The following is a 171,724-nucleotide window of genomic DNA, read 5'->3' as shown; positions in this document are numbered from 1 at the left end:
GCCATGTGAGAGTAAGTCATCGCCAGCTTTTAAATACTAAACACCCCCTCCGCTTACGCTGAGGGGGTGTTTTTTATTGCATAAAATATTTAGATAAAAATTAAACACATTAATGTTAAGCAGTTCACTTTCCTAAGGAATAAAGCTGGTATTACGAATTGATAAAATATATTATTTCGAGTAAATTTTTGTACAAAAGTCTTAATCGTATTGTAAGGCTAAATATTAAATAAGATGGAAATTATTGTTATGACATATTTCAAGGGTTTAAAAAAAATCGGGGTAAATACGACAGTATTAGCAACTTCTGTTGCATTAGTCGCTTGTGGTGGGGGGGGCGGTGGATATTATGGGACAACAGAATCTGGTACAGATACGAGTAATCCAAGCACACCGACGACAAAAAAAGAAGTAGCAGGCGTTACGCTTCAATTAAGCAAAAGTACTTTAAAAGTTGAAGGGGATGAATTAGTTATTACCGCGAAAGCTATTGATAAAGATAGTGGTGGAGTTGCTGGGGCCAAAATTAATCTTAATATTAAAGATGGTGAAAAAAATGGTGCGACAAGTGATACTTCTACCAAAACAACTGGTGAAGATGGAACTGTAACTTTCACCGTCAAATTAAATGGCACGAACAAGAATTTAACGGAACTATTATTTACGACCACCGTTGTTGATACCAAAATTCAAAATCAGACGAAAGTAACTGTGACAGGTGCTGGAACAGTTGTCCAAAGCCAGTATGAGTTGAAATTTGATAGTGCTGCCCCTTTACCCGTTTCTGGTGGTGAAACCGCTGTTCGTATTCGAGCAATAGATACAAATGGTGGTGGTGTTCCAAATGAGAAAGTTACTCTGAAGGTTAAAGATTTCCAGTTAAATGGGGTAATGATTAAAGGTAGTTCGAGTGCTGTAACGAATAATGAAGGTTATGTTACATTTACTTTACAACTACCAAATGGTAAAGAGGCGGATCGTTTAGCGCTGATTGCATCTGGAGTGGCACTTGAAGCGACATTAACAGAACAATCTGGTGCAATTAAAACTCAGGTTTCTACAGCTCAAGTTGTGTCCGTTAAAAATACAATGAGCAGTCTCTCATTATCAACATCGTCAAATAATAAAGTTGATGCTATTGGTGGAACAATTGAGGTTGAAGCACTTGCTCTAAATCCAGAAGGATTGGCAGTTGCGGGTAAGGAAATCAGTTTAAAGTTGGATGATTTAGCCCTTGAATATGGAGCGAAATTAGTAAATTCAACTGCAAAAACTGATGCCAATGGTAAGGCAAAGTTCATAATTAAGACGGAAGCGAATAGTTTAAATCCGACAGGCCAATTATTAGTAAAAAATGGTATTCAGATTTCAGCATCATCGGCTGATGGTTCAGCAGTTACACAAACAAGTAGTATTACTGTTGTGTCTGTTGCAACAGAAAATGTATCTTATTTAACGGCTATTACTTCAAATTCTATTGATGTTAGCGGTGGCCAAGCAACAGTTACTGTAACAGCGAAAGATGCAAAGGGTGGTGCTGTTGCAAATAAGCAAATTAATTTAACTGTGCCAAATAGCCAAAATAATGGCTTAACTATTGTTGAAGGTTCTAAGCTCAATACAGATAATAATGGTCAAGCAACATTTACCGTCAAATTTGATAAAAATAGTGTTTCAGCAAATGATATAAATAATTTGCTGTCGAATGGTGTTACTGTCGTTGCGAGTTATACTACTGTTAATAATAATGTTCTAACTCAAACAACCAGACTTAACTTCACCAATAAAAGTGCCATTTTAGAAAAAGATGTGCAACGTCTCGAATTAACAGCGAGTAAGGGCGTTGTTTCTGCAAAGAATGACACTGTTCAGATCAAAGTACGTGCTATTAGTATTGATGGCCATTTTGTCGCAAATAAAATAGTGACACTTGGTTTAGCCGCAGCAGTAACTGAGAATGGTGTTACTATTGGCGGAGATAAAGCAATTACTCAAAAGACTGATGCAAGCGGGTATGCAACATTTACTTTAAATGTTGATGCCTATAATCAGCAATCAATTGATAATTTAGTAAAGTCAGGTATTACAGTCGCTGTTGCAACGACATTGGCAGATGGTTCATCTGTTAAACAAAATATGCAAATTATGGTGGAGGCAGCGCCTTTACAAGCAGTAGATGTAAGTTATTTAAGTATTAGTCCAGATTCAATGATTAATACCAATAAAGGCCAAACCACTGTAACCGTACGTGCGGTAGATCGTAATGGTGGGGTATTGGCGAATCAAGATATTACTTTAAATATTGATAAAGCATCAGAATATGGTTTAACAATTATAACGGGGTCTAAAGCCAAAACCAATTTACAAGGCGAGGCTACTTTTGTAATTCAGTATGATGGTCGAGTGAAAGATGCGGCGATCTTAAATCTTTTAAAAACACAAGGTGTCTTATTAACGGCAACTTATCAACCAACCACGGGTAATGCGGTGACGCAAACATCCTATGTTCGTTATTATGATCAAACGAGTGATGTTGATGTAAAACAGCTCTCGATTTCATTGGCTAAAGGGGTGGTTGTTGCATCGAATGATATATTTGAGGTTGCAGTTAAAGCTGTTGATGAAAATGGTCAGCCGATTAATGGTCGAAAAATCAGCCTTGCTCTTTCTGAAATTGCGAAAAATAATGGGGTAAAAATTGTTACTGCTCCAGTCAATACGACGCAAAATGGTGAAGCGAAATTTACGATCCAGCTCAATGCTCCGAATGTTGATGCGGTTAAGGCTTTGGTTGCTGAGGGGTTATTGGTTACAGCCTCTACAGAACAGAATAGTGGAGTAAGTATTGCTCAAACTGCGAAGGTCATGGTTGTGGCTTCAGCTCAGGGCACTGTTGATGTTGCTTATCTCGCGATTGACCAACTTGATGCAATTAATGTCGCTAATAATGCTGAAAGAGTGATTACCGTTAAAGCTTATAACAGTAGTGGTATGGCACTTGCGAATAAAGACATTACTTTGAATTTGCCACAAGTGACTGGAATTCATATTAAAGAAAACACGATACTGACCACTAATGCTGCTGGTGAAGCCAAGTTTACTGTTGTATATGATCCTTCTAATCTTTCAGATGCAGATAAAGCGAAACTTATACAAGATGGTTTGGTTATTAATGCTAATTATAATAATGTCTTGCAAACAGTTAAGCTTGCATATTTCGAGACTGCCAAAAATATTCAGCGTATGGATTTAGTGGTTGATGAGCCAGCATTAGTCCTAATACCAAATAATCAAAATCCACCTAAAGTTAAAGCGACAGTGACTTTAAAAGATGATGCAGGTCAACCAATTATAGGGCGCCAAGTCACTTTAGCAATTAATGCCGAAGCTTTGCAGAATGGTATTCGTATTGAAGGTGCAACAGGTGGTCTCTTTACTGTTGTGACAGATCAAAATGGTCAATCTTCGATTAATTTAATTGCTCAACCAAAGGACAAAACTGCACTGGATGCTTTAGTTGCATCTGGTATTGGTCTTGGTGCATCTGCAGTTCAAGCAGATGGTCAGGCTGTGATTACACAAAGTACTAAGATCACAATTTTATCCCAAGCATCTTTAAGTGAAGTTGGGTATCTCACGACGGAGAGCAATAAAGCAATTGGTACAACAGGCGGTAGCTCAACAATTAAGGTGAAGGCTTTTAATACGAATGGCGATGCTTTAAGTGGTAAGACCGTTAAATTAAATTTAAAAAATATACCTGTAGGTTTGGATATTAGTGTTGATTCAACCACGAAGACAACATTAATAGATGGTACAGTAGATTTTAATATTACCTATAAAGCCCCAAAAGTTTTAACGCCTGAGCAGATTAAGGGATTATTGGCTGGTATTCAGGCGACTGCGTCTTATACCAATAGTGCAGGTAAAGATATTACTCAAAGCACGGTATTACAATTTTACATCGATCAAGTGAATATCCAGCGGATGGACTTGGTTGTTGATCAACCTAATCTCATTTTAGATACGACATCGTCTAAAACAGTACTGACAACAGTTACACTTAAAGATAAAGATGGCAATCTGATTAAAGAACGCCAAGTGACTTTGGCAATTGATAACTGGGCTGTTGATAATAATATCCTTAAAAATGCTGTGAATTTCCAAGGCGTGATTGGTGGTTCAACCGTTGTTGAAACCAATGATCAAGGGCAGGCCAAAGTACTTTTGGAAGTAAATACAACGACGAAAGAAGCTGTAGATGTTTTGGTGGCTTCTGGCATTAGTTTGAGTGCTACAGCAGTACAAGGTGATGGCACAGGAAGTATTTCCCAAAAAACTCAAATTACTGTCAGTTCAGCGGCGACTTTAAATGAGATTAGTTATTTAACAACAGAGAATACCAAAGGTGCCTTAAAAACAACGGGTGATTCGACCAATATTATCGTAAAAGCCTTTAATAATAAGGGGAAAGCCATTGCTGGGAAGCCGATTAAATTGGCTTTAAGTAATGTACCTGCAGGTTTAAATATTAAAGTCACGCAACCAAAATTGGTTACAGGTACAGATGGTTCTGCAAGCTTTGAAATCATTTATGCAACACCGACTAATCTCACAGCTGAACAAATCAAAGGTTTGTTAGCTGGGATTCAAGCGACTGCGACTTACACTTCCGATGCAGGCACAAATATCACGCAAAGTACTGTCTTACAATTTGTGGCTGATGATGCTGAGCTTGCAAAAGATGCACAGCGCATTGAATTGCAGACATCAAAAGGAATTGTTTCGGCGGATAATGATACATTCACTTTCACAACTAAAGTTTTTGACAAAGACGGAAACCCAATTAAGGATAAACTTGTAGGGTTTGGTTTGAATGATGCTGCTGTTGCGAATGGCGTGACTTTTGTTGGTAGTGCAAGCAAAAAAACCAATGCAAATGGTGAGGTGACATTTACGCTGAATGTAAAAGCCGCCAATGATCAAATGATTGAAAATTTAGTTGCCAACGGCATTACACTTGCAGCATCTGTGGTACAGGCGGATGGTTCTAAACTCAGTCAAACGACACAAGTGATGGTGAAAGCACCTGCAGCAAAAGATGTCGCTGCATTGACCGTTACACCTTTGCAACCTGTTATTTCAGTACTAGGCGGTACCAGTGTTGTGGCGGTTAAAGCGACTGATGCGAATGGTGGTGTTTTAGCCAATAAAGACATTACTTTTGGTCTAGCGGCAGGCTTGAGTTCACGTGTCAAAGTAGATAAGACCAGCGCCACAACCAATGCAAATGGTATCGCTTACTTTACGGTGACAGTAGAGAATGGTGAAAATATTGATCAATTGTTGGTAGAAAAGGGCATTACTTATGCTGTTTCGACCTACAACAATAACAGTACAACGCAACCTGTTGTAACTCAAGTTGGGCGAATCAATGTTTCTATTCCAACAGAAGCAATGAACCTCAGCATGAATACATCAAAAGATGATTTATTGGCATCAGGCGATACGGCAGATGTTTTTGCCAAATTGATTGATAATAATGCATCAGGAATTAAAAACTACCCTGTAACGTTTACAGTCATTGATTCAGCTCTGAATGGCGTGACGATCAATGGACAAGAAACATCCGTTATTACAACGGACACAAGTGGTAATGCAAAAGCAAGTTTGAAACTTACCAAGATTACAGGTAAACAATATACGGATCTCCTTACAAATGGTGTAACTGTTCGGGCTTCTATTACCTTGCCAAATGGTGTTGTCCGTACCCAAACAGTTCATTTTAATGTCAATGAAAAGGTGAGCCCATATCGTTTGGCAATCAACACGTCAAATGACTGGTTAAATGTTGATGGCGATAAAGCTGTTATTACAGTATCTGCATTACAAGTGGCTAATGGTCAAGCAGCACCAAACCAGAAAATTACCTTAAAAGTTAAAAAGACGAACAGTACAATTGGTGCTAGCGTTGGTATCGTGAATGAAGCAGAAGGTGATAACGGTATTATTGATACTTATACCGTTACTTCTGATCAAAATGGTAATGGATTCTTTACCTTGCTTATTCCAAGAGATGTCATGCAAGATGGTAAAGATGCTCTCATTGCCAGTGGTATTGAGCTTGAAGCGACATTGAATGATGAAACAACAAAAGAGGTTACGACTTCACAGGTGCTTCGTCTAAATGTAAATAAACCGACAACTGCTCCGCGTTATAGCTTACGGGTTACTTCTGGAAAACCAACATTAAATGTTCGCAATGATGTAACGGATGTAACAGTTAGTTTATTGGATCAAAATGGCGGTGGTGTAAAAGGTCAATATGTAACGCTAAACATTAATAATTTTATTAATAATGGTGCTTCAATTATTGGACCATCTGGCTTAACAACCGATGATAAAGGTCAAGCGACATTTAAAGTGAGAGTCGATGAGACGGTACGCCATCAAACCTATAGCGCTGCCAACTTTATTGCTGATGATTTAAATCTCACAGCAAGCTACTCTACAGCACAAGTGATTGGCACACCAAATGTAACGAATCAGGTTTATCGTATTGATGTCATTCAGGCTTCTGCTGAGGAAGAGCCAGAAGGGCATTTAACATTTGGTCGTTCTTCGTTATTGGAAGGATCAAGTGATGGAAATTACTATACTGAATCAATGTCTGCACAGTTGGTGGATAAAGATGGTAATGCGATTCCGAACCGTGCTGTGACCTTATCGATTAATTTGTTAGGTATTACCAAAGGTACTTACACGGTATCTAAGGATCCGATTACAGATGAAGTGACACGAGATAAAAATATTACAGCAATATGTTATGGTATGAACTTACCTGCAACAACACAAATCGCGACAGCATTTGTTGCACCGCAGGGTGGTAATGTTTCCGATGTTGTTACCTATATGACGGATAGCTCTGGTAAGTTCGACTTCCGTATTCGCTACTTAAGACAATATGCTGGTTGGCAAGAGTTGAATATCAACGCTAAGGTTAAAATTAATAGTGTACCTGTACAGGATCTTGAATCCCGTCTGAATTACCCATTAGTTATGCTGAAGAGTGATTTTGATTCGGAAGCAGGTCAACCATTTGATACAAGTCCATATGGTACAAGCTCAACATGTAACTAAAGTCATAGTTATCTAAGTCTAAAGAAAAAGGCCGTATTCAATGTAATACGGCCTTTTTCTTGGTGTAATTAGGTCATTCGTAAGGCTGTATATTTATGAATTGTTCAATTTTTTATAAACCTGTACCTACACTCACGGTTGCAGTTGGACGAACTTGGAAAGAACTACAAGCAGACACTGAGAGGATGCATAAAAGGACAATGGCGAGTTTTGACATGGTTCTTGATCGATTGAAAAAGAACCATCATCTTATAAATACAACGCTTTAACTATTTGGATCAGGTAATGAAATGTAATGAATTTAGTCGTCTAATAAATCCATTTGTTTTGCGATTTGATATAGATTGTTTGAGCGATTACCGGTACGGCAGAACATCAAAATTGGTTTAGGCAGTTCATTATAATGATTGGCAAAATTACGGACATCGAGTTCAGTGATTTGCCCTGCAACAACGGGTTGATAGACATAGTCTAAACCTGCAGTTCGCGCAGATTCTTCGATCTGTGCACTGGTTGGCTGCTCAGGGCCACCTTCCATATCTGGTCGGTTATTAATAATCGATTTAAATCCTTTTTCGACCACTTGCTCAATATGTTCAGGGCCGATTTGACCTGCAAAACCAACATTCTCTGTCATCTTGTCACTCCAAAAACAAACAAAACATTTTATGCTCTATCATAGCATTAAGCTCGATCTTGAGTTTAAATGTCTGTAGTAAATAAATGATGATAAGTAAAAAATAAGGCAATGGAGCGCGCATGCACACCTACACTGTTGAGCCGTTGTATGTTCCAAGTGGTGATGAAACCATCGCTGCGGATTTTTATCTGCCTAAGGCCAATACCAAAGCTGCGGTGATTATCATGGCGCACGGCTTTGCAGGCTTGCGTCAATTCAAGCTGGTTCAATATGCTCAGCGCTTTGCTCAGGCGGGTTATGCGGTCATTTTATTCGATTATCGTAATTGGGGGGGCAGTACAGGCAAGCCGCGTGAGCTGGTTTCACTGAGCGCCCAGCTTGATGATTGGAAGACTGTGATTCAATATGCCTCGAATTGTAAATTAATCGATAATCGACGTATTGTTTTATGGGGAACTTCGCTCAGTGGTGGATATGCCCTAAGCTTGGCGACGGATCTGAAAAACATTCAAGCCGTTATGGTACAAGTGCCTTATGTGGATGGTGCTGAAACAGCCAAGCTCTATCCCTTACAGCGCTATCCAGAGGCATTGAAGCGTTCTAGTCAGGACTATATGGGTTCCAAGATGGGTCTAGTACCTAAAACGCTGCCTGTAGTTGATCAATACCGCTTGTGTTTCTTACCCACTTCAGACAGTTATTATGGCTATCATTCGATTGTGAATCCTGACTATTATTGGAGTGGAGAAGTTCCGGCACGCGTGTTTTTTAATTTAATGCGTTATCGTCCGATTCAGTTTGTACGTAAAATTAATATTCCTGTTTTATTCATCGCCGCCAAGCATGACTCTTTGATTCCAATTGAGTCGAGTCGTGAAGCAGCGACCAATATTGCACCATTTGTGAGCTATCATGAATGGGAAATGAAACATTTTGACATTTATCATGGTTCTTGGTTTGAAAAAGCAGTCACAACCCAATTAGAATTTTTACATCAACATATTGGAGTGATGTAGATGATTATTGTCTGTGCATCATGTGGTGCAAAAAATCGCGTACCCGAAGAAAAATTGGCGGTTCATCCCAACTGTGGGCAATGTCATAAAGCTTTGCTGTCTTTAGAGCCGATTGAACTCAATGAACAAAATTTCAGTAATTTCATCAGCAATTCAGATCTGCCAGTATTGATTGACTTGTGGGCAGAGTGGTGTGGACCTTGTAAGATGATGGCACCACATTTTGCTCAAGTGGCGCAGCAAAATCCCTATGTGGTTTTTGCCAAAATTGATACCGAAGCCAATCCACGTTTAAGTGCTGCATTTAATGTGCGTAGTATTCCAACGCTGGTACTTATGAATAAGACCACTGAATTGGCGAGAATCAGCGGGGCATTACGCGCACCTGAATTACAACAATGGCTAGATCAGCAATTACAGCAGCACCAAGGACATTAACATGAGCGAACGCCCAACTCATCCAGAAGGGACTTTATCACTACAAAACATTGCTATGCCTGCAGATACCAATTGGAGTGGTGATGTATTTGGTGGCTGGATTGTCTCTCAGATGGATCTCGCAGGAGCGATACATGTTGAACGTTTTAGCAAAGGTCGTTGCGCTACCATTGCGATTAATCAGATGACCTTTCTGGTACCTGTAAAGGTCGGGAATGTGATTAGCTGTTATACCAAAATTTTGAAAGTAGGTAGCAGTTCGGTTCAAGTCCAAATTGAGGTATGGAACAGTCATGATGATTCTCGTGAACCTATACGGATTACCGAAGGCGTATTTACCTTTGTTGCGGTAGATGTGAATGGCAAGAAACGATTGATCTCAGAAGAGATTAAACAGGCATTTGCAGCAAGCTAATCTACTACAAGCTAAGTTCTCTTGTATTGGGTAGATGAAGCCAAACCTTTTTTTAATTTGGAATGAAGCATGGCAGAAGAATTAGTGTTGCAGCAAGGCCATAAGGCTGAGCAATATCAAAGTATCCTTCCTCAGATTCAGGCAATCGTTGAAGATGAAAGCGATGTGATAGCCAATCTCGCCAATATCTGTGCGGCATTAAAACAGCAATTTGGCTGGTTTTGGATTGGATTTTATCTGGTCAAAGACAATGAATTGGTGTTAGGCCCATTTCAAGGCCCAATTGCCTGTACCCGTATTGGCAAAGGTCGTGGCGTGTGTGGAACAGCTTGGCAACAGCAGCAAGTGATCGTGGTGCCAGATGTCGATCAGTTCCCAGGACATATTGCCTGTAGTTCTGCCTCGAGATCGGAAATTGTTTTGCCGATGATGAAAGATGGGGAATGTGTGGGCGTGTTGGATGTCGATAGTGATGAACTGAATCAATTTGATCAGATTGATGCGGAATATTTGCAGCAGCTGATGCTGATCATTGAAAAATTTATTTAAGTATTTAAAACAATAAAGCCCAAATTCGTTTGGGCTTTATTGTTGTAAGCTAATCACTAAAACATGGTGTTGGCATTCTGACTCTGTTCAGGAATATTTTGTATGACATCCCAATGCTCTACAATTTTTCCATTTTCTACACGAAATATATCAATAATCGCTCGACCTCGATCGCTGTCATTCTCTGTAGAATGCACATGCAGGACGACCAGATCTCCTTCCGCAATTGCTTTCTTGATGACATTTTTTGCCTGAGGGTTATTGCTGAATTTTTGGCTAAAGAAGTTTACAAATGGCGCCTTGCCATCAGGTACATTCGGATTGTGCTGAATATATTGATCCCCAATATAACGATCGGCATATTGTTTCACTTGGTGTTTCAAGAAAACACCTTCATAAAAATCAGTGACAATTTTCTTGTTGTGTTCAGCTAAAGAATGGATCTGTTTTGTGGGAACTGAAGCTGAAGCATCAGCAGCGATTACTTGAGCAGAATAAGTTGCTAGATTGAGCGCTATCAGAAAATGAGAAAGGAGGAGTATTTTTTTCATTTTATCATCAGAACACAAAGAGTGATCTTTGCATCCTGATGATAATACTGTCACTAGAATAGTCTAGATCGGTTATTATTTTTTACGTTTTGGTAACCAAGCCCAAAGCATTTGGCATTGGATCGGTTGATTGCCAGAATCATCAATCACGCTAATAGGGACCAATAACTCGCCTTTTTCATTATCTGCGATAAACTTTTGTTGATCAGCTGATAATGTTGCCGTTGCGGTTAAACCACCTTGTGCAACTTTTAAGTAATCGACATGTAAGGATTTGATCAACAAGATACGATCATCTGGTACATGTAAACCCGTTAAAAATCCAGTTGCAGTTTCACCCAGTAGCGCCATGGCTGCGGCATGCACACCTTTAATATGATTTTGCATATTACGCTGGTTTTCAATGCGAACAGTCACGTGGTCTTTATCGACTTCTAAATAACGAATATTCGCTGTTCCAACCATCGGAACCACACGACCAAAGGCCTTGCTCCAGAGCGTGCTACGAATGCCTTTCGGAAATTTAGACGTGGTTTTAACCAGCTTATAAAGACGGTTATCTTTTGCCATAGTGAACCTATTGCTTAATCTTTGAAATTATTAAATTGCAGTGGCAGACCAAATTGTTGTTCACGTAAAAAGTTCATCACTTGTTGCAAAGTATCGCGCTTTTTATCCGTGACACGGATTTTGTCTCCTTGAATAGAAGATTGCGCTTTGATACCACTTTCTTTAATGGCTTTATTAATTTTTTTTGCGGTATCTGAGTCAAGTCCGTCTTTTAACTTGATTACTTGCACCACATTTTTACCCGAAGCGGTGGCTTTTTGTGGATCTAAAGCCTGTACATCAATTTTGCGTTTATAGAAGTGGTTTTCAAGCATGGTATAGACTTGTTCACATTGGAAATCGCTTTCAGTTGAAATTTTGATTTCTTTATTTTTTTCATTTAACTCAATTGAAACGTCTTGTCCACGGAAGTCAAAACGAGTCGCAATCTCTTTTTCTGTGTTTTGCACAGCGTGATTGACTTCAAATAACTCTAATTCAGAAACAATATCAAAAGAAGGCATGGTTAGACCTTTACAAAGGGAAAGAATATTTGAGATGCTAAGGGGGTTTTCTTCATTTGCCAAGTGTTGTTTACATCAAAGGAGTGCACAATGATCCGTAAACAAGAAATTACAACATTTGAGTTCCCAGAAGGCGCAGTCATCTGGGATGTCCGTGATACCAAAGCGTATGCAGAGGCTCATGTTAAGGGGGCGGTGAATCGTCCAATTGCTGAGATCACTGCGGACAGTCTGACTCAAGTTACAGCGGATCAACCGATTTATATTCTATGTGGTGGCGGCAGCAAAGCACCACGTGCAGCAGAGCTTTTAGACGGTATTGATGATTCTCGTGAATATGTTGTATTGATGGGTGGCACACGCGCAGCGCGTGATGCGGGCTTACCTTTAGAACAAGGCGCTTAAATCACTCAGAAGATTGGCCAAAATACAGCGGTATTTTGGCCAATTCAAAATTCTAGATTTCAGTCATTTAAAAATTAAAAATATTTAACCAGAATAATAAGGCTTCTTGGCTTTTACTTTCTTCTGAAAGCGTTGAGGATTCAACTTATCCAACAGGTTTTGAGGCACTGGACAAAGCTCACCCAAGACAAGGGCTGCCAACACTTCACTACACAATGGCGCAAACAAGAACCCTTTAGAACCTAGACCTGCAAAGGTAAATATCTGTCCATCATTTTTCATTTTCCCGACCAGAGGGAAATAATCCTGACTTTGCGCACGTACTGAAGCACGGCCTTGCCAATGCTCTATAGCAGGGAGCTGTTGTGCATATTCTGGGAACACATTGTGGATAAGTTCATAGTTATGCACATGATCTGCTGCTAAAACTTCGATATCGTCTCGATTGGGATAAAAGGATGCGCCTAGAATCAATTGAGTGGCATTCAGTTGCATGCAATAACCGCCATAACTATAGGCTTGATCTAGAGCTTGCTCACGATTTTCAACCCAACTGACTTGTCCACGAATTGGTTTTAACACAGGATAGTTTTCAAAGAGCTCAGCACTTTGCTTGGCACAGCAGACAATGACGTCATCGGCTGTTGCGATGAGTTGTTGTTCTTGCCAAAGCTCAGTTTGCTTGTCTGTGCTTTTTAAGCGAGAAATCTTTGCTTTTCTGCAGTGGATATTCGGATGCTGCAACATTTCATCACGCAGTTGCTGTGGAGAAACGGCACCTGCTTGATGAAGCGCCAAGCTTGGATAAGCTGTTTCAGGTATAGCATTCTGCTGATCTGGTACAGATAACACCGCTTCAGGATATTGTTCCGCTAAACCAAGCAATTCATCTGCATTTTTTAAAGCCATTTGCTGGACTTGAATCGGTCTAAATGCTTTGAAACGTGAATAGAAATTCAAGGCATGTTGCCAGCTCAAGGTCATCAAGTGCTCATGGGCCTGTTCAATTGGACACAGCTTGGGGTTGAGTAGAGCAAGGGGGTTGCCTGATGCACCTGAAAGTGGCTCATTTTGCTCGTAGATCGTGACTTGATGGCCGCGTTGAGCAAAGGCCCATGCACAGCTTAAACCTGCGATTCCCGCGCCAATGATGGCAATCTGACGAGGTCTTGAGTTGGATGCCGTTGCTGCTAATTCAGATTGAACCTTAATTTCTGCTGCTGCATCCGCAGGGTCAGTTAGCGCTTGTGTCGGATCAGACCAAATGGCTTTTAGCATTTCACGTTTATGACCAAAACCGCGTGGACGGCTAATGTGGACACCATGTTGCTTGAGTCCACGTTTCAGTACACCAGCAACACTAAAGGACGCAAAAGTCGTTCCGTAGTCTGATAAACGAACAATGTGATTCAGTACATTTTCCTGCCACATGTCTGGATTACATGAAGGCGCAAAACCATCAAGAAACCACGCATTCACGGCTTGGGTTTTCGGCATACTAGGGAAAATATCCTGTGCATCTCCCAACCATAAATCAATACTAAAGCGTTCTTCTGGAAAACTTAAGCGATGGCAGCCTGCAATAGGCAGGGGATACTGCTGAATCAGCAGTTCTGCAAGTGGCTTAAGTTCAGGCCAGACATTGAGTGCGCGGATTAGATCGGCTTTGCTCAGCGGAAATTTTTCGACGCTAATAGCATGCAAATGGCTGTGATTATCAGGGCGAATCTGCTGCCAAAGCTGCCACAAGGTTAGAATATTTAAACCTGTGCCAAAGCCAGTTTCACCGACACAAAAGTATTGGTAATCATTCAGTTGCGACAGACGTTCAGTGAGGTCATTGCCATTTAAAAACACATGCCGTGTTTCGAGTAGACCATTATCTTTAGAAAAGTAGACATCGCCGAATTGTTTAGAAATGGGAACTTCGATACCATCGACCAGTTCCCAGTCTAATTCGGCTGTTTGTAATTTTGCGGAATGAGACATAAATAGAAAGTTAGTTTTTTACCACTGACGACGACGTTTAGTGTGAATATAACTGGCAATCAAGAAACCAAGTATTACCCCTACAGCAATGGTCATCGCACCATATAAAAACATTTGTGCGCTGCGTTCACTTTGTAACACCTGAACCTGCACGGTCAAGCTGTCATTTTTTAACTGTAATTCTTGATTTTGAGAGAGTGCTTCCAGATTGGCATGCTCAAGTTGCTTCAAGCGACTGGCCTGATCTTGAATCATGGCTTTGACTTTTGCATCTTGTTGTTGCTTGGCTTTGGCAATTTGCTCAGCGGTCAGTGGTTTGGCCGCTGTTGCAGTCGTATTGGTGGGTGCGGCCGTTGTTGCATTCGTTGCAGGGGTTGTGTTGGCTGCTGGAGCTGCCGGTGTTGCGGGCTCAACCGCCCAAGCAGTCGAACTAAATAAACATAAAGCCAATACGCTTTTGACGACAACTTGCATGATTTACCCTTTTGGAAAAGCTTTGTTGAACGGTTTTACCTCAATATTTGAGTAAATCCCTTCTTTTAAAAACGGCTCTTCCTGAATCCAAGCATCTAAGGATTCACGGCTATCAAATTCGACAATCATGGTACTGCCCCAAAAACCAGCCTGCGGATCATTTGGATCTTTTGGATGGGCACCTGCCGTAATTAAACGTCCTTCATCATCTAACTTTTGTAGACGTTCAATATGTTGTGGGCGGGTGGCTAAACGTTTTTCCAAAGTACCTTCGCGATCAGTACAAGTCAGCACAAAATATGGCATGGCAGTAGCTCGATGATTTAAAATCTATTCAGTGGTTTTAAAATGCTTTCTTAAGAAAAACAGTATAGCAGCTAGGTAACTGATAGAAACGATAATATCGCCGAAAGCGGTGAATTCGCCCCAATATTTTCCTTGCATGTAGACAAAACCAAAGAAGAAATGCAAAGCCGCAAGCAAAAAGAATTGTCCACACCACGCCCAGTTCAATTTGATCCAACCTCTTGGGCTAAGTTCTAATAACGAGCCTAAAAGTTTTTGGATAATTGGCATACGTTCTTTATTAAAGAGTGGCGTCACCAGGAAGCCTAATCCAATACCGATATTGATAATGATGGCTTTCATTTTGATGTAGGTCACATCGCTAAAAATTAGGGTGATGCCACCAAAAATGACTGACATAAGGACGATAAACCACTGCATTTTTTCTAATTTAAATTTTTGGAAAAAGAACAGGCAGCCATACACCACAAGCGTCGAGATGAGTAATGCACAAGTTGCAACAAGAATATGATTTTGATCAAGATTTCCAGAGCTACCTACCAACTGTAGCAGGGGATGATGACTATCTTTAGGATCGGTGGTTTTATAAAAATAAAAGAAGATAATAATCGGTAGATAGTCGAGCAACGCTTTCATGTTACAGTACGATGATGAAATAGGTCAGATAGCATAATACAAACCATGTTCGGTGTCGATTTACACACACATACGCTCATTTCCGATGGTACCTTCTCTCCAGAGCAGTTGGTACAGGCTGCAGTCGATTTAAAAATCCACACCCTTGCTGTCACAGACCATGACACCATGGATGGCTTGCAGCGTGCCCAAGATTATGCACAAGCACATGATATTCAAATTATTTCTGGGGTAGAGGTTTCCAGTCAGTGGTCTCGACCAAATACTAAAAAGAGTTATGGGGTGCATATTGTTGCCTTGAATATGCAAAATGACGCGCCGATCAAAGCCATGCTGGAACAGCAGAAAAAGGTTCGTGCTGAACGGGCAAAAGTGATTTGTCAGCTCTTAGAAAAATGTATTGATTTTGATATTTATCCTGATGTGATTGCCCAAGTGGACGGGGAAGCAGATCGGGTGACCCGAACCCATATTGCTAAAGCTCTAGTCGAAAGGAATATTGTCAGTCGTCCACAGCAGGCATTTGACCGTTTTCTGAAAGAAGGCAAAAAAGCCTTTGTGAAATTTGAAGGGATGGGTCTTAAAGAAACTATTGATGTGATTCATGCCAGTCAGGGTTTCGCCGTGCTTGCTCATCCGACCCGTTATGACCTGTCAGCAACCAATATTCGTTATTTGATTGAACTCTTTGCCGAATCGGGTGGTGATGCGGTGGAACTACCACCGAGTATCGAACCTGCTTCGACACGTCAAATGGTGGATCGAATGATTCAGCAATTTGATCTAGCGGTTTCGATTGGCAGTGATTTTCATGGCGAGAATATGCCATGGATTAAATTGGGACAGACACCACGGCTTAAAGAGGGGCAGCAAGGGATTTGGGAACGCTTTCAATCCCCCGCGATATGAAAAAATTAGAACTTTGCCTCATCCTTATTTTTTTCATGCTGCTTGTATGGGGTGTGCAATGGATGTTTCATGGTTTTGCAGGAGTATAGTAATCACTGTTGCAAGGCTAAGATTAGTCTGAAGGACTAAAGTTTTATCATTCACGCTGCTGAAAGTAATCAATTAAATAATCTAAAAAATGCTGCACTTTTGGCGCGATCAGCTGCCGATGTGGGAACACTGCATAAATTGCCGTTGCTTCAACAGGAAATTCGGGCAAAATCTGCACCAGTTTGCCTGTCGCAAGTTCATCCGCCACATGCCAGATCGAATGATTGGAAATACCAAGACCGGCTAGGGCTGCTTGCCGAACACCTTCGCCTGAATTTGTTGCAAAATAACCCTCGACATGAACCTGTTCAACTTTCCCTTCGGCATTGACCAAGTGCCAGTGATTGGTGAGACCTTGACCATGCTGCTGCAAGATACAACGATGCAATTTGAGTTCTGCCAAGCTATGGGGCTGACCATATTTTTCCAGATAGTTGGGGGAAGCGCAGAGTACACGTGGATTGGTACTCAAGCGTTTGGCGATCAAGCTGGAACTTTTTAACTGACCAATGCGAATGGCCAAGTCCATGCCTTGCTGAATCAGGTCGATGTTTTGATCATTTAAATCTAAGTAAATCTTCAGTTCAGGATGTAAGTGGGAAAATCTGGCAATCACGGGCATTAACACCTGAGTACCAAACGTAGCTGAGGTGCTAATCCGTAAAGTCCCTGTTAAGGCTTGATTTGGGGAGGTGAGAGCTTGCTGTAAATGAACAAAATCGTTGATCCAGCCACGTCCATGCTCCAGTACGATTTTGCCTTCCTCTGTTAAAGTCAATTTTCGTGTGGTGCGATGAAATAAACGCAGTTGTAGGCTCTGTTCTAGACGTTGTAATTTCTGACTGGCCACCGACACCGAGATATTGGCGTCCTGTGCGGCTTTGCTGATCGAACCCAAGTCTGCAACACGAATAAAAAACTGAAAATCTTCTGTATTCATTATCAATAAAATCAGAAAAGTATTTCTTGATTATCGTGGTTTTTCGAATAAATCCCTAGCGCTATTTTTGTACTGAAGCAATCACAGCTTGAAGAGACAGGTCATGAAATATCATTTTTTAGGAAACTCGGGTTTAAAAGTTTCAGAACTGGGATTTGGCGCAGGCACCCTAGGTGGGCAGGGGCAAATTTTCTCTGCTTGGGGGCAAGCCAGTCAAACAGAAGCCAATCAAATGATTCGTGCTGGTTTAGATGCGGGTATTAATTACTTTGATACGGCTGATGTCTATTCTGATGGAGAATCTGAACGAATGCTGGGCAAGGCTTTGGCATCTGAACGTCAACACAATATTATTTCCACTAAAGTTGGGATTCGTAGTTCAGATCATCTAAATGATACTGGATTTAGTCGGCGTTATTTATTGTCGGCAGTTGAACAGTCATTAACTCGCTTGGGAACGGATTATATTGATGTATTACAGTTGCATCAGTTTGATAGCTTCACCGCATTACCACAATTAATGAAAACCTTAGATGAGTTAGTGCGTAGTGGCAAAGTTCGTTATATCGGCGCGTCTAATTTTGCAGGTTGGCAACTGATGAAAGCGCAGGCGATTGCGGAGCAATATGGCTATGAAAAGTTTGTGGTCAATCAGGTCTACTATTCATTGATTGGTCGTGATTATGAATGGGAGTTGATGCCTTTAAATGATTACCAGCACATTGGCGCAGTAGTGTGGAGTCCTTTGGGCTGGGGCCGATTGACAGGTAAATTTGATCGCGAGAATCCGATTCCAGTCCAGAGCCGTTTACATGATACCGCGCAATTCGCGCCGCCAGTCAATGAGGCACACCTCTATGCTGTGATTGATGTGCTCAAACAGATTGCAGCAGAAACTGGCTATACGGTTCCGCAAATTGCCTTAAACTGGTTATTACAGCGTCCAACGGTATCGAGTGTATTGATTGGCGCGCGTAATCAAACTCAACTGCAAGATAACCTTGTTGCCAAAGATATTCAGCTATCGATTGAACAGAGCGAACGTTTAAATCAGGTCAGTGCGATCTATCCGCCCTATCCTTATTATCCCTATTGGAATGGACAGTTCACTGAACGCTTTAAGTCCATCGTCCCATCACAATTTATTTAACTGATGTTAAGCTGAAAAAAATGCCCTCATTGCAGGGCATTGAAATTAGAGTAAGTTATGGTCATGCGCTTGAATTGGCGGCGGGGTTGGGCGACCTAAAGTTCCAAGTAATTCAATTTCAATTGAACGTACCATCGCATCAAGCGGTAAGTCATTGCTTTGTGTGCCGAAAGGTTCTTCTATTTCAGTACTCAAAGCATCCAGACCTAAAAAGGTATAGGCCAAAATACCCACCAGTAACGGTGTCACCAAGCCCAATAACGAGCCAAGACTGAATGGCAGCATAAAGCAGAAGAAGTACACGGTACGATTCAGTAAAACCGAATAGGCGAATGGAATTGGAGTATTCGCGATCCGATCGCAGCCAGTTTGCATTTCACTTAACGCGGCCACATGGCGGTTCATCTGGGTATAAATAATATCCGAGATTTCGCCTTCTTTCATGGCCTGTAACAGTTCCCATTGAATTAGGCTCAAGGTGTACTGCGGCGCATTATGCTGTTGATAAAGTTGCGTCAATGCTTGTTGACTCAGACCGCTGGTTTCGGTCAGCTCGGTTGGATTGGCGGTTTGATGACGCAGACGATCACGCAGTACATTGGCAAACACAATCACGTTTTGAATAATACGTTCACGACGTGCTTGGGTCAGGACGCGGCAATCTCGGTCAAAATGACGCGCAGTGGCAATCAACACCCCCCAGAGTTTACGTGCTTCCCACCAACGGTCATAACAGGCGGTATTCTTAAATCCCAAGAAAATGGACAGTACCACACCAATCAAAGTGAAGCCGACCAAGGGAATTTCAGGGAAACGATACAGATTGACATACTCGACCCCACCAATAATGGCAGAGATCAGCATGACGAAACCAAGAGAGGGCAAAATTTTGGGTAAAATCGTTCCTCGCCATGAGAATAAAACTTTAAAAATACTCGGCTGGTCACGGACAATCATGTTATTTGAATCATTAATTTTATGTCTTGATATTCCTGTTTGGTTTAAGCTTTGTCAAGGCGAGATTGCTTGGTTTTAATAGGGTTGAGTAGTTGTTGTTCAGAAAATGAAAAATAGCCTTCAGCTGAAATAATAAAATGATCAATCAAGTGAATTTCCAGCAGTTTGCAGGCTTGTTTGAGTTGTTGGGTCAGATAAATATCTTCTGTTGACGGTTGAGCAGTGCCATAGGGATGATTGTGCGCTACTACGATTTGACAGGCCTGTTGTTGCAGGGCATAGCGGAGGGTTTGATTCAATGAAACCGTGCAGGAATGGTGAGAACCAAAGAATAGCTTTTTAAAATGTAATTTTCTCAGTTCGGCATCTAAACACAGAACGGCAAAAACTTCCTGTTTTTCACCTTGCAGTTCATAACGTAAATAGTCGAGCACTAAGGTTGAAGTATCCAGACAAAGCCGTTGTTGCTGGAAATGATTATTCAGATAACGCCGTCCAAGTTCCTTCACGGCCATCAGCTGTGCATATTTCGTGGAGGCTATGCCATTAAATTGTGATAAATCTTCAAAATTGGCATCAAATATCAAATTAAGTCCACCAAAATGTTGAATCAAAATACGCGCCAATTCCACTGCAGAGTGCTGTTTTGAGCCTGAACGCAGAAAAATCGCCAGCAGTTCAGCATCGGATAAGCTTTGCGGTCCTTGGGATAAAAGTCGTTCTCTTGGGCGTTCTTGTTCAGGCCAGGTTTTAATAGATTGATTCAATCGTTAATTTCCTTTTGATTTTATTGTGATTATTTTTTTAACGCGCAAAAATAATTGCGCGCTTTTTCCTTTTATAGGGTGTCATGTCAACACGATTTTCGATCATCGTCAGTGCTGAAATGTTGAGGGTGCTACTTGGGTATCTACTTATTTAATGCTATTGTGAGCGCCACTGCAACAGTAAGGTATCCTGTTTGTGAGCTTCGATCTAAGTGTTATTCCCCATAAAAACATTATATTAGCGGTTACAGGTGGTATTGCTGCCTATAAAAGTGCCATTCTGGTCCGCCGTTTAAAAGATTTCGGTTTTGATGTCCGTGTGGTCATGACCCATGGCGCACAAGCATTTATTACCCCACTCACTTTTCAAGCACTTTCAGGCAATCCTGTGCATACCGAATTGCTTGATCCTGAAGCTGAAGCAGGTATGGGACATATCGAATTGGCACGTTGGGCTGATTTGGTTTTGGTGGCACCTGCCAGCTGTGACAGCATTGCAAAATTTGCTAATGGCTTGGCAGATGATCTGCTCAGTACGCTATATCTGGCAACCAAAGCACCAGTTTGGGTTGCGCCCGCGATGAATCAGCAAATGTGGGCAGCAAAAGCCACACAACGCAATTTGCAAACGTTGGTTGAAGATGGCGTGCATGTGATCATGCCAGATGCGGGTGAACAAGCCTGTGGAGATGTGGGTCTAGGGCGTATGCCTGAGCCTGAAGATTTGGCTCGCCAAGTTGCAGCTTATTTCCATAAGGCGCAACGTGCCTTGGCTGAAAAATTCGGTTTGTTAGCTGGTAAGCGCGTCACCATTACCGCTGGGCCGACCCGTGAAGCGATTGACCCTGTGCGTTATATTTCCAACCACAGCACGGGTAAAATGGGCTTTGCCTTGGCAGCAGCTTGCTATGCCGCAGGGGCAAAAGTCACCTTGGTGGCAGGGCCTGTCAGTTTGGATACGCCGAATGGTGTGCAGCGTATGAATGTCAGTTCTGCCATGCAGATGCTCGATGTCAGCATGAATCAGCTGAAAGAAGGCTGTGACATCTTTATCGCAACGGCAGCGGTGGCGGATTATCGCGTGGCACAAGTGGCTGAGCATAAGATTAAGAAAGCAGGTGATGAACTTGCGGTGGCGTTGGTCAAAAATCCAGATATCGTGGCGACCATTGCACAGCAGGAACAACGTCCATTCATGGTTGGCTTTGCTGCTGAAACGCAAAATGTCGAAGAATACGCTGCGGGTAAACTGGTGGCGAAAAAACTGGACATGATTGCCTGTAATGATGTGTCACGTCCAGATATCGGTTTTGCCTCAGATGAAAATGCCATGACCGTGTTCTTTGCCCAGTCTTATCACATGAAAAAGCGTGAGTTGGAAAAGGCATCAAAACAAGAGATTTCGCAGCAGTTGGTTGAGTCGATTGCCGATGCTTTACGCCGTCGCTTATAAAACCTGAACGCGATCTTTTTTTATCAAAATGCAACGATTCCGTTGCATTTTTTATGTATGCTAAATCAGCAATAGCCATTGGTGCTTTGAAGTCAAAGCACGATGTTTTGCGCCAAGAAATTAAGCATAGCCACAGTTTTTGATAGGATATCCGAATGATTAAAAAAACTTTAGCCACTGTTATGATGTTATCCGCGTTTGCATTGAGCCATACGGCAATGGCTGCGGGTTTAGAAGATGACATGAAAACGCTGGGGAAAAATTATAAAGCGTTTAACCAAGCTGCAACGCCACAGGCGGCAACAGCTGCTTTGGATAATATGCGTGCTGCTGCGACCCATTCAAAACAATATAAATTAGCGCCGAATACCACTGAAAAAGTGCCAGCCTCTACTGCTTTATTCGACCAGATTGTCGGGGAAATTGATAAAGCCAAATTGTTGGTGCAAGCAGGTAAGCTGGATGAAGCGAAAAAACAAGGCAAAAAAATTGCTGAATTACGTGACCAAGGACATAAGTATTACACCCATTAATCTATAAAGATTGGTCATCGAAATGATAGCGCCGTACTTCAAGAAGTACGGCTTTTTTTTATCGGGATTTGAGACACTACAAAGACAAAACGAAGACTGAGCATGATTCAGATTTTCACATAATGGCAAAGTTGCTACAGTGAAAACATGAATGATGAGAGGTGATGATATGTCCTCACAACAACGTAATTATGAACGCATTGCTCAAGCGATTCAGTATATTCAACAGAACTTTCAGCAACAGCCGCAACTGGATGAAGTGGCGGCACATATTCATTTAAGCCCAGCGCATTTTCAGCGTTTATTTACCGAGTGGGTCGGCACCAGTCCCAAAAAATTTTTGCAGTATATAAGTGTTGAACATGCCAAGAAGATTTTAAAACAAGAGCAGGGCAGTATTTTTGATGCAACCTTTGCCACAGGACTGTCCAGCACCAGTCGATTGCATGATCTGTTTATTCAGATCGAAGGGATGACCCCTGCTGAATATAAACATGGTGGACAGAGCCTGACGATTCACTATCAATTCGCAGAGACCTTGTTTGGTGAAGTGTTGATTGCATCCACACATAAAGGCATTTGTGCACTGAGTTTTGTGGAGAATCGGGCTGATGCCTTGCAACAGTTAACAGCACAATTTCCTCAGGCTGAGTTTATTGAACAGCTCGATGCATTTCAACACAGTGCTTTGGCCTTGTTTCAAAAGGATCAACCGCAATTGGCAGAGATTAAACTGCATTTAAAAGGCACCGAGTTTCAGCTTAAAGTATGGCAAAGCCTGCTCAAGATTCCAATGGGGCAGCTCTCAACCTATGGTGAGTTGGCCAAGGCGATTGAGCATCCCAAAGCGGCTCGAGCTGTTGGCACCGCGATTGGCAGTAATCCTGTGGCATTTCTGATTCCCTGTCATCGGGTGATTCAGTCCACTGGTGCTTTGGGTGGCTATGAGTGGGGGACATTGCGTAAAACAGCATTGATTGGTTGGGAGGGGGTACAAACCCATGCAGCCACCTGAATTGACACAAATCCAAGCGGTGATCGATCAGATTCAAGCTGCGGATTGGGAGGCCATCACTGAGCAAATGCACCAACAAGGCTTTGCCCTGATCGAGCAGGTTCTATCGACCGAGTTATGTGAAATGCTGAAACAGGCATATCCGCAAACCGAACTGTACCGTAAAACTGTAGAGATGCAGCGTTATCGTTTTGGTCGAGGTGAATACAAGTATTTTACTTACCCATTACCGAATCTGATTGAGCGGATACGGCATGAGATTTATCCATATTTGGTACCGATTGCCAATGCATGGTTTCGGGTGCTGAGGTTAGAACATACATTTCCATCCTCCCATGCTGAGTTTTTACAGCAGTGCCATCAACAGGGACAAAGGCTGGCAACGCCATTGATTTTGAAATATGGGCAAGGCGGCTTTAATACGCTTCATCAGGACTTATATGGTGAGGTGTATTTCCCGATACAGCTAGTGATTGTATTGAGTCAGCCGAATGTGGATTTTAGTGGCGGAGAATTGGTTTTTACCCAACAAACACCCAGAGCACAATCTAAGGCCATGGTGGTGCAGCCACAGCAAGGTGATCTGTTGATTTTCACCACGCAGTTTAAACCTGAAAAAGGCAGTAAGGGCTATTATCGGGTCAATATGAAGCATGGTGTCAGCCCCATTCATCGAGGTGAACGTTATAGCCTCGGGATTATTTTCCATGATGCGGTGAGTTAATCTGATGTGGCGGCATCTAGACTTAACACAGACCGAGTTACATCAAAAACTGAAACAGCAACAGATTGTATTTGCAGGCAATGCACAGCTTAAGATTTATGGCAGATTGACCTGTGCCTCAGGGAAGCGCATGCTAAAAAAGAATCGGGTATTTTTTGTCGATGAGCAAGAAGCAATTGCACAAGGTTTCCGACCGTGTGGACATTGTATGCAGCAAGCCTATAAGAAGTGGAAAGATGCAACTATTTGATATTGAAGCTGATCCAAAGCAGAATCATTTGCCCTATGACGGCACGGTACAGTACTACGGCAAAGTGGTGCAGACTGCGGCTGCAGATTATTATTTTGATCAACTGATGCAGACCATTGCATGGGAAAATGATCAGGCGCTGATTTTTGGAAAGTTATTGACGACTAAACGTAAAGTGGCTTGGTATGGGGATCGACGCTTTGAATATACCTATTCCAATATGAATAAATATGCCTTGCCGTGGACACAGGAATTACTGGAGTTAAAACAACTGGCCGAAGAGTTAAGCGGTGAGACATTCAACTCTTGTTTGCTAAATCTTTATCATAGTGGTGAAGAGGGAATGGCGTGGCATAGCGATGCTGAAACAGACTTAAAAAAAGATGGGGCAATTGCCTCATTTAGCTTTGGCGCTGAGCGAAAATTTGCATTTAAACATAAGCAGAGCAAAGAAAAAGTTGAACTTTATTTAGAACATGGCAGTTTATTGGTGATGAAAGATACCACGCAGACCTACTGGTTGCATCGCTTACCACCGACGAAGAAAGTCAGTACGGCGCGGGTGAATCTGACCTTTAGAACCATTGTGGATTGAGCATAAAAAAAGGACTGAAAAATCAGTCCTTTTTTGGATAAGGCAGGATAAAGCTTATGCTTGACCTTGCGCATCTGCATCCGCTTGTAGGCGTTGCATATTTGCTTCAAATTCAGCATCAAAGTTGATTGGAGTAAGCAGCAATTGCGGGAAGCTACCTTTAGTCACTAAATCATTCACAGCTTCACGTAAGAACGGGAACAAGATATTTGGGCAATAAGCACCCAAGATGTATGGAAGGCGATCTTCTTCTACACCATCAACCAAGAAAATGCCTGATTGCGTTACATCTACGATGAACGCAGTTTCATTTTCGTTGTTGGCTTGAACCACAACTTTTAAAGACACTTCATAATGAGTTGGATCAATTTTTTCTGCAGCAGAAGATAAATTGATGTTCAGTTCAGGTTGCCATTGCTTAGTAAAAACTTGTGCACCTGGAACTTCAAAAGAAATGTCTTTGGTATAGATACGTTCTAACGCGAGTTGTGGTTGAACTTGTTCTTCGCTCATTGTTTTTCCTTAAATCTTGGATTTAGATGTTGTTAAGCTAATAATTGGTCGAGTTTACCTTCACGCTCTAAAGCATAAAGTTGATCAAAACCGCCAATGAATTGGTCTTTGATAAAAATTTGCGGCACCGTACGGTGATTAGTACGTTGCATTAACTCAATACGAACTTCTGGCGCTTCATTGGAAAGATTAATTTCTTTATAAGCAACGCCTTTGCGCTCAAGTAATTGTTTTGCGCGTACGCAATATGGGCAAGAAAGCGTTGAATAAATGGTGACGTTTTGCGTAGTCATTTTATCTCTCCTTAAGCTTTGGTTTTGCTTTTCACTAAAGGTAAGCCTTGAGCTTTCCAATTGCTAATACCACCGTCTAAGCGGTAGCTGTCGGCATGACCAACTTTTTGCAATGCTGAGCCTGCAACCTGACCTAAGTTACAAATGAAGACCAAGGGACGATCACTTGCTTTTAATTCATCGACATGACTTGTAATCTGGCTATATGGAATGTTACGGCTGCCGCTGATGTGACCATCACGGAAATCTTTTCCATCACGTAAGTCGATCAAAATCGCATTTTTTGCTTTGACCAAAATACCTAGAGATTGTGGTGAAATTTTACGACCGTTGCGCTGTCCTTCTAAAACAAAGAACAACACGATTAACACGCCGAGCGCACCAAATAAGAAGGGGTGATTCCCCATAAACTCTAACCAGCGTTCCACAAGTCACCTAAAGTTAAAATCAAAATTGACCCTGAGTATAACTTATCTCAATGGTGATCAAAATCTTTAGTTCAAGGGCAAGCAGCGAAGAAAATTAACTTTTTTGCTGTGCTTCCTGAATTTCATCCAGTAAACGTAAATAACTGTCCAAACGGCGCGGCAAAATTTCACCTGCATCAACCGCTTGTTTCAGCGCACAATTTTTCTCATGGGTATGGGTACAGTTACGAAATTGGCAAAGCCCTAAATGGGCTTCAATCTCTGGAAAACCGGTACGAACCTTTTCTAAACTGAGATGCCACAGCCCAAATTCACGGATTCCTGGGGAATCAATCAATGCACCGTTTGTTCCAAATTTAATCAAACGAGTAGAAGTAGTGGTATGTTGACCCAGTGCCGAGTTCTCTGAAATGACATTGGTCTTCTGTGCTGCATCGGGAACAATGGTATTGATCAATGAACTTTTACCAACCCCTGACTGCCCAACAAAGGCAACGGTTTCATTATCAATACGATTTGAAAGCGCAGATAAGTCACCTTGTGAATGACAAATCAAGGTTTCATAACCTAAAGATTCATATTCACTCAGTAAGGTCAGAATCGGATCATTGTCCGTAAGCAAGTCAGATTTATTCAGTACTAACAGCGCAGGGATATTGGCATCGGCACACGCGACCAGATAGCGGTCAATCAAGGTTGGAGCAGGTTCTGGCAGCGGGGCAAATACAATCACAATCAGACTAATATTGGCGGCGACAGGTTTGACCTTATGATAACGGTCTGGTCGGGTGAGCAAGGATTGTCTTGGGTAAATTGCGGTGATAATACCTAAGCCAGTAATTGGATCGGCCTGCCATTTAACCCGATCACCTGTGACCAACAGTTCTAGGTTGGTACGGGTATGACAGCGCCAAACGCTGTCGAGTTCAATCGGTTTCCAGAACGGTTCTGGTTCACCTTCAACCACATGTGGTTTTTCAGGGTGCTGTTCAGGCACAGATAAAGCTTGTACTTCGAGTTGACGACCATAATGCTGAACAACCAGTCCATCCAGATCTTGCGATGTATCAATGTCGTCTTGACGTGATTTATGCTGTTTCTCAATACGACGCTGCTGTTGTTCGGTTAAACGACGCTTACGAATTAAAGCCATTCATATCCCAAAAAATCCACACTTTGAAGACCGCAAAAATAGCACGAAGCCGCTATAGAATTACAGCCAAGATGTAATTAATTTGCTACTATTGATGTTTTTAAGCACATTAGAATCGCCATCCATGAGCAGCACCCCTGATACACGATTAATTTGGATCGATCTGGAAATGACAGGTCTCGATACCGATAACGACAAGATTATTGAAATTGCAACAATTATTACAGATGACCATTTGAATATCTTGGCTGAAGGACCTGTTTTAGCGGTACATCAATCTGATTTGATTCTAAATGCGATGGATGAGTGGAATACCAAACAACATGGCCAGTCGGGTCTGATTGAGCGAGTACGCCGCAGCAAACTTAAGGCTGAAGATGCAGAACAGCAAACCCTTGAGTTTTTAAAGAAATGGGTGAGTCCAAAATCATCACCAATGTGTGGGAACTCGATTTGCCAAGATCGCCGTTTCTTACATCGTTTGATGCCTGAATTAGAACAATTCTTCCATTATCGTAATTTAGATGTGTCTTCGGTGAAAGAGTTAGCGAAACGCTGGAGACCTGAAATTATGAGCGGCTTAAAGAAAAATGCTTCGCACTTGGCGATGGATGACATCCGTGATTCGATTGCAGAATTGAAATACTATCGTGAATACTTTTTTATCATGAATAACGATAACTAATCAGTTTATGAACAATGTATAAAAAGGAGCGTAAGCTCCTTTTTTAATATGTGAAAAAATTTGGGCTTGCTCAAAAAATCGCTTAAACTCGATGTTTAATTGCAAACTATAAAAAAGAGAGCGTACATGCAAAGTACTAACCCTATTTTAACACGGGTAGAAACCTATCAAGATTTGGCTGAGCCAATGACCATTCAGGGTGCGATTCAAAAATCAGTCCTGTTAACGGTGATTGCAGCTGTTTTAGGCATGGCCTTATTTTTCTACTGTGCGATGACTGCTAATCTGTCGATTGCCTATGCTGCAACGATTATTGGTGCAGTAGGTGGTTTAATCCTTGCCTTAATTACCACTTTTAAATCTAATACTGCACCAGCTTTAGCCATTCCTTATGCCTTATTTGAAGGGGCGTTTTTAGGTGGTGTATCGTTTATTTTCCAATTGAAATATCCTGGTGTCCCTTTACAAGCTCTGCTTGCTACTTTTGTGACCACATTGGTTTTATTTGCCTTATATAAATTCCAAGTGATTCGCGCCACTGAAAAGTTTAAAGCAGTTGTGATTTCTGCCTCGATTGCGATTGCCTTGGTATTTGTCGTACAGATCATTTTGCGTTTAGCATTTGGTTCAAGCATTCCTTATATCTTTGAAAGTAACTGGTTGGGTATTGGCTTTGCTGCCTTTGTTGCAGTGATTGCTTCATTAAACCTGATCTTAGATTTTGACTTGATTGAAAATGCGGCTGCACAACGCGCACCAAAAGCATTTGAATGGATCTGTGCCATTGCCTTATTGGCAACTTTGGTGTGGATGTATTATTCATTCTTGCGTTTACTCAGTTTGCTTCGTGGCGATGACTAAGCCCAAAGCAAGATAAAATACCAATCGTCTTCTCTTGAAGGCGATTTTTTTATGCAAGATTGTAAAAAAGGTGGATTATGCAATTCCGCAAGCGGCGGAATATTGGCATGATGTGGTGAAAATTTTTCGAGTGAGAATAAGATGTCACAAGGACTTTTAGCTGGTAAACGTTTTTTAATTGCCGGTATTGCAAGTAAATTGTCGATTGCTTTCGGTATTGCTTCTGCCTTACACCGTGAAGGTGCTGAGCTTGCGTTTACTTATCCAAATGAAAAGCTGAAAAAACGTGTCGATGATTTTGCAGCACAGTTTGGTTCAACACTGGTTTTTCCTTGTGATGTTGCTGTTGACGCAGAAATTGACAATGCTTTTGTTGAATTGGCAAAACACTGGGATGGTTTAGACGGTGTAGTGCATTCAATTGGTTTTGCCCCTGCACATACGCTTGACGGTGACTTTACTGACGTGACTGATCGCGATGGTTTTAAAATTGCGCATGACATTAGTGCCTACAGCTTTATCGCAATGGCACGTGCGGCTAAACCATTATTACAAGCGCGCCAAGGTTGTTTATTGACTTTGACTTATCAAGGTTCTGAGCGTGTGATGCCGAACTATAACGTGATGGGCATGGCGAAAGCATCGTTAGAAGCGGGCGTTCGTTATTTGGCGTCAAGCTTGGGTGTAGATGGTATTCGCGTGAATGCAATTTCTGCGGGTCCAATCCGTACTTTGGCAGCTTCAGGGATTAAATCTTTCCGTAAAATGTTAGATGCCAATGAAAAGATTGCACCATTAAAACGTAATGTGACCATTGAAGAAGTGGGTAATGCCGCATTATTCCTTTGCTCGCCGTGGGCTTCAGGTATTACAGGCGAAATCATGTATGTTGATGGTGGCTTCAATACGGTTGGTATGAGCCAAAGCATGATGGATGATGAATAATTAGATTGATCTAAATTATTTAATAAAGCCGCTTTTAGAGCGGCTTTGTTTTTTGAGAGTATTAAATTTTAGCGTTCGGAATTAGTGGAGTCGCTGATTGCTTTTTTATATTTCGTATAAGCTCCAATAAACTTCTGTATTTTGAGTACAAAAAAAGCCTTCAAATGGTTCAATTTCTAAAATTTTATCAATAATCTCTTTAGAAGAACAAAGAAATGAACAGTGGCTATCCCAATGTGTTGTTATGAGTAGACTATGATCGTGTGCAAATACACAACCATGGGCAGGTATTTCGTCTTTTTCAATTAGGTCTTCAACCCAGTAAAGCTTCCTTTCTGTGCCGAATTCATCTCCGACCCAAAGCCAATTATGCCCAATTATTTTGATGGCATTTAAGAGTTTATTTTCAATAAAGGGGGATAAATAACCCTCTTGTGGAAGGATAATATGCTGACTTTGAAGCGCCGTAAGCTTTTCGGAAAAATATTTGTTTGATCGTTCTGGCTTTATGCCATTAATTATGGTTCTTAGACCAATATCTATATCTGAAAACGTTGTAAGTCCTGAAAGTAATAGAGTTTCACTCCAGCTTATTGTAGAGCAGCCCTCAATAAATTGATGCTTACTAGGCCATCTTGATGGGCAAAAACACTCGAGTTCAATTTTAGTAGACATAAAAAAAGGATGAAATATGACAAAGACACTCTCAAATTGCCCCTCATAAAATGAAAGAATCTTCTTGTCATAAGGACAGGATGCGAACTTTTCTGGTGTTGGTAAAATTCTATTAGTCATTAATTATCTATTTATGAAATATAACGTTGGAGTTAATGATGTACCAAAGTACTCTAGAGCGACTTATTATCTCTTGCTAGCTAGGTGTAAAGGTTAGTATTAGAATCGAATAGAAAAATCTGAACTATTTATTTCTACTCCATTATCATTATTCATCTAATTTGCAAGATATCTCGCTGTATACTTATAGGTTAATGTGAGACTTTGAAAGAAATTCATAATTAAGATGGTCTATATACTCTCCTTTGAGCGCCTTGAATTCTATTTTATTTTTCCATTTTTATGAAAGGATATTACTATAGTTATACTCCAGACTTGCTGTATAACCAATTATATTTTTTATATTATGTATCTATGTTTTGTTCAAAGATAAAATCACAATATTTGCATAAATAGAAAAATCGAGGAATAAAACAAAAGTCCTCGGTTTATTCAAAAATGAGCCGAGGACTTTAAGCGATTAAACAATAGCGCGAGGACTATTGTTTTGGTAGTTCTTTTACAGGACTTCCACCCATGGCTTGCATTAATGTCACATAGGCATTGTATTGATTCTGCTTGGTTTCAACCAAGCTGAGTCGGGCATTACGTGTGGTTTCCTGCGCATCCAGTAAATTCTTTAAAGCAATCGCTCCATTGCGATAACGCACTTCGGTTAAACGTTCAGTTTTATCTGCCAGCTCAACATTACGTTGCTGTAACTGTACTTGCTGATTTAGCTGAGTGCGATTGGATAGCGCATTTTCAACATCAGCAAAAGCTTGATACAGCGTCTGACGGTATTGAGTAATGGCTTTTTCGTACTCAAGATCGCTGATTGCAATGTCTTTCTTCATATCATTATATTGAAGAAAGGGTAGGCTCAGGCTCGCACCCAAAGTTAAAGCTGGATTCTTTAATAGTTGGGTTAAAGATGTGCTGGAAGAACCAACATTCCCGGTCAAATTAATTGAAGGGTAATAGCTGGCTTTGGTTGCATCCTTATTCGCTAAAGTCTTGCGTAGGCGTAACTCAGAGGCTTGTAGGTCTGGGCGGCGCGATAAAATATCAGCAGGGAGTCCGACCGCGATATTCGGCAGGGCATTGCGAGGTAACTGCGCAGGCTCTTGAATATTCAGTTGTTGTACAGGTTCATGCAGCAGCACTGCAAGCGCAGTACGTGCTTCAACACGCAGCTGCTCAATTTGGCTTAAACTGGCTTTTTGGCTTTGCACCGATTGTTCCGCTTGGGTTAAATCCAAACCAGATACTGCACCTGCTTTATATTGTGATTGAACCAAAGAGTAGGTTTTTTGAGTTGAGGCGAGATTCTGCTGAATAGTTTGATAGCGTTCATTCAGATAGCCCAACTGCCAATACAGCTTTGCTGTTGTGCCAACCAAACTTTGTGCAGTCGCTTGTAAATCTTGTTCAGTGGCTAAAGCTTCCCATCGACTTGCTTCCGTTTGATTGGCGAGTTTGCCAAATAAATCGAGTTCATAGCTGACGCCAACGCTGGTGGATAAACCACGATCAGAACCATCGCCAGAACGCAGATCAATATTATGACCTGCGGAAACACTAGAACTGGTTCGAATCCCTTGTTTATTTTCAGCGAGACCTGCTTGTAGGCGGGCTTGTTGCAAGGTGATGCCTGCGACACTTAAGTCACTATTTTTAGCCAACACTTGATCGACCAATTGATTTAATTGGGCATCATTAAATAATGTCCACCACTGATCAGTTAGATGGATGCTTTTACTTTTTTGTGCATCGTATTGGAACTGTTGTGGCACTTGGACGGTTGGTGCGTTATAGGGTGTTTTGACGACAGCAGAACAGCCAGCTAATGATGTGCTGAGACAAAGTGCAAGTGCGATTTTATGTTGTTTGAATAACATTGATCGTCATTCCCTTAATAATTTGAAAGAGCATGATTATCGAGACAGTGTCTTATCGAGTTCTCATCCATTTTCAGTTTAAGCCTTCGGCTCGACCTACCTTACGAAACGATGTTTCTCATTTCGGGAAAAGTAGGCAAAACCATCGTCATCCGCAAAACCTGTTTTATTTTTTCATTTATCTAACTTTTCACAGAAACAATATCTTGTTGATACCAGGCAGGTTGCGGATGACATTCCCGAGTATCTTATTTCTGAGATCAATTTTTGATGGTTATTCTCTCGCTAAAGCAGCAACTGGATCGAGTTGTGCTGCATTTCGTGCTGGCAAGAAGCCAAATACAATACCAATCATGCTTGAGCAGACAAAGGCTGCAACAATTGAAGTGGTCGAATAACTCATTTCAATGATGCCTTTGGCAAAGTGTCCAATAATCTGTCCAATGCCTAAAGATAGCAGCACACCCAAGATACCGCCCAATAAACAGACCAGAATTGCTTCAATCAGGAATTGCTGCAAAATATCACTTTGACGAGCACCAACCGCCATGCGTACCCCGATTTCTTGGGTCCGCTCAGTCACGGAAACCAGCATAATGTTCATCACGCCAATACCACCCACCACCAATGAAATGACCGCAATCGCTGAAATCAGCAAGGTCATGGTTGCAGTGGTTTGCTGAATGGTTTCACGAATACTGTCAGAGTTTTGGGTAAACACATCTTGTGCGCCGTGACGTTGTTCCAGCAAGGTCAGAATCGCGTTTTCAGCAGCGCTACTTGGGTATTCATCTTTGATACGCACGATGATGCTACGTACATTGGATTGACCTAGCATACGGCTCATGACAGTCGAGTAGGGCAGATAGACGTTGAGGCTGTCTGAATTTCCCATAAAGCCTTGCTGGGCATCAATCACGCCAATAATTCGACTTGGAACACTGCCCAATAACAGCACTTGACCGACAGGATTGGTACCATCTGCAAAGAAGGTTTTTTCCGTATTGGTATCAATCACCACATCTTGGGCGCGTTCAGTCACACTTGCCTTATCAAAAGGTTGCCCTGATTTAAAGGTCATACCACGAACATAGAAGAAATCAGCACTGACACCATTCACCGTTGCTGCGGCTTCGGTATCTTTATAGCGCAAGGTTAAACTGGTATTGGCAGAAGGGCTGACCCCATCCACATAGGGCTGTTCGGCCAATGCTTCGGCATCAGCAGGCACCAATGTTTTGGCTTGTGAGGTCCGTGAGTTATCACCAAAGCCACGACCTTGATAGACGGTAATGGTATTGGTTCCCAGACTACTGATATTTTCTAGAATTTGCTTCTGTGAGCCATTCCCCAGCGCCACCACGGAGACCACGGATGCAATCCCGATAATAATCCCGAGCATGGTCAAAAAAGTCCGCATACGGTGCGCATTCATGGCGAGTAATGCCATACGGAAGGCTTCACCAAGACGGTCAAAGAAAGAACGCCAAGCGGAGGTTTTCTTCTGCGGGTTACGCTCTAGGGTTTGATGCTCAAGTTCTGGATCACTATGTTCAGGCTCATTGGCACGGTCGGAAATAATATTACCGTCACTGATCTCGATAATACGCGTTGCATTCTTAGCGACATTAAGATCGTGTGTGACCAGAATAATGGTATGGCCTTTGGCATTCAGCTCACGCAAAATGCGCATTACTTCAATACCACTATTCTTATCCAAGGCACCTGTGGGTTCATCGGCAAGAATCACATCCCCACCATTCATCAGCGCACGTGCAATCGAGACACGTTGTTGCTGACCACCAGATAGCTGGCTAGGGCGATGATGTAAGCGTTCTTCAAGTCCTAGTTCGGACAACAATTCAGCAGAGCGTTCCTGACGAAGATGGCTATCAACTCCTGCATAAATTGCAGGCACTTCAACGTTACCTGAAGCACTCAAATCGCCGAGTAAGTGATAACGTTGGAAAATAAAACCAAAATATTCACGGCGCAGTTGTGCCAGTTCATCAGGTTCAAGCTGACGGGTTTCTCGACCATTGACCCGATAGCTGCCTGCGGTCGGTTTATCCAGACAACCCAAGATATTCATCAGGGTCGATTTACCTGAGCCTGATTGCCCGACAATGGCAACCAACTCACCTGCATAAATTTTTAAATCAATGCCTTTGAGGATCTGTACGGTTGCTTCACCCGCGGGAAATTCACGGGTGAGCTGACTGACCTCAAGCAGTGGCTGTGATGAATGTGTTTGATTTTGAGTCATATTACATTCTCATTGCACGTTGGTTGCTACGTTTGGCTGCTTCATTTGAGCTGTCAGAGCCATCTGCAATCACCACTTGATCGCCTTGTTTTAAGCCTTTCAGCACTTGTGCCGTGACGCGGTTATTCAGACCAATCAACACAGGTTGCGGTTGAGCCGTACCATCCGCTTGTAGCACACGCACCATACCTGTTGATGCTTTACCCTGCGCAACCAAGGCTTTTTCTTCTTCACTCAGTTCTAGGCGTTTTGGACGTTGTGCTTGGTCTGTATCTGATTTTTTTGCTGATTCTGCAGACTTATTGGCATTGGCTTGACCACCTTTAGCACGGTTGCCGCGTTGGGTCTGAATGGCTGCCGCAGGGACGGTCAGTGCATTTTTTGCATCTGCCAGCACAATATAAACCTGCGCGGTCATATCAATACGAAGTTTGCCATCTTCATTCGGTACATCAAATAAAGCGTTGTAGTACACCGCAGCATTTGACGTTGATGAACTGCTGCTACTGGTGGTTTCCGTATTAATTGAATTGGGTGCAGGTTCTACTTGGCGCAATTTAGCGTAATGTTTTTTATCACTATTACCTAAAGTGGTGAAATACACGGTTTGGCCTTTTTCAACTTTCATGACATCAGCTTCAGAAATCTGCGCTTTAATGGTCATGGTGTCGAGTTTGGCCAATTTTACAATGGTTGGTGCGGTTTGGTTGGCGTTTACGGTTTGACCTTCTTCAGTCACAATCGCCACAATGGTGCCATCCATCGGCGCCACGATACGGGTATAGCCTAAATCTTCTTTCGCAGTTGCCAAGGTCAAGCGAGATTGCTCGATTTGTGCATTAATCGATGCAATTTGTGCTTGTGCTGTTTTAAAGTTTGCGAGAGCAGTTTCGAGTTCAGCACGTGAAGTCGCATCTTGGCTGTACATGGCTTGCTGACGTTTATATTCTGCTTCGACCTTAGCTAAATTGGCTTGCTGTACTGCGAGTTGCGCTTGTTGATTTTTAATACTGGCATCGGCGGTTTTAAGTTCGTTTTCTTGGCGAATCGAATCAATTTGTGCAATCAACTGACCTTGTTTAACTTGGTCGCCCAATTGCACATACATTTTTTTCACCTGACCCGATACCTGTGCACCAACACTCACCATTTTAGTGGCTTCAAGTACCCCAGTAGCTAACACCGAATCTTCGATATCGCCGCGAGAGACTTCCGCACTAATATATTGTGGTGCTTGGGCTTTAGGTTTGAAGAACATCCATCCGAGCGCTGCAATGATGAGCACTCCGATTGCGATCATGATGATTTTACGAGGCTGGATTTTTTTAGCATTTGTTTTTGGCATGGCAGCAGGTCAAAAGTGAAAAACTGGACTTAGTATAAAAGTGAAATAAGGATAAAGCGTGAATATTTTTAATCTAGAATGAGAATTATTTGCTTTTTTGCCAATAAGTTATTCTATAAAAATCTGATAAATACTGTGAACTCCTTGTTCGGCAGTTGCTGCAAGGGCAAGACCGCCTTGTGCAGGAAGCGTATATTCACGTGGGTTAATTCGAATCAGACCTGGCGCAAATTGCTCACTAAAATAACGCACGGTTGGAATGGCTGTACCCGCACCCATTTCAATGACAATAGGGCGATGCTGGGATTTTAGAAAAGCTTTTAAGCCTTTTGCCTGCTGATCCTGTTGATGGCTGATCCAACCCATATCATTGAACATTAAAATATTCGGTCGTGCCAGTGCACCACAGTGCGGACATTGTGGCAATTGCCCGAGCCATTGACAGTCTTGATCATCAATTTCAGGCTCTAATTCATCCGCTGACCAAATGGTCTGTGTACAAGCGTCCAGACATTGCAGATGATGAATTGAGCCATGACATTCATAGATCTGATCCAGAGCAAAGCCAGCTTTTTGAAATTGGCCATCGACATTCGAGGTAAATACAAAAGTCGGTAAATCTAATATTTCAGCCAGTTGCTTGAGTTGTAGAAAGCCTGAATGCGGTGTGGTTTGACGATACAGGGCTAGACGGTGTCCGTAAAATCCCCAAGCCAAACGTGGATGCCGTTTAAATGCGGCTGGATTGGCAATTTCGGTAAAATCGATACGTTGTTTACCTAGCTCTGGATAGGCTTGCCACATGCCTTGATTGCCGCGGAAATCGGGCAACCCCGAGTCAACGCCCATGCCTGCACCTGCGCTGATGATCAGACTGTCGGCTTGTTGGAATAGACTTTTGATCAGCTTGATTTGGTCGGGGCTTAAATGGAATGACATGTGTTGATCCATTATTCTTATTATGTGATGAAGATGAATGCTCTAAGCAGGTTGAGCAAACAGGGTGGTACCACACAATTCAGCTAAGGCTTGTAGCATCAGTTGTTCAGGGTTTTCTTTGGACATGCCTTTAATCGAAGCATCAATGCGCAGTAATAAATCAGACCAAGTTAGGAATTGTCTCGGGTTTAAACGGCGTAGAGCTTGCTGATATTGCGAGACTTTGGTTTTCCAGATCCCGAGTTGAATGGCATTGTGCGGTTGTTCAAACAATTGCATCAATAAGCGCATTTCTTTGCTTAAGGTCCATAAGATCAGGCTATCTGGCTCGCCCGCAGCAATCAAGTATTGATAAATCTTGACCGACTGCGCCAAGTTTCCAGCAAGCAAGGCATCACTTAAGTCATAAGTCGTATAACGCGATTGATCCTGTAAGCAGGAATATAGTTGTTCAATTTGAATCTGTTGAATATCGGGGAACGTATCTGCAACCCGCATCAAGCTATTTTTTGCCGCGAGCAGGTTATGTTCATGGTGCTGCATGAGCCATTGCCAAGCATCATTATTCAGCTGAATCCCGAGCTTTTCTGCTTCTATGCTTAAAATTCGTTGTCGATCTTGTGGGTAGGTTGCAGTCAGTGGAACCACTACACCATTGGCTTCGACCACTTGGAAAAAAGCTGATTTTAAACTGCTGCTGTCTTGCTTCGGTAAAACAACCAATAAGAGGTTATGTTCATTATGTTGAATATAGCTTTTCAGCAGTTTTAAGCCATTGGCATCAGGTTTGATATTGCCATGTACTTCAATCGCAAGTTGTTGTGAGAACAGGGATAAACTATTCAGCGCGTTAAAGACATTTTTCCAGTCATTCACGCTATTGATATCATAACGCTGCCGTTCAACTTCTTGCTGTTGCCAGCTTTTACGAAATGCATCAAGCAAGTTTTGTTCAAGTAGGGGCTCTTGTCCATGCATGATCCATGCACCGCGAGCCTCATCAACCCGTTTTAAGGCTTGCACATAATCCAGTTTCATAATGATGAATTAAGGTTGTGCTTTCGGCAAACGATTGGCTGCAATCTGACGCGTGATTTGCTGTGCCATATCATCAATAAGAATGCGATTCAAATACGCTTCTTGTTGATTATCGGTATTCACCGTTGCCACGTCGTATTGATAGGTACGAGAAGCAGTTAAGGTACGCGGTTCAGTAATTTGCTTACCTTGGCGGTCTTCGATCTGGAAAGTCACGGTTAAACGCAATAAGGCCTCAGTCAATTTACCATTCAACAGTTGACGGCGTGGAGTGTAATCCAGCACACGAAGCACATAGGCATCATTGGCATTACTGAGTTGTACGCCCGTTGCACCAAGATAAATGCTGAGCTGGTTTTCAAACTGATCCGTATTGTCAGGTAGGACTAAAGTCAGCTTGTTGTAGACCAAGGGTGCCGCTGTCGGGTTACTTCCCTTTAGATGAAAGCCACAGCCGACCAAGCCTGCACTTAGACCTAAAGTTAAAACGATAGTAGCTAAACGTTGAGCTAAATGCATGCTTTGTCCTTTATGATATTCCATTCAATATGGAAGATTTAATCTTGATAAATTGACCACATTTTAGAATCAAAGCCCGATGAATGACAGCGGGCTTTGATGAGGTTTTGTTTCTACAAATTCCGTCTGCTAGTCGCAGGGGAATTTAAGCAGCACATTAAACCACTAAATTAACAAGTTTATTCGGTACTACAATTTCTTTCTTGGTTGGGCCAGTCAAGAATTGTTGCACTTCTGGTAATGCTTTTGCCAAAGCCAATAACTCATCTTTTGAGATATCGACTGCGACGTCTAACTTAGCACGAAGTTTACCATTCACTTGTACAACAATCGTTTGCGTATTACGGGTTAACGCTGACTCATCCACTTGTGGGAATTCAATCGTTGTTAATTCCAAACCAAACTGAGTTAACAACGTTTGACTCAAATGTGGTGCAAATGGGGCAAGTAGCGTCAATAAGGTGGTGATTGCTTCACGTGCAACAGCAACATCATTGTCATCTTTTGCTTCAAACTTGTTGCTGGCATTGAGCAATTCCATCAATGCTGCAATTGCTGTATTGAACGCATGACGACGTTCGATGTCATCACCCACTTTTTGAATGGTTTCGTGGGTTTTACGACGTAAATCTTGTGCATCTTTCGATAAGTTTGCAGTATCAATTGCCGTTGCTGGGTTGCCTTTTTCCAAGAAGCCAGCAGCCAAACGCCATACACGTTTCAAGAAGCGGTTAGCCCCTTCAACACCGGCATCAGACCATTCGAGTGATTGATCTGGTGGTGCAGCGAACATCATGAAGACACGAGCCGTATCTGCGCCGTATTGATCAATAATCGCTTGCGGATCAATGCCGTTGTTTTTCGACTTCGACATTTTTTCTTGTCCGCCAATCACAACTTCCTGACCATCACCTGAATATTTCGCAGACAGGATACGACCTTTTTCATCACGTTCTAATTCGATGTCAGCAGGGTTGAACCAAGTTTTCTTGCCATTCTCAGCTTCACGATAGAAGGTATCAGCCAACACCATGCCTTGGGTGAGCAAGTTAGTGAAAGGTTCATTACCTTGTACCACACCTTCATCACGCATCAACTTATGGAAGAAACGTGCATAAAGTAAATGCAAGATGGCATGTTCAACACCACCGATATATTGGTTCACAGGAAGCCAGCTTTGTGCTGCTTCAGGTTTTACCATACCACCGGTAAAGTCTGGAGATGCATAACGTGCATAGTACCAAGAGGACTCTACAAAGGTGTCCAAGGTATCTGTTTCACGACGCGCATCGCCGCCACAGCTTGGGCATTTGGTTTCATAGAATTCAGGCATCTTATTCAATGGGTTACCTGAACCATCTGGAACCACATCGGTCGGTAATACCACAGGTAATTGATCTTCTGGAACAGTGACTTGACCACAGCTATTACAGTTGATCATTGGAATTGGGCAACCCCAGTAACGTTGACGAGAAACACCCCAGTCACGTAAACGGAATTGAACCTTAGAGTTGGCTAATGCTTGTGGTTCTAATTTTGCAAGGAAGGCATCATAAGCAGCTTGGAATGCTAAACCATCAAACTCGCCTGAATTCACCAGTTTGCCATCTTTAGAACCATACCATTCTTGCCATTCAGCAGCTGAGTATTCAGCATCATCAGCGCCTTTGGCATCAATCACTTGTTTGATTGGCAAGTTGAACTTATTGGCAAATTCAAAGTCGCGTTCGTCATGTGCAGGAACGGCCATTACAGCGCCTGAACCGTATGACATTAATACATAGTTAGCAATCCAAACTGGGAGGTCTTCACCTGTCACTGGATGCTTAACAGATAAGCCTGTTGCCATACCTTTCTTTTCAGCAGTGGCTAAATCAGCTTCTGCCACTGAACCCATACGGCATTCTTCAATAAATGCAGCAAGCTCAGGATTGTTTTCAGCAGCTTTGAGTGCCATTGGGTGTTCTGCTGCAACAGCAACATAGGTTACACCCATTAAGGTATCCGCACGCGTGGTATACACCGTTAAGCCATCTGCATAAATTTCAGTATTGGCAGAAGGGAAGGTAATCTCCATCCCCGTCGAGCGGCCAATCCAGTTACGCTGCATGGTCAAGACCTGTTGTGGCCAGCCATCTTTTAAAGTATCTAAATCGTCTAATAATTCTTGTGCATAGTCGGTGATGCGGAAGTAGTACATCGGAATATCGCGTTTTTCTACCAATGCACCTGAACGCCAGCCACGACCGTTTTCAACTTGCTCATTGGCAAGCACAGTCTGGTCAACAGGGTCCCAGTTCACGGTTGAAAGCTTACGATAGATCAAGCCTTTCTTATAAAGTTGTACGAATAACCATTGTTCCCAGTGATAGTACTCTGGCGTACAGGTCGCAAATTCGCGATCCCAATCGACAGACAAGCCCAATTTCTTTAATTGGTCACGCATGTACGCAATGTTTTCAAACGTCCATTTTGCAGGTGCAACTTGGTGTGCAATCGCCGCATTTTCAGCCGGTAAACCAAACGCATCCCAACCCATTGGTTGTAATACTGTTTCGCCTTTTAAGCGATGGAAACGGCTGATCACGTCACCAATGGTGTAGTTACGCACATGCCCCATGTGCAGTTTGCCACTTGGGTAGGGGAACATCGACAGGATATAGCGATGTTTGCCCTCTACAGTGTCTGCAACTTTAAAAACTTTGCGATTGTCCCAGTCTTGTTGAACTTGAGGCTCAATGGCACTTGCTTGATATTCGGAGTCAATGTGAGAAGTCGTCATAGGGATATGCGATACAACAAAAAAGTAAAGTTAAGATTGCTGCACAGCATAGCGCAAAATTGTAGGAAATGTCAGTTTTTAGATCGGGATTTTATCTGCAAGGCCGCCGTGTTGAAGATGACCTTGCAGGATCAACTGGCTGCTTATAGCACAGATGGTGCATTGGCAGATGGCTGGCTTTGCGGTTTCACTGTGTTCGTCGGAGTGGATGGTGCTGTCTGCGGTGCTTGCTGTGTTACATTTGGTGTAGCGTCTGGAGTCGCTTGCTGGCCGCGTTGAGTTGTTGGATTGGTGTTTTGATGGCTCGTACCATATGTTGAAACTTTGTCCAAACGCTTTGAGCCTTTTGGTGGTGGCGTAGTGGTGTAATGGGTTGACCCATTGGCATCGACCCATTTGTAATATTGTTGTGCGTAGTTCTGGCTGGAACAGAGTAATAGTGCTGTGGTTGCAACTGTGTACAAGGTTGTTTTTAAATAAGATAAATTCATGTTTGATCTCCCCAAATGAATGCTGTCTATATTCGATCAAAATGCCTAAATAAGCAGTTTACAATGCCTATTTTTCATTAAAAAGAAAATAGTTTTTTGATAAATGGGTGTTTTGACAAGACCAAATAATTCCGTGAAATGTGTCTAAAAAAACAACAGCTAAAAAATATTCGTTAAAATCCTTTTCTTTGTTCTTGACATTGCTTATGAAAGAAACAAGAATGCTTTCTCAAGTTTTATATGTGTTTATTTGATCACCCTTCGAATAAATGTCATGGCTTGCAATGGACATTCTTTCTAGCCGAGAGAATGATTTTTTGAAATATGCTTATCCCAGCACATTTTGATTCGAGATGTCATCAAGTTTATACGGCTGATGAGTCTCAGAAAATTTTTCCTATTGCAGCAAAAACGAGTAGAATACGCACACTTATAAAAAGTGCAAAAGTTAATGAATGAACACAATTTATGTCTCCCATAAATTGTGCAAAATACTAGGGTGAATCACGTTGGAACTTTTATCTGGTGGTGAAATGCTCGTTCGTGCGCTTGCGGACGAAGGCGTAGAGCATGTTTTTGGGTATCCAGGCGGCGCTGTATTACATATTTATGATGCGCTATTTCAACAAGACAAAATCAACCATTACCTCGTTCGTCATGAGCAAGCTGCCGGTCATATGGCAGACGCATACTCACGCGTAACAGGTAAGACAGGTGTGGTACTGGTCACTTCTGGACCGGGCGCAACCAATACCGTCACTCCAATCGCAACAGCCTACATGGACTCAATCCCAATGGTGATTCTGTCTGGTCAGGTTGCAAGCCATCTGATTGGAGAAGATGCATTCCAAGAAACAGATATGGTTGGTATTTCTCGTCCAATCGTAAAACATAGTTTCCAAGTGCGTCACGCTAGCGAAATTCCTGCAATTATTAAGAAAGCATTCTATATTGCTGCGTCTGGCCGTCCAGGTCCAGTTGTGGTTGATATTCCAAAAGATGCGACCAATCCTGCGGAAAAGTTTGCCTACGAATATCCTGAAAAAGTGAAGATGCGTTCATATCAGCCGCCTTCACGTGGTCACTCAGGTCAAATTCGCAAAGCGATTGATGAGTTGATTACGGCTAAACGCCCAATGATCTATACCGGTGGTGGTGTGGTTCAAGGCAATGCGTCTGGCTTATTGACTGAGCTTGCACATTTATTGGGTTACCCAGTTACGAATACTTTAATGGGCTTAGGTGCTTTCCCAGGTGATGATCCACAATTCGTGGGCATGTTGGGGATGCATGGTACTTATGAAGCCAACATGGCGATGCATAATGCAGATGTGATTTTGGCCATTGGTGCACGTTTTGATGACCGTGTAACCAACAACCCTGCAAAATTCTGTACCAATGCAAAAGTCATTCATATTGATGTTGATCCAGCAACGATTTCGAAGACGATTATGGCGCACATCCCAATCGTGGGTGCAGTAGAGCCAGTACTTCAAGAAATGTTGGCACAACTCAAACAAATGAATGTATCTAAGCCAAACCCTGAAGCAATTGCGGCATGGTGGTCTCAGATCAATGAATGGCGCAAAGTACACGGCTTACGTTATGAAGCAGGTCAAAATGGTGTAATGAAACCTCAGCAAGTGGTTGAGGCATTAGATCGTGTGACCAATGGTGAAGCCATCATTACTTCAGACGTGGGTCAGCATCAGATGTTTGGTGCAAACTACTACAAATACAAACGTCCACGTCAATGGATCAACTCTGGTGGCCTAGGCACCATGGGTGTTGGTTTACCGTATGCAATGGCTGCAAAGCTTGCATTCCCAGACCAGCAAGTGGTTTGTATTACTGGTGAAGCATCGATTCAGATGTGTATCCAAGAATTATCGACCTGCAAGCAATATGGCTTGAATGTAAAAATTCTCTGCTTAAACAACCAAGCCTTGGGCATGGTGAAGCAGTGGCAAGATATGAACTACGAAGGACGTCATTCAAGTTCTTATGTTGATTCATTACCTGACTTTGCCAAGTTAATGGAAGCGTATGGTCATGTCGGTATTCAGATTAACCATGCTGACGAGCTCGATTCTAAATTAGCTGAAGCGATGGCAATTAATGATAAATGTGTATTCATTAATGTCATGGTTGATCGTACAGAACATGTTTATCCAATGTTGATTGCAGGCCAGTCCATGAAGGATATGTGGTTAGGTAAAGGGGAGCGTACATAATGAGACATATTATTTCTGTACTCGTTGAAAACGAAGCTGGTGCGCTTTCTCGTCTTGTTGGCTTATTCAGTCAACGTGGCTACAACATTGAAACACTGAATGTTGCGCCAACAGAAGACGAAACCCTATCGCGTTTAACCTTAACGACTTATGGTGATGATCATAAAATTGAGCAGATCACCAAGCAACTGAATAAATTGGTTGAAGTGGTAAAAGTGGTTGATCTCTCAGAAGGTTCACATATTGAACGTGAATTGATGCTGATCAAAGTGAAAGCATTGGGTGCAGCACGTGCGGAAATCAAACGTACAGCTGATATCTTCCGTGCGCAAATCGTTGATGTGACACCGACAACCTATACGATTCAGATCGCGGGTACCACTGAAAAGATTGATGGTTTTATTGATGCATTAGCTGAAAATACCATCCTTGAAGTTGTACGCTCTGGTGTATCAGGCATTGCGCGTGGCGAAAAAGTTTTAACAATTTAAAAATCTCCCCCAACCCCTCTTTGAAAAGAGGGGGGATCACCCAGAACGGTAATCATGGGGGAGCCTACAAAAGATCTGTCCTTGCAGAACAAGGGAAATGACAAAAATTTTAGCGGAGAAAACAGATGCAAATTTTTTACGATAAAGACTGTGACTTATCAATCATCCAAGGCAAGAAAGTTGCAATCATTGGTTATGGTTCACAAGGCCATGCGCATGCACTTAACTTGAAAGATTCTGGCGTAGACGTAACTGTTGGTTTACGTGCTGGTTCTACTTCTTGGAAAAAAGCTGAAAACTCAGGTCTTAAAGTTTCTGAAGTTCCAGCTGCGGTTGCTCAAGCTGACTTAGTCATGATCTTGACGCCAGATGAGTTCCAATCTCAACTTTATCGTGACGTGATTGAACCAAACATCAAAGAAGGTGCAACTTTAGCATTTGCTCATGGTTTCTCTATTCTTTATAACCAAGTTGTTCCACGTAAAGACTTAGACGTAATCATGGTTGCACCGAAAGCACCTGGTCACACTGTACGTTCTGAATATCAACGTGGTTCAGGTGTTCCTGACTTAATCGCGATCCACCAAGATGCTTCTGGTAATGCACGTAACGTTGCACTTTCTTATGCTTCAGGCGTAGGTGGTGGTCGTACAGGTATCATCGAAACTTCTTTCCGTGAAGAAACTGAAACTGACTTATTCGGTGAGCAAGCAGTTCTTTGTGGTGGTGCAGTTGAATTGGTTAAAATGGGCTTCGAAACTTTGGTTGAAGCGGGTTATGCACCAGAAATGGCTTACTTCGAATGCTTGCATGAACTTAAGTTAATCGTTGACTTGATGTTCGAAGGCGGTATCGCGGACATGAACTATTCAGTATCTAACAACGCTGAATATGGCGAATATGTGACTGGTACTGAAGTAATCAACGAACAGTCTCGTGAAGCAATGCGTAATGCGTTGAAACGCATCCAGTCTGGTGAATATGCGAAGATGTTCATCCAAGAAGGTGCGTTGAACTATCCATCAATGACTGCACGTCGTCGTCAAAATGCTGCACACGGCATTGAAGTAACTGGTAACAAGTTACGTGCGATGATGCCTTGGATTCAAGCAAACAAGATTGTTGATAAAGAGAAAAACTAATTTCTCGAATCAATTGATTTGAACGCGAAGACCCACTCTATTTGAGTGGGTTTTTTATGTTTATCTTTACGTGCCTCAAAAAGATGAAAGCAGTGCTTTCATCTTTTTTCGTACCTTGGATTCAAGCAAACAAGATTGTTGATAAAGAGAAGAACTAAGGTTACGTGCCTTGCACAAAAATGGGAAGCGTTGCTTCCCATTTTTGTTCATACCTTGGATTCAAGCAAACAAAATCGTAGACAAAGAAAAGAACTAATTTTTTCTAAGTCAAATAAAGACCCTTGTTTATTCAAGGGTTTTTTTATGGAAAATCCTAATGTTACGTACGTTAGCGAAGCATAGCTTCACTCTTGCGCAGGGGCCTTACGAAGCGATGCTTCTCATGCTTTTCTATTTCCCTGCTCCTTGCGTAGGAGGCCCTACTCAGGATTCAAGCGAACAAAATCGTAGACAAAGACAAGAACTAATTTTTACTCTGAGTTAAACAAAAAATCTTGTCGAAGATAAACAAGGTTTTTTTATGGGCTGTGATAACAGAGTTATAACAATAAAGAAGAAAAAATAAGCTTATATTGTTTATGTTTTAATCATATTGCTGAGGATGAGCAGTTCGGATTCAAGCTAAAAAAGTGTTGCATGCTTTGGGGTGTCTGCACGACTAAAAATAAACACATTGTAATGACTTAAAAATTAAAATGATTTAGCAAAAATAAATGAGTCTTTTGGTCAAAAAAATGAAATAAAAAAACAAGATTTTTCATTGGTTTGAAATGATTATGTGCTTTTATTCTATTGATTTATAAAGTGAAAAAGACTTGACCTTATGCTAGATGATGTTATTGTTAAGGAAAGTTTATGAATACACTATTCATGACTTCTTTGGGTGTGAAACGTCGTTCGGATTTCGAGCATTTTGCTCATCATATAAAAAAAAGTACTGAATAATCATGGAAGTCCTTTATGGTTCACGTTGATTACGATAGCACATTGGTCATCGTTTCCATTTTGGTTGCAGTCGTGACATGTTACGTTGCAGTATCGATGGAAGAACTCGTCTTTAAGGGTGCTTATAAAAAGTTTGAAAAAAGCATTTTGATTGCGAGCGGGCTAATCTTAGGTTTAGCCATATGGTCAATGCACTTTGTGGGAATGCTGGCTAGCCATTTGCCAGAAGGCTATCATTTTGATGTTAATTTAACCATACTCTCTTATTTAATTGGTGCTGCGGCTTCGGTTTTTGCCGTTTGGCTCACTTCAAGACCCACTTTACCGATCCCTCGTTTAATCCTTGGTGCTGTATTCATGGGCTTGGGAATATCTGGGATGCACTATACGGGGATGGCAGCATTGATGGTAGAACATCATGCCATGCATTATGATCCGCTTTTGGTTCTGTGCTCTGTTCTCATTGCAATTAGTGGTTCTGGTCTGAGTTTCTTCTTTATTTTTAAATATAAAACCGCAGTGACATACCGGACCTTACTGAAAGTTGTGGTTGCTGTCCTCATGGCCTTAAGTATCGTTGGGATGCATTACACGGGTATGGCGGCAACTTATTTCGATGAAAGTTTGGCGCAAATACTGACGTCAGAACATACGGAACAAAGTGTCTTGCTGTTTACCATTATCTTTATTACCAGTCTTGTTCTGGTGGCGGGTTTTGCCGTTGCAGTGCTTGAGGCCCGACTCGAAGAGAGAAATGAACAACTCACCTTAATCAATAAAGAACTAGCGACTCAATCTTTACATGATGCATTGACCAAGCTCCCAAATCGTTTGTATCTGACCGAACATGCAGAAGTGGTGTTTAACCATCATCGTTTAAATGGGCAAAAAGCGGCATTTCTGTATATTGATTTAGATCGTTTTAAATCAGTGAATGATGCTTTTGGCCATCATATTGGCGATCAGCTCCTAATCCAAATGGCAAACCGTTTATACAATAAGCTGGATTCGAGTCATAAGTTATTTCGGATTGGTGGCGATGAGTTTGTCTTAATTTCTGAAGATACCGATATTAATGAAGCGATGCAGCTTTCAGAAGATATTTTGCATTACATTCAGGAAACCTATCTGATTGCGGCAAAGGATATTAATATTTCTGCCAGTGTCGGGATTGCCATGTATCCTGAGCATGGTTGTAATGTACAAGACCTGTTGATTAATGCCGATGTCGCGATGCTGATCTCCAAAGATCAGGGCCGTAACACCTATACCATGTTCCATTCCATGTCCGATCAGCAAGATGTACGCAGTCAGTCCAAACTGATCAATGACTTGTATAAGGCCGTTGATGAGCAACAGTTTGTCTTGTTCTACCAACCCAAATTTACTTCGAATTATGAGGTCTGCGGGGTGGAAGCACTGATTCGATGGAAGCATCCAACCCTAGGGCTACTCACCCCGCAAATGTTTATTGAAGGGGCAGAAAAAACCGGTTTGATTATTCCGATGGGATATTGGGCACTGGAACAAGCCTGTCAGCAAATCCAGAAGTGGGAACGAAGTAAGAGTCCGTTTTATCCAATTGCTGTTAATCTTTCTGCGCTACAATTTGAAAATAAAAAGCTGTTTAGTGTCCTCGAACAATTATTAGAACAATACCAAATCCAACCGCATCACCTCATTCTTGAAATTACTGAATCTACGGCCATGCATCATATTGATTCCAGTATTCGTACTTTGGAGCGCCTGCGTAAGCTCGGTATTCGCATTGCCATTGATGACTTTGGCACAGGCTATTCAAGCTTCTTATATTTAAAAGACTTGCCTGTAGATGAACTTAAAATTGACCGTGGTTTTCTGATTGACCTCAAACCGAATTCTAAAGAAGAGGCAATTCTGGAAAGCATTATCCATTTGGCCGCAAAACTGGGTTTGGTCGTAACAGCAGAAGGCGTCGAAACACAACAACAGGCGGATATCCTTACCAGTTTAGGTTGCAATCAGTTACAGGGTTATTTATTGGGCACACCTGTCAATGTGGAAGGTTTGGTATTGCATCGTTATCAACATTTTGCATGATCAAGCTGCATGGGAATTAAAAAAGGCTGCCTAGATGGCAGCCTTTTATTTGTGTAGATGAGTGACATTTATTCAGAACGTGGCGCTAACCACTGCGTTACCACAGGCCAGACCAGTTCTGGTGCTTGGCTGCCTGAGACCAGCCCCATATGCCCACCGGGAACAATTTCAAATTGCTTGTCGCTACTGCTGATTAAATCCATCAGTGGACGTACTGCTTCCGCAGTCACGATAATGTCGCTACTGCCGCCAATTGCCAGTACTGAACAATCAATATCTTTTAGATTTGCACTTTGCTCACCAAATTGAACCGAACCCGTTGATAGCTCATTATCAATCCAGAAGCGCAGAATAATATCGCGCATCACACCGCCTGGATAGGCCAGCATATTGTCGACAAAGGAGCTTGAGGTGGCGTGGTTAATCACAAATTGGCGATCATTCAGGTTTTTTAACAGATCCCAATAGTTTTTAAAGTTTCCGATCGGATCGGTGAGTTTAAATCCCAGCGTATTTTGCCAGCCATGAATATGGAACACTCGGCTCGGCACTTGATGAATACGGAACTTGGTATTACTCCGAATCCATTGCGCAGGTACGGTAAGACGTTGATAAAACTTACCCATATAACCTGATTTATGCGTGTTGATAGGTGAAGCCAAGATCATCAGATTCTGGATGTTTTTATCTTTGAATAGAGCGGTATAACACAGAGATAAAGCGCCGCCTAGACTCCAGCCAAACAGTGAAAGTTGTTGCTGACCGCTATGCTCACGAATCTTTTCGATAAAGTCGGGCATAAACGTTTTCACGTAAGTACCAAGATTATATTTGGCTTGACGTAGACTCGGGGTACCCCAGTCAATCAGATACACATCAAAACCTTGGGCCAGAAAATAACGCACGAGGCTGCGATTTGGAAATAAATCATAGATCAGCATATTGGCAGCGAGAGGGGGCACAATCACCAAGGGAATACGATGCTGGGTTGTGTTCTCCGTTGCCGCTGTATAGTGACGTAGGCTGATAATTTCACGTTGATACACAATATCAAAAGGTGTGCTTCCAGAAAGCGCAAGTTGATGCCCACGTAAAATGCGATCAGTCGCATTCGAGAAGATATGGCGTGCCTGACGTCCGCTACGGCTATTCAGCAATTTTTTCGCAGTTTGCGAGTTAAGAAGACGACGTTTAACTTTTGGCAATTGAGTCATGTGAACCTAACGCTCGAAGCTTGCTATTCAATAGCCGCATATTAGAAGAAAAAATAAATTTGCTCAGTGACTCATTTACTGAACTTATCTTTCAAAATGATCAATTCGGTGAGAAGTGAACATCTACTAGAGTTGAAATAATGAAAAAATGTAAAGCATACTTTACATAGTGTTGTGTGTTAAATATACTGATGTAAAGCTTACTTTACATGGTGTGGTATGAATTATTCTCGGAATTTGTTGCAGCTGCTGATCGCGATTGCAATCTATGTGGTGGTTTTGATCGGCTCATTAAAAGTTTTAAATTTTATTGATCTACAATGGCTTAAAATTGTTGTTTCATTAACGCCAATGTTGCCAGCATTGCTGATTGCATTTGTGATTATTCAACAATTCAAAGGTTTTGATGAACTGCAACAGAAGATACAATTACAGGCACTTGGCATAAGCTTTGTAGGTACATCTTTGATTACGTTTAGTTATGGCTTTCTGGAAAATGTGGGCTTTCCAAAACTGACCATGTTTATCATTTGGCCGATGATGGCGATGCTTTGGTCAATTGCGACCGCCGTAGGAACTTGGAAATATCGATGAAAAATAATGTACCCCAGTTGAGAAAAGACAAAGGCTGGTCTCAAAGCGACTTGGGGGATTATGTCAGTGTCTCGCGGCAAACCATTAATGCCATTGAAAAGGAGCGCTATGATCCGAGTCTAACGCTTGCCTTTAAAATTGCTCATGCATTTGGACTGAGCATTGAACACGTATTTCTCTATGAGGAAGAATAACTCTGTCAGCATTGCTGCTTAGGGCGTTATTTGTAGATGTAAAAGTGGATAGGGATTGCCCTGACCATCGAGTTCTGAAAGACTTATCGTCTGAAATCCCATTTTTTGATAAAACTGAACAGCTTGTAGATTTTGCTCATTCACATCAACTTTATAGATCTGAAGTTGTTTGACTGCAAAATCGAGCAAGGCTTTGCCAATTCCTAATCTTCGATATTCTGGCAGAATAAACAGCATTTCAATATTGTCGCTACTACAGCCTAAAAAGCCGACAATTTTATGTTCAATCACATATTTATACAGTGCAACATGATGAAAATATTCATTCAGGATCAGTGGCTTGAGCTCAGTAATCATGGCTTCAGGTAAAAAGTCATGCGTCGCTCTAACTGATTTTTCCCAGATGTCTAATAAGTTTGTGTGGTCTTGCTGGGTCGCTTTTATAATCATAAATTCACTTCTGTCACGGCAGCTTGCGGTCTCTATTTTTAACTATTCTATACACGATTTCTAGTTTGAGGGGGCGAAAATGAAGATTGTGTTCACTGCGATTATTCAAGTTCTAACTGATCATCATCCTTGGTCAGTTTGATTTTTAGTTTTTTGTATTTACGTTTATTGGGATCGAGTGCGGAATTTAACACTTCGTTAGAAAAGTGTTGGTCTTGCATGAGGGTGGTATAGGTTTTATACCCGAGAATAATTCGTGTCGGTTGATAGCCATTCCGTGTCACATAATAATGAATCATTTGATTTAATTCAGTTAACAGACAGGTACTGCTCATGATTCAATATCACATTTAAGAGACCTATACAGCATAGTCTATAAAAGAAAACTTATCTAGCTGATGTTCATTGATTTTTTCAGAATTCTAAAGCTGTCATAAAAACGTCATCTAAAAACATTATCGTGATTTATATAATAAAAACTGAATAATCATAAAACGTTTCAACACGCATCCGAATAAATTTAAATCATGGTAAATGAAGGGGAAGGGCTTAGAAAAACGAGGAGCGATTTATATGCATGAAAAAGAGCTGACCTGGCGAAACAACAAACCACTAAGCCATCGTTTGAATGTCTTACTTTCGGCATATCAGACATTTTTAGTGAGCAAGGGCCTAGTAAACAGTGAATTTAGTCGTCTGATCTTTGTTGAAAACTACACCCAGGCACTAAAATTCAAAATTTATGATGACGACTTAAAGAAACAGCTCATTGATGAATTGGAACGCTTTAGCGCTTTTCAATAATTCAACATCCATCCTCGATTTAAAAAATAGTCCAGATTTAGTCTCTATATCTTAATGATTTTTATGAGGTCTTTTCATAGGTAGGTTTTGTTTTTAATATATGGAATTGCATATATATGGATATTCGTATATAAATAAATTATTCTCTTTCTTAAAAGATCAAGTGCAATGGACGACATCACGATTTACCACAATCCTGCGTGTGGAACTTCACGTAATACGCTGGCCTTAATTCGGAACACTGGAGTTGAGCCAACCGTGATTGAATACCTGACTCATCCGCCAACAAGGGATGAGCTGATTGGTTTGATTCGGGATGCACAATTAACGGTCAGAGAAGCAATCCGCCAGAATGTCGAGCCTTATCGTAACTTGTCACTTGATCGAGACGATTGGAGCGATGCTCAACTGATCGAGTTTATGCTTGAATATCCTATTCTTATTAATCGTCCCTTCGTGGTCACGACTTTGGGTACACGTTTATGTCGACCATCGGAACTGGTACTCGACATTTTACCTTTCCCTCAAAAAGGCGCATTTCGCAAAGAAGATGGCGAGCAAGTGATTGATGAACATGGTCAGCGAATTCAGTAAATCTTAAGCCCGAAAATTGAAGATTTAAATAGGAAACTGAAATGGAAGCTGTCGCTTTTTTTAAGTGTTTATCTGATGAAACCCGACTCAATATCGTAATGTTGGTTGCCCAGCATCAAGAGTTATGTGTATGTGATCTGACTGAAAAATTACAATTGAGTCAACCGAAAATTTCGCGTCATCTGGCTTTATTACGTGCATCAGGTTTGTTGCAAGATCGCCGTCAGGGGCAATGGGTCTATTACCGTATCAATCCTCAACTTCCTGCATGGGGGCATGAGGTTCTGTCGGTTTTAGATACGCAAGCGGTGACCTTATTTCCAAGTTTGCAAAGCTTGGTATCAAAAAGTTGCTGTGATTAAAATGCCATGAAAACCCTTTCCTTTTTAGATCGTAACCTGACGCTCTGGATTTTTATTGCTATGGCTTTAGGTATAGCAATTGGTATCTTTATTCCACAAGCCCCAGTCAACTTAAACCAAATGAGTGTCGATTCAGTCAATATTCCAATCGCAATTGGTTTAATTTTGATGATGTATCCACCCTTAGCCAAAGTGGATTACGCCACACTGCCGCAAGTGTTTAAAGACAAAAAAACCTTAACTTTATCTTTAGTACAGAACTGGATAATTGCACCTGTGCTGATGTTTGCATTAGCCATCATTTTTTTGCATAGCTATCCAGAATATATGACTGGACTGATTTTGATTGGTTTGGCCCGTTGTATTGCAATGGTCTTGGTCTGGAATGGATTGGCCTGCGGTGATAATCAATATGTCGCAGCCTTGGTCGCATTCAATAGTATTTTCCAGATTCTATTCTTTAGTACCTATGCTTGGTTATTCCTAACATTTTTACCGCCTTACTTTGGGATTGCAGGGCAAGTGATCCATGTTGATTTTTGGACCATTAGCCATGCGGTGTTGATCTATCTCGGTATTCCATTTTTGCTTGGGTTTTTGACCCGTTTAATCTTGGTCCGTGCCAAAGGTTTACAGTGGTATCAGCATGTTTTTTTGCCCAAGATCAGTCCGCTCAGCTTGTTGGCATTGCTGTTTACCATTGTGGCGATGTTTAGCCTGAAAGGTGCTGAGGTTGTGAGCTTGCCTTTGGATGTGCTTCGTATCGCACTTCCATTGACCATATACTTTGTCGTGATGTTCTTCATCAGCTTCTTTATGAGTAAGTGGATGGGCAATGACTATGCGAAAACCACCGCGATTTCATTTACTGCAGCGGGTAATAATTTTGAGTTGGCGTTGGCTGTTGCAATTGTGACCTTTGGTTTGGCTTCACCTGTCGCTTTTACCACGGTGATTGGGCCATTGGTTGAAGTTCCTGTCTTAATTGCGCTTGTCAGTGTGTCTCTGTGGTTAAGAAAGAAATATTTCTCTAATAGATTGGATTAGCACTTTATTTAGAAAATTATATTTAAAGTATAAATTGGTAAGGCTAAAAAATAAAAAGCCTCAGTTGTCTAATTCGGGGTATCGACAACTGAGGGTAAACTTGGGGCTATATAAAATAGCTTATTTTATTTGATAATAAATTCTTTAACTTATTATCAACTTTTACTTGGATTAAAAAGCCTCAATCGCCTAATTCGGGGTATCAACGACTGAGGTGAAACTGAGTCTTTATAATGTATCTGTCTTTTTTTAATAATGGAATGGTTTAGGTGAAAAATGCATATTATGTCTAATTTTTTGGTTAATAATGTTGAATGTGATGAAGTTGAGGGGTGTTATTTATATATTTTTTTAGATTTTTCCATATAATAGTTTTTGATAGAAATTCGTTGTTCACGAATATAATCACTTGGTTTTTTACCTGTCCAGCCAAAAAAAGCCCGAGAAAAAGCACTAATATGGCTATAACCCAGTAAATCAGAGATTTCTTGAATATTACGATTTGAGTCAATCAACTTTTTGGCAAGTTCAAACTTCTTTGATTGTAGTAGTGCAGAAAAAGTTGTGTTGGCAAGCGCTAATTCTCTTTTTAAAGTTCTTTCTGAGAGTTTTAATTTTTCAGCAACATCAGTCAGGCTTGGGAAACCGATACCAGGGGTAAACTTGAGTTGTTGGTTTACTTTTAAAATAATCTTATTATCTTGATCTTGATAGAAAAGGTATTCCTTATTTACCATTTCCATTGCAAGTTGATAAGCACTATTTGAGCTAAAAGTTAGTGGCAGATCCAAACATTTTAGATCAAAGCTAATCTGATTGTGCTCTTGATTAAAATGCATCATGGGTAAGCGCTTTTCATAAAAGGAATGATAATCTTCTTTATCCCATGTCACATGAATATTAATACCTGTTAAATTAAAGTTAGTGATCATCTGTAAATTACTAATAATGTCAATCAATGCACTTTCTAGGAAAAAACGATTGACTATATTTTTTTTACTTTCATTGAGTTGGGTGGGAAGTTGATACAGTGGGTTGAGCCTTAGAATGATTTTATTATTTTTATTCAAAACGGCTAAATCCATTTTATGAATACGCATACTATAATATTTTTGTAAATCAATAAGAACTTTGCCGATTGAACTATTGGTAATTAATATAAATCCTAGTGCGCCATGTGCAGTGAGCTTACAATTTAAACCAAATTGATAACCTACGCCTTTATCTGGAAAAAGTTCCAGTAGGCGAATAATAATCTCTGTCCATTGGTCAAAACTAATGCGTTCTTGTTTGTTATTATCAGTAAGCAAAGATAAAGGGATTTGGCAATAGCGAATGACTTCAGCTTTGGGAACACCAAATGTGGTTGCAGTATCCACAAGTAATTTTAGATAATCATTATGGATGTTAAGTAACTGTTTTTTCATAGCATAGGAATAAAAAAGGTGTCGAATGTCGAGATGACACACTTATACCTGAGCTTTAATATACAGTTGTGATTTATCTTAAAATAGTCCCATTATGTTTATTATTTTTGTTTAATATGTACTTTATTATGCATTATGGGAATACTTCATTAAAATTACTAAAAATGTGACGCAATTGTTAAATATTGGACTTAATTGTTAATAGTGTGTAGGTTTTGTTTATTTAAATTTGTACGGGTTAGAATCCTCTAAGAAGTACTGATTATGAATAAAATATATCGTTTGGTCTGGAATAAAAGTCTAAATTTATGGACTGTTGTTTCAGAAAATGCACGCGGCGTAACAAAAAAACGAAATGTAGCTGCAAATACATCAATTAAAACAGAGATCACCTCATCTGCTGCAACATATCAACAAGTTCTGCTTAAACCTAGCTTAATTGCTTTAACTATTAGCTCTGTCTTTTGGAGTGTAGGAGCTTTTGCTGCGGTGAATACGGGAGGTGGAAGCTCAAGTAATGGCTCGAGTATGGCGATTTCACCTGATGGAACACAATGTAATAGTGCTGGGGGAGCAGCTAGTATAACAAATGGTACGACTGGTAATGGTGGGGGGAGTGTTGCGATGGGATGTGGTAATAGCATCTCAGGAACTGACTCAACTTGGCAGCAACGAATTGTTAACCGTCGCGGTGATGGAAATGTTGCCTATGGTGCTGGTGTACCAACAGGAAATGCTGCGGGCGTACTTACGGGGTCGACCGCAGTGGGACGCCAAAATACGATTACGGGACAGGGTGGTGCAACCGTGGTTGGGACAGCAAACGTATCTCGGAGTGGCAGCCAATTTCATAATGTGCTTATGGGGCAAGGTAATAGTACCGTCGGAACAGGGGGGTACAATATCTTAATGGGGATGGGTAACCAAGTGGTCGATGCTGCTAATGCCACGCCTGATGGTACTGGAGTGGGGACCAACAGTATTGCCATTGGGGTTGGCAACCGTGTTACAGGTCAAACAGCGATTGCGTTTGGACGTCAGAGTTATGCCGATGCCGATTATGCGATTGCCCAAGGGAATACTGCGACAGTCAATACTGGTGCAACGGGCGGGATTGCACTCGGATATTCTGCAACAACCAGTGGACAACGTGGTATTGCGATTGGTAGTAGTGACTCCACAACTAGAGATTATGACTTAGCATCATCGCCACATGCTGCGGGTGTTGATTCAATTGCAATGGGAACTCGTTCAAAGGCGACAGGTAATGAAACCATTGCGGTGGGCCGACAAAGTACAGCAACAAATACTCAAGATATTGCAGTTGGTCAAGGTGCAACTGCACAGGGGATTACCGAGAATGGCGTAGTTCGAACAGCACTTGCTGTCGGAAAAGGCGCTCGTGCTGCGGGTCGAAATACGCTTGCTCTTGGTGAGGCGAGTGCTGCAACAGGGTCGACTTCATCTGCGATAGGTGCAAGTGCAATTGCGAGTAATACCGCATCTACAGCCATTGGGGCTTTTTCTAAAGCAACTGCTGATTTTGCGACTGCAACTGGTAATTTTGCAGAAGCTTCAGGAGTCGGTGCAACCGTAAATGGTTCAAATGCAAAAGCGAGTGGTGAGTTATCTAGTGCGTTTGGTAGTTTGTCGAATGCTTCAGGGGATCAATCTGTTGCCGTGGGCGCAGGTGCAGAATCTGCCGGAGAAAGTGCTGTTGCGGTAGGGCCAGATGCTAAAGCGAATAGTGCTAATGATATTGCAATCGGGAATGATGCCGCGACGGCAACGGGTACAGGCGGTAATAATATCGCCATGGGTAATGGGGTGACCACAGGCGCTGTAGGACAAAACGTTGCAATTGGTTCGGATGGGACAACGGCCAATTCAGAAACTGCAGCGGGCGGTGCCGTTGCGATTGGGCGAGATCAGGTGGCAACAGGTGACGGGGCTGTTGCAATCGGTGATCCAAACCGAGCAGCAGGCAGTGGTGCGGTTGCTTTAGGTAAGGACAACACTGCGGCAGGAGATGCAGCTGCAAGCACTTTGGCAAGTGGCGCTGTAGCGATTGGTAATACTAACCAAGCCATTGGTCAGGGTTCAGTCGCATTAGGGAATACCTCAACAGCTGCAGCGGCAGGCGCAATTGCTTTGGGTGATACCGCCAATGCGCAAGCAACACGAGGTGTGGCATTGGGTTCTGGTGCAACAGCAACCAATGCGGATGATGTTGCGCTTGGTGCAGGTTCGGTCACTTCAGCAGCCAATCCAACTGCCAATGGAACGGTGGGTGGTATCACTTATGGTTATGCAGGAACAACGCCGAGCAGCGTGGTCAGTGTCGGCAGTGAGGGCAATGAACGTCAAGTGACTAATGTGGCGGCAGGTCGTGTCAGTGAAACAAGTACCGATGCAATTAATGGCTCTCAGCTTTATTCGACGCAACAAGCCTTAGGAAACCTTGCAGAATCAACAGCCAATCATTTGGGCGGTGGTTCAGTTGTGAATCCAGATGGCACAGTGAGCGCACCAAGCTATATTGTCAATGAGACACCAATTAATAATGTCGGTGATGCGATTGAAGCCTTGGATCAAGGTTGGAACCTACAAACGAATGGTGCTGGCGCGGATGCGGTTAAAGCAGGTGACACAGTTGATATTGGTACTGTTGCAGGTGAAGAAAATCTAACCGTGACAAAGGATGGCAATACCATCCAATACGGTCTAAACAAAGCGTTGAAAGTAGATAGCGTCACTGCGGGTGACACGGTGATTAACACCGATGGTGTGACCATTGCAAATGGTCCAAGTATTACCAAGTCTGGAATTGATGCAGGAGGTAATAAAATTACCAATGTTGGTCCTGGTACAGCAGGTACAGATGCAATCAATAAAGACCAATTAGATGCAGCAACCGCGGCAGGTAAAAGCACAGTCAGCCAAGGTAAAAATATTACAGTCACTGAGACTGTTAACGATGATGGCAGTACTGATTATGAGGTTGCAACCGCAAATGATGTTGACTTTAACAATGTCACAGTAGGTGGTGCAAATGGGGTCAGCATTGATGGCACCACAGGCAAGATCAGTGGTGTGACTGCGGGTGAAGTCAGTGCCACGTCGGATGAAGGCGATCAATGGTAGGCCAGTTGGCAGGTACAGCCAAGAGCGTATCGGATGCTTTAGGCGGTGGTTCAGTAGTGAATCCAGATGGCACAGTGAGCGCACCAAGCTATACCGTGAATGGTGTAGAAAGCAACAACGTTGGTGCAGCAATTGAAGAGCTGGATAAAGGCTGGAACTTACAAAGCAATGGCGCCAATGCGGGTGCAATCAGGACTGGTGACACGGTTGATATTGGCACCGTTGCGGATGAAGACAATCTCACGGTAACCAAGAATGGCAACACCATCCAATACGGTTTAAACCGTGACCTGAAAGTAGATAGCGTGACCGCTGGTGATACCGTTATTAATGACAATGGTGTGACCATTACCAATGGCCCAAGTATTACCAAAGATGGCATCAATGCTGCGGGGAATACAATTAGCAATGTAGCAGATGGTGCAGCCCCAAGTGATGCCGTAAACAAAGGCCAGTTGGATAAAGCGGCAGCGGCATCGAAAACGGAAGTGACTGAAGGTAAGAACGTCACAGTGACTAAAACTACAGGCGCTAATGGACAAGACATCTATAACGTAGCGACCAAAGATGATGTTGACTTTAACAATGTCACAGTAGGTGGTGCAAATGGTGTGAGCATTGATGGCACCACAGGCAAGATCAGTGGTGTGACTGCGGGTGAAGTCAGTGCCACGTCGGATGAAGCGATCAATGGTAGCCAGTTGGCAGGTACAGCCAAGAGCGTATCGGATGCTTTAGGCGGTGGTTCAGTAGTGAATCCAGATGGCACAGTGAGCGCGCCAAGCTATGCCGTGAATGGTGTAGAAAGCAACAACGTTGGTGCAGCGATTGAAGCCTTGGATCAAGGTTGGAACCTACAAACGAATGGTGCTGGTGGTGCAGCGATCAAAGCAGGTGACACAGTTGATATTGGTACTGTTGCAGGTGAAGAAAATCTAACCGTGACAAAGAATGGCAACACCATCCAATATGGATTAAACCGTGATTTAAATGTCGATAGCGTTCGTGCGGGCGATACCTTAATCAATGACAATGGTGTGACCATTACCAATGGCCCAAGTATTACCAAAGATGGCATCAATGCTGCGGGGAATACAATTAGCAATGTGGCAGATGGTGCAGCCCCAAGTGATGCCGTAAACAAAGGCCAGTTGGATAAAGCGGCAGCGGCATCGAAAACCGAAGTGACTGAAGGCAAGAACGTCACAGTGACTAAAACTACAGGTGCTGATGGTCAAGACATCTATAACGTAGCGACCAAAGATGATGTTGACTTTAATAATGTCACAGTAGGTGGTGCAAATGGTGTGAGCATTGATGGCAGCACAGGCAAGATCAGTGGTGTGACTGCGGGTGAAGTCAGTGCCACGTCGGATGAAGCGATCAATGGTAGTCAGTTGGCGGGTACAGCCAAGAGCGTATCAGATGCTTTAGGCGGTGGTTCAGTGGTGAATCCAGATGGCACAGTGAGCGCGCCAAGCTATACCGTGAATGGTGTAGAAAGCAACAACGTTGGTGCAGCGATTGAAGAGCTGGATAAAGGCTGGAACTTACAAAGCAATGGCGCCAATGCGGGTGCAGTCAAAGCAGGCGATACGGTTGATATTGGCACCGTTGCGGGTGAAGACAATCTCACGGTAACCAAGAATGGCAACACCATCCAATATGGATTAAACCGTGATTTAAATGTCGATAGCGTTCGTGCGGGCGATACCTTAATCAATGACAATGGTGTGACCATTACCAATGGCCCAAGTATTACCAAAGATGGCATCAATGCCGCGGGGAATACAATTAGCAATGTGGCAGATGGTGCAGCCCCAAGTGATGCTGTAAACAAAGGCCAGTTGGATAAAGCGGCAGCGGCATCGAAAACCGAAGTGACTGAAGGCAAGAACGTCACAGTGACTAAAACCACAGGTGCTGATGGTCAAGACATCTATAACGTAGCGACCAAAGATGATGTTGACTTTAACAATGTCACAGTAGGTGGTGCAGATGGTGTGCGTGTTGATGGCAGCACAGGCAAGATCAGTGGTGTGACTGCGGGTGAAGTCAGTGCCACGTCGGATGAAGCGATCAATGGTGGACAACTCCACGGTGTTGCAGACAGTGTTCGAAGCGCAATTGGTGGTGAAACCGTCTTAAATCCAAATGGTTCGGTGACCACCAGCAATGTGGGTAACACAGGTGAAGGTAACATCCATGATGCGATTGATTCTGTACGTAAAAATGCAGTAACAGCGAAAACCACGGTCACCGAAGGTGACAATATTGTTGTCACTGAATCGACCAATCCAGATGGCAGCACCAACTATGAAGTTGCCACAGCACGTGATGTTGACTTTGATTCAGTGCAAGTGGGTGATGTCAACATTGATGGTACGACAGGCAAGATCAGTGGTGTTGCAGATGGTACGGTTGCCGCAGGTTCAACTGAAGCGATCAATGGTGGTCAACTGAATGACAGCGTCGGCTCTACGGGCGATATCTTGGGTGGTGGCGTGACCAATGAGGGTGGTCGACTTAACGGTCCATTTACCGTCAATGACAAAGGTTATGACACGGTCGCTGATGCGATTCAAGGAGAAGCAGCGGCAGCGAAAACTGAAGTTGAAGCGGGCAAGAACATGACTGTTGCAAGTCGTACTGGTGCCGATGGACAAACCATCTATGAAGTTGCGACAGCGGATGATGTGTCATTTGATTCAGTACAAGTGGGTGATGTCAACATTGATGGCAGCACCGGCAAGATCAGTGGTGTGGCAGACGGCACCATTGCAGCAGGTTCAAGCGAAGCGATCAATGGCGGACAACTCCACGGTGTTGCAGACAGTGTACGAAGCGCAATTGGTGGTGAAACCGTCTTAAATCCAAATGGTTCGGTGACCACCAGCAATGTGGGTAACACAGGTGAAGGTAACATCCATGATGCGATTGATTCTGTACGTAAAAATGCAGTAACAGCGAAAACCACGGTCACCGAAGGCGACAATATTGTTGTCACTGAATCAACCAATGCAGATGGCAGCACCAACTATGAAGTTGCGACGGCACGTGATGTTGACTTTGATTCAGTGCAAGTGGGCGATGTCAATATTGATGGTACGACAGGCAAGATCAGTGGTGTTGCAGATGGTACGGTTGCCGCAGGTTCAACTGAAGCGATCAATGGTGGTCAGTTGAATGACAGCGTTGCGTCTACGGGCGATATCTTGGGTGGTGGCGTGACCAATGAGGGTGGTCGACTTAACGGTCCATTTACCGTCAATGACAAAGGTTATGACACGGTCGCTGATGCGATTCAAGGAGAAGCAGCGGCAGCGAAAACTGAAGTTGAAGCGGGCAAGAACATGACCGTTGCAAGTCGTACTGGTGCCGATGGACAAACCATTTATGAAGTCGCGACAGCGGATGATGTTGACTTTAACAATGTCACTGTCGGTGGTGCAGATGGTGTGCGTATTGATGGCGCGACAGGCAAGATCAGCGGTGTTGCAGATGGCACCATTGCAGCAGGTTCAAGCGAAGCGATCAATGGCGGACAACTCCACGGTGTTGCAGACAGTGTCCGAAGCGCAATTGGTGGTGAAACCGTCTTAAATCCAAATGGTTCGGTGACCACCAGCAATGTGGGTAACACAGGCGAAGGTAACATCCATGATGCGATTGATTCTGTACGTAAAAATGCAGTAACAGCGAAAACTACGGTCACCGAAGGCGACAATATGGTGGTAACTGAATCAACCAATCCAGATGGCAGCACCAACTATGAAGTTGCGACGGCACGTGATGTTGACTTTGATTCAGTGCAAGTGGGTGACGTCAACATTGATGGTACGACAGGCAAGATCAGTGGTGTTGCAGATGGTACGGTTGCCGCAGGTTCAACTGAAGCGATCAATGGTGGTCAGCTGAATGACAGCGTCGGCTCTACGGGCGATATTTTAGGTGGTGGCGTGACCAATGAGGGTGGTCGACTTAGCGGTCCATTTACCGTCAATGACAAAGGTTATGACACGGTCGCTGATGCGATCCAAGGAGAAGCAGCGGCAGCGAAAACTGAAGTTGAAGCGGGCAAGAACATGACTGTTGCAAGTCGTACTGGTGCCGATGGACAAACCATCTATGAAGTTGCGACAGCGGATGATGTGTCATTTGATTCAGTACAAGTGGGTGATGTCAACATTGATGGCAGCACAGGCAAGATCAGTGGTGTTGCAGACGGCACCATTGCAGCAGGTTCAAGCGAAGCGATCAATGGCGGACAACTCCACGGTGTTGCAGACAGTGTACGAAGCGCAATTGGTGGTGAAACCGTCTTAAATCCAAATGGTTCGGTGACCACCAGCAATGTGGGTAACACAGGTGAAGGTAACATCCATGATGCGATTGATTCTGTACGTAAAAATGCAGTAACAGCGAAAACCACGGTCACCGAAGGCGACAATATGGTGGTGACTGAATCGACCAATCCAGATGGCAGTACCAACTATGAAGTTGCGACTGCTAAAGACGTAAAATTTGACAGTGTTACGTCGACGGATGCAGATGGAAATGAAACCATTCTGGATGCCAAAGGTGTGAGCTTAAAAGATCAAGCTGGAAACACCACGATTCTTGGTCAGGATGGTCTCGGTTTCGCTGACCCGATGGGGAATAGCGTTGGACCACGTATCAGTGTAAGTGGCATCGATGCCGGTAATACCGTGATCACTGGTGTTGCGCCAGGGCGTGTTACCGCAGATTCAACCGATGCAATCAATGGCAGTCAATTAAAAGGTGTTGCGGATAGTGTATCAAGTGCAATTGGCGGTAATACCACAGTGAATCCAGATGGAACCATTATCACCAGTGATATTGGTGGAACTGGTAAAGACAACATCAACGATGCGATTGGTGCTGTGGGTAAAGCAGCGAAAGAGGCTAAAACTACAGTAAGTAAAGCGGATGGCGATGAAAACGTCACAGTGACCAGCCGTCAAAATGCAGATGGCAGTACGGATTATGAAGTTGGCTTATCGAAGGACGTTAAAGTCGATAGCGTGACGGCGGGTGATACGGTGCTCAATGACAATGGTTTAACTATTGCAGGAGGCCCAAGCGTGACTAAAGATGGTATTGATGCTGGTGATAACAAAGTCACGGGTGTTGCCGATGGTACGGTAGCGGCAGGCTCTAAAGATGCGATCAATGGTGGCCAACTCCATGGTGTCGCAGACAGTGTGAAAAACATTGTGGGTGGTAATACCAAAATCAATCCAGATGGCACGATTGTAGGTGACAATATTGGTGGGACAGGTCAAGACAACATCAATGATGCAATTGGTGCTGTAGGCAAAGCAGCACAAGCTGCCAAGTCATCGGTGAGTAACAAAGATGGCAATATTTTAGTCACACCAAGCACCAAAGCAGATGGCAGTACGGATTATGAAGTTGGTTTAGCCAAAGACATTACCGTGGATAGTGTGACGGCGAAAGATGTCAATGCGAATCAGGTCAATGTGGGAGGTGCTGGTGGAACCACGATTGCAGCAGATGGTGTACGGATCGTAGATGGGCCAAGCATGACCAAAGAGGGCATCAATGCAGGTGGCAAGAAAGTCACAGGTGTTGCTGATGGCGCCATTGCCAGCGGATCAAAAGATGGAATCAATGGCGGCCAGTTACATCGTTCTTATGAAGATGTTGGCGCAGCACTTGGTGGTGGTGCGGGTTATGACCCAAGCACTGGCTGGAAAGGGCCGAGCTATAATGTTGCAGGTGGCACACATGACAACGTGGGGGATGCACTCGGTGCAATTGATAACCGAGTAACCAATTTGGGTGATCAATTACAACAAGCTTTCTACGACACCAACAAACGTATGGATAAGTTGGAAGACAAAATGTCTGCGGGCATTGCAGCAACTGCGGCATTAGAAAATGCACCATTTATTCCAGGTAAGCTCACCATGGCAGCAGGTGCGGCCTATTACAACGACCAAAGTGCAATTGGTGTGACCTTCCGTAAGACTGCGGACAATGGTCGCTGGTCATTAACGACGGGTGCTGCGATGGGTAGTCAAGGCAATAGTCCATTGGTTCGTGTTGGTGTAAGTACCATCATTGATTAAGTCTTTTAGGAGAGTCGTAAGGCTCTCCTTTCCATTTACAAGAATTAAGTGAGAACAGATATGAATAAGATTCAAACTTTAATGATGATGGTGCTTACGGGTATTGCATTCAATACTCAGGCTTCACCAGCAGTAGCAGAAGCACAGGGCGAAGTAGAATTACAAACGACAGATGAGGTGACTTTTCCTGAGGTGAATAAAAGTTATCTTAAACTGGTGAAGCGTTATGAATATAACGATGTTGCCCGTTTAGATGTCGGTATGAACAAAGATCAATTCCGCCATATTCTCGGTAATCCTCACTTTAGTGAAGGCGTATTTGCCGTGAAAACATGGAATTATGTCTTGGATATTCGTGTACCCAATACGCAGGATTATAAGCGTTGCCAACTGCGTATTGACTATGACAAAAAATATATTGCCAATCGTTTATCTTGGAAAGGTGAAGAGTGTCAAGGTTTGATGACTTGGGGTGCCAATAATGTGGTCCCTGCTATTTTACCTGCACCGATTCAGGCTGCTCCGCAGACTGGAATTGTATTCTTTGCATTTGACCGTTCAGATGCCAATGCAATCGAACCAAGTTCAACCAATCTGGCAACGATGGTGAGTGCAATTCAACAGTCTCAAAATCCTGTGCTTGTTTCGGGTTATGCAGATCGGCTTGGTAAGTTTGCCTATAACCAAGACTTATCTTCTCGTCGTGCCAATACTGTGGCGCAATTGTTGGTACAGCAAGGAGTTGATCCTAAACGCATCCAATTACAAGTCAGTGGTGGAACAAGTCTTTATCAGGAATGTTCAGGTCAAGCACGTAATACACAACTGGTTCAATGTTTAGCACCAAACCGTCGTGTGAATATTCAGTGGTAAGCTAAAACAATAAATAGGGCAGCTATAAATATAGCTGCTCAAACTATTTATAAAATTATTTTTATAAACATATATTTCTGTGTGGAATAGGTTAAATGGGATTGTTTTTGGGAGTTAATATTTATTTATGGACTTGAATAAAGTTATGAAGCTAGGTTGTTCGTAATAAAACACTTTGTTTTTTATGAAGAGATTAGCTGAGATGGTTTTATTTTAAGAGATACTTTGGTTATATTTAATAATAAAGGTTTAGAAATGGCAAAATACGAAAGTGCTTTTTATGAAGAAGGTAATGAAACTGTTGAGGTCTTTGCAACTCAGCTCAGGGATGCTGAGCTGAGAGCAGTATTAAGAGAGAAAAATCTTTTTAATAAAAATAGGAATATTTTACTAGGGATTCGAAACCATCCAGACACACCACATTTTTATAGGAAAAGTTCACATCGTGGTGATATTGATAAAGGTGAGCCTAAAGATACGTCGCGACATGATGAAAAACGGGATGAATTTTTATACTTTCTTGAAAATAATGCGAACTCAACCTCAAGTGAAAATCTAAGAATTGGTATTTATGAAAAATGTAAGGAGGTCGGAAAGCATCAGCTTACCGTACTCAATTTATTGGAAAATTATCAGTGGGCAAAGGAAGTTAAGTTTTCTGTTTCTGAAGAAAGTTATTTACGGTTTGATATTTTTGGACGTTCTAAAGCGTACTTTGGGTGGGTCGAAAAACACCCCTATGTCGCTATAGAAATTGTGGATTCGCACTTTAGCTCTAAGGCGGCATTCAAGGCATTGTTAAAAATATCACAGGAATTTCCAATTTTTATTGGCTATATGTTTGTATCTCAAATACCTTATTTAAATACCAAAAAGAATGGAGATAAATCTAACTCCCCCAAACATATCCGCTTTAAGCACTACATTATGGATGGTAGCTTTTGGGATCAAGATGAAAGGGTAGATGAAGGTTTTGAGAAAATCGAAAAACATCAATCAGATGAATACTATAATTTTGTTTATGACAAAATTAAACCATTCTTAGCGTGAAATATGTCGCTTGCTTATGGATGAGTATTTGGATTTATAGCAAACACTTCGAAAATGGTTTGGCGTGCTAAATACTTGTCCTCTGTGGTCAGTTCAATTCTATTTAACGGTTTAAATAGAGTGAATTGGCTATGGCAGCATGTTTGACCATTGCTATGCTTGTGTGAACAGAATGAATGGATATGATTGTCATCAATACGTGATCCTATCTAGCGAATAGTCAACTAATTGAAATTGATTACAAAGTTTTAGATAGGATGGCTAATATTAAAAAATTATAAAAATGTTTCAAATGTAAATATGGCCTGCCTATTCTGTTTATTAAACACTCCTATAATGTTAATGTTTGTCTATTTTTTGATTTGATTTTAAAACTTACAAAAAAAGCAACTTGATTGTTAAGTTTTTAGATTTAATTGTTAAATATCCTCTAATTTTATTCTCTAAATTAAACAGTGCTTAATTAATAATAAAGGCACTGGATCATGAATAAAATATATCGCTTAGTTTGGAATAAATATTTAGGTTTATGGACGGTCGTTTCAGAACTTGCTCGTGGTACAACGAAAAAACGTAATGTTTCGGTGGAGACTACAGCAGCACTTAGCCCTCCCTTAAATGCAAATTCTCTTTATACAAAATCTCATCTAACGCCAGTCATACTGGCAACGGTTATGGGTTCAATTTTTTATAGTGGTCATACATTTGCAGGTTATGAAGCAGGTGGTGGATCAACATTTACAAATTGTACCTCGACCAGTACAGGTAGTGGTACAGAATCGACCAATAGCATTGCAGTCGGTCCAAATGCTTGTGCACCAACAAATGATTCAATTGCAATTGGTCGAGCTGCATCAACACAATCGGTTGGTGGTGTTTCAAATCAAAGTATCTCAATTGGTGCATTCTCTCGAGCTGGAGGTGATCAATCTGTAGCTTTAGGTGCAAATACTCGAGCAACAGGAAACTCTTCGGTTGCCATAGGTGGTGATGATGTAGATCGATTGGCAAATGATGCGGCATTAAGAACAAAATACAATCAAATTACTGGAGGGACGATTGTTGCTGGTCAATACCCCACAACGACGGCTATGCAGGGTTCCACAGCAGTGGGTGTACAAGCTTTAGCAACAGGTGACTTTGCCTCCGCTTATGGGATGACGTCAAAAGCAACAGGGGATGCATCTGCAGCTTTTGGTGTACAAGCCAATGCAGCAGGTTTAGGAGCTGTGGCTTTTGGTGCGGTTGCACAAGCAACGGGAAATGGTTCAGCAGCTTTAGGTGTAAATGCAACCGCATCAGCGAATAATGCGACCGCAATTGGTTCTGGAAATACCAAAGCAACTGCCGCAAGAGCTACGGCAGTTGGTTCGACAGCCATTGGTCATCTTTCCTTGGCGAGCGGAACTGGTGCAGCAGCAATTGGGCAAAATACTCGAGCATCGGGGGATCGATCCATTGCATTGGGAGATGGAGCGCAATCTACAGCAAATGGAACTGCTGCCTTAGGAGTCAATGCAAATGCTTCAGCAGACAAAGCAATTGCAATTGGCTCAGGAGAAACGCCAGATACGGCAGCGAAGGCTTCTGCTGTAGATGCAACTGCAATTGGAAATCGATCTGTATCAAGTGGTATAGGGTCAGCAGCGATAGGACGAGCAGCACAGGCTACAGGGGATAAATCACTAGCAATAGGAGATGCTTCTCAGGCTTTGACCAGTGGGGATATGGCGGTAGGTGATGCCGCTTATGCACGTAGCGGAACAGGTAATATTTCAGCGATTGCCTTAGGGCGAACTTCTAGGGCGGATGGAAACAATACCTTAGCCATTGGTAATGCAGCAAGAGCCACTGATAATTTTGCCGCAGCGATAGGGAATGCTGCTGAAGCATCTGCCGATAATGCAATTGCTGTAGGAAACTCAGCAAAAGCATCTGGCAATCTTTCTAGCGCGTTGGGAAACAATGCAAATGCAAGTGGTCTTGAATCATCTGCAGTGGGTAATAGTGCGGTTGCATCAGGAAGTTACTCATTTGCGGCAGGAAGTCGGGCACAAGCTTTAGGTTCAGAATCGGTCGCGACAGGTCATCAGTCCAAAGCGCAAAGTTTTGCTGATATTGCGATAGGAAGTGATGCTGCGACAGTGGCGGGCACAGGTGGTAAGAACATCGCCATAGGAAATAAGGTGACCACAGGTGCAGTAGGTCAAAATGTTGCCATCGGTTCAGGAATCACCACAGCCAATTCATCAACTGCCGATGGTGGTGCAGTTGCGATTGGTCGAGATCAGGTTGCAACGGGCGATGGCGCAGTCGCGATTGGTGACCCAAATATTGTAAATGGTGATGGTGCGATTGTATTAGGGAAAGACAATATTGCCGCTGGGGATTCAGCAGGGACAACCGCAGCTAATGGTGCGGTTGCGATTGGGAATACCAACCAAGCTATTGGTCAGGGTTCAGTGGCTTTAGGGAGTACCTCAACAGCCGCTGCGGCAGGTGCCATTGCGTTAGGTGATACTGCTAATGCTGCGGCAGCTACTGCAATAGCATTAGGTACAGAAACTCAAGCACAAAATGAAGGTGATATTGCAATTGGTCGCAATGCCCAAGCTTCAGGTGAGATTGCTAATGGAATTGTCAATTCTGCTGTTGCTATAGGAGCGAATAGCATTGCTAATCAGTCGAATACGATCGCTTTAGGGAATGAGACGGAAGCAACTGGAGCTAGCTCTTCAGCGATAGGTTCGAAAGCATGGGCAAGGGGAATCCAGTCAACAGCTATAGGTAATTTGGCCACAGCAAATGGTAATTATTCGATTGCACAGGGGGCTGATGTAGAGGCCGCTGGACATTATTCAATTGCGGTTGGAAGTTATGCAAAATCTGAAGGAGTCGCATCGTTAGCTTTAGGAAACTTAGCAAAAGCAGAAGGTGATGCTTCTGTGGCACAAGGTAACCAAGCTGAAGCTCTAGGAAACTCTTCGATTGCAACAGGCGATAAAGCTAAGGCACAGAGCGATAATGATATTGCATTAGGTAATAGTGCGACTACGGTTGCAGGTACAGGCGGTGACAATATTGCGATAGGAAACGCAGTCACCACAGGAGCGACAGGCAAAAATGTTGCAATTGGTTCGGATGGAACCACTGCTAATTCAGAAACCACAGACGGTGGCGCGGTTGCGATTGGTCGAGATCAGATTGCAAATGGTGATGGTGCGGTCGCGATCGGTGATCCAAACCGAGCAAGTGGTAGTGGTGCAGTTGCTTTAGGTAAGGACAATACTGCGGCAGGTGATACTGCTGCAAGCTCTTTGGCAAGTGGAGCAGTCGCGATTGGGAATACCAACCAAGCCATTGGTCAGGGTTCAGTGGCTCTAGGGAATACCTCAACAGCCGCTGCGGCAGGTGCCATTGCATTAGGCGATACTGCCAATGCACAAGCGACCCGTGGTGTGGCACTCGGTTCTGGTGCAACCGCAACCAATGCGGATGATGTTGCGCTTGGTGCTGGTTCGATTACTTCAGCAGCCAATCCAACCGCTAATGGTACAGTCGGTGGCATTACTTATAACTATGCGGGCACAAGCCCAAGCAGTGTGGTCAGTGTCGGGAGCGAGGGCAATGAGAGACAAATAACCAATGTTGCTGCGGGTCGCGTAACTGAAACGAGTACCGATGCAATTAATGGTTCACAACTGTATTCCACTCAAGCAGCAGTCGGCAATTTAGCTGAATCCACAGCCAATCATTTAGGTGGTGGCTCGGTGGTGAATCCAGATGGCACAATTTCAGCACCTAGCTATATCGTCAATGAAACACCAATCAATAATGTTGGTGATGCGATTGAAGCGCTGGATCAAGGTTGGAATCTACAAAGCAATGGGGCTGGTGGTGCAGCGATCAAAGCTGGTGATACGGTTGATATTGGCACTGCTGATGGGGAGGAAAATCTAACCGTCACTAAAACGGGTAATGACATTAAATATGCTCTAAATCGAAATCTGAAAGTGGATAGCGTGACCGCAGGTGACACGGTCATCAACACGAATGGCGTTACGATTAATAATGGGCCAAGTATTACCAATTCAGGCATTGATGCGGCGGGTCATATAATTAGCAATGTCGGTGCAGGTGTTGCAGGTACAGATGCGGTCAATAAAAGCCAATTAGATGCAGCAACCGCGGCAGGTAAAAATACGGTGACGGATGGTAAAAATATCACTGTCACAGAATCAGCCAATGCTGATGGCAGTACTAACTATGAGGTCGCTACAGCAGATGATGTGGACTTTAATAATGTGACTGTGGGCGATGTCACGATTGATGGCACCACGGGCAAGATCAGTGGTGTGACTGCGGGTGATGTGACTGCGACTTCGACCGATGCAATTAATGGTAGTCAATTGGCGGGCACAGCCAAGAGCGTATCGGATGCATTAGGTGGTGGTTCGGTGGTCAATCCAGATGGTACCGTGACTGCACCAAGCTATACTGTCAATGGCGTAGAAAGCAATAACGTTGGTGCTGCGCTATCAGAATTAGACAAAGGCTGGAATCTACAAAGTAATGGTGCCAAAGCGGGTGCGGTGAAAGCAGGAGATACGGTTGATATCGGTACAGTTAATGGTGAAGACAATCTGACTGTGACCAAGAATGGTAATACCATTCAATACGGACTGAACAAAGACCTCCGAATTGATAGCGTCCGTGCTGGCGACACCTTAGTGAATGACAATGGGGTGACCATTACTAATGGTCCAAGCATCACCAAAGGTGGGATCAACGCCGCAGGTAATCCAATCAGCAATGTCGGTGCAGGTGTGAATGATAGCGATGCCGTCAATAAAGGTCAGTTAGACGATGCCGCTGCCGCCGCTAAAACTGAAGTGACGCAAGGCAAGAACATCACGGTTTCTAAAACCACAGGCGCAGATGGACAAGACATCTATAACGTGGCAACCGCAGATAATGTTGAGTTTAACAATGTCACAGTCGGTGATGTCACGATTGATGGTACCACCGGCAAAATTAGTGGTGTTGCAGCAGGTGATGTGACTGCGACTTCGACCGATGCGATTAATGGCAGTCAATTGGCAGGCACAGCGAAAAGCGTATCAGATGCCTTAGGTGGTGGCTCGGTGGTGAATCCAGATGGTACCGTGACAGCACCAAGCTATGACATTAACGGAACGACGGTCGGTAACGTTGGTGATGCGCTATCAGAATTAGACAAAGGTTGGAACCTGCAAAGTAATGGTGCCAAAGCGGGTGCGGTGAAGGCAGGAGATACGGTCGATATCGGTACAGTTAATGGTGAAGAAAACCTTACTGTGACCAAAGACGGTAACACCATTCAATATGGTTTAAACCGTAATTTGAATGTTGATAGTGTTCGAGCTGGCGACACCTTAGTGAATGATAATGGTGTGACCATTACAAATGGCCCAAGTATCACCAAGTCTGGCATCAATGCCGCAGGTAATCCAATCAGCAATGTCGGTGCAGGCGTGAATGATAGCGATGCCGTCAATAAAGGTCAGTTAGACGATGCCGCCGCCGCCGCTAAAACCGAAGTGACGCAAGGCAAGAACATCACGGTTTCTAAAACCACGGGAGCAGATGGACAGGACATCTATAACGTGGCAACCGCAGATAATGTCGAGTTTAACAATGTCACAGTCGGTGATGTCACGATTGATGGTACCACCGGCAAAATCAGCGGTGTGACTGCGGGGGATGTGACTGCGACTTCGACCGATGCGATTAATGGTAGTCAATTGGCAGGCACAGCCAAGAGTGTATCTGATGCCTTAGGTGGTGGTTCGGTGGTCAATCCAGATGGCACGGTGACTGCACCAAGCTACGACATTAACGGAAACACGGTCGGTAACGTTGGTGATGCACTATCAGAATTAGACAAAGGCTGGAATCTACAAAGTAATGGTGCCAAAGCGGGTGCGGTGAAAGCAGGAGATACGGTCGATATTGGTACAGTTAATGGTGAAGAAAATCTCACCGTGACCAAAGACGGTAACACCATTCAATATGGTTTAAACCGTAATTTGAATGTCGATAGTGTTCGAGCTGGTGACACCTTAGTGAATGATAATGGTGTGACCATTACAAATGGCCCAAGTATCACCAAAGGTGGGATCAACGCCGCAGGTAATCCAATTACCAATGTCGGTGCAGGTGTGAATGATAGTGATGCCGTCAATAAAGGTCAGTTAGACGATGCCGCTGCCGCCGCTAAAACCGAAGTGACGCAAGGTAAGAACATCACGGTTTCTAAAACCACCGGAGCAGATGGACAAGACATTTATAACGTGGCAACCGCAGATAATGTTGAGTTTAACAATGTCACAGTCGGTGATGTCACGATTGATGGTACCACCGGCAAAATCAGTGGTGTTGCAGCAGGGGATGTGACTGCGACTTCGACCGATGCGATTAATGGTAGTCAATTGCATGGTGTGGCGGATAGTGTTAGGAATTCGATCGGTGGGGAAACAACGTTAAACCCTGATGGTTCAATTAGCACTAGTAATGTTGGGAATACGGGGCAGAACAATATCCATGATGCGATTAACTCAGTCCGTGGGCAAGCAGCAGCCGCAAAAACCGAAGTCGAAGCTGGCAAGAATATGACGGTTGAAAGCCGCACGGGTGCAGATGGTCAGACCATTTATGAAGTGGCGACTGCGGATGATGTTGCATTTGATTCTGTTCAGGTCGGTGATGTTACGATTGATGGCACAACAGGAAAAATCAGTGGTGTAGCCGCAGGTGATGTCAATCCTAGCTCAACCGATGCAATTAATGGCAGCCAATTGGCAGGGACAGCGCAGAGTGTGTCGAATGCTTTAGGCGGTGGTTCGGTAGTCAATCCAGATGGCACAGTCACAGCACCAAGCTATAACGTCAATGGTGTAGCAAGTAACAATGTGGGTGATGCCATTAATGCCTTGGATAAAGGCTGGAACCTACAAAGCAATGGTTCTGACAATGCTGGTGCAGTCAAAGCAGGCGATACGGTTGATATCGGAACGGTGCAAGGTGAAGAGAACCTCACTGTCAGCAAAGATGGCAACACGATTCAATACGGCTTAAACCGTGACTTGAAAGTGGATAGCGTCACGGCAGGCGATACCGTCATCAATGACAATGGTGTAATGATCAGCAATGGCCCAAGTATCACCAAAGCAGGTATTGATGTTGCGGGTAACAAAATCAGCAATGTTGCACCAGGCACAGTGGGTACCGATGCGGTTAACAAGGATCAATTAGATTCAGCGGCTGCGGCATCAAAAACCGAAGTGACCGAAGGTAAGAACATCACGGTGACCAAAACCACAGGAGCAGATGGACAAGACATTTATAACGTTGCAACTGCGGATAATGTTGAGTTTAGCAATGTCACAGTGGGTGATGTGAATATTGATGGCGCGACAGGAAAAATCAGTGGTGTTGCAGATGGAGCGGTTGCCGCAGGTTCAAGTGAAGCAATCAATGGTGGTCAACTGCATGGTGTTGCAGACAGCGTTAGAAACTCCATTGGTGGCGAAACGATATTGAATCCAAATGGCTCAGTGACCACCAGCAATGTGGGGAATACGGGTGAAGCTAACATCCATGATGCGATTGACTCCGTACGTAAAAATGCAGTGACAGCAAAAACCACAGTCACCGAAGGTGACAATATGGTGGTGACTGAATCAACCAATGCCGATGGCAGTACCAATTATGAAGTCGCTACTGCACGTGATGTAGATTTTGATTCAGTTCAAGTTGGTGATGTCGCGATTGACGGCACAACAGGAAAAATCAGTGGTGTAACAGCAGGTGATGTAAATCCAACTTCGACTGATGTAATTAATGGTAGCCAATTGGCAGGTACAGCACAAAGTGTCTCAGGTGCATTAGGTGGAGGCTCAATTGTCAATCCAGATGGCACGGTGACTGCACCAAACTATGAGATCAACGGGATATCCGTCAGTAATGTAGGTGATGCGCTGACTGAATTAGACAAGGGTTGGAACCTACAAAGTAATGGCTCTGACAATGTAGGTGCAGTCAAAGCAGGCGATACGGTTGATATCGGAACGGTGCAAGGTGAAGAGAACCTCACTGTCAGCAAAGATGGCAACACGATTCAATACGGCTTAAACCGTGACTTGAAAGTGGATAGCATCATGGCAGGCGATACCCTCATCAATACCGAAGGCATCACCATCAGCAATGGCCCAAGTATCACCAAAACAGGAATTGATGCTGCAGGTAATCCAATCACGAATGTCGCAGATGGCACAGCCTCAAGTGATGCCGTCAATAAAGGGCAATTGGATCGTGCCGCTGCTGTTGCCAAAACTGAGGTTGAAGCAGGCAAGAATATGACGGTTGAAAGCCGCACAGGTGCAGATGGTCAGACCATTTATGAAGTGGCGACTGCGGATAATGTTGAGTTTAACAATGTCACCGTGGGCGATGTGAATATTGATGGCGCGACAGGAAAAATCAGTGGTGTTGCAGATGGAGTGGTTGCCGCAGGTTCAAGTGAAGCAATCAATGGTGGTCAACTGCATGGTGTTGCAGACAGCGTTAGAAACTCCATTGGTGGTGAAACGATATTGAATCCAAATGGCTCAGTGACCACCAGCAATGTGGGGAATACGGGTGAAGCTAACATCCATGATGCGATTGACTCCGTACGTAAAAATGCAGTGACAGCAAAAACCACAGTCACCGAAGGTGACAATATTGTCGTAACTGAATCAACCAATGCCGATGGCAGTACCAACTATGACGTTGCCACTGCAAAAGATGTGAAATTTGATCGTGTCACTGCAACGGATGCGGACGGCAACGAAACTGTTCTAAATGCAACAGGTACTCAAGTTAAAGATGCTGAGGGCAATCAAGCCGAGTATGCCGCCAAAGGTATCTCCCTGAAAGATCAGCTTGGGAATGGCACTGTCATCAATCAAGCAGGGATTGGCTTTGTCGATGCAACTGGCAATAACATTGGGCCAAGTATTAGTGCCGCTGGTATTGATGCTGGCAATACCGTGATTCGTGGCGTTGCACCTGGACGTATTGCAACTGACTCACAAGATGCGATTAATGGCAGCCAGTTAAAAGGTGTTGCGGATAGTGTTGCAGGAGCGATTGGTGGTAATACCACGGTGAATCCTGATGGCAGCATTAGCACAAGCAACATTGGCGGAACTGGTCAAGATAACATCAATGATGCAATTGGTGCTGTAGGTAAAGCGGCTCAAGCAGCAAAAACCACGGTAAGTAAAGCAGCTGGCGATGAAAATGTCACAGTAAGTAGTCGTCAGAATGCAGATGGCAGTACGGATTATGAAGTTGGTCTATCCAAAGATATTAAAGTCGATAGTGTGACTGCGGGTGATACGGTGCTCAATGATGATGGTCTACGTATCGCAGGCGGTCCAAGTGTGACGAAAGCAGGCATTGATGCAGGCGATAACAAAGTTACGGGTGTCGCCGATGGTACGGTTGCGGCAGGCTCGAAAGATGCAGTGAATGGTGGTCAATTACACGGTGTTGCAGACAGTGTGAAAAACATTGTGGGTGGAAATACGACAATTAATCCAGATGGAACGATTGTGGGTGAGAACATTGGCGGAACAGGCCAAGACAATATCAATGATGCAATCAACTCTGTTCGAGGTGACGCAGCAGCTGCCAAATCAACGGTCAGCAATAAAGATGGCAATATTTTAGTCACGCCAACCACCAAAGCTGATGGCAGTAAGGACTTTGAGGTGGGTCTAGCCAAAGATATTCAGGTTGATAGTGTGGCTGCTGCCAATCAAGTCAATGTGGGTGGCGCTGGAGGTACAACTATTGCAGCAGATGGTGTGCGTATCACGGGAGGGCCAAGTATCACCAAAGGAGGGGTGAATGCTGGAAATCAGAAAGTTACAGCTGTGGCTGACGGTGCAATTGCAGTGGATTCAAAAGATGCAATTAACGGTAGCCAATTGCATCAATCTTATGAAAATGTGGGCAAGGCCTTAGGTGGCGGAGCCGGCTATGATCCAAGTACTGGTTGGACCGCACCGAGTTATGAGGTCGGCGGTAATACACATAACAATGTGGGAGATGCACTTAATGCTTTAAACAATGCAGATCAGGCCTTGGGTGATCGAATCACCAATCTTGGAGATCAAATGCAACAGGCATTCTACGATACCAATCAACGGATTGATGATGTCAAAAAAATGGCCAATGCTGGGGTTGCAGCAGCGATGGCATTGGAAACCGCGCCGTATATTTCAGGTAAATATACTTATGCGGTTGGGGCTGCTTATCATGGTGGTGAAAATGCAGTGGGCCTCACACTTCGTAAAACCGCAGATAATGGGCGTTGGTCGCTGACAACAGGTGTGGCAGCAGCTTCACAGGGTGATCCAAGTTTCCGTGTCGGTCTAAGCGGCGTATTTGATTGATTTGAATTCAGGGGGAACCATCTCGGTTCTCCCTTTTTTTCAGCAGGATAAAGAGAGAATAAAAATGAAGAAGCTACCAGTTTTCATCATCACGACACTGTTTGCCGTTGTTGGGTCGAACCACGCCTATAGCAAGCAAGAGGTTGAACAGATACAGGACGTCACTTTTCCAGAAGTGGATAAGAGTTATCTGAAATTGGTTAAACGTTATGAGTTAAATGATGTTGCGCGTTTAGGTGTGGGGATGAATAAAGATCAGCTCCGCCACATTCTGGGAAACCCACATTTCAATGAAGGATTGATGCAGGTCAAAACATGGAACTATGTCTTAGATATTCGTGTACCAAATACACAAGACTATAAACGCTGTCAGTTACGTATTGATTTTGATCAGAAATATAGAGCAGAACGCTTATCTTGGAAAGGTGATGCTTGTCAGAGTGGAATCGTTTAGCAATGAGTAGAATCATTTTATTACCGATGAAGAAGCAGCACATTCTAGTTTGAATTTAAATTAAACAAACAGGGCAAGAAAGACTTGTTTGTTTGATTTTCCTAAAATGATTATTTATCGGATATAAAGTGTCAAAAAAATAAGACCAAGGTTTGTTAAGCTCTTAAGAATTGAAATATGAGATGGATCATATGTTTCATACTTTTTCACATTGTGAAAAAAATATCAGACTGCATATTATTGAAGTCGGAAATAAAGATCTAAAGCATGCAGTCATTTTTTTTCTTTTAGATATAGATAAGTTTTTTTCTTTAATCAATAGTTTATCTTTGGACCATTTTCGCATTGTTTTAGTTTATCGCTGTGAAATATTAAATCAGGATTTTATCGGCCAAGATCTAATAGATGGATTTAAATGTTTAACAGATCGTCTAATGGTAGAGAATACACACTTTATATTTGAACCATGCTTAGATGAATCCTATAAATATGCTTTATATAATAGTGACTTATTTGACTCGATAACGATTTCTAAGAAGTTCGATGAACTGTGTATGCAGGCATTCTTTGCATCTTGCCCACTTAAAAGCGAGGATAAGATAGATTTTATTGATAAAGTGAATATTCAAATTAGTAATACTTTATCGGAAGGAGAGCCATATCTGGTTAAAGTCGCCAAAAAAATGCGCTTAACACCGAGGGTATTATCTAAAAGAATAAGAAATGAAGGCGAAGAGTTTAAATTATTAGTCAAACAAAAAAGGCACGAGAAAGCCTTGTTTTTATTAAAAAATGAAGATGTGAGTTTGTCTGATATTGCATATACATTGGGTTATACGGAGCACAGTGCTTTTACACGCGCATTTAGAGGCTGGGCTGGATGTTCACCTTGCCAGTTTAGAAAGTATTTAAAGTAATTCGATGTGAGGTATAAAGTTTTGGATATTAGGGATTTAAAAACTTTTATATATGTAGCTGATCATCAGTCTATTACCATCGCCTCTGAAAAATTAGGCGTGAATCAGTCAACTGTGACAAAACGTATTTTTAATATGGAAGCGATTGTGAAAGGGGTTTTATTTAACAGGAGTACGCGACCCTTACAATTAACCCAATTAGGGAAAAAAGTTTATTTTAAAAGTTGTTTTATTTTAAAGCAGTTAGAGTCACTGAGAAACGTTCATAGTGAAGGTCATGAGGGAGTCAAAAGAAAGATTAAGATTGGTATTGCTCAGGCATTGATTGACGATTTGTTAGATGCTGTGACGAATGAATCAAAAAAAATTAATCCGCATTATGAGATTGATATTTATAGTGGATGGGGTTGCAGCCTGATTCAACAGGTCAATGATGGGGAAATTGACTTAGCCGCATTGATGATTCCATCAAATCTGAGTTTTAGCAGCAATATTTCTTTTTTAGAAGTTGGGACGCTACCCTTTGTGGTTGTTGCCAGAAAGGGTGAGGCTTATAAATATAGTAGCCTTGAAAAATGTAGTAAGAGAGGTTGGGTACTTCATCCTGAGAGCTGCTGTTTTAGAGAAAGTCTAGCCAAGCTTTTATATGAAAGAAAGTTAGGCTTTTATATCAATAAAGAGATTTTCGGATTAGAACTCCAATTACAAAGTATCTTAAAAGGTGAGGGTCTGGGTGTTTATCCAAAGTCGTTCTTAGATAAATTTATGTTAGAGCATGAAGGATTAGAAGTCATTCAGTTAAATGATTTTCCTGTCCATTTACATGTTGGTGTCGTCAAATCGCAACAGATGAGCATTGAAGAGAGCAATGCATTTATCGAGATTGTGAAAAATCATTATTTTTAGTTGCCCAGCGTTGTATTTGGAATAAAAATTTTTCCGAATGGCTCTAATTTTTGATGAATAAAAGTGCTAAAAGCCCTAATTTGATTAGGGCTTTTTTATTTTGATTTTAATCACAGTTTATTGAGCCTTATATTCATTGATGACTTCAAGTGCTGCTCGGAAAGCCTCCTGTGTTGCAGGTGCGCCACAATATGGCAGGCTATGCAATAACACTTCTTGGATCTCCTCAACCGTTGCACCATTGTTCAATGCACCACGAATATGCCCCTTAAGTTCGGTAGGGCTTTTTAGGGCTGTTAAAAAGGCAATGGTCACCAGAGAACGGTATTTACGCGGTAATACACCTTCACGTTGCCATGTTGAACCCCAGGCATGTTCGTTGATCCAGTCTTGTAGAGGCTGCGTAAAAGGGACCGTATTGTCCTGTGCACGTTTGACAAAAGATTCTCCCATCACTTCAGTACGGACTTTTAAACCATTTTCATAATCTTGTTGTGACATATTTTTACTCTTTTAGCAGTGAGAAAAGATTGAATTGTTCCTTCAATATTTTAAGGTTGATAGCCTAGGACCGTTTTTATGAATTGTACTAGTGGTTCCTCCAATTGTGGTAAGTCGGCAAAACGCTGCTCACAAATACAACGATATACAATCTCATATGCCCCACCAATTGCCGCTTGATAAAACACTTCAGGGACTTCTTTCCAATGTGTCGGCTGATGTTGTTGTATCTTAAGGTGGCCTCTTTTAAGCATCTCGGCCAACTCGGAAAAAAATGCATTGCGTTGGCGTAGGCAGCGAGGACCAGCATGTGGAAACTCTAGTGCCCATGCAATAGTGAATTCTTGCTCTTGCATACACAAATTTAAATAAGCACGTAGTGGTAGACGGATCCAGTTATCGTTCTTGAAGTCGACTTGCTGAAAGTATTGAAAGGCGTTTTGTAAGAGTGCTTGTCTGCCCAGTTCTTCTGCAGCTAGAAAGCAGTCTTCCTTCGTTTCAAATAGCGTATAGAACACCTGCCTAGAGACGCGAGCATGTTTCACGATATCTGCAATTGTTGTAGGAACATAGCCTTTTTCAGCAAAAACGCTGATGGCCGCTTTTACTAGGCGGCGATGTTGTTTGGCACGGGTTTCGTCTTGGGACAAACTAGTGCGACCACGCGGTAGACCTGCCGCTTCGGTGTCGTACGATCCTGAAAGCTTACTCACGATTATAAGAACTTATACATGATTGAGAATAATTGCTTCACGCTAGCATTATTGAACTTTTTACTCAAGTGCAGAAGATTCTCGATAAAAATAAAAATTATTTTTTTTCAATCCCTTAAAAAATATTAGTTGACTCTAAAATGGTTTAATTTTACAAAAGAACTTAACAGTACTTTTGTAAAATTACGCTCTTTAGGAGAACTGTATGACATTAAAAACTTCTGGCATATCTACGGCCAATCGTAAAAAGGCTTCTTTCCCAGTCCGTCGCCTAAGCTTTGATTTTCCACAGACAAATCGCTATTGGTTTGATAATGATAGTTATCTAACTCACATGATGAATGCCATGTCTGGTATTTTCCCGCAGGGTGAATTGATGTTGATTGAAGCCCTACGCAAAATCCGAGGAGAGATTGATAATGAATTATTACAGGCGGAAATCAGTGCTTTCATAGGGCAGGAGGCAATGCATGCTAAAGAGCATATTGCTTTTAATAATTATGCATCTGAGCAGGGAATTGACATTGCGACGCTAGAAGCTGAAATGAAATGGATATACCAGTGGATGCAGAAGTTGTTGCCTAGTATGCACATTATGGCAGTAGGTTGTGCTGTGGAACATACTACAGCTACCTTAGGGGCAGCAATTCTACGAGATGATAGTTGGAGTAGGCTATTAAATGGTCCAGTAGGTGAATTATGGTTGTGGCATTCACTTGAAGAAAATGAACATAAGGCGGTTTTTTTTGATGCCTATGTTGCGGCAGGTGGTGGTTACGTGCTTCGCGCATTTTATATGGCTGTTGCTGGGAGTATTCTGACTTTACTTATTTTTAATAACATGCGCCGTCTATTAATAGGTGACAAAGTGCTTTCTCTTAAAGGTATTGTAAAGTTTTGCAGTCGCATAGGAGGAGCAAAGGGCTTGGTAAACCAGAAATCTTTGGGAGATTTTGCAGACTATTTTCGCCGTGATTTCCATCCATTTGATCATGACACTAAAGCATTGGAACAGCTATGGCGTCAGCGTTTGGGTTTAACGACAGTGTAAAAGTTTATCGTAAATAATTTTTAACCAGCAGTTTTATAAAGTACGACAATGCTAGCTTTTAACAAGGGGTGAAATGTTAGTATTGTTGGGGCTTTATAAGGCTAGATGAACGAAATCAGCTAAGCCTATGACTTGATCCTTGTTTAGGAAGGATTATGACAATTAGTTTTAGCTTTGAATTGGTGAGCTAAAAGCCCAAAATGTAATTTGATAGATATCGTATATTTAACAAAGATGTCTCTGCGAGCATTAATTTTTAATATAACTCGTCATATAATTCACTGAGATATCTGGTGCTAGCCAAAAATATCCAGTGATCGGATTGTAGTGTAGGCCAATCGTATGGGTTTGGGTTAAACCCGCAGTTTCTGCAAAAGATCTGAGTTCATTGGGTCGAATATATTTGTTGAAATCATGAGTGCCTTTCGGCATTAATTTCAAAATATATTCACCTGCAAGAATGGTAAATAAATAGGATTTTGGATTTCGATTAATTGTAGAAAAGAAAGCCAAGCCATTGGGTTTTAATAATTTTGCACAAGCCTGAATGATGGATGCCGGATGGGGAACATGTTCCAAAAGCTCCATACAGGTTACGATATCGTATTGTTGGGGAGCTAGAGCAGCCAATTCTTCTACAGCAATATTGCGATATTCAATCGTCTGGATATTTTGCAAAAGTGCATGATCGCGAGCGATTTGGATACTTTGCTTGCCAAGATCAATTCCAAGGACATTCGCGCCATCTCGAGCCATACTTTCAGCCAAAATTCCGCCCCCACACCCCACGTCTAAAATTTTCTTATCTTGAATACCGTTTGCAACAGATTTTATCCAGCCTAAACGCAGCGGGTTAATCTGGTGTAGCGGTGCAAATTCACCTTGCTTATCCCACCAGTTATTTGAAATGGATTCAAATTTAGCAAGCTCGTGACGATCATAATTCGATGGCTTCATGTTTGATTCTCCAATCACATTTGTCGTTCGGCATAAAATTTTTTAGGTGAAGATTTCATGGCTTTTTTAAACATGGTGATGAATGCACTATCTGAAACGTAGCCTAATTCATTGGCAATATAGGTAATGCTTCGGCCTTCATTCATTTTTTGTAAAGCTAATGTGATATGTAGTCGTCTACGCCAATCATTTAAAGAAAGATGGGTTTCCTCCTTAAAGCTACGCGTCAGGCTTCTTTCACTCATACAACACATGGCTGCCCATTCGGCTAAATTGGTTTTTTGATCAGGTTGTTGTAGCAAAGAATCTGTAATCATCTTCAAACGTTTATCTGAGGGCAGTGGTAAGTATTGCCATTGCTGAGGCGCATGGATGATTTCATCGACTAAAACCTGCATAAGACGAGTATCAGTAGGATTAGAGCGGTATTCAGCTTTGATTTGCTCCGTTCTGATCAACATAGCATTTAAAAACTCATTCACTTGAATGACATGGCAATCGTACTGATTGAACAGATTTTCTTGAGTAAAAACGATAAAGCAGGTTGAAAGACCAATTCCGACAGAGGAATGTGGGGTATTTGCGGGGATCCAGATCGCGGTATTGGGGGGAACCACCCAGATGCCTTTATCTGTCGAAATGGTAATTAGACCCGATACGGTTGCCATCAACTGACCGTAGTCATGCTGATGCCAACCTAACTCCCAATCGGGGATATCAGCAGCAATTTTGAGTACCCTGATTGGATCGCTCAATGGATGCGAAAACTGAATATCCTGAAAATTATTGATGACCATTAGTAATTTAAAAGCGTTTGGACAAGTTGATCAGATTCTTCTTTACTCGAAACTACATACATTGGATAACCTGAAAACTGTAAATATACTTTTGCAAACTGTTCAGCTTTAGCGCGTTGTTCACGATCTGATTCAGTATGTACCAATCCTAAAATTAAACGAGATAAGGTTTCACGTTTTGCTTTTACCCACGCTGCAATTCGCTTTCTGGATTCATGGTCATTATTTTGCTCGGTTTCATCAAAGGCACCTTCACTAATAAAAACAAATTTTTGATTTTTAGCGAGCAAGACATTAAATGAATCAAATAACTCATCTAAAGTTTGCTGATCTTGAGCTTTATAACTCAGGGTCACAATGGGGAATTTTTCGATACTTTGAATGTACATGATAGACACCTTAAACGATAATGATTCTCTTTATTGTATCTACCTTTTATGGATTAACTTCTTTGTTTGGGTCAAAAAACTTTTCAATCCAGCCATTATTCTCAATTTGGGTCAGAGATGGACATGGTTTAGTCGCTGATTTTATGGATGAATGAAATCAGGTTACCGGTGTTTATCATCATCACTATGACTTGTTTTGTATCGGATTGGAGGAGCCTTCAAGCATGATCTTGTGTATGAAAACGAGTATCCATGCGTTAGATGAATTATATAATTTTAGTTGTGATGTGGATAACTTAAGACATATCAACAATCGATAAATATATTTTCTAAATCTGCTACAATTGCGCCAATTTTAAATTCTTTCGCATGCCATCTGTTCTTGCCATTGTTTGCAGATACATATGGGTGCACAAATTGTAGATTTTTTAGCATGTTTAAAGATGAATTAGCGGCACAGGTTGCCCAACGTCGCACCTTTGCGATCATTTCCCACCCCGATGCAGGTAAGACCACCATGACAGAAAAACTGTTGTTATGGGGGAAGGCGATTCAGGTTGCGGGGATGGTCAAAAGCCGTAAGTCTGACCGTTCAGCAACCTCAGACTGGATGGAAATGGAAAAAGAACGTGGTATCTCGATTACCACGTCGGTGATGCAGTTCCCTTATAAAAAGCACACCATTAACTTACTTGATACGCCGGGACATGAAGACTTCTCGGAAGATACCTACCGGACCTTGACTGCCGTTGACTCAGCTTTGATGGTGATCGATGGTGCAAAAGGTGTCGAAGAACGAACCATTAAATTAATGGAAGTGTGTCGTATGCGCGACACACCAATCATTTCATTCGTCAACAAAATGGACCGTGAAATTCGTGAGCCTCTTGAGTTGCTCGACGAAATCGAAAATGTCTTGAATATCCGTTGTGTGCCGATTACCTGGCCTTTAGGTATGGGGCGTGATTTTGCTGGCGTCTACAACCTGCTTGAAAATAAGCTATATGTCTATAAAGCAGGTTTTGGATCAACCATTACTGATATTGAAGTGCGTGATGGTTATGATCATGCCGACATTCGTGAAAAAGTAGGCGAATTAGCATGGTCATCCTTTGAGGAATCTCTTGAATTGGTACAAATGGCCAATGAGCCACTCGACCGTGAGTTATTCTTGCAAGGTAAACAAACTCCAGTCTTGTTCGGTACTGCATTGGGTAACTTTGCAGTAGATCATGTCTTGGATACCTTTATTAATTGGGCGCCAGAGCCGAAGGCACATCCAACGCAAGAACGTATTGTTGAAGCCAATGAAGAAGGCTTCACTGGCTTTGTCTTCAAGATTCAAGCCAATATGGACCCAAAACACCGTGACCGTATTGCCTTTATGCGTATTTGCTCAGGTAAATATGAAAAAGGTCTGAAAATGAATCATGTGCGTATCGGTAAAGATGTGCGTATCAGTGATGCTTTAACCTTCCTTGCGGGCGAGCGTGAACATCTGGAAGAGGCTTGGCCGGGTGATATCATTGGTTTGCATAACCACGGGACCATTCAGATTGGGGATACCTTTACCAGCGGTGAAGATCTACATTTCACAGGGATTCCACACTTCGCACCTGAAATGTTCCGCCGTGTCCGCTTGAAAGATCCTTTGAAATCGAAGCAGCTGCAAAAAGGCCTGAAAGAGTTATCTGAAGAAGGTGCGACCCAAGTGTTCATGCCACAAATCAGTAATGATCTGATTGTCGGTGCAGTCGGTGTGCTACAGTTTGATGTGGTTGCTTACCGCCTCAAAGAAGAATATAAGGTTGACTGTATTTACGAGCCAGTCAGTGTACATACCGTTCGTTGGGTGCATTGTGACGATGACAAGATTCTGAATGAATTTAAGAAAAAAGCACATGACCAGCTTTCAGTGGATGGCGGTGGTCATCTGACTTATCTTGCACCAAGTCGTGTAAACTTACAGTTAATGCAAGAACGTTGGCCAGATATTCAGTTCCGTAACACACGAGAACACTAAACTGCACAAAAACAGCTTCTAATTAGAAGCTGTTTTTAATTGAATGCTCTAAAAATAAAGGATGATGCAATGAACACTTTAAAACCACTTTTAGCTGTCAGTATGATGATTGGCATAATGGCTTTAACGGCATGTGATCATCCGAATAAAAATGAAAGCACTAAGGAACAGACCAAGGAACAGGCTGCGTCATCGGTCGAAAAGGCTGAAGTATTGCCTTACTTAAATATGAAAGAAGCCAAGGCCGATTATGCCTTGCCATTCTGTGAAAAGAAGAACTGTATTGATCTCGATATTCAGACAGTCAAAACCCAAGATGAATGGCTGAATGCATGGATTGCAAAAAATCAGGCCAATGTGATTCAGCAACAAATTGAACAGAATAAAAACCTGACCCTGCAACAGGCGATTAATGCCTACGTGAAAAAGTCAGATGAGTGGCAAGATAAATATTCTAAAAACAAAGCCTATGAACTGCATCTAACCACACGTATTGCCTCGCAACGGAATCAATATGTATTGTTGCAAGTGGGTGTGGATACACAACAAGAAGATATTGCGGTGAAAGATCGCTTCTACTTTTTTGTGGCGGATCGTAAGCTGCAAAAGAGTGTCAGTGTTTTGGATGTAATCCAGAAGAATCAGCAAAATGCCTTAAACCAGATTATTCAGGCGCATTATCAAACATGGGTAGACAAGCAATCGGCAGAAGTCAAAAAGCAAGTGCCGAAAAAATTGTATTGGGGACAGGCCGATTGGTTCTTTGATGGGGAAGGCATTGGAGTGCATTATCGTGCCAATGAAATCAGCAAAGATGCACCACAACTAGATATTTATTTGACTACGGAACAAAGCAAACAAATGCTACAAGCTGAAATATATCAGCAAATGTTTTAATTGAGCCAGAGGCCGCTATTCTAAGTTTCGTATAGAAATTGCATGTGCCTGTAGCGGTTTTGCTTTAACTTCGATAGCATTTAAAAATCTTGTGTAATAACAATGCTGATAGGTTTTAAATGAAAACATTTTATAAATTTAGCGTCCTTGCATGTGCAATTCTGCTTGCCGCTTGCCAGCCGAAATCAGAGCCGAAAGAATCACAGGATAAACCCGCTGATCCACCTGTGGTACAGCAACCCGCCGAGCCAATCTTACGCGGTGAAACCTTGAAGTTACAGGTGAGCTTGCCTGAGTGTAAAGGCAATACCTGTCCTGATTTTACGGTTGAACGATTACAAAGTAATTTCCCGTTTATTGATCAATTACTGGATCAGCAAATTCTTGAGCAATTGGGCAAGATTTTAGATGTGGTCGATGTGGATGTTTCTGCGACTTCAACGCCTAAGACTGCTGAGGATAAATCGAGTTTGGATGCTCAGGCTCAAGCCTATGCCAATGCCTTTGTGAAAATCGATGAAGAGTTAAAAGCGCTCAGCAGTAGCCATCAAATTAGCTTGATGATTAAGCCCAAAATTTTGCAACCGAAAGGAACATTGGCAACCGTTGTATTAAATAGCAGCAGTTATTTGGGGGGAGCGCATGGCTCGACCTCACAGCGTTATTACAACTTTGATTTGACCACTCAAAAACAGATTCAATTACATGATTTATTGTTGCCTAAACAAAAAGCCACTTTAGACAAATTGGCGCATGAGGCCTTTAAAACATGGATTGTTGATTCCAAACTTGCAACGGATCCAAAGGAATATGAACAGGCTTGGCCTTTCCAAGTCACTGATAATTTCTTGTTAGGTGAGCAAGGGTTAATTTTGCAATATGGTGAATATGAGATTGGTCCTTATGTGGTCGGATTACCACGTTTAGTCATTCCATTTAGCGAATTACAAGGCGTGTTAAAGCCTGAGTATTTACCTAAAATAGATAAGCCAGCAGCATCAACCCCTGCTGCAAGTACGCCAAGTCAAAGTTAATGCAACTGTTCGATACCCATACCCATTTTGATGTTGCCGATTTTGATATTGATCGGCAACATCTGGCTGAACAAGCAAAACAGGTTGGGGTCGATGCTTTGGTGTTAATCGGTTTTGTTGAATCACGATTCGATGAACTGATCCATACCCATCAACAATTACACGCTTGGGACAAGGTGCCGACTTCTTATCTGGCCCCTGGTTTACATCCTTTTTATATCGAACAACATCAGCCAGAACATTTACAGCGACTTGAGCAAGTCCTACAGCAGCATGATTGTGTGGCGGTGGGTGAAATTGGTTTAGATACTTTTTTAAAACAACATAAACAGCCCGAACTGTTTGCCAAACAGCAGCATTATTTTATTGAACAATTGGTATTGGCAACACAATATCAAAAACCAGTGTTATTACATATCCGTAAAGCACATGCAGAAACGATTGCCATTTTAAAAGCACAAAAATTTAAATTGGGTGGCATTGCCCATGCCTTTAGTGGTGGGGTGGAAGAGGCCAAGGCCTTGGTGAAATTAGGCTTCAAAATTGGGGTGACAGGACAAATTACCAATCCAAATGCCAAAAAACTGCATCAAGTGGTACACGCGATAGGCAGTGAAAACTTGGTGATCGAAACTGATTGTCCAGATATGACGCCGTTGTGTTGCCAAACTTCGACCGAGCATCGTACCCGTAATACCCCAGTCAATTTACCTTATGTGCTGGAGAGTTTGGCTCAGACCCTTAACCAGCCTCAATTACAGCTGGCTGCACAACTTTGGCAAAACTCACTGGCTGCGTTGCGACTTAAATTTTAAGAGAATAAGCAAATAATCTCGTTAAAAATAAGATACTAAAAGGGAACACATGCTTTTCTAAACAGGGGTACATTAAAAGAACAATTTGATAATAAACACATCAGCCAATACTGGGAGGGCGACCTTATGGCCAGATATAGCAAAATCAATAGTTTCAATGCATTACAAACACTCAGCGTCGGTTCGACATCCTATCAAATCTTTAGCTTGGCGCGAGCAGCTCAAACTCTCGGTAATATTGAACGATTACCGAAGTCTTTAAAGGTTTTGCTAGAAAATTTACTCCGTTTTGAAGACCAAAAAAGTGTAAAAGTGGAGCATATTCAAGCACTGGTCGATTGGCAAAAAAGCAAACGTTCAGATCAAGAAATTCAATATCGACCTGCACGGGTACTGATGCAGGATTTTACTGGTGTTCCTGCAGTAGTCGATCTGGCAGCGATGCGTGCTGCGATGGCACAGGCAGGTGGTGATCCCAACCTGATTAACCCTTTATCTCCTGTGGATTTGGTGATTGACCATTCAGTAATGGTCGATCATTTTGCCGATGACAATGCCTTTGCTGAAAACGTTGAAATTGAAATGCAGCGCAATGGTGAGCGTTATCAATTCCTACGTTGGGGACAATCTGCCTTTAATAATTTTAGTGTGGTGCCACCCGGTACAGGGATTTGCCACCAAGTCAATTTAGAATATTTAGCGCAAGCCGTCTGGTTAGGTGATGATGAAGGTCAGGTTTTTGCCTTTCCAGATACCTTAGTTGGAACAGATTCACATACCACTATGATCAATGGTCTTGGTGTATTGGGATGGGGGGTTGGAGGGATTGAGGCCGAGGCAGCAATGCTCGGGCAACCTGTATCAATGCTGATTCCAGAAGTGATCGGTTTTAAACTGACTGGAAAATTAAAGGAAGGCATTACTGCAACAGATTTGGTCTTAACTATTACTCAGATGTTGCGTCAAAAAGGCGTGGTTGGAAAATTTGTTGAGTTCTATGGCGATGGTTTGGCAGATTTACCTTTGGCAGATCGTGCCACCATTGCCAATATGGCACCAGAATACGGTGCGACTTGTGGATTTTTCCCGATTGATGAAGTGACGCTGGGTTATTTAGCGTTGACGGGACGCAAACAAGACCGTATTGATTTGGTCGAAGCTTATAGTAAAGAACAAGGCTTATGGCGTCATATCGGTGATGAGCCAATTTTTACCGATACGCTCAGCTTGGATATGAGTACGGTGCAAGCCAGTCTGGCAGGACCAAAGCGTCCACAAGATCTGGTTTTGTTGGGCGATGTTCCGAAAACCTTTAATGCGTTGATGGAGTTGAATTTAAAACCCGCCAAAGAAGCCAAAGAACGTTTAGAGAATGAAGGCGGCGGCGGTACGGCGGTTGAAGCCAAGAAAGCGAATTTGGCGCATGAACAACCGTCTTGCACCATTGAAGGTAAATCTTATCCATTGAATCATGGTGATGTGGTGATTTCCGCGATTACCTCATGTACCAATACTTCAAATCCAAGTGTGATGTTGGCGGCGGGTTTACTGGCGAAAAAAGCCATTGAAAAAGGTTTGCAGCGTAAACCGTGGGTGAAAAGCTCACTGGCGCCTGGTTCTAAAGTGGTGACTGATTATCTGGCCGCGGCGGGCTTAACGCCGTACTTGGATGAGTTGGGCTATAACTTGGTCGGTTATGGTTGTACGACTTGTATTGGTAACTCTGGACCTTTGCCTGAACCGATTGAAGAAGCAATTCAATGTCATGATTTGAATGTAGCTTCGGTACTTTCAGGTAACCGTAACTTTGAAGGGCGTGTTCATCCTTTAGTGAAAACCAATTGGTTGGCCTCACCACCACTTGTTGTGGCCTATGGTTTGGCGGGAAATATTCGGACTGATTTAACCACTCAGCCGATTGGACAAGATCAAAATGGTCAAGATGTCTATTTGAAAGACATCTGGCCAAGTCAGATTGAAATTGATCAAGTCTTGCAGAAGGTCAATACCGACATGTTTCATAAGGAATATGCAGCGGTGTTTGATGGAGATGCAACTTGGCAAGCGATTCAGATTCCACAAAGCCAAACTTATGCGTGGCAAGACAACTCGACCTATATTCGACATCCGCCATTTTTTGAAGAAATTAATCAACCTCCAAAAGCCATTACCAATATCGAGCAGGCAAGGATCTTGGCGGTATTGGGCGACTCTGTTACCACCGATCATATCTCTCCAGCAGGGAATATCAAGAAAGACAGTCCAGCGGGACGTTATTTACAGCAGCAAGGGGTCGAACCAAAAGACTTCAACTCTTATGGTTCTCGCCGTGGTAATCATGAAGTGATGATGCGTGGGACGTTTGCCAATATTCGGATTAAGAATGAAATGCTGGATGGTGAAGAGGGCGGCAATACCATCTTCATCCCAACAGGTGAAAAGCTGGCCATCTATGATGCATCCATGCTGTATCAGCAACAGCAAACGCCGTTGCTGATTATTGCAGGTAAGGAGTATGGAACAGGTTCGTCACGAGACTGGGCCGCAAAAGGCACTAATTTATTAGGTGTCAAAGCCGTCATTGCCGAGAGTTTTGAACGGATTCATCGTTCGAATCTGGTCGGTATGGGGGTATTGCCTTTGCAGTTTGTGGATGGTCAAACCCGTCAATCCTTGAACCTCACTGGTCGTGAAGTATTGTCGATTTATGGCCTATCCGATGATATTCAGCCACATCAGACGCTGGATATTCAGGTTGTACGAGAAGATGGCAGTCAAGACCAGTTTAAAGTGTTGTGTCGGATCGATACCTTGAATGAGGTGGAATACTTTAAAGCAGGCGGTATTTTGCATTATGTACTACGCAATCTGATTGCTGCATAACGAGACACCTTCTGAAAAAAAGATGAAAGCTGGTCTTTCATCTTTTTTTGTTTGAATTTCAAGCATTCAGCGTTAAGGTAGTCAGGCTCGATTAAATTGGATAAAGGCTTTGAATCAGTTACCCCGCTATGTTTATTATCTGTTGGTGGCTCAGGCCTTTAACTTAATTGCTGCCGTCTTATCAGTAACAGTTTCAGCAATTGTGGGGTTAAAACTGGCGCCGACTCAGGCACTCGCCACAGTGCCTTATGGCTTGCAATTCTTGGCAATGCTGCTGACCACTTTTATTTTCTCTTTTTTAATGAAAAAGTTTGGTCGGCATGTGGTCTTCCAATTTGGTTGTGTCTGTCTTTTCTTTGCTGGTGTTCTCGGTTATTTAGCCCTACAGCAGCAACAATTTTACTTATTGTGCCTGAGCCATTTTTCTCTGGGTTTATTCATTTCCACCGCGAATTTTTATCGTTTTGCTGCTTCTGATCGTTTGGCGACAGATTTAATTCCGAAAGCTACTGCGATGGTCATTTCGGGTGGTGTGGTTGCTGCGGTGATTGCACCGATGTTGGCAATCCAATTTCAACAGGTGCAAGGATTACCCGATTTCACTGCGATCTATTTAATTTTTAGTGTTTTGGCGTTTTTCCTCTCTCCAATTCTGTATGTGTGGAATCAACGGTTTCAAATACAACAAACCGAGCAAATAGAGACAGCATCCATTCCGCGTGCCAAATTGCCGAATACTTTGATTATCGCTGCCGTCATCAGCGGTGCTTTTGCTTACTATATTATGAATGTGATGATGATTATGTCCTCCTTGCATTTAAAGGAGCATCATTCATTTCATTATGCTTCGATCTCGATTCAGCTACATGTATTGGCGATGTTTATCCCGTCCTTCTTTGTCTCTAAACTGATTCAACGCTGGGGCACATACAGCACGATTTATCTCGGTTTTGCTTTGTTGATGTTATCGTCCCTGATTCCAATATTTGGACAAGTGGGGATCTATATTAATATTGCTTTGATCGTGCTCGGTGTCGGCTGGAATTTTGCTTATTCAGGTGCATCAACCTTGTTAGCCGGTCTTAACGAGCAGCAAAAACATCGTGTCCAAGGCATCAATGAAACAGGAATTGCCTTATTTGCGACCTTAGGGGCATTTTTACCTGCACCGATTTTAAGTAGCCTCGGATGGATCAATGCAAACCTATTGGCTTTATGCATGAGCCTGATGGTTTTTATCCTGTTGGTTATTTTAATTCGTCGAGATCAATCATCCCCTAAAGTTTCACGGGGCTAACCTAAAACAAGTGAAACACGCTAAAATAGTGCTTTGATTAAAAAGATAGACCACGACTGTGATGACCGATGTTCCTGTAAATGATGAATATGAACGCCGTTTTGCTGGTGTTGCCAAAATTTATGGAGAAAATGCCTTTTCGCATTATGAACACAGTCATGTCATGGTGATTGGGATTGGTGGTGTTGGCAGTTGGGCGGTTGAGGCACTGGCACGTACAGGGATTGGTGAATTAACTTTGGTCGATATGGATGTGGTCGCAGCATCAAATATTAACCGTCAATTGCCTGCGATGAGCTCAACACTCGGACAAGAAAAAATTGCAGTGATGGCGGAGCGTTGTCGCCAGATCAATCCACGCATGAAAGTGAATGTGATTGATGACTATCTGACGCCTGATAATGTCAAAGAAATTTTAAATCCAGTACCAAGCATTGTTTTGGATTGCATCGATGATGTCAAAGCCAAACTTGCCTTGATGCTGCATTGCCGCTTTAACAAGATTCCGTTGATTGTTTCGGGTGGTGCGGGTGGTAAACTCGACCCACTGAAAATTCGTGTCGCAGATTTGTCCAAAACCGAACAAGATCCAATGTTGGCAAAGTTACGCACGCAACTGCGTTCTATGGGGATTTGCAAAAAGCCAAAAGAGAAATTTGGCATCACTTGCGTGTATTCGATTGATAACCCATTTTCCAGTGCGGATATTTGTCCAAGTGCGGGTCTGCGCTGCGGGGGATATGGTTCGGCGGTGGTGGTGACTTCAAGCTTTGCCATGGTGGCGGTGGCTGAAGTCTTAAAGAAACTGGATAAAATCCGAACCTAAATCAGATTTCAATTGATTAAGCCTGTGGATATTGCGGCGCTAAACGGTAATAGGTATAGGTGACATTTGGGTCTTTATAGACGTCATAACTGGTTTGCTTAAAATCAGAAACCCATTGTGAACCCGTAAAGCCAGCAATGTGCCCATAGCGATGCTTTTTAGTGCGGTGGATAATGTAAATATCACCAGGTTGCGGGTTGTTAAACGCAGGTGTAATTTTTTGATAACCAATCTGCTGTAGAGTGCGGCCCCAGTCTGACGCAGCCACTGGATGCTGGACAATATTGGCACCTGCTGACTGTAGGGCGATTCTGACAAATTTAGCGCATTGTGATGAACTACGATAAGAGGCACGCTTTGCCAATTTCTGAGAGAATTTATCAACATCAATTGCTGGTACTGATGCAGGCTTCGGCATTTCTCGATAAGGAATAACCACCTGTTGCGAGGGTGGGTGAATCATACTGTGATCAACTGAAGGTACATCATAAATCATTGTGCATCTCTACCGCATTTTCAAAACAACTGAACGTGTGCCAGAATTTATTACGGCGCCCATAGTAAGCGATAAATCTTAAAAAAACTGAAATGTAACGTAATAATATAACATTTGAGCTGTTGTACTGATCACTTAGGGTAAATTAGCAGTTAAGAATCTTTTTCATTATCAGTAATTTGTTGGTTAATAAGTTTCAATAAAATGATTTGTAAGATTATATTTCATTTTTGATTGAAAATTAGGCAACTTAGTGTGGTTGATCTGATTTGGTTTAATGGTGGTTTTATTACAAGCTTATGTTTATTATAAAAATATTTAAAAGGTGACTTGAAATTATCCATCCAGAAAAGTTTTCTGATTTCGATTAGATCGTGCAACTCATTCAGCCATATATCAAAGACTTTGCTTTGAATACAAGCGTTTTTAAAATATTCAGTTCAATATTGCGACGCTTGGTTGTGAACACTTCAATATAAATCACCTCATTTTGAATAAAAAACAGAACCATTGAGCCGTAGTGTTTTTTACATTAAATCTAAAAATATCGTCTTTGGCGAACATATGTATTGAAGCACTTGCTTTGGTCGCATTCCTGAACGTATAGTGATGCGCCGCGTAGTATCGAACCTGCAATGAATTTTAAATATTGAGTTTGAGGGAAATCGGATATGAAAAAGACATTGCTGACTTCCTTTGTTTTTGCCAGTATCAGTTTGGGATGTTCACAGTCGAATGAGGCAAAAAATCAAAGTAATGCGCAAGCACAAACACCAGATGTACACTCAAATAAGCAACAATCAGTCAATCATCCTGAGCTCAAGGCATGGGTAGGGCATTATTCTGGTGTCGTTCCATGTGCGACATGCGTGACCAGTTGTGATGGCTGTTTGGGTACAGGAATTGATCTTAAAATTAATGCAGATCAAACCTTTGTATTGGAACAAACCAATAATAATGATAATCGCCCAGCTAAAATATATGCAGGACAATTTAAGTTTCTGGATAATGATCAGTTAAAGATTCAGCTACAAGGTGTTCCCACACGGAATATGATAATGTTAGGTGATGAACTGACTGAAATCATTGATACAAAAACACAGATGCCTTTTGATTCTTATGAAGAGTTTCAGTTAGCTAAAAAAGCTTAAACTAACTTTGGTTGTTTCTGAAAGATAAAATTGTGAAACCTTGCTTGAGCATAACGGTTAATGCGAGTTGTTAAGCTCAAGGGATGAGAAGTTCGGATTTATAGCAATTTCAACGCAGATGCAACATAGCGGTTTGCGCTATGTCCCAATGAAAACGTTATGCTGAGCGTATCAGATTAGTTCTGATGCTCTTTTAAATAATCTTCAGTGCGTTGCATCGCAGCTTGAATATTCTGAATAGCATTCTCAATGTCGGTGATGGTTTTGGCATTACCACCACTCAGCGCCTGACGCCATTTACGTGCACCTGGTAGGTTCTGAAATAAGCCCAGAATATGACGGGTGATAATTGAAAGCGGTGCACCTTCGGCCACACGTTGATGAATATAAGGCATCATTTGTTGCATGATCTCAAAACGATCAGGTGTTTCCAAATTCCAGAGCTGTCCCATCTCCGCCAATAGATAGGGGTTATGGTAGGCTTCGCGACCAATCATCACGCCATCGACATACTGTAAATGTTGCTGTGTTTCTTCAAAGGTCTTGATGCCACCATTAATTTCAATGGTGAGGTGTGGCCGTTCTTGTTTAAGGCGATAAACATCTTCATAACGCAAGGGTGGGACTTCACGGTTCTCTTTTGGAGATAAGCCCTGCAAGATGGCAATACGTGCATGCACGATAAAATGGGTACAACCGGTTGCTGCTACCGTATCCACAAAATGCAGCATTTCTTCATAAGAATGCATGTCATCAATTCCGATACGATGTTTTACCGTCACTGGAATCGAAACTGCTTTTTGCATACTGTGAATACATTCAGCCACCAGATTGGGTTCCGCCATTAAGCAGGCGCCAATTTTATTATTCTGTACGCGATCACTTGGGCAGCCGACATTTAAATTGACTTCGTTATAACCCCAGTCTTCTGCCATTTTGGTACAAGTTGCTAGTTCTTGTGGATTAGAACCACCGAGTTGCAGCACAATTGGCTGTTCTTGTTGATTGAAGTCTAGGTGACGATTGGCACCGCCATAAATAATCGCACCCGTGGTCACCATTTCGGTATAGAGCACCACATTTGGGTTAAACAGGCGTGCAAAGAAACGATAGTCCTTGGTGGTCCAATCCATCATCGGCGCGACGGAAATACGTGGCTTTAATGATTCAAGTGATTGCATAAACAGATCTCGGATGTGGACAAGCAAAGAAAGGGCAGCATTATACGAGTTTTGTGATCAATTCACCAATGCTGATACTTATCGCGTAGATTTTAAAAGAGTTTATATTTTGGCAGGGTTTCATTGTGCTCTTTAGCCATCAGTTCTAAGAGTTGGTCTTTTTATCATGACGTGAATTTGAACTTAATGATGTCGAATATATGCAATCGCACATAGATAGAAAGAAATGAAGTGCAGTTTAGGTTTCTGCTTCATAGGGCTGTAGGGCTTTACTTACAGCGTTAAAATTTTAACCTGACAAAAAAATCTAACATTCTTGGCATTAATCAATACTGTATTCAACCATACTTCTAGAGTTTGAATATTTTAGATCGGTCATCTCTTGAAGGAGATGCAAGTACGGTAGCATGGACTCTTTTATATTTTCTATTTTGTGTAAGGATTGTTGAATGAGTACATTGAATTTATGCTCAGTGCTCTCCATCATAACGGCAATATCGAGCATTTTTGCTGTATTGGGGGTATTAAGTTATTCAGGTGCATTGTTGTTGGTCATATTCATCACGCTTTCCATGTTTATGATACAACGGATAAAGTGGAGCTTCTAAGCCCACCATTTCTGATTAGTCTTTGGGTTGGTTTTCTGAGAATATGCTTGATAAAAGTCAAAATTTTTGTTGACTAAAATTACTATAATTAAATGAAAAATCTAAAAATGAAGTAAGTTTTCAGCAACCTAATGTCAACGATTCAAAGTTTTATATATAAAAATGATCTAACCTCTATATTTTTAATCTCAAATACATATTTAAAAATATTTGATTTATATCTCTTTTTAAAGGGAGCTTGTCGGAGAGTTTGCCCTGTGGGGTTATGTGAGAGCGAGTTGTGATTTGATTTTCAACGGATACCGATGTAGTAAAAGAAATACAATAAGAATCTAGCGGTGCTGTAAAATTAGTATCGTAATTCATTGGTTTTTTTTACATAAATTTATACTTTGACAAGATTTATCATATAAATATTAAGGAACGATATGCAAAATGTATTGATTGTAGATGATCATCCCGTTGCACGTTTCGCGGTTCGAATGCTTTTAGAAAAAGAAGGCATGACCGTCGTTGCCGAGACGGGTGATGGTTTAGATGCCGTTTCTTTAATTAAGCAGCTTAGACCTGATTTGGTGGTAATCGATATTGATATGCCCTCTTTGAATGGTATTGAGGTTGTTCAGCGTTTGCGTAAAAACGGTTATCAAGGCGGTATGTTGATGCTCAGTGGCAAGGATGATGATCATTATATCAAACGCTGTGCGAGTGCAGGTGCCGATGGTTTCATTAGTAAAAAAAATCAAATTATTGAGCTGCATGATGCGATTCGTGCCTTACGAGGAGGCTATGGCTATTTTCCGCGGTCGCTTGCACGTTTTCACGCTGTCGATGCGACATTAAATGATACTGAAATTGAAAAGAATAAAATTGCTGAACTTTCAACCAAAGAATTACAAGTACTACTATATTTAGCCAAAGGTGAAAAGGTGATTGATATCGGCGTGCTCATGCATATTAGTGATAAAACGGTGAGTACTTATAAGAGTCGTATGATGCAAAAGCTTGAGCTGAAAAATATGATGGAATTGTATGACTTTGCCCAACGCAATCATTTGGACTAAGGAATTATATGCCAAAACTGTGGATACTTGGTTTTGTCGTTTTCTGCCTTTTTTGCAGTACTGTGCGGGCAGAGTCCCCAAAGCTGATGAAAGTTTTCAGCCGAGAAGCACCCATCCAGCTTGAATTTGAATTAAGTGATAAGGACTGGCGTTGGTTAGGAAAAAAACAAGAAATAAAAGTAGCGGTCTATGCCCCTAAACATCCACCTTTTGCCTTGTTATTAGAACCTGATATTTTTGAAGGAATTGCTGCTGATTATACGTTGCTGATTGCCCACTCCTTGGGATTACGCGTTCAGGTTCTACGTTATCCTGATCGGGCGGCTGCAATTGAAGGATTGGATCAGGGGCAGGTCGATATGTTGATTGACTATGCCAATGATATAACGGATGAAACTGATTTTAAGGCGAGTATTCCTTTTACACCTGACGCTATTGCATTGGTTGGTCGAGAAGAAGTTTTAACAGCGGATTTAAAAAAACCTCAGAATATAAGAATTGCTTTGCTGAATGATTCTTTGTCTGATGAATGGGTGGCAAAATATTATCCTCAGGCGAAGACGGTACGCTATGCTTCACCTGCAAATGCATTATCTTCAGTGGCTTTTGGGAATAATGATTATTTCATTGGTAGCTTTGCTACGGTGAGTTACCTGATTGAGCGCAATTACGATAATTTGTTATCAGTCGCTAAAATCTTGTCAACAGAAGAAACGGGCCCACATTTTTTATTTCGAACCGATGAGACGGTTTTACCGCATACAGTCAATACGGTTTTGGCGGCTATTCCGACAGCACAGCGCAAAGCGATTTCACACCAATGGAGCTCTGGATCTGATTTATGGCAATTCCAATCACGCTTGGCATTAACTGAGCGAGAGCAGCGTTGGTTAGATCAGCATCGTGAAGTACGAGTGGTTGTAAATCCACTCTATGCACCATTTACAATGCTTGATGCAAATGGACAGTTTTATGGAATTAGTGCCGATGTCCTACGTTTAATTCACTTACGCACAGGCTTACATTTTAAGGCGGTTGAAGCTGATAACGTTGCAGAGATGTTTCAGAAGGTGAGCCAAAATGAAGGCGATCTGATTGCTGCGATGAGTTACAGTGATGAGCGAGATCAGCATCTCATCTTTACTCGTCCTTACATTCAGCCTCCTTTTGTCTTGATTGTCCAAAATAGCACGACAGCACCGAAGGGATTATCGGAGGTGAAGAGTTTGGCAATTACGTCAGGTAATGCTTTGTGGGATTGGATAAAAACAGAATATCCGCAGATCAAATTGGTAAAAGCTGAGAATGCCAGCTTGGCAATGCAGTGGGTTAAAGAAAAAAAAGTAGATGGCGCTGTACATAATCTGATTGGTGCCAATTATATGATTGATCGTTATTTCCGTCATGAACTTAAGATTGCCACTCGAATAGGGGATAACCTTTCACATATATCCTTTGCTGTACAACGGGATGAGCCTGAACTTTACAGTATTCTCAATAAGGCTTTAGCGGATATCTCTCCTCGAGATATTTCCTTGATCGCATACAAGTGGCAAGGAGCACCTACAGTTAAATTGAATACATGGACCGTATATCGTCGGGAGTTTTATTGGCTGGCAGGGATCTTTGTTGCTTTAGTTCTAATTTCGTTAAGTTGGAATTACTACTTACGACAAAAAATGAGTACCCGAAAAAAAGCACAATTGAAGTTAAAGGAACAGGTCGAGTTTAGAGAAACATTATTTAATAGTATGCTGGTTCCAGTTTATGTGGTTGATCGAGAAGGAAATATTCTAAGTCGCAATCAGGCTTGGGAGGATTTTTTTAAATTCGACCAGAAGCATTTAGACAAATTGGCACTGACTTCATCTTTACACCCGCTTGCGATTGTATATTCGACCCTAAAAGAGATGCTTAATGATCCGTATGGATCACCGTTATTAAGACATCGTTATACCATTAAGAATGGTGATGAGATGAGTGTAATCATCCATCAGGCAGTTCCATACATGGGGATAAATGGAGAAATTGTTGGGTTTATCTGTAGTTGGCAGGACATTACTGAGCATGAGGCACTTTTACTCGAACTGTCGTCTGCACGAGAAAGGGCGGAACAGGCAAGTCGGGCTAAGAGTACATTTTTGGCGACAATGAGCCATGAGATCCGTACGCCAATCAGTGCCATTATTGGTTTACTTGAACTGACAGTGACCAATAAAACGTTTAGCAAAAATGATATGGAAGCCGTACAAGTCGCCTATGAGTCAGCCAAATCGCTTATGGATTTAATCGGTGAAATTTTGGATATGGCTAAAATTGAGTCAGGAGAACTTGAATTAGCACCTAAATGGACTGATTTTGATGAATTAGTACAACCTATCGTTCGCGTATTTGAAGGATTAGCGAGACAAAAGAATCTAACCCTATCTAGTCATATTGATGTTCGGCATCCAGATGAAATATTTATTGATCCGATGCGTTTGCATCAAGTGCTTTCTAATTTAATTAGCAATGCGATCAAATTTACCGAGCACGGTTCGATTGAGATCGGGATGAAATGCTTACGTAAGAAAGATCAGCATATGATTTTGGAGTTGGTTGTTTCCGACACGGGTGTCGGGATTGCAGAAGAAGATCAAGGACAAATATTTACGCCTTATAAACAATCTGATGCTGGGAAAATGCAAGTGGGTACAGGGTTGGGGCTGGCAATATGCATGCAACTGGTCAAAATGATGGGTGGCGTCATCACGCTACACAGCGAACAAGGAAAAGGAACGCATATTACCGTGCATCTTCCAGTTGAACACCGCCAATTTCAACCTGCACCCGTTGAGAGTATTACAGCGGTCGCAGATCGTATGCAACCGTTGAGTATTCTTGCTGTAGATGACCATCCCGCTAATCGATTATTACTCAAATCTCAGCTCACACGCTTAGGGCATTTTGTGATGGAGGCTGAGAATGGAGAACAAGCTTTACAGTTATGGCGTAAACATAATTTTGATTTAGTGATTACTGATTGCAATATGCCAGTTATGGATGGAATGACTTTGACACACTTGTTGCGTCAGGAGGCAAACAGGCCTGTGACAATCTTTGGGCTCACCGCAAATGCTCAAGCCGAAGAGCGTGCACGTTATTTGGCAGCTGGGATGGACGATTGTCTGTTTAAACCCTTGCAGCTCTCTCAATTAGAAGCACTTTTAAATAAAGTATTTCGGTATGTTGTTCAACATCAACCAGCGCCGAAGCAATTAGCGAGTCTGGTTGATTTAAGTGTTTTACGTCAGTTAGTGAATGATAATACTGTGTTGTTGCAGCAGTTGTTGCTGATGACACGCAATGAAAATATCAAAGATATGCAACAGGCTCGTTTACTCCTCGAGAAGCAAGATAATACTGGTTTAGCTCGATGTTTTCATCGTATGGCTGGCGCGGCACAGGTTTTAGGTGCATCAGATGTTGAGCAACATTGTCGTGAACTGGAAAGTTATGCTGAAAATACCTCAGATTTTGAATTGCTTTATCAAAGATCTAGCTCAGTGTTAGAGCTTATCATGCAGCTCAACAATGCAATAGATGATTTTCTTGCCAAAGAAAAAACGATTGACGGTTGATTTAAATGTTGATTTAGCTATGCAGTTGAATTGATTCACACAGTGTATCTATGAGAAATCAATAGAGAACGTAGTTAATGATAGGTGAGGAACATAACTGCTAGATTTTTATCTTCGTCTAAATATTTTAGTTGTGAATCAGATAAAACCTGAGACTCAGACACGGTTTTGTCTGTTCTTGAACAGTCTAATTGTATTTTGTGATTTATTTGCGACACCTGACAATGAGATTCCTCGATAATTGCACCATAAAAATAAATATCCCCTGTAGAGCTTGCAAAGATAAATGACGTCATCAAAAAATATAAGATTAAGCTAAGGGCGAGTGCTATTCTGGGCATAATAAGACTTCCAAATAATAACCCAATGAGTTAATCACTGAATGGATTATGGCTTTTAATTTTGGAGTGCATGGTAGTAGAAAAGGGGTATTTTCTTTATCGGAAGTAGATAATTAACTTGTCAGATTTGGGTCTTTATTTTGAATCTAAGCAGTAATTATTTGTAGGGGATGGATGACAGATTAAAATTAAAAAAATGATCATTCTAATTGTTGATGATTATTTTCGTTTGTAGTCACTTCCCTACATGGAAATCATTGTTGCATTACATCATTTATATCGCTTGATGATATATCCCTTTGTTTGACCTATACATAATATTGCTCAAAGCGGTGTGGGGTAGACGTGATCTAAAAATCGAGTCTATTGCTTTGGGTCGCACATTAGCGCCGTTTAGAAATTCATAGTCAAAATTTCGAGATGCAATAATGGAAAAGTGGGTTTGTAAAGAATGTGGTTTATATCAAAAAGTGAACCCTAAAATGGTTAAAGCTGGGCAACGGGTTTATTTTTATAAAAATAAAAACCATATCAATCGTTTTTTTGAACAAGTGGAGCACAATGTAATTAAAGGCGTTGTTTTAAGTCGGCGTGGAAATTTTTTTACAGTTTTAGGGAACGGACAAATATTTAAAGTATTAAAAATCGATGTTTATCCCGAGTGTGCCCCAATGCATTTTATTTATAATATGTTTGGTACTTGTGAGTGTTGATTTGGATTGTATATAAGGAAATTAAAAATATATTGATGCTTATTGATCTCAGCAGAAGTGCAAATAGTCCTCATTTCTACAGTATATATATGTAGAAATGAGGGGGAATCTTTAAGAACTAGACATCTGGTTTTTCTTCGTCAAAAAATAGTCGAAGCAACTAAACAACATACAAGCAAAGACCAGACTGATTCCAGCTAAACAAGTCATACTCCAACCACCATGATTCCATGCAAAAATACCGAGTGCTGAACCACAAGCACCACCAGTAAAGTAGGCGGTCATATAAATGGCATTGATACGGGATTTTGCATCAGGACGTAAACGGAAAATCACACTCTGATTGCTGGTATGGACTAAGGCCAATGCCAATTGAATCAAGGCAAAGCCGAGAATATAACTGAATAAAAATGTTTGTCCAAAATAGAAGCAGATCCAACTCAGAATAAATAAGCCACAACCTATCCAAGTCAATTGGCTGGTATAGCCCTGATCTGCATATTTACCGATATATTGCGTAGAAAGGGCACCAAAGATCCCGACCAAAGGTACCATACCAATTAAAAGATCCTGAAGGTGGTGTGCTGAGGTCAACAGTAGCGCAATTGTTGAATACAAAATACTGACCGCAGCGAAAGCAAAACCACCTGCAAGCGCGCGTAAGACTAAGCGTTTCTCTTGTTTGAGCAATTGCGCCATCGAGACAAACACTTGCCCATAATTCATTTTCATGCGCATGGCATAAGGTAAGCGGCTTTTCAATGCATAGGCCAAGACCAGCATGAGCACGCCACTGACCACATAAATGACTTTCCAATGGAATAGATTAGAAAACAAGCCTGCAAGACTGGTGGAAAGTAAAATACCCACCAGTAATCCGCTCATCAAGAAACCAATGACCTCACCCGTCTTTTCGGGTTTCACCGTCATGGTGGCAAGCGGAATTAATACCTGCGCTGCCACGGAGAATAGCCCTGCCATGACGGTACCGAGCCAAAGCATGGGTAGGTTGACCGAGAAAGCACTAATAAATAAACCTACAGCACAAAATACCATGAGCAAAGGAATGAATTTGGTTTTGTTCACCACATCGCCCATTGGGACAATAAACAGCAGGCCAAGGGCATAAGAGACTTGCGCAAAAGTTACCGTAAGCGCCGCTTGACCTTCAGTCACTGCAAAATACTGCTGAATCGAGTGAATCAAAGGCTGACTATAATAGTTGGCACCCGCACATAAACCACATGCTGCAGCCATAAACCAAAGTAAGGTTTTATTTTGACTAATATCTTGAGGGGCAGACATAATTTTCTCTATTACTGGTTTATGCGGTATAGGCGGTTGCTTCAACTTCAATTTGCATCCCTGCCAACGCCAACTGTGATACAGGAATAAGGGTACAGACAGGAAAGGCATGCTGCGGCCATAAGTGTTGTATGGTTTGAGCCAAGATGTGAAGTTTCTCCGCATTATGATCAACCACCAGTATCCGTAAAACGGCAATGTCTGATAGCTGTGCTTGGGCTGAAGTTAAAGCGTGTTGAATATTATAGAAGACTTGTTGTACCTGTTGGTCAAAATCTTTAGAGAGCTCACCATTTTTATTTTCACCCCCCTGACCTGCAATATGAATGATCCGCATATTGGGTGGAACAATGCTCACATGACTATAGCCATTACTGCGTGGATCATAAAGTTCACTGGGATTGATCATTTTAAAGGTCGGTTTCATCGTGACAGATCACATTGAAGATGGAGATGCCTCAGTATCAAAGCTCAATCTAACTTGAGGTCAAGAATATTTTGAAATTAAAGCCAGCAGAAGTCAGAATAAATGAGCGATTTCTGTGGATTTGGTTTTTTTAAAAATTAAATTGAAGCGATGAATTGAGTGGGTGTTTAATATTTGCACCAATATTGTGCAATAAAGCGGCTTTTGCTAGACAAAACCATACAAATATCACTTGAAAAAATGCCTATTTAAGTTTTTTTCATTCTTTTAAATTTTTCTGAGCAACTTACTTCATTCAATTCAGATTTATTGATAAAGAGAAACCTCCCTTTATAGGCTCTCTTGACGGCTTGTTATAAATTGTTTGATAAAAACTCGCCGAAAAGACCAATATAAAGTGAAGAGAAGCCAATCCCTCGCCACAACTGCATGATTATGATGCCGATTCAACCAATACATCGCTAGAGCGTCAAAGAAATAACCAATGTCGATGAAAATGGATTTGGTTAAACGCTCCTGATGATCAGGATGAGAAGTAGAGATGTTGAATAGATACCGCTGTGATCGTCCAAATCAGGAAGGGCACAGTATAGAAATGAACCGATTCAGTGCGTAAGCGGTCAGATTTGTATGTGAAGAAGAGATGAAAGATCTGCCTTGTTCGATCAAAAGACAAACCTGCGGATCATACAAGCTCTAAATATAAATGTGAATCATCAGTTCAAAATATAGGTATTTATTAAATAAATATTGGGTGGAAATTTAAAAAAGTTCCATTAGAATCCAAATTTCTACAAAGAATACTCCTGGGGGAAACATTGCTCTTGGCGATGTTTACTTAAGAAAAACTAGCTTGAGGAACGCTCATGCAGATCGGAATCCCAACCGAAACTGTTGCAGGTGAAAGTCGTGTAGCGGCTACACCAGAAACAGTTAAGAAGTTGATTAACGCAGGTCATAGTATTGTCATTGAACGTGGTGCTGGTGTTAAAGCTGCGTATATTGACAGTGCTTATGAACAAGTTGGCGCAACCATTACGGACGATGCTTATACAGGCAGCCAAATTATTTTGAAGGTACGTGCCCCTAAAGGCGATGAAATTCAAAAGCTTGCGGCAAATACGACTGTAATTGCAATGTTTGACCCTTACCGCAATCCAGAATTAGACCAGTTTGCAACTCAGCAAGTGTCTGCTTTTGCGTTGGAATTACTGCCACGTACGCTATCACGCGCACAAAACATGGACGTACTTTCTTCTCAAGCAAACTTGGCGGGTTATAAGTCTGTATTGTTAGCTGCGGCTGAATATCAACGTATGTTCCCAATGTTAATGACGGCTGCAGGTACTGTGAAACCTGCGCGTGTTGTGATTATGGGTGTTGGTGTTGCGGGTCTTCAAGCGATTGCGACTGCAAAACGTTTGGGTGCAGTGGTTGAAGCAACTGACTTACGTCCAACAGCTAAAGAGCAGGTTGAGTCTTTAGGCGGTAAATGGCTTGATGTGCCAATGTCCGATGAAGAAAAACAACGTGCTGCTGAAGCTGCGAAAAGCGGCTATGGTTGGCAGCCGGGTGAGCAATACATTAAAGATCAAGCTGCGATTGTAGATAAAGCTGTATCAAATGCTGACATCGTAATCACCACTGCATTGATTCCAGGTCGTAATGCTCCACGTTTAATTAAAGCTGAAACCGTTGCCAAAATGAAACCGGGTTCTGTCATTTTAGATATGGCAGTTGAAACGGGCGGTAACGTTGAAGGTTCTAAAGAAGGCGAAACAGTCACAACTGAAAATGGCGTGAAGATTTTGGGTATTCCAAATATTCCAGGCACAGTTGCAACTGAAGCATCTGCATTGTATGCACGTAACGTTTTTAACTTCCTTGAGACATTATTCGACAAAGATAAAGCTTTTGCGATCAATCAAGAAGAAGAAATCCAAAAAGCGTTACTTGTGACACATGGCGGTCAAGTACTGCTCAAGCGCGGTTAAGGGAGAGTTCTCATGGTTGAAACGATTACAATTTTCGTCCTTGCCATCTTCGTGGGTTATTACGTGGTTTGGGGTGTAACACCTGCGTTACATACACCACTTATGGCAGTAACCAATGCGTTGTCTTCAATTATTGTTGTTGGAGCAATGATCCAAACTGTGGGTATGCCAGTGATTGGATTAGATGCAAATGTTGCATTTCAAAGCGTAAACGTAGTCAGTGTCCTTGGTGCGATTGCTGTGTTCTTGGCAAGTATCAATATCTTTGGTGGCTTTGCTGTAACTGCGCGTATGCTTGAAATGTTCAAGCCAAAGCAAAAGAAAAAAGAGGGCTAATCGATGGAATTTATTCGAGACTATGCGGAATGGTTCTACCTGATCGGTGCCGTCCTTTTTATCTTAACCTTACGTGGTTTGTCAGGTCCTAAGACTGCGATTGCAGGTAACCGTTACGGTATGATCGCTATGGCGATTGCTGTAGCAACAACGTTCTTTGTTGCAGAACATCCTGTCGTTTGGATGATCGTTGGTGCAATGGTATTAGGTGGTATTGTTGGTATCGCTCGTGCGAGAACAGTTCCAATGACGCAAATGCCTGAAACAGTTGCATTGATGCACTCATTGGTCGGTTTGGCTGCGGTATTAATTGCAATTGCTGCAATTTTGCATAACAACCAATTGACGGCATTATTTGCTGAAAATGAAGCTGCTTTAACTGCTGCTGGCGTACAACATGCTCATATGAGTAAGGTTCATTTATTTGAATTGTTTGTTGGCTGCTTCGTGGGTGCGATCACATTTACTGCATCTGTATTTGCTTACGGTAAATTAGCTGCGAAGAAATGGGCAAAAACCATTTCTGGTGCATGGGTTAAACCTGTTCAAGCGCTTATCTTTATTGCAATGCTTGCAGCAGGCATCATGTTCTTCTTAACGAATAATATGACTGCATTCTGGGCAATGACAGCACTTGCACTTGCATTTGGCTGGGTATGGATTGCACCAGTCGGTGGTGGTGATATGCCAGTTGTGGTATCACTTTTGAACTCATTCTCTGGTTGGGCTGCGGCAGGTATTGGTTTCACACTTGAAAACAATATGTTGATCGTTGCAGGTTCGCTTGTAGGTTCTTCTGGTGCGATTCTTTCTTACATCATGTGTAAGGCGATGAACCGTTCAATCATCAACGTTTTGTTTGGTGGTGCAATGGGTGGTGCAGCAGTTGCATCGGCAGATAAGGGTGAGCAAGTTCAACGTAACCATCGTTCTGGTTCAGCAGATGACGCAGGCTTCCTGATGTCAAATGCAGACAGCGTTGTGATTGTACCGGGTTATGGTATGGCGCAAGGTCGTGCACAGAATGCGGTGAAAGAATTGTGTGAAATCTTGAAAGAGCAGGGCGTAAAAGTTCGCTTCGCGATTCACCCAGTTGCTGGTCGTATGCCTGGTCACATGAACGTATTGTTAGCAGAAGCAGATGTTGCCTATGAAGACATCTTGGAAATGGATGAGATTAACTCAGATTTCCCTGCAACAGACGTGGTACTGGTGATTGGTGCAAACGACGTGGTGAACCCTGCGGCGAAAGACGATCCGACTTCACCGATTTATGGTATGCCGATTCTTGAAGCGCATAAAGCACGTACCATCATGGTGATCAAGCGCTCTATGGCGACAGGTTATGCTGGTTTAGACAATGACTTGTTCTACAATGAAAAAACCATGATGATCTTTGGTGATGCTAAGAAAGTTGTGGAAGATATGACAAAAGCAATCAATGGTGGTGGTCACTAAACTGACCCCAATCAGGATTGTAAAAGCCACCCTCGGGTGGCTTTTTATTTGCTTATTTTTTAAAGAAACTTTTCAACCAATTGCATAGATTGTTGATATAGATCCCGTGCCAATTGCTGATTTTTGGCATGTGAAGATTTCCAGTCAGGCATATGGGCGCTGACATATTTTCCATTGCGATTTTTCCATTCGTCTCCAATTGCCATTTGGGTAATCAGGTTTGCAGGAACAGAGGTTGGGACGAGACCTAGTTTCATTGCCGCATAGACAGGCTTAGGCAGATCGCGATAAATATCCGAAGCGACACCCCCAGGGTGTAGGGCATTATTGGTGATTGAGCTATCAGCGAGTTGTTCTGCCAATGCATTGCTAAGCAGTAAATTGGCAAGCTTGGATTGCCCATAATAAAACAGCGGATTATAAAAACCTTCTGCACGGAATTTATTGGGTTTGATTGAGCCAGCCCAATGTGCAATCGAGGCCAAATGGACAATACGTGCTTGAGCAGATTGTTTTAAAACGGGAAGTAATTTTTGGGTTAATAAAAAATGACCCAAATAATTGACACCAAATTGTTGCTCAAAACCATCAGTAGTCAATTGTTTGGTTTTGGCAAATAAGCCTGCATTGTTGATCAACACATCCAGATTGCCATAACGATCTGCAATTTCATCTGCGGCTTTGCGGGTGAGATCGAGACTGTTGAGGTCGAGGGAGATGAGGTCAACTTGACCTTGATTGAGTGCGCGTAATTTGTTTTGCGCTTGTTGTGCTTTCTGTGGGTTTCGGCAGGCTAGAATGACGTGTTGCCCTTGTTTAACCAACTGTTCTGCTGTGGCAAAACCAATGCCTGTATTGGCACCTGTAATCAGTATTTTCACTTCCTGTACTCCAGTTATGCTATTTCTTAATGGGATTGCAAGAATCTGTATAGTGCTGCAGTTTTGACAATTTGTCATGTCAAATTTAAGGGTGAGTGATGATTGGCTTTAATAAGTGTTGATAGGAGAGAGTGTTGTTTTATGAAGATTTAAAGAAAGCTGCTTTTGGATAATCTTTTATTTTAATTGGGCACTAAGGGTGCTAATGTTCTATCGAGACGTTGAACTTATTACAAGAGGTTTTAGTGATTAAAAAAATAATATTTTTCGTAATTTCTCTTATGGCTATTTTCTCTTCATCAGTCCTTTTAGCAAACCCTCTTGAAGAGGCGAGTGCGAAATATGCCAATTGTTTGATACAACAAGTTGAGCCCCAAATAAAAATGAATAAAGATGAAAATGATATTTTGAATGATGCTTTTGCTAAATGTATACAAGAGGAGCAAGAGTTGATGGCTAATTTTGATATGAAAAAAATAGAAGGTGGAAATTATAAAAATATGAGTGAAGCGCAACTAAAACTGTTGGATGTGATGATCGAGGGCATAGTAGAAAAAATGAGGAAAGATATTTCCGAAGCAATGCTTAAAGTTATTCGAGAAGGGCGAAACGGTACAATTAAACAATAAAACCTCAAGATCTAAAAAGAAGTTTTGATCTTTAGAAAATAAAAAAGCGACCGAATAGGTCGCTTTTTTTGAGGAGCTTTACGCTACAGATTCTGGCGCACGCCATAAGCTTTCTAAGTCGTAGAACTTACGCGCGGTTGGTAACATCACATGTACCACAACAAAACCGAGGTCGATTAAGATCCACTCAGCATCGCGTTCACCTTCGACACCGATTGGGCGGAAACCTGCTTTACGTGCTTCATCAGCAACATTGTCTGCAAGGGCTTTAACATGACGAGTCGACGTACCGCTTGCAATCACAATTGCATCGGCAACATTACTAATCGTACTTACGTCAAGTTCAAGAATATCTTTGGCTTTTACATCAGTGAGAGCTTCATGTACAACGTTTAGGCACGCTTGTACATCTTTGTTCGCTGTTTTGATTTTTAGGTCGTGAGAATTAGAAGCGCTGGGCGATGGTTCTAAATTCATAGAGGGTATATTTTCCTGACAATTACTCATCATCAAATATACCGTTTTTCTCTAAAAAGTTCAAATTTTAGCAGTAACAGTTTATGTATTCACATCATTGGAAAAATACTTATTTTTCCATGCAAAAGATTGATCTGACTGGATTTTTGGTCTGTATTCCGCTGCAATAAGACCTTGGTAGTCACTTTGCTGTAACCAGTCAAAGATTTGTTTGTAGGGGATATTTCCAGTATCAGGTTCATGGCGGTCTGGACAGTCGGCAAATTGGATGTGCCCAATCTGATCGATATTTTCCTGTAATCCCGCTAATACATCTTCACCCATCATGGCCATGTGGTAACAGTCATATTGCATTTTTAGGGAAGGATGATTGATGGCTTCCAGCATTTCTTGGGCTTGGGCAATGTTCTGAACCAAGAAGCGTGGCATATCGGTGCCATTAATCATTTCAAACACAGGTTCAATACCTTGTTCAGTCAGCATGTGACACGCCAGTTTTAGATTGCTTGCAAGCGTGTTGAGACAAGGCAGCAGATCAGCATCCAGCGGTTGTTTTCCTGCTAGAATATTCACACGTGGTACATCCAGTGCGGTCGCATAGCGTATAGCCAGTTCAAGTGCTTGGTGGAATTCAATTTCTCGCCCTGGCACACCTGCAAGTCCATTGCCTCCTTGCATCAAGTCACCTGCAGGGACATTAATCAGGCCGAGGGAAAGATTGTGTTGCTCAAGTTGAGTTCGAATATCAATCACATCGAGTTCATAGGGGAATTGAATTTCTACATGCTGAAAACCGTGAGCGTGTGCTAAGGCGAAACGCTCGATTAAAGGCACTTCAGTAAAGATCATGGATAAATTGACTGCAAGATGGCTCATTTTCAGACTCCCTGAATCAATAATTATTGTTGTGTAATTTTGATGATAGTCGCTAAATCCTTATCAGCAAAGCCATTTTCTTGGTGAGCTTGTAACTGTAATAGAGCTTTTTGTGCTACGGGTATCTTTAAGTTAAAACTTTGTGCCAGAAGTAGGGCATTGTTTAAATCTTTTGATAGAGTTTGCACCTTCCATTGTACGGGTTCAAAAGTATGTGTTGCCATACGCGGCGCAAGGATTTGAAAGGGTTTTGAATCTGCAAAACCGCCAGCGAGTGCAGGTGCGAGTAAGGTAATGTCAACGCCTGCTTGATCGGCAAGAGCGACTGCTTCTGCGATCAGGGTGCTATTGGCGGCAACAATCAGCTGATTACAAATTTTAGTCGCTTGTCCTGTACCTGACGTTCCCATACGGGTGACACGCTGTGAAAGTACATTGTAAATCGGGGTGAGTTGCTCGATCGTCTTCGCATCACCGCCAGCAAAAATCACCAATGTACCTTGTTCAGCCCCAATGGTGCCACCTGATACAGGCGAGTCAATCCAAGTGACCTGCTGTTGTTGAGCAAACTGAGCCAATTGTTGCGTCGCAGACACCGATAAGCTCGAGAAATCAACAATGATCTGCTCAGCTTTCAAATACGGTTGAATTTGGGCGAAAACATTTTGCACTGCTTGATCATCGGCTAAACAGGTCAAAATAACAGGGTAGCTGCCGATGTCATCGAGCTTTAAGTGTAATGCACCTTGCTGCTGCAAAGGTTCACATGCGAGCGGACTACGGTTCCAGACCGCCACAGGATAACCTGCTTGTAAGAGTCGGCTGGCCATCCGTGTACCCATTAAACCCATACCCAAGAAAGCGATTGGTGTTTTTTGATTCAAGATCATGGAGATGTATTTCCTTTTTTTATTCGGCAAGCTTCGGTAAGTAAGCGGTCTGGCGTACTATTGGGGATCGGTTGAACAGAACTATTGAAGCGTTCAGGATAATTTTTATAACTTCCATCCTTTGCATAAAAAGTTTGTTCTATTGGACTGAATTCATGGGTAATGCAAATCATCTTGCTTTTATAGGTTAAGTAAGCCTGACCTTTATAAATTTCATCGCATGCTTTCATTTCACTAAAATCATATTTTTCGAGCAGAATGTTTTTTTGAGCGGAAGTTTGATCATAAAAAACATGAATATTACAAGCATTCTCTTTGGCAGGAACCTCAATCCATTGAGTCGCATAAACCGTTTGTGCACAGGAAAAGAATATGATTAAGCTGATTATTTTAGAATGAAACATAAGTTGATAATTATTTAAGAAGTTGAATATCAGATTTCAAATGATCTGATATTCAATGTCTATGATTATTTGTATTGACGTGGTAAGAATTGAACTTCTGGGTTCTTGTCCTTTTTGCGGGCCAGACTGCTATTTTTACCCAAGAGTAGCTTGAGTTGCCAAAGTTTTTCTAAACGTAATGCTTTTTCCGGTTGGTGTTCCATCGCATCTAGGACACGTTTGGCTGCCATAATGGCATCTGGCGAGCGTTGTAAAATTTCTTCCGCAATGATGTTTGCTTTCGCTAATGGATCATTGTCTAAATGGGTGACTAGACCAATTTGTTTGGCATATTCAGCATCAAAGATACGTGCAGTGAGTGTCAGCTCTTTAGCCAAATCGACCCCAATCAGACCTTTGAGTGAACGGGTGAGACCCATGTCAGGTACAAGGCCCCAACGGCTTTCCATAATCGACATTTGCGTGTTTGGTGTTGCGATGCGGATATCGGCAGCAAGAGCCAATTGCATCCCAGCACCGAAGCAATAGCCTTCTATTGCTGCAATCACAGGGATTGGCAGGTTCTGCCAAATCAAGAATGCTTTTTGAAATAGACTTTGCCCAGGTTTGATCAGTTCCCATGCTGCAAAAGCGGTATTTTTAGGATTGTTTAAATCAGAAAGGTCGATGCCTGCACTAAAGACCTGTGCTTCACCCGTAAGAATGACACAACGGATTGAACGATCTTTTTCAATTTTTTTTGCAGTTGCCACCAGTTCTTTGAGTAAGGCAAAGCTCATTGCATTACGTTTATCTGGACGGTTTAGGGAAACTGTTGCGATTCCATTGTTCTTTTCAACGCGTAAAAGTGCCATCTGCCTTACTCTTATTGTGTTTGATTTGGCAGCATAACATGAGTCCCTGCATTGAAACATGACAGGGCAGTCACGTTAATTATCGTAGCTATGCAAGATCAAATTAGCCGCCTGTCGAACCTGTTCAATCGCCGTGCTGAGCTCATTGAAACGATGATTGGTTTCACGGATAAACACATCATCAGCCTTACGACGTTCTTTGCGTAGGGTCGAGACAAATTGCTCAAACTCACCGGACACTTGCTGCAAGTTCGGCGTGCCGACATAGCGGGTTGCACCATAGAGACGATGTAGCACATGTTCCAGTTGAGGGAAATCTTCCATCTCAATCAATTGCTGCATTTCAGCCAGTTCAGTATCAAAGCTATCGACCAGCATATTCAATAAGTCTTGTGCCAAATCTTCTTTGTTGGCTGCAAGCTGTACACTTTGTTGCCAGTTCAGAATTTGTGGATCAATTGATTCGGTTGGGCGCTTCGGCTCGGTTGTTGCTGGTTGAGTCGTGAAATTGTTTTTGGTCCAATGAGTTAGTATCTGAATGATTTGCTCCATCTGGATTGGCTTGGTCACATAGTCATTCATACCAACTTTGAGTAGCTTTTGTTTTTCATCCGCCAATGCATGTGCGGTGAGTGCAATGATCGGCAGTTGCATGCCTGAATCCAGTGTGGATTCGAGCGAACGAATGGCACGTGTAGTATCAATCCCAGACATGACCGGCATTTGAATATCCATAAACACCAAGTCAAAAGGTGGAGACTTTTGTTCGATCCGTTCTTGGATAATGTCGATGGCCTTTTGTCCACTCAACGCTTTGGTGGTGGTGACATTCAACTCACCGAGCAAGGCTTCCAGTACAATTAAGTTTGGTAGGTGATCATCCACCGCCAAGACATGCAACCCCTGACCGTTAAAGTCTTCAGGCTCTTGCTCGAAAACAGGTTGATTGCCGAGGAGTTGTACCAACTCACGACGACTTAGCGGTTGATACAATGGACGTGCACGATACTCATTCAGCATGTTGGGCTCAAGACTCATCTGATAGCCATAAACCGCCAAATTGCCATGATAACGTTGACGAATTTCTTTGAGTAAAGCTTCGGTATCACCACTATGGTCGACAATCAACCATGTGTTTTCTTGTTGATTGAGATGATTTAAGCGACTGAATAAATCCAGAATGGATTGGGTCTCAATATGAGAGACATGATAATTCTCTAAATATGAACGCAGTACGCTGGCTGTTGCAGGATGGGCGAGATAAGACACCACTTGCAAATGGTCGAAACGTGGATGTTCAACAAACTCATCTTGTTCTTCCACTTTAAATGAAGCGGTAAACCAGAAGGTTGAGCCTTTTTCAGTTGGCGCGCGTTCTTGGTTGTCCTCAAAGCCAATTTGTCCATGCATCAAATGCACCAACTGTTTGGAAATGGCAAGACCAAGTCCTGTTCCACCGAATTGACGTGTTACCGACGCATCCCCCTGAGAGAACGATTCAAATAACTTTTTGCGATCTGTACCACTCAACCCAATACCGCTGTCTTGTACACTAAAATGCAGTAAGCATTGTCCGATTTCATCATCTTCCATACGCACACGGACAATAATTTCCCCATCAGGGGTGAACTTGATCGCATTGGAAATCAGATTGGTCAGGATCTGCTTAAAGCGTAGCGCATCACCGACCACATGCTTTGGAATATTTTCTGCATAGTAGAAGGCCATATTGATATGCTTTTGCGCTGCCAATGGCGAGAGCATATCCATCACATCAAAAATGGCTTCTTCAAGGTCAAACGGTGCAGTTTCGAGCTCAAGTTTGCCTGCATCAATTTTAGAGAAATCCAACACGTCATTGATCAGTGCCAATAGGTGTGCTGATGATTTTCGGATGGTTTGCAGGTAGAGGTTTTGCTCATTGCTCAGGTTTTGCTGACGCAGTAATAAGTGAATAAAGCCATCAATACTGTTGAGTGGTGTTCTGAGTTCATGGCTGATGTTGGCCAAAAACACGGACTTGGATTGATTCGATGAAATCGCTTGGTCACGTGCTTGGCGGTAGGTAATGTTCTGGACTTCTAAGGTGTCCAGTGTTCGACGTAAATCTTCTTCGGTTTGTTCAGTATGTTCTTTTAATTCTAAGAAACTAAAGTGTAGGCGTTTCACTACATTGGCAATATCACGCTGGAGTAAACGCAGTTCACCTGTACTGTTCACCACAATATGCTGATCAAGGGTGTCGGCGTTGAGGCGTTGCATTTGCATGCGAATTTCATACAACGGTGCGAGCCAGCGACGAGAGAACACGTTTAAGCAGAACAAGAGAATCAGTATGGTGATCAGTCCCGTCACGACCAGAGACAGTAGAATTTTATAGCGAGCCAATTCGAGGGGTTGATTGTCTAATTCAATCATTAGCCAAACAGCGTTAGGGTCGCCACTGTCGAGTTTCGAACCATAAATGCTGTTGTGATTATGCGAAATTGGGCCAAAGAAGTTACTGTTTTCTGGGAAATTCGGCCAAAAGCGATTGTTTTGGTAGCCAACACTTAAATAAGTTTGACCACGACTGTCAATTAGTACCGCACGCTGTAGGTTTTTTTCATCAAACATTTTCTGCATGATGTTTTGAGCACGATCATATTGATCGGGCTGTTCTTGGACCAGTTTTAATAGATCATTCGCAGTTTGATGGTAACGTGCCAAAATTGCAGACGCATCAGAGCGTTGTTGTGATTTGGCAGAGCTAGTGGTTTCGGATAAAACCCAAAGAATGCCAACACCTGTCAAGATGGCAATCGGCACTAAAATCAGTGCAATCAATTGCCCATAGGCATGATTGAGGCGTAAGCGTTTCGATATGGTCTTATTGAAATTTGACATAGTTCGGTCAGATTTATCATTCTGCGCAACATCTTAGCATGCTTTATGATAAGCGAAGACATCTGCTTGCCAATAAAAAGCAGAGTGAAATGGTGCAGTATTTCTGTTTTTTTCATACAATAGTCGCCACCTTAATATCGGTGTCGATCATGACGAATACGCAAACTGATTTTTTAGCAGATGAATTTTTACTGGATTACTATGTCGGTAAAACCCCTTTGGTGCGTTTGCAACGTTTAGTGTGTCATACCCAAGCCACGGTATTAGCAAAATTAGAAGGTAATAATCCAGCAGGATCGGTGAAAGATCGCCCTGCCTATAACATGATTGTTCAAGCGGAAAAGCGTGGACAAATTCAACCTGGGGATACCTTGATCGAAGCGACCAGTGGCAACACTGGGATTGCGTTGGCGATGGTTGCAGCCATGCGCGGCTATAAAATGAAGCTGATCATGCCGAACAACATGAGCCAAGAGCGTAAAGATGCAATGTTGGCTTATGGTGCAGAGCTGATTGAAGTCACTCAGCAGCAAGGCATGGAAGGTGCACGTGACCTTGCTTTACAAATGCAGGCTGAAGGCAAAGGCTTTGTGCTGAATCAATTTGGTAACCCTGATAATGTCGAGGCACATTACCTCACCACAGGCCCTGAAATTTGGAAGCAGACAGGTGGCAAGATTACCCATTTTGTCAGCTCGATGGGGACAACGGGAACCATCATGGGGGTCTCTAAATATCTGAAAGAGCAAAATCCTGATATTCAAATTGTGGGCTTACAGCCTTCAGATGGTTCAAGCATTGCTGGGATTCGCCGTTGGCCAGAAGAATATTTGCCGACCATCTTTGATCGCAGCCGTGTCGATCGCATCATTGATATTCCACAGATTGAAGCGGAGAAAACCATGCGTAAGCTGGCGCGTACTGAAGGTATCAGTGCGGGAACGTCTTCTGGTGGTGCAGTATGGGCGTCGATTAAAATTGCAGAAGAACAGCTGGACGCGGTGATTGTCTGCATTATCTGTGATCGTGGTGATCGTTATTTATCGACGGGATTATTCTCAGTACAAGATGAAGACTAAGATTCGACCTTACGCTGTTATACTTGCAGCTCACCCTTGGTTGAAGGGAGCTGTATTGCAGCTCCGTAAGGGAATTTTGAGATGAATTTACGTTTTCCAATTTTAGTTTTTGATATTGAGACCCTGACCGATTTAAAAGCAGGTGCGCATCTTTATCATCTTGATTTACCCGAAACAGATGTAGAGCAGGCGCTCACCAAAATTCGTCGCCAAGAGTCGGGGATGGACTTTCAACGTTTGCCGCTGCATGAAATCGTCTGTATTTCTGGTTTATGGATTGATGAAAAAGGTTATCGTCTGTTTTCATTTAGCCAGGAACAGAACAGCGAAGCTGAGATGTTGGCAAAATTCTTATCGATCTTTGACAAGAAGCAGCCGACCTTGGTCAGCTGGAATGGCTCGCAATTTGATTTGCCTGTGATTCTGTTTCGTGCCATGTACCATGGCTTGTCTGCACCGAGCTTGTTTGATCAAGGTGAAATTGATCAGCAAAAACGCTTTAACAACTATCAGAACCGTTATCACCATCGTCATGTCGATTTGATGGATGTGATGGCAATGTTTAATGGTCGTAATTTCCAGAAACTGGATGATATTGCCTGTTTACTTGGTTTTCCAGGTAAGCGTGGTGAAACAGGCTATCATGTGCCTGAATATGTTCGTAACAAACAATGGTTAGAATTGACCAGCTATTGCGAAGGTGATGTATTGAATACGTGGTTGGTCTATCTTCGCTGGTTGTTGCTCAAAGGCCAGTTGAATCAAAAAGATCATCGGTATTTAGTTCAATCCACCATTGATTATTTACAAACGCAAACGCAACAAACAGATTTTTTACAGGTATGGCAGCAAACATCGCAATATACTGTATTCACCGCAGATACTTTTGCGCCAAAAAATTAGGTTCATCTTTTGAAACACAAAGCGAAACAACGTCCAACGCAATATCCAAGCTATACCTTTCAGATCGAGGCATTTTCTCATGAGGGGCGAGGCATTGCGCATTATGGAACGCATCCAGATCATCCTAAAGAAAAACACGGCAAGAAAGTTTTTATCCGTTATGCCCTTGTCGGCGAAACGGTGCAGGCCAAGATTAGCAATCAAACTTCACGCTTAGAAGAAGCGGATATGATTAAGCTGGAGAGTGAACCAGCGAAAGGGCGAGTTGATCCGATTTGTCCACATTTTGGGGTGTGTGGTGGCTGCAGCTTGCAGCATATTCATCCTGATGAACAGATTGTGTTAAAACAAAACGTTTTAAAATCGCATTTAGAACATTTTGCGGGATTACAACCTGAACAATGGCTCGATCCGATTCGTTCGGTCAAGGAGGATTACCGTCGTCGTGCTCGAATTGGGGTGCGCTATATTGCCAAGCAAAATCGATTGGTGATGGGTTTTCGTGAGCACCACAGCAATCATTTAACTGCAATTCAGCAGTGTAATGTGCTGGATCAAACTTTATCTGAATGTTTACCAGAACTTAAAAAACTACTCGAAAGTCTTACAGGCAAAGCGCATATTGGTCATATAGAATTGGCAATGGGCGACAGCGAGGTTGCATTATTAATTCGCCACTTAGATGAATTAAATGTGTCGGATGTCAACCAATTACGTCAATTTACGTTACTCAAAGGATGGCAGTTATATTTGCAGCCAAAAGGGGCAGATAGCTTACATCGCGTGGATGATTCACAAGCGGCAATGCGTTTGCATTACAGTTTGGATGATTTTGCCGTCAAATTCGCGTTTTCACCCTTAGACTTTACTCAAGTCAATAGTGGGGTAAATGCACAGATGATTCAGTTGGCATGTGAATTGCTTCAGTTACAGAAAGGGGAAAGAGTACTGGACCTATTCTGTGGGTTAGGTAATTTTTCACTCCCGATTGCACGTTGTGTGGGTGAGGCAGGTCAAGTGGTCGGTGTTGAAGCAAGTGATGAGATGGTCAACAGAGCAACTGAGAATGCGCAAGCAAATCATTTGTCTCAGGCGGTGTTCTTTTCACAAGATTTAACAAAAGACTTTTCGCATCATTCTTGGGCGAAACAAGGATTTGATGCATTATTAATTGATCCTCCACGGTCAGGTGCATTTGAAGTCATGCAATATGTACCTAATTTTGGAGCCAAAAGAATCGTTTATGTATCATGTAACCCATCAACACTGGCAAGGGATGCAGGTGTACTGGCACAATATGGCTATCAACTGAAGAAAGCAGCAGTCATGGACATGTTTACGCATACTGAACATGTTGAATCGATTGCCCTGTTTGAAAAAGTTGAGCGGCTTGAAAAAATCGAAGAGATAAACGATTAAAAAATGAGTTACATATCCAGAGGAGAAAGGTATGGTCACAGTACGTGAGCAGTTACCTGGACGACTTCAAGAGTTGTCTGAGGAAGCGACTGTAGAACATGCCGCTGAAGCGCAAAGTAGTCTAGTCTCTTGGCTAGATCGAGTGCGTGGTATTTTGGATGGGGCAGAGCTGAAGCAACTTCAACAAGTTGCGGAGCTGACCTTAGCAAAAGAGTTACAAGCGACGGGAAATCATCGTATCAATACCTTTAGTACTGGGATTGGTATGGCGGATATTTTGGCCCATTTACATGTCGATGAAGACACGCTTTCAGCGGCGGTGTTATATCGGAGTGTACGTGAGGGGTTGATTACCTTAGAGGACATCCAACAACAGTTTGGCGAGCAAGTTTTGGGCCTGGTGAAGGGCACACTTGCGATGGGTAAACTGTCTGAGTTGATTGAAAAGAACAAACGTTTAGAAGATCACTTTAATAATAACCAGCGTGAACACTTAAACGGCATTTATAAAATGCTGATTTCAGTGACGGAAGATGTGCGAGTTGTATTGATCAAACTGGCAGAGCGAACCTATGCGCTGCGTGAATTGGCAACCGCAAGTAAAGAACGTCAGGAACGTGTTGCACGTGAAATTCTCACCATTTATTCACCACTGGCGCATCGTTTAGGGATTGCCCAACTCAAGTGGGAATTGGAAGATCTTGCTTTTCGTTATTTAGCCCCAGAACGCTATAAAGAGATTGCTTCTTTACTGAATGAGAAGCGTTTGGAGCGTGAACAGTATATTCAGTTTGTCATCGATAAATTGAAAACCGAACTGGCGGCTTATGATATTCAGGCCGAAATCACAGGGCGTGTGAAGCACATTTATTCGATTTATCGAAAAATGAAAAGTAAAAATCTGAGCTTCGATCAGCTTTACGATATTCGTGCTGTACGTGTTTTGGTGAAAAGTGTCCCAGATTGTTATCACGCTTTGGGCATCGTACATCAGATATGGCGTCATATTCCGAACCAGTTTGATGACTATGTGACTAATCCGAAGGCCAATGGTTATCGTTCATTGCATACCGCAGTGATTGCTGAGAATAAATCTCTTGAAGTGCAAATTCGTACCTTTGAGATGCATAACGAAGCGGAACTGGGTGTGTGCTCGCACTTTAACTATAAAGAAGGTGCTAAGAATACCGATCATTCCTTTAACGATCGCTTACATTCATTACGTGCTGTGCTTGAGCACTATCAAGAGCGTACTGAAACCACACCGCATGGTGAAGATGAAGAATCGAATGGCATTGATCAGATTCAAGATTTTGAGAATTTTGAAAAGATCTATGTGTTTAGCCGTGATGGGGATATCAAAGAATTACCACGGGGTTCAACCGTTTTAGACTTTGCGTATCATGTGCATACCGAAGTCGGCAATAAGTGTTATGCGGCACGTGTAAACCAACGTTATGTGCCTTTAACCTACACCTTAAAGACAGGTGAACAGGTTGAGATTTTAACCAAGAAAGATCGAGAACCGAACCGTGACTGGTTGGTAAACTCGCTGGGCTATATCAAGACTGCGCGTGCACGTGACAAGCTTCGTCATTGGTTTAGACAACAAGATCGCAGTAAGAATGTTGAAGTTGGGCGTGAGTTACTCAATAAAGAGTTGGCCCGTTTAGCGATTCACCCGAAAAGTATCGATCTGAAAGATTATTCATCGCATTTCAATCTGAAAGCAGGTGATGACATTCTGGTGGCCTTGGTTAGCGGTGATATCAGTCTGCATGCCTTGATGAATCAAGTGAATCGTCAGATGCACTTGGATCAGGACGAGCCAGAACTGGTGTTAAAACCTGCGTTAAATCCACGTGCTAGCCATACCTTATCGGCGCATGGGATTTTGATTGATGGGTTGGATAATGTTGAGTTGCATATTGCACAATGTTGTCAGCCTGTACATGGCGAGTCGATTGGCGGCTATATCACTTTGAACCGTGGTGTCAGCATTCACAAGATTGCGTGTCCTGATTATTTACGTATGACCACGCAAGAACCTGAGCGTGCGGTTGAAGCCGATTGGGAAATGCAGCCAACCCGCGGTCAGAGTGTGCAGATCGTGGTAGAAGCGTATGATCGTCGTGGTTTACTCAAAGATTTGACACAGGTGATTTTCTCAGACCAAATCAATATTCGTCAGGTCAATACCATTTCTGAAGCAGATGGTATTGCCAATATGAAGTTATTGATTGAAGTCAAGGGCTTGGCACAGTTGTCACGTTTGTTGGCTCGTTTAGAGCAGCAACCTGGGATTATCAGTGCCAGACGTTTGGTTCAAGGTAGCTAATTGATCATATTTCGGAAGGGATGATCATACGATGCCTCGTGCAAAGTTAATCTCGACTAGAGGGCGATATTTAGCTGCTGTGATCGAGGTTGATCAACAGATCTATCATGTATTTGATGAGTTTAGCCTTGATGAGGTGAAGAACGAGGAGCAGCACTGTTTTGATTTTGACTGGTCAATACAGTGTGCTGATGATGAAAGCTGGGATGAAATATTCAACAATAACGCCGAACAAAAGTATGGTTTAGTGCATCTTAGCGGTTGGGCTTATCATGCATTTGGTCAAATTATTGATGTGAATCCCGTTGTCGTTGATTGTCAGGTTTTACAGGTTGAAGATGTTGTGGTTTCAAGTGATGAACATCTGATAGGTGAATGGATGGGATTCACGATTTGCCGTTTAGGCTGTTTTAGCAATTAACGATTCATGTTATTAAAAAGAGGCTTTAATGTATTTAAAGCCTCTTTTTTTTAGCGCTTCGCTAAAAAGAGATTGGTGAGTCGGTTTAAGAACTGTGGGCTCATGCTGGATAACTGATACATCAGTTTGGTTTTTATCCCAACAGGGGTGTGGGTTGGAAGCAAGGCATGGTCTTTTTGTTGCGCCAAATGCAGCACTTGTTTTGCGACATCGGCAGGGGTTAGATCCACACCAATATGTTGAATACTCCCAGCATCCATATCTTTCACCATACTGGTTTGTACAAACAGGGGCATCACGTCTAAGACACGAATATTGTATTTTTGCCATTCCACGTCCAACGCTTCGGTTAAACCGCGCACAGCAAACTTGCTGGCTGAGTAAGAAGCTAGATCGGCCTGACCATAAATCGCGGATGCTGAGGACAGGTTAATCACTCGGGCAAAGCTGGCTTGTTGTAGATGGACTAAGGCGGTGTGACAGCCATTGAGAACACCCTTAACATTAATATCAATGGTGCGGTGATGCGATTGGATTGGTGTATTTTCAAATGCGCCAGAATACAAAATGCCTGCATTGTTAATCAAAATGTTGAGTTCACCTGCCCAATTCTGAAATTCTTGCAATGCAGTTTGCCATTGGTCGTAATTACTCACATCGAGGTAACCTGCTTTGGCGTGTACTCCAAGTTCTGCAGCTAAAGCCTGTGCTTGTTCTTCATTGATGTCATAGATTCCGACTTTAAAGCCTTTTTGATGAAAAAGACGGGCAATTTCAGCGCCAATTCCTTGTGCGGCGCCACTAATAAAAACACTATATGGCATGACTTTCCCTTGCTTTATATTGATAATTTTTGCGTGCGTGTATATTACGCATATGCAGCTTGGTGCTGCAACAATTTGCTTGTTTGGGTTTGGAGATGATCGTGGAAAAATTATTGGCAATCATGCAGGAATTAAGACAAAAATGCCCGTGGGATCAACAACAAACACCAGAAAGTTTGACACGATATGCCATTGAAGAGGCATATGAAGTTGAGGCTGCAATTCGCTCGGGTGAGGTGGATGAAATCCGCAATGAACTGGGCGACTTATTATTGCAAGTGGTCTTTCAATCTCAAATGTTTGATGAAAAAGGATTATTTAATTTTCAAGATGTGGTGGAAGCCATTAGTGAAAAATTAATTCGTCGCCATCCTCATGTTTTTGAGGCCGAAAAATATCAAAATCTAACGTCTGAACAAGTGAGTGACTTGTGGAAACAAATCAAACAACAAGAAAAACAAGGTAAGATAGGATCAAGGTTAGATGAGATTAAACATGCGCCTGCATTGGTGCAATCACATGAAATTCAGCACAAAGCAGCCCAATTAGGCTTTGATTTTGAAAGTGTGGATGATGCTTATGCCAAATTAGATGAAGAGTTAGAAGAATTACAACAGGCGATAAAAAGTCAAAATGTTGATCATATTCAAGAAGAGTTCGGTGATTGTTTATTTTCTTTAATTAATGTGGGGCGAAAGTTGGGGGTGTCCAGTGAGACCGCACTACTGGCAACCATCCATAAATTTAGAAGCCGTTTTGCGTTTATAGAACAACAAGCTCAACAACAACAGAAGGACTTGCAAGACATGAGTTTGGCCGAAATGGATGAACTTTGGGAGCAAGCCAAACGATAATTAAAATCTCAGGAGAAAGACAATGAAGTTGCCGCATCTCCGCAGCAAACTTAATTTTTTTATAGGCTTTATTCTCTGCTTGGGAGGTGCTACACACCTCCACGCACAGCAATTTGATCAATCTTATCAGCAGTGGAAGGCGCAGCAGCAAGCACGTGATCAGCAATTGGCGCAACAGCAGAACAATAACTATTACTTGGCTCGTCCAAGCCAGCAACACGCTTCAAAGCAAGTGTCATCATCTGTAAATATTCAGGGCGATAAAATCAGCTTGAATCAAGCGAATTTACAGCAATTACAGATGCTCAGTGGTGTGGGAGAAAAAAAGGCACAGGCGATTATGGAGTATCGGCAAAAAAATGGTGCTTTTAAAAGCATTGATGAATTAATGAATATCAAAGGGATTGGGCCTAAACTACTTGAGAAAAATAAGAGCAAGCTCATGTTGTAAACTTGAAAATGTAAAAATCGGATTGATTAGATAGACTGAACTGTTGAAACTTCCAACAGAATAAATTGCCCTTTGTGTGTGTTAGAGCTATGATTAGCGACAAATTGTTATTTACGTCCTGACGTAGGAGACAGTGTCTTTTGCAAACTTTGCGTGCGTCAAAATGTGGTTTGTCCACAACTCAACTTCCTTCCTCAATTTTAGATGTGATCGATAGTCTGACTAAAGCAGGCTACGAGGCATATATTGTGGGCGGTGGTGTTCGAGACATGATGTTAGGTCTTAATCCAAAGGATTTTGACGCGGTTACTAATGCTACACCAGCCCAAGTGAAAGAGGTTTTTGGTCGACGTTGCCGAATTATCGGACGACGTTTTGAGTTAGCACATGTATATTCTGGTCGCGAACTGATTGAGGTTGCGACCTTCCGTGCCCCACCGAAAAAAGCAGTCACCAGTGCCTCTGGGATGATTCTTCGTGATAATAACTGGGGAACGATTGAGCAAGACTTTGCTCGTCGAGATTTTTCGATCAATACCTTGTATTACCAGCCACGTAAAGGCATCGTGCTTGATTTCTGCCATGCGGTGGATGATATCAATACGCGGACCTTACGCTTTTTGGGCGAGCCTGCACAGCGCTTTGAAGAAGATCCTGTGCGCATGTTGCGTGCTTTGCGATTTGCGGCAAAATTAAATTTCCAGATCGATCAATCGATTCTTGATGTGTTTGATCCTGAGATGACGCAACTGTTGCGTGATGTTTCACCACATCGTTTATATGATGAGTCGCAAAAGCTATTCACCATGGGACATCTCACCCGTGTATTACCGATGTTGATTGAGTTTGGTGTTTGGAAACAGTTGTTTGCTGAAATCCCACCGAACCTGACCGCTTTTATCGACCGTGCAGCACGAAATACCGATCAACGCATTCAAATTGGTAAAACCATCAATCCTGCATTTTTCTATGCAGTATTGTTATGGAAACCGTTCTTGGAACGCTGTGATTTCTATTTGAACAAAGGGGTTGTGCCCGCAGAAGCGCGTGCACAAGCAGGTTTGGATGTGTTGAAGCGTCAAGCGACGCGAACCATCATTCCGCGTTTTGCTGAAACTTTTATTCGTGAAGTTTGGGAAATGCAAACCCGTTTGCTCAATCCAAAACCACAGCAAATTGAAGCTTTGGCTGGGCATGCACGTTTCCGTGCAGGCTTTGACTTTTTGCTGTTGCGTGAGAAGTCAGGTGATAGCAGTACTGAAGGTATGGGCGTTTGGTGGGAAACCTACCAAGAAATGACCACCGATCAAAAAGAGGCCGCGATTCGTCAATACAACCGTCAACGTAGTAAGACGCGTCGTAAAGCTGTTGAAGTTGATGAGCCGAAGACCGCTGAAATTGAGCCTTTGGTCAATGTACCTGAACCAAGAAGCCGTCGTGCCAAGAAAGAACGTGTCAGAGCGGATGAATCAAGCAGTCGTTTTATTGAAAAAGCAACTGCGGCTTCAGGTCAAATCAATGCGGACCACCCGATTCTCAAGCGTAAACGCGTTCAACGTGATCTTAGCCAAGTTGTTTTTGGGCCAACCCAATGACCATTCGCAGTTATATCGGTCTAGGCAGTAACTTAGGCGATTCGCAGCAGATTCTGAGTGAGGCTGTTGCGAAGCTCGCGACCTTGGGAACTGTACAGGTATCACGACTTTATCAAAGTCCACCGATGGGGCCGCAAGACCAACCTCACTATTTAAATGCCGTTGTTCAACTGGACACTACATTAGCACCGCTTGCTTTACTTGATCAATTGCAACAATTTGAGCAAGAGTCTGGGCGTGTCCGTTTACGACGTTGGGGAGAGCGTACCCTTGATCTGGATTTACTGATCTATGGTCAAGAGCAGATCCAAAATGAACGTTTAACCGTGCCGCATCTTGGTATTTTACAACGTGATTTTGTATTGCTTCCCTTATTGGATTTAGATGCTCATTTGCAATTAAATGGTCATTCATTAAAAGATTTAGAACTGGTGCAGCAAGCAAACTTGACTGTAATAGCAGACCAGTCTTGGGCAACCGCTTAAGACTGTTTCGTTCTGGAAACGCCTGTAGAGGACATCATCATGATTAGTCTAAGTGACTTAAGAAAGTTTAAAGCCGAAGGACGCAAGTTCTCATGTCTTACTTGCTATGATGCAAGTATGGCGAAAGCGATGGAATTGGCTGAAATTGATACAATTTTAATCGGCGACTCTCTAGGAATGGCGATTCAAGGCAGAGACTCTACACTTCCTGTCACCGTTGAAGATATGGCTTACCATACCGCTGCTGTACGCCGTGGTAATGCGCATGCCTTAATCATGACTGATTTGCCATTCATGAGCTATGCCACACTTGAAGATGGCTTGAAAAATGCCAAGACGGTGATGCAAGTTGGCGCACAAATGGTCAAGATCGAAGGTGGGGCTTGGCTCAGTGAACTGGTTACCGTGTTAACTCGTAATGGGATTCCGGTATGTGTACATTTAGGCTTAACCCCGCAATCTGTACATGTGTTTGGTGGTTATAAACTACAAGCAAGAACACGCGAAGCAGCAGATCAATTGATCGCAGATTGCCAAGCAGTAGTTGATGCAGGTGCTGCGGTATTATTGCTTGAATGTGTTCCAGCTCAGCTCGGCAAAGAAATTGCTGAATTATTCCCGAATACGCCAGTGATTGGGATTGGTGCGGGCAATGAAACAGATGGTCAAGTGCTGGTGGTACAGGACATGCTTGGTTTGACCTTTGGTCGCGTGGCACGTTTTGTTCGCAACTTTATGAAAGAGCAAGCGGGTGAAACTGCAATTGTTGATGCGTTTAAATCGTATCATGCCGCAGTGCAAGATCAGTCGTTCCCAGCCAAGGAACATACTTTTCAAGTTGAGCTTTAATTCATGAAAACTGAAACAACAATACAAGGCTTAACCGCGTCATTGGCACCTGCGCGTAGCTCAAAAAAATTGATTGGTTTTGTACCGACCATGGGGAACTTGCACGAAGGCCATTTGACTTTAGTGCGTGAAGCTAAAAAACTGTGTGATGTGGTCGTGGTCAGTATTTTCGTCAATCCAATTCAATTTGGTGCAGGTGAAGATTTTGAGAGTTATCCGCGGACTTTAGAGCAAGATAGCCGTTTATTGGCAGATGTCGGTTGCGATATTATTTTCGCCCCGACGGTTGAGCAAATGTATGGCACGCAACCACGATTGACCAACATCAGTGTCGGTCAAATTACCGATGACTTGTGTGGAAAATCGCGTCCAGGTCATTTTGATGGTGTTGCGGTTGTGGTGACCAAACTATTCAATATCGTCCAACCAGATTTTGCTTTCTTTGGTCAAAAAGACTATCAGCAATTGGCGGTGATTCGTCAGTTGGTGCAAGACTTAAATATGTCATTGGAAGTGATTGGTGTGCCTATTGTCCGTGCTGAAGATGGTCTTGCTTTAAGCTCGCGTAATGGTTATTTGACTGAACAGCAACGTACTGTTGCACCGACGATTTACCAATTGCTTAAGCAAGCTGAACAGCAACTATATGAAGGGCAAGCTTTGTCACAAGTGTTAGCAAATATCTCGACTCAATTGACACAGGCGGGTTTTGTTGTGGATTATGTGGAAGCTCGACAAACCAACTTGCAACCTATTCAGCAGTTTGATCAAAACTTGGTGCTATTTATTGCGGCCAAGCTTGGTTCAACACGGTTGATTGACAACCTACAAATCGACTTTAAAACATAAAAAAATGAAGGGCAAAACGCCATGAAGCGTATTCTTATCGTTACAGGTCAATCCGGTTCAGGAAAGTCCTCTGCATTACAAGTGCTTGAAGATTTGGGCTATTATTGTATAGATAACTTACCTTTGGCGTTATTGCCTGAAATTGTGGCAAAACTGGATCATGAGAATAATCTGGAGCAGCTCGCACTCGGGGTCGATATTCGAAGTACCCGCGCCGATATGCAAGAGTTTGATCATGTTTTTCAGCAATTACAGCGACATGGTACAGTTGATATTATTTATCTGACCACACAGGATCAGGACTTAATTGCACGTTTTAGTGCATCTCGCCGTCCTCATCCTTTGGCAAGTCGCTTTAATAGTTTGTTGCAATGTATTCAGGAAGAGAAACAGCTTTTAATTCCGATACAATTTCGTTCTACAGTGCATATTGATACGACCGATAAAAGTGTTCATGATTTAAAACATATTTTATTGTCCAAGCTTGGGCAATCCGATAATTTGATCGTCATTTTACAGTCCTTTGGTTATAAGCATGGAATTCCATTGGATGCAGATTATGTATTTGACGTACGGCATTTACCAAATCCGCATTGGGATTTAGAATTACGCCGTTTTTCAGGTTTAGATGAACCTGTACGCCGCTTTTTGGAAGGCAGTCAACAAACCAATGAGATGTTTGAAGATATTTATACTTTCCTCGAAAAGTGGTTACCTGCTTTTGCAGAAGGGCATCGCCATTACATGACCATTTCGGTGGGATGTACCGGTGGGCAGCATCGTTCAGTTTATATCGTGGATAGACTCAAACACGCCCTTGAGGCAAAATGGACTGTCCAAATCTTACATAGAGAAATGAAGCACTGGTCATGATAGACACAACAATTGATGTAATTAATAAACTCGGCTTACATGCGCGTGCATCTGGTAAACTGATCGAAGTGACGACCAAGTTCCGTTCTTCAATTCAAATTGGCAAGGGCGATAAGTTGGTTGATGCAAAAAATATTATGTCATTGTTGATGTTGGGTGCAGGTAAGGGCACCACATTAAGATTGGTCATCGAAGGTGCTGATGAAGAGCAAGCACTGGAAGAAATTCAAACGCTGTTCGCAGCAAAATTTTATGAGGCAGAGTAATAGTGGCACGTGGTCCCCAACGTTATACCGATGAAGATTTTGAGTCATTAGACGGGCGTGCGAGTCGAACCGAGCAAAAGAAAGCCGTACAACGCATGGCCGCTTTGGGCGAGCAATTGGCTCAATTAAACCCCAAGCAGATTCAAAAACTTCCTGTCGATGAACGTTTAATTGATGCATTGCTTGAAGTGCAAAAAATCAGTTCATTTGAAGCACGTCGTCGTCAGTTCCAACGTGTTGGTAAGTTGTTGCGCAATGAAGATGAAACCACCATTTTGTCTTATCTCACGCCGCAACAAGGCGCAAAAAAACAAATGCAATTGATGCGTTGGGTGGATCGTATGATTGATCAAGGTGATCCAATCATTAATGAATTTAGCAAAGTGTTTAATGCGTCGGAACGTCATACCTTACGTCAGCATGTCTTGCGTATCCATCGTGATATCAAACAGCAAGTCAGTGAAGAAGAGTTAGAGGCGTCAAAACGCAAATTTGTGAACTATGTACAACAAGTGGCATTGTTATCTGAACAGTAATTAGAACGTTAAAAAAAGAAGTTTCCGAGGAAACTTCTTTTTTTATATGAGTACTTAGCTTCCAAACTCGCTGCTTGCCCGTTCCTTCGCCCATTCTCTTAAAATAAATTTCTGCAACTTTCCTGTTGAGGTCTTGGGAATCTCAGTAATCACCACATCTTTGGGAACTTTAAAGCGAGCCAGTTCTTTCTGACAATGCGCAATGATTTCTTCGGCAGAGACGGATGTGCCTTGTTTCAGTTCAATAAAGGCGCAGGGCACTTCTTGCCAGCGTGCGTCAGGTTTAGCGACCACGGCCGCTGTGAGCACCGCAGGATGGCGATATAGCACATCTTCAACCTCTAAGGATGAAATATTTTCGCCACCCGAAATAATAATATCTTTGGAGCGATCGGTAATCTTGGCATAGCCATCTGCATGACTGACGGCTAAATCACCCGTATGAAACCATCCACCTTTAAAGGCTTCTGCTGTGGCTTGAGGGTTCTTTAAATAGCCTTTCATCACGATGTTGCCACGAAACATAATTTCTCCCATGGTCTGTCCATCATTGGGGACGGGTTGCATCGTTTCTGGATCAAGTACCCGCATACTATCCTGTAGTGGATAAGGTACACCTTGGCGAGAGTGGAGTTGTGCTTGTTCCTGAATGGATAAATCACTCCAACCTGCTTGAGAAGCACATAGTGCTGAAGGGCCATAGGTTTCAGTCAAGCCATAAACATGATTGACGTTAATGCCGATATTGCGCATGCCCTCAATGATTGCCACAGGTGGTGCGGCACCTGCGACCATGACTTCAACATGATGCTCAAAAGCCGCTCTCTGTTCGCTTGGTGCGTTGATCAGCATGGACAGTACAATCGGTGCACCACAGAAATAATCGACTTTATGCGCTGCAATATAGTGAAAGATCAATGCTGGATCGACGCGACGCAAACAAATATTGGTACCGCCACTGGCAGCAATTGACCAAGCAAAGCACCAACCATTGCAATGAAACAGCGGTAAGGTCCAAAGGTACACCGCACGAGGTTTCATGCCGCAGGCTAGGATATTACTGGCTGCATTCAAATAAGCGCCGCGATGGTGATAGACCACACCTTTAGGATTACCCGTGGTGCCAGACGTATAGTTGAGGCTAATCGCATCCCATTCATCTTGCGGCAGTAGCCATTCAAACTCAGGATCACCGTGGGCTAACCATGATTCATACTCATATTGTCCAAGCGCAATCTGTTCGCCTTCAAATTCGGTATCAAAGACATCAATCACGATGATGTCTTGTGGTACCAGCGTGAGTGCTTCTGCTGCAACTTGGCGAAACTCAGGATCAACCAGCAGGACTTTGGCTTCTGCATGTTCGAGCATAAAAGCAATGGTTTTGGCATCGAGGCGAGTATTTAAGGTATTCAGTACTGCCCCCGCCATTGGTACCGCAAAATGCGCTTCAATCATGGCGGGGATGTTGGGTAAGAGCACTGAAACAGTATCGTTTTTTTGGATGCCCAAATTTGTTAATTGGTGTGCAAATTGACGACAACGCTGATACGTCTGTTGCCAAGTAATCTGACGATCAGCATGAATAATCGCCGCTTGCTGTGGGTAAATATAAGCTGCGCGTTCTAAATAACGTAGCGGAGACAAGGCCACAAAATTGGCGGGGGTTTTGGGTAATTCATCATATGCACTGACCATGTGTATTGCTTCCTTTCTGTTCTTTTCATTGATTACTATTAAGCTAGTCTGACATTGAGTCTAAAGCATTTAGGCTTTAGTCGGAGATGAATCTCGACTGATCTAGGGTTTTTCTGGTTCAGAGGTTTCATCCACAGCTAAACCCGTGTAAAATCTTGGATACTTTTTTATCCGCCGTTTTTTATCTTTTGAGGCTGCGCCTCAATACATAATCTCGCGGTGATATGCTCCTTCGTATAGGGCATCACTCCTTAAGGATTTTATTATGCCAATCATTACTTTACCAAATGGTGATCAGAAACAGTTTGATCATCCGATTTCCGTGATGGAACTTGCTCAGAGCATTGGTCCGGGTCTTGCAAAAAATACAGTTGCTGGCCGTATCAATGATCGTTTGGTGGATGCTTGTGATTTAATCACAGAAGATGCAACAGTTCAGATTATTACCCCTAAAGATGAAGAAGGTTTAGAAATCATTCGTCACTCTTGTGCGCACTTGGTTGGACATGCAGTTAAGCAATTGTTCCCAGAAGCGAAAATGGTGATCGGTCCAGTGATCGAAGAAGGTTTCTACTACGACATCTGGATGCCACGTCCATTTACTTTGGATGATATGGCAGCAGTCGAAGAGCGCATGAAAAAGCTCATCGACCAAGATTATGATGTCATCAAAAAGATGACTCCACGTGATGAAGTGATTGCAGAATTCACAGCACGTGGCGAAGAATACAAATTACGCTTGATTGCAGACATGCCGAACGAAACACAAATGGGCTTGTACTACCATCAAGATTATTTGGATATGTGCCGTGGTCCGCACGTACCCAACACTAAATTCTTGAAATCATTCAAACTCACTAAAATCTCTGGTGCTTACTGGCGTGGTGATGCGAAGAATGAACAGCTACAGCGTATTTATGGTACGGCTTGGGCGGACAAAAAGCAGTTAGCTGCTTATATCAAACGTATTGAAGAAGCTGAAAAGCGTGACCACCGTAAAATTGGTAAAGCTTTAGACCTGTTCCATATGCAAGAAGAAGCACCAGGTATGGTGTTCTGGCATCCGAACGGCTGGACCATTTACCAAGTGCTTGAACAATACATGCGTAAAGTTCAGCAAGACAATGGTTACCAAGAAATCAAGACACCACAGATTGTTGATTTCACTTTGTGGGAAAAGTCTGGGCATGCGGCAAACTATGCTGAAAACATGTTTACGACGCATTCCGAAAGCCGTAACTATGCAGTGAAGCCAATGAACTGCCCATGTCACGTGCAAGTGTTTAACCAAGGTTTGAAATCTTACCGTGACTTACCAATTCGCTTGGCGGAGTTTGGTTCTTGCCACCGTAACGAGCCATCAGGTTCTTTACACGGCATTATGCGTGTTCGCGGCTTTACTCAAGATGATGCGCACATTTTCTGTACCAAAGAACAGATTGGTAAAGAAGTGGCTGACTTTATTAAACTGACTTTAGATGTTTATAAAGACTTTGGCTTTGAAGAAGTACAAATGAAATTGTCTACACGTCCAGAAAAACGTGTTGGAGATGATGCACTTTGGGACTTGGCTGAAAAATCTTTGGCGGATGCTTTAGATGATGCTGGCTTGGCTTGGGACTTACAACCAGGTGAGGGTGCATTCTATGGCCCGAAAATTGAATTCTCATTGAAAGACTGCTTAGGCCGTATCTGGCAGTGCGGTACAATTCAATGTGACTTCAACTTGCCAATCCGTTTAGACGCGTCTTATGTCACTGAAGACAATGATCGTGATCAGCCAGTCATGTTGCATCGTGCAATTCTTGGCAGTTTCGAGCGTTTTATTGGTATACTAATTGAACACTATGCGGGTTTCATGCCACCTTGGCTTGCACCAATCCAAGCTTGTGTGATGAATATTACCGATTCACAAGCGGAAGCAAGTGAACAAGTGGTCGCAAAACTCAAAGAAAATGGTCTTCGTGCCATTTCTGACTTGAGAAATGAAAAGATCGGATTTAAGATTCGTGAGCGTACCCTAGAGCGTATTCCTTACCTTCTGGTTCTCGGTGATCGAGAAGTTGAAGAAGGTACAGTTAATGTGCGTACTCGCTCAGGAAAAAATTTAGGTACTATGTCAGTAGATGCATTTATTGACTTAGTGAAATCTGCCGTTGCCGAACGTGGCCGGTATATCGTGGAGTAATAAAGATTAAACAGCCTGACCGTAACCAACAACAAGGTGCTAAAAGTAACCGTCCTGCAATTAACGATGAGATCCGTGCAAAAGAAGTACGCCTCGTCGCTGCAGATGGGGAACAAAAAGGTGTTGTTTCATTAAATGAAGCATTGCGTGCTGCAGAAGAAGCTAATCTTGACCTTGTTGAGATTGTGGCGAATGCAGAACCTCCTGTTTGTAAGATCATGGACTACAACAAGCACTTATTTGACTTGAAACAGAAGCAAAAAGATGCGAAGAAAAAACAGCATCAAGTGCAAGTGAAAGAAATCAAGTTACGTCCAGCGACGGACGTAGGTGATTACCAAGTAAAATTGCGTGCAATTTTACGTTTCCTTGAAGAAGGAAATAAGGTGAAAATCACTTTGCGTTTCCGTGGTCGTGAGATGGCACACCAACAGCTTGGTTTAGCTCAATTACAAAAAATTGAAGCTGACGTTGCTGAGTTTGGTGTTGTTGAACAAGCTCCGAAGATGGAAGGCCGTCAGATGGGCATGTTACTTGGTCCGAAAAAGAAAAAGTAATTTTTTCTTAAAAAAAAGCACCGCAATAGGCGGTGCTTTTTTATGTCTACAATACTGCATTATTTCATTAAAAATTTTATAAGTGTCATCAACCAGCATCTGAATCAAAATATGATAGGGTAAATGAAACATGACAAAACTTAAAAATAGGAACAGGATATGTCAACAATTACAGGTACAGAACAACTCTCCGAAATTAATCAAAAAGTAGTACAAGACGGTGAGGTTCTACCTCAAGTTAAACTCAAAGATGGTAGTCGTGTCCAAACAGGAACAGTTGCCACCATGCTGCATAATATCAATCTCTATAATGCAGGCGTTCGCGGTGCGGTCGAAGACGAATTGATTTTAGCTGTGCCGACCTTATTTAAAGTCGGAATGTTTGATTTATTCTCTGTCGATGAATGGATCAATGGCAGCAATGCAGGTCGTAAATTTGTCGGTGAAAAGGCTAAGGAGTTCTTAGAAAGCCAAGCTTGAATCTTCACAACATTATCTTTGAAAACACGGCTTTATTGTTTCTTTTCGTGCCTATTTGCTGATTGAGATTGATGAAATGTGCTATAACGCAACAACAGTCAAGATAATGATGAACAGGACAATATAAATGATTGACTTATATTATTGGGGTACACCCAATGGGCATAAAATAACAATTGCTTTAGAAGAAATGGGACTCGAATATCAGATTTTCCCCATCAATATTTTAGAAAATGATCAGTTTCAACCTGATTTTCTAAGAATTTCTCCCAATAATAAAATTCCAGCAATTGTTGATCAAAATGGCCCACGAGGCGAGCCGATTTCAGTGTTTGAGTCTGGTGCAATCTTACAATATTTAGGTCGGAAAACGGGCTTGTTCTATCCAACAGATGAACAAGAGCGGGTTGAGGTGGAACAATGGTTGATGTGGCAAATGGGCGGTTTTGGTCCAATGCTGGGACAAAATCATCATTTCAATAAATTCGCACCCGAACGGATTCCTTATGCCATTGAGCGTTATCTCAATGAAACCAAACGCCTTTATACTGTTTTAAATAAGCAGTTGATTGGGCAAAAGTTTGTGGCGGGTGAATACTCGATTGCGGATATGGCAATCCTACCTTGGGCATTGCGTTATGAATGGCAAGGTATTCAACTCGAAGACTATCCATATGTGAAAGATTACATTGAACGTCTTACTGCTCGTCCTGCGATACAAAAAGCCTTATCGATCAAAGTGGGATGAGTCTGAATCAAAAGATAGGATGGCGTTGCTACTTCAAACATTGGGTGATTGCGATGGGATTGTTGTTGATAACGGCAATTTCATGCAGCCTCATGCAGTATTTGCTTGGAATTGATATTTTTTGGTTTATTGTTTTCGCCTTTATTGGAAGTCTCAGTTTAATTTTTTCATCTTTATTTGCTTGGTTGCAGCTTGAAACTGGAAACTCATATTTCAGTACAGGGGTGTTTGTTGGATTTTTAAGTGTATATTTAGTGTTATACATTTATCTTGACCTAACTGTGTCTATTGACTGGGCAGCAGTCTCTGCGGGTGAAATACAGCTGACCTGGTATCAAAAAATGCTTAAGTCTGATCTGGCTTTTTGGATCGCATTTCTTTTTCCATTCATTGTTTCAGTCATGCATTTTTCTATTCGATCGAGAGCAACTAAAAGCAAAAACTAATCCTTGGCAAAACCATATCTTTATTGTTGAAAGAAGGGCTGTTTTATAATTGTGTAATTTTTCATCTGATCAGTGCGTGTTCAAGCTACGATGCTTTAAGTTCAAAAAGATAACGTATCATGCAAACTCAAATATCAGCCCTTTATTTAGACAAGCTTGGTTTTGAAGGTGAGTTTTTACCGACTTTGGCAAACTTAAAGCTTTTGTTAAACCTCCATGTACAAACGATTCCTTTTGGTAATTTTTCCTCTTTTCTTGGAGAGGAGGTTTCTTTAGCACCGAATCAACTTGCTCAGAAATTATTGCTTGATGGACGCGAAGGCTATTGCCTTGAACAGAGTAGCTTGACCAGAATCGCACTGACTGAATTGGGCTATGAAGCCTATAACGTGCTGGGGCGGGTCTATTATCAGAGTACGCCGATCAGTACGCCTGTTCGGACGCATTTGGTCACAGTGGTTCGTATTGATCAGCACTTATTTTTGTATGATCCTGGGTTTGGCGGAATGACCCCAACCACGGTTTTATCACTTGATTTGATCGGTGAAACACAGCAAACACCGCTAGAACCATTTAGATTTGTTGAGGCTGCACAGAGTGGTCTGGATGCGACAGTGCTGACGGAAATGACATATATGCTGCAAGTCTGTCTTCATGATCAGTGGGTGAATGTCTATGCGATGAATCCCGAACAGCAGATTGCAGACGCAGATGCCTTGGTTGCCAATTGGTATATTTCCACCTCACATGAATCCTTATTTACCCAGCATTTAATGTTGTTTAGAGCCAACAATGATGCACGTACGACACTCAAAGATGGTGTACTTCGAATTCATGGCAAAGGACAATCGGAGAAAAAAGAGTTATCCACTTTTGACGCGTTTGAGCATGTGATTAAAACCGTATTTCGAATGAATATTTCGCAACAGCAGCTTAAAGCAGCTTGGGCAAAATTAGGCTTGAATGCATAGTGTTCACGTTATATGGTCTGCTCTTGATGATGTGCTGATCCTAGTTTGAGTGAATCCTGTTTTGATGTCCTATTTTTTATTATTTCTCTCAGCCTTTGGCGCTGCGACCTTATTGCCGTTACAGTCTGAAGCGGTATTAATGACATTATTGGTACAAGGACTTTCCAATCCTTTTTATCTAATTTTGGTTGCGACCATTGGTAATGTCTTGGGTTCCTGTGTGAATTGGTGGCTTGGACTGAAAATTGAACATTTTAAAGATAAGACATGGTTTCCTGTTTCAGAGCAACGGTTGCTGCAAGCACAACAGATTTATCATAAATATGGTTTTTATTCGCTGCTACTGAGTTGGACGCCCGTGATTGGTGATCCCATTACCTTGATTGCTGGCTTGATGAAAGAGAATTTTTGGCGATTCTTGTTGATTGTGACCATTGCCAAAGGTGGGCGATACCTCACTTTATACGCCCTCTATTTAGGAATCTTTTAAAAATGGGAAAGATGAGATGAGCTTTCCCATTAAGTTTATTGCTCGGTTCCTTTGGTAATATCGACTTTAAATAAGTCATTGGTTTTCAACCAGCAATAACTCACCACCGCCAGTGTCATACAACCACCCAGAATGGTTGCCGTAATGGTACCGAGGTATTTGGCTGCAAGACCTGATTCAAAAGCCCCCAGTTCATTACTTGAAGAAACAAACATTCCATTCACTGCTGCGACACGGCCTCGCATATTTTCAGGTGGGAAAATTTGCAAGATGGTTTGGCGAACCACCACGGAAACACTGTCACAAGCACCTGTCATGGCTAAAGCAAAGAGGGACAGCCACATATGGTTCGAGAAGGCGAACAGAATGGTAAACAGACCAAAGCCTGCCACAGCCAACAGCATATTACGCCACGCATGGTGCATGGGCGGAAACTTGGTCAGGACAATCATTGTGATCAAGGCACCAATTGAAGGGGCAGCACGTAAATAGCCAAGACCTTCGGGACCTACTTTTAAGATTTCTTCAGCAAAAATTGGCAACAGAGCAATCACGCCCCCAAAGAGTACCGATACCAAGTCCAGTGAGATTGCCCATAGAACAATTTTGGTTTTCCAAATAAAGCGGAAACCATCGGTCAGGCTTTGCAAGACATTCTCGGTTTCCATTTTGGGAAAGCTGCGTTTCTGTAAGCAATTAATCAAAATAAAGCAGATTGCCAGTAATGCGGTCACGGCAAACAGACTGTTTTCTCTGCCAAGAAATGCCAACATAAAACCACCCAACATTGGCCCGATAATGACACCACTTTGCCAGCCGATGGTGGTCCAAGTGGCACCATTGGCATACAGTTCGCGTGGAATCAAAAAGGGTTTCAGTGAGGTTGCTGATGGATTGTAAAAACCGCGAATGGTGCCTAAGGCAAAGATGACGGCATAGATGCCCCAAGACAGCGTGCTAATGCCAATTTTTTCTAAGCCATATAAATGGAACAAGCTCCAAAGCACCAAAGGCAAAGGAATGGAAAAGAATAAACAGACTTTCATAATACTTTGCTTATTCAGCTTATCCGCAAAATATCCCCCCCATAATGACAGGGTAATGAACGGAATCGCTTCTGCCAAACCAATGAAACCAAGTGTAAGTGGGTCACGTGTGATTTGATAGAGCGAATACGCTACGATAATTTCCTGAATCAAAATGGCCAGCGTTAAGCAAAATTGATTGAGGGTGACGATAGAGAAATCCCGATAGCGCAAGGCGGCAAAAGCGTCATTCTGTATATTCATATAGATAGAGATTTAAGAATTTGTTGTTATTATATGCGCTGATTTTGTGCATGTTTCTCATAATTTGAGAATTAATTATGGGAAATAACGTTTGCTGAAAACAGCGCTATTTCTGTCAAAAAATGAGCATTTTGCTTTTGTTTTGAGTAGAGATACTATATGATACTGCCTTCCTTACCTGCAGGTTGATTTGCAATAGTGCAAACGTGCCGAACAGGTGCCCAAAAGAGGTTACTATGGCTAAGTTAAAAACTCGCCGTGGTGCAGCTAAACGCTTTAAAGCGACTGCAAACGGTTTCAAGCGCAAACAAGCATTCAAGCGCCACATTTTGACCAAAAAATCTGCTAAGCGTATCCGTCAATTGCGCGGTTGTGTAATGGTTCACGTAAGTGACGTTGCATCAGTTCGTGCTATGTGCCCATACATCTAAGGAGATTATAAATGGCTCGTGTAAAACGTGGTGTAGTGGCTCATCGTCGTCACAAAAAAATTCTTGCTCGCGCTAAAGGTTACTATGGTGCTCGTTCACGCGTTTATCGCGTAGCGTTCCAAGCGGTAATCAAAGCTGGTCAATACGCTTACCGTGACCGCCGTCAAAAGAAACGTCAATTCCGTGCTTTATGGATTGCGCGTATCAATGCTGGTGCTCGTCAAAACGGTTTGTCATACAGCCGTATGATCGATGGCTTGAAAAAAGCTCAAGTGATCATCGACCGTCGCGTATTAGCTGACATCGCTATGCATGATGCAATTGCATTTGCTGCTTTAGCTGAAAAAGCTAAAGGCGCATTAGCTGCATAAGCTTAGAGATTCAAAGAAGGCCGCTTTTTAGCGGTCTTTTTTTATTTTTAATGAATTGGATTTTCAATAATAGATAATAATCAGAGAGAGATAATGCAAGACGAACAATTTTTAAATGATTTAATTCAACAAGTCCAACAAGGGCGTCAATTTAAATATTTATATTTCTGGGGACATACCCCAAAGCAAAACAATCATGTGGATAAAAGTTGTTTTAGCCAGTGGTTTCCATCGCCATTTGAACAGGATGGTGTTGAATATCTCACGGCAGAACATTATATGATGGCGCAAAAAGCTCGACTCTTTAACGATGAAGAGATATTTAATCAGATTTTGAAGGTCACACATCCGAATGAAGCAAAGCAACTTGGTCGGAAAGTACAGGACTATGATGAACAACTGTGGCAGGACAAGCGTTTTGAAATCGTAGTACAGGCAAACTTGGCTAAATTTTCACACTATCCAGAATTAAGAGATTTTTTACTTGCCACGCATGATCGTATTTTGGTTGAAGCGTCGCCTGTCGATCAGATTTGGGGGATTGGGTTGGCACAAGATCACCAGCATATCCAAGACCCGAGCCAATGGCGGGGGTTAAACTTACTTGGTTTTGCACTTATGCAAGTGCGCGCTCAGTTGCTATAGGCACAAAATGAAAAAGACCGCTGTTTAGTGGTCTTTTTCATCGGCTAATTTTTTTAAGTACTCTATATATGGCATAGATAAAAGCAAGAATCAGTATAAACAGATTGCCCCAAACAACTGCGAAATAAGCTAAGGTCCATAAAGCACAATAACACCATAGCATAGACCATAGAAATTTTATGATTCCTGACCAATGAAGATGGGGTTGGGGTTCAACGGATGAAGTGGTTTCATGCTCTGCTAATACGGGAGGGGTGGTTGAAAAGTCGATAGGATCTAAAGGTTTTGGAGAAAATTTAAAGGCAGTGTGCTGTTCATGCTGATGACTGATATTTGAGTTCTGATATTGGTTGGCCGTATATTTTAGGATAAGTACGTGGAATTCTTCGAGTGTATTACGTGCTTTTTCAAATTCTAGTTTTTCTGTTTCAGACATGTGCCAGTAATCGCCATTGTCATTTTTGATATGAGATTCATTGTCAAAGCGACTTTTTAAGCGAGCAGCATTGAGCATTAAAATACTGGCATAATTCTTTTTCAGATTATAGGGCAATACTGGGAACTGTTCTTCTATTTGATACATATCGCCTTCATAGCAATTATTATCAGTCAACGGAACAGGGTAACTTCCAAAGCGTCGAGCCACTGCAAAATGATAGATTTGTTCTTGATATTCATTGAAAAAGCTTTGCCAGGAAATAGGTTTTAAATCTTCAGCAATACTGGCAATGGCTGCGACAGGAAGATCGATTAACACATAGTTTTCAACGCTGTCATGGTAGTTGTTGTAGTCTGAGTATAATGGGTATCCATCGTTATCATAGCTTTGCCAAAGTGATTTTTCTTCACAATGGACCAGTGCTTTGAACTGTTGTTGAGGAAAATGGCAGACAAGGCAAAAGTCACCATCACTTTGGGTAAAATTAAAAAGTTTTGATTCACTCAAATAATTTGAGAGATCGGATGCCGAATGTAAACTGATTTTTTCTAGGCCTTGTGATTTCAAACACGTTAAAAAATGCGAAGCAGAGCCTGCCAGTAAATTACCTTGCTCAATATTTCGTAAAATAGGAAAGTGGGTGAAGAGTAAAGGATGGCGGTCTAAAAGCTCGGAATCTACGCCGCCAGTTAAAAATTCATTTCCATAACTGACTAATGCGATTTGACGGTAAATTCTGGGTAAATGGAGATACACTCTTCTTCCTATTATAATCATTTTGAATTGAAGATAGAGTGATCGGAAAGTGATGAGAAAACAATACCATTTTCGCAATATTGGACAAGATCTATATATCTGGGATGTTCATCATTTACTTGAGTTAACCAAAAACTTGATGCCTAAGAAGGTGTTACTGGCTGATATTCAAGAGTTAAGCGAAGCCTATTGGTTTTCAGAGCAATCTCCAACAACACAACAAATCATTGAGCACGTTCAACTGATTCAAGATGCTGATCTGAGCTATCCAATTATTTTATGTGCGCAAGGGCGTGTGATGGATGGGATGCATCGTGTCGCTAAAGCCTGTTTACTTCAACAAGTAGATATTCTCGCCGTGCAATTTGAACAAACGCCTGAACCTAATTTTATCAATATGGATGCAGATGATTTGGATTATGATGAGTAAGACAATTTATTGATTTATTTAATGATTACATAACCCAAACATGTTCGATTAGACTTTTGGCCTGAAATCTTTTTACAGTAAAGAAAACAGCATCAGGATCAAAATATGTTAGTGAGCGTAGAAGGGTTACAACAAGGTGCATTTGAAACAGAACTGAGTATTGTGCCTAGAAAGGGTGAAACCATCCGAATTTTTTATGGCCCAGATGCTGAAGTCGAAGGGGAAATTGAAAATGTGCATCACATTGTCAATCAGCATGATGGTGGGCATAAAGTGATTATCAGAATTCGACCGACTTTCTAAAACGATAAAATAAAAACCTAGATGGCATGATCTAGGTTTTTTTATGCATGCTGTCTGTTGCTATAGACCAAAATAATAAGCAAGTAGACAGATAATCACAGTCAAAATAATCAGTTTAATGACCCCTGATGTACCAACCTTATGCTGTTGGGTTTTATCCAGTTGATGCGGGATTTCCATCGTTCGGTCAATGATTTCAGGTTCTTCAGCTGTCAACTGGGCCGTTTGATAATGATTTGCTGTTTTCACAATCAGCTTGGCAAATAAATCATCGGTCTTCTGGGAGAAGTTTCGCAAATTGATTTGTTCTTCAGGGCTGATCAATTCACCTGTCGCATGATAAGGATGTTGTCTTTGTTGTTGCAAATAATCAGCCAAAGCTTGAGTGCGGTGTAACAGGCGATGTGCAACATCTGCAGGATAATCGGTTGGAATCAATGCGAGTTGCTGGTTTGGTGTGTTGATCGGATCCAATTCATAGCCATAGAAAGGAAGGTCTTGTTGTTCTGGTTCTGAGAAATGTTCTGCATATTTGCTGTCAAACAACTCTTTCTCCAAGAAAATAGCCACCTGATTCCAATTCACCTTCTGTAAGTCAGCATCAATTTTTTTCGCGAATTTATCATTCAACTCATAACGCCAAAACACTTCTTGGCGGAGTGTTGTTTGTTGAGATGTCGGTATACCAAAGGCTTGATCACTGTTATCCCATTCAGCCAGTTCTTGCCCACAAATCCACGCGGTTTTTTTATTGCCTTGGTGGCTCACCATAAAATGCGCAAAGGGAAGCAATTCCACATTGGCATTGGGATTCTGTTCATCATTGAGTACGCTGGATAAATGTAGGCTGAGTTTTTTTACCCCTTGTTTTTTTAAGCCTTCAAGCCAAATCTGGAAATGTTGTGCCAACAGGTGTTGAGACAGTAAGTCCCTAAAAAGCAGTCGATTTTGATTGAAAATCGGATGTTCAATCCAGTGGCTAAAATGGAGTTCACCTGCAAGAAACTCATTGCCATAAGTCACAAGTGTAAGCTGTTGTTTCCAGATTTGATCAAGCGCCATCGTTATTCTTTCTCATTGACGAATTAGGGTTTATTGATATTTCACTTTACGAGCTATAGCTCTCATTGCGACAGTGGACATTTTTTTGATGCTACAAGGCATGTCTTATGTAATTTAGCCATTCTAAATAAATAAGACATAACGCCGTAGCTGCGTAAGATAACGCATCTGTCCTTGCGCTGCGATCAAAGCAGTACTTTGATCTTGCTCAGGTTATGGCTAAAACCTCCCTAAACTGTGTTATGAAACTTGACAAGGGATTTGCCATTGTCTGCGTTTCATGCCTTGTTTATGTCGTTTTAGCCGATAACGCAATGCATGGTTGAAATGTAAATAGACCCTAGTATCTTATACATTTTATTCAATTATTGATCTTTTTTTACGAAAATTTAAAGGATTGATGCGGAAATCTAGTTATTTTGTCTTTAAATTTAAGCTTTAAAAAGTACGCTATTTAAACAGCGGTTTAGCTTCATAAAATAGGTAAAAAGCTGATAAACTATAGCGTTTTATTATATTTCTATATTTTGTTGCTTTGAGAGTTACTATGTCACTGGAAGCCCTGACCACTGAAGCGCTTGCTGCCATTGCAGCGGCTCAAGACCTTGCCGCACTCGATCAAGTTCGTGTGCAATTTACAGGGAAGAAAAGCCAGCTTGCAGAGCAGTCGAAAGCACTTGGAAAAATGGATCCTGAAGAGCGAAAAGTACAAGGTGCTGCGATTCACGCTGTGCGTGAAGCAATCAATACAGCTTTGACTGAGCGTCAACAGACATTACAACAAGCTGAACTTGCAAAAAAATTAGCAAGTGAAACCATTGATATTACTTTACCAGGTCGCGGTCAGCGCATGGGAAGTATTCATCCTGTTACTCAAGTACAAGAGCGTATTTGCCAATTCTTTACTAAAGCTGGTTTCCAAGTCGCACACGGTCCAGAAGTTGAAGATGACTATCACAACTTTGAAGCCTTAAACATTCCTGGACATCACCCAGCCCGTGCGATGCATGACACTTTCTACTTTGACGCAACCCATTTGCTACGTACACATACTTCAGGCGTGCAAATTCGGACCATGGAAACCAGTCAACCGCCAATTCGTATCGTGTGTCCAGGTCGTGTTTATCGTTGTGACTCGGATCAAACCCATTCGCCAATGTTCCATCAGATCGAAGGTCTGTACGTTGCTGAAAATACCAGTTTTGCTGAGTTAAAGGGTTTATTGATTAACTTACTCAATGAATTCTTTGAAAAAGATTTAAAAGTACGTTTCCGTCCATCTTACTTCCCATTCACAGAGCCAAGCGCAGAAGTGGATATCATGGATGAACGTGGTCGTTGGTTAGAAGTGTTAGGCTGCGGCATGGTGCATCCAAATGTATTGCGTGCTGCAGGAATTGATCCTGATAAATACAAAGGCTTTGCCTTTGGTCTAGGGGTAGAGCGTTTTGCAATGTTGCGTTATGGCATCAATGATTTGCGTATGTTCTACCAAAATGACGTGCGTTTCTTACGCCAGTTTGCCTAAACAGTTTTTCAGGATTAAAGAAGGTTTATACACATGAAAATTAGTGAAAATTGGTTACGCAGCTGGGTAAATCCAGCGATTGATAGCGATACATTGTCTGATCAATTGACCATGTTGGGTTTAGAAGTCGATGAGTTAGCGCCTGTAGCAAAACCATTTACAGGCGTGGTGGTGGGTGAGGTTCTAACCGTTGAACAACATCCCGATGCAGATCGTTTACGTGTCACTACGATTAATATCGGTTCTGGTGAACCCTTACAGATCGTATGCGGTGCGCCCAATGTTCGCGTGGGTATGAAAGCCCCTGTTGCGACGATTGGTGCGGTATTGCCTGGTGATTTCAAAATTAAAAAAGGCAAACTCCGTGGTGTTGAGTCACAAGGTATGCTCTGTGGTGCTTCTGAAATTGATTTAGAAGACAAAATTGATGGTTTGTTAGAGTTACCTGCTGATGTGCCAGTGGGAATGAATATTCGTGAATATTTAAAACTTGATGACAATGTGATTGACATTAGTATCACGCCAAACCGTGGTGACTGTTTTAGTATTCGTGGTATTGCCCGTGAAATTGCAGTCATTAACCAGCTTGAAGTGAATGAGCCGAAGATTCAGGCTATTACAGCAAGCATTGCTGATGAGAAAGCGGTTAACATCAGTACAGAAGGTACCCCTCGTTATTTAGGTCGTATTGTTAAAAATGTCAATGTGAAAGCGCCGACACCGGAATGGATGGAACAAGCGTTATCACGTTCAGGTATTCGTACGCATAGTATTTTGGTGGATATTACCAACTACGTATTACTTGAGCTTGGCCAACCGATGCATGCCTTTGACTTGGCCAAAATCGAAGGTTCGATTCAAGTGCGCCAAGCGCAGCCACAAGAAAAATTGACCTTGCTTAATGAGCAAGAGGTTGAATTGCAAGATGACATGATGGTGATCGCCGATGATCAAAAACTATTGGCGATTGCAGGGATCATGGGTGGGTTGGATTCATCGGTTACTGATGAGACTCAAGATATCTTTCTTGAAAGCGCATTCTTTGCACCTTTAGCCATTGCAGGACGTGCTCGTCGTTTCGGTTTACATACCGACTCATCACAGCGCTATGAACGTGGCGTAGACTTTGAATTGCCAATGATCGCCATGCATCGTGCTTCAGAGCTGATTCAAGCCTTTGCTGGTGGTGAGTTTGGTCCAATTACGGTTGCTGAGCAAGTTGCTTTATTGCCAAAGCGTGAAGCGATTGCATTAAAACAAGCACAAGTAGACCAACTGTTGGGCTATCAAGTTGCTGGTGATTTTATTGCTGATGCCTTAACACGTTTGGGCTGTGTGGTGGAAAGCAAAGCACAAGGTGAGTGGAGCATCGTTCCACCATCACATCGCTATGATATGGCAATTTATCAAGACTTGATTGAAGAAGTTGCTCGTATTCATGGTTATGACAATATCCAAATCAGTTTGCCAAAAATTGATGTGAAATTAGAGCAATACCAAGATCGTTTTGAAGTTGCACAATTACGTCAAACTGCGGTGACTTTAGGCTACCAAGAAGCAATTAGTTTTAGCTTTGCCGATGCTAAACTTGAAAAACAATTGAATCCAAATGTACAGCCGCTCATGCTTGCCAATCCGATTTCAAGTGATTTGGCGGCGATGCGTAGCACCTTGTTATCAAGCTTGATTCCTTGTGTTCAATACAATTTGAACCGTCAACAGCAGCGTGTTCGTTTCTTTGAGTTAGGCTTACGTTTTGATTATCAGAATGCTCAAAGCATTCATGATCTAAAACAGATTCCGACCTTGGCATTAATCGCTGTTGGTTCACGGACGCCAGAGTCTTGGCATGCGAAGCCGCAGGCAATGGATTTCTTTGATTTTAAAGGTGAGGTTGAAGAGATTTTGGCGGCGGGACGTATCGGTGCTGAGTTTGTTCGTACGCAACGTGCTTGGTTACATCCAGGTCAGTCGGCTGAGATTTTAGTGAATGGACAGTCGATTGGTTATCTCGGTCGCTTACATCCTTCTTTGGAAAATGAACTCGATTTGGGTATAACTTGGGTGGCTGAGCTGGATCAGCAGGCAGTTTTGCAATCTTATGTATCTAATTTTACAGAATTATCACGTTTTCCATCGGTTAGACGTGATATTGCGCTTTTAATCTCTGATAATATTGAGGTAAGAGATATTCAGCGGTTAATTGAGCAAACTGGTGGTGAGTTACTCGACTCAGCATGGTTGTTCGATGTGTATACGGGGCAAGGGGTTGAACAAGGCAAACGCTCTTTAGCTTTTGCAGTGCTCTGGCAACATCCAACTCGTACGCTTGAAGATGCTGAAATTAAATCTGGTATGGATAACATTATTCAAGTGTTGGAAGACACTTACCAAGCGACATTGAGGGCCTCATGACAGCATTAACAAAAGCAGATATGGCGGACCATTTAAGTGAGCTTACTAGCTTAAATCGCCGTGAAGCAAAACAAATGGTCGAGCTATTTTTTGACGAAATCAGCCAAGCATTAATTGCGGGTGAACAAGTCAAACTTTCGGGCTTCGGTAATTTTGAGTTGCGTGATAAACGTGAACGTCCAGGACGTAATCCAAAAACGGGTGAGGAGATTCCAATCTCTGCTCGTCGTGTGGTGACGTTCCGAGCGGGTCAGAAATTTAGACAGCGTGTTGGAAATGAGCAGATCGATTGATCTGCTTTTTTTATGCCTAAACTTCTTGGTTTGAGTAAATGATAGGCATAAAAAAAGAGAACCGAAAGGTTCTCTTTTTTCTAATCTAGAAACTAGATTAGTGTGCAGTAGAAGCTGGAGCAGAAGCAGCAACGTCAGAAGCAGCAGCAGCAACGTCAGAAGCAGCAGCAGCAACGTCAGAAGCAGCAGCAACAACGTCAGAAGCAGCAGCAGTAGTAGCTTCAGAAGCAGCAGCTACAGCTTCAGAAGCAGCAGCAGTAGCGTCAGTAGCTGGCGCTTCTTCTTTCTTAGTACAACCAACGAAAGCTAAAGTAGTAGCAATAGCAGCAGCAACAGCGAATTTTTTGAATAACATGGCATCACTCTCATAAAATTGTGAGATTAAAAAAAACCTAGAGTTAGTCTGTTTGTGCTTTTATTATTCCTAAACGCTTTAGGTAACAACGCAGGGAGCAGCCTAACTGGTCTGTAGCTATCCTATCAAAGCAATTCATGAATTACTACTGTTCTGTCCAACAAAACGACAAAAATGGGCAGAATTTGGCTGTTTTTTGATAGAAAATAACTATGGATAATAAAATTTAAATCGGTAAGTTGCGGAAATAAAATGAGTTATTTTATAAATATATAGATAAATCAATGAAATAGTATTTTTAGTGAAATTTTTTAAAAAATGTAAATGTTGTGTAAGCATGTCAACCAAATAAAAAAAGCTACCATTAAGGTAGCTTTTTTGACTGAGGCTTAAGTTGATGCTTTTCGTTTCATTTGATCAAAGAAGTCATCATTGGTTTTGGTTTCTTTCATCCGATCCAATAAGAATTCCATCGCTGCAAGTTCGTCCATTGGGTGAAGTAATTTACGTAAAATCCAAACTTTACGTAGATTTTCTTCACTCATGAGGCGTTCTTCACGACGTGTACCTGATTTCTTGATGTTCATAGCAGGGAACACGCGTTTCTCTGCGATACGACGGTCAAGGGTAATCTCTTGGTTACCTGTACCTTTAAATTCTTCGTAGATCACATCATCCATCTTACTGCCTGTTTCAATCAAGGCTGTTGAGATAATGCTGAGTGAGCCACCTTCTTCAATATTACGTGCAGCACCAAAGAAACGTTTTGGACGTTCTAAAGCATGTGCATCGACACCACCTGTTAACACCTTACCTGATGAAGGGATGACAGTGTTGTAGGCGCGTGCAAGACGGGTAATCGAGTCAAGCAGAATCACAACATCCTTCTTGTGTTCAACCAGACGTTTCGCTTTTTCAATGACCATTTCAGCAACTTGAACGTGACGGGCAGGTGCTTCATCAAATGTAGATGCAATCACTTCACCACGAACAGTACGCTCCATTTCGGTGACTTCTTCAGGACGTTCGTCAATTAAAAGCACAATTAAGAATACTTCAGGGTTATTACGGACAATCGACTGCGCAATGGTTTGCAATAACATTGTTTTACCCGCTTTTGGCGGTGCAACAATAATAGAACGTTGACCTTTACCGATTGGCGCAATTAAGTCGACAACACGAGAGGTTAAATCTTCAGTGGTCCCATTACCGAGTTCCATGACCAGTTGTTCAGTCGGGAATAAAGGTGTGAGGTTTTCAAATAAGATTTTATTACGTGAATTTTCAGGTGTATCGTAGTTAATTTGGTTTACTTTTAATAAAGCAAAATAACGTTCACCTTCTTTTGGTGGACGAATCGTACCTGTAATGGTATCACCGGTACGTAAGTTAAAACGGCGAATTTGCGATGGGCTGACATAGATGTCATCTGGTCCCGCTAAATATGAACCAGCCGCAGAGCGTAGGAAGCCAAAACCATCAGAAAGAATTTCGAGAACGCCATCACCAAAGATTTCTTCGCCGTTCATGGCGTGGCGTTTTAAAATGGCAAAAATAATATCTTGTTTACGGTTACGTGCCATGCCTTCAAGGCCCATAAACTCCGCAATTTTAATGAGTTCGCCAATGGGTTTTTTCTTGAGTTCAGTTAAGTTCATAAGTGGTCAGACAGAATGGAATAAGTGGAGGACTACGTTAGGGAAAGAATAAAAATCGACCGCATACATACATGCTGAGGTAATTGTATTTACACAACCACGATTCAGTAGTCTGGTTCATTGTTTCAGAGAGAAATGTGAAAACAATTGTTTATTGCCGAGCGGCGATCTTATGTTTTGTGTCTTGTAAGAAGCGCAATGAAGTAGATTCCATTCAAAGCTTCTTGATCCAGAAATATAGAGGAAATCAAGCAAATTGTCAATTTTTACGGAGAAATACGCGATTCAATGAATCGCGTATTTCTTCTATTGACTCTAAACAATTGGATTAGATGTTTTGGTCAATGAAAGCTGCAAGCTTTGAACGTGGTGCTGCACCGACTTGTTGAGCAACAACTTCACCATTTTTAAACATCAATAATGCTGGAATATTACGGATGTTGTATTTAACAGCGGTATCTTCACATGCAGTCACGTCAACTTTAACGATTTTTACTTTTCCTGCATATTCATTGGATAAATCTTCAAGCACAGGTGCAATTGCTTTACATGGTGCACACCAGCCAGCCCAGAAATCAACAAGTACAGGAGTTTCAGCATCTAAAACATCTGCTTGGAAGTTTGTATCAGTTGTATTAACAATAGTCGCAGACATGAGGTTGCTCCAATTTTAAGAAATAAAGTGCGAATTTGATCATCATCACGATGAATATTACATTGCTACTTTATTCAATGTAAGGGTTTGTTCTGATTATTCAAGTTTGAAAATGAAAAGTCTAATGGATGCTCACGATGTTGATCATCGACTTCTACAATCATTTATGCACGAAAAGCGAAAATACGCGACTTTTATTGCTTAAAATGACTTTAAAATTGTAAGCATGTGAATTACTCTAATGCGTGAATTGAGCATGGGTTTATATGAATAATGTCTGATTTTCTGATTGATGAAGAATTACTTGCTGCGATTGATATGGGATCGAACAGTTTCCATCTGGCAATCGCTCGTGTTGATCACGGTGAAGTTAAGAAAGTTGCTTCAATGTCAGAAAAAGTACAGTTAGCAGCTGGGCTTGATGAAAATAAGAATTTAACTGAAGCTGCACAGCAGCGTGGACTGGCATGTTTAGCCCGTTTTGTTGGGCGTTTGAGCTCAGTGCAACCGAATCGTTTACGTATCGTGGCAACCAATGCGTTAAGACAAGCAAAGAATGGTCACGAATTTATCCAAAAAGCAGCCGAAATTTTACCAAAACCCATTGAAATTATTGCAGGTCGTGAAGAAGCACGTCTAATTTATCTCGGTGTTTCACATACCATGGCCAATGGCGGTCGACGCTTGGTGGTGGATATTGGTGGGGGTTCAACCGAGTTTATCATTGGTGAGGAATTTGAACCGTTACATACTGAATCCTTACAAATGGGCTGTGTTGCCTATAGTAAAACCTATTTCCCAGATGGTGAAATTACCAGTAAAGCCTTTGATAAAGCGGTGGTTGCAGCGCGTAAAGAAATGTCTGCCATTGCCAATACTTATAAATCTGTCGGTTGGGATACCGTGGTTGGTTCGAGTGGAACAATTAAAGCCTGTCGTCAGATCGTAGTGAATCTGGGTTTAAGTGATGAGCAAGAAAACCTAACCCGTGACGGTTTATATAAATTAAAAGAGCGCTTGCTCAAATTTAAGCATATTTCTGAAATTGATTTTGAAGGTCTACGTGAAGACCGTCGAGCAGTTTTGCCAGCCGGTCTTGCGATTCTATATGCCATTTTTGAAGTTTTAGATATCGATAAATTGGCATATTCTGACGGTGCATTACGCGAAGGCGTGATGTATGACTTGCTTGGTCGTTTTAAACATGAAGATATTCGTGACCGTAGTGTGCAAGCGTTAATGGGGCGTTATAACGCTGATCCAAAACAAGCTGAACGTGTGGTCAATACAGCACAAGAGTTATTCGACGGCGTTGCAAATGCATTGAATTTAACGACTGAAGACAGTGACTTACTGCGTCGTGCCGCTTATTTGCATGAAATTGGTTTGGCGATCAGCCACGGTGGTTACCATCGCCATGGCGCATATTTATTGCAACATTCGGATATTCCGGGCTTCTCACAAATTGATCAAAATCATCTTTCGCATTTGGTTTCACATCATCGTCGTAAGTTACGCGCAGATGCAAAAAATGACGTTTTAAAGGTCGGAGGCAGTCATTTACTCTATCTTTGCCTATTACTGCGTCTTGCCGTTTTACTGAACCATAGTCGTAGTGATCAGATGCTTCCTGCCATTGAACTAAGTGTTGTAAATGATCAACAATGGCAACTCAGCGTTTCTGGTGATGCTAAACAATGGCCTTTATTGGTTGCAGATTTGCATGATGAGCAAGTGCAATTTAAACATTGGGACATTGAGTTAAATATTCAGTCAGACAAATTTGTTGATTAACAATACATCCTCGTTAGGGATTATCTACGACTTATGAAAAATAAAGCGACTCAGTCCAAGGCTTGGGCTACGGTTCAAATTGCACGACATCCTGAACGTCCGCAATTTCTAGATTATGTCAGTGAAATCTTTACTGAATTTGATGCCCTTCATGGCGACCGTTTATTTGGTGATGACGGTGCCATGATTGGTGGTTTGGCACGTTTTGATGGACAACCGGTGATGGTTGTGGGCCAGCATCGTGGCCGTAGCACCCGTGAAAAGTTACAGCATAACTTTGGGATGTGTAACCCAGAAGGTTATCGTAAATCACAACGTTTGCTAGATATGGCAGAGCGTTTTAATTTACCGGTGTTTACTTTTGTCGATACTATGGGTGCATACCCAGGCGTAGGTGCAGAAGAACGTGGTCAGGCAGAAGCGATTGCGACCAGTTTGGCACAACTTTCAAGCTTGAAAGTGCCTGTGATTGCGACCATTTTAGGTGAAGGTGGTTCGGGTGGTGCTTTGGGTATTGGTGTTGCTGACCGTGTGATTATGCTGTCACATAGTATTTACTCGGTGATTTCACCTGAAGGCTGTGCATCTATTTTGTGGAAGACCGCAGATAAAGCGGCTCAGGCGAGTGAGGCGCTGGCTTTAACCGCAGACAAACTTAAGGCTTTAGGTATTGTCGAATATGTCGTGGATGAAGGTGAGGGGGCGCATACGCAACCTGAAAAAGTCATGCATGATTTGAAAGATGTGTTAAAACAAGCCCTAGAAGAATTGCAACCGATGGATGCACAAGAACGATGCGATGCACGTTATCAACGTTTAATGAAGTTTGGCAGCAGCAATTTAGGCATCGCGTCTTAGCACAAACTCAGCATTTTTCTGAACAAGCTCAATTCCTGATTGGGTGTAGCGGCGGCATGGATTCCATGCTGTTGCTGTATCTGATGTCTGAACTTTTTCCAAGCCGAACCCGTGCGATTTATATCGATCATCAACTGCAAAGCAGGAGTGATGAATGGGGGCAGTTGGTTCAACAGCATGCTGATGCACTCAATATTCCTTGTATTCTCCAAAAAGTCTCGGTCGAGGCAGGAAACTTAGAACAACAGGCGCGTGATGCCCGTTATCAAGCATATCGGCAGCATTTAAAATCCAATGAGATTTTGGTGTTAGCCCATCATCAGCAAGATCAAGCTGAAACATTGTTATTACGGTTATTCTCGGGGGCTGGGGTCAATGGACTTGCGGCTATGCAGCAGCTTGATGTTCGTCAAGAGATGGCCATTTGGCGACCGTTTCTGGAACTCAGTCGTGATCAGATTGAGCAATGGACCGTGCAGCTTGGTTTTGACTATGTGACGGATCCAAGTAATCACGACACCCATTATGATCGGGCATGGTGTCGAGAACAGCTCTGGCCGATATTGCAACAACGTTTTCCTAAAATGCAGGCGGCTGTCACACGCAGCAGTTATTTGATGCAAGATGCAGCTGAAATACTGGATCAGGTGTTGCAAGTAGATTGGCAACAATGTGCCACCGATCATCAGCTCGATTTGATCAAATTGGCACAACTTTCGGCTGCTCGACAACGTCAGTTGTTGTCTGCTTGGATGAAAGGAAATGATCAATATCGTCCCAGTTTCGACATGGTGCAACGCTTACAACACGAAGTAATTCTGGCAAAACCTGATGCGCAAGCAACTGTGCATTTCAATCAACATTATTTCGTTCGCTATCAGAAGACGTTATATCGTTTAAGCTATGATGAGTTCTATGCAGAAAAACGATCGCCTGTTTTGCCAGTACAGACACAGCGTTATCAAATGTGGCAATCATTTGCGCTTGCAGCAGGGAAATTTAAGATTGAATCTCAAGCGATGGGGCTTTCAGCTCAATTGTTGGATCGAGAGTTGACGCTTATTTTGCGACAGGGGGGTGAAAAAATTCACCTATATGGACGTGTTGGTCATTGGCCATTGAAAAAAGCCATTCAAGAGGCGCAGATTTTGCCTTGGTTACGTCATACAATTCAAATATTAGTTGTAGATAATGTTATGCTTGGGGTTTTTAGCCCAAAGGGTTTTTGGTTGGCGCAATCTGATTATTTAGAGCAGGGCGGTTGGCAACCAAGTTTAATTTCTGACTGTAATGACTTTTTTCAGCAGTCTTTTTCACATGATGAGTAGGACATGGCGACAACATTGAATCAAAATATTTGTTTTATTGGCGGCGGTAACATGGCGCAAGCCTTGATTGGTGGACTGCTGTCTCGTGGTTTACCCACAACCCGCATTACGGTTTCTGATCCTGTAGAACAAATTCGTCACATCTTAGAAGAAAAAAGCATTCAAACCACAACAGACAATGTGGAAGCGATTAAAAATGCGGATGTTGTTGTATTGGCGGTAAAACCACAGGTATTGGCAACGGTATTACAACCATTAAAAGGGCTATTGTCGGATAAACTGGTCATTTCAATCATTGCGGGTGCTGAAATTCAGACCATTTCTGATTTAATTGGTGGTAGTCAACGTATTGTTCGTGTCATGCCGAACACGCCTGCATTGGTACAAACAGGTGCGCATGGTATTTATGCATCTGATGCTGTGAATGCTCAAGATCGCGAGTTAACCAGTCAAATTTTAGCGGCAACTGGTTTAACCATTTGGGTTGAAACGGAAGCTCAAATTGATGCGGTCACAGCAGTCTCTGGTTCGGGCCCTGCATATTTCTTCTATTTAATGGAAAGTATGATCCGTGCAGGTAAAAACTTGGGCTTAGATGAGAAAGTCGCGACTGCATTAACGCTGCAAACAGCGTTAGGTGCAGCCCAAATGGCGATTACCAGCTCGAATTCTCCCGCAGAATTACGTAAAAATGTGACCTCTCCAAATGGTACAACCCAAGCAGCTTTAGAAGTGTTTGATCGTGCGCAGATTTCACAAAATATTCAAGCAGCGCTTGCAGCAGCTCAGAAGCGTAGCCAAGAGCTAGCACAAGAGTTGAGTGACAAGACTAAATCGGTTTAAGTAGGATAAGACAATTATGGGTGCAAGTTCTGCGCTAATTTTTGGTGTTTTGATCAATGTTGCAATTTTATTGGTCTTTTTCCGTTTTTTAATGCAATTGGCGGCAGTGAGTCCATACAATCCTGTGGTGCTTTCAACCGTGAAAGCCACCAAGATTGTAGATGTTTTTAGCCGTATTTTCCCAACAGTGGGTAAGGGCCGTGTCAATTTAGCGGCGGTTGCATTGTTGGTGGTGCTCTATCTGCTGAAAATGTTCGGTCTGATGTATTTGTCTGGACAGATGCCGCATAGTGCGGTGTATCTGGTGATCACCACTTTTGTGACCATGATTCAGGACTTGATTCGTTTCTGTCGTTATTTGATTTTTGCCACCATTATCCTGAGTTGGGTGGTGATGTTTACTCAGACACGTTCACCTTATATCGAAGTGATTCAAGAATTGGCTGAACCATTGCTTGCACCATTCCGTCGCTTATTGCCGAACATGGGGATGATTGACCTGTCTCCAATCTTGGCGTTCTTGGCTTTGTACGTGGCTGAGATTCTGATGAATGAAGCGGCTAAAGTGCTTTTAACTGGTCTTTAAGCAAATCTGATTCAATAAAAAATGGGCATAAGGCCCATTTTTTTTATTTCTTGATCCAGCGCTGTCGAATTGCTCGATTTAACGGATTGGAGAAATAGCGTGCAATGAAAGCACCTAGCCCAATCGCAAGCAAAAAATAAATCAACAATAAAACCAGCTTAATATTGCCCTCAGTCAGTGCAGGCGTATAAAACAGCTTAAAAGTGCCTAAAATAATCAGATGGAATAAATAAATTTCATAACTATTCTTGCCAATCTCCTGTAACCACTTGAAACGTTGTGTCTGCGTGATGGCGTGTTCATTGGCAATGTTTGCTAGAATCAGAGTGGCGGTTGCAAGTGCAAATAGACTAATGCCCCAAACACAGTTTTGTTTAATCGGTGCTGAAAAGTAAATGATGAACATGGTCGCAATGGCGATATATTTCAGTGCTAACCAAGTTTTGGCTTGGAATTTCAGCTGCGGTGCGATCAGTGCCGCAATACAGCCAAAAGCAATCCCGTCAAAACTAGAGAAGTAATGATAGAGGTAGGCACCACTTTCTTCAGCATAATGTAAATATCTAAAATACGGTGCAAATACAATCAGGGCAACACAGGCAAATAGAAAGTAGTTTTTTTTCTTAAATAGCAGTGCTGTCAGTGGAAAAAGAAGATAAAACACTTCTTCAACTGATAACGACCAGAGCACCCCAAGTGCATAGTTGACCCAACCATTTTCAATAATCAGGATGTTCATCCAAAAGGTTAGTGCTGCCAAGTTGACCGTTGATTGCGCCAGCATAATGCCGTTTGGAGCTTGGGTCATAAAGGGTTTCAGCTCAAATGCCCCTAACAAGTTCACCAGACAGATCAGCAAAATTAAGGTCGGCATGATGCGAGCAAATCTTGAAATATAAAAATCCCGCGTATTGATTTGATTGAGTGCACCCCAGCGCTTGATGGTGTGTGAAGTGATTAAGTAGCCAGAAATCACAAAGAACATGGTGACCCCATAGTTGCCATTTCGAGCGAATAGTGTGGTGATATTTTCACCCAAAATTTGGAAGTTAATTGAGGTGTCAAACAGTTTATAGGGGATATTAAAGTGGTGCAGTAACACCAAGCAGATTGAAATAAAACGCAGTGAATCAATCGAGTGATGGCGATTAAATTGAACTTGATTAAAGGACATTGTACATTCCCTTCTCCTATAAAGATTAATTTTTATCAAGGATTCTTTATTGATCGAATATTCTTTATTATGTGCGTTCTTGTAGCGCAGGGGGAGTTTTGCCCCCTGTCTGCAAGAAACTTTTATTGAGCGGTCGTAAGTGCTTAGTGGGCAGCGTCCCAGTTTAGACCTTGCCCAACTTCAACCACAAATGGCACTGAAATTTCTAATACAGATTGCATCACTTCAGCAATTTGTTTTGAAAGTTCATCTGCGATTGCGGCATCAGCCTCGAATACCAATTCATCGTGCACCTGTAGCAAGAGCTTGGCTTGATCTTTAGGTAGCATTTTATCGACTGCAATCATGGCAAGTTTAATAATATCTGCCGCACTACCTTGTAATGGCGCATTGATGGCCGCACGTTCAGCCGCTTGTTTGATCATTTTATTGCTGGCCATAATGTCGGGTGTATATAAACGACGACCTAAAATGGTCTCCACAAAGCCTTGTTCACGTGCAATTTGGCGCGTGCGCTCCATATAATCCAATACACCCGGATAACGCTGGAAGTAACGTGCGATATAGCTACGCGATTCTTCACGGCTAAAGCCGAGCTGACGGGTGAGACCGAATTCAGACATGCCATAGAGTAGACCAAAGTTAACCGCTTTGGCTTGGCGGCGTTGATCATTGGTGACATCTTCAATGGCAATTCCAAGTACTTCAGCGGCGGTACGACGATGCACATCCTGACCTTGCTGGAAGGCATGCACTAACGCATCATCTTGAGAGAAATGAGCCATCAAACGTAGTTCGATTTGTGAATAATCGGCAGCCAATAGCACACGACCCTCAGGTGCAATGAAGGCTTTACGAATTTGACGACCAATCGGGGTACGGATTGGAATGTTTTGTAAGTTTGGATCAGTGGAAGACAAACGTCCAGTTGCAGTTAAGGCCTGATGGTAGCTGGTATGTACACGATGCGTTGTATCATGCGATTGTTCAATCAAACGATCGGTATAGGTATTTTTCAGTTTTGCCAAGCTGCGATGTTCAAGAATCACTTCCGCCAATGGATGTTCGATTTTTTCTAAAATACTTTCACTGGTGCTGTATTGGCCAGTCGCAGTTTTCTTGCCCCCTTTGAGTCCGAGCTTTTCAAACAGCACCTCGCCGACCTGTTTGGGTGAAGCGACATTAAAGGTTTCACCTGCCAATTCGGCTGCTTGAGCTTCAAGGCTCTGTATGGTTTTAGAGAATTCAACACTGAGTTGATCAAGGAAAGCGTGATCTAACTTAATTCCATCTTCTTCCATGCCCGTAAGGACACGAGCAACAGGCATTTCAATATTATGTAGAATATTGACCAGTTCTGGATGGACTTTCAGTTTTGCTGCGAGTACTTCATACAAACGATAAGTGACATGTGCATCTTCAGCGGCATAATGCGCTGCGACTTCAAGCTCAATCTGATTAAAGGTTTTTTGTTTGGCCCCTTTACCTGCGATTTGTTCAAAGGTCGTGGTCAAATGGCTGAGATAAAGTCGAGCAACGTCATCCATACCATGTCGCGTTGCCGCAGCATTCAATACATATGAAGCCAGCATGGTATCAAAATACCAACCTTCAATGGTAATACCGTGATTGGCAAAGATATGTGCATCGTATTTAAGGTGATGACCAATTTTCCGGACTTGCTCATTCTCAAGAATCGGTTTGATTTGAGCAAGAATCTGTTCGCGATTGAGCTGTTCAGGTGCACCTTCATAATCGTGGGCAACAGGAACGTAATAAGCATCTTTGGCATCAAACGCCACCGAGAAACCGACCAGTTCAGCAAAACGATAATCCAGATTGGTGGTTTCTGTGTCAATCGCAAAATGATCGGCCTGCTGCATACGTTGCAATAAAACATCCCAATCTTGTTGATTCAGGACGGTATGATAGGTAGCTTCACCGAGTTGATCATCTTGGCTAGACAGATTGGCATGATCTTCGGTAACCACAGGTTCCGCTTTTTGTTCCGCTTTGGCAATACTTTGAGAGGTTTGTTGATAAGCAGAACTATTCGGATTATTTGGATGGTCTAATGATTGTAATTGGTTACGAAATTCTAATTCAGTATAGAGATCACGTAACTGATCTACATTTGGGTTGGATAGTTTCAGGTCATGCCAATCCAAAGCAAGATCGAGATCACAGACAATACTGGCCAATTGATGGTCAACTTTGATATTGTCTACATTATCTTTAATATTCTGGCTGAGTTTACCTTTGAGCTGATCAGCATTGGCAATGATATTGTTGAGTGTGCCGTATTCATTCAACAGCTTTGCCGCTGTTTTTGCACCAACGCCAGGAACACCCATAATACCGTCAGACGCATCGCCCATGAGGGTCAGATAATCAATGATTTGATGTGGATGGACTCCAAATTTTTCAAAAACGCCAGCTTCATCTAAAACACGTTCTTTAAAACTGTCTTCGAGTTTGACATGTTCATTCACCAATTGCGCCATGTCCTTGTCACCTGTCGAGATGAGGACATGATGACCTTCAGCCAAAGCACGTTTGGTTAAAGTCCCAATAATGTCATCCGCCTCTGCACCCGCAAGAAAATACAAGGGAATCCCTTGCGCTTTGATCAAGGCGTGCAGATAAGGAATTTGTTGTGACAATTCCTCAGGCATGCTTGGGCGATCACCTTTATAGATTGGCGATAATTTATGACGGAAGGTCGGCTCTGGTGTATCAAAAATCACAGCCATATGTGTCGGTTGGGTACGACGCATCAGTTTTTGAATTGCTGAGATTGCACCCCGAATGGCATTGGTATGTAAGCCAGTCGACGTGGTTAATGGAGGTAAGGCGTGAAAAGCACGAAATAAAAAATAAGACCCGTCAACCAAGACAAAAGGTGGCATTGCGCAAATCCTAATTATAAATTACTCGGTATTTTACGTGAAAAAGTGGTGGCTGTCTTATCTGAACTGGACGCAGAGCGGCTGCTTGTGTCGTTTAAAATTTGCAGTATTTTGTATGTAACAATACCTGCCTATCTAGTGATCAAGTAAGATAGCCGCAATGAAGCTGTCATAATTGATATAAGTCTATGTATAAAAAAGACAAACAGGGACTCATTGTTGTTTTAATTGGCTTGGCCGTGTTGCTTGCGGCTGCAATTGCATTGAAGTGGCAAGGCACGATTGTTGCTGCTGGCATTGGATTGACCGTTGTTATTGTGCACGTTCTGTCAGAAATACATCAACGTTTGTCTCAGCTTGAACAGACCGCACCGAGCGATTTTGTGCAGACAGCAGGCATTGGTCTACAAAAAATTGTGATATACGGTGCGGCACTCGTCGCGTTATTTGCCTATGCCAATACATGGATGTGGCTTGCGGGTGGGGCGCTATTGGTATTGCTTTTGTGTTTGGTTCAAACCATTAGTGCTTTTCAAACGCGATTGCTGCATTTAGAGCAATATGCAACCCAATCAGCACGCCTTGATATTTCAACTCAAACTCAACAACAGGCTCCAAGTACTGATGAATCTGTTGAATTAGTTGAAACAACAGCTTCAAACACTTCTCACTTTGAACAACAATCTGCTTGGATGCAGGCTCAACCTGAATCAGTTCAAAGTCCAATACTTCAGAACTCTAGCTCTGCTGCCCATCCTTCTGAGCCAAAACATCCAGCTTGGTGGCAACCTGCACTGGACTGGATGATACACGGTAATCCAATTCTCCGAGTTGCCGTTGCAGTCCTTATGGTTGGCGTGGTGTTGTTGTTACGTTTTGCCAGTGAACATTGGCAACTCAGCCTCGGCGTGAAACTGAGTTTTATCGCGATTGCAGGTGTCGTCACTACCGCTGCTGGTTATTTGCTGCAAAAGAAAAATCAATTATTTGCAGTCGCTCTACAAGGTGTAGGGCTAGCGGTGATCTTCTTAACCTTGATTTTCTCACACCACTTCGCTGTCATTGCCAGCTTAGCTACGGCCAGTGTTTTATTTGTGATTTTATTATCGGCGACAGTCTATCTGAGTTTAAAGCAACAAGCCTTATATTTAGCGATGTTGGCTTTAACCATGGCCTATCTAGCGCCCTTGGTGATTCCACAAAATCATCCTGATGTGATTTTCTTGTTTGGCTATTATTTTGTCATTAACTTGGCCGTGGCAGCATTAAATTTTATTCAACCTTGGAAAATCCTGCATCAGATTGCGTTCTTTGCCACCATGTTTATTGGTGGGGCAACAATTGGGATTTATGCCAAAACCACGCAGTTTGATACTTTGGATATCATTCTCTGGTTACATATGGCGTTATTTATTTGGCTCAGTATTCGTTATAGCCAACTGATGTTACGTGCTCAAAATACGCAGCAACAAACAGCTCAGCCCCCTGAACGTTTACAACCGATTTTAGATGTTGGTCTGATTTTTAGTGTGCCTGTATTGGGCTTTTCGCTACATGCTTATTTAATGCATAACTCGACGCAAGCCCTCACTTGGGGCGCGGTTGCACTCGCGATTGTGTATATCAGTTTAAATATCTGGATTAAACGCCAGCATCCACAATTATCAATCTTGGCAAAAAGTTTCTTTATTCTAGCTGTGGTCTTCGTTGCCTTGATTTTCCCACTGGCCAAAGGGGCACATTGGACTTCAACAGGCTGGGTGATTCAGGGAACGGCATTGATTGTCTGGGGCGTGACCGAACGTTACCGATTAAGTCGCTATGTTGGTGTGGCATTGGTGTTATTAAGTTCCGTGGCATTACTGTTCCAAGTTTGGTCAAATGATCATTTCCCAATTTTAAGTACCGCGATTTTTGCACTTGCTCAATTTATTTCGGCCTTTTACTTATTACATTACCAAGAAGTCGAGAAGTATTTCAGTGCACGCATGCTGAGTGGTGTATTTCTGGTACTTGGCCTATATTCAGGCGCGATTGCAGGGGTTGAATTTCGACATTGGCAAGGGCATGGTTTGAGCCCTTATCTAATGATTGCAAGTGGATTACTTGCAGTTTTTAGTCTTGTAGTAAAGCGTTATGCACGAACCCAATGGGGTGCTTTGCAGCTATTATTTGTTGGTGCACTGGTTGCGTTGGCTTATGTTGAAAGTTTCGCCGTAAATATTTATCAGCAATTACATTGGCCAACAGGTTTACAGCAAGCAAAGTTTTCTGTGGCAACGATTATTTTGGCTTCTATTGTTATTGATGTCGATCAGCGTAGATTTGGGATTTGGGCAACGATTTTTTGGCTCAATTTAGCGATTATAGGTTTGGCTTTTTTCCCAATTATGCCATTGATTGGTTTTGCCATAATTCCAGTATTTTTTGCAATCTTTTTATTTGCTACTAAAAATACTCAGCTGTTACAGCAATCTCCTGTTTGGTGTCTTAGTTTATTGTGGCTTGTCTTAGTCAGTCTAGATCTGCATTCAGCTGAGCAATATTATTACTTACCTTTACTTAACTTCACTGACTTACTGTCTTTACTGGTGTTTGCAGGTCTGATCTGGGTGATTTATCAGCATGACTTTAGTACAGAGCGTTCGATGGAATGGGGCTTTAAAGTCACCACGATTCTCATTGGCTTGTTGGTGTTGAGTAGCGTGGTGGTGCGAGCCATGCACCATTATTTGGGAACACCATTCTGGAGCGCAGCAATTTGGTCGAATGGTGATGTGCAACTTAGTTTGACACTGCTCTGGGTGATCTTGGCCTTTATCCTGATGACCTTTTCCAGTCGCCGCCACATCCGACAAATCTGGTTTGTCGGTGCAGCTTTGTTAGGCATTGTGGTAGCGAAACTGTTGTTATTAGATTTATCGCAAAGCGGCACCTTAACCCGTGTGATTTCATTTATTGGTTCTGGTGCGGTCATGTTGGTGATTGCTTATCTCGCGCCATTGCCACCTGCATTAAGTGAAACCAAGAAAGAAAGTTAACTCTCTTTCTTTTCTTTTTTAAGTTCTTTTTGATTGGCATATTGATCGACTTCATCATTCTCTAAAGGGAGAGGTCGATCAATCAGACCCATTTTCGGTACGGGAATTTCGATCTGATTTTCCAGAAAGCCATTACGAATGCGTTCCTGCATTTCATCGCGGACTTTGAGTGAGTTTTCTTGACGACACCATACGGCAAATAACAGCTCAATGGAGGATTCTCTAAAAGCCGTCACTGTGACGGTGGCTTTGGGATCATCCATCACCAGTGGGTATTTGGCTGCCACTTCTAACAGTACATGTCGCACTTTAATAATATCTTCATGGAAGTTAATCGCCAAGGTGATTGGAATACGCCGTATTGGGTATTTGGATAAGTTCATCACAGGGGTTCGGATCAATTGTTCATTCGGTAAACGAATATAGACATTATCGAGTGTGAGCAATTTAACCGAAAGTAAATCAATTGAAATCACTTCACCTTCGATGGTCTGACCTCGAATTAAAGTGATTTGAATGGTATCACCGACTTCAAAAGAGCCTTCACCAATTAAAAATAAGCCACTGATCAAGTTACTGGCAGAGGTTTGCGAGGCAAAACCCAAGGCAACCGTTAAGATCCCAGCTGCACCTAAAAATACACTGAGCTTAAAGCCTGCTTCTCTAAGGCTGGTCATAATGAACAGCAAGAAGATGAAGTAAAAAATACCTCGACGCCATAACAGGCGTTGGTGGGCATTAAAGCGACTGCCTACCGTGCGGATAAAGGCATTTGAAACCAAACGTGCAATCAGGAAGCCGATGAAACATAAAATAATCGCGACCACGATTTCACTAAGTCGCTCAAAGTTAATGTTGGTGAACACACTTGTTAGGCTGCCAGCAACATCTTTGGGAATATTTGAATTTGGCATGGCAACCCCTTAAAAGAATGAATCGAACATATTAAATAAGGTGCTCCCTGGGGCGCGGGGTGGATGCACATAAATCACTTCACCCGCAGGGCTTGGCGTTTTGTTTTCAATTCGGATACGTGCGGGATGATCGGTACCTTCGTAATAGACTTTGATTTGTGAGGTCCATAAGCGACCTGTACTCTCACTATAAAATAAAGGTAGTGCAGGGACGGGCACATTCATCCGGTCAAAGCGTAACTGGTGATGACTAGTATTGTGGAATTCAATCGGTGTCACTGCTCGGAAAGCACGTGGTTTAAGTAGATTCAAATCAATACGGCCATCGACAGAAGTAGCATAGCAAATCTCGCCATTCTGCGGATCTTTACCAAACCATGTGTCCTTGGGTTGAATCACAGGGATATCAAATAAAGGTTCAGAGAGCCCATCCACCATCCCTGCAATCCATAATGGCGTACTGATATATAAGGTGCCGCGTTGACCCGCAGGAATATAAATTGGATCAACTGGTCGAATCACCACTGAACGATCAGCCAAACGAGGCATCAAATGAAAGCTACTATTGGTCTTATGAAACATATAGCGTTCAATTTTTGCTGGGGGCGGCATGGCAAACTCAGTATCGTTCAGGATTTTCCATTGCTGCTCGTAGTCGTGCTGAGATTGTGGGCGATGATATTCCAAACGCCACTCTTTAATTCCGCGTGTCAGACGAAACAGTAATGAACCGAATTGCCAAGCTTTGGTTTGCTGGATTTCAAATTGTTGTTCGCCCCACCATTTCAAAGTATTGGAATGTGGCGCTTCATATTGATTATTTTGAGACAAGATGCAAAATTCCTGTGTGAGTATGCTAAACAGACTTCACGCTGTAATCTGCTTAGAGTACACTCACTGCTTTCTTTTATCATTATTTGTGTGATGCAAATACTTAAACAAATACAAATTCCTTATAGTTTCGCTAAACGACATGGCGTTTTGTTACGTTATGAAGGCGATCAAGTTTTTATTGTACGACGCAAGGACACCGCGCGTATTGCTTTGCAGGAAGCTCGTCGAATTTTGGGGAAATCAGCTCATGATCAACTTTGTACTGATCAAGAGTTTCATGCCTTATTGAGTTCCAGTTATGCAGGGGATACCGGGGAGTCGCAGCAAGTTGCAGCAGGCTTGGAAGATCATCCAGACTTATTAAGCTTGGCAGATCAAGTGCCTGAAGCTGAAGACTTGATGGATCAGGAGGACGATGCACCGATCGTGCGTCTAATCAATGCCTTGTTGTCAGAAGCGATTCGGGTAGGCGCCTCGGATATTCATATCGAAGCCTTTGAGAAAAAACTCTCGGTACGCTTGCGTGTCGATGGACAATTGCGTGAAATTGTACAGCCGCGACGCGAATTAGCACCGTTGTTGGTGTCACGTATCAAAGTTATGGCGAAACTGGATATTGCCGAAAAGCGGATTCCGCAAGATGGTCGTATCTCATTGCGTCTTGCAGGGCGTGAAGTGGATGTGCGTGTTTCGACTTTACCGTCTTCGCATGGTGAACGTGTAGTGATGCGTTTGCTGGATAAGCAAGCAGGGCGTCTAAACATGACCCATTTAGGTTTAATGCAGAACGATTATGAACGCCTAACTCAATTGGTTCATCGTCCACATGGCATTATTTTGGTGACAGGCCCAACAGGTTCGGGGAAAACCACCACCTTATATGCGGCATTATCCGATCTGAATGACAATACTCGTAATATTTTGACCGCTGAAGATCCGATTGAATATCAGTTGGAAGGTATTGGTCAGACCCAAGTCAATACCAAAGTTGATATGACCTTTGCACGTGCGCTTAAGGCGATGTTACGTCAAGATCCTGATGTGGTGATGGTGGGTGAGATTCGTGATCTGGAAACAGCTGAAATTGCGGTGCAAGCTTCTTTAACTGGTCACTTGGTTTTATCAACACTGCATACCAATACTGCGATTGGTGCGGTGACGCGTCTGAAAGATATGGGAATTGAGCCTTTCTTATTGGCGAGTTCTTTGATTGGGGTGATTGCACAACGTTTGGTGCGAACTTTATGTCCGCATTGTGTCACTTGGCGTAAGGCTGATGATTTTGAGCGCCAAGTGTTCCAGCACCTTAAAGTGGATGAATATATGCAGCTACCAGAGCCGCATGGTTGCGAAAAATGTTCACATGTCGGCTTTAGTGGGCGAACCGCAATTTATGAAATTGTGCCCGTAGATGAATCGATGCGCCGTTTGGTTCATGGCAATGCAGCTGAGTATGAATTGGAAAATCATGCACGTCGTCATGCTGCTTCGATTCGTGATGATGGTTTACTTAAAGTATTAGCTGGGAAGACCACTTTAGAAGAAGTACTTCGTGTCACCAATGAAGCTGCCGAAGAATAACTAAATTCAGGTATAAAAAAAACAGCATGGATCATCCATGCTGTTTTTTTATTGGGAAAGCTGAATGTTTATTCGGTCGTCACAATATTAAAGTTCACATCAATATTGCCGCGGGTTGCATTTGAATAAGGGCAGACAATGTGTGCAGCAGCAACCAGTTGCTCAGCTTCTGCCTGTTCCATGCCAATTAAATACACATTTAAAGTCGCTTCGATACCAAAACCATTTGGAATCGGACCAATACCGACTTCACCTTCAACATAGGCATCTTTGGTGATTTTAAATTTATCGCGATTCGCAACAAACTTCATGGCACCTAAGAAACAGGCTGAATAGCCTGCTGCAAACAGTTGTTCTGGATTGGTAACCGCACCACCAGCGCCGCCCATTTCTTTAGGGACGCCTAACTGAACATCTAAAACACCGTCAGAAGAAGTTGCTCGTCCATCACGACCACCTGTTGCTTTTGCTTTCGCACGATACACCACTTTTTCTAAAGACATGATTATTATTCCTGAATAATATTGAATGCAATTAAATCGTACACGATATAAATTAAAAAACAAGTTGCTGTTGTGTAAATTTTAAACTTATTTGTTTAGATTGCTGCGAAGTTCTGAAAGCTGATCTTTTAATGCCAATAGTGTTGTGGGTGAACAGGATGCCGCTTGAGCCAATTGATTTGGAATATCAATCGCTTGTAATTGTAAGGCGTGTCCTTGTGTTGTAAGCCCAATGATCACTTGCCGCTCATCTTTAAGAGAACGTTTACGGCTAATCAAGCCTGCTGTTTCAAGTTTTTTGAGTAATGGTGTAAGTGTCGATGATTCTAAAAATAGCCGTTCACCGATGTCTGAAACGGACAACTGATCCTTTTCCCATAACACCAGCATTACTAGATATTGGGGGTAGGTTAAGCCAAGTGGTGTCAGTAATTGGCGATAAACTTGGTGCAAGGCAAGGTTGGTCGAATAAACCAGAAAACATAACTGATTGTCTAATAACAGTTGTGGATGTTCTTCGCCCATGCAGCCCTCAAATGGTAATTGAATAGGATCAGTATATCGTGGTCTGATCGATTACCTAAGTAGTTTAGGTATCAATTCAAATCAAAAAAGCATAAGCCGTAAAAACTTATGCACTCTAAGCGGTATTTCAATGGGTGCTTACCACAGCTCAGCAATTTTTTTCATCAGTCGTGCTCTATAAATTGCAGTTGGGTTACTGAGGTTATTTTGTGCTTCTAGTTCGAAGTGCTGTTGCCAAGCTTTGATCATGTCTAAGGTCGTCCCTTTTTGTTTAATCACTGCGACATCTTCACGTCGAATATTACTTAATCTTTGTCTTGCACCTTCAGCGCCAGTTCCCCAGCCAATGACCCATTGTCCAAAAGCATTCAAAGATAAATTTTGTGGTGTAGATAAAACCTGTGAAGATTGCGTGGACTCATCCCCATCGAGATCAAGCGATGAAGCATGAAGTGGTGCGGTTATCCCCAAAAAAAAGAAAATCAGAATCAATCTAAACATGAATAAAACTTAATAAGAATTAATTGACGATGTTACATCATTCATAGGCCAAAATCGTTTGAGCTTGTTCTACGATGATCAATAATTGGTATTAAATCATGATTCTATAGATCAAACATTTAGAAAATTTGATCATCTCAGTCAGATTACCTCTGGCTGAATGTATTTTATACAATATGCAATTTGAAGTAGAGGATGTAGAGAAGAAAGATTAATAATGGATAATTTTGCGATGTTGCATCAACGGCATTGCCAGACGAACCTGATTTTGTTGTTCAAGGTCAAAGTCGCTGGTGATTAAGCCATGTCCTTCAGTCTCAATGCTTTGCAGAAGTTGACCACGGCTATCAGTAATACCCGCATGTCCCCAAGTTTGACGGTGTTCACCATGCCAGCCTTGTTGCGCTGCACCTAAAACATAACACTGACTATCCATAGCACGTGCTTGTAACAGCAATTGCCAGTGAAGTTGGCCAGTGGTGTAAGTAAAAGCAGCGGGGGCGGTTAAAATATTGGCCCCTTGCTGACGTAAAGTTAAAGCCAATTCTGGAAAACGTAAGTCGTAGCAGACCATGAGACCTATATGACCAAAAGGAGTCTTGGCAACCACGACTTGATCGCCTGGCTCGAAGAATTTAGATTCTTGATAACCACCGACTGCATCACCCACTTGTACATCAAACAAGTGGATTTTGTCATAGCGTGCTTCAGTCCCTTCAGGGCTAATACACAAACTCACCGTACGCACACGACCATCTTGAATAACCGAGCCATCTGGACGGAACGGGCATGGGAGTGTACCTGCAATGATCCAGATTTGATAACGATGTGCCAATAGTTCTAGGCGTGCTTGGATACTTTCGAATTGTGCAGCAGTTTCACGTTGTTTCCCTGCTGCAAAACAAACAAAATTCTCTGGGAAAACAATCAGCTCGGCTGCCTGAGCCTTACTTTGCTGGATTAATGACTCAATGACATCGAAGTTTGCTTCAATGTCATTTTGAGAATTCATCTGTGCAACGGAAAGTAAGGTCATAGGGGGATCACGATACTGAGTTTAACGATCAAGCGTTTTGTTTTTGTACGTCGAGATTTAAGCAATCTTGCTCTTTTTGCAATTGCTTAACCAGTGGTTCAAACATATTTTGGTTGTTTTCGTTCAAGCGCATCAGTGTTTTGTGTGCGTCGAGCACGGTATTGAGCATGGCACTATGTGTGACTTGCTCTTCTGTAAGCTCTAGCGTGCATACACTTGGATCACCGCAGTAATTTAAAATCACAAAGACCTGCCCGAGCCCCATACTATTGGCCAGGGTGGTGATATCTGGATTTGTCGATAGCATAACTGCTTGTATGTGATGAGCTTGCTTAAGCTTTAAACCCAATTTTGCCAGTATGCCTAAAACAGTACTGTCAATAAACGTGGTTTCAGTTAAATCAACGATTGCACCAACAACATTTTGCTGTTGTTCAATTCTGTTGAGTAGTTTGTCTAGACTTATACAAGAGTGAGCACGCACTTCGCCAATAAGCTTGAAAATATGCGTTCCGTTCAAACTTGCATATTCAACATGACCTGTTGACATATAAATGCCATTTTCAGAGAAAGGATATAAAATTATCCCATAGTGGTATTGTAGACACAAGTGGTTGCAGTATGTGATTTAATTAAATTATTGATTTTAAAATTAATTCATTCGACGCAAGCTTAAGATTGCAATGTCATCTGCTACATGATCAGGTGCTTTGAAGGAGTCTTTTTGCAAGTGTTCGACCAATTGATTAAACTGATCATTCAAACCACCATCAAATGGTTCTAAAGCGCCATCAGAACATAAAATAAACCGTGCGTGACGACTTAATCGACAATGATGTTCTTCGACTTCAAGTTCTTCAGTAAGTCCGAGTGGGAAGCTGCTGGTGGTCAATATTTGAGGGGGCTGATTAGGTTCAAAAATAATGGGGGGAGGATAATGCCCCGCACTTGACCAACGAACTTCATGTGTGACCAAGTTTAAGATCCCTGCCACCATGGTAATGTGCTTTTCAATATTTTCTTGCACGAGCATGGCATTCAGTTTCTGGATCAATTGGCTCGGAGTTTTTGAACGACCATGAAATGCAGCCATCCATGAGGTTAAGAGGCTGCTGGTGACTCCATGACCCGATACATCAGCAAGATAGAATAAAACTTCTTCATCATTTAAACGCCAATAATCATACCAGTCACCTGATAAGTAGGCAGAAGGTTGAAAAAAGGATTCAAATTGATAATTGGGTAATTCGATCGGGTTGGGTAACAGGCGTTTTTGTAATTCAGCGGCAGATGGTAAATCTCGACTGTCTTGATTACGTTTGTATTGCGCATCTATTTTAAATAAGGAGTGCACTGGATTTTTAGGCAAACTATCCCACATCCAACCTGCCAAAGCACCTAATTCCCATGCTTGTGCCAGCGCTGCGCCTTCATGTTCAAACGCAAGCACAATTGTAGGGAGTTTCCATTGATATTTTAAAAAATCTTGGACATCTGCAATCGCGATAATGGTTTGATCATACAAATCTAAATCATCAATTTGAATCATCTGCAAACTGGGTAATTCAGTTAAAGCTTGATCTAAACAAGGTATGGAACGCGTGGGTTGAATGAAATACATAGATGAATAGCCAATCCTTTGTATGATCATTTAAAATTCATCATAGATGAAAGATGACCTTGGATATAGTATTGCCAGAGTTTAAATTCTCTGGCAATACATAAGTTTGTAAAACATTATTTTAATTTAATCATTTTTCATCAGAAGAACTGTCATCGACATCATCTGAATCACCAACAAAAGAAACGTCATCTGAATCACCGCGTTTCTCAGCAATCTGGAAGGCTTTACGTTGTAAATAAAAGTCTCGGATCATTGAATACTTGTCGCCTTTTAAGCTTTCTTCAATATCAAGAATTTGCGAACGTGCATCAACAGCTTGTAATAGATTGGTTGACCAATAAATACCTTCTTGATCATCTAATAGGTATTTTTGCGGGCGACCGAAACTATCTGCGGCTAAGCCAAAACCATCACGGAATGTACTTGGACCGAAGAAAGGTAACATCACATATGGACCTGATGGAACACCATAATAGCCTAGAGTGACACCAAAGCTTTCTTCTTCTGTATTTAAACCTAAACGTCGGGCAGGATCGGCAAAACCTAAAGTTGTTAAAGTATTGACAGTAAAACGCCCTAAGGTTTTTGCTGCGCGTGTCGGACGGCCTTGCATGAGCTGATTAACTGCATTCCAAGGTTCGCCTAAGTTTTTGCGAAATTGACGGTATGGACTACGCACTGGTTCTGGTACTTTAGCAACATATTGGATTGCAACAGGCTTTAATAAGTTGCGGTCTAACATATCATTAAAGGCATAGATTTGACGGTTTAATGGTTGTAAGGGGTCTTTCACCGAATCAGGCTGTGCTGCATTCGCATTCACTTTTAAGTCATGTTTAGTTAAATGCTTTAAATCTTTGATGGCCTGAATTGTTGAGGTCTTTTGCTCTGCAGTGATTTGGCTTGCTACAGCATTAGCTGAATCGCTGGGAGTTTCTTGTGCGAATACTGATGAACATGCTCCAGCAGTTAACAACCCAAGCAAGATAAAATTTGAGTAATGCATATAAGTCCTTAATCGCTGTGAGAGCGAAATAATACAGCCATTAAAATGATTGCGCTATTGAACGCGAAACATAGAGATGAGCATATAGTTTAGTTGTTCTCTTATTATTAAAACAAATTCGGTCGAAAAATATAAGAAAAATTGTGATTTTGGTTTAAAAATGTTCACTCGGATAAAAAAGTTAAAAAAGGGGGTTGCACCTGAACTGAAATACTGTAGAATGCACATCCATCGGCGGTGATGCAGATAAAAACTTGTTGAGAAACAAGGGTTTGGCTAAAGTAGTTGGATTCTTGGGTTGGTTGATAAGTTTATTAAATATCTAAATTACCTGTTGACTTTTAAGAAATTGAGAGTAATATAGCCGACCTAGCTTGATGATGACGAATCATTGAGAAGATCATTAAGAGAATAGAAGAACAACTTGTGTGGATTTTTACTAGTTGATCAATCGAAAATATTTCATTGATTGAA

At 42.2% G+C, this 171,724-nt stretch carries 150 protein-coding genes; 87 read left to right on the top strand and 63 right to left on the bottom strand.

Annotated features, from left to right (window positions below; genetic code table 11):
• The first annotated feature begins 249 nt into the window (after nt 1-249).
• Nucleotides 250-7,140 (top strand): Ig-like domain-containing protein, encoded by a 6,891-nt coding sequence (locus tag NG55_RS18715; RefSeq protein WP_065344087.1) that lies wholly within the window; start codon nt 250-252, stop codon nt 7,138-7,140.
• Between the two features lie 301 nt (nt 7,141-7,441).
• Here NG55_RS18715 and NG55_RS18710 read toward each other — a convergent pair whose 3' ends face one another.
• Entirely contained in the window at nt 7,442-7,777 is a 336-nt protein-coding gene (locus NG55_RS18710; protein ID WP_016543061.1) for a protein tyrosine phosphatase family protein, read from the bottom strand.
• 122 nt (nt 7,778-7,899) lie between these two features.
• Between NG55_RS18710 and NG55_RS18705 the strand changes: the two genes are divergently transcribed.
• From NG55_RS18705 to NG55_RS18690, 4 genes are all read left to right on the top strand, one after another.
• Complete coding sequence (locus NG55_RS18705) at nt 7,900-8,796, top strand: alpha/beta hydrolase (RefSeq protein WP_016543062.1); 897 nt, start codon at nt 7,900-7,902, stop codon at nt 8,794-8,796.
• A complete protein-coding gene (gene trxC, locus NG55_RS18700; protein WP_065344086.1) occupies nt 8,797-9,234 on the top strand; it encodes a thioredoxin TrxC in 438 nt (145 codons plus the stop codon).
• Between the two features lies 1 nt (nt 9,235).
• Nucleotides 9,236-9,649 carry an acyl-CoA thioesterase gene (locus NG55_RS18695; RefSeq protein ID WP_016543064.1) on the top strand — a complete coding sequence of 138 codons (414 nt, stop codon included), beginning with the start codon at nt 9,236-9,238 and terminating at the stop codon, nt 9,647-9,649.
• 69 nt (nt 9,650-9,718) lie between these two features.
• Nucleotides 9,719-10,198 (top strand): GAF domain-containing protein, encoded by a 480-nt coding sequence (locus NG55_RS18690; RefSeq protein ID WP_016543065.1) that lies wholly within the window; start codon nt 9,719-9,721, stop codon nt 10,196-10,198.
• A gap of 56 nt (nt 10,199-10,254) precedes the next feature.
• On the opposite strand, the gene NG55_RS18685 is transcribed toward NG55_RS18690, so the two are convergent.
• The 3 genes from NG55_RS18685 to NG55_RS18675 all read right to left on the bottom strand — a co-directional run bounded on the left by NG55_RS18685 (nt 10,255) and on the right by NG55_RS18675 (nt 11,822).
• Nucleotides 10,255-10,749, bottom strand: coding sequence for a nuclear transport factor 2 family protein (locus tag NG55_RS18685; RefSeq protein ID WP_065344085.1), 495 nt, complete (start codon nt 10,747-10,749; stop codon nt 10,255-10,257).
• Nucleotides 10,750-10,824: 75 nt separating this feature from the next.
• Nucleotides 10,825-11,319: a DUF4442 domain-containing protein gene (locus tag NG55_RS18680; protein ID WP_016543067.1), complete on the bottom strand. Its 495-nt coding sequence runs from the start codon at nt 11,317-11,319 to the stop codon at nt 10,825-10,827.
• 14 nt (nt 11,320-11,333) lie between these two features.
• The gene (locus NG55_RS18675; protein ID WP_004655922.1) at nt 11,334-11,822 is read right to left on the bottom strand and encodes a YajQ family cyclic di-GMP-binding protein; all 489 of its coding nucleotides are present in this window, start codon (nt 11,820-11,822) and stop codon (nt 11,334-11,336) included.
• 90 nt (nt 11,823-11,912) lie between these two features.
• On the opposite strand from NG55_RS18675, the gene NG55_RS18670 reads away from it, so the two are divergent.
• Nucleotides 11,913-12,227, top strand: a complete 315-nt coding sequence (locus tag NG55_RS18670) for a rhodanese-like domain-containing protein (protein ID WP_016543068.1) — start codon at nt 11,913-11,915, stop codon at nt 12,225-12,227.
• A gap of 84 nt (nt 12,228-12,311) precedes the next feature.
• On the opposite strand, the gene mnmC is transcribed toward NG55_RS18670, so the two are convergent.
• The 4 genes from mnmC to NG55_RS18650 are packed head-to-tail and all read right to left on the bottom strand — an operon-like array spanning nt 12,312 to nt 15,632.
• On the bottom strand, nt 12,312-14,216 hold the full coding sequence (gene mnmC, locus NG55_RS18665) for a bifunctional tRNA (5-methylaminomethyl-2-thiouridine)(34)-methyltransferase MnmC2/FAD-dependent 5-carboxymethylaminomethyl-2-thiouridine(34) oxidoreductase MnmC1 (RefSeq protein ID WP_065344084.1): 1,905 nt from the start codon (nt 14,214-14,216) through the stop codon (nt 12,312-12,314).
• An 18-nt stretch (nt 14,217-14,234) separates the two neighbouring features.
• Complete coding sequence (locus NG55_RS18660; protein WP_016543070.1) at nt 14,235-14,690, bottom strand: SH3 domain-containing protein; 456 nt, start codon at nt 14,688-14,690, stop codon at nt 14,235-14,237.
• A gap of 3 nt (nt 14,691-14,693) precedes the next feature.
• On the bottom strand, nt 14,694-14,996 hold the full coding sequence (locus NG55_RS18655; RefSeq protein WP_016543071.1) for a YciI family protein: 303 nt from the start codon (nt 14,994-14,996) through the stop codon (nt 14,694-14,696).
• A 24-nt stretch (nt 14,997-15,020) separates the two neighbouring features.
• A complete protein-coding gene (locus NG55_RS18650) occupies nt 15,021-15,632 on the bottom strand; it encodes a septation protein IspZ (RefSeq protein ID WP_016543072.1) in 612 nt (203 codons plus the stop codon).
• Nucleotides 15,633-15,677: 45 nt separating this feature from the next.
• Between NG55_RS18650 and NG55_RS18645 the strand changes: the two genes are divergently transcribed.
• Nucleotides 15,678-16,541 carry a PHP domain-containing protein gene (locus NG55_RS18645; RefSeq protein WP_065344083.1) on the top strand — a complete coding sequence of 288 codons (864 nt, stop codon included), beginning with the start codon at nt 15,678-15,680 and terminating at the stop codon, nt 16,539-16,541.
• Between the two features lie 136 nt (nt 16,542-16,677).
• Here the strand turns inward: NG55_RS18645 and NG55_RS18640 are convergent, their stop codons facing one another.
• Nucleotides 16,678-17,571: a LysR family transcriptional regulator gene (locus NG55_RS18640; protein ID WP_016543074.1), complete on the bottom strand. Its 894-nt coding sequence runs from the start codon at nt 17,569-17,571 to the stop codon at nt 16,678-16,680.
• A gap of 103 nt (nt 17,572-17,674) precedes the next feature.
• On the opposite strand from NG55_RS18640, the gene NG55_RS18635 reads away from it, so the two are divergent.
• Complete coding sequence (locus NG55_RS18635; RefSeq protein WP_065344082.1) at nt 17,675-18,721, top strand: aldo/keto reductase; 1,047 nt, start codon at nt 17,675-17,677, stop codon at nt 18,719-18,721.
• 45 nt (nt 18,722-18,766) lie between these two features.
• Here NG55_RS18635 and NG55_RS18630 read toward each other — a convergent pair whose 3' ends face one another.
• On the bottom strand, nt 18,767-19,678 hold the full coding sequence (locus tag NG55_RS18630) for a bestrophin family protein (protein WP_004655906.1): 912 nt from the start codon (nt 19,676-19,678) through the stop codon (nt 18,767-18,769).
• A 44-nt stretch (nt 19,679-19,722) separates the two neighbouring features.
• Nucleotides 19,723-20,445, bottom strand: coding sequence for a RadC family protein (gene radC / locus NG55_RS18625; RefSeq protein WP_016543076.1), 723 nt, complete (start codon nt 20,443-20,445; stop codon nt 19,723-19,725).
• 196 nt (nt 20,446-20,641) lie between these two features.
• Here radC and coaBC point away from each other — a divergent pair, with 196 nt between their 5' ends.
• The 6 genes from coaBC to NG55_RS18595 all read left to right on the top strand — a co-directional run bounded on the left by coaBC (nt 20,642) and on the right by NG55_RS18595 (nt 25,015).
• Nucleotides 20,642-21,898 (top strand): bifunctional phosphopantothenoylcysteine decarboxylase/phosphopantothenate--cysteine ligase CoaBC, encoded by a 1,257-nt coding sequence (gene coaBC / locus NG55_RS18620; protein ID WP_016543077.1) that lies wholly within the window; start codon nt 20,642-20,644, stop codon nt 21,896-21,898.
• Between the two features lie 155 nt (nt 21,899-22,053).
• The gene (locus NG55_RS18615; protein WP_023270838.1) at nt 22,054-22,431 is read left to right on the top strand and encodes a cytochrome b562; all 378 of its coding nucleotides are present in this window, start codon (nt 22,054-22,056) and stop codon (nt 22,429-22,431) included.
• A gap of 169 nt (nt 22,432-22,600) precedes the next feature.
• Entirely contained in the window at nt 22,601-23,446 is an 846-nt protein-coding gene (locus NG55_RS18610; protein WP_065344081.1) for a methylated-DNA--[protein]-cysteine S-methyltransferase, read from the top strand.
• Entirely contained in the window at nt 23,433-24,170 is a 738-nt protein-coding gene (locus NG55_RS18605) for a 2OG-Fe(II) oxygenase (RefSeq protein ID WP_023270836.1), read from the top strand. Before NG55_RS18610 ends, NG55_RS18605 begins: the two co-directional genes overlap by 14 nt.
• Before the next feature lie 4 nt (nt 24,171-24,174).
• Nucleotides 24,175-24,420, top strand: a complete 246-nt coding sequence (locus tag NG55_RS18600) for an Ada metal-binding domain-containing protein (protein ID WP_016543081.1) — start codon at nt 24,175-24,177, stop codon at nt 24,418-24,420.
• Nucleotides 24,407-25,015: an alpha-ketoglutarate-dependent dioxygenase AlkB family protein gene (locus tag NG55_RS18595; protein ID WP_016543082.1), complete on the top strand. Its 609-nt coding sequence runs from the start codon at nt 24,407-24,409 to the stop codon at nt 25,013-25,015. Before NG55_RS18600 ends, NG55_RS18595 begins: the two co-directional genes overlap by 14 nt.
• Before the next feature lie 54 nt (nt 25,016-25,069).
• On the opposite strand, the gene secB is transcribed toward NG55_RS18595, so the two are convergent.
• The 4 genes from secB to rsgA all read right to left on the bottom strand — a co-directional run bounded on the left by secB (nt 25,070) and on the right by rsgA (nt 27,402).
• On the bottom strand, nt 25,070-25,528 hold the full coding sequence (secB, locus tag NG55_RS18590; RefSeq protein ID WP_004655889.1) for a protein-export chaperone SecB: 459 nt from the start codon (nt 25,526-25,528) through the stop codon (nt 25,070-25,072).
• 32 nt (nt 25,529-25,560) lie between these two features.
• A complete protein-coding gene (gene grxC / locus NG55_RS18585; protein ID WP_005184953.1) occupies nt 25,561-25,821 on the bottom strand; it encodes a glutaredoxin 3 in 261 nt (86 codons plus the stop codon).
• A gap of 11 nt (nt 25,822-25,832) precedes the next feature.
• A complete protein-coding gene (locus NG55_RS18580; RefSeq protein ID WP_016543083.1) occupies nt 25,833-26,249 on the bottom strand; it encodes a rhodanese-like domain-containing protein in 417 nt (138 codons plus the stop codon).
• Nucleotides 26,250-26,343: 94 nt separating this feature from the next.
• Nucleotides 26,344-27,402 carry a ribosome small subunit-dependent GTPase A gene (rsgA, locus tag NG55_RS18575; protein WP_016543084.1) on the bottom strand — a complete coding sequence of 353 codons (1,059 nt, stop codon included), beginning with the start codon at nt 27,400-27,402 and terminating at the stop codon, nt 26,344-26,346.
• 124 nt (nt 27,403-27,526) lie between these two features.
• Between rsgA and orn the strand changes: the two genes are divergently transcribed.
• The 3 genes from orn to NG55_RS18560 all read left to right on the top strand — a co-directional run bounded on the left by orn (nt 27,527) and on the right by NG55_RS18560 (nt 29,893).
• Nucleotides 27,527-28,087, top strand: a complete 561-nt coding sequence (gene orn, locus NG55_RS18570; RefSeq protein WP_005239763.1) for an oligoribonuclease — start codon at nt 27,527-27,529, stop codon at nt 28,085-28,087.
• A 126-nt stretch (nt 28,088-28,213) separates the two neighbouring features.
• Complete coding sequence (locus tag NG55_RS18565; RefSeq protein ID WP_004804311.1) at nt 28,214-28,948, top strand: Bax inhibitor-1/YccA family protein; 735 nt, start codon at nt 28,214-28,216, stop codon at nt 28,946-28,948.
• 141 nt (nt 28,949-29,089) lie between these two features.
• Complete coding sequence (locus NG55_RS18560) at nt 29,090-29,893, top strand: enoyl-ACP reductase FabI (RefSeq protein ID WP_004655876.1); 804 nt, start codon at nt 29,090-29,092, stop codon at nt 29,891-29,893.
• A gap of 105 nt (nt 29,894-29,998) precedes the next feature.
• Here NG55_RS18560 and NG55_RS18555 read toward each other — a convergent pair whose 3' ends face one another.
• The 9 genes from NG55_RS18555 to NG55_RS18515 all read right to left on the bottom strand — a co-directional run bounded on the left by NG55_RS18555 (nt 29,999) and on the right by NG55_RS18515 (nt 41,948).
• Nucleotides 29,999-30,688, bottom strand: coding sequence for a DUF2711 family protein (locus NG55_RS18555; RefSeq protein WP_065344080.1), 690 nt, complete (start codon nt 30,686-30,688; stop codon nt 29,999-30,001).
• Between the two features lie 479 nt (nt 30,689-31,167).
• Nucleotides 31,168-32,568: an efflux transporter outer membrane subunit gene (locus tag NG55_RS18550; protein ID WP_065344079.1), complete on the bottom strand. Its 1,401-nt coding sequence runs from the start codon at nt 32,566-32,568 to the stop codon at nt 31,168-31,170.
• A gap of 274 nt (nt 32,569-32,842) precedes the next feature.
• Nucleotides 32,843-34,834 carry a MacB family efflux pump subunit gene (locus NG55_RS18545; RefSeq protein ID WP_016543089.1) on the bottom strand — a complete coding sequence of 664 codons (1,992 nt, stop codon included), beginning with the start codon at nt 34,832-34,834 and terminating at the stop codon, nt 32,843-32,845.
• Between the two features lies 1 nt (nt 34,835).
• The gene (locus NG55_RS18540) at nt 34,836-36,179 is read right to left on the bottom strand and encodes a MacA family efflux pump subunit (protein ID WP_065344078.1); all 1,344 of its coding nucleotides are present in this window, start codon (nt 36,177-36,179) and stop codon (nt 34,836-34,838) included.
• Nucleotides 36,180-36,287: 108 nt separating this feature from the next.
• Complete coding sequence (locus NG55_RS18535) at nt 36,288-37,118, bottom strand: SIR2 family NAD-dependent protein deacylase (RefSeq protein ID WP_065344077.1); 831 nt, start codon at nt 37,116-37,118, stop codon at nt 36,288-36,290.
• Nucleotides 37,119-37,160: 42 nt separating this feature from the next.
• On the bottom strand, nt 37,161-38,156 hold the full coding sequence (holA, locus tag NG55_RS18530; RefSeq protein ID WP_065344076.1) for a DNA polymerase III subunit delta: 996 nt from the start codon (nt 38,154-38,156) through the stop codon (nt 37,161-37,163).
• A 9-nt stretch (nt 38,157-38,165) separates the two neighbouring features.
• A complete protein-coding gene (locus NG55_RS18525) occupies nt 38,166-38,675 on the bottom strand; it encodes an LPS-assembly lipoprotein LptE (RefSeq protein WP_016543094.1) in 510 nt (169 codons plus the stop codon).
• A 157-nt stretch (nt 38,676-38,832) separates the two neighbouring features.
• Nucleotides 38,833-41,457 (bottom strand): leucine--tRNA ligase, encoded by a 2,625-nt coding sequence (gene leuS, locus NG55_RS18520; protein WP_065344075.1) that lies wholly within the window; start codon nt 41,455-41,457, stop codon nt 38,833-38,835.
• Nucleotides 41,458-41,600: 143 nt separating this feature from the next.
• A complete protein-coding gene (locus NG55_RS18515; protein WP_016543096.1) occupies nt 41,601-41,948 on the bottom strand; it encodes a DUF4124 domain-containing protein in 348 nt (115 codons plus the stop codon).
• A 509-nt stretch (nt 41,949-42,457) separates the two neighbouring features.
• On the opposite strand from NG55_RS18515, the gene NG55_RS18510 reads away from it, so the two are divergent.
• The 4 genes from NG55_RS18510 (at nt 42,458) to NG55_RS18495 (ending at nt 48,839) form a co-directional block, all read left to right on the top strand.
• Nucleotides 42,458-44,182 (top strand): acetolactate synthase 3 large subunit, encoded by a 1,725-nt coding sequence (locus tag NG55_RS18510; RefSeq protein WP_065344074.1) that lies wholly within the window; start codon nt 42,458-42,460, stop codon nt 44,180-44,182.
• The gene (ilvN, locus tag NG55_RS18505; protein WP_004655854.1) at nt 44,182-44,673 is read left to right on the top strand and encodes an acetolactate synthase small subunit; all 492 of its coding nucleotides are present in this window, start codon (nt 44,182-44,184) and stop codon (nt 44,671-44,673) included. Before NG55_RS18510 ends, ilvN begins: the two co-directional genes overlap by 1 nt.
• Before the next feature lie 125 nt (nt 44,674-44,798).
• The gene (gene ilvC / locus NG55_RS18500; RefSeq protein WP_004655853.1) at nt 44,799-45,815 is read left to right on the top strand and encodes a ketol-acid reductoisomerase; all 1,017 of its coding nucleotides are present in this window, start codon (nt 44,799-44,801) and stop codon (nt 45,813-45,815) included.
• A 960-nt stretch (nt 45,816-46,775) separates the two neighbouring features.
• On the top strand, nt 46,776-48,839 hold the full coding sequence (locus NG55_RS18495) for a putative bifunctional diguanylate cyclase/phosphodiesterase (RefSeq protein ID WP_023270830.1): 2,064 nt from the start codon (nt 46,776-46,778) through the stop codon (nt 48,837-48,839).
• Nucleotides 48,840-48,907: 68 nt separating this feature from the next.
• On the opposite strand, the gene NG55_RS18490 is transcribed toward NG55_RS18495, so the two are convergent.
• Nucleotides 48,908-50,053: an alpha/beta fold hydrolase gene (locus NG55_RS18490; protein WP_016543099.1), complete on the bottom strand. Its 1,146-nt coding sequence runs from the start codon at nt 50,051-50,053 to the stop codon at nt 48,908-48,910.
• Nucleotides 50,054-50,272: 219 nt separating this feature from the next.
• On the opposite strand from NG55_RS18490, the gene NG55_RS18485 reads away from it, so the two are divergent.
• On the top strand, nt 50,273-50,647 hold the full coding sequence (locus tag NG55_RS18485; RefSeq protein ID WP_016543100.1) for a hypothetical protein: 375 nt from the start codon (nt 50,273-50,275) through the stop codon (nt 50,645-50,647).
• Entirely contained in the window at nt 50,644-50,841 is a 198-nt protein-coding gene (locus tag NG55_RS18480) for a helix-turn-helix transcriptional regulator (protein WP_016543101.1), read from the top strand. Before NG55_RS18485 ends, NG55_RS18480 begins: the two co-directional genes overlap by 4 nt.
• 18 nt (nt 50,842-50,859) lie before the next feature.
• Here the strand turns inward: NG55_RS18480 and NG55_RS18475 are convergent, their stop codons facing one another.
• Nucleotides 50,860-51,291, bottom strand: a complete 432-nt coding sequence (locus NG55_RS18475; protein ID WP_065344073.1) for a GNAT family N-acetyltransferase — start codon at nt 51,289-51,291, stop codon at nt 50,860-50,862.
• 101 nt (nt 51,292-51,392) lie between these two features.
• Nucleotides 51,393-51,626, bottom strand: coding sequence for a hypothetical protein (locus NG55_RS21150; RefSeq protein WP_016543103.1), 234 nt, complete (start codon nt 51,624-51,626; stop codon nt 51,393-51,395).
• 238 nt (nt 51,627-51,864) lie between these two features.
• On the opposite strand from NG55_RS21150, the gene NG55_RS18465 reads away from it, so the two are divergent.
• The 4 genes from NG55_RS18465 (at nt 51,865) to arsB (ending at nt 54,098) form a co-directional block, all read left to right on the top strand.
• The gene (locus NG55_RS18465; protein WP_065344072.1) at nt 51,865-52,095 is read left to right on the top strand and encodes a hypothetical protein; all 231 of its coding nucleotides are present in this window, start codon (nt 51,865-51,867) and stop codon (nt 52,093-52,095) included.
• A gap of 168 nt (nt 52,096-52,263) precedes the next feature.
• Nucleotides 52,264-52,689, top strand: a complete 426-nt coding sequence (gene arsC / locus NG55_RS18460) for an arsenate reductase (glutaredoxin) (protein WP_065344071.1) — start codon at nt 52,264-52,266, stop codon at nt 52,687-52,689.
• A 41-nt stretch (nt 52,690-52,730) separates the two neighbouring features.
• Nucleotides 52,731-53,051 carry a metalloregulator ArsR/SmtB family transcription factor gene (locus tag NG55_RS18455; RefSeq protein WP_016543106.1) on the top strand — a complete coding sequence of 107 codons (321 nt, stop codon included), beginning with the start codon at nt 52,731-52,733 and terminating at the stop codon, nt 53,049-53,051.
• Between the two features lie 6 nt (nt 53,052-53,057).
• Nucleotides 53,058-54,098: an ACR3 family arsenite efflux transporter gene (gene arsB / locus NG55_RS18450; RefSeq protein ID WP_065344070.1), complete on the top strand. Its 1,041-nt coding sequence runs from the start codon at nt 53,058-53,060 to the stop codon at nt 54,096-54,098.
• Between the two features lie 335 nt (nt 54,099-54,433).
• On the opposite strand, the gene NG55_RS18445 is transcribed toward arsB, so the two are convergent.
• The gene (locus NG55_RS18445; protein ID WP_065344069.1) at nt 54,434-55,525 is read right to left on the bottom strand and encodes an AraC family transcriptional regulator; all 1,092 of its coding nucleotides are present in this window, start codon (nt 55,523-55,525) and stop codon (nt 54,434-54,436) included.
• A 264-nt stretch (nt 55,526-55,789) separates the two neighbouring features.
• Here NG55_RS18445 and NG55_RS21480 point away from each other — a divergent pair, with 264 nt between their 5' ends.
• The 8 genes from NG55_RS21480 to NG55_RS18410 all read left to right on the top strand — a co-directional run bounded on the left by NG55_RS21480 (nt 55,790) and on the right by NG55_RS18410 (nt 79,469).
• Nucleotides 55,790-58,669: an ESPR-type extended signal peptide-containing protein gene (locus tag NG55_RS21480; RefSeq protein WP_171258008.1), complete on the top strand. Its 2,880-nt coding sequence runs from the start codon at nt 55,790-55,792 to the stop codon at nt 58,667-58,669.
• Complete coding sequence (locus NG55_RS18440; RefSeq protein WP_171258007.1) at nt 58,663-64,785, top strand: YadA-like family protein; 6,123 nt, start codon at nt 58,663-58,665, stop codon at nt 64,783-64,785. The genes NG55_RS21480 and NG55_RS18440 overlap by 7 nt, the downstream gene beginning before the upstream one ends.
• A gap of 60 nt (nt 64,786-64,845) precedes the next feature.
• The gene (tpgA, locus tag NG55_RS18435) at nt 64,846-65,658 is read left to right on the top strand and encodes a trimeric autotransporter adhesin/peptidogylcan-associated protein TpgA (protein WP_065344068.1); all 813 of its coding nucleotides are present in this window, start codon (nt 64,846-64,848) and stop codon (nt 65,656-65,658) included.
• A gap of 255 nt (nt 65,659-65,913) precedes the next feature.
• Nucleotides 65,914-66,708 (top strand): hypothetical protein, encoded by a 795-nt coding sequence (locus NG55_RS18430; protein WP_065344067.1) that lies wholly within the window; start codon nt 65,914-65,916, stop codon nt 66,706-66,708.
• Between the two features lie 485 nt (nt 66,709-67,193).
• Entirely contained in the window at nt 67,194-77,192 is a 9,999-nt protein-coding gene (locus NG55_RS18425) for an ESPR-type extended signal peptide-containing protein (protein WP_065344066.1), read from the top strand.
• Between the two features lie 64 nt (nt 77,193-77,256).
• Nucleotides 77,257-77,646, top strand: coding sequence for an outer membrane protein assembly factor BamE (locus NG55_RS18420; protein WP_016542006.1), 390 nt, complete (start codon nt 77,257-77,259; stop codon nt 77,644-77,646).
• Nucleotides 77,647-77,837: 191 nt separating this feature from the next.
• Nucleotides 77,838-78,563, top strand: a complete 726-nt coding sequence (locus NG55_RS18415; protein WP_065344089.1) for a helix-turn-helix domain-containing protein — start codon at nt 77,838-77,840, stop codon at nt 78,561-78,563.
• A gap of 21 nt (nt 78,564-78,584) precedes the next feature.
• Nucleotides 78,585-79,469 carry a LysR family transcriptional regulator gene (locus NG55_RS18410; RefSeq protein WP_016542008.1) on the top strand — a complete coding sequence of 295 codons (885 nt, stop codon included), beginning with the start codon at nt 78,585-78,587 and terminating at the stop codon, nt 79,467-79,469.
• A 117-nt stretch (nt 79,470-79,586) separates the two neighbouring features.
• Here NG55_RS18410 and NG55_RS18405 read toward each other — a convergent pair whose 3' ends face one another.
• Complete coding sequence (locus tag NG55_RS18405) at nt 79,587-79,970, bottom strand: carboxymuconolactone decarboxylase family protein (protein WP_065344065.1); 384 nt, start codon at nt 79,968-79,970, stop codon at nt 79,587-79,589.
• Between the two features lie 50 nt (nt 79,971-80,020).
• Entirely contained in the window at nt 80,021-80,620 is a 600-nt protein-coding gene (locus tag NG55_RS18400; protein ID WP_228704200.1) for a TetR/AcrR family transcriptional regulator, read from the bottom strand.
• 268 nt (nt 80,621-80,888) lie between these two features.
• Here NG55_RS18400 and NG55_RS18395 point away from each other — a divergent pair, with 268 nt between their 5' ends.
• The gene (locus tag NG55_RS18395) at nt 80,889-81,734 is read left to right on the top strand and encodes a metal-dependent hydrolase (RefSeq protein WP_065344063.1); all 846 of its coding nucleotides are present in this window, start codon (nt 80,889-80,891) and stop codon (nt 81,732-81,734) included.
• Nucleotides 81,735-81,983: 249 nt separating this feature from the next.
• Here the strand turns inward: NG55_RS18395 and ubiG are convergent, their stop codons facing one another.
• Genes ubiG through NG55_RS18380 form a run of 3 tightly spaced genes read right to left on the bottom strand, consistent with a single transcriptional unit; the run spans nt 81,984 to nt 83,877 of the window.
• Nucleotides 81,984-82,691, bottom strand: coding sequence for a bifunctional 2-polyprenyl-6-hydroxyphenol methylase/3-demethylubiquinol 3-O-methyltransferase UbiG (gene ubiG / locus NG55_RS18390; protein WP_065344062.1), 708 nt, complete (start codon nt 82,689-82,691; stop codon nt 81,984-81,986).
• Nucleotides 82,692-82,705: 14 nt separating this feature from the next.
• A complete protein-coding gene (locus NG55_RS18385) occupies nt 82,706-83,488 on the bottom strand; it encodes a helix-turn-helix domain-containing protein (RefSeq protein ID WP_065344061.1) in 783 nt (260 codons plus the stop codon).
• Nucleotides 83,488-83,877 carry a hypothetical protein gene (locus NG55_RS18380; protein ID WP_065344060.1) on the bottom strand — a complete coding sequence of 130 codons (390 nt, stop codon included), beginning with the start codon at nt 83,875-83,877 and terminating at the stop codon, nt 83,488-83,490. Before NG55_RS18380 ends, NG55_RS18385 begins: the two co-directional genes overlap by 1 nt.
• Before the next feature lie 433 nt (nt 83,878-84,310).
• Here NG55_RS18380 and NG55_RS18375 point away from each other — a divergent pair, with 433 nt between their 5' ends.
• From NG55_RS18375 to NG55_RS18345, 7 genes are all read left to right on the top strand, one after another.
• Complete coding sequence (locus NG55_RS18375) at nt 84,311-85,900, top strand: peptide chain release factor 3 (protein ID WP_065344059.1); 1,590 nt, start codon at nt 84,311-84,313, stop codon at nt 85,898-85,900.
• Nucleotides 85,901-85,969: 69 nt separating this feature from the next.
• Nucleotides 85,970-86,797 (top strand): hypothetical protein, encoded by an 828-nt coding sequence (locus NG55_RS18370; RefSeq protein WP_065344058.1) that lies wholly within the window; start codon nt 85,970-85,972, stop codon nt 86,795-86,797.
• A gap of 119 nt (nt 86,798-86,916) precedes the next feature.
• Nucleotides 86,917-87,831, top strand: coding sequence for an RsiV family protein (locus tag NG55_RS18365; RefSeq protein WP_065344057.1), 915 nt, complete (start codon nt 86,917-86,919; stop codon nt 87,829-87,831).
• Complete coding sequence (locus NG55_RS18360; protein ID WP_065344056.1) at nt 87,831-88,646, top strand: TatD family hydrolase; 816 nt, start codon at nt 87,831-87,833, stop codon at nt 88,644-88,646. The genes NG55_RS18365 and NG55_RS18360 overlap by 1 nt, the downstream gene beginning before the upstream one ends.
• Nucleotides 88,647-88,772: 126 nt before the next feature.
• Nucleotides 88,773-91,529, top strand: a complete 2,757-nt coding sequence (acnA, locus tag NG55_RS18355; protein ID WP_065344055.1) for an aconitate hydratase AcnA — start codon at nt 88,773-88,775, stop codon at nt 91,527-91,529.
• A gap of 109 nt (nt 91,530-91,638) precedes the next feature.
• Nucleotides 91,639-92,826 (top strand): MFS transporter, encoded by a 1,188-nt coding sequence (locus tag NG55_RS18350; RefSeq protein ID WP_065344054.1) that lies wholly within the window; start codon nt 91,639-91,641, stop codon nt 92,824-92,826.
• Nucleotides 92,827-92,887: 61 nt separating this feature from the next.
• Nucleotides 92,888-93,652: a tRNA threonylcarbamoyladenosine dehydratase gene (locus tag NG55_RS18345; RefSeq protein WP_065344053.1), complete on the top strand. Its 765-nt coding sequence runs from the start codon at nt 92,888-92,890 to the stop codon at nt 93,650-93,652.
• Nucleotides 93,653-93,668: 16 nt separating this feature from the next.
• Here NG55_RS18345 and NG55_RS18340 read toward each other — a convergent pair whose 3' ends face one another.
• The gene (locus NG55_RS18340) at nt 93,669-94,148 is read right to left on the bottom strand and encodes a CHAP domain-containing protein (protein ID WP_016542022.1); all 480 of its coding nucleotides are present in this window, start codon (nt 94,146-94,148) and stop codon (nt 93,669-93,671) included.
• Between the two features lie 671 nt (nt 94,149-94,819).
• On the opposite strand from NG55_RS18340, the gene NG55_RS18335 reads away from it, so the two are divergent.
• A complete protein-coding gene (locus NG55_RS18335) occupies nt 94,820-95,299 on the top strand; it encodes a copper resistance protein NlpE N-terminal domain-containing protein (protein ID WP_016542024.1) in 480 nt (159 codons plus the stop codon).
• Nucleotides 95,300-95,475: 176 nt separating this feature from the next.
• Here the strand turns inward: NG55_RS18335 and dusA are convergent, their stop codons facing one another.
• Nucleotides 95,476-96,480, bottom strand: coding sequence for a tRNA dihydrouridine(20/20a) synthase DusA (gene dusA, locus NG55_RS18330; protein ID WP_065344052.1), 1,005 nt, complete (start codon nt 96,478-96,480; stop codon nt 95,476-95,478).
• A 1,036-nt stretch (nt 96,481-97,516) separates the two neighbouring features.
• On the opposite strand from dusA, the gene NG55_RS18320 reads away from it, so the two are divergent.
• The 3 genes from NG55_RS18320 to NG55_RS18305 all read left to right on the top strand — a co-directional run bounded on the left by NG55_RS18320 (nt 97,517) and on the right by NG55_RS18305 (nt 102,826).
• Nucleotides 97,517-98,152, top strand: coding sequence for a response regulator (locus NG55_RS18320; RefSeq protein ID WP_016542045.1), 636 nt, complete (start codon nt 97,517-97,519; stop codon nt 98,150-98,152).
• An 8-nt stretch (nt 98,153-98,160) separates the two neighbouring features.
• Complete coding sequence (locus tag NG55_RS18315; RefSeq protein ID WP_065344050.1) at nt 98,161-101,772, top strand: transporter substrate-binding domain-containing protein; 3,612 nt, start codon at nt 98,161-98,163, stop codon at nt 101,770-101,772.
• 769 nt (nt 101,773-102,541) lie between these two features.
• On the top strand, nt 102,542-102,826 hold the full coding sequence (locus tag NG55_RS18305; protein ID WP_016660517.1) for a hypothetical protein: 285 nt from the start codon (nt 102,542-102,544) through the stop codon (nt 102,824-102,826).
• A gap of 111 nt (nt 102,827-102,937) precedes the next feature.
• Here the strand turns inward: NG55_RS18305 and NG55_RS18300 are convergent, their stop codons facing one another.
• On the bottom strand, nt 102,938-104,131 hold the full coding sequence (locus NG55_RS18300; RefSeq protein ID WP_065344049.1) for an MFS transporter: 1,194 nt from the start codon (nt 104,129-104,131) through the stop codon (nt 102,938-102,940).
• Nucleotides 104,132-104,150: 19 nt separating this feature from the next.
• Nucleotides 104,151-104,558, bottom strand: coding sequence for a RidA family protein (locus NG55_RS18295; protein WP_065344048.1), 408 nt, complete (start codon nt 104,556-104,558; stop codon nt 104,151-104,153).
• An 866-nt stretch (nt 104,559-105,424) separates the two neighbouring features.
• Between NG55_RS18295 and NG55_RS18290 the strand changes: the two genes are divergently transcribed.
• Genes NG55_RS18290 through NG55_RS18280 form a run of 3 tightly spaced genes read left to right on the top strand, consistent with a single transcriptional unit; the run spans nt 105,425 to nt 108,346 of the window.
• Nucleotides 105,425-106,552 carry a Re/Si-specific NAD(P)(+) transhydrogenase subunit alpha gene (locus NG55_RS18290; RefSeq protein ID WP_065344047.1) on the top strand — a complete coding sequence of 376 codons (1,128 nt, stop codon included), beginning with the start codon at nt 105,425-105,427 and terminating at the stop codon, nt 106,550-106,552.
• A gap of 12 nt (nt 106,553-106,564) precedes the next feature.
• On the top strand, nt 106,565-106,888 hold the full coding sequence (locus tag NG55_RS18285; protein WP_005051598.1) for a proton-translocating transhydrogenase family protein: 324 nt from the start codon (nt 106,565-106,567) through the stop codon (nt 106,886-106,888).
• Nucleotides 106,889-106,891: 3 nt separating this feature from the next.
• Entirely contained in the window at nt 106,892-108,346 is a 1,455-nt protein-coding gene (locus NG55_RS18280; RefSeq protein ID WP_005291783.1) for an NAD(P)(+) transhydrogenase (Re/Si-specific) subunit beta, read from the top strand.
• A 59-nt stretch (nt 108,347-108,405) separates the two neighbouring features.
• Here the strand turns inward: NG55_RS18280 and NG55_RS18275 are convergent, their stop codons facing one another.
• On the bottom strand, nt 108,406-109,227 hold the full coding sequence (locus NG55_RS18275; protein ID WP_065344046.1) for an SDR family NAD(P)-dependent oxidoreductase: 822 nt from the start codon (nt 109,225-109,227) through the stop codon (nt 108,406-108,408).
• A gap of 221 nt (nt 109,228-109,448) precedes the next feature.
• Between NG55_RS18275 and NG55_RS18270 the strand changes: the two genes are divergently transcribed.
• Nucleotides 109,449-109,856, top strand: a complete 408-nt coding sequence (locus NG55_RS18270; RefSeq protein WP_228704199.1) for a hypothetical protein — start codon at nt 109,449-109,451, stop codon at nt 109,854-109,856.
• A gap of 78 nt (nt 109,857-109,934) precedes the next feature.
• Here NG55_RS18270 and rsfS read toward each other — a convergent pair whose 3' ends face one another.
• The 6 genes from rsfS to NG55_RS18240 all read right to left on the bottom strand — a co-directional run bounded on the left by rsfS (nt 109,935) and on the right by NG55_RS18240 (nt 116,243).
• The gene (gene rsfS / locus NG55_RS18265; protein WP_004655709.1) at nt 109,935-110,333 is read right to left on the bottom strand and encodes a ribosome silencing factor; all 399 of its coding nucleotides are present in this window, start codon (nt 110,331-110,333) and stop codon (nt 109,935-109,937) included.
• 81 nt (nt 110,334-110,414) lie between these two features.
• Nucleotides 110,415-111,209: a hydroxypyruvate isomerase family protein gene (locus NG55_RS18260; protein ID WP_065344044.1), complete on the bottom strand. Its 795-nt coding sequence runs from the start codon at nt 111,207-111,209 to the stop codon at nt 110,415-110,417.
• A 23-nt stretch (nt 111,210-111,232) separates the two neighbouring features.
• On the bottom strand, nt 111,233-112,099 hold the full coding sequence (locus tag NG55_RS18255) for an NAD(P)-dependent oxidoreductase (RefSeq protein ID WP_065344043.1): 867 nt from the start codon (nt 112,097-112,099) through the stop codon (nt 111,233-111,235).
• Entirely contained in the window at nt 112,096-112,503 is a 408-nt protein-coding gene (locus NG55_RS18250) for a hypothetical protein (RefSeq protein ID WP_065344042.1), read from the bottom strand. Before NG55_RS18250 ends, NG55_RS18255 begins: the two co-directional genes overlap by 4 nt.
• A gap of 65 nt (nt 112,504-112,568) precedes the next feature.
• Nucleotides 112,569-113,357 (bottom strand): crotonase/enoyl-CoA hydratase family protein, encoded by a 789-nt coding sequence (locus NG55_RS18245; RefSeq protein WP_016542056.1) that lies wholly within the window; start codon nt 113,355-113,357, stop codon nt 112,569-112,571.
• Between the two features lie 75 nt (nt 113,358-113,432).
• Nucleotides 113,433-116,243 carry a GacS-like sensor histidine kinase gene (locus NG55_RS18240; protein WP_016542057.1) on the bottom strand — a complete coding sequence of 937 codons (2,811 nt, stop codon included), beginning with the start codon at nt 116,241-116,243 and terminating at the stop codon, nt 113,433-113,435.
• A gap of 149 nt (nt 116,244-116,392) precedes the next feature.
• On the opposite strand from NG55_RS18240, the gene cysM reads away from it, so the two are divergent.
• The 5 genes from cysM to NG55_RS18215 all read left to right on the top strand — a co-directional run bounded on the left by cysM (nt 116,393) and on the right by NG55_RS18215 (nt 122,403).
• Nucleotides 116,393-117,322, top strand: a complete 930-nt coding sequence (cysM, locus tag NG55_RS18235) for a cysteine synthase CysM (protein ID WP_065344041.1) — start codon at nt 116,393-116,395, stop codon at nt 117,320-117,322.
• 81 nt (nt 117,323-117,403) lie between these two features.
• Nucleotides 117,404-118,225: a 3'-5' exonuclease gene (locus NG55_RS18230; RefSeq protein ID WP_065344040.1), complete on the top strand. Its 822-nt coding sequence runs from the start codon at nt 117,404-117,406 to the stop codon at nt 118,223-118,225.
• Nucleotides 118,226-118,234: 9 nt separating this feature from the next.
• Nucleotides 118,235-119,644, top strand: coding sequence for a 23S rRNA (uracil(1939)-C(5))-methyltransferase RlmD (gene rlmD / locus NG55_RS18225; protein WP_065344039.1), 1,410 nt, complete (start codon nt 118,235-118,237; stop codon nt 119,642-119,644).
• A gap of 31 nt (nt 119,645-119,675) precedes the next feature.
• Complete coding sequence (locus tag NG55_RS18220) at nt 119,676-121,982, top strand: RelA/SpoT family protein (protein ID WP_016542061.1); 2,307 nt, start codon at nt 119,676-119,678, stop codon at nt 121,980-121,982.
• 31 nt (nt 121,983-122,013) lie between these two features.
• Nucleotides 122,014-122,403, top strand: coding sequence for a hypothetical protein (locus NG55_RS18215; protein WP_065344038.1), 390 nt, complete (start codon nt 122,014-122,016; stop codon nt 122,401-122,403).
• A 50-nt stretch (nt 122,404-122,453) separates the two neighbouring features.
• Here the strand turns inward: NG55_RS18215 and NG55_RS18210 are convergent, their stop codons facing one another.
• Nucleotides 122,454-123,227 carry an SDR family oxidoreductase gene (locus tag NG55_RS18210; RefSeq protein ID WP_065344037.1) on the bottom strand — a complete coding sequence of 258 codons (774 nt, stop codon included), beginning with the start codon at nt 123,225-123,227 and terminating at the stop codon, nt 122,454-122,456.
• Between the two features lie 101 nt (nt 123,228-123,328).
• Between NG55_RS18210 and mazG the strand changes: the two genes are divergently transcribed.
• The 9 genes from mazG (at nt 123,329) to yjgA (ending at nt 129,985) form a co-directional block, all read left to right on the top strand.
• Nucleotides 123,329-124,081 carry a nucleoside triphosphate pyrophosphohydrolase gene (gene mazG / locus NG55_RS18205; RefSeq protein ID WP_065344088.1) on the top strand — a complete coding sequence of 251 codons (753 nt, stop codon included), beginning with the start codon at nt 123,329-123,331 and terminating at the stop codon, nt 124,079-124,081.
• A gap of 22 nt (nt 124,082-124,103) precedes the next feature.
• Entirely contained in the window at nt 124,104-124,532 is a 429-nt protein-coding gene (locus NG55_RS18200; RefSeq protein ID WP_016542064.1) for a ComEA family DNA-binding protein, read from the top strand.
• Between the two features lie 140 nt (nt 124,533-124,672).
• Nucleotides 124,673-126,127 (top strand): polynucleotide adenylyltransferase PcnB, encoded by a 1,455-nt coding sequence (gene pcnB, locus NG55_RS18195; RefSeq protein ID WP_016542065.1) that lies wholly within the window; start codon nt 124,673-124,675, stop codon nt 126,125-126,127.
• Nucleotides 126,124-126,612 (top strand): 2-amino-4-hydroxy-6-hydroxymethyldihydropteridine diphosphokinase, encoded by a 489-nt coding sequence (gene folK, locus NG55_RS18190; protein WP_065344036.1) that lies wholly within the window; start codon nt 126,124-126,126, stop codon nt 126,610-126,612. Before pcnB ends, folK begins: the two co-directional genes overlap by 4 nt.
• A gap of 39 nt (nt 126,613-126,651) precedes the next feature.
• The gene (panB, locus tag NG55_RS18185; protein ID WP_004655682.1) at nt 126,652-127,461 is read left to right on the top strand and encodes a 3-methyl-2-oxobutanoate hydroxymethyltransferase; all 810 of its coding nucleotides are present in this window, start codon (nt 126,652-126,654) and stop codon (nt 127,459-127,461) included.
• 3 nt (nt 127,462-127,464) lie between these two features.
• Nucleotides 127,465-128,310 (top strand): pantoate--beta-alanine ligase, encoded by an 846-nt coding sequence (gene panC / locus NG55_RS18180; protein ID WP_065344035.1) that lies wholly within the window; start codon nt 127,465-127,467, stop codon nt 128,308-128,310.
• Between the two features lie 21 nt (nt 128,311-128,331).
• The gene (gene rapZ, locus NG55_RS18175; RefSeq protein WP_065344034.1) at nt 128,332-129,183 is read left to right on the top strand and encodes an RNase adapter RapZ; all 852 of its coding nucleotides are present in this window, start codon (nt 128,332-128,334) and stop codon (nt 129,181-129,183) included.
• Nucleotides 129,180-129,449: an HPr family phosphocarrier protein gene (locus NG55_RS18170; protein ID WP_016542069.1), complete on the top strand. Its 270-nt coding sequence runs from the start codon at nt 129,180-129,182 to the stop codon at nt 129,447-129,449. The genes rapZ and NG55_RS18170 overlap by 4 nt, the downstream gene beginning before the upstream one ends.
• Nucleotides 129,450-129,451: 2 nt before the next feature.
• A complete protein-coding gene (gene yjgA / locus NG55_RS18165) occupies nt 129,452-129,985 on the top strand; it encodes a ribosome biogenesis factor YjgA (protein ID WP_005239647.1) in 534 nt (177 codons plus the stop codon).
• A 54-nt stretch (nt 129,986-130,039) separates the two neighbouring features.
• On the opposite strand, the gene NG55_RS18160 is transcribed toward yjgA, so the two are convergent.
• Nucleotides 130,040-131,683 carry an acyl-CoA synthetase gene (locus NG55_RS18160; protein ID WP_065344033.1) on the bottom strand — a complete coding sequence of 548 codons (1,644 nt, stop codon included), beginning with the start codon at nt 131,681-131,683 and terminating at the stop codon, nt 130,040-130,042.
• A 265-nt stretch (nt 131,684-131,948) separates the two neighbouring features.
• On the opposite strand from NG55_RS18160, the gene thrS reads away from it, so the two are divergent.
• The 7 genes from thrS (at nt 131,949) to NG55_RS18125 (ending at nt 137,563) form a co-directional block, all read left to right on the top strand.
• A complete protein-coding gene (gene thrS, locus NG55_RS18155) occupies nt 131,949-133,871 on the top strand; it encodes a threonine--tRNA ligase (RefSeq protein ID WP_005239645.1) in 1,923 nt (640 codons plus the stop codon).
• 5 nt (nt 133,872-133,876) lie between these two features.
• The gene (gene infC, locus NG55_RS18150) at nt 133,877-134,428 is read left to right on the top strand and encodes a translation initiation factor IF-3 (protein WP_079281829.1); all 552 of its coding nucleotides are present in this window, start codon (nt 133,877-133,879) and stop codon (nt 134,426-134,428) included.
• Nucleotides 134,429-134,587: 159 nt separating this feature from the next.
• Nucleotides 134,588-134,908: a DUF7709 family protein gene (locus tag NG55_RS18145; protein WP_065344032.1), complete on the top strand. Its 321-nt coding sequence runs from the start codon at nt 134,588-134,590 to the stop codon at nt 134,906-134,908.
• 127 nt (nt 134,909-135,035) lie between these two features.
• Nucleotides 135,036-135,656: a glutathione S-transferase N-terminal domain-containing protein gene (locus NG55_RS18140; RefSeq protein ID WP_065344031.1), complete on the top strand. Its 621-nt coding sequence runs from the start codon at nt 135,036-135,038 to the stop codon at nt 135,654-135,656.
• The gene (locus tag NG55_RS18135) at nt 135,653-136,102 is read left to right on the top strand and encodes a hypothetical protein (protein WP_065344030.1); all 450 of its coding nucleotides are present in this window, start codon (nt 135,653-135,655) and stop codon (nt 136,100-136,102) included. The genes NG55_RS18140 and NG55_RS18135 overlap by 4 nt, the downstream gene beginning before the upstream one ends.
• Nucleotides 136,103-136,221: 119 nt before the next feature.
• The gene (locus tag NG55_RS18130; protein ID WP_065344029.1) at nt 136,222-137,073 is read left to right on the top strand and encodes an arylamine N-acetyltransferase family protein; all 852 of its coding nucleotides are present in this window, start codon (nt 136,222-136,224) and stop codon (nt 137,071-137,073) included.
• A gap of 64 nt (nt 137,074-137,137) precedes the next feature.
• Nucleotides 137,138-137,563 (top strand): YqaA family protein, encoded by a 426-nt coding sequence (locus NG55_RS18125; RefSeq protein WP_016542074.1) that lies wholly within the window; start codon nt 137,138-137,140, stop codon nt 137,561-137,563.
• A 35-nt stretch (nt 137,564-137,598) separates the two neighbouring features.
• Here NG55_RS18125 and NG55_RS18120 read toward each other — a convergent pair whose 3' ends face one another.
• A complete protein-coding gene (locus tag NG55_RS18120) occupies nt 137,599-138,852 on the bottom strand; it encodes an MFS transporter (RefSeq protein WP_065344028.1) in 1,254 nt (417 codons plus the stop codon).
• A 236-nt stretch (nt 138,853-139,088) separates the two neighbouring features.
• Here NG55_RS18120 and rpmI point away from each other — a divergent pair, with 236 nt between their 5' ends.
• The 3 genes from rpmI to NG55_RS18105 all read left to right on the top strand — a co-directional run bounded on the left by rpmI (nt 139,089) and on the right by NG55_RS18105 (nt 140,299).
• Nucleotides 139,089-139,283 (top strand): 50S ribosomal protein L35, encoded by a 195-nt coding sequence (rpmI, locus tag NG55_RS18115; protein ID WP_004637967.1) that lies wholly within the window; start codon nt 139,089-139,091, stop codon nt 139,281-139,283.
• A gap of 11 nt (nt 139,284-139,294) precedes the next feature.
• Nucleotides 139,295-139,654 carry a 50S ribosomal protein L20 gene (gene rplT / locus NG55_RS18110; protein WP_004655655.1) on the top strand — a complete coding sequence of 120 codons (360 nt, stop codon included), beginning with the start codon at nt 139,295-139,297 and terminating at the stop codon, nt 139,652-139,654.
• A 93-nt stretch (nt 139,655-139,747) separates the two neighbouring features.
• On the top strand, nt 139,748-140,299 hold the full coding sequence (locus tag NG55_RS18105) for an NADAR family protein (protein WP_065344027.1): 552 nt from the start codon (nt 139,748-139,750) through the stop codon (nt 140,297-140,299).
• 37 nt (nt 140,300-140,336) lie between these two features.
• Here NG55_RS18105 and NG55_RS18100 read toward each other — a convergent pair whose 3' ends face one another.
• The gene (locus tag NG55_RS18100) at nt 140,337-141,494 is read right to left on the bottom strand and encodes a hypothetical protein (RefSeq protein WP_228704198.1); all 1,158 of its coding nucleotides are present in this window, start codon (nt 141,492-141,494) and stop codon (nt 140,337-140,339) included.
• Nucleotides 141,495-141,546: 52 nt separating this feature from the next.
• Between NG55_RS18100 and NG55_RS18095 the strand changes: the two genes are divergently transcribed.
• Together NG55_RS18095 and NG55_RS18090 are read left to right on the top strand one after the other, a co-directional pair.
• Nucleotides 141,547-141,924, top strand: a complete 378-nt coding sequence (locus NG55_RS18095; RefSeq protein WP_023270771.1) for a hypothetical protein — start codon at nt 141,547-141,549, stop codon at nt 141,922-141,924.
• Nucleotides 141,925-142,029: 105 nt separating this feature from the next.
• A complete protein-coding gene (locus tag NG55_RS18090; RefSeq protein ID WP_004655648.1) occupies nt 142,030-142,227 on the top strand; it encodes a hypothetical protein in 198 nt (65 codons plus the stop codon).
• A 60-nt stretch (nt 142,228-142,287) separates the two neighbouring features.
• On the opposite strand, the gene NG55_RS18085 is transcribed toward NG55_RS18090, so the two are convergent.
• Nucleotides 142,288-143,289, bottom strand: a complete 1,002-nt coding sequence (locus NG55_RS18085) for a hypothetical protein (protein ID WP_065344025.1) — start codon at nt 143,287-143,289, stop codon at nt 142,288-142,290.
• Nucleotides 143,290-143,836: 547 nt separating this feature from the next.
• Between NG55_RS18085 and pheS the strand changes: the two genes are divergently transcribed.
• From pheS to NG55_RS18070, 3 genes are read left to right on the top strand one after another with little or no spacing between them, the layout of a single operon-like run.
• Nucleotides 143,837-144,817, top strand: a complete 981-nt coding sequence (gene pheS / locus NG55_RS18080) for a phenylalanine--tRNA ligase subunit alpha (RefSeq protein WP_005239606.1) — start codon at nt 143,837-143,839, stop codon at nt 144,815-144,817.
• Between the two features lie 33 nt (nt 144,818-144,850).
• A complete protein-coding gene (gene pheT, locus NG55_RS18075) occupies nt 144,851-147,232 on the top strand; it encodes a phenylalanine--tRNA ligase subunit beta (RefSeq protein ID WP_065344024.1) in 2,382 nt (793 codons plus the stop codon).
• Nucleotides 147,229-147,525, top strand: a complete 297-nt coding sequence (locus NG55_RS18070; protein WP_000126166.1) for an integration host factor subunit alpha — start codon at nt 147,229-147,231, stop codon at nt 147,523-147,525. The genes pheT and NG55_RS18070 overlap by 4 nt, the downstream gene beginning before the upstream one ends.
• Nucleotides 147,526-147,622: 97 nt before the next feature.
• On the opposite strand, the gene NG55_RS18065 is transcribed toward NG55_RS18070, so the two are convergent.
• From NG55_RS18065 to trxA, 3 genes are all read right to left on the bottom strand, one after another.
• Nucleotides 147,623-147,880, bottom strand: a complete 258-nt coding sequence (locus NG55_RS18065) for a hypothetical protein (RefSeq protein WP_065344023.1) — start codon at nt 147,878-147,880, stop codon at nt 147,623-147,625.
• A gap of 389 nt (nt 147,881-148,269) precedes the next feature.
• Nucleotides 148,270-149,538 (bottom strand): transcription termination factor Rho, encoded by a 1,269-nt coding sequence (gene rho / locus NG55_RS18060; protein WP_004655640.1) that lies wholly within the window; start codon nt 149,536-149,538, stop codon nt 148,270-148,272.
• 328 nt (nt 149,539-149,866) lie between these two features.
• The gene (gene trxA / locus NG55_RS18055) at nt 149,867-150,193 is read right to left on the bottom strand and encodes a thioredoxin (RefSeq protein ID WP_004655637.1); all 327 of its coding nucleotides are present in this window, start codon (nt 150,191-150,193) and stop codon (nt 149,867-149,869) included.
• A 273-nt stretch (nt 150,194-150,466) separates the two neighbouring features.
• Here trxA and ppx point away from each other — a divergent pair, with 273 nt between their 5' ends.
• Genes ppx through NG55_RS18030 form a run of 5 tightly spaced genes read left to right on the top strand, consistent with a single transcriptional unit; the run spans nt 150,467 to nt 155,602 of the window.
• Nucleotides 150,467-151,987 (top strand): exopolyphosphatase, encoded by a 1,521-nt coding sequence (gene ppx / locus NG55_RS18050; protein ID WP_065344022.1) that lies wholly within the window; start codon nt 150,467-150,469, stop codon nt 151,985-151,987.
• A gap of 33 nt (nt 151,988-152,020) precedes the next feature.
• Nucleotides 152,021-152,845 carry an acetyl-CoA carboxylase carboxyltransferase subunit alpha gene (locus tag NG55_RS18045; protein ID WP_004655633.1) on the top strand — a complete coding sequence of 275 codons (825 nt, stop codon included), beginning with the start codon at nt 152,021-152,023 and terminating at the stop codon, nt 152,843-152,845.
• 56 nt (nt 152,846-152,901) lie between these two features.
• A complete protein-coding gene (gene tilS / locus NG55_RS18040) occupies nt 152,902-154,173 on the top strand; it encodes a tRNA lysidine(34) synthetase TilS (protein WP_065344021.1) in 1,272 nt (423 codons plus the stop codon).
• 3 nt (nt 154,174-154,176) lie between these two features.
• Complete coding sequence (proC, locus tag NG55_RS18035; protein ID WP_016542084.1) at nt 154,177-155,016, top strand: pyrroline-5-carboxylate reductase; 840 nt, start codon at nt 154,177-154,179, stop codon at nt 155,014-155,016.
• A gap of 16 nt (nt 155,017-155,032) precedes the next feature.
• Nucleotides 155,033-155,602 carry a YggT family protein gene (locus tag NG55_RS18030; RefSeq protein WP_023270768.1) on the top strand — a complete coding sequence of 190 codons (570 nt, stop codon included), beginning with the start codon at nt 155,033-155,035 and terminating at the stop codon, nt 155,600-155,602.
• A 43-nt stretch (nt 155,603-155,645) separates the two neighbouring features.
• Here the strand turns inward: NG55_RS18030 and NG55_RS18025 are convergent, their stop codons facing one another.
• Together NG55_RS18025 and polA are read right to left on the bottom strand one after the other, a co-directional pair.
• Nucleotides 155,646-156,776: an acyltransferase family protein gene (locus tag NG55_RS18025; RefSeq protein WP_065344020.1), complete on the bottom strand. Its 1,131-nt coding sequence runs from the start codon at nt 156,774-156,776 to the stop codon at nt 155,646-155,648.
• 143 nt (nt 156,777-156,919) lie between these two features.
• Nucleotides 156,920-159,685, bottom strand: coding sequence for a DNA polymerase I (gene polA / locus NG55_RS18020; protein ID WP_065344019.1), 2,766 nt, complete (start codon nt 159,683-159,685; stop codon nt 156,920-156,922).
• Nucleotides 159,686-159,873: 188 nt separating this feature from the next.
• Here polA and NG55_RS18015 point away from each other — a divergent pair, with 188 nt between their 5' ends.
• On the top strand, nt 159,874-162,726 hold the full coding sequence (locus tag NG55_RS18015; RefSeq protein ID WP_065344018.1) for a DUF2339 domain-containing protein: 2,853 nt from the start codon (nt 159,874-159,876) through the stop codon (nt 162,724-162,726).
• Here NG55_RS18015 and NG55_RS18010 read toward each other — a convergent pair.
• Both NG55_RS18010 and NG55_RS18005 read right to left on the bottom strand, forming a co-directional pair.
• Nucleotides 162,723-163,640: a mechanosensitive ion channel family protein gene (locus tag NG55_RS18010; RefSeq protein WP_065344017.1), complete on the bottom strand. Its 918-nt coding sequence runs from the start codon at nt 163,638-163,640 to the stop codon at nt 162,723-162,725. The genes NG55_RS18015 and NG55_RS18010 overlap by 4 nt on opposite strands.
• Before the next feature lie 9 nt (nt 163,641-163,649).
• Nucleotides 163,650-164,471, bottom strand: a complete 822-nt coding sequence (locus tag NG55_RS18005) for a hypothetical protein (protein WP_004655616.1) — start codon at nt 164,469-164,471, stop codon at nt 163,650-163,652.
• A 93-nt stretch (nt 164,472-164,564) separates the two neighbouring features.
• On the opposite strand from NG55_RS18005, the gene gspE reads away from it, so the two are divergent.
• Nucleotides 164,565-166,055: a type II secretion system ATPase GspE gene (gspE, locus tag NG55_RS18000; protein WP_016542090.1), complete on the top strand. Its 1,491-nt coding sequence runs from the start codon at nt 164,565-164,567 to the stop codon at nt 166,053-166,055.
• Nucleotides 166,056-166,123: 68 nt separating this feature from the next.
• Here the strand turns inward: gspE and NG55_RS17995 are convergent, their stop codons facing one another.
• The 7 genes from NG55_RS17995 to NG55_RS17965 form a co-directional block, all read right to left on the bottom strand.
• Nucleotides 166,124-166,558, bottom strand: a complete 435-nt coding sequence (locus NG55_RS17995) for an organic hydroperoxide resistance protein (protein WP_016542091.1) — start codon at nt 166,556-166,558, stop codon at nt 166,124-166,126.
• Nucleotides 166,559-166,645: 87 nt separating this feature from the next.
• Complete coding sequence (locus tag NG55_RS17990) at nt 166,646-167,083, bottom strand: MarR family winged helix-turn-helix transcriptional regulator (protein WP_065344016.1); 438 nt, start codon at nt 167,081-167,083, stop codon at nt 166,646-166,648.
• A 138-nt stretch (nt 167,084-167,221) separates the two neighbouring features.
• On the bottom strand, nt 167,222-167,584 hold the full coding sequence (locus tag NG55_RS17985; protein ID WP_016542093.1) for a DUF4951 domain-containing protein: 363 nt from the start codon (nt 167,582-167,584) through the stop codon (nt 167,222-167,224).
• A gap of 211 nt (nt 167,585-167,795) precedes the next feature.
• The gene (locus NG55_RS17980; protein WP_016542094.1) at nt 167,796-168,620 is read right to left on the bottom strand and encodes a carbon-nitrogen hydrolase family protein; all 825 of its coding nucleotides are present in this window, start codon (nt 168,618-168,620) and stop codon (nt 167,796-167,798) included.
• 28 nt (nt 168,621-168,648) lie between these two features.
• Entirely contained in the window at nt 168,649-169,170 is a 522-nt protein-coding gene (gigB, locus tag NG55_RS17975) for an anti-anti-sigma factor GigB (RefSeq protein WP_016542095.1), read from the bottom strand.
• 102 nt (nt 169,171-169,272) lie between these two features.
• Entirely contained in the window at nt 169,273-170,241 is a 969-nt protein-coding gene (gene gigA, locus NG55_RS17970) for an RsbU family protein phosphatase GigA (RefSeq protein ID WP_016542096.1), read from the bottom strand.
• A 130-nt stretch (nt 170,242-170,371) separates the two neighbouring features.
• Entirely contained in the window at nt 170,372-171,250 is an 879-nt protein-coding gene (locus NG55_RS17965; protein ID WP_065344015.1) for an MlaA family lipoprotein, read from the bottom strand.
• Nucleotides 171,251-171,724: the final 474 nt, after the last annotated feature.

The organism is Acinetobacter gyllenbergii (assembly GCF_001682515.1).
Classification (GTDB): domain Bacteria; phylum Pseudomonadota; class Gammaproteobacteria; order Pseudomonadales; family Moraxellaceae; genus Acinetobacter; species Acinetobacter gyllenbergii.
Note: the sequence above shows the minus strand (reverse complement) of the source record. Positions and strands in the feature narration are given on the sequence as shown.

Excerpts from the sequence above, each read along its gene's own strand:
- NG55_RS18015 (WP_065344018.1), top strand. The coding sequence starts at position 159,874 with ATGTATAAAAAAGACAAACAGGGACTCATTGTTGTTTTAATTGGCTTG.
- NG55_RS18695 (WP_016543064.1), top strand. The coding sequence starts at position 9,236 with ATGAGCGAACGCCCAACTCATCCAGAAGGGACTTTATCACTACAAAAC.
- NG55_RS18120 (WP_065344028.1), bottom strand. The coding sequence starts at position 138,852 with ATGAATATACAGAATGACGCTTTTGCCGCCTTGCGCTATCGGGATTTC.
- ppx (WP_065344022.1), top strand. The coding sequence starts at position 150,467 with ATGTCTGATTTTCTGATTGATGAAGAATTACTTGCTGCGATTGATATG.
- NG55_RS18360 (WP_065344056.1), top strand. The coding sequence starts at position 87,831 with ATGCAACTGTTCGATACCCATACCCATTTTGATGTTGCCGATTTTGAT.
- NG55_RS18525 (WP_016543094.1), bottom strand. The coding sequence starts at position 38,675 with ATGCATTTAGCTCAACGTTTAGCTACTATCGTTTTAACTTTAGGTCTA.
- mnmC (WP_065344084.1), bottom strand. The coding sequence starts at position 14,216 with ATGTCTCATTCCGCAAAATTACAAACAGCCGAATTAGACTGGGAACTG.
- ilvC (WP_004655853.1), top strand. The coding sequence starts at position 44,799 with ATGCAAATTTTTTACGATAAAGACTGTGACTTATCAATCATCCAAGGC.
- NG55_RS18290 (WP_065344047.1), top strand. The coding sequence starts at position 105,425 with ATGCAGATCGGAATCCCAACCGAAACTGTTGCAGGTGAAAGTCGTGTA.
- NG55_RS18445 (WP_065344069.1), bottom strand. The coding sequence starts at position 55,525 with ATGAAAAAACAGTTACTTAACATCCATAATGATTATCTAAAATTACTT.
- NG55_RS18030 (WP_023270768.1), top strand. The coding sequence starts at position 155,033 with ATGGGTGCAAGTTCTGCGCTAATTTTTGGTGTTTTGATCAATGTTGCA.
- NG55_RS18565 (WP_004804311.1), top strand. The coding sequence starts at position 28,214 with ATGCAAAGTACTAACCCTATTTTAACACGGGTAGAAACCTATCAAGAT.
- NG55_RS18650 (WP_016543072.1), bottom strand. The coding sequence starts at position 15,632 with ATGAAAGCGTTGCTCGACTATCTACCGATTATTATCTTCTTTTATTTT.
- NG55_RS18385 (WP_065344061.1), bottom strand. The coding sequence starts at position 83,488 with ATGGTCATCAATAATTTTCAGGATATTCAGTTTTCGCATCCATTGAGC.
- NG55_RS18645 (WP_065344083.1), top strand. The coding sequence starts at position 15,678 with ATGTTCGGTGTCGATTTACACACACATACGCTCATTTCCGATGGTACC.
- NG55_RS18145 (WP_065344032.1), top strand. The coding sequence starts at position 134,588 with ATGTCAACAATTACAGGTACAGAACAACTCTCCGAAATTAATCAAAAA.
- NG55_RS18710 (WP_016543061.1), bottom strand. The coding sequence starts at position 7,777 with ATGACAGAGAATGTTGGTTTTGCAGGTCAAATCGGCCCTGAACATATT.
- NG55_RS18630 (WP_004655906.1), bottom strand. The coding sequence starts at position 19,678 with ATGATTGTCCGTGACCAGCCGAGTATTTTTAAAGTTTTATTCTCATGG.
- orn (WP_005239763.1), top strand. The coding sequence starts at position 27,527 with ATGAGCAGCACCCCTGATACACGATTAATTTGGATCGATCTGGAAATG.
- NG55_RS18230 (WP_065344040.1), top strand. The coding sequence starts at position 117,404 with ATGAATTTACGTTTTCCAATTTTAGTTTTTGATATTGAGACCCTGACC.
- NG55_RS21480 (WP_171258008.1), top strand. The coding sequence starts at position 55,790 with ATGAATAAAATATATCGTTTGGTCTGGAATAAAAGTCTAAATTTATGG.
- NG55_RS18215 (WP_065344038.1), top strand. The coding sequence starts at position 122,014 with ATGCCTCGTGCAAAGTTAATCTCGACTAGAGGGCGATATTTAGCTGCT.
- tilS (WP_065344021.1), top strand. The coding sequence starts at position 152,902 with ATGGATTCCATGCTGTTGCTGTATCTGATGTCTGAACTTTTTCCAAGC.
- NG55_RS18420 (WP_016542006.1), top strand. The coding sequence starts at position 77,257 with ATGAAGAAGCTACCAGTTTTCATCATCACGACACTGTTTGCCGTTGTT.
- NG55_RS18465 (WP_065344072.1), top strand. The coding sequence starts at position 51,865 with ATGCATGAAAAAGAGCTGACCTGGCGAAACAACAAACCACTAAGCCAT.
- NG55_RS18605 (WP_023270836.1), top strand. The coding sequence starts at position 23,433 with ATGCAGCCACCTGAATTGACACAAATCCAAGCGGTGATCGATCAGATT.
- panB (WP_004655682.1), top strand. The coding sequence starts at position 126,652 with ATGATTAGTCTAAGTGACTTAAGAAAGTTTAAAGCCGAAGGACGCAAG.
- rplT (WP_004655655.1), top strand. The coding sequence starts at position 139,295 with ATGGCTCGTGTAAAACGTGGTGTAGTGGCTCATCGTCGTCACAAAAAA.
- NG55_RS18095 (WP_023270771.1), top strand. The coding sequence starts at position 141,547 with ATGAGAAAACAATACCATTTTCGCAATATTGGACAAGATCTATATATC.
- NG55_RS18315 (WP_065344050.1), top strand. The coding sequence starts at position 98,161 with ATGCCAAAACTGTGGATACTTGGTTTTGTCGTTTTCTGCCTTTTTTGC.
- NG55_RS18515 (WP_016543096.1), bottom strand. The coding sequence starts at position 41,948 with ATGAATTTATCTTATTTAAAAACAACCTTGTACACAGTTGCAACCACA.
- ubiG (WP_065344062.1), bottom strand. The coding sequence starts at position 82,691 with ATGAAGCCATCGAATTATGATCGTCACGAGCTTGCTAAATTTGAATCC.
- NG55_RS18065 (WP_065344023.1), bottom strand. The coding sequence starts at position 147,880 with ATGTTATTCAAAAAATTCGCTGTTGCTGCTGCTATTGCTACTACTTTA.
- NG55_RS18300 (WP_065344049.1), bottom strand. The coding sequence starts at position 104,131 with ATGTCTGCCCCTCAAGATATTAGTCAAAATAAAACCTTACTTTGGTTT.
- NG55_RS18680 (WP_016543067.1), bottom strand. The coding sequence starts at position 11,319 with ATGGCAAAAGATAACCGTCTTTATAAGCTGGTTAAAACCACGTCTAAA.
- NG55_RS18045 (WP_004655633.1), top strand. The coding sequence starts at position 152,021 with ATGAAAAATAAAGCGACTCAGTCCAAGGCTTGGGCTACGGTTCAAATT.
- NG55_RS18010 (WP_065344017.1), bottom strand. The coding sequence starts at position 163,640 with ATGCCAAATTCAAATATTCCCAAAGATGTTGCTGGCAGCCTAACAAGT.
- grxC (WP_005184953.1), bottom strand. The coding sequence starts at position 25,821 with ATGACTACGCAAAACGTCACCATTTATTCAACGCTTTCTTGCCCATAT.
- ilvN (WP_004655854.1), top strand. The coding sequence starts at position 44,182 with ATGAGACATATTATTTCTGTACTCGTTGAAAACGAAGCTGGTGCGCTT.
- folK (WP_065344036.1), top strand. The coding sequence starts at position 126,124 with ATGACCATTCGCAGTTATATCGGTCTAGGCAGTAACTTAGGCGATTCG.
- NG55_RS18305 (WP_016660517.1), top strand. The coding sequence starts at position 102,542 with ATGGAAAAGTGGGTTTGTAAAGAATGTGGTTTATATCAAAAAGTGAAC.
- gigB (WP_016542095.1), bottom strand. The coding sequence starts at position 169,170 with ATGTCAACAGGTCATGTTGAATATGCAAGTTTGAACGGAACGCATATT.
- NG55_RS18595 (WP_016543082.1), top strand. The coding sequence starts at position 24,407 with ATGCAACTATTTGATATTGAAGCTGATCCAAAGCAGAATCATTTGCCC.
- NG55_RS18105 (WP_065344027.1), top strand. The coding sequence starts at position 139,748 with ATGCAAGACGAACAATTTTTAAATGATTTAATTCAACAAGTCCAACAA.
- NG55_RS17990 (WP_065344016.1), bottom strand. The coding sequence starts at position 167,083 with ATGGGCGAAGAACATCCACAACTGTTATTAGACAATCAGTTATGTTTT.
- NG55_RS18370 (WP_065344058.1), top strand. The coding sequence starts at position 85,970 with ATGAACACTTTAAAACCACTTTTAGCTGTCAGTATGATGATTGGCATA.
- holA (WP_065344076.1), bottom strand. The coding sequence starts at position 38,156 with ATGAAACTGGATTATGTGCAAGCCTTAAAACGGGTTGATGAGGCTCGC.
- NG55_RS17985 (WP_016542093.1), bottom strand. The coding sequence starts at position 167,584 with ATGTTTAGATTGATTCTGATTTTCTTTTTTTTGGGGATAACCGCACCA.
- NG55_RS18140 (WP_065344031.1), top strand. The coding sequence starts at position 135,036 with ATGATTGACTTATATTATTGGGGTACACCCAATGGGCATAAAATAACA.
- NG55_RS18160 (WP_065344033.1), bottom strand. The coding sequence starts at position 131,683 with ATGGTCAGTGCATATGATGAATTACCCAAAACCCCCGCCAATTTTGTG.
- NG55_RS18495 (WP_023270830.1), top strand. The coding sequence starts at position 46,776 with ATGGTTCACGTTGATTACGATAGCACATTGGTCATCGTTTCCATTTTG.
- NG55_RS18250 (WP_065344042.1), bottom strand. The coding sequence starts at position 112,503 with ATGTTTCATTCTAAAATAATCAGCTTAATCATATTCTTTTCCTGTGCA.
- NG55_RS18600 (WP_016543081.1), top strand. The coding sequence starts at position 24,175 with ATGTGGCGGCATCTAGACTTAACACAGACCGAGTTACATCAAAAACTG.
- NG55_RS18260 (WP_065344044.1), bottom strand. The coding sequence starts at position 111,209 with ATGAGCCATCTTGCAGTCAATTTATCCATGATCTTTACTGAAGTGCCT.
- arsC (WP_065344071.1), top strand. The coding sequence starts at position 52,264 with ATGGACGACATCACGATTTACCACAATCCTGCGTGTGGAACTTCACGT.
- rsgA (WP_016543084.1), bottom strand. The coding sequence starts at position 27,402 with ATGGCTTTAATTCGTAAGCGTCGTTTAACCGAACAACAGCAGCGTCGT.
- NG55_RS18070 (WP_000126166.1), top strand. The coding sequence starts at position 147,229 with ATGACAGCATTAACAAAAGCAGATATGGCGGACCATTTAAGTGAGCTT.
- NG55_RS18705 (WP_016543062.1), top strand. The coding sequence starts at position 7,900 with ATGCACACCTACACTGTTGAGCCGTTGTATGTTCCAAGTGGTGATGAA.
- NG55_RS18635 (WP_065344082.1), top strand. The coding sequence starts at position 17,675 with ATGAAATATCATTTTTTAGGAAACTCGGGTTTAAAAGTTTCAGAACTG.
- tpgA (WP_065344068.1), top strand. The coding sequence starts at position 64,846 with ATGAATAAGATTCAAACTTTAATGATGATGGTGCTTACGGGTATTGCA.
- dusA (WP_065344052.1), bottom strand. The coding sequence starts at position 96,480 with ATGCAATCACTTGAATCATTAAAGCCACGTATTTCCGTCGCGCCGATG.
- NG55_RS18490 (WP_016543099.1), bottom strand. The coding sequence starts at position 50,053 with ATGACTCAATTGCCAAAAGTTAAACGTCGTCTTCTTAACTCGCAAACT.
- NG55_RS18255 (WP_065344043.1), bottom strand. The coding sequence starts at position 112,099 with ATGATCTTGAATCAAAAAACACCAATCGCTTTCTTGGGTATGGGTTTA.
- NG55_RS18715 (WP_065344087.1), top strand. The coding sequence starts at position 250 with ATGACATATTTCAAGGGTTTAAAAAAAATCGGGGTAAATACGACAGTA.
- NG55_RS18550 (WP_065344079.1), bottom strand. The coding sequence starts at position 32,568 with ATGTTATTCAAACAACATAAAATCGCACTTGCACTTTGTCTCAGCACA.
- gigA (WP_016542096.1), bottom strand. The coding sequence starts at position 170,241 with ATGTATTTCATTCAACCCACGCGTTCCATACCTTGTTTAGATCAAGCT.
- NG55_RS18340 (WP_016542022.1), bottom strand. The coding sequence starts at position 94,148 with ATGATTTATGATGTACCTTCAGTTGATCACAGTATGATTCACCCACCC.
- NG55_RS18135 (WP_065344030.1), top strand. The coding sequence starts at position 135,653 with ATGAGTCTGAATCAAAAGATAGGATGGCGTTGCTACTTCAAACATTGG.
- trxA (WP_004655637.1), bottom strand. The coding sequence starts at position 150,193 with ATGTCTGCGACTATTGTTAATACAACTGATACAAACTTCCAAGCAGAT.
- NG55_RS18690 (WP_016543065.1), top strand. The coding sequence starts at position 9,719 with ATGGCAGAAGAATTAGTGTTGCAGCAAGGCCATAAGGCTGAGCAATAT.
- NG55_RS18090 (WP_004655648.1), top strand. The coding sequence starts at position 142,030 with ATGTTAGTGAGCGTAGAAGGGTTACAACAAGGTGCATTTGAAACAGAA.
- NG55_RS18345 (WP_065344053.1), top strand. The coding sequence starts at position 92,888 with ATGACCGATGTTCCTGTAAATGATGAATATGAACGCCGTTTTGCTGGT.
- NG55_RS18440 (WP_171258007.1), top strand. The coding sequence starts at position 58,663 with ATGGTAGGCCAGTTGGCAGGTACAGCCAAGAGCGTATCGGATGCTTTA.
- NG55_RS17965 (WP_065344015.1), bottom strand. The coding sequence starts at position 171,250 with ATGCATTACTCAAATTTTATCTTGCTTGGGTTGTTAACTGCTGGAGCA.
- pheT (WP_065344024.1), top strand. The coding sequence starts at position 144,851 with ATGAAAATTAGTGAAAATTGGTTACGCAGCTGGGTAAATCCAGCGATT.
- NG55_RS18535 (WP_065344077.1), bottom strand. The coding sequence starts at position 37,118 with ATGTCATTCCATTTAAGCCCCGACCAAATCAAGCTGATCAAAAGTCTA.
- NG55_RS18685 (WP_065344085.1), bottom strand. The coding sequence starts at position 10,749 with ATGAAAAAAATACTCCTCCTTTCTCATTTTCTGATAGCGCTCAATCTA.
- NG55_RS18415 (WP_065344089.1), top strand. The coding sequence starts at position 77,838 with ATGTTTCATACTTTTTCACATTGTGAAAAAAATATCAGACTGCATATT.
- gspE (WP_016542090.1), top strand. The coding sequence starts at position 164,565 with ATGCAAATACTTAAACAAATACAAATTCCTTATAGTTTCGCTAAACGA.
- NG55_RS18125 (WP_016542074.1), top strand. The coding sequence starts at position 137,138 with ATGTCCTATTTTTTATTATTTCTCTCAGCCTTTGGCGCTGCGACCTTA.
- NG55_RS18295 (WP_065344048.1), bottom strand. The coding sequence starts at position 104,558 with ATGAAACCGACCTTTAAAATGATCAATCCCAGTGAACTTTATGATCCA.
- NG55_RS18130 (WP_065344029.1), top strand. The coding sequence starts at position 136,222 with ATGCAAACTCAAATATCAGCCCTTTATTTAGACAAGCTTGGTTTTGAA.
- NG55_RS18560 (WP_004655876.1), top strand. The coding sequence starts at position 29,090 with ATGTCACAAGGACTTTTAGCTGGTAAACGTTTTTTAATTGCCGGTATT.
- NG55_RS18320 (WP_016542045.1), top strand. The coding sequence starts at position 97,517 with ATGCAAAATGTATTGATTGTAGATGATCATCCCGTTGCACGTTTCGCG.
- NG55_RS18335 (WP_016542024.1), top strand. The coding sequence starts at position 94,820 with ATGAAAAAGACATTGCTGACTTCCTTTGTTTTTGCCAGTATCAGTTTG.
- trxC (WP_065344086.1), top strand. The coding sequence starts at position 8,797 with ATGATTATTGTCTGTGCATCATGTGGTGCAAAAAATCGCGTACCCGAA.
- NG55_RS18395 (WP_065344063.1), top strand. The coding sequence starts at position 80,889 with ATGACATTAAAAACTTCTGGCATATCTACGGCCAATCGTAAAAAGGCT.
- NG55_RS18425 (WP_065344066.1), top strand. The coding sequence starts at position 67,194 with ATGAATAAAATATATCGCTTAGTTTGGAATAAATATTTAGGTTTATGG.
- NG55_RS18405 (WP_065344065.1), bottom strand. The coding sequence starts at position 79,970 with ATGTCACAACAAGATTATGAAAATGGTTTAAAAGTCCGTACTGAAGTG.
- pheS (WP_005239606.1), top strand. The coding sequence starts at position 143,837 with ATGTCACTGGAAGCCCTGACCACTGAAGCGCTTGCTGCCATTGCAGCG.
- NG55_RS17980 (WP_016542094.1), bottom strand. The coding sequence starts at position 168,620 with ATGACCTTACTTTCCGTTGCACAGATGAATTCTCAAAATGACATTGAA.
- NG55_RS21150 (WP_016543103.1), bottom strand. The coding sequence starts at position 51,626 with ATGAGCAGTACCTGTCTGTTAACTGAATTAAATCAAATGATTCATTAT.
- NG55_RS18610 (WP_065344081.1), top strand. The coding sequence starts at position 22,601 with ATGTCCTCACAACAACGTAATTATGAACGCATTGCTCAAGCGATTCAG.
- acnA (WP_065344055.1), top strand. The coding sequence starts at position 88,773 with ATGGCCAGATATAGCAAAATCAATAGTTTCAATGCATTACAAACACTC.
- secB (WP_004655889.1), bottom strand. The coding sequence starts at position 25,528 with ATGAGCGAAGAACAAGTTCAACCACAACTCGCGTTAGAACGTATCTAT.
- NG55_RS18085 (WP_065344025.1), bottom strand. The coding sequence starts at position 143,289 with ATGGCGCTTGATCAAATCTGGAAACAACAGCTTACACTTGTGACTTAT.
- NG55_RS18455 (WP_016543106.1), top strand. The coding sequence starts at position 52,731 with ATGGAAGCTGTCGCTTTTTTTAAGTGTTTATCTGATGAAACCCGACTC.
- polA (WP_065344019.1), bottom strand. The coding sequence starts at position 159,685 with ATGCCACCTTTTGTCTTGGTTGACGGGTCTTATTTTTTATTTCGTGCT.
- NG55_RS18220 (WP_016542061.1), top strand. The coding sequence starts at position 119,676 with ATGGTCACAGTACGTGAGCAGTTACCTGGACGACTTCAAGAGTTGTCT.
- NG55_RS18480 (WP_016543101.1), top strand. The coding sequence starts at position 50,644 with ATGAAAAATAATGTACCCCAGTTGAGAAAAGACAAAGGCTGGTCTCAA.
- NG55_RS18655 (WP_016543071.1), bottom strand. The coding sequence starts at position 14,996 with ATGCCATATTTTGTGCTGACTTGTACTGATCGCGAAGGTACTTTGGAA.
- NG55_RS18660 (WP_016543070.1), bottom strand. The coding sequence starts at position 14,690 with ATGCAAGTTGTCGTCAAAAGCGTATTGGCTTTATGTTTATTTAGTTCG.
- NG55_RS18485 (WP_016543100.1), top strand. The coding sequence starts at position 50,273 with ATGAATTATTCTCGGAATTTGTTGCAGCTGCTGATCGCGATTGCAATC.
- NG55_RS18670 (WP_016543068.1), top strand. The coding sequence starts at position 11,913 with ATGATCCGTAAACAAGAAATTACAACATTTGAGTTCCCAGAAGGCGCA.
- arsB (WP_065344070.1), top strand. The coding sequence starts at position 53,058 with ATGAAAACCCTTTCCTTTTTAGATCGTAACCTGACGCTCTGGATTTTT.
- NG55_RS17995 (WP_016542091.1), bottom strand. The coding sequence starts at position 166,558 with ATGTCTTTAGAAAAAGTGGTGTATCGTGCGAAAGCAAAAGCAACAGGT.
- leuS (WP_065344075.1), bottom strand. The coding sequence starts at position 41,457 with ATGACGACTTCTCACATTGACTCCGAATATCAAGCAAGTGCCATTGAG.
- NG55_RS18365 (WP_065344057.1), top strand. The coding sequence starts at position 86,917 with ATGAAAACATTTTATAAATTTAGCGTCCTTGCATGTGCAATTCTGCTT.
- NG55_RS18240 (WP_016542057.1), bottom strand. The coding sequence starts at position 116,243 with ATGTCAAATTTCAATAAGACCATATCGAAACGCTTACGCCTCAATCAT.
- NG55_RS18540 (WP_065344078.1), bottom strand. The coding sequence starts at position 36,179 with ATGCCAAAAACAAATGCTAAAAAAATCCAGCCTCGTAAAATCATCATG.
- NG55_RS18280 (WP_005291783.1), top strand. The coding sequence starts at position 106,892 with ATGGAATTTATTCGAGACTATGCGGAATGGTTCTACCTGATCGGTGCC.
- NG55_RS18555 (WP_065344080.1), bottom strand. The coding sequence starts at position 30,688 with ATGACTAATAGAATTTTACCAACACCAGAAAAGTTCGCATCCTGTCCT.
- NG55_RS18210 (WP_065344037.1), bottom strand. The coding sequence starts at position 123,227 with ATGCCATATAGTGTTTTTATTAGTGGCGCCGCACAAGGAATTGGCGCT.
- NG55_RS18245 (WP_016542056.1), bottom strand. The coding sequence starts at position 113,357 with ATGGCACTTTTACGCGTTGAAAAGAACAATGGAATCGCAACAGTTTCC.
- NG55_RS18025 (WP_065344020.1), bottom strand. The coding sequence starts at position 156,776 with ATGTCCTTTAATCAAGTTCAATTTAATCGCCATCACTCGATTGATTCA.
- NG55_RS18640 (WP_016543074.1), bottom strand. The coding sequence starts at position 17,571 with ATGAATACAGAAGATTTTCAGTTTTTTATTCGTGTTGCAGACTTGGGT.
- NG55_RS18200 (WP_016542064.1), top strand. The coding sequence starts at position 124,104 with ATGAAGTTGCCGCATCTCCGCAGCAAACTTAATTTTTTTATAGGCTTT.
- NG55_RS18170 (WP_016542069.1), top strand. The coding sequence starts at position 129,180 with ATGATAGACACAACAATTGATGTAATTAATAAACTCGGCTTACATGCG.
- NG55_RS18380 (WP_065344060.1), bottom strand. The coding sequence starts at position 83,877 with ATGTACATTCAAAGTATCGAAAAATTCCCCATTGTGACCCTGAGTTAT.
- proC (WP_016542084.1), top strand. The coding sequence starts at position 154,177 with ATGGCGACAACATTGAATCAAAATATTTGTTTTATTGGCGGCGGTAAC.
- NG55_RS18285 (WP_005051598.1), top strand. The coding sequence starts at position 106,565 with ATGGTTGAAACGATTACAATTTTCGTCCTTGCCATCTTCGTGGGTTAT.
- thrS (WP_005239645.1), top strand. The coding sequence starts at position 131,949 with ATGCCAATCATTACTTTACCAAATGGTGATCAGAAACAGTTTGATCAT.
- NG55_RS18675 (WP_004655922.1), bottom strand. The coding sequence starts at position 11,822 with ATGCCTTCTTTTGATATTGTTTCTGAATTAGAGTTATTTGAAGTCAAT.
- NG55_RS18430 (WP_065344067.1), top strand. The coding sequence starts at position 65,914 with ATGGCAAAATACGAAAGTGCTTTTTATGAAGAAGGTAATGAAACTGTT.
- panC (WP_065344035.1), top strand. The coding sequence starts at position 127,465 with ATGAAAACTGAAACAACAATACAAGGCTTAACCGCGTCATTGGCACCT.
- rsfS (WP_004655709.1), bottom strand. The coding sequence starts at position 110,333 with ATGAATTTAGAACCATCGCCCAGCGCTTCTAATTCTCACGACCTAAAA.
- NG55_RS18375 (WP_065344059.1), top strand. The coding sequence starts at position 84,311 with ATGTTTAAAGATGAATTAGCGGCACAGGTTGCCCAACGTCGCACCTTT.
- rpmI (WP_004637967.1), top strand. The coding sequence starts at position 139,089 with ATGGCTAAGTTAAAAACTCGCCGTGGTGCAGCTAAACGCTTTAAAGCG.
- NG55_RS18545 (WP_016543089.1), bottom strand. The coding sequence starts at position 34,834 with ATGACTCAAAATCAAACACATTCATCACAGCCACTGCTTGAGGTCAGT.
- cysM (WP_065344041.1), top strand. The coding sequence starts at position 116,393 with ATGACGAATACGCAAACTGATTTTTTAGCAGATGAATTTTTACTGGAT.
- NG55_RS18615 (WP_023270838.1), top strand. The coding sequence starts at position 22,054 with ATGATTAAAAAAACTTTAGCCACTGTTATGATGTTATCCGCGTTTGCA.
- rapZ (WP_065344034.1), top strand. The coding sequence starts at position 128,332 with ATGAAGCGTATTCTTATCGTTACAGGTCAATCCGGTTCAGGAAAGTCC.
- NG55_RS18475 (WP_065344073.1), bottom strand. The coding sequence starts at position 51,291 with ATGATTATAAAAGCGACCCAGCAAGACCACACAAACTTATTAGACATC.
- rho (WP_004655640.1), bottom strand. The coding sequence starts at position 149,538 with ATGAACTTAACTGAACTCAAGAAAAAACCCATTGGCGAACTCATTAAA.